Below are 161,950 nucleotides of genomic sequence, written 5' to 3'. Positions count from 1 at the left end.
AGCGGTGAGGATCGGTCAGCGATCGTCTTTCCGATCCCCTGAATTGCCTTTTATGGCTAAGAGTTTTGTAAATATTGCTCTTTTTTGCCGGTTTTTCATCCCATTCTCTGTGGATAACATGGCTAACTACCGGGTGAAAACCGGTGTTTATCCCAATAACAACTTGGTAGCCTGGCTAAGCCTGTGCATAACATGCCATTTTGATCCCAGCTTATACGGATCGGGATCACCGATCGTTCACAGTTAGTGATCGTCAGTAACGCGTTGATCGTCATTGGTAAAAAGCGCTTATCCACAGAGATCGTCGATCCTAATAGAAGATCTAATAAAGAGATCTCTAAATAAAAAAGATCTTCTTTTTAATACACGAAGATCCCGACGCTTTCCCCATCGTCTAAAGTTGAGTAGAATCCACGCCCTCAGCAACATCCCTTAATTCGCACAAGCCGCGAGGTGCAGTACCATGTTTTATCCAGATCCTTTTGACGTCATCGTGATCGGTGGTGGTCATGCGGGGACAGAAGCCGCTATGGCCGCTGCTCGTATGGGTCAACAAACCCTGTTATTAACCCACAACATCGACACGCTGGGACAGATGTCCTGTAATCCGGCAATTGGTGGCATTGGGAAAGGACATCTGGTTAAAGAAGTGGATGCACTGGGCGGGCTAATGGGCCATGCCATCGACCAGGCAGGTATTCAGTTTAGGATACTAAACGCCAGCAAAGGGCCTGCCGTCCGTGCCACCCGTGCTCAAGCCGATCGCGTGTTATACCGTCAGGCCGTTCGCACCGCACTGGAGAATCAACCTAATCTGATGATCTTCCAGCAGGCGGTTGAAGATCTGCTGGTGGAAAACGATCGTGTGGTGGGCGCAGTCACCCAGATGGGCCTGAAGTTCCGTGCAAAAGCCGTGGTGCTGACCGTAGGAACCTTCCTCGATGGCAAAATTCATATCGGCATGGATAACTACAGCGGTGGTCGTGCCGGAGATCCACCATCGATCCCACTGTCACGCCGTTTGCGTGAACTACCGCTACGCGTAGGTCGTCTGAAAACCGGAACGCCTCCGCGTATTGACGCCCGCACAATCGATTTCAGCGTGCTGGCCCCTCAACATGGCGATACCCCCTTACCGGTCTTCTCCTTCATGGGAAGTGCGAGCCAGCATCCACAGCAGGTGCCTTGCTACATCACCTACACCAATGAGAAAACCCATGAGGTGATCCGTAACAACCTCGATCGCAGCCCGATGTATGCTGGCGTGATTGAAGGTATCGGCCCACGCTACTGCCCATCGATCGAAGACAAAGTGATGCGCTTTGCCGATCGTAATGCACACCAGATCTTCCTCGAGCCGGAAGGACTGACCAGCAACGAAATTTATCCAAACGGTATCTCCACCAGTCTGCCGTTTGATGTACAGATGCAAATTGTTCGTTCCATGCACGGCATGGAAAATGCGAAAATCATTCGCCCTGGTTACGCTATCGAATATGATTATTTCGATCCGCGCGATCTTAAACCGACGCTGGAAAGTAAATATATCCAGGGTCTGTTCTTTGCCGGACAGATAAACGGCACCACCGGTTACGAAGAAGCGGCCGCACAGGGGCTGTTAGCCGGATTGAATGCCGGTCGTCTTTCTGCGGACAAAGAGAGCTGGGCACCACGTCGTGACCAGGCTTACCTCGGGGTGCTGGTAGACGATCTCTGTACTCTTGGTACCAAAGAGCCGTACCGCATGTTCACTTCGCGTGCTGAATATCGTCTGATGCTCCGTGAAGACAACGCCGATCTGCGCTTAACCGAAGCGGGTCGCGAGCTGGGCCTGGTCGATGATGCCCGCTGGGCGCGCTTCAATGAGAAGCTGGAAAGTATTGAACAAGAGCGCCAGCGCCTGCGTGATATCTGGGTGCATCCTAAATCCGAATGCGTGACTGAAGTTAACGCCGTCATCAGTGCAGCCCTGACCAAAGAGGCCAGCGGCGAAGATCTGTTGCGTCGCCCGGAAATGACCTATCTGCAACTGATGACGCTGCCCCATTTCGCGCCTGCTCTGGCAGATACGCAGGCGGCAGAGCAGGTTGAGATCCAGGTCAAATATGAGGGTTACATTGCCCGCCAGCAGGAAGAGATCGACAGACAGCTGCGCAATGAAAATACCCTGCTGCCAAGCAATCTCGATTATCAGCAGGTTAGCGGACTTTCCAATGAGTCGATCGCTAAGCTCAACGACAGTAAACCGAGTTCAATTGGCCAGGCTTCGCGTATCTCAGGCATCACGCCTGCGGCGATCTCTATTCTGCTTATTTATCTTAAAAAACAGGGCCTGTTGCGTAAAAGTGCATGATTAATCAACTTTCGGCATTACTTAAAACGGCAGGGATTTCCCTGTCCGATCGACAGAAACAGCAGCTGGTCGGTTATGTGGAAATGCTGCACAAGTGGAATAAAGCCTACAACCTGACTTCGGTGCGAGATCCGCAGCAGATGCTGGTAAGGCATATTCTCGACAGCATTGTGGTGGAGCCACACCTGGCCGGCGAGCGTTTTATTGACGTCGGCACTGGCCCTGGACTGCCGGGCGTACCGCTGGCCATTGTGCGTCCCCAGGCGCACTTCACCCTGCTGGATAGCCTGGGTAAGCGCGTACGCTTCCTGAAACAGGTTCAACACGAGCTGAAACTGGACAACATCACGCCGGTACAGAGCAGGGTAGAAGACTTTGCAGGCGAACCGCCGTTTGATGGTGTTATCAGCCGCGCATTTGCCTCACTCAATGATATGGTCAGCTGGTGCCACCATTTACCGGGGCAGCAGGGACGTTTTTATGCCTTAAAAGGCGTGCTGCCAGGGGATGAAATCGCCGCGCTGCCAGCTGGTTTCAGGGTCGAAAAAGTTAGCCCGCTCATTGTTCCACAGCTGGAAGGTGAGCGCCATCTGGTGGTCATTGCGACCATCTGACGAATTTATAAGCCATTAATCATCGCCCTTTAGCCTGTTACTCCGTGCTGAAGGGCCTGATTTTCACCCATTATTCAGCGATTTTTGTTTTTTTTTGGAGAGGGAGCGTTTTTTTTTAAATAATTCTGCTGTGAAATGGCTCTCATCTTTTGCTCACTGACCGAAATTATTTGCATTCTACTGTTACATTTAACCTGTTTTTTACATTCGATTATCACTTTATTCATTTTTTTAATCGCTTTCGTTGGCTTATAGTCACCAATGAAAATATAAAGCTGTCATTAACCTGCCCTAACTAATGGGTTTTGCTGTGTTAAATAGTTGCTACAGAAGTCAACAGCCGCTTTTAATCGAAACAAAAGGGCATTTTTATAAAAAAGTATTTTAATTTTATGATTTTGTTGGCTTTTCAGGATGGGTGATACGATTTTTTCGTGAGCTTATCGTTCATTAATCCATCTTAATATTGCGGATTTGTGATCTTGGCCACGCTTTATGCGCAAGGAATGTCGCGAGTTGCAGAAAAAAAATCACCTATTGCCGCTGTTCAGGCTTTTCGAAAAAAGGCCGTCAGAAAGAAAATTAAATAATTGTTCACCTTTTCACTACTTATCGATTGAAATCACAGGTGCGCACCGTATAATTTGCACGGTTTTTGACGCCTTACTCTGACGAGCTAAGGCAATTAATGCGACACGCGGCATACCCCAAGCCGGGCAGGGGAGTTTCAACATCATGTCAGTGTCCCTTTACAAAGTGAAATTTGCTCGGACCGTGCTGTTGCTACAGCTGGTGACCTTCGTCGTAATCGGTGTGCTGTTTTCCTTTTTTAAAGATTTGACCTGGGGTGTATCCGCCTTTGCCGGTGGGCTGGCAGCCTGGCTGCCAAACGTGTTGTTTATGATTTTTGCCTGGCGTCACCAGGCGGGGCATGAAGTAACAGGGCGGCTTGCCTGGACTTTTGCGCTAGGTGAAGCGCTAAAGGTCATTGTTACTGTTCTCGTTCTTATCGTGGCGCTGGGTGTGTTTAAGGCGGTGTTTACGCCGCTGGGACTGGCCTGGTTATCGGTGCTGATGGTGCAAATCGTCGCTCCGGCTGTAATTAACAACAAAGGGTAAGAGGCATCATGGCTGCAGGAGAAATCTCTACGCCGCAAGAATACATAGGTCATCATCTGAATAACCTTCAGCTTGATCTGCGTACCTTCGAGCTAGTGAATCCGCACGACGCTCCGGCGACGTTCTGGGTATTAAATATCGACTCCATGTTTTTCTCTGTGGTACTGGGGCTGGTGTTCCTGGTGCTGTTTCGCCAGGTAGCGAAATCAGCGACCAGCGGCGTGCCGGGCAAATTACAGGCCGCTATCGAACTGGTTATCGGTTTCGTTGATAACAACGTGCGCGATATGTACCACGGCAAAAGCAAAGTTATCGCTCCGCTGGCTCTGACGATTTTCGTCTGGGTGTTCCTGATGAACTTCATGGACCTGCTGCCTATTGATTTGCTGCCGTATATCGGTGAGCACATCTTCGGGCTGCCAGCGTTGCGTGTGGTGCCTTCTGCCGACGTGAATATCACGCTGTCGATGGCGCTTGGCGTATTTGTTTTGATTCTGTTCTACAGCATCAAGATGAAAGGCATTGGCGGCTTTAGTAAAGAGCTGACTCTGCAACCCTTCAATCACCCGATTTTCATTCCGATCAACCTGATTCTGGAAGGCGTGAGCCTGCTGTCCAAACCGGTATCTCTGGGTCTGCGACTGTTCGGAAATATGTATGCGGGTGAATTGATTTTTATCCTGATTGCCGGTCTGTTGCCGTGGTGGTCACAGTGGATTCTGAGTGTGCCTTGGGCCATTTTCCACATCCTGATCATTTCGCTACAGGCTTTCATTTTCATGGTCTTAACGATTGTCTATCTGTCGATGGCATCTGAAGAACATTGATATTTTTCTCAACACTACTGCGTTTTAACTGAAACAAACTGGAGACTGTCATGGAAAACCTGAATATGGATCTGCTGTACATGGCTGCCGCTGTGATGATGGGCCTGGCGGCAATCGGTGCTGCGATCGGTATCGGCATCCTCGGAGGTAAATTCTTGGAAGGCGCCGCGCGCCAGCCGGATCTGATCCCTCTGCTGCGTACGCAGTTCTTTGTTGTAATGGGTCTGGTGGATGCAATCCCGATGATCGCTGTTGGTCTGGGTCTGTACGTGATGTTTGCTGTCGCGTAGTAAACCGATTGTTCATCGCACTGCGTCAGTGGATGCGATGAACGGCTTCTGCCGCCGTGATTTACAGCGGCAGAAAAAGTTAACTTAACAAGAGGCATTGTGCTGTGAACATTAACGCAACAATCCTCGGCCAGGCTATCGCGTTCATCCTGTTTGTAGCGTTCTGCATGAAGTACGTATGGCCGCCGCTTATGGCTGCTATCGAAAAGCGCCAGAAAGAAGTTGCCGACGGCCTTGCTTCCGCTGAACGTGCCAAGAAAGATTTGGATCTCGCGCAGGCGAGTGCGACCGATCAGCTGAAAAAAGCCAAAGATGACGCTCAGGTCATTATCGAGCAGGCGAACAAACGCCGCGCTCAGATCCTGGACGACGCTAAGGCAGAGGCTGAGCAAGAACGTAACAAGATCGTCACCCAGGCGCAGGCTGAAATTGATGCCGAACGCAAACGTGCACGTGAAGAGTTGCGCAAGCAGGTCGCGATGCTGGCTGTTGCCGGCGCCGAGAAAATCATTGAACGTTCCGTGGATGAAGCTGCTAACAGCGACATCGTAGATAAACTGGTCGCTGAACTGTAAGGAGGGAGGGGCTGATGTCTGAATTTACTACTGTAGCTCGCCCCTACGCCAAAGCAGCTTTTGACTTTGCTGTTGAGCATCAAAGTGTCGATCGCTGGCAGCAGATGCTGGCGTTTGCCGCCTCGGTGGCAAGCAATGAACAGATGACAGATCTTCTTTCCGGCGCACTGGCGCCGGAAGCGTTGTCTGAAACATTCATCGCGATTTGTGGTGACCAACTCGACGAAGCCGGTCAGAACCTGATTAAGGTGATGGCTGAAAACGGACGTTTACCCACGCTTACCGCTGTTCTGGAACAGTTCATCCAACTGCGTGCCGCACATGATGCGACCGCAGAGGTTGAGGTTATTTCTTCCACAACACTGAGTGACGAACAGCTGGCTAAAATCAGCGCCGCGATGGAAAAACGTCTGTCACGCAAAGTTAAGCTGAATTGCAAAATTGATAAGTCTGTAATGGCAGGCGTAATCATCCGTGCGGGTGATATGGTCATTGACGGCAGCGTACGCGGTCGTCTTGAACGCCTCGCAGACGTCTTGCAGTCTTAAGGGGACTGGAGCATATGCAACTGAATTCCACCGAAATCAGCGAACTGATCAAGCAGCGCATTGCTCAGTTCAATGTAGTGAGCGAAGCTCACAACGAAGGTACTATCGTTTCTGTAAGTGACGGCATCATCCGCGTACACGGCCTGGCCGATGTGATGCAGGGTGAGATGATTGCCCTGCCGGGCAACCGTTACGCTATCGCACTGAACCTGGAGCGCGACTCCGTAGGTGCAGTGGTGATGGGTCCATACGCTGACCTCGCCGAAGGCATGACGGTGAAGTGTACTGGCCGTATCCTCGAAGTGCCGGTTGGCCGTGGCCTGCTGGGCCGTGTGGTGAACACCCTGGGTGCACCTATCGACGGTAAAGGCGCTATCGACAACGACGGTTTCTCACCGATCGAAGTGATTGCTCCTGGCGTTATCGACAGACAGTCTGTCGATCAGCCAGTACAGACCGGCTACAAATCTGTTGATGCGATGATTCCAATCGGCCGTGGCCAGCGTGAGCTGATCATCGGTGACCGTCAGACCGGTAAAACCGCGATGGCGATCGATGCGATCATCAACCAGCGCGATTCCGGCATTAAATGTGTGTACGTGGCCATCGGCCAGAAAGCCTCTACCATCGCTAACGTGGTACGCAAGCTGGAAGAACACAACGCGCTGGCTAATACCATCGTCGTGGTTGCGACCGCATCTGAATCTGCCGCGCTGCAATACCTGGCTCCTTATGCCGGTTGTGCGATGGGCGAATATTTCCGTGACCGTGGTGAAGACGCGCTGATCGTATACGATGACCTGTCCAAACAGGCTGTTGCTTACCGTCAGGTTTCTCTGCTGCTGCGCCGTCCACCGGGCCGTGAAGCGTTCCCAGGGGACGTGTTCTACCTCCACTCCCGTCTGCTGGAGCGTGCTTCCCGCGTGAGCGCCGACTATGTTGAGCGTTTCACCAACGGTGAAGTCAAAGGTAAAACCGGTTCACTGACGGCTCTGCCGATCATCGAAACCCAAGCGGGTGACGTTTCTGCGTTCGTTCCAACCAACGTAATCTCGATTACCGATGGTCAGATCTTCCTGGAAACCAACCTGTTTAACTCCGGTATTCGTCCGGCGGTTAACCCGGGTATCTCCGTTTCTCGTGTGGGTGGTGCTGCTCAGACTAAGATCATCAAGAAACTGTCCGGTGGTATTCGTACCGCGCTGGCACAGTATCGTGAGCTGGCAGCGTTCTCTCAGTTCGCTTCCGATCTGGATGAAGCAACCCGCAAACAGCTGAGCCACGGTCAGAAAGTGACCGAGCTGCTGAAACAGAAACAGTATGCGCCAATGTCCGTAGCGCAACAGGGTCTGGTGCTGTTTGCCGCCGAGCGTGGCTTCCTGAATGACGTCGAATTGGCGAAAATCGGTAGCTTCGAAGCGGCACTGCTGGCTTATGCGGATCGCGATCATGCAGAGCTGATGGCTGATATCAACCAGTCTGGTAACTATAACGGCGAAATCGAAGAGAAGCTGAAAGGCCTCCTCGAAACGTTTAAAGCAACCCAGTCCTGGTAATGTCTGGCGGCTTGTCCCTTAGGGGGCAGGCCGCAAGGCTTTGAGGAGAAGCTTATGGCCGGCGCAAAAGAGATACGTAGTAAGATCGGCAGCGTGCAAAACACGCAGAAGATCACCAAAGCGATGGAAATGGTCGCCGCCTCCAAAATGCGTAAATCGCAAGAACGCATGGCGGCCAGCCGTCCTTATGCAGAGACCATGCGCAAAGTGATTGGTCACATTGCGTTAGGTAATCTGGAATACAAGCACCCTTACCTGGATGAGCGTGACGTTAAGCGCGTCGGCTATCTGGTCGTATCTACCGACCGCGGGCTTTGTGGTGGTTTGAACATTAACCTGTTCAAGCGAGTGCTGACGGATATGAAATCCTGGTCTGATAAAGGCGTCGAGAGCGATCTGGCGATAATCGGTTCTAAAGGGATGTCATTCTTCGGCTCTGTCGGTGGCAACGTCGTTGCTCAGGTCAATGGCATGGGCGATAAACCCGCGCTGTCCGACCTGATTGGCCCGGTCAAAGTGATGCTTCAAGCATACGATGAAGGCCGAATCGACAAGCTGTACATTGTCAGCAACAAATTTATCAACACCATGTCTCAGTCTCCACAGATCGTACAGCTGCTGCCGTTACCGCCAGCAGATGATGCGGAAGGCGTTGTGAAGAAGAGTACCTGGGACTATCTGTATGAACCCGATCCGAAAGCGCTGCTGGACACGTTACTGCGTCGCTACGTCGAGTCTCAGGTTTACCAGGGTGTTGTTGAAAACCTGGCCAGCGAGCAGGCCGCGCGAATGGTGGCGATGAAAGCCGCAACCGATAACGGCGGAAACCTGATCAAAGAGCTGCAGTTGGTATACAACAAAGCTCGTCAGGCCAGCATCACCCAGGAACTTACCGAGATCGTCTCGGGGGCCTCCGCGGTTTAACCAGGTACTGCTCAGGCGATGAAGCTGGCGGTAAAGGGGTGAGCCATGACGCGTTTACCTGGTAAGCAATTCAGGTGATCGGGTACCGCTAACCCCGCTGCGGCTTCATAAACGTCGGGTAGAAATGAATTAGGTAGAGGATTCAAGATGGCTACTGGAAAGATTGTCCAGGTAATCGGCGCCGTGGTTGACGTCGAGTTCCCTCAGGACGCAGTACCACAAGTGTACAGCGCCCTTGAGGTTAAAAATGGTGATGCTCGTCTGGTGCTGGAAGTTCAGCAGCAGTTGGGCGGTGGCGTGGTTCGTACCATCGCCATGGGTTCTTCAGACGGCCTTAAACGTGGTCTGGAAACCGTTGACCTTCAGCACCCAATTGAAGTACCGGTAGGTACTGCAACGCTTGGCCGTATCATGAACGTGCTGGGTGAACCAATCGATATGAAAGGCGACATCGGCGAAGAAGAGCGTTGGGCGATTCACCGCTCTGCTCCTTCTTACGAAGATCAGTCGAACTCTCAGGATCTGCTGGAAACCGGCATCAAGGTTATCGACCTGATGTGTCCGTTCGCCAAGGGCGGTAAAGTTGGCTTGTTCGGTGGTGCGGGTGTCGGTAAAACCGTCAACATGATGGAGCTGATCCGTAACATTGCGGCTGAGCACTCAGGTTTCTCGGTATTTGCCGGTGTGGGTGAGCGTACCCGTGAAGGTAACGACTTCTACCACGAAATGACCGACTCCAACGTTATCGACAAAGTTTCTCTGGTCTATGGCCAGATGAACGAGCCGCCGGGTAACCGTCTGCGTGTTGCGCTGACCGGTCTGACCATGGCTGAAAAGTTCCGTGACGAAGGTCGTGACGTACTGCTGTTCATCGATAACATCTATCGTTACACCCTGGCCGGTACTGAAGTATCTGCTCTGCTGGGTCGTATGCCTTCTGCGGTAGGTTATCAGCCAACGCTGGCGGAAGAGATGGGCGTTCTGCAGGAACGTATCACCTCAACCAAAACCGGTTCAATCACCTCCGTACAGGCCGTTTACGTTCCTGCGGATGACTTGACTGACCCGTCGCCAGCCACCACCTTTGCTCACTTAGATGCAACCGTGGTATTGAGCCGTCAGATCGCTTCTCTGGGTATCTACCCGGCAGTTGACCCGCTGGATTCCACCAGCCGTCAGCTGGATCCGCTGGTTGTTGGTCAGGAACACTATGACACTGCGCGTGGCGTTCAGTCACTGCTGCAACGTTATCAGGAACTGAAAGACATCATTGCCATCCTGGGGATGGACGAGCTGTCAGAAGAAGACAAACTGGTGGTAGCACGCTCGCGTAAGATGCAGCGCTTCCTGTCCCAGCCGTTCTTCGTGGCAGAAGTGTTTACCGGTTCTCCAGGTAAATACGTGTCTCTGAAAGATACCATCCGTGGCTTTAAAGGCATCATGGACGGCGAGTTCGACCATCTGCCAGAGCAGGCTTTCTACATGGTGGGTTCCATCGAAGAAGCCGTGGAAAAAGCGAAGAAACTGTAATCAGACAGCCCTGAATCATTCGGGCTGCATTAAGGGCAGCAAAAGCGTGAATCTGCATGTTACTCGAACGGGTGATGCGGATGACCGAGTAAGCCAACCCAGATGCAGCCTGAAGGTGAAAGGGGATAGTTTCCCTGGAGGTTAACTATGGCCATGACTTTTCACCTGGACGTTGTCAGCGCAGAACTGCAGATGTTCTCCGGTACTGTGCAAAGCATCCAGGTATCAGGTAGCGAAGGTGAGTTGGGTATTCGCCCGAACCACGCCCCGCTCCTGACCGCCATTAAGCCTGGTATGATCCGCATCGTTAAGCAGCACGGTGATGAAGAGGTGATTTACCTCTCCGGCGGCGTGCTGGAAGTGCAGCCTGGTGCGGTTACCGTTCTGGCTGACACGGCGATCCGTGGCAGCGATCTTGATGAAGCGCGTGCTCTGGAAGCGAAGCGCAAAGCCGAAGCGCATATGAACAGCTCTCACGGTGATGTTGACTTCGCGGTGGCGTCTGCGGAACTGGCTAAAGCGATCGCCAAACTGCGTGTGATCGAGTTGACCAAAAACGCGATGTAACTCAGGTTTAAGTAGTAGAAAGCCAGTCAGGAAACTGACTGGCTTTTTTTATGGTTTTTGCCCGCCGCATATTCCGGCGGCCGCAACCCTGATAACCAACGGCAGGTGCGCCAGAATATATGAGCCGCTAGCGACTTGAGATGTTTTTTTCCGAAAAATATGTAGTATTTGACGGGGTAAACCGCTTAACTTTCATTTCATAAAAGATTAGTCAGGATGTCTATGTCAAACCGCCCGATGAGCGTAGTGATCCTTGCCGCTGGCAAAGGAACCCGCATGTATTCCGACCTGCCGAAAGTGCTGCATTTACTGGCAGGGAAACCGATGGTGCAGCACGTGATAGACGCGGCCAGGAAGCTGAATGCGCAGCGCGTCAATCTGGTTTACGGGCACGGGGGGGAGCTGCTGAAAACGGCCCTCAACGATCGGTCCCTGAACTGGGTGCTACAGGCGGAACAGTTGGGCACGGGGCATGCGATGCAGCAGGCCGCGCCTTATTTTGCTGATGATGAAGACATTCTAATGCTGTACGGCGATGTGCCGCTGATATCCAGCGAAACGCTGCGCCGTCTACAGGAAGTCAAACCCGATGGCGGTATTGGCCTGCTAACGGTCAACCTTGATAATCCGACCGGCTATGGCCGTATCATCCGTGAAAACGACCGGGTGGTTGGCATCGTCGAGCAGAAGGATGCCGCACCTGAGCAGCTGGCGATCGGCGAAATCAACACCGGTATCCTGCTGGCGGGTGGCGCGGATTTGAAGCGCTGGCTGAGCAAACTGACCAATAACAATGCGCAAGGTGAATACTACATCACCGATATTATTGCACTCGCTCACCAGGAAGGCCGCCAGATTGAGGCAGTGCATCCGGCGCGCACCACTGAAACTGACGGGGTAAACAACCGTTTGCAGCTGGCAACGCTTGAGCGTGTTTACCAGGCTGAGCAGGCAGAAAAACTGCTGCTGTCCGGCGTGATGTTACAGGACCCCGCACGTTTCGACTTACGCGGCACGCTGGAACACGGTCGTGATGTGGTCATTGATACCAACGTCATTATTGAAGGCCACGTCAAACTCGGCAACCGGGTGAAAATCGGCAGCGGCTGCGTGATTAAAAACAGCGTGATTGCCGATGACTGCATCATCAGTCCGTATAGCGTGATTGAAGATGCACGGCTGGCTGACGAGTGCAGCGTTGGGCCGTTCGCCCGCCTGCGCCCCGGTAGCGAGCTGGCAGAAGGGGCACACGTCGGTAACTTTGTCGAAATGAAAAAAGCGCGGCTCGGTAAAGGCTCCAAAGCCGGTCATCTCAGTTATCTTGGCGATGCGGAAATCGGTGCTAATGTTAATATTGGTGCCGGCACCATTACCTGTAACTATGATGGCGTTAATAAATCGAAAACGATTATCGGTGATGATGTGTTTGTCGGTTCAGATACCCAGCTGATCGCGCCGGTTAGCGTGGCGGCGGGCGTCACTATTGCTGCCGGTACCACCATTATGAGAAATGTTCCGGCTGCCGGACTGGTCTACAATCGTAAAGAGCAGCAGCTGAACGCCAGCTGGCAACGCCCGCAAAAGAAAAAGTAAGCTTCTTCAGGTTGTGGTTTGCCACAGCCCGAAACCCGCAGTAAAGATAAAAATAATCCCCACTCTCTACAAGGCTCGGGGAACCGGAATATACCGGAATAATCAGGTCAGAAGACAACGCTGATGGCTAATCTGTCATCATGTCAGGAAAACTACTATGTGTGGAATTGTTGGTGCTGTAGCGCAGCGTGATATTGCAGAAATACTGCTGGAAGGGCTGCGTCGTCTGGAATATCGAGGCTATGACTCTGCCGGTCTGGCCGTTGTTGACGCTAACGGTCAGGCTACCCGCCTGCGCCGCGTTGGCAAGGTGAGCAACCTGGCTGCCGCAGCGGAAAATACGACGCTGTCGGGGGGAACAGGCATTGCGCACACGCGCTGGGCCACGCACGGAGAGCCGTCGGAGGGTAATGCCCATCCGCATATTTCCGGCGACATAATCATTGTTCACAACGGCATTATTGAAAATCATGAGCCGCTGCGCGAGCTGATGATCGGGCGCGGATATACCTTTACCTCCGAGACCGATACCGAAGTGGTCGCGCATCTGGTGAATTGGGAGCAGCAAAACGGCGGCTCACTGCTTGACGTGGTGCAGCGTGTTATCCCGCAGCTGCGCGGTGCTTACGGCATGGTTATTCTGGACAGCCGCGATCCGTCTACGCTGGTTGCTGCGCGCTCCGGCAGTCCGCTGGTGATTGGTCGTGGCGTGGGTGAAAACTTTATCGCCTCTGACCAGGTTGCACTGCTGCCGGTCACGCGCCGTTTTATCTATCTGGAAGAAGGCGATATTGCGCAAATTACCCGCCGTGATGTGATGATTGTCGATTGCAGCGGTGATGTTGTGCAGCGTCGCGAAATCGAATCGAATACGCAGTACGATGCTGGCGATAAAGGCGTTTACCGCCACTACATGCAGAAAGAGATTTACGAGCAGCCGGTAGCGATTAAAAACACGCTTAGCGGTCGCTTTAGCCACGGAGCCGTCGATCTCTCGGAGCTGGGCGTGAACGCTGATTCGCTGCTGGCAAGCGTCGAGCATATTCAAATTGTCGCCTGTGGCACCTCATACAACTCGGGCATGGTTTCGCGCTACTGGTTTGAGTCACTGGCGAACGTGCCGTGCGACGTGGAGATTGCTTCAGAATTCCGCTACCGTAAATCTGCGGTGCGGAAAAACAGCCTGCTGATCACCCTTTCCCAGTCCGGTGAAACTGCCGATACGCTGGCGGCACTGCGTCTGTCGAAAGAGCTGGGTTATCTGGGATCGCTGGCTATCTGTAACGTGGCTGGCTCCTCCCTGGTGCGTGAATCGGACCTGGCGTTGATGACTAAGGCGGGTACGGAAATCGGCGTCGCGTCGACCAAAGCCTTCACTACCCAGCTCACCGTACTGCTGATGCTGGTGGCAAAAATTGGCCGTCTCAAAGGCATTAATCCACAGGTGGAACAGGATATTGTTCACTCCCTACAGGCGCTGCCGAGCCGTATTGAGCAGATGCTGTCACAGGATGAACTGATTGCATCCCTGGCAGAGGATTTCTCTGACAAACATCACGCGCTGTTCCTCGGTCGTGGCGATCAGTATCCGATTGCGATGGAAGGGGCGCTGAAGCTGAAAGAGATCTCCTATATTCACGCCGAAGCCTACGCCGCTGGTGAGCTGAAACATGGCCCGCTGGCGCTGATCGATGCCGATATGCCGGTGATTGTGGTTGCGCCGAACAATGAGCTGCTGGAAAAGCTGAAGTCGAATATCGAAGAAGTGCGCGCCCGTGGCGGCCTGCTGTATGTCTTCGCCGATGCGGATGCCGGTTTTGCTAACAGCGAAGGGATGCGCATTATCCCGCTGCCGCATGTTGAAGAGGTGATTGCACCTATCTTCTACACCGTACCGCTACAGCTGCTCAGCTACCATGTGGCGCTGATTAAAGGTACTGACGTGGATCAGCCGCGCAACCTGGCGAAATCGGTGACGGTGGAGTGATGGTCAATCGTTAACGGGAACGGCTGAAAAGCCACGGTTAACGCAAAAAGCCCGGTAGCTGTTAAAACAGCGTACCGGGCTTTTTTTCAGAATATTGCGCCAGCCCCCGTATTGAGGCCGTATTTAAGATATGATAAACCCATCATAAGAAGTATTTTAATTTAATATGCATGACTATACCGTAAATAATAACAAATGAGCAGCATGCCATGCTAATATTCCATAAGTAATAAAAGGTGGGCATCCATTTAGTTAACTCAACGTTTTTGTTATCAAAAAAGCTATACGCTTTATCATCCCTTTTTACAAACAGGATCTTTTTTTCTCTTTTTAACCCTAAGAAAAAGTATACGATTGGCGCGGCTCCAAAAAAACCAACAAGGCAATGAAATGAATAAGGTGTTGGAAATATATATTCCTTCTGGAACAGAGATAATAAAGTGTAATATTTTTTTCTGTTAAATGCATACCATACTATCGATGCAATGAAACAGATGACACCGACAATGACAATGACCAAAGAACCATAATTAGCAATCATCTTACTTACCATAATCTTGAAATATCATATCCACACCAAATTCAGCTGCCTTGCTTCCAACGTAGCCACCAGCCATTGAACCCACTACTGCACATGCAACACCACCTGCTCCTGCTGTGACGATGCCTATGGCAGCACATGCAGCCAAACCAGCAGATGCACCTACCGTTCCGGAACCAATTCCCGCTGCTGTGCTTAACGTGAATTTTGTATACTCCTTAAATGCAAATTTCCCGCACTCATTTTCTCTACCCGTGGTGCAGGCATTAACAACATCGTTCGTAGTGCCGGCGAAAGAAAAACCGATGCCGATATAACCGCCATATTTAAGAAAGCGAGCCGCTTTAGCCGCATTGCCAACAAAATTAGAATAACCGGGGATGCCGTTGATGCCCACTGTGGACCACTCATGAACAATAGAACGGCTGGAAAGATTTAGTGCCCTGCGCATATCTTCGTAGGGTTTAAATTTTATCGAATGGCGGATAAGTGACTTCACGAGGGGTTTATTTACCAGCGTTTTTAACTGGTTGAAAAGCTGGTTACGTTCAACAAAAAACTGCTGGCTAACAAGCGTACCCTGAGTCAGGTACTGGTTCTGATAGCTGACCTCAATTTTTCTCAGTGTCTGTTCTATCGCGGAAAAGTATTTCTCCCCAATATCACCCCCCATACTGAAGATTTGATCTCCTGCGCTGGTCAACCCGGCAATCATGCCGAAATGCTTCTGAAGAAAGCTGGCCTCCTCTGCACCGACACCAACGAAAGCCATATTGGTTTTCTGCTTTGCCTGTCTCAGTCTGTGCAGTATTTGGGGTGTTACTGGTGCATTGGGGTCGGAAACAATCAGTATCTGTCCGGGCATCAGCCACTGCGTATCGGCATTCAGTTTCATAAACAGGCTGGCAGCCTGCGAACGCGTATCTCTGAACAGCAATCTGGCTTGGAAATCCAGAGTGCCGGGGTGTTCCACAATGCAATATCCGGGGGCAATATCTCGCACCATGCGTCCGATCTCCGTCAATTCTTTGCGATTTAAGGCGTTAATGATACTCGGGGAGGAGGAGATGCCAAAGGGATTTAGGAGCACAGTTCATGGCTGGCTGAAGATTGTGCAAGCGGTGGTGTGGACCACCAATGACATCGCTTAAGCCGTTATTTTTACTGCTTTTTAATGCGTGAGCTGAGGTACAGAGACAGGTAGTTGCTGATTTTTTTTACGCCAACAAAACCAATAAAGCCACCGATAGCGACCGTCATATCTCTGGGAATGTGGAAAAAATTCATTGCTGAAACCGTAGTGAGTGTTAAAGCACCACAGAGTAACCCCTCTATTATCGTATTCCCTTGCGATTCTCCCGAGTATTTCATGCGCAGGACGGACATGCCCACGGCCATTAATACACCACCGATGGGAACGTCACCACGCCACCAAGATTTCACCACCTCTAATATATTAATATTTAACCAGTACATCATATGAACTCCCGGAAAGAGACTAAACATCATAGCGAAGCAAAGATACACTGCGCCCATTATGAAAATGTCAGTCAGCATTAGCTGACTGACATTGGTTTATAGGGTTATTTTACGATAATGTCTTTCATTGCCGGAATATATCCATAGTCGAAGCTATCAACAACAAATGAACGATCGCCTTTCAATAGAATTTTCACGGTCGGTGCTTCAGTGCCACCAATACGGTAGTCTTTTTCTCCCCAAGGCACACTGTCAATAAAGGAGGTAACCAATCCATTCGGCATGACATAGTGTGAATATGTCTGGAAAGGTTGTGAGGATGGATTACCCAAAACCAGGCCAGAGCTGTTCATCGGAGTATATGGGCCGGTGAGATGATCACTGACAAAACCATATACGCCGTCAGGGCCGGTCAGATTATCGGCATAAGTGTACTTATGGCTAATGGTGAACAGATAGTATTTGCCATCCTGGAAGACAAAGTGCGGGCGTTCAGTCTGATCGTTTACGCCAACGGCAGTAACGAGCGGAGGCAGGATTTCCCACTCATCTCCCGATAAATCTTTGGCAACAGCCAGACCAATACAGCCGACCTGATATTTTGACCCACCGACATCTTCGTAACCTGGGGGTACGTTACCCATCTCATTTTGGGTAATTTCGTGCGAACCTCGCACCCCCGCCACGTTCCCTTCAAACAGCATATATAGCTTGCCATCTTTTCTGTCAATAAACGGACTAGGGTCACGGAAGTTCCAGAAGGCGTTCTGTTCTTCTGTCTGGTAAATCTTACCGTCGGCAGAGAAAAGTGACTTCACATGTAAAAAATCTTCCAGGCTTACACCCTCATCAGAAGTGACAATTTTACCGCGAACTTTGGCAATGGTCGCACCTGGGGTGACACAGGTATAATAAAGGTCAATATCGCCTTTATCGTTTAACAGGATTGGCGTACCCGCCCATTCACGAGTCGTTGGCGAAACACCTTCAGCCATTACCCGACCGCCAAAGATCCAGTCTTTACCGGTGCGTGAATACCAATAACAAATACGTGCGTGGCCATGCCTGTCTTCCCAGTCACGTTTAATATCGTAGTTGCCATTTTCATCCTGGAATTCCGGGCTATTAGGGTTGCGATCCGCTGTCAGCGTAAAAATAACACACCAGCCATTGACTGAGACAATATCACCGTGGAGGTCTCGTAATGGCATTGTATCCCAAATAAATACCTCGTCACTCATTACCGGGAATTCGACATCAACAAGAGGTTGAGTTGTGGTCGGATCATCCTCATTAACTTTTAATGCGTCGGCACGAGTCCACGGAGTAGGTGTATAATTTAATTCAGACATGTATTACCTCATTGGTTATTTTGGATGCCTTCTCATTGAAGGTGTTTATATTAATAACCTTTTATTTATCTAAATCACTCTTGTTGTGTTGTGTGGTTTTCAGGACATGTCTTTTGTATCAAATATGTGTTTTTAATTATTCATGACGAAAGTTTAGTCGATAAGTTTGTTGTATTATGAGTTGAACATCTTTCAGTTATTGACGATGACTTCCAGTTAAGTTTCTTGGAAATAAACTCATCAGATAAAGCTGGTATAGTGACAATCAGGTGTATACCTTTCTGATAAACTATAGTGATAGCAGCGTCAGCTTCAGGTTTTCACTCCTGTCGCCGAATGGCCTGTCAAACACGACACCGGTATGTTGAATAAGAGCAGGAGGATTAAATGGTTATTGAGATTGAATCTATTCCACAACCGTCTGAAGACGAGCGTGTAAAAGACCTTATCGCTAGATTGAATCATACGTTAAAGGGGATGACGGGCAGTGATGGCAGCATTAATGCAGATCTTGCCACCTTCTCCCAGACTGGGGGATTATTCTTATTAGCATTGAAAGATGGGGAGCCTGTCGGCTGTGGGGGCTATCGTCAATTAGATCCAGTGACTTGTGAAGTAAAGAGAATGTTTTCATTGCCCGCAGGAAAAGGCACAGGAAAAGAAGTGCTTAATATCCTTGAGGAGAAAGCCAGGGATGACGGATACCAACGCATTTGGTTGGAGACCAGAAAAATAAACCAGAATGCGATTGGTTTCTATCTCAATAATGGGTTTCATGTTATTGAAAATTATGGTGTTTATAGGGGGGTGCAGGATGCGGTGTGTTTTGAAAAGAGACTAAAGATCGGTGATTGAACTATAAGTAAAAACGATATTTACTTTCCGCAATAGTAAAAATAGATGCTGATTTTGCGGTAATCGGTGATTTTTTCGTAATGGGGTAGATCTGATTTACCACACTTTTCCATATGATTTTTCTATGTCTTGCATTTTTGTTTCAATTCTATTGACATTGCTTTACAAACGCGGGTAAATTATTTTATCAGCGATTTTATTATATTATAATTCATTATTTTTAAATGCTTTCCTAGTTTTTAATTAGGACTTTTCGCACTCCCAGGAAATAAGATGTTTATAAACAGGCCTGTTTATATCAGGTCTTACGTTGTTATAAATAAAATACTTGGTGGCTGTGATGAGCATAGCGATTGTTGGCATGCAGGGCGTTTTCCCCGATGCAGGAAATGTGGATGTTCTTTGGCAGAATATCCGTTCAGGAAAAATATCGATCCCCTCCTTCGCCCCCACCGTTGAGGAAAAACCCGGTGAAACCTGGGTGCACCGGCGTCCGCTCCTGAATAACCCACAATGGTTTGATGCGGCGTTTTTTGGCTACAGCGATATTGAAGCAGAAGCTCTGGATCCCCAACTGCGTATGCTTATGGAGCAGGCCTGGCTGGTACTTGAGCAGGCCGGGGGGTGCGAACAGCAGCAGCGCCTGCGCACGGGGATTTTTGCCGGTACTCGCCATTCCCGTTATCTTGAACAGCACCTTCAGCATAGCCCGCGACATCTGGCTGCGTTGGGGGCCGATTATCTGCAAATGATGAACAGAAAGGACAGTGCCGCCACGCTCCTGGCCTATCGACTTGGATTAGGCGGGCCTGCTATCAGCGTGAATACCGCCTGTTCGACATCTCTTCTTGCCGTCCATCTCGCCTGTAACAGCTTACTGACGTGGGAATGTGATATTGCCCTGGCGGGCGGTGCGGCGATCCCTGTCTTTGCGCCAGAATCACAATTAGCCGTACCCGGCGGATTTTTATCTCCGGATGGATTCTGTCGGCCGTTTTCACAACGGGCGAACGGCACCATTGATGGTGCTGGCGTTGCCGTGGTGGCCCTGAAACGGCTGGAGGACGCTGAACGTGATGGTAACGCGATTCACGGCGTGATCCTCGGCAGCGCGGTAAATAGCGACGGCAACGATAAGGTGGGGTATGCGGCACCGGGCGTCAGTGGTCAGACGAGGGTTATCAGCGATGCGCTGGCGGTAAGCGATGTTGACGTCAACAACGTGGGCTATCTGGAAACGCATGGCACGGGAACCCAGTTAGGCGACTCCATTGAAATTAGCGCACTGAAAAAGGCATGGTCATCGCATACTGACCGTACCGGGTTTTGTGCGCTGGGTTCGATAAAAGCCAATATTGGTCATGCCGGGGCTGCGGCAGGCGTCATCGGGCTGATCAAAACCTGCTGTGCAGTGCGTGACGGTATTATTCCCCCTCTTTCGCAGTGTGAAACGCCGCACCCGGCGCTTAAATTAGCGCAGTCACCGTTCCGTATCCCCCACCAGGAAGAGCGCTGGCCGTCACAGTTTCCCGTTCGTCAGGCGGCAGTGAGCAGCTTTGGTATTGGCGGTACGAATGTCCATCTTATCCTGCAACAGCCGCCAGAAAACACGCCCCGGCCTGAAGTCAACCCGCAGCCATCGCTGTTGCTGGTTTCGGCAAAAACGGCGTCGTCGCTGGTGGCTCAGTGTCAACAACTGGCATCCGTTCTGGTCAACCGCAAAGATGCCGACTTACCCGGCCTGGCGGCGACGCTGGCGTTGACCCGCAACCATTTTCCCTACCGCCTTGCGGTAGCCGCTGAAGAGATCGGTCAGGCAGTAAAAAAATTGCAGGCCGTGACCGTTTCCGGGGTCATTCCCACTCCGGGGCAGAGAGAAAAGAGTGTTTTAATGTTCCCCGGACAAGGCTCACAACATCCGCAGATGACGCTGGGCTTGTACCGTCAAAATGCCGCTTACCGTCACTGGCTGGATCGGGTTGCGCAAAGTATGCAGCGGGAAGGGGTAGATCTGATGGCATTACTCGAATCAGATGCTGACACGCTACAGGCAACGGCTAACGCCCAGCCTGTGCTTTTCGCTACCGGCTGGGCATTGGCCCAATGGTGGCGACAGCACGGCGTGGAACCCGCATTGCTGATAGGTCACAGCATTGGGGAGTGGGTGGCAGCCTGCCTCTCCGGGATTTTTTCCCTCGATGATGCCGTACGCCTTGTCTGTTTGCGGGGTCGCCTGATGCAGGCGGCAAAACCAGGACGCATGCTCTCGGTCGATTTGGATGCCAACAGCCTGCAATCCCTGCTCACGCCGGGGCTTGAAATTGCCGTTATCAACCAGCCAAAAGCCTGCGTGGTCGGGGGAGATGAGGCTGAACTGGCGTTATTTGAGCAGCAGCTTGAATCACAAGGGATCGGCTGCCGTCGGCTGCGGACTTCACATGCTTTCCATACGGCCTCAATGGCACCTGCCGCCGAAGCCTTTGCCCAGGCTCTCCACGCCACGCCCCGACAGCCTCCGTCGATACCGATTATTTCAAACCTCAGTGGAGAGTTACTCACCGACGAGCAGGCTTGTTCTGCCCGTTACTGGGCCGACCATATTCGCCAGCCGGTGCAGTTTGCCCGTGGGCTGGCAACGGCTGTCGACCAGGGGGCCGAGCTGTTTCTAGAGTGTGGCCCCGGCACCGTACTGGCTTCGATAGCACAAGGGGCAGGCGTTGTGGATGTTCCGGTGATCGGTAGCCAGCCACATGCTTCGCGCACCACCTTGTCAGCCGTTGCGCTGCTTCAGGCGGCGGGTGAGCTTTGGTTAAAGGGAGTTAGCCTGGATCTGCCCGCGCTGATCGGTACGCACATCGACCTGCAACGCTATCAACTGCCTGGCTATGCCTTTGAACGCCACGACCACTGGGTGAAACCCCATCCGGTTGCAGATATGACCGTCCTGAGTCAGTTACTGGCAGAACGCGGTGTCAGACTGACGTTGGATGGAGAGCATTTCCAGAGTGGAGAAGAGATTAACGCCTTGTTTCGTCAGCTTACTGCCCCTCAGGCAGATCCTGTATCCCCCCCTTCTGCCAGGAGCAACAGCATGAATACATCCGCACTCCCCAGCCCAGAGATCGACAACGATATCCAGCAGCAGATTACCGCCATCTGGCAGGAGGTTTTAGCCGTAACGGCCATCACGCCTGACGATAACTTTTTCGATCTCGGGGGTAATTCACTTTGGGCACTGCAGATTATCAGCAAGGTTAACGCCCGCTTTGGTTGCGAAATTCATCTTACCGAGCTGCTTAATGCTGCCACTATCGGCGATCTTACGCGTCTGGTCGAGCAGCGTTTATTTAGCAGCGTTGATGAGGATGAGCTCAATCTTTTACTCAGTGAACTTTCAGAAGAAGAGCTGGAATCCTTGTTACAGGAAGAGCAGGGTCGCGCCGGATGAATGAATTTATTAAAGAAAAGCTGGCCGCATTGACGCCCGCGCAGCGTGAGCAGCTGCGTTTACGTAGCCAGCGCCGCCAGCAGCAGACGCAGCCTGAAACGGTGGGGAACATGGACTTCAGCCTGTTCTTCTTTTCCGCCAGTGATGAAGAGAACCGCGACAATAAATATGAGCAGCTGTTCCGCTGTGCCGAGTTTGGCGATCGGCAAGGATTCAAGGCTATCTGGATACCCGAGCGCCATTTCACTCCCTTTGGTGGACTCTATCCCAACCCGTCTGTGTTAGCGGCCGCGCTGGCCGTACGCACTGAAAAACTGGAGTTGCGTGCGGGCAGTGTGGTTGTCCCTTTACATAATCCGCTGCGCATTGTCGAAGAGTGGTCGGTGGTCGATAACCTGTCCGGGGGGCGGGTCGCGCTGGCGCTGGCCAGCGGTTGGCATCGCAGTGACTTTGCCATGCGGCCTGAAGCATGGCCTGACCGGCGTCAGCGCGTGGCGGACGGCATGGAGCAGATGCAGCGTTTGTGGCGAGGAGAAGCGGTCAGCGTACCGGGTGTTGATGGCGAAAGTATCGAGGTACGAACATGGCCGAGACCGATACAGCCAGAGCTGCGCTACTGGCTAACCTGTAGCTCCCCCGAGGGCTGGATCAAAGCCGGAGAGCTGGGTTGTCACGTCCTCTGCATGATGGGCAACTCGCTTAGCCTGCTGGAAGAAAATATTGATAACTATCGGCAAGCCCGGCAGCGCTCGGGTCACGATGCGCAAAGCGGTATCGTGACCGTCATGATCCACACCTATCTTGATAACGATATTGCACGGGCAAAAGAGAGAGTTCGTGAGCCGATGCTGCATTATCTCGAAGGCTATATTCGCCAGTACGACACTCTGGTGGATGCGGATACCCGACAGAGCGTCCACGCTAATAAACAACAATTCCTTGAATTTGCCTTTGAACGCTATTTCGAACAGGCGGCGCTGTTTGGGCCGGTAGATAAATGCCGTCGTCTGATCCATAGCCTGAATGCTATGGGGGTGGGAGAAATTGCCTGCCTGATTGATTTTGGTCTTCCTACTGATGTCACGCTCGCCAGCCTGACACTGCTCAGTGAACTTATCCCCGCCACCCCAGCCAGCCAAAGGTAAACTGATATGTCTGATGCCTCTTCAACATTTTCTACTTTGACGCCAGAAGCAAAAAATAAGCTGCTCGCGCACCTGGCCAGGCGAGCCCGTAGCAGCAATGAGATCCAGGAAACGCTGGAAACACACCCTGCTCACTGGCTCACGCTGGATCAGCGCCCGCTGCTGACGCTGTTCGCCGTAGGAGAAGAACAGCCCGTTGATGCGGTATCGATTACCTGCCTGAACGATCGGGTGGTTGGGGAAGGTTTCTCCTTACGTGACGTCACGCATGGGATCTGCGGTGACCTACCGCTGTTGAGTAATGTGCGCCAACTTGCTGAAGGACGTATTGCGACGCTGACCCTGCCGCGCACCTATGGGCAAATTTATTCGCAGAGCCAGGATGTGGTGCGGCTGGTCGAACAGAGCCTGAATATTGCCCGCACGTTGGGCGCAAAAGCGGTGTCACTGACCGGACTGATCCCCTCGGCAACAGGTTATGGGGCTGCCATTCGACATCAACCCGGGCAGCCGCGCATCACCACCGGACATGCAACGACCACCTCGGCCGTGGTGTTATCACTGCAAAAGCTGCTGCAAACTGCCGGGCGTCACCTGGCGGATGAGGATCTGAGCTTTATCGGACTGGGTTCGGTGGGAACGGCCACGCTGTCGCTGATGCTGCGCGTGCTGCCGCATCCGCGCAGACTGACGCTGTGCGATCTTTATACGCGAAGTGAAGAGCTGACGCGGCTGATGCGCCATCTGCGCGAAGAGTTGCACTTCGAAGGAGAACTGCGTTTTGCGCCGTCGCAGCGTGTCTGCCCGGATGAAGTTTATGCAGCCACCACCCTGGTGGGCGCAACCAATGTGCCCAATGTGGTGGATGTCTCGCGCCTGCGGCCGGGTACGCTAATCGTCGATGATTCCGATCCGCACTGCTTTGACGTTGCCAGCGCCATCGATCGTCTGACCACCCAAGGCGACATTCTTTTTACCGAAGGGGGAGCCTTACGCGCGCCGACAGAAATAGAGCATCGCATTTACGTGCCTAAAGCACTGGAATGGGCGCTTCAGTACCCGGCTGATGATGACAACGCTCACCACATTACCGGATGTATTCTGTCTGGCCTGCTTTCCGCTAAATTCGACTACCCCACCACGCTGGGCATGGTGGAACCCCTGCATGCCGTCACGCATTATCAGGCGCTGGTAGAGCGCGGTTATCAGGCGGCGAATCTCCACTGCGGCGCCTGGCGAGTGCCTGCGGATGCCATCAGCGCCTTCCGTCGTCAGTTTGGCAGTCTGGAGGGATAAATATGGCGTCTTCCGTTGAGCAATTTCCCTGCTTTCATCATGTTATTCAGTTTTGGGCGCGCACCCGGCCCGAACATATCGCCTTCCACTATCTGGCCGATGGCGAAACTGTTAGCACGACCCTCAGTTACGCCGAGCTGGACAGGCAGGCCCGAAAGGTCGCCATCATCCTGCAACAACTGGGGCTGAGTCGTCAGCCTGTGCTGCTACAGTTCCGCTCCGGTATTGATTTTATCGTGGCTTTTTTTGGCTGCCTGTATGCCGGTACGATTGCCGTATCGGCCTATCCGCCCGGCACAAATCGGTCGAAAAGCGATCGGCTGGAAAAACTGATCGCCAGCAGCATGGCGAAAACCATTTTGACCAACCAGGAAACGTTGGAAGATGTCGAGCGGGAGGCGGGAAACCGCTTTGACCTGCTGTGTATTGAACAGGCGCGCGATGCCAATATCAGCCGTTGGCAGTCGCCGGATCTGGGGGAGGAGGACATCGCCTTTTTGCAGTACTCGTCGGGTTCGACGGGAGATCCTAAAGGCGTGGTGATTACCCATCGCAACCTGATGAGTAACCAGGCGGCGATCCGCGAAGGCATGGGAAATGGCGATCATACGGTATTTGCCAGCTGGCTCCCCCTGTTTCACGATATGGGATTGATTGGTAACGTGATGCAGCCGCTGTATCTCGGCGTCAGCTGTTGGTTAATGCCGCCAATGGCCTTTCTGCAAAAGCCCATTCGCTGGCTGCGGCTGATCGCTGCGTGCGGGGCAACCTGCACCGGAGGCCCCGATTTCGCTTACATCCTGTGCGTGAACAAAGTCAGTGAGGCTGAACGCGAAGGGCTTGATCTTTCTCGATGGCAGGTGGCTTATAACGGCGCGGAGCCGATCCGCAGCGATACCCTGAGCCGTTTTCAGTCTGCCTATGCCCCTTACGGTTTTGCTGCCGGATCGCTCTATCCCTGTTACGGGCTTGCGGAAGCCACGCTGTTTGTTTCGGGTCATCGCGCGGGCCAGCCTGCGGTCACGTTGCGCGTCAGCAGCGAACGGCTCAGCGCCGGAAAAGCCCAGCCAGCAGAAAAAGAAGAGGCGGCAACCACGCTGGTCAGCAGCGGGCAGCTGTGGGGCGGCACTGAAGTGCTGATTACCCACCCGGAACGGTTGACGCGCTGTACCGATGGGGAGGTGGGGGAAATCTGGCTGCGTGGCGACAGCGTGACAACCGGCTACTGGAATGCACCGCAGGCCAATGCCGAACTGTTAGTGCCGTCGGACGGCGAAGCTAAACCTGCGCTGCGTACTGGCGATCTGGGCTTTATGCATCAAGGCCAACTGTATGTCACCGGGCGCTTAAAAGAGCTGCTGATTATTCGCGGGCGTAATCACTACCCGCAAGATATTGAATTCACCGTACAGCAGACCTGCGGCGAGTTCATCCCCGGCAATGGCGTGGCCTTTATGGCTGATGATCAACTGGTGGTCGTGCAGGAAGTCCGGCGGGATGCCCTGCGGCGTTTTGATGCGGCCAAAGCGTTGCAGCGCGTGCGCGGCGCGATCGCCCAGCAGCATGGCCTGATGCTGGCACAGCTGGTGGTGGTGAAGCCCGGAAGTGTGGCAAAAACGTCGAGCGGTAAATTACGCCGACGTTATATGCAGAGTCAGTGGCAGGCGGGGGATATTTCAGCAGCAGGTGCGCCTGCCGGTGAGCAGCCGCGCCCGGACTCGCCGCTCTACCGGCTATTGAGCCAAAAAGGACTCAACGCGCAGCCGGGTAATACCCTGAATACGCTGGGGGTTGATTCACTGCTGCGGCTGGAACTGCATACCCTGCTGGAGCAGCTGAGTCGGCGAAAAATCCCGCTGGAATGGCTGCTGGACGATATGACGCTTGAGGTTCTGGATCGCCAGATAAACGACCTGGCGATCGTCCCGCCGGTGAATAACGATCTGCAACCCGGCTCGAGCCTGATGCCGACGCCCTGGCAGCAGGCGATCTGGCTACATCAACAAACCCAGCCTGAAGCCCCTTTCTATAATCTGGCTACCGTGCTGGCTATTCCTGCGGCGACGTCAGCGCAACGGGTACAGCAGGCACTGGACGAACTGGGGGCGGCGCATCCGCAGCTTTGTGCCACCTTAACCGAAACGGGTTGGCTGAGCGGGCCTGGCGTGCAGCTGGAACAGGTCGATTTGGCTAACGGCAACCCCTGTGAGCGTCTGAGCTGGTTACAGGCGTATCGCGCCAGGCCATTTGATTTATCGGATGAATTGCCCTGGCGTTGTGCGTTGCTGTGCCAGAGCGAACGGCGTAGTGAGCTGGTCATCGTGGTGCATCACGCGGCGATCGATCACCAGGCGGGACAGACGCTGTTAAGCGATTTGCGTCAGCTATTGCAGGGGGGATATTTCCCCCCTGCGGCAGTGCCGCTGCCGCATATGCTGGCGGGCCTGCAACAGCTTGCCAACCCCGACCGGCAGGCTGATGCCGTGTGGCTCAAGGCGTTACTTGCCACGCCTGAACAACTGGATCTTGGCCTGCCCGTACCGGCAAAACCCGCCGCAATCGCCAATGTGCGACACGCCCTGACCAGCCAACAAACGGCGGCGTTAAGACAATACGCACAGCAGCAAGGGGTCACGCTGCACGTGCTGCTGGCCGCTGGCTTTGCGGCTATGCTGGCGCGTTACAGCGGCGAGACGCAGATAGCGCTGGGGGTTCCGGTATCGGTCAGGGAACCGCAGCAGTCGCGCTGGTTGACCAATGCGGTCAATATGTTGCCGTTGCCGCTGGATTTGAGTGCGCATATCAGCCTGAATGAACTGATCCAGCAGGCTGGCAGCGCAACGCGGCGGCTGTTGCAGCATCGTTTTTTGCCTTATGTCTCCCTGCTGCAACAGGTGCGTCAGCATCAGCCGCAGCGCAACAGCCTTTATCACGCGGTCTTTGCCTGTCAAAGCGATGGCAGCGAGGCGTTGCCGTTTGTGCCTGCGCTGGCCGCGCAAAAAGCATGGTCACTGCTGGCTTTTCCGGCGCAGGGGCAGATAGTCCTGGAGCTGGAATTTGATCCCGCGCGTGCGGATATCCATAGCGCACAGCGACTGCTGGCGCATTTGCAACAGTGGCTGGATTCCGCGCTGGCGCAGCCCGATCTCCCCGTTGCTCAAGTCGGCTATCTGACGGTCGCCGAACAGGCCGCGTCAGGATTACTGACACGCCCTGCGGCATGTCAACGCCAGGTGGAAGATACGGTGAGCCGTTTTCTTCGCCAGGTGACGCGTCAGCCCCATTCTCCGGCGGTTGAAGATGTATCGGGCGTTTGCAGCTATGCACAGCTCTGCGCGCTGGCGGAAGGTTACGCGGCGTTACTCGAACGCCAGCACATTCAGCCCGGTGAGCGTATCGCTTTAGCCATGACGCGCGATCGCCATCTTCTTGCTGCCATGCTGGCTATTCATGCCTCCGGCGGCTGCTACGTGCCGATGGATCTGAGCTATCCGCCCGAGCGTCTCAATATGATGATGCAGGATAGCCAATGTCGTGTTGTGCTGGCGCACGATGTGTCATTGTTCCCTGACCATCATGTTATCACTCCAGAGCAGCTGCGCCCTGACGTTATAAGACCGCTGGCCGCAGTGTCTGCGGATGCGCTGGCCTATGTGCTTTATACCTCTGGTTCAACCGGAAGGCCAAAAGGCGTGCAGGTCACGCAGCGCAATATCTCCTCCCTGCTGGCATGGGCGGAGGAGAGCCTGAGCCTCACCGAGCGCGCGCGCGTATTGGCTTCCACGTCCATCTGCTTTGACCTGTCGGTGTTTGAGATCTTCGTGCCGCTTTGTCTGGGAACCTGTTGTGTGCTGGTCGGGCGTATCCTCGACCTGATTGAACAACCCCAGCACATTTCCCTGCTCAACACCGTACCCTCTGCCGTTGAGGCGTTATTACAGGCTAACGCTTTTCCTGCTGGCGTGCAGGTTGCCCTGGTCGCGGGCGAACCGTTCCGCCAGACGCTGGTCGAGCGTTTGCTGCATAGCGTGGCGTTACCGCGTTTGTTGGATCTGTACGGGCCTACTGAGGACACCGTCTATTCCACCTGCGCCCGCCGTTATGCTGGTGGTGAGGAAACGATCGGTAGCCCGTTGCCGGGCACTCGCGCCTATCTGCTCGACGGCAACCAGCAGCCGGTAGCCGAAAATATGCCCGGAGAACTCTGGCTGGCGGGGGATAAGCTGTCGCTCGGGTATCTGCAACGGCCCGAACTGAACGCGACGGCATTTATCGTACCGCCCGCGCTACGTCATCTGGAAAATCGCGCCTATCGCACCGGCGATCGCGTGCGCAGATTACCTGACGGCAGGCTGGTCTATCTTGGACGTCTCGATCATCAAATTAAGCTGCACGGTTACCGCATTGAAACCACCGAGGTGGAGAAAAGCCTGCTACAGATAGCTTCTGTTCAGCAGGCGGTGGTCGGGGTGGTGCAAGATGCCACGGGAGAGCCACAGCTGGCCGCTTGGTATGTTGCTGCTGACGGCGATCCCGGTATCAGTCAGTTACGCCATCATTTGTTACAGCGTCTACCGCCCTGGATGATCCCCTCCGCCTGGCTGGCCATGCCTGCCTTGCCGCAGACCCCTAACGGTAAAGTTGACCGGCATGCTCTTCCTGCGCCGCTCGCCAATATCACCCGCCAACAGGTGCCGCAGCGCGAAGATGAGAAGCAGCTGGCAGAGATATGGCAACAGGTTCTGGGACAGCGTCCGCAGACCAGGGACGCTCACTTTATCTCTCTTGGCGGTAACTCTCTGCTGGCCATACGTCTGCGTCAGCAACTCTGTCACCATTTTGAGAGCGACATCCCTTTGGCCCTGCTGCTGCGTCACCCCGTGCTGGGCGAGCAGGCGGAGGCGTTGGCTTGCTGGTTGCAGAGTGCGTCAGCCGACGAAGATATCGAGGAAATTTCCCTATGAAAACAACGTTGGCGTTTTATCAGCAACTCTCGGATCTGGGCGTCTCGCTGCAACATCACCAGGGAGAATTGCGTATCCGGGCGGCGAAAGGCGTGCTGGATGATGCGCTGAAAGCGCAGTTGAAAATACACAAGCAGCCGCTGTTGGCATTGCTGACGGGAGAGGCAGACGATATTCCCGCCACGGAAGGGCAGACGCGACTGTGGTTATGGCAGCAGCAGCATGGTGGAGATGCGTATCACTTGGCCCTGGGGTTACAGCTGGACGGCGAACTGGATACCGCACGGTTTTGCCAGGCATTGAATGATGAGATAGCCCGGCATCCCGCGCTGCGCATCCGGCTGGCGGAAACGGCGAACGGACTGACGCAGCGCACGGGAAAGAGCGTGGAGCCGATAACTCCCCAGGTTGCGCCGGAAGGCACGCCGCAGGCATGGCTGGACAGCCTTGCCGCGCCCGAATTTGACCTGAGCGTTGACCCGCCGATGAGAGCGCAGCTGATTAAACAGGCTACAAACCGTCATCTGCTGCTGCTGGCATTTCATCACAGCGCCGTGGATGGCTGGAGTATTGGCCTCTTACTGGAGGGGATCGCTTTGCGCTATCAAGGCACACCGCCTGCCGATGCCTCTTTTGCCGTCTATCGCCCGCCGCTGTCAACCGAGGAAGCCAATAGCTGGTGGGGATCTTTGCTACAGAATGCGCCGGAACCGATGGTGTTTCCCCCTGAACCCACAGGTTCGCAGCAGGCCGACCATCTCGCGCTCCCCATTGACGGCCTGTTATGGTCACGTCTTGCCGGGCTGGCTGCTGAGAGCGGCATCAGCCTGCACCACTGGTTAAACGCCAGCTTCCACCTTCTGCTGGGAAAGCTGTACGGTAAATCTGATACCGTTATTCTCACGCCTTACGCCAATCGTCACGCCCCTGATGACGGCCAGCGCGTGGGTTTTCTGGTGAATACCCTGTTCAGCCGTGCGGTCACGCAGCCACAACAGACGCTGCGCGAGCTGGTTGCCGCTCTCTCCAGTCAGACGCTGGAGAGTCAGGCGTTTAGCCACGCGTCTTATCATCAATTACAGTCCGACCATCCGCATCTCTCCAGCCAGGTGATGTTCAGCCTGGAGAGCGAAGGCGCTCTGGCGCTGCCGGGGGTGGATGTCAGTTTACTGCGCTACCAACCGCGTCAGGCTAAGTTTGATCTGATGCTGACCGTCCTGCCAGGCGCACAACCACAGTGTCTGTTTGAGTATCGCCGTGGGGCGTTGAGTGCCGATACCGGCATTATCGCCGCCGCCTGGCTACGGCTTTTACACCAGGCTGTGCAGAACCCGGACGCCTTATTACAAGATCTGCGTCTCGGCAACCACCCTGCCAGTAGTAGCGTGGCGCTGCCAGCCGCAGATCCGCTTACACAGATTGCCCAACAGGTGCGCCGAACCCCGGAGGCTATCGCCATTGCCCGGGGAAGCGAACGATGGTCATACGCTCGTCTCTGGTCAAGAGTCGGATTTATCGCGCGCTGGTTGCAGCAGCAGGGGATCACCTCAGGCAGTACGGTGGGTATCTGTTTGCCGCCGGGGCCGCAATCTCTGGCGGCGACACTGGCGGTGTGGGCGGCCGGCGCGGCCTATGTGCCACTGGATGGACATCAGCCCGCCGCCAGGTTACAGGGCATGATTGAGGATGCCGGACTGGCGCTGGTGCTTGATGAACGATCATTGCCGCAGGGCGAGCGCGATGATCAATGGACTGCGACAACGGGCTTACTCAGCGATGCGGGCTGGCTGATTTTTACCTCCGGCTCTACCGGGCGACCCAAGGCCGCCGTGGTACATCGTGGCGGAATTTCACGTCTGTTGAACTGGTATCAGCAGGCGGTTGGCGATGGGCCGATGCGGGCGCTGATTATCAGCAATACCTCTTTTGACCTGACGCAGAAAAATTTGTTTGCACCGCTGATGTCCGGGGGGCAGGTGCTGTTTCCCTGTATGGACCTGTTTGAACCTCAGGCGGTGCTCGAGGCGATGATCCAGCATCGGGTGACGGTGATCAACTGTACGCCCACCGCGTTTAACTCACTGTTGATGGAAGCGAAAGAGCAACATTATCGTGCGCTGGACAGCCTGCGTTACGTGGTGCTGGGCGGTGAGCCGATACTGCTGGCCCCCTTACTGCAATGGCAGGCCGAGCGCGCCACGCCCTGCCGTTTTATCAACAGCTATGGGCCGACGGAGTGTGCCGACGTGGTGGCATGGCATCTGTTGGCGCATCCCCTCACGGAGCAGTCTGAGCCGATCCCGCTAGGCCAGGGGATAGCCGGTGCACTGCTTTCTGTCGTCGACCATCATCACCAGCCGCTGCCGGTGGGTATCAGCGGCGAACTGTTGATCGACGGCGACAGTGTCGGACTCGGCTATTATCGCCGCAGCGATTTAACGGATAAGCAGTTTCTTGCCGGGGGCGGCGGCATCAATCAAACCCGCTATCTGACAGGCGATGGCGTGGAGCTGCGCGAGGACGGACTGCTTTACTATCTGGGGCGCAACGACCGTCAGATCAAACTTAATGGTTACCGCATTGAGATCGATGAGATTGAAGCGGCATTACTGGCAAGCAACCTGGTGGAAGCCTGTGCCGTCGCATTACGCAAAGATGGACAGGGCAATGCGATACTCGCTGCCTTCTATTGCACCCGGCATGAGGGGGTAACGGAAGAGGCGCTCTGGCAGGCGCTAACGCTCCGGCTGGCGCATTATCAGGTGCCGCGACGTTATATCGCGCTAACGCAAATGCCGCTAACCCGCAGTGGCAAAATAGATCGTAATGCTTTACCGCAAACGTTGCCTGCTTCACAGGCGGCGTCGGGTGTCCGTCATCCTCAACCGGGGCTGGAACAGCGCATCGCACACATTTGGCAGGCGCTACTGGGGTGCGAAATTGATGACAGCCAGGCCAATTTCTTTGCCTGCGGCGGTCATTCCCTGCTGGGAATGGAGGTCACACGCCAGGTGCGTCGTCAACTGGATCTTCCCGCCACCAGCGGTATGCTGATGCAGAACCCGCATCTTGATGATTATGCGCGCGTGCTGGCATCATTATCACCGCAACTAACCGCGCCCGGTGAGGCATTGCAGGAAGATCCCGCCACGGCTCATCCTCTGACGGCCATGCAGCAGCGACTGTGGTTTCTCTGGCGTCTGAACGGTGCGGGCAGCGATTACTCCATGTGTGCCGCCTGGAAAATAAGCGGAATTTTGCCGGTGGAACGACTGCGGCTTGCCCTCGCGGCGGTGGTCGACCGTCATACGATTCTGGGGAGCCGACTGGCGGTCAATGCCCGGGAACCTTATTACTATCTTGATCCCCTGGATGGGGCCATTGAACTGGAAATCTGTCAGCTGGCAGAAAGTGATTTCCCGGCATTTCGTCAGGCTTTCCACGATCGGCCGCTTGATTTAGCACAGCATCGTTTTATTCGCTTTGCCTTAGTCAACACCGCGCCTCAGCGGCATTATCTGTTGGTCAATCTTCACCATATTGCCGCTGATGGCCTTTCTCTGCCGCTGTTGCTGGAAGATTTACGCCTGGCCTGGCAAGATGCGCTGCCTGCACAACCTGCGCCCCAGTTTTTCCAGCTGGCGCAGCAGCGCCACAGAGATTTTCCCGAACTGCGTCAGCAGTGGCAGCGTTGGCTGGCCGATGCGCCACAGACCTCGCGCTTCCCGATGGATTTTCCTGATACCAATGGCGACCAGCGCGCCGGGATACAGGCGTTAGCCCTTTCCCCGGCGCAGTGGCGACAGGTGAAACAGCAGGCTCGTCAGTGGGGAGTGACGCCGTTTATCGTGTTACTGACCAGCTGGTTTATGCTGTTGCAGCGCTACAGTCATCAGCAGGATTTAATCATTGGTGTGCCGATCGCCATGCGTGACGATCCTGAAAGCGCTGCGGTTATTGGGCCGCTGCTGAATAATGTTCCGGTACGCGTCAGCTGTGATGATGCGCAGTCGGTAACGGATATCGTTAAAGCGGTGAGCGCCGCTTTCGATCGCGCCATGTCGGGTGCGGCATTGCCTTTCGAAGAGATTGTTGACGCAGTGAATCCGTTACGCGATCTGCATATTACCCCGCTGTTTCAAATTCAGGTGGTGTCTGACCCCGCCAGCCTGGAGACGTTGAGCCTCGACGGGCTGGACGTCACCGCCTGTCCCATGCTGACCCAGCAGGCTAAATACGATCTCAATGTCCACTTTCATACCGGCGGTGAGACGTTTAGTGGCTATATCGCCTACCGCAGCGCGCTGTTTGGTGAAAACACGCTGTTGCAGCTGACGCAATCCTGGCAGCAAACCCTCGCCAGCATGGTAGCTGCGCCCATGCAGGTCAGTCAGCGTATCAGCCTGGTGACGCCATCGTCGTTTGCGGCACACCAGCAGCAGATATTCCACCCCGATCCGACCCTTGATGATACGGCCACGCTGCACGGCCTGTTTGAAGCACAGGCTAAGCGCACGCCCCGCGCGACGGCGCTGATATGGCAGGGGGGCAGCCTCAACTATGACGAGCTGGATGCCTGGGCAAACCAGCTGGCTCATGGTTTGATCGCCGCCGGATTAGCGCCGGGGGCGTGCGTCGCGGTGTGTCTGCCGCGAGGCGCAGCACGTATCGCACTGCTGTATGGCGTGCTAAAAGCGGGGGGCTACTATTTACCCATTGACCCGCTCTGGCCAACCGAGCGTCAGCAGCTGGTTCGGCAGCAGGCGCGTCCTGCCCTGTATATTGACCCGGCACATATCGACGCGCTGGCACAGGGACAGCCATCGACGGCGGTGGAGTTGGTGGTGGCGTCCAGCCAGCGCTGTTACCTGATGTATACCTCCGGTTCTACCGGGATACCCAAAGGCGTTCCTATCCTGCATGCCGGTGTTGCACATGATTTGCAGTTCCTTGTTCGGCGGCTGGGGCTGGGCGAGGGCGATCGGGTGCTGCAACTGACGTCATTCAGTTTCGATCCGGCCGTGCGCGATCAGTTTGCTACCCTCGCATCCGGTGCCTGTGCCGTTCTGCCGGATGAAACGACGGTGACGCATCCCGGCCGTATTCTTGCGCTGATGGCAGAGCAGCGCGTCACTCATATCTTGTCCCTGGTGCCCACCTTGCTGCGTGCGCTACTGGTCGAGCCGATCCCCCCTCTCAGTCTGCGCGTGCTGATGCTGAACGGTGAACGGTTACGCGGTGACGATTTGAGCGCGGTGTGGCGTGCTTTCGGCGACGAGTTAACCGTTATCAATCAGTACGGCCCAACCGAGGCGACCATGACCAGCGCCACCCATGTGGCAAGCGCGCATGATGAAGCCGCACTGACCGTGCCATTAGGCCGCAGCAACCCGAATACGCTGATTATGATTATGGACGACCGGGGGCAACTTCAGCCGCAGGGCGCGCTGGGCGAGATCTGCATCTCCGGCGCTGGGCTGTCGCCGGGCTATTTGGGGCAACGTTCACCTGAAGCCTTTGTCTGGCGCACGTTGCCCGATGGTCAACGCCAGCGCTTTTACCGCAGCGGTGATATCGGTCGCTGGCGCAGTGATGGCGTACTGACCTTCTCCGGCCGGAAGGATTTTCAGGTCAAACTGCGCGGCAATCGTATTGAACTGGGCGAGATCGATGCCTGTATCGGACAGCTGCCGGGGGTCCGCCACTGCGCGGTTAACCTCATCGGCGATGAACGTTACCCGATCCTGGCCGCCTGGATGACGGAAGATGCGCCGGGAGCCGTGCAGCCAGAAGCGATAAAACGGGCGCTGATGGCAAAGCTGCCCGCTTATATGGTGCCTTCCCGCTTTACGCTGTTACCAGAGCTTCCTGTGACGGCCAGCGGTAAGGTGGATCGCCGCCGTCTGCCGCAGAAACTGCCGCTCCAGGCGGAGAAAAAGGCAGCGATGAAGAGCCCGGACGAGCTGGCTATCGCCGGGGTTTGGCAGCAGCTGCTGGGGTTGCCGGAACTGCCGGACTGCGAAACCAACTTTTTTGAAATGGGGGCGAACTCCCTGATGATGGTGCAGGCCAGTGAGCGTATCGCCGGGGTGCTGTGTCAGCCGCTGGCGGTGGTCGATCTCTTTGCCCATCCCACTATCCGCTCGCTCAGCCAGTTTATGGCACAGGGCCAGTCTGTCGTCACTGCAACCCCTGTTATCAACGATAACGCCGCCCGGCGGCGGCACGCGCTCTCCCAGGTTCGTCAACGGCGAACTCCGCAGCAGAACTCAAGGAATAATCAATGAATGAGATTGACAATCAGCGGCTTATGCAGGGGATGAAGGCGATCGAGAAACTGGAGCTGCCATTAGGTCATCAGCATGGTCTGTTGCACGGCATGCGCCTACAGGCTCCGGCATTTAAACAGCATTTCATGGAAGAGCTGGGAGCCTTTTTTGCTGAAGGGCAGGGAATTGATGATAAAACGCGGACGTTGCTGGCGCTGGTGCTGGCATGCGGTAGCGCGACGCCTCCCGCCATGTTGGAGTTTTGCACCGCCGCCGCGCTAAAGCATGGCTGGCAACGCGATCAGCTGGTCAATGCGCTGGAACTGACCGCGCTGTTTAACGGCTGGCCTGCGGCCATCGCGGCCACGCAGACGGTGATCGCCACCTTCACTAAGCTGGATGAGGAGGACGCACGCCATGCGAACCGTTGACGCCCACACCCCGGGGCGTTTTTTCCCCCTCGATAAGCACGGCAACATTATTAATGACACGGATGCGGCCTATCTGCCGCCCGGCTTTGCTGAATGCGTGGTCGGCGCATTTCAACACTGGTTTCCCGATACCCTGCGAGCCGTCTATTTGCGCGGCTCGATAGCCAGGGGAACCTTTGTGCCAGGGTTGTCAGACCTCGATGCTTTTGCCGTGCTGGCTGAACCGGCGCGTGATGTTCATCTCGCCGCTGACCGCGCACTGGCGGCTGAGTTACTGCGCCTGATGCCGGGGTTAACCGAGCTGGAATTTACCACCTGCCAGCAGCATGAGGTGCAGGGTAACTATTTGGGCGTGTGGCCCTTTTTCATCAAAACGCAGTCTTTGCTGTTGTATGGCGAGGATTATGCCAGCCAGCTGCGACCCTATCGGCCGGGGGTGACCATCATGGGGGAAGCGCTCTGGTTGACGCAGCGTCTCCGGGAGTATCAGCAGCGCCTGACACAGCCAGAATGGCGTGGCAAACCCCGGCTGCTTTGTGAGTGGATAATGAAAGCCGTGGTACGTGCTGCTTTCGAGCTGACGATGGAACAGCAACGCTGCTATACCCGTGACCTGTTTCTATGCTGCGACGTCTTTAGCCGACATTATCCGCAGCAGGCGGACTGGTGTCGCCAGGCGATGCGCTGGGCGATACAACCCGATTCGCGTCTTGCCGATCAGCAACAGCTGCTGGCTCTTTTTTGCCCGTGGATAGCACAACAGCTACAGCAGCAGTTACAGCAGTACCAGGTCAATCCCTCTGCCTACCAGCTGGCCCCGCTGGAGGAGAGCGAGAAATGACTACTCTGGCTCAAACTTTACGCCATCGCGGACTACAGATTATCTGGTCGGCGGCGCTGGTCAGCACCGTCGGTAATTTTTTACTGATGCTGTCACTGTCGGTCTATATCTGGCGTATGACGGGCAGTAACTTCCTCGCTTCGGCGGTATTTTCGGTGCAGTGGGGGGCGGTGATTATTTCCGCTCCTCTGGTGAGTCGTCTGCTGTCGCGCATACCCGCAGCCAGACTGGCCGCCGGTAGCGAATGGGCCGGTGGGATCGTTTCTCTGCTAATTGGCCTCGGCTATCAACATCTCTGGCTGATATTTGTGCTGCTGGCGCTGCGTGGTCTGAGCGAAAGTATCAGCAAAGCGGCTCGCGTCGTCGCGCTCAAACACTGCGTTCCGGCGCCGCTACTGGGGCGCGCGGCTTCGCTGTTTGGCACCGGTACGTTTATCGGTATCGCCCTGGGTTCGCTACTGGGCGCGGCGCTGATTGAGCAGATCTCGCTGGGTTGGATAGCGGTAATCGACAGCTGCACTTTTCTTATCTCCGGCACCCTTTATGGATTTTTATCGCGCCACGTCAATAGCCAGCAGGCCTCTGCGCCCGTCGCGCATGGCAGTGCGCTGCGCCCGGCGATTGACGCGTTACGCGCGCAGCCGCAGTTGCGGCGTCAGTTCGTCTGGGTGATTGTCACCACCGCCCTGCTACAGGGATTTCACAATGTCGCGCGTACCCTTCTGCCGATCAGGCTGCTGGATATGGGCGAGCGGGGCGTGATGCTGTTACAGGCGATTGCCAGCGTCAGTTTTTTTGCTGGCGCGGTCACGGTGGCGCTGATAATGCAGGGTGAAAGCCAGAGTTGGCGTCATCAACCCTGGCTGCTGGCGCTGATCAGCGTCATGTTGATGCAACTCTCCTTATTGACTCCCGTGGTCTGGCTTAGCCTGTCGGCCTACGCGCTCTACCTGTTTATCTTCGAAATTGCCTTCACCTTATGCCAGAAGAATATGATCGTGCAGTGTCCGGCTTCGGCAATGGCGGCGGTCTCTTCCAGCGCGCTCTCAGTGTCAACATTGGGCATGGTATTAGCCATTGTCGCAGGGGGGCTGTTGTCTGACTGGCTTGGGCTGGTGGCAACCGGCTGGGCGCTCTGCGCCGTATTTGTCGTGGTAATGGTGTGGGTGGAGTTTCCGCACTGGTCGGGGAAAGTCAAACCATCTGTACTGCAAGAGGATGCCAATGATTAACTGGTTACGCGCCGATCTCAGCAACAAACTCATCTGGTGGATCAAGCCGGGGAGAGGGGAAACGCCATTGGGCGATCTGCTTCATCTTCTGCAGCGCGGCAGGCTTCACGGTGAACAACCCGCCTATATCTATGGCAAACGGCGCTGCATTGCTTTCAGTGAAACGCCGCTTATTCAGGCCGCCAGGCTGCTGCTGAATGCTCGCCAGGCCGGCATCAATTTTGCGCCCTATGGGTTGCTGTTCGATCGCAATGCGCTCTATCGGCAGGGAGCAAGGCAAACCATTCACCAGCCGCTGGATGAGTTGGCGTTATTACATCAAGATCACTATTTTCGCCATGTCACTTTGTCACCGGATGAAGGGGTGGATTTCACCTGGAAACGGGAGTGGCGATTACCCGTTGATGAGCTGCCATTCTCTGCGGATACCTGCACGCTCATATTACCCGACGGTGATGCTTTGCAATGGCTGCGAACGCACATGGTCTCGCCCTTAACTGACAACGCCCTTCTGCTGGAGCATCTTCTATGAATCAAGCGCTGATATCGGGTGCCGCAGCCCATCACCCCCTGTGGCATATCACCTCTTTGCATCAGGCACTGTTACGAGCCGCACAGCAGAGTGAAAAAGGCGTGACCACCGTCAACGCTGCGGGTCAACGTCGGGCATGGAGCTACGCGGAATTTTATCCGCAGGCGCTGGCGGTCAGCCACGTATTGGCGGAAAAGGGCATCAGCGCGGGTGACCGGGTGCTACTGCGTCTGGCCGATCCGGGAGATTTCGTGCTGGCATTATGGGGCTGCCTGTTACTGGGAGCGGTGGCGGTTCCGGTGGCGGCAGGCGTCCCCTGGCCCGTGGAGCCTTCGGCGTTAAAAGCATCGCTTGCCGCGCTGGCTTTGATTCGTCCCACCGCCATGATTGGCTCAGGGGCTGATTTAACACAATTTCAGCTGATCCAGCAGCAGATGCCAGAAGCCGCCATGCAGGTTATTGCCGCCGCGCCATTCCACCAGCTAACCCCGCGCCACGATCCCTGTTCTTATGTCGGACAAGGGGACGATTTGGCCATTATTTTTCCCACCTCTGGCTCGACCGGTCAGCCGAAGTTGGTCACTCAGAGCGTGCGGGCGCTGCTTTCGATGGCGGCCGGTACTGCGCAAATGAATGATTTTAGCGAACGTGACGTGTTTCTTAACTGGATGCCGATGGATCATGTTGGGGCGGTTGTGTTTCTTGGCATTGTGCCGGTTTGCTGCGCCGCGCAGCAGATACATCTGGCAACGCCCTGGGTCAGAGAAGATCTGGCGCGTTTTCCACGGGAAACCGCCGCATGCCGGGCGACGGTGAGCTGGGTGCCTAATCACGTTTTCAGCGAGCTGTCCCAGATGGAAGCGGCAGCCGACTGGGATTTTAGCTCGCTGCGTTTTCTGGTGAATGCCGGGGAGAGTATCAGCGATCAAATGAAGCGCTGTGCCAGCCGTTTCGCCGCCCAGGGCCTGAAGTCTTCGGCGCTGCGGCCCGCGTTTGGCATGTCGGAAACCTGCTCAGGGCTGACCTGGTCAGCGGGAGACGGGGGTGAATATAACGGTTATGTCGATCTCGGCTTACCTATCCCGGCGGCGAGTGTGCGCATTACCGATAGGGATGGTGAAATTGTCGACGAGGGGCAAGTGGGTGATTTACAGGTTCGTGGGCCTTCGGTGACGCGTGGTTATTTCAACGGTGAGGCAGAGGACTGTTTCCTTGAGGATGGCTGGTTTGTCACCGGCGATCGCGCTTTGCTCCATCAGGGGCGGCTGTTTATTACCGATCGCGATGGTGATGGCATTGCAGGCCTGCCGATCCCCGGTTATCAGCTGGAAGCTGAGTTGGAACGTATTCCCGGAGTCCGTGCCGGCTATACGGGCGTTTGCCAGTCAGGGGAGACGGTTGGCATCTACTTCGTTTGTCAGCCGGGCAGTTCGGCAGAAAGCGTGATGCGCAGGATGGAGATCAGGCTGTCAGAACTGGGCACGCCGCTGCACTGGCGGCTGTTTCCCGCCGAGACGGGCCAGATCCCGCGCACCTCCATCGGTAAAATCCAGCGTAAGGTATTGCGTCGCCGCCTCGCCGCACAACTGGCACAGGAGCGGGTTGAATGATGACATGTCTCGCTTTTGGCTATGCGGGGAGCAGCGATAATGCCTTTTCTGCGCTGGCTTCAGCCTGGCCGGACACACTGCCGCTGAAACAGTTTGTTTATCCCGGTCGCGGCAGCCGTCAGAGCGAGGATTTCTCAACCTCTCTGAGCCAACTCGCGCATGAGGCGGTAGAAACCCTTACCGATGACCAGCCCGTCATGCTGCTGGGTTACAGCATGGGCGCGCTGGTGGCTTTTGAAGCCGCGCGTCAGTTGCAGCGTCAACGGCGCCGCGTGGCAGCATTGGTGGTGTGTGCCATCAATGCGCCGCATCAGCAGCTGCCTTCGCGCAACGTGGCGACGTTCGATCTGCCCGCGCTGACGTCATACCTTGCTGAACTGGGCGGCACGCCGCCAGAAATTCTGGCGTCACAGGAGCTTATGGCCTGGTTTGCCCCCGCCATTCAGAGTGATTACCGCCTGCTTGATGGCGGGGTTGCCCCAGGTGCAGACAGAGTGAATTGCCCGATTATCGCCTTGTCTGGTCAGGATGATGTATTAACCACCTCCGCAGGCATGCAGGCATGGCGTGATTGCACCAGCGCCTCATTTCAGAGCGCGGTTTTGCCCGGCGGTCACTTTTTTCTGCAACAGCACCCCGATGCGCTTATCTCAACGCTGTTCACTCTTTTTCCGTTGCCTGCCGTAAGGGAGATCTCTTTATGACTGACGATTTGTGTTTTGAGTTCTGTGTGCTTAACAGCCGAGTGGGTGATGTCGGGGGCAACAGCCAGCGGATTTTGCACGCCTGGCGTGAGGCTGAATTACGTGGCGTCGATCTCTTATTTTTGCCGGAAATGGCGCTGTCGGGGTATCCGGCAGAAGATTTAGTGCTGCGGCACGCTTTTATGCAGCAGACGGAACGCACCGTCGAACATCTTGTTGCCGTTTCGGCGACGATGCACACCGCGCTGATGCTCACAACGCCCTGGTTTTATCAGGGGAGACTGATCAATGGCGCGCTGCTGATTGAACGCGGCGAAATTGTTCAGGTTACCGCCAAGTATCAGCTGCCGACCTACGGTGTTTTTGATGAGTTGCGCTGGTTTGCCTCTGGCAATGAGCCTTGCCCGGTGGCGTTTCGCGGACAGCTGTTAGGTGTCATGATCTGCGAGGACGTCTGGCTCCCTGAAGTGTCGCAGACGTTAAAACAGGCAGGGGCGACGATCCTGATCTCACTCAACGCCAGCCCCTGGACGCAGAACAAATATGGTCAACGCCTACAGGTGCTGCGGCAAAGAGCCGCTGAGACCGGGCTTCCCGTGGTCTATTTCAATTTGCTCGGCGGCCAGGATGAGCTGGTTTTTGACGGCGGTGGCTGCGTCGTGAATGCCCAGGGCGAGGTGACCGAGCGCTGGCCAGCCTGGCAGGAAACGCATTATTCACTACGGCTGGAGGTGAAAACAGGCCAACCGGTCAACGGGCAGCCCCTGCGTGCTGAACAGATTGATAGCCTGGGCGAAATCTATACGGCCCTGATGTGGGGGCTGCGGGATTACGTCAGAAAAAACGGCTTTTCACAGGTGCTGTTGGGGCTTTCCGGCGGTATCGACTCCGCGCTGGTTGCGGTTCTCGCCGCCGATGCGCTGGGCGCGCAGCAGGTACGGGCGGTGATGCTGCCCTCACGTTACAGCAGCCAGGGCAGCCTGGACGATGCCCGCGAGCTGGCACAACGTTGCGCTATCGGGCTTAGCCTGTTGCCGATAGCCGGGGCGCACACGGCGCTTGAACAGACGCTGTCAGATTTACTGGTGGACGAGCCGATAAAGGATCTCACCGGGCAAAATATTCAGGCGCGCAGCCGGGGAACGCTGCTGATGGCATTGTCCAATCAGTGGCAGGCCCTGCTGCTTTCGACCGGAAATAAATCGGAGGTCGCCGTGGGGTATTGCACCCTCTATGGCGATATGTGCGGTGGATTTAATCCGCTGAAAGACGTCTATAAAACCCAGGTGTATGCCCTGTGTCACTGGCGTAACCAGCATCTGCCGTTAAGTGGCCGCATGCAGGGGTTAGACGTCATCCCGCAGACGATCCTCACCAAAGCCCCCAGTGCGGAGCTGAAACCCGGTCAGCAGGACAGCGACAGCCTGCCACCTTATGAGGTGCTGGATGCCTTGCTGCATATGCTGATTGAAGAGAACCTGACCGACAGAGATATTGCCGCCAAAGGGTTCGAGCCTGCGGATATTCGCCGGGTGGCCGCGTTACTGGAAGGGGCGGAGTATAAGCGCCGTCAGGCAGCCCCAGGGACAAAAATCAGCGACATGGCGCTTTCTCGCGAACGACGCTATCCCATCACTCACGGGTTTAGCTTCACCACAGACAGAGGGGCGTCCGTATGATGATTGAATCAGGCATGCTGTTCACGTTTATTTCGACTAACCTGGCGCTCAACCTGACGCCGGGCCCTGCGGTGATGCAAGTCACCAGTCACGCTTTTACGCAAGGATGGCTGCGGGCGCAGGTCTCCGTGCTGGGGGTGTTAAGCGGTAATGCCATCTACTGCCTGCTTTCCGCTATCGGACTGGGGGCGTTGCTGATGGCATGGCCCACGATGTATACGGCGCTACGCTATGCCGGCGCACTGTATCTGGTATGGCTGGCGGTGAAACGGCTGTGGTTTTCTTCGCAAACCGCTGCGGTCAGAACCCGCGCAAACCCGCAACAGGGGTTGAGCGGGCTGTTCCGTGAAAGTCTTCTGCTGCAACTCTCCAACCCCAAATCGCTACTGTTCTTTTGTGCGCTGTTGCCGGTATTTATCGGCAGCGCACAAGGTCAGGGTGGATGGGCGATACTGCTGCTGGGGCTGCTGGCTATCGTACTGGAGTATCCGGTATTGCTGGGTTATACCCTCGCCAGCGCGACGCTGGCACGCAAGATCAATAAAGGGCCTGGTCGCGGGCGTCGCGTATTAGAGGTGATCTGCGCGCTGTTGTTGTTATGTTCGGCATCGCTGGTGCTATTCGCCTGAAAAAAGGAATCAGAGGGTTATGGTAAAAATTTTGCGCCGTACGGGAAAAATCGCGCTGATGACGATGGGTGTCATTGCCGTGCTGGTGGTGTTAGCGGGCGCGGTGGCTGGCGTGGCGCTGTATCAGAGTTTGCCGCAGCGTGAGGGAACCCAGCGGGTTTCCGGGCTAAACGGGCAGGCGACGATCCAGCGAGACCCGCGAGGGGTGCCGGATATTTCGGCCAGCAACAGTCAGCAGGCCTGGTTCGCGCTCGGGTTTCTCCATGCCCAGGACCGTTTTTTCCAAATGGATCTGCTGCGCCGTAGTGCAGCAGGAGAGCTGGCAGAGCTGGTGGGTAAAAGTGGTCTGACCCTTGACCGCCAGAGGCGAATTTTTCAGCTGCGCGCCCAGGCGCGTCATGCCCTGTCACAATTGCCCGCCAGCCAGCGGCAGCGTCTGACGGGCTATACCGCCGGGGTTAATGCCGGCCTGCATGCCCTGCAAAGCAGACCCTTTGAGTACTGGGTTCTGCGCACCTCGCCGCAACCCTGGCATGAAGAGGATAGCCTGCTGGTCATTGCCGCGATGTATTTTGATCTCCAGGGTAATCAGGCGGGCCGTGAATATGCGCGCGGCTGGATTGCTGACAACAACGCGCAGCAACAGGCCTTCCTGCTGCCTGAAGCCAGCCGATGGGACAGGCCGCTGGCAGGCAGCGTCCCTGCCGCTGCCGCCATCCCCACCTCCGCACCCGCATGGTGGGGACAGGCGCACGTCGATTCAGCATCCGCGCTACCCGACGAAGGCATGAAAGGCAGTAATGGCTGGTTATTAAGCCGCAACGGTAAGGCCATTCTGGCCAATGATATGCACCTGGGGCTGGGGTTGCCCGGTATCTGGTATCAGGCCCGGATTAACCAGAGCACACAAAAAAGAAGCCTGACGGGGATTACACTGCCGGGCTTACCCCTGTTACTGAGCGGCAGTAATGGCCATATTGCCTGGGGTTTTACCAACAGCTACGTCGATACGTTTGACTGGGTTGTCGCCGATAAGACGATGAAAACAGAGACGCACACGGAAATGCTGCGGGTCAATCAGGGTAAGTCGCAAACGCTTACCCTGCGCAGCAGTCAGTGGGGGCCAGTTGTTACCACGCCACGCGGTGATATGGCGATGCACTGGGTATTGCAGTTACCGGGTGCGCTGAATCTCAACCTGGCCATGCTGGATGACGCCGAATCGGTGCCGTCGGCATTAGCCGCCGGTAAACAGGCCGGCATCCCGGCGCAAAACCTGCTGGTCGCAGATAGTCAGGGCAATATTGGCTGGACGCTGGCAGGTACGTTGGCAGATCGTTCGACGGCAGGGGAACAGACGCGTTCCCCTGTGCGTGCGTCCGCTGAAAACCGCTGGCAGCCGCTGCCAGCGGCGGCACATCCTCAAGCCATCAACCCTGCGGATGGCATGATTGTGACCGCCAATAACCGTCTGCTGTTTGATCGGCAAGGAGAGAGGCTTGGCGACGGGGGGGCCGATATCGGCGTGCGCGCCAGTGCCATTACTCAACGGCTGACAAAGCAAACGGACGCGGATGAAAAGCAAATGTACCGCCTACAGTTGAATGATGAGGCGCCGCTGGCTGCCGTTTGGCGCGATTGGCTGCTAAAAAGTTTAGCCAATCCTCAACAGGGTGAAGATCCGGCCTATGAGCAGATGCGCAGCCTGCTTCGCCAATGGAATGGTCATGCTGACGCGGATTCTACGGGGTATGCGCTGATCGCCCAATGGCGCGACGATATGTACGCCAGCATCTTTGGCGGTCTGGACAACACGCTTTCTCAACAGTGGCCGCAGGCGTACTACCGTCGGGCAAACCCACGGTGGGATGAAACGATGCTGGCGCTGATGAACGCCGAAAAATGGGTGCCGCCCGGTTCAGCGGATTGGCAGGCGTGGACCCGCTCCACCCTGGCAGATAGCTGGAAAAAACGGGATTCGGGTAAAACACGTTGGGGAGAGATAAATCGCAGTGACTATGCGCATCCGCTGGCAAAAGCGTTACCGGTAGTCGGGCATTATCTGCGCTCTCCGTCAGTCGCGCTTTCCGGTGACAACAATGTTATTCATGTCAACCGCCCGCGTTTCGGCGCTTCAGAGCGGATGGTGGTCTCCCCTGGTGAAGAGTCTCAGGCCATATTGAGTCTGCCTTCAGGGCAAAGTGGCCACCCGCTGAGCCGCTGGTGGATGGATAGTTTCCCCGCCTGGGTCAGGGGAGAGGCGCAGCCGATGTTACCGGGGCCGCCCGCTTACCAACTGGGGCTTAAAGGGGATGAGGTACGCTAAAGGTAAGCCGTTTTTGACGGATCCTGGCGCATGCTTTGGTCAGCGATCTCATTTTCGTAGCGATAACAGAGCCAGCCCGAATCCGCCGTCGGGCGGCCAACTTTTCCAGATGCCACCCTGGCTGCCGCTGTCTGTCATAAATCTGTCATATTAGCGACATTTTACTGTCACCAAACTGTCCTATTTTGCCTTCAGCAGCAATAATTAATCATACGAACACGGTAACCGACCTGACTTTATTATCCCGTGGAGGGAATATGACTTTGATGCACAAAACCCTGGCTCAATGCGTTGCGTTAACCCTTTCTCTGAGCGCCGTATCTGCGATGGCGGCAACCAATCTGACCGGTGCTGGCGGCACCTTCCCGGCACCGGTTTATAATAAGTGGGCGGCAGAGTACAACACCGCTACGGGTAGCCAGGTTAACTATCAGGGTATCGGTTCTTCCGGCGGCGTGAAGCAAATTATTGCTAAAACCGTCGATTTCGGCGCATCAGATGCGCCGATGAAAGATGAAGATTTAGCCAAAAATGGCCTGTTCCAGTTCCCGACGGTGATCGGTGGGGTGGTACTGGCGGTGAATATCCCGGGTATTCAATCCGGTCAGCTCACGCTGGATGGTAAAACCGTGGGTGATATCTACCTCGGCACCATCAAGAAGTGGAACGATCCGGCGATCGCTAAACTGAACCCGGGCGTGAAGCTGCCAGATTCTAATATCAACGTGGTGCGCCGCGCTGATGGTTCCGGTACGTCATTTGTCTTCACCAGCTATCTGTCTAAAGTGAACGAAGACTGGAGCAGCAAAGTTGGGAAAGGCAGTACCGTTAACTGGCCGGTAGGCTTGGGTGGTAAGGGCAATGACGGCGTGGCCGCATTCGTACAACGTCTGCCCGGCTCTATCGGTTATGTCGAATACGCGTATGCGAAACAGAACAGCCTTGCTTATACCAAACTGGTCGATGCGGATGGTAAAGCGATTGCACCGAGCGAAAAAAGCTTCAGTGATGCGGCTAAAGGCGCTGACTGGAGCACCTCGTTCGCGCAGGATCTGACCTACCAGAAAGGGGACAATGCGTGGCCAATCACTTCAACCACCTTTATTCTGGTACATAAAGAGCAGGCTAATGCAGAGAAAGGCGCAGCGGTGCTGAAGTTCTTTGACTGGGCTTACAAAAACGGCGGCAAAACCACCACGGCTCTCGACTACGCGTCACTGCCGGATTCTGTGGTAGAACAAATTCGCGCCGCCTGGAAAACCAACGTGAAAGACAGCTCAGGTAACGCGTTGTACTAATTGCTTAAAACGCCACATTAAATGTGGCGCAGGTAACCCGTGCGGGCAAGGCTTGCCTTGCCCGCGATGTATCAGCTGTAACCGACTCGAGAATTCTATGGCTGCAACCAAGCCGACATTTAAGGCCCCTGGGAAACAGGGCGACATCATCTTCAGCGCGCTGGTGAAACTGGCTGCGCTGATTGTGCTGTTGCTGCTCGGCGGCATCATCGTTTCCCTGCTGATCTCCTCATGGCCGAGCATTCAGAAATTTGGCTTCTCGTTCCTGTGGAATAAAGAGTGGGATGCGCCGAACGAACAGTTTGGTGCGCTGGTGCCGATCTACGGCACTGTCGTCACCTCGATTATTGCCCTGCTGATCGCCGTTCCGGTCAGTTTTGGCATCGCCCTATTCCTGACTGAACTGGCTCCGGGCTGGCTGCGCCGTCCGCTGGGCGTTGCCATCGAACTGCTGGCGGCTATCCCCAGCATTGTCTATGGCATGTGGGGGCTGTTTATTTTTGCTCCGCTGTTTGCCACCTGGTTCCAGCAGCCGGTCGGCGAGGTGCTGGCCAACGTGCCGATTGTCGGTGCGTTGTTCTCCGGCCCGGCTTTTGGTATCGGTATTCTCGCCGCCGGGATTATCTTGGCGATAATGATTATTCCTTATATCGCTTCGGTGATGCGTGACGTATTCGAACAGACGCCGGTGATGATGAAAGAGTCGGCTTACGGCATTGGATGCACCACCTGGGAAGTTATCTGGCGGATTGTTCTGCCGTTCACCAAAAACGGGGTGATTGGCGGGGTGATGTTGGGGCTGGGGCGTGCGCTGGGTGAAACGATGGCGGTCACCTTTATTATTGGTAACACCTACCAGCTCGACAGCGCCTCACTGTTTATGCCCGGCAACAGCATTACCTCGGCGCTGGCTAACGAATTTGCCGAAGCTGAGTCCGGCGTGCATACCGCCGCGCTGATGGAACTGGGGCTGATCCTGTTTGTCATCACCTTTATCGTGTTGGCCTGTTCCAAACTGATGATCCTGCGCCTGGCGAAAAGTGAAGGAGCACGCTCATGACCACCATTGAACTACAGGCGCACGATGCGTTGCTCGCCTCACGCCGTAAAATGCAGGCATGGCGGCGGCTGAAAAACCGCATTGCCCTCACTCTGTCATTACTAACGATGGCCTTTGGTCTGTTTTGGCTGGTTTGGATCCTGTTTTCTACCGTAACGCGCGGCATGGATGGTATGTCGCTGGCGCTGTTTACCGAAAACACGCCGCCGCCGAATACGGCAGGCGGCGGTCTGGCCAATGCCCTGGCGGGCAGCGGCCTGCTGATCTTCTGGGCCACGGCGGTCGGTACGCCGCTTGGCATTATGGCGGGCATCTACCTGGCCGAATACGGGCGCAAGTCCTGGCTGGCCGAAACGATCCGCTTTATCAACGATATTCTGCTGTCGGCCCCTTCGATTGTGGTCGGGCTGTTTGTGTACACCGTGGTGGTGGCCCAGATGCAGCACTTTTCCGGCTGGGCCGGGATGATCGCGTTGGCGCTGTTACAGATCCCGATTGTTATCCGTACCACTGAAAATATGTTGAAGCTGGTACCGGACAGCCTGCGTGAGGCGGCCTACGCGCTGGGAACGCCGAAATGGAAGATGATTTCGGCTATTACCCTGAAAGCATCGGTCTCTGGAATTTTGACCGGCGTGTTGCTGGCGATAGCCCGTATTGCCGGGGAAACGGCTCCGCTGCTGTTTACCTCGCTGTCGAATCAGTTCTGGAGCACCGACATGATGCAGCCGCTGGCTAACCTGCCGGTGACTATCTTCAAGTTCGCCATGAGCCCGTTTGCCGAATGGCAGAGTCTGGCCTGGGCGGGCGTGCTGATTATTACTCTGTGCGTGCTGTTACTGAACATTCTGGCACGCGTTGTCTTCGCCAAAAGCAAACATTAATTGAGCCGTGCATCGCAGACGGCGCGGACTAAGTGAGATAAAAATGGTTGATAATACTTCCGCACAGACAATTCAGGTTCGCGATTTGAATTTCTATTACGGAAAATTCCATGCGCTGAAAAACATCAATCTGGATATTGCCAAGAATCAGGTGACGGCGTTTATCGGGCCATCCGGCTGTGGCAAATCCACCCTGTTGCGCACCTTTAATAAGATGTTTTCGCTGTATCCCGATCAGCGGGCGGAAGGGGAGATATTGCTGGATGGTGAAAATATTTTGACCGCCAGCCAGGATATTGCTCTGCTGCGTGCGCGCGTAGGAATGGTGTTCCAGAAGCCAACGCCGTTCCCGATGTCAATTTATGACAATATCGCTTTCGGCGTGCGCCTGTTTGAAAAGCTGTCGCGTGCCGATATGGATGAACGTGTGCAGTGGGCGCTAACGAAAGCGGCGCTGTGGACGGAAACCAAAGATAAGCTGCATCAGAGTGGTTACAGTCTTTCCGGTGGTCAGCAGCAGCGTCTTTGCATCGCGCGCGGTGTCGCGATCCGTCCGGAAGTTCTACTGCTGGATGAGCCCTGTTCGGCGCTCGACCCGATTTCAACCGGGCGCATCGAAGAGCTGATTACCGAACTAAAACAGGATTACACGGTGGTGATCGTGACTCATAATATGCAACAGGCAGCCCGTTGCTCCGACCGTACGGCGTTTATGTACCTCGGCGAACTGATTGAGTACAGCGAGACCGATATGCTGTTCACCACCCCACAACGGAAGCAGACTGAAGACTATATCACCGGTCGCTACGGTTGATATGGCGGGAGAAAATAATGGATAGCCTGAATCTGAACAAACATATCTCCGGCCAGTTCAACGCCGAGCTGGAGCACATCCGCACCCAAGTGTTGACCATGGGCGGCATGGTGGAACAGCAGTTAACGGATGCGATCGTCGCGATGCACAATCAGGATGCAGAGCTGGCCAATAAGGTGATCGAAGGTGACCAGCAGGTCAATATGATGGAAGTGGATATTGATGAAGCCTGCGTGCGCATCATCGCCAAGCGCCAGCCAACGGCCAGCGACCTGCGTCTGGTGATGGCGATCATCAAAACCATCTCTGAACTGGAGCGCATTGGCGATGTGGCGGAGAAGATTAGCCGCACCGCGCTGGAGAAGTTTTCCCAGCAGCATCAGCCTCTGCTGGTGAGCCTGGAGTCACTGGGACGTCATACCATTCAAATGCTGCACGACGTGCTGGATGCTTTCGCGCGTATGGATCTTAACGCGGCGATAGAGATTTACCGCGAGGATAGAAAGGTTGATCAGGAGTATGAGGGCATTGTTCGCCAGCTGATGACCTATATGATGGAAGATCCACGAACCATCCCAAGCGTGCTGACGGCCCTGTTCTGCGCCCGCGCCATTGAGCGTATCGGCGACCGTTGTCAGAACATTTGCGAGATTATCTTTTACTTTATTAAAGGCCATGATTTCCGCCATGTCGGCGGCGACCAGCTGGATAAACTGCTGGCGGGTGATGGCCACGGCAGCAACCCCGCCTGACTCTCTCTGGCGTGCCGATCTCTGCGGCACGCCGTGCTTTCCCTGGCCTTTTCGTTTGAATACCTGACATCTGCAAACTTACCCTGTCAACGCCTTCTGCCGCCAGGCGCAGGGTGACGCCGGTTAAAGCAACGATCGCTGCCTTTCCTGTGCTGACAGGTTCAGCACAGCAACACTGTCCCTATCCATCTCCGCGATCCCCCGCCATATTTGGCCTGCCATATTGTTGCCTGATGGATACCAACCCCGTCCACTCCTTGCGAAGTCGGTGTTAAATAAAAAAGGAGTAAGGAAATTCCTGTTTTATTTCGTCCTTATTTGACTTCTGAAATAAGCCTTTATCTTACTGTTTTTTGGCAGAATTCAAATAATCGCATTACTTTTTTATGCGACCTATTATTCCGAATAAATATAGCATTCGAGGTTTTTTTATTTATTTATGCCATGAGTTTTTATTTAACTCTGACTCACGCGTTTTCTCGCCCTTTTCGCGTTTTTTGTTTTTTACAACAAGTGAAGATATGGTTATTATTGTAAAATATTGTTATTTACGGCAAAGTTTAACTATTCTGATGTCGTTCGGCAGATGTGCCAATATTCCATTTTATGGATCGGCCACCGTCTTATCAGGGTGGAGAATAAGATAGCGCGGCCTACTATGCGTCATTGCTGATAACGCTTTACGTGCACAGGTTAGTGTCTGTCTCATATTGATAATATTTTTAGCGCCTTAACGGATATTTAATTATTTTGGAGATAGCTATTTCCCGTCTTTTCATTCTTTTTTAGAAAAGTGAAGGAAGGATAGTTCATGCTGTTTTTTTATCGTTAACGTTTCGCACCAGGAGTGATATGTATGGTCATGGGAGTTATTTCCTGTCCGCGTTGTAAAGAAAAAGTCAGGATACGTCGTAATGGACGTTCCGCTTCAGGTATACAACGCTATCGTTGCCAGAGTTGTCTGAAAACCTTCCAGCTTCATTTCTACTATGCAGGTTCCAGACCCGATATGCAGGGAACGGTAAGTGATATGAATAAAGAAGGTTTAGAAGAGAGAGATATTGCGCGTCAACTCGGCGTGAGCCTTGAAACCGTTCTGCGGCACCTGAAAGAGGTTAAACAGAATAAACCCGACTCAAAATGAGGCAGCCATCCGAAAATTGAGCTCAGGCCGGTTTCCCGGCCTGCCAACTTCAGCCTTTCGTTCTGGATGTCAGACCGCTGTTCTGGCTTTCATCCCTCTCCCCTCGGGCCATCGCGCTCACCTTTGGTGGTCGTCATAAGGTGCGTCCGCAGCGCAATCGGTTGCGAAAAAACCGGGTTATCAACATCCCAAAATCGCATTAATGAGTTAGGATAACCGTCGACAACTTTTCTCCGTTTTGGAATCACATAATGACGAATCCCGGTCTGTTACAACGGATTTTTAAACTACAGGAACATGGCACCACCGTGCGTACCGAGGTGATTGCCGGATTTACCACTTTTCTGACAATGGTATACATCGTCTTCGTTAACCCGCAGATCCTCGGCGTGGCGGGCATGGATACCCGGGCGGTGTTTGTCACGACCTGCCTGATAGCCGCGTTCGGCAGTATTCTGATGGGGCTGGTAGCCAATCTGCCCGTCGCGCTGGCTCCGGCAATGGGGCTAAACGCCTTCTTTGCTTTCGTGGTGGTTGGGGCGATGGGCATTTCCTGGCAGGTCGGCATGGGGGCCATCTTCTGGGGAGCCGTGGGCCTGCTGCTGCTGACCCTGTTCCGCGTGCGTTACTGGATGATAGCGAATATCCCGTTAAGCCTGCGCGTAGGGATCACGGCCGGTATTGGTCTGTTTATCGCCCTGATGGGGCTGAAGAATACGGGCATCATCGTGCCAAGTGAAGCCACGCTGGTGACCGTTGGTAATTTGACATCGCATAGCGTGCTGTTGGGCGCGCTGGGCTTCTTTATTATCGCCGTTCTGGCATCACGTAATATTCATGCGGCGGTTCTGGTATCGATTGTCGTCACGACGGCAATTGGACTGGCCATTGGCGATGTTAAGTTCACCGGTATTTTCTCCGCACCCCCTGCTGTCACGTCGGTGCTGGGCCAGGTTAATCTGAAGGACTCGCTAAATGTAGGAATGGCGGGGATCATCTTCTCCTTTATGCTGGTTAACCTGTTCGACTCTTCTGGCACGCTTATTGGCGTGACGGATAAAGCGGGCTTGAGTGATGAAAAAGGCACTTTCCCGCGCATGAAACAGGCGCTGTATGTCGACAGTATCAGCTCTGTGGCAGGTTCATTTATCGGAACGTCTTCGGTGACGGCCTATATCGAAAGCTCTTCCGGCGTATCCATTGGAGGCCGCACGGGCTTGATGGCGGTAGTGACCGGCCTGTTGTTCCTTCTGGTAATGTTCCTCTCTCCACTGGCCGCTATGGTGCCTGCCTATGCGGCGGCTGGCGCGTTAATCTATGTGGGTGTGTTGATGACATCGAGCCTGGCGCGCGTGAAATGGGACGATCTGACCGAAGCGGTGCCGGCCTTTGTCACTGCGGTGATGATGCCATTCAGTTTTTCAATTACTGAAGGTATCGCGCTGGGGTTCATCTCTTATTGCGTGATGAAACTGGGCACCGGGCGCTGGCGCGAAATCAGCCCCTGTGTCGTGGTGGTGGCGCTGCTTTTTGTCGCAAAAATTGTGTTTATTGACGCGCATTAATCCGTGCGGGTGGCTATGCCACCCGCATTCTCTGCGGTGATGTCGCTATCTTTCTACCGGCAGGCTGGTCAGGCGCAGCGTGCAGGGCCCCATATTTTGCGCACGCAGGTTAATCTCTCGCAGCGGCTCCAGGCCGTTATCTTCGTTATATTCCCACAAACTTAATCTCTCATCCCCCGGCGAAAGCGCACAGGACCAGACCAGTAAAGGTTCAACGTCACAGAAAGCCTGAATGCCCGGTCTGTTGACGGAACGAAGCCTGCCAGATGCGGGATGCAGCTGAAGTGAGCCTTCACTATTGACACCTTCATCGGTCATCTTGAGAATGCTTTGACGCAGCGTCCACAGTTGAGTTGAAGCCTCAATGGCGTCATTCTGCGCATGGATCCACGCTTTTTCCCCCGAGGAGAGATACTCAAAATGGCTTTCCAGCGTTTGCCGACTGTGCGCCCGAACCATCTCTATATCCAGCCCGGCATGTTCTCCTTCCTCGGCTAACAGTACCCCAACCACATTTCCGGCATAGGCAAAGCTGAAGTCAGGTAAGTCAGGGTCAGAAAAACGTGGGCGGCCGTTGCTGCTGGCAATCATGCCGGGAAGTTTCGGGATGCCATAGATCTTGAACATCAGTTCAGCGAGCAGGGTGCGGGCTGCCAGAAAGCGCGTACGCCGTCTCTCATTAAAAAGCGAAGCATTTTCAATGATTTGTTGCGGGATGCGGTGAACCTTAGGTCTGCTTTGGGCGAGTGCCCAGCGTGCAAAATGACTTGCCATCTGTCGCTCCATGAAAATGGTCGGATAATCATCCCAGTGATTGTAGGAATTTTCCGAACTTTTTTCATCTGGATTCCATGTATTGGCGTATTTTCAGATTTTAGGCATCTCACGATTTTCGTTTTCCGGTGGGATAGCGCTTATCCCACCGGTACGCTTATTTTCCAATACAGAAACTGGAGAAAATCCGCCCCAGCAGATCGTCGGAGCTGAATTCGCCGGTGATCTCACTGAGTGCCTGCTGCGCCAGACGCAGTTCTTCCGCCAGCAACTCCCCAGCCCAGGCGGCCAGCAGCTGATGTTTTCCCTGATCCAGGTGAGTAGCCGCTAACTCGAGAGCCTGCAAATGGCGGCGACGGGCCAGGAAGCCTCCCTCCATATTGCCGGAAAAGCCCATGCTTGATTTTAAATGGTCGCGCAGGTTTTCAATCCCTTCGCCGGTACGTGCCGACAGGCGGATAAGTGAGTGACCATTTACTTCTTCAACGCCCCTTGTTTCACCTGTGATATCCGCTTTATTGCGTACCACGGTAACCGGTAATGTCTCCGGCAGCCGGGCAATAAAGTCAGGCCAAATCTCTGCGGGATCGGTGGCATCCGTGGTGGTTCCATCGACCATAAACAGTACATGATCCGCCTGTTCAATCTCATGCCACGCACGCTCAATACCAATGCGTTCGACTTCATCGCTGGCTTCGCGCAGTCCGGCGGTATCAATGATATGCAGCGGCATACCATCGATATGGATATGTTCACGCAGCACATCACGCGTTGTCCCTGCAATATCGGTGACAATGGCGGCTTCGCGCCCGGCGAGCGCGTTCAGCAGGCTGGATTTCCCCGCGTTGGGCCGCCCGGCAATCACCACTTTCATCCCTTCACGCAGCAGGCTCCCCTGGCGTGCTTCACCGCGCACTGCGTTGAGATCGGTAATGACCTGGTGAAGTTGCGCCTCTATTTTGCCATCCGACAGGAAGTCGATTTCTTCATCTGGGAAGTCGATCGCCGCTTCCACGTATATCCGCAGGTGAGTGAGTGCTTCCACAAGATGGTTAACGCGGGTGGAGAAAACGCCCTGTAATGAGTTGACCGCTGAGCGTGCCGCCTGTTCTGAACTGGCATCTATCAGGTCGGCAATGGCCTCTGCCTGGGCCAGGTCTAACTTGTCATTGAGGAAAGCGCGCTCGGAGAACTCACCAGGGTTAGCAATACGTAGCCCGGGTAGTGACAGGATGCGCTTCAGCAGCAGATCGAGGATCACCGGCCCACCGTGGCCCTGCAATTCCAGCACGTCCTCGCCGGTAAAGGAGTTCGGGCCGGGAAACCACAGCGCAATTCCCTGATCGAGGGTGCTACCGTCCGCATCGCGGAACGGCAGATAGTCGGCGTAGCGCGGTTTTGGCAGTTTACCCAGCAGTAGCTGCGCAACCCCGGCGGCCTGGCTGCCGGAAACACGCAGGATGCCGACGCCGCCACGCCCCGGCGGCGTCGCCTGAGCGACGATGGTATCGCTATGGTTCATGTTGAATTCTCTTTTCATGCAAAAAAATAAGGCGGTCAATTGACCGCCTTATAATAGACATCGTGCCTGGTTTTAGCACGGATTGCGGTGATTCGTTGCCGAATTACGCCTTTTTCTTGTCGCGGCTATGCAGGCCACGTTTTTCCAACCCGCGATAAATCAGCTGCTGCTGAAGGATGGTGACCAGGTTGCTGACGATGTAGTACAGCACCAGACCTGACGGGAACCACAGGAAGAAGACGGTGAAAATCACCGGCATAAAGGTCATGATCTTCTGCTGCATCGGGTCGGTCACGGTGGTCGGAGACATCTTCTGAATGAAGAACATCGTCACGCCCATCAGGATCGGCAGGATGTAGTACGGGTCTTGTGCAGCAAGGTCATGGATCCACAGAGCAAACGGCGCATGACGCAGTTCCACCGAGCCCATCAGCATGTAATAGAGGGCAAGGAAGATCGGCATTTGGATAACCAGCGGCAGACAGCCGCCCAGCGGGTTCACTTTCTCTGCCTTGTACAGCGCCATCATTTCCTGGCTCATACGCTGCTTATCATCACCTAAACGCTCACGCATTGCCTGAATTTTAGGCTGAAGCATGCGCATTTTTGCCATTGAGGTGTACTGCGCTTTGGTCAGCGGATACATGATGCCGCGCACGATAAAGGTGATAACGATAATTGAGAAGCCCCAGTTACCGATAAAGCCGTGCAGGAATTTCAGCAGCTTAAATAGCGGCTGCGAGATAAACCACAGCCAGCCATAATCCACGGTCAGATCAAGATGTGGCGCAACCGCCGCCATTTTGTCCTGAATTTCCGGGCCAACCCATAGCGTGGCTGCCAGCTGCTGCTGGGAACCTGCGGCAACGATCACCGGTGCAGATTTATAACCGATAGCGGCAATGCCATTACCCAGATTGCTGGTGTAAAGGGAGTTGCTGCCCGCAGTCTGCGGAACCCATGCGGTGGCGAAATACTGTTGCAGCATCGCGACCCAACCATTGTTGGTGGTGGCGCTGAGGTTTTCGTTATCGCTGATTTTGTCGAATTTGTACTTCTCGTAGTTGGTCTCACTGCTGGAGTAAGCCGCACCACGGAAAGTATGCAGGGCAAAGTTGCTGCTGCCGGTATCGCGATGCTTCGGCAGATCGATTGTCTGCTTCAGCTGACCAAACATCGATACTTCCAGCGGCTGCTGGGTGGTGTTGTTGATCTGATAATCAACGCTGATAGCATACTCACCGCGCTTCAGGACGAAAGTCTTGGTGTAGGTGACGCCATTTTCAGCAGTAAAGGTCAGCGGGATACGCAACTCGCTCTGGCCATTAGCCAGTTCGAAATGATCCTGGCCGCTGGTATAAAGAGGACGTGCGCCGTTGGCTGGGTTATCCGGGCCGTTACGACCGGTCAGGCCGCTCTGCGCCTGATACAGGAAGCCTGGGGTGGATTCCAGCAGCAGGAAAGGCTGGTCCGAGCCCAGTTTGTCCGGGTAGGTCAGCAGCTGAGCCTGATCAATGTCGCCACCGCGCGTATTGATGTTTAAAGACAGGACATCGGTCTTAACGGTGATCGTTTTGCCCTGGCCGCTGGCAGGTACACCCTGATTGGCGGCATCACCTGCTGCGCTGGTCGTGTTCTGTGTGGTCTGGGTTTGCAGTGGCTGCGGAGCGTTATCCGTCTGCCAGGCTTGCCAGATCATAAAAGACACGAACAGAAAAGCGATGAGGAAGAGATTGCGTTGCGAATCCATCGTTAATGTTCTCTGGTATCAATGGTTGTGTGGCGGCACCGGATCGTCGCCACCCGGGTTCAAGGGGTGGCATTTTAATATGCGTTTCATCGCCAACCAACTCCCTTTTACCATCCCGAACCGACGCAATGCTTCAATACCGTATTGCGAACAGCTGGGATGAAAACGGCAGTGGGGTCCTAACAGCGGACTGATAACGCGTTGATAGACGCGTATCAGCCCGATTAAGAGCCGCGAGCCAGGCGACAATGGCGACGCCATAATTTCTCCAACGCTTCCGTCAGTGCATGGTTGTCCAGCTCACCAATGCCCTTTTTCGCTACGATCACAAAATCCATCGACGGAAGTTCATGTTGACGCAGGCGAAAGCTTTCTCGGGTCAATCGCTTGATCCGATTGCGTTCATGCGCGCGTTTAACATGTTTTTTCGCGACGGTGAGACCGATGCGGGGATACCCCAGCGCGTTCAGGCGGCCGAGAATAGTAATTTGCGGCGTGCCAGCCCGTTGTGGCTGCTGGAAGACGAAAGTGAAGTGAGTGGGAGTTAACAAACGTAACTCCCTGGGAAATGCGAGCTTAACCACTCAGCGGTTAGCTTTTATTACTTAGAAACGGTCAGACGAGAACGGCCTTTAGCACGACGACGTGCCAGAACCTGACGACCATTTTTATTTGCCATACGAGCACGGAAACCGTGTGAACGGTTGCGCTTCAGTACGGACGGTTGAAAAGTGCGTTTCATGGCGATTTCTACCTAAACTTGAAAAATTTCACTTGTGACGCGTATCTGGCCCGAAAAAACGACCGACGCCTCAGTGTGTCTTTAATAAAGAGGCGGGATTGTAATAATTGTACAGTCCAGAGTCAATTTACTTCGTGTGTAAAGCGCATCCTGATTACCCGTAGTGAACCGAAAAATCATCCAAAAGGGCTATGGCGCACATGCCGGGGCAAGAATTATACGGCGTCCGCTAAAAAGCGCAAGGATCGCGCAGGATCTTAACGCGATCCGTCGACGTCATTTTGGCCATCTTAGCGAGCCGAACCGATTAATTTCACATATTGAAGACGATGCAGAGTGCCTTTTGCGCAAGGTGGCGTAAACTTATCCTCACGATCCGCACCTGTGGATAAATTGGATCAAAACTGTGTAGAAAGTGAAGATCTCTGCCGCGCTTTACGCTATGATCCGCCCTTCCGCTAGAGATCCTCCGGGTCGATCGTTCTCGAAAGCACCACAGATATCGGGTACGGGCGGAGTAACCGCGGATAGCGGTTCGCATGCGTCTCTTCGGCATGCGTCAACAATGATGAAATTATCGCTTCAGTACCTTTGTTACTTATCGAACTTTTTCGAGTGGAGTCCGCCGTGTCACTTACGCTTTGGCAACAGTGTCTTGCCCGCCTGCAGGATGAACTACCTGCCACCGAATTCAGCATGTGGATACGCCCCTTGCAGGCCGAGCTGAACGACAATACGCTGGCCTTGTATGCACCAAACCGTTTTGTGCTCGACTGGGTTAGGGATAAATACCTGAATAATATCAATGCCTTGCTCAATGAGTTCTGCGGGGCAAATGTGCCTTTGCTGCGTTTTGAAGTCGGCAGCAAGCCCGTCTCTCAGACTGTCAGTCAGCCGGTGATGGCCAGTGCGCATACCAGCGCACCCGGTGTGGTGAGCCGCCCGGCACCGACTCGTCCAAGCTGGGATAACGTGCCTGCTCTGGCAGAGCTTTCTTACCGCTCAAACGTCAATACCAAGCATAATTTCGACAACTTCGTTGAGGGTAAATCAAACCAGCTGGCGCGCGCGGCGGCACGTCAGGTGGCTGATAATCCCGGCGGGGCGTATAACCCCCTGTTCCTTTATGGCGGCACCGGTCTCGGTAAAACTCACCTGTTACATGCGGTGGGTAACGGGATTATGGCGCGCAAACCTAACGCGAAAGTGGTCTATATGCACTCCGAGCGTTTTGTGCAGGACATGGTTAAGGCGTTGCAGAATAACGCGATAGAAGAGTTCAAACGCTACTATCGCTCGGTTGATGCGCTGCTGATCGATGATATTCAGTTCTTTGCTAATAAAGAGCGATCGCAGGAAGAGTTTTTCCACACCTTCAATGCCCTGCTGGAAGGTAATCAGCAGATCATCCTGACCTCGGATCGTTATCCGAAAGAGATCAATGGCGTGGAAGATCGCCTGAAATCGCGCTTTGGTTGGGGATTGACGGTGGCGATCGAGCCACCGGAGCTGGAAACCCGCGTCGCGATCCTGATGAAGAAAGCCGATGAAAATGATATTCGTCTGCCGGGTGAAGTGGCCTTCTTTATTGCTAAACGCCTGCGCTCGAACGTGCGTGAACTGGAAGGGGCGCTGAATCGTGTGATCGCCAATGCCAACTTCACCGGTCGTGCCATTACCATCGATTTCGTGCGGGAAGCGTTGCGCGATCTGCTGGCGCTACAGGAGAAGCTGGTTACCATCGATAATATTCAGAAGACGGTGGCCGAATATTATAAAATTAAGGTGGCCGATCTGCTGTCGAAGCGCCGTTCGCGCTCGGTGGCCCGCCCACGCCAGATGGCGATGGCGATGGCCAAAGAATTGACCAACCACAGTCTGCCGGAAATCGGTGATGCTTTCGGGGGTCGTGATCATACCACGGTGCTACATGCCTGCCGTAAAATCGAGCAGCTGCGTGAAGAAAGTCACGACATTAAAGAAGATTTCTCAAATCTAATCAGAACATTATCTTCCTGACTATGAAATTTACTGTAGAACGTGAGCTGTTACTCAAGCCATTACAGCAGGTAAGTAGCCCGCTGGGTGGTCGTCCAACGCTGCCTATTCTTGGCAACCTGTTGTTACAGGTAACGGAAGGCACGCTGCTGCTGACCGGTACCGATTTGGAAATGGAAATGGTGGCCCGCGTTGCGCTGACGCAGGATCATCAGCCAGGCGCTACCACCGTGCCCGCGCGCAAGTTTTTTGATATCTGCCGTGGCCTGCCGGAAGGGGCCGAAATCGCGGTGATACTGGAAGGCGAAAGAATGCTGGTGCGCTCCGGTCGCAGCCGTTTTTCTCTGTCTACTCTGCCAGCCAGCGATTTCCCGAATCTCGATGACTGGCAGAGCGAGGTCGAGTTCACCTTGCCGCAGGCCACCATGAAGCGCCTGATCGAAGCCACCCAGTTCTCTATGGCGCATCAGGACGTGCGTTATTATCTGAACGGGATGCTGTTTGAGACCGAAGGTGACGAGCTACGCACCGTCGCCACCGATGGTCATCGTCTGGCGGTCTGTTCCATGCCGGTGGGACAGTCGCTGCCGAGCCATTCGGTGATCGTACCGCGTAAAGGCGTCATTGAGCTGGTACGCCTGCTGGACGGCGGTGACAGCCTGTTGCAGGTGCAGATCGGCAGCAATAACATTCGTGCGCACGTGGGTGACTTTATCTTCACTTCCAAGCTGGTAGACGGTCGTTTCCCTGATTATCGCCGCGTATTGCCGAAGAACCCGGATAAGACTCTCGATGCCAGTTGCGATCTGTTAAAGCAGGCTTTTTCCCGTGCGGCGATCCTCTCAAACGAGAAGTTCCGTGGCGTTCGCCTGTATATTAGCGAAAATCAGTTAAAAATTACCGCTAACAACCCGGAGCAGGAAGAAGCGGAAGAGATGCTGGATGTCACCTATGGCGGCACCGATCTCGAAATCGGTTTCAACGTCAGCTATGTACTGGACGTGTTAAACGCGCTGAAGTGCGAAAATGTGCGTCTGCTGCTGACCGATTCCGTTTCCAGCGTGCAGATCGAGGATGCGGCCAGTCAATCTGCCGCCTATGTCGTCATGCCGATGAGATTGTAATTTCCTGGCCTGTCGTCAACGCAGTCAATAAAAAACAAGGCGATGGTGTACCATCGCCTGTTTTGGGATTTCCTCCGCTATGGCTTTAACCCGCCTGCTTATCAAAGACTTCCGTAATATCGAAAACGCGGACCTGGCGCTGGCCCCGGGATTTAACTTCCTTGTCGGGCCGAACGGCAGCGGTAAAACCAGCGTGCTGGAAGCGATTTATACTCTCGGCCACGGCCGGGCGTTCCGCAGCTTGCAGGCTGGCCGGGTGATCCGTCATGAGCAGGATGCTTTTGTGTTACACGGGCGTATTGCCGGCGCTGAACGTGAAACCTCCGTCGGGCTGACGAAAAACCGCGCCGGTGACAGTAAGGTGCGTATCGACGGCAGCGACGGCCATAAAGTCGCCGAGCTGGCGCAGATGTTGCCCATGCAGCTGATTACGCCGGAAGGCTTTACCCTGCTGAACGGCGGGCCGAAATATCGCCGGGCCTATATCGACTGGGGCTGTTTTCATAACGAACCGGGTTTTTTTCATGCCTGGAGCAATTTGCGTCGATTGCTGAAGCAGCGCAATGCCGCGCTGCGCCAGGTCTCGCGCTACCAGCAGATCCGCGCCTGGGATCAGGAGCTGGCGCCGCTGGCGGAGCAGATAAGTCAGTGGCGTGCAGCCTATAGCGAAGCCATTGCGGCGGATATCAATGCCACCTGTGCACAGTTTCTGCCGGAGTTTCAGCTGAGCTTCTCTTTCCAGCGCGGCTGGGATAAAGAGAGTCATTACGCCGAGCTGCTGGAACGCAACTTTGAGCGCGATCGCGCGCTCACCTATACCGCCAGCGGCCCGCACAAAGCGGATTTCCGCATTCGTGCTGAGGGTACGCCGGTGGAAGATTTGCTGTCACGCGGCCAGTTAAAGCTGCTGATGTGCGCCCTGAGGCTGGCGCAGGGTGAGTTTCTCACCCGACAGAACGGGCGACGTTGCCTGTATCTGATAGATGATTTTGCCTCTGAGCTGGATGAAACGCGCCGCCACCTGTTGGCAGCGCGCTTAAAAGCCACTCAGGCCCAGGTTTTTGTCAGTGCCATTGCTGCGGAGCACGTCTTCGACATGACTGACGAAAAGGGCAAGATGTTCCACGTAGAACAAGGTAAAATAGCGGTTCAACCTGAAGATTAAACGAGCGAGAAAAGTTGATGTCGAATTCTTATGACTCCTCCAGTATCAAAGTTCTCAAGGGGCTGGATGCGGTACGCAAGCGCCCGGGTATGTATATCGGCGATACGGATGACGGCACCGGTCTGCATCACATGGTATTTGAGGTCGTGGATAACGCCATTGACGAAGCCCTCGCCGGTCACTGCTCCGATATTCTTGTCACTATTCATGCCGATAACTCTGTATCGGTACAGGATGACGGCCGTGGTATCCCTACCGGTATTCACGAAGAAGAGGGTATCTCTGCCGCTGAAGTGATCATGACCGTGCTGCATGCCGGCGGTAAGTTTGATGATAACTCCTATAAAGTTTCCGGCGGCCTGCATGGCGTGGGTGTTTCCGTGGTTAACGCCCTGTCGGAAAAACTGGAACTGACCATTCGTCGTGAAGGTAAAGTCCACCAGCAGATCTATGTGCACGGCGTACCACAGGCCGCGCTGAACGTCACCGGCGAAACCGATCTGACCGGAACGCGCGTGCGTTTCTGGCCAAGCCATCAGACGTTTACCAACGTTGTCGAATTTGAATACGAGATTCTGGCAAAACGCCTGCGTGAGCTGTCGTTCCTGAACTCTGGCGTCTCCATCAAGCTGGAAGATAAGCGTGACGGTAAAAACGACCATTATCACTACGAAGGCGGTATCAAAGCGTTCGTTGAGTATCTGAACAAAAACAAAACCCCGATCCACCCCAACGTGTTCTATTTCTCCACTGAGAAAGACGGTATCGGTGTGGAAGTGGCGCTGCAATGGAACGACGGTTTCCAGGAAAATATCTACTGCTTTACCAACAATATTCCGCAGCGCGACGGCGGCACGCACCTGGCGGGCTTCCGCGCCGCCATGACGCGTACCCTGAACGCCTATATGGATAAAGAAGGTTACAGCAAGAAGGCCAAAGTCAGCGCTACCGGTGACGATGCGCGTGAAGGTCTGATTGCGGTGGTATCGGTCAAAGTACCCGATCCAAAATTCTCCTCACAGACCAAAGACAAACTGGTCTCTTCTGAGGTGAAGTCGGCGGTTGAACAGCAGATGAATGAATTGCTGGCTGAATACCTGCTGGAACATCCGGGCGATGCGAAAATCGTGGTCGGAAAAATTATTGATGCGGCCCGCGCGCGTGAAGCGGCACGCCGTGCGCGCGAAATGACCCGTCGTAAAGGCGCGCTGGACTTGGCTGGGCTGCCGGGCAAGCTGGCCGACTGCCAGGAGCGTGACCCGGCGCTGTCTGAAATCTACCTGGTGGAGGGTGACTCCGCCGGTGGTTCTGCCAAACAGGGCCGCAACCGTAAAAATCAGGCCATCCTGCCGTTGAAAGGTAAAATTCTCAACGTGGAGAAAGCGCGCTTCGACAAAATGCTGGCTTCGCAGGAAGTGGCAACGCTGATTACCGCACTGGGCTGTGGCATTGGTCGCGACGAATACAACCCGGACAAACTGCGCTATCACAGCATTATTATCATGACCGATGCGGACGTTGATGGCTCACATATCCGTACCCTGCTGCTGACCTTCTTCTATCGCCAGATGCCGGAAATCATCGAGCGCGGCCATGTCTATATTGCGCAGCCGCCGCTGTACAAGGTGAAAAAAGGCAAGCAGGAACAGTACATCAAAGATGATGAGGCGATGGATCAGTACCAAATTGCCATCGCGCTTGATGGTGCCACCCTGCACGCCAATGATAGCGCACCGGCGCTGGGCGGCAAGCCACTGGAAGACCTGGTGTCGGAGTTCAACAGCACGCGCAAGATGATCAAACGTATGGAGCGCCGCTATCCGATGGCGCTGCTGAATGCGCTGATTTATCACGCTACGCTGAGTGACGTATCGGCAGAAGCGCCGGTACAGAACTGGCTGGACGGCTTGGTGAAGTATCTTAACGATAACGATCAGCACGGCAGCAGCTACAGCGGCGTGGTGCGTGAGAATCGCGAACTGCATCTCTTTGAGCCGGTATTGCGCGTGCGCACGCACGGTGTGGATACCGATTATCCGCTGGATAACGAATTTGTCCTCGGTGGCGAATACCGCAAAATCTGTGCGCTTGGCGAACAGCTGCGTGGCCTGATTGAAGAGGATGCATATATTGAGCGTGGCGAACGTCGTCAGCCGATTGCCAGCTTTGAGCAGGCGATTGACTGGTTAGGCAAAGAGTCGCGCCGTGGTCTGTCGGTTCAGCGCTACAAAGGTTTGGGGGAAATGAACCCGGAGCAGCTGTGGGAAACCACGATGGACCCGGACAGCCGCCGTATGCTGCGCGTCACCATTAGAGACGCCGTTGCAGCCGATCAGCTGTTCACCACGCTGATGGGTGATGCGGTAGAACCTCGTCGCGCCTTTATTGAAGAAAACGCCCTGCGCGCCGCCAATATCGATATCTGATCCCGTTCGGGAAAATCCGGCAACGCCAGCGTTGCCGGATTGCTCCGTTGGTTACCCGCAGATCGCGTCACTTCAGGTCTGATAAGGTTACCTCACCCACGCAATATCTCCCTTCATTCCCGGCTTTGCTTCCCCTTCGGTGGATTTTTTTTCTGCGACAGGTCAGGTATTTTACGAAAGGGCAGCTTCCTCACGTCTGCATTCCCACGTCTTTGTTTACCCTTACCTGTTGGCCAAAAAATGAGAACATCGGCGAGGATATCCAGTAACCCATTCATAGCAGAGTAACCCCTGTCGATTTTCAGTGACGGATGCTGATAGTAACAGACACTGCGCTCTCTCAATTGAGCAGATGATTGCTGCATCAAGCTTTCGCACACTCCGGCTGGTCAATGTGAGCTGAATCGCGCTAGCATGAAGAGACACTGTTAGCGAACGAGGATGGTATGGCGATTAAACTGATTGCGATTGATATGGACGGCACGCTGCTTAATCCGCAGCATGAGGTGACGCCACGGGTGAAGCAGGCGATTCAGACGGCGCGTGATAAAGGCGTTGCGGTTGTCCTTGCCACCGGACGGCCGTTTATTGGCGTACAGCGCTATTTGCAGGAGCTGGGCTTGCAGCAGAAAGGTCAGTACTGCATTACGAATAATGGCGCGCTGGTGCAGCAGGCGGCTGACGGCGAATGTGTGGCGGAAGTGGCGCTCACCTTCGAGGATTATCTCTACTTTGAACAGCTGTCACGTTCGCTGGGCGTGCATTTCCAGGCGTTAAGCAAAACCGAGCTGTTCACCCCCAATAAGGATATCAGCGAGTATACCGTCCATGAGTCGTGGATGACCGGTATCCCCCTGCGCCACCGCAGCGTCAGTGAAATGGATCGCAACCTGACCTTCCCGAAGGTGATGATGATCGATCCTCCTGAACTGCTGGACGCGGCCATTGCCCGCATTCCGCACGAAGCGTTACAGCGCTATACCATTATGAAAAGTTCGCCTTACTACCTCGAAATTCTCGACAAGCGGGTGAATAAAGGGGCGGGCGTACGGCTGCTGGCAGAGCGACTGAAACTTTCCAGCAACGAGGTGATGGCGATTGGCGATCAGGAAAACGACCTGGCGATGCTGGAATATGCCGGTACCGGCGTGGCGATGGGCAATGGCATTGAAAAGGTGAAAGCCGTGGCGCAGTTTGTCACCAAAACCAACGCAGAAGACGGTGTTGCCTGGGCGATTGAGAAGTTCGTCCTTTAATCCGCCGCATCGCTGACTGATACCATCATTGCCATGAATGGATTACCCTTAGCAAAACTGTGCTAAGGGTGTTTCCGATGAAAGAAAAGCAGCTTACTTTTGCGCCGCGCCATCATCAGCTTACCAATATTAACGTCTGGACCGCCGACAGTCAGTGGCTGGTTTACGATGTGCGCCCCAACGGGGCCTCTTTTACCGGGCTGACCATTGAGCGGGTTGATATCGACAGTGGCAACACCGAGGTGCTGTATCAGGCACGCGACGGTGCCCATGTTGGTGTGGTCACTGCCAGCCCCGATCTGCCGCCGCGCTATGTGTTTATTCACGGCCCGGAACACCCGGACAACCACTGGCGCTATGACTTTCACCATCGCCGTGGCGTCATCGTGCGACAGGGCAGAGCCGAGAATCTTGACGCCTGTGATATCACTCCGCCCTATACCGCCGGTGCGCTGCGCGGGGGTTCCCATGTGCATGTCTTCAGCCCGGACGGATCGCGTCTGAGCTTTACCTATAACGATCATGTGATGCATGAGTGGGATGTGAAGCAGGATTTGCGCAACGTGGGGATCGCGCTACCGCTGCGTGCGGTCTGTCCGCCAAAAACACATCCGCGAGAATACGACGGCAGCCACTATTGCGTGCTGGTCAGCCGCACCACGGCCACGCCGCAGCCGGGCAGCGACGACATTAACCGCGCTTATGAAGAAGGCTGGGTGGGCAACCAGGGCTATCTGCGTGCCGATGGCAGCCGCCAACGCTGGGCGCTGGCGTTTATCGGCGACACGCTCTCCGCCAGCGGGGAGAAAGTGGCAGAAGTGTTTATCGTCGACCTGCCGGAGAAAAACGCGGATTATGCCGTGCCGGGTGAAGCGCCACTGGAAGGAACGACGATGACGTTGCCTGCACCACCCGCCGGAGTCAAACAGAAGCGCCTGACTTATACAGACCAAAGAGCTTATCCTGGTCTGGCGACAACGCCACGCCACTGGTTGCGCAGTTCGCCCGACGGAAGCGCAATTGCGTTTCTGATGAAGGATGACGCGGGATGGGTACAGCTATGGACCGTTTCGCCGCTGGGAGGGGCGCCCCGTCAGGTGACGCGCTGCGCCAGTGATATTCAGTCAGCGTTTAGCTGGCATCCCGACGGTCGCCGTCTGGCATTTGTGTATGACAACAGCATTACCCTCTGCGACGTTGCCAGCGGAACGCTGCGCGAAATCGGCGACCGCAGAGACGTGCCCCCGGTCGCCGATGCGGTGGTGTTTTCCCCGGATGGAAGGCGGGTGGCATTTATGCGCGACTGCGCTGATTACCGTCAGATATTTACGGCGCAGGTTGACTAGCCGCAGCCGGAGCGATCGTCTGCGTCATCACCGCGTCCGTGTGGTTAGCCTGCTCGCTACGGCGCACGCGTTCGCCAGGCGAATCGTGATCGCCAGAAGTCACATAATCGACCGGCAACAGCAGCGTATCGAGTACGGCGGAGAAAGGCAGGTCGATCGCCGCCATTGGCCACATGACCCAGCTGCTGTTCTTATCGGTCAGAACGGCTGCGCTGGCTCGCGTTCCGGGATAGTAGCCCGTATTCGGGCCGGTGTGCGCCATCATACTTGAGCAGCCGCTGGTGATAACCAGAGACAAACAGGCCAAAACGCCGGCAATGTGGCAACACTGAAATGCTTTCATCTTTATGATCCCTTTAGTCACGACAAGTCCGGCTTAGCATGATTGCCAGCTTACGGGAGAAGAGTTCCCTCTCCACTCCGTGTTGGTGGCTGGTTTGCCATGCCGGTGAGTTATCCTTGAGTGTAAAACATACGCTGCGTTCAAGTTAAAAAAACCGCATCGATCCCCTTGAAAGCGTAGCAGACATCACCATTTTACCTATACGCCCAGCAAAACCTGTGCCGACAGGGCAGTGTTTTCTGTAGCGGCCACCCGTCCATTGTGGAGGGTCGGTTTCCGAAATCAATCACTCGCTGAATATCAGGAGCTAAAAATGCGTAATTTTGACCTTGCCCCGCTTTACCGTTCATCCATTGGTTTTGACCGTCTGATCAACCTGCTGGAAACCAGTCAGAATCAGGGAAACAATGGCGGTTACCCCCCGTATAACGTTGAGCTGGTGGCCGAGAATCACTACCGTATTACCATTGCCGTGGCGGGATTCGCCGAAAGTGAACTGGATATAACCTCCCACGACAATCTGCTGAGCGTACGGGGTTCACACCCTGACGAACAGCAGGAGCGAACCTGGTTGTACCAGGGCATCGCCGAGCGCAACTTTGAGCGCAAATTCCAGTTGGCTGAACATGTGCATGTGCGCAGTGCGCGGCTGGAGAATGGTTTACTCTATATCGATCTTGAGCGCGTGGTGCCCGAAGCCAACCAGCCTCGCCGTATCGACATTCTGAAGTAAGTCATCTACGCGGGCCGCCGGATGGCGGCCCCGCTATTACCCTTCGCGGTGCGCCCGCTCAATCTCTTCAGCCAGAATGGCAATTCCGCGCTCAATCTTGTCGCTGTCCGGCACATAGTTCATACGCATACACTGATGCGTGTGCGGCCACTCCTGCTCCAGCCCAGGGAAGAAGAACTGCCCAGGCACCATCAATACGCCGCGCTGTTTCAGGCGCTGATACAGCACTTCCGTGGTGACAGGCAGATCCCTGAACCATAGCCAGAGGAAAATAGCGCCTTCAGGTTTATGGATCAGGCAGCGATCTGGCGTTAAATAGCGGCGAATAACGGCGATAGTCTGGTTAACGCGCTGCTGATAAAACGGTTTTATCACCTGTTCTGACAGCCGCAGCAGATCGCCGCGCTGGATCATCTCGTTGGCGATAGCCGGGCCGATGCTGCCGGGGGCCAGACTGATAATGCCGTTCATATTACCAATTGCCGAAATGACCTTTTCATCGGCGATAATAATGCCGCAGCGCGATCCGGGCAGGCCGAGCTTTGACAGGCTCATACACAGGATGGTATTCGGGTTCCACAGGGGGCGTACTTCGCTGAAGATGATGCCGGGAAATGGCACGCCGTAGGCGTTGTCGATCAGCAGCGGAATATCATGTTGCTGTGCCAGGGCGTCCAGCTTTATCAGCTCCTCGTCAGTAATGACATTTCCGGTGGGGTTGGTCGGGCGTGAAACGCAGATCAGCCCGGTATCCTCGCCAATATGGAGATGTTCAAAGTCGACGTGGTATTTAAACTGCCCTTCCGGCAGCATTTCGATATTTGGCCGCGTTGAGACAAACAGGTCTTCATCCAGCCCCGCATCGGCGTAGCCCAGATACTCCGGGGCCAGCGGAAACAGTACGCGTTTCTTGCTGCCATCCTGGCGGCGACCGGCGTAGAGGTTGAACAGATAGAAGAAGGCACTCTGGCTGCCATTGGTTAACGCGATATTTTCCGGTGCGATCTGCCAGCCGAAATGCTCACGCAGCAGCGCAGACAAAGAATCCAGCAGCGAACTTTTGCCGCGCGGGCCATCATAATTGCACAGGGCTTCCGTCAGCTTTCCTTCATCATGCATCTGTTGCAGCAACTGGTGGAAATAGTCGTCCATCTCTGGGATGTGCGCGGGATTTCCGCCGCCCAGCATCACTGCCCCGGGGGTTCGTAGCCCTTCACCCATATCTTCCATCAGACGTGCAATACCTGAATGGCGCGTAAATTTTTCACCAAATGCTGAAAAGCTCATACCCTGTTAATCACTTGTTATTTCTGTAAGGGAACCACCTTAACGTCAGCACCCGTGTGATGCAATAACAGGAACAGGAGATCGCTGAGTACAGGGTGTTATTACGGACTGAATCGTTTTTTCCCTCAGGGGCAAACTGATAACCATCGCACATTATTCATGTAACAAAGAAAATTACTCAAAAATGAGTGATGCACCACGCGTTTTATGAAGTTGATAAAAGCAAAAAACCGGGTGGTGATGGTTGTCACGGTTTTATCCTGCTGCGGTTTGTAGTCTTAGCCCGGTTAAAGCTAAATCAATTCAGCTAAAGGCATAAAAAATGAAAAAAAGAGTTCTGGCAGGGATAGTGATGGCGGTTATCAGCGGTCAGGCATCAGCGCAAAACTGGCTGTTGACCGATACGGAAAGCGGAACTGAAAAAGGAAACTGGCAGGTAGACAGCCAGCAGCTGAAACTGTCGGGGGAGCGCTTCAGCATTCAGCAAAAAGTCCTGCATGGCGGTAAGCAGGAGGGCAGCAAGGTACTGACCTTAACCAGTCAGAACGGTTTGACTATCGCCCTTAGCCCAAGCCGTGGTATGGATCTGCTGCATGTTAATGGCCACGGCGTTCGCCTCGGCTGGGATTCTCCGGTTCAGGAAGTGGTCAACCCGGCCTATATGAACCTGGAAAGCCGCAACGGGCTGGGATGGCTGGAAGGCTTTAACGAAATGATGGTGCGCTGTGGCTTTGAGTGGACCGGTCATCCGGTCAGTAAAGACGGGGTGCTTTACACCCTGCACGGTAAGGCGGGAAACACTCCGGCATCAAAGGTAGAAGTGACGGTGGACGACAGCGCTCCGCATGAAATCCGTATTCGCGGCCTGCTCAAAGAAACCACCTTTAAAAAAGCCAAACTCGAAACCTGGACCGAGCTGCGCTATGTGCCCGGTTCTGATTCATTCACCGTACATGACGTGTTAACCAATCAGGCCGATTATCCCCACGATTACCAGATTATCTACCACAGCAATTTTGGTACGCCGATCCTTGAAAAGGACGCGCGCTTTATTGCCCCACTAAAGTCGGTCTCACCGTTTAACGACTATGCGAAAAAAGGGCTGGATGGCTGGGATCGCTATGGTGCCCCAACCCAAGATTTCGATGAAATGGTGTTTAACCTGACGCCGAAAGCGGACAGCAGCGGCAAAACCGTGGCGGCAGTGATTAACAGTAAAGGGGATAAAGGGGCATCGATCGAATTTGATACTCGTCAGCTGCCGCGACTGACCATGTGGAAAAACACCGATACGCTGAAGCAAGGTTATGTCACTGGCATCGAGCCTGGGACCAACTATGCCTATCCGGTCACCATTGAGAAAGAGCAGGGGCGGGTGAAGCAGCTGCAACCGGGGCAGAGCACCGAGTTCACTCTGACCTACACGCTGCTCAAAGACGCTGGTGCGGTGCAGAAAGTGGAACAGCGCGTGCGTCAGATTCAGGGTGATGAAACCGTGTCGGTAGATGAAACGCCGATAGCTAAAGAGTAGCCACAGGCGTAAACCTCCAGCCAGGCTGGCAACGTAAGGATGCCGGTTGCCGATGCCTGGCCTTAACCCGTGTGGTGTATGTCAGGTATACAAAGCCTGGTGTAGATTGAAAGTGATTTTCTTTCATCCGTGCATTTACAGGAGGTGAAACATGAGTGGCATAGAAAAAATACCCCAGGATTCATCGGTAAGCAGCTTTTCATCCGTGAGCCAGGACGATAAAGCTCAAGTTGGCAAGAGCAGCAAAAAAAACGTAAATGAGTCGTTAACAGCGGCGGAAAACACGCCTGCGGAAATAAAGCGTCATATCACGGTAATGAGCTCAAGGAAGGTGACATTCGGACATCATTCTCGTGAAGCCTCTGTCAGCAGCGGGGTGGCTGCCCGTAGCCCCGAGCCCCCGCGCACTTATCCAGGTGCTAAAAAAGTGGCGAAAAAAGGAGGAAGTGTGACAACCGACGAAAAAGGTCATTTAAATATATCTGGAGTCGATGGTTATCACGTTGGAAAAAATGTCGTTTACAATACTTCCCTCCCGACGAAGAAACCTTAGCCAATTTCCTTAATATCCCTGTTCGTACCGATCAAATCGCGATGGCCTGATCCCCGTTTTACCCTTTGAGTCATTGGCATTGCGGGTAAAGGGTCGATACATCCCGCGTCCGGTCAGGGCGATAAAAGCAAAAGGTCGCGATGGCGACCTTTTGACCCGTGGGCGGTGCTGGACAGGCGCAAAACGACGACGATCGCCCTCCGGTTAACGTGGGTTAACGCAGTTTTTCTCAACCTTACCGTTCAGTGCGGCAATCAGGTTATCCACCGCATCTTTCGCCATACCGTAGCGCGTTTCATGGGTGGCGGATCCAATATGCGGCAGCGCCACCACGTTGCGCAGCGCCAGCAGCTCCGAGCTAACTGGCAGCGGCTCCTGCTCAAACACATCCAGCCCTGCAGCATGCAGGGTGCCATCCTTCAGCGCGGCAATCAGCGCCTGCTCGTCAACCACCGGGCCGCGGCCGGCATTGATCAGTATCGCGCCGGGCTTCATTTTCTTCAGCTGCTCGCGGCCAATCAGATGGTGAGTCTGCTCCGTGAGCGGCAGGCTGATGCAGAGAAAATCTGACTCTGCCAGCAGCGTATCCAGGTCGCAGTACTGAGCATCAAAACGCTGTTCGGCTTCCTCATGATGCTGACGGGCGTTATAGAGGATTGGCATGCTGAAACCGAGGTGAGCACGCTGTGCCAGCGCCAGCCCGATGCGCCCCATGCCGAGGATGCCGAGCTTTTTATGGTGCACGTCAATGCCGAACCAGTCAGAGGAGATGCTGCCGCGCCACTCGCCGGATTTAACGCGTTCCGCCATCTCCACCACTCGACGTGCGCTACTGAGTACCAGCGCCATCATGGTATCAGCGACGGTTTCGGTCAGTACCGTGGGCGTGTGCATCAGCAGCACGCCGCGATCGTTTAACGCCGCCACGTCAAAATTGTCATAGCCGACGGAAATGCTGGATGCCACGCGCAGCTTTGGTGCCTTGCGTAAAAACTCTGCGTCAACTTTACCGCCAGAACCGAGGATACCTTCTGCCTGGCTGAAAGTTTCCGCATGTTCGGCGATATTTTCCGGAGTTAACCCGCAGATTTCGGTCACGTCACAGTATTCATCCAGACGCTTACGCAGGTCTTCGGGTAACGATTTATACAGCACCACGGAAGGTTTCATGTGATTTTCCCTGTTAAGAGGTTAATAAGTCAGCGTGATCATTTTGGCGATAGCGCACCACGAGGAAGGGGTGAATGCTTGTCCTGCGTCGGTTTGACGATCAGCGTCAGACAAACCGCCACCAGCAGTGCTCCCCCCATAAATATGTAGGATACAGCCGGGCTGCCGGTCGCCCCGTTCAGATAACCTACCACCCAGGAGCCGAGGAATGACCCCAGCGCGCCCATCGCGTTGATCAGCGCCATCGCGCCACCGGCAACGTTGCGCGGCAGCATTTCCGGGATAATGGCAAAGAACGGGCCGTAGGGGGCATACATTGCGGCCCCGGCGATCACCAACAGCGCATAGGACAGCCAGAAATTGCCAGATCCGACCAAGTACGATGCGATAAACGCCAGCGCGCCTAACAGCAGTAACGGCCAGACAAACAGTTTGCGGTTTTGTAACTTATCCGAAGCCCAGGAGACGATAATCATCGCCACCGTGGCGGCCAGATAGGGAACTGAAGAGAGCCAGCCTGCCTCGACCATTCCCATTTGCGTGCCGTTACGCAGGATGGAAGGCAGCCACAGCACAAAGCCGTACACGCCGATGCTCCAGCAAAAATATTGCGTGCAGAGAATAATGACGTTGCGCGATTTGAAGGCTTCGGAGTAATTGCGTACCGCCTTCAGGTTTTCCTGCTCTTTCTCCAGCTGCGCCTGTAGCGCGGCTTTTTCACTATCGCTCAGCCATTTCGCCTGCGCCGGTTTATCCTGTACCAGGAACCACCAGGCCACTGCCCAGATCACCGCCGGGAAGCCCTCAATAATAAACATCTCGCGCCAGCCGAAGGCATTAATCAAATAGCCGGAGACCACCGACATCCACAGCACGGTGACCGGATTACCCAGCATCAGGAAGGTATTGGCGCGTGAGCGCTCTGATTTAACGAACCAGTTGCTGATATAAATCAGCATGGCCGGCATCACCGCCGCTTCCACTACACCCAGCGTGAAGCGGATTGCGGCCAGCATCGGAATATTACTCACCAACCCGGTTAGCGTGGCGCAAATGCCCCATAATATCAGGCACCAGAACACCAGCTTTTTAACGCTGCGCCGTTCGGCGTAGATGGCACCGGGGATCTGAAAAAAGAAATAGCCAAGAAAGAACAGTGCGCCCAGCAGCGATGATACGCCTTTGGTGATACCGAGGTCTTCGTTAATCCCCGCTGCGGAGGCGAAGCTGAAATTAGCACGATCCAGGTACGCCAGGCTGTAGCTGATAAACACGATGGGCATGATATACCACCAGCGTTTTGGCGCGATTGTCTGATTGCTCATAGTTCTTCCTCGGTAGCCACATTCTCTTGTAGGGTGGGGCGATGCGGTTTTGTTATGTTCCGGTCAGGGCTGTCGCTTAGAAATCACCTAAAACGGCGCGCGTTGGCAACCCTTCGCTGTCGCCGATGGCCTGAATCGCCAGCGATCCGATCTTGTTGCCGCGCAGTACGGCTGCGGGTAACGATTTTCCTTCCAGCAGGGCGCTGATAACGCCAACGGCAAAGCCATCACCGGCTCCAACGGTATCAATGACGTTATCGGTTTTCACTGCGGCGACCTGGCCGCTGTCACCTTCAGCGGTTTTGTACCAGGCACCGTCGCAGCCGGTTTTAATGACCACCGCTTTGACGCCCATCGCCAGATAAAAATCGGCAATAGCTTCCGGCTGGTGATAACCGGTAAGGATTTTCCCTTCGCTAATGCCGGGCAGCACCCAGTCGGCATACTGCGCCAGATTATTCAGCTGCCTGATCATCTCCTGCTCGCTTGGCCACAGCACCGGACGCAGATTGGGATCGAAGGAGATGGTCTTTCCCATCGCTTTCATTTCGCGTGCAGCATAAAGCGACAGGGCCAGTGAGTCATCGGAAATCGCCGCCGCCACGCCGCTAAGATGCAAATGGCGCGCGCTGCCAAAGTAGTCACGATCAAAATCTGCCGGAGAAAGATGGCTGGCGGCGGAGCCTTTGCGGAAATACTCCACCAGCGGATCGGAACCATCGTTAACTTTTGATTTCAGCTGAAAGCCGGTGGGGTAACGTTGATCCTGCGTCACCAGGCGACGATCCACGCCCTCCCGATCCAGTTGCTGGCAGGTGAATTGCCCAAAGGAGTCGTCACCAATGCGGCTGACCCAGCCCACTTTCAGACCGAGGCGCGCCAGCCCGATGGCCACATTCAGCTCAGCACCCGCGATGCGTTTGGTAAAATGGTTGGCGCTGGCGAGATTGCCAGGTTCATTAGCAACAAACATTGCCATCGCTTCGCCAATGGTGACGGCATCCAGCATGCCGTTGGTCGCAATAGTCATGATTTATACCTCGCGCAGCAGGTCAACATAATGCCGGGTAATGGCGACCAGGTCGGGGCCTTCCAGCGGAAACTCAATGGCACGCGGCACATCAGCAGGCAGCAACGCCAGCGTTTCACGCCACAAATTATCGGCCTGGTCCAGAGCTAACGCTCGCCAGCCATCTCCGTGCGGCGCAGCGGCTTTCACATGGATATAGTGAACATGGCGGCTCAGAGCGTCGGCGGCGACGAGTGGCTGGTCACCGACCCATAGCCAATTGCCGATATCGAAAGTCATGCCGTTAATGATGCGATTCTCTTCACCGGTATGGAAAAAGCGCTCAAGGGCATGCAGTCTGCCGCAGTCGGTCTGATCGTTTTCCACCACCAGCCGTACTGTTTTTCCCGCCAGCTTGTCACGCAGTTCGCTACCGTCAAAGCCCGGCTGGAAATGACCGAGGGAGTATTTCAGCATGCGCGCGTTAAGCTGCTGCGCTTCAGCGAAGTGGCGATCCAGCTGCGGATTAAGCGAACCATCCGACATAAATAGCGCTTCCGGCACCGAATAAAACGCCGCCAGCCGTGAATCCACGATTGCCTGTGCCAGCTGCGGCAACTGCGTCAGCTGCTGCGGGGTAAACAGTTCACGGCGGATCTCCACGCCATCGGCCCCGGCGGCGGCAATAATCGGCAACAGCGCCTGCTGGCCGCCCAGCGCACTCACCTGGTGCTGACCGTAGGCAGCGGTAACGACAATCACATCTCTCTTCATGATCCCTCCATTTACATGAGAAAAGGGTAGATGGAACCGGTTCCAAATGAAAGAGACAGAGATGTAACTTATGATGACGCTCACGATGTCACCATTTTGAGGTAGGGATTTTTCTTAAAATGATAGTGAGAAAAAGGTGGTGGCCGAGAGGATATCTGGTAAACGGCAAAACTGGATTTAGCATCCTGTATATTATTGCTATTGGGGGGACCAACATTAATAGCCTTTTGACTACAACTTTTACTGAATGGCTACACAGAGATTTTTTAGAAATTGCGGCATTAGCCCAGCATGATGGTATACCAAGCAGGCCGATCGACTGGTCGTACAATCCGTATACCGCAGCTTTCTTCGCATCTAATTCAAAAAGGAAATATAAAAAAGATGAGGAGATAAGTATCTGGCTTCTTATTCAACAGGTTCATTGCTCCCCGCCGTCGAGCCGCGCACAATCAGTTCACCGCTAAACAGCTGTTCCTGCACCGGAGCATCATCGCCTTCGATGCGCTTCAGTACCTGTTCAAGCGCGGAGTAGCCCATCTGCCAGGTTGGCTGTTTCAAAGTGGTGATGCCAACGCCCGCCAGCTCGGCCCAGTCCAGTTCATCGAAGCCCAGTAGGCCGATGTGCTCTCCCCAGTTGAGGTTCAGACGGCGCAACGCGCGGGCCACCTGTAGCGTCAGTGCACCATTGACCACCATCACCGCGCAGGGTGCAGCGTGATGGCGTTGATGAAACTCGTGCAGCACCTGCTCCAGCCGCTGACTGTCACCCGATGCGACTTCGGCCACCTCGGCGACCCGATCTGGCTGCTGCGCCATACATTGTCGAAAGCTGTGCGCGCGCTCCAGCCGGGTATTGACCAGGCCCAACGGTTCGCTGATAAACAGCAGCGCCCGATAGTCCCGGGCCAGCAAATGTTCGGTTGCCTGCCACGCCGCAGCATGGTTATCCAGCCCAATAACGTCACAATGAAAATCGGCAATTTTGCGGTCGATTAACACCATTGGCAGCTGTGACTGCTGTAGCTGACTCAGCGCCTCTTCGCGCATCCCTACCGCGTTAACCACAATCCCTTCCACCTGGTAGCTGTTCAGCAGATTCAGGTAATGCTGTTCCAGATCGATTTCATTATTGGTATTACACATCAGCAGAGTGAAGCCGTTGGCGCGACAGGCCGCTTCAATACCGCTCATGATATTGATTGAATAGGGATTGGTGATATCGGCGATAATCAGACCAATTAAGCGAGTACGGCCGCGTTTCAAACCTCGCGCCATCTGGCTGGGCAGATAGTTAAGTTGGGAGATAGCGCTTTCAATGCGCGTTTTTAGATCGATAGAGAGGGCACTTAGCTCGCCGTTAAGATAGCGGGAAACGCTGGTTTTTCCGGTATTAGCGGCTTTAGCAACATCGCTGATAGTGGCTTTGGCTGCTTTACGGTTCATGTTGCTCCCAGGGTTTAATAATTGATCGAGACTATCATAACTGCCGTGTCAGGTCAGGTTTCGGCTTCATATCTCTGGCACTGAAAGGCAGAGATACCTTCACATCTGGTTGGCCGACATTATCTTTTTACACCGATACCCGATCTGCCCGCTGCGATTTTTTCACGGGAATATGGTTTTATTGATAGGGATTTCCTGTCACAGCAGCGGGCGGAAGTGTCAGTCGACGCGACTGATGAGGGTACAGGCCACCGGAGAAACAGGCCAGGCCAATTCCTCCTTTCGTTAGCAAAGGCTACTTTCTGTTATCGGGATGGCAAAAACAGCCGATGACATGCTCACAAAGCAGCCCGCAGGCCTGCATAAATGAGTAGCAGGTGGTGGGGCCGACAAATTTAAAGCCGCGTTTTTTCAATGCTTTTGACAGTTTATCAGAAGCTGCGCTGGTTGTCGGCGTGTGGCGATAGTCGCTAAAACGACTGATTTGCGGCTGATGATCGACGAAGCCCCAGATAAACGTCTTAAAGGGTTCTCCAGCCGCTTCCATCGCCAGCAGGGCGCGGGCGTTAGCAATAATGGCGGTGATTTTTCCTCGATGGCGGATAATACCGCGCTCCTGCATCAATCTGTCGATATCCGCCTCATCCATCTTAGCAACCGCCTGAACGTCAAAATGATGAAACAGTCGGCGGTAGTGCTCACGTTTTTTCAAAACCGTAAGCCAGGAGAGTCCGGCGACCTGACCTTCCAGACAGATCATCTCAAATAATGCCTGAGTCTCGGTGTGGGGTACGCCCCATTCACTGTCGTGGTAGGCAATATACAGCGGATCGTCAGACACCCAGCCGCAACGTTGCATGTATCGTTCCTCGTATCGCAATCTTGCATGGATTCAGCTGACAGGCGGCTCGGTACGCGCAAAGCTGTCACGCTGGAACAGGGTTGTTGCCAGTGCCACCAACTGCGGATGGCCCACGCACCAGTTGGGTGCCACTCTACGGAAATTGAGATAGCCCAGCATGCAGACGGTGGCGATATCAGCCAGAGTGATCTGCGTGCCGTTCAATCCTTTGCCCTCTACGGCTGCGGCTTCCAGCGCATCCAGCCCGCGTTTGATCTTGTCGCGCTGGCGCAGCATCTCCTCTGCGCACTGTTGACCGGGGGCTTTTTGCTGTTCCCGCACGATAAGCAGCGCCGCATCACATACCCCATCGGCCAGCGTTTCCAGCTGGCGCACCGCCAGCGCCGACAGGGGATCGGCGGGAAGAAAGGCGGGTTGAGGATGTTGCAGTTCCAGCCAGGCGGCGATAATCGGCGAGTTATACCAGGTGTCCCCCGCGTCGGTGACCAGCGCCGGAACCTTGCCTAACGGGTTGTAGTCTTTGACATGGCTTTCTTCTGTCCACGGAGACAGATTAACAAACTCAAAAGCGATCCCTTTTTCCAGCAGGAGCACCGAAATTTTGCGTACATAAGGACTGGTATAATTTCCAATTAGCTTCATGGTTCATTCCCCGGGGAATAGAAAAGGATTCAGACTGCTACGGGCAAAACCTTCCTGCTCCATGCGTGCATCAAGGATAAGCGATGCCAGGTCATCAGCAACCGCCTCGACCGCCGGATCTTTTTCCTGATACAGCAGTTTCAGCCAGGTACCGCAGTCGCCGCAGCTTTCAGCCTTGATCGCCGCGCTATCAAGCGACCAGTAGTGAAGATCGCGCGTTTGTTCGCAGTTGCTGCATTTGGCATCCGCCACATGCCACTCGCTTTCGCACAGATTGCAGTGCAGGTAACGCACGCCGTCCACATGTACCATGCTGGAAACCGGCACGCTGGCACATACCGGGCAGAACTGGCGCTGTTCACCGGCTTTGACATACGCCTTACCCGGAATAAGCGCCGCCATCTGCGCCCAATAGACAGACAAAGCGGCCCAGATAAACGGTGCTTTATCACTGCTAACCCGAACGAACTCATTGGCAAACAGCGCGCTGGCCATCGCTTCCAGCTCGACAGATGACGATTTCTCCAGGTTTTCCAGCACCGAAAGCGCCTGCCCGCTCATTTCCGGCTTCAGCTCGGCAATCAGTGAATGCAGCAGCCGCTGCCAGTGCGCATCGCGTGGCAGGGTGTTGATTTCAAGCGGCGGCTTGCCGGTGCGGGCGCTCTCTTCCAGGCGAGGACGCAGATCCATCCGTAGCGGATGGTCGTACAGGACGATCTCCTGCGCGCTGGCAATCACCGCAGCAAAACGCAGGTAGTCGCCCAATGGATTTTTTGCCGCCAGCTGGCGAAGACGCGCGGCACGGCGGCTGTAAGAATTTTTCAGACGGGGGAAAAGCAATGGCGGTAGGGTGTCCACCACGAGCGGGTCGCCTTTCTCCGACGGGTCCTGCGGGATAATAAGAATCGTCATCAGAGACCTTTTTCAGTTATTTATGCCGTTTTGCCGTGCACTTACGCTGCGGAAATACCGGACAGTGGCATTTTCTTTTGTCCGACAGGATATCGTCCTGATGTGGTCGCAAAGTGAGAGCGCCGGGATGAAAAGAACAGTCGTCAATAAGGATACGCAATTCTGTTTAAGATGGTAGCCCAGACAGCGCCAGATCTCTCGTTTTCCTGAATTTTCGCCGCATCTCTGCGCGTCATTCTTAGCATTTTTTCGCCGGCGAACGGGCACAATAACCGTACTGACTTGATGCCGCTGAAAAATTTTGCGGCTCAGACATCGGAGGTTCACAATTGAGACAAGGCGGTTTTTATGCGGCCATGTTTACAGCTAAGCCACAGCGATATGTGGCGTACAGAATGAGTGACATTGCGTGAATGACAAACAGCACGAAAGTGAAAACCAGAGTGAAAAACCGACCGGCGTGCAGCAGGCGATGGTGTGGCAGCGTGATGCACGACAGCTGGCGCAAGCGGACTGGCTGGCAGAAGAGGTGCCGGTGGCGCTGGTCTATAACGGCATCTCTCATGTCGTGATGATGGCCACGCCGAAAGATTTAGCCGCATTTGCTGTCGGTTTTTCGTTGTCGGAAGGGATTATCGTGGTACCTGGTGATATTTACGCGATGGATATTGTGTCGGTCTGTAACGGCATTGAAGTCCAGATTGAGCTATCCAGCCGTCGTTTTATGGCGTTAAAGGAACGGCGGCGAGCCATGACCGGGCGCACCGGCTGCGGTGTTTGTGGCGTGGAACAGTTGGCGGAGATTGGCAAGCCGCTGCAACCGCTGCCGTTTACCCAGCATTTTGATCTTAATCAGCTGGACAGCGCACTGCGCCAGCTAAAAAATTTCCAGCCGGTCGGGCAGTTGACCGGCTGTACCCACGCGGCGGCATGGATAGACCCGGATGGACAGCTCCGTGCCGGTTGCGAGGATGTTGGCCGCCATGTGGCGCTGGATAAGCTGCTCGGCATCCGCAGCAGGGCCGAATGGGCCAGAGCGGACGGCGCGCTGCTGGTCTCCAGCCGTGCCAGCTATGAGATGGTGCAGAAAGCCGCCATGTGCGGGGTGGAGATCCTGTTCGCCGTCTCTGCCGCTACCCGCCTGGCGGTGGAGGTGGCAGAACGCAGCAATGTGACGCTGGTGGGCTTCAGTAAACCGGGGCGCGCAACGATATACACGCATCCGCAGCGGCTGAACTAAGCCAGAATCACCTGTGGCAGAACCTGCTCAAGGGCAATAAAAGCCGATAACGTAGCCGCATTGCTGTCGGTCACCAGCGTGCTGACCTGGCGGATGCTGGCGTAGTTCATGCGGCTGCTGATGCCGAGTTTGCTGCGATCCGCTAACAGAATCAGGCGGCTGGCCTGACGGGTCATCGCGCCGGCAATGGCGGCTTCATAGGGATGGAAGCTGCTGGCACCGTGGTTTTGCTCGATGCCGACCGGAGAGAGCAGTGCGACATCGGCGCGATAGCGAAAGATTTCACCGACGGTTAGTTCTCCGCGTGTCTCCTGCGCACCGGCCTGCATGCAGCCTCCCAGCAGGATCACCTGATTGTTCAGCGTTTCATGCTCTTGTGCCGCAGAGAGTTTTAATGCGGCATTCAGGCTGTTGGTGATGACCGTCAGGCCAGACATCGTACGCAATTCTTCGGCGAGCATGGTGGTGGTACTGCCGGCATCAAGAAATACGGTCTGGCCGGGCAGCAACAGCCGGGCTGCGGCGCGTGCAATGGCCCGTTTCTCTTTCGCCATCACCGTACTGCGCACCCTGAGCGGCGGTTCGGGAGCGGCATCCAGCGCCACCAGCCCGCCGTGGACACGCTTAGCCAGCCCCTGTGCTTCCAGTTCAATAATATCGCGCCTGGCAGTTTCGCGCGAAATGCCCAGCTCTTTTATGATTTGTTCGGTACTGACCCGGCTTAACGTGCTGAGCAGCGCCCGGATGCGGTGTAAGCGTGTTTCCTGCAACATCATTCTGATTTCCTGTCCAATAACTCACTGTCATAGCCTAACTGACAATGCGCCGACCTGCATGTGTATTTTATTGTACTTGTGTATTTTGTTGCATTTGTCTAAAAATTTGCCATGATGAAGTCAGACAGTGCTGACTGCCTGCCGCCAGGCAAACCTCAATTCTGCAACGGGAGTGATCATGGCTACACGTTCAACCATTATGGATACCAACAGTTTTCGCGCCGAGCATGCTGAAGCCCTGAGCGCTGATGTGCGCAAGCTGACGGATAAACGCAGCAAAGTGCTGGGCGAGTCTTATCGCCTGTTCTATCGTAAACCGGTTCACCTGGTGCGTGGTAAGGGCCAGTATCTGTGGGATGCCGCCGGGGACAAATACCTTGATGCGTACAACAACGTAGCCAGCATTGGTCACTGCCATCCGGCGGTGATTGATGCGGTGTGCCAGCAGATGAATCAGCTCAACACCCATACCCGCTATCTGCATGAAACGATCCTCGACTACTCGGAACAGCTGCTGGCGACTGCGCCCGCTGAAATCGATCGCGCGATGTATATGTGTACCGGATCGGAAGCCAATGACCTGGCGATCCGCGTGGCAAGGGCTTACAGCGGCGGCAGCGGGATCATCGTCACGCAAGAGTCTTATCATGGCACCAGCGACCTGACCTCCGGCGTGTCTCCGGCGCTGGGCAGCGGGCAGCCGCTGGCTGCCACCACGCGCCTGGTGCCGCCACCGGATCGCTACCGCGTTGATGCGCCGGATCTCGGTGCCTGGTTTGCCGATCAGATTCAGCGGCAAATAGATGATTTGGCCGCGCACGGGATTAAATTTGCCGGTTTTCTTGCCGATGCTATTTTCTCCTCCGACGGCGTGCTGCCGGGGCCAAAAGGATTCCTTCAGCAGGCTATCGACGTGGTGCATCGCAACGGCGGCATTTTTATTGCCGATGAAGTACAGCCCGGTTTTGCCCGCACCGGTGAAGCGTTCTGGGGTTTTGCCCGACATGGCGTGGTGCCGGATATTATTACCACCGGCAAGCCGATGGGTAATGGCATCCCGGTGTCCGGGCTGCTGGCAAAAAGCGATGTGCTGGCGGCATTCAGCGATGATATTCCTTATTTCAACACCTTCGGCGGCAACCCGGTAGCGATGGCGGCGGCGCAGGCGGTGCTGAACGTTATTAAAGAAGAAGGGCTACAGGAGCATAGCCGCGTTGTCGGGGCGAAATTAATGTCAGAGCTGATGACGCTGAAAGAGAAATATGAATGCGTGGGCGATGTGCGTGGTTCCGGCCTGTTTATTGGCTTTGAGTTGGTTAAAGACAAAACCAGCAGGACGCCGGACAAGCAGCTGGCGCTGGATGTCACCGAAATGCTGCGCGAAAATCGCGTGCTGACCTCGGTTGCCGGCCCGTACGGTAATGTGCTGAAGCTGCGTCCGCCGTTAGCGTTCCAGGAGAGCGATATCGACTGGCTGGTGGGAGCGCTCGACAAGTCGCTGGCCGTTTTGAGCCGTTAAAAGCGGCTTAGATCATTTAGAGATAACCTGGTCGGTAAAAGTGATAAAGGCGTTACCACACGGATTGCCACAGATACCCTTATAAAAGTCGGGGCATTGATAACCCTTTTACCGTTGGTTTATTTAACTATAATGATTTGACTGCTTACTTGGCGCTCAAGAGCGACTTACGGCGCCGCCCTACCATACTGGAGTGAAGAATATGAGCTATACATTGCCATCCCTGCCTTATGCATACGATGCACTGGAACCCCATTTCGACAAGCAGACGATGGAAATCCATCATACTAAACACCACCAGGCCTACGTGAACAATGCCAATGCCGCGCTGGAAGGGACTGAGTTCGCCAACCTGCCGGTTGAAGAGCTGATTGCTAAACTGGACCAGCTGCCGGCTGATAAGAAAGGCCCACTGCGTAATAACGCAGGCGGCCATGCTAATCACAGCTTCTTCTGGAAAGGTTTGAAAACCGGTACCACTCTGGGTGGCGATCTGAAAGCAGCCATTGAGAAAGATTTTGGTAGCGTTGACGCTTTCAAAGCAGAATTCGAAAAAGCGGCAACGACCCGTTTCGGTTCTGGCTGGGCGTGGCTGGTGAAAAAAGGCGATAAGCTGGCGGTGGTTTCTACTGCTAACCAGGACAGCCCGCTGATGGGAGAAACCATTTCTGGCGCATCCGGCACCCCTGTCATCGGTCTGGACGTGTGGGAACACGCTTACTACCTGAAATACCAGAATAAGCGCCCTGACTATATCAAGGCGTTCTGGGACGTCGTGAACTGGGATCAGGCAGCAGCGAACTTCGCCGCCGCTAAATAAGCTATCCACGATAATAACCGGCGACCCGTTCGCCGGTTTTTTTTGCCTGCTAACCGTATAAATGCATCTATCTCCCTGGCTCATCTGGTTATTTTTTCATTCATTCCACGGCAAAAGAGCAGCATAACCGTGCTGTTTTCAACCTAATTCCGCTGTTTTCCTCTCATTAAAGACCTTTCACCAGCGCTTAAAACTGTATTTAATGGACGTCTGGATGGCTAATAATAACTTGTGCTAGCTTATCTCTTTTCGTTTGTTGCTTGCCGTAACAATCCATTCAAAAATGCGGTTCGTCCACTTTTTTAGCCAGAGAAAACATGCCCATGACCGCGATAAATCGCCTTGATATGCGCCAAATTTCCCTCTCCTTTGGCGATTTTGCGGCGCTTAAATCCGTCGATCTGACCCTTGAAGGGCATTCTGTACATGCGTTGACGGGGGCTAACGGTGCCGGGAAATCGACGCTAATGGCGGTGCTTTCTGGCGCGCATGAACACTATAGCGGAGAGATCTGGCTAGACGGCCAGCCGGTGACGATCCGTAGCCCGCGTGATGCCAGGTTGCTGGGCATTCACTTGGTACAGCAGGAGGTGGATGTGGCGCTGGTACCCGGTCTGAGTGTGGCGGAGAATATTATGTTGGATCGGCTGGCGGAGAAGGGGCATCTCTTCAGCTGGGGCGAGATGCGCCGTCAGGCGCGGGCGCTACTGTCACAGCTTGATGTGCAGATAGACGTTCGACGTCGGGTGGATCGCTGCTCGCTGGCTGAAAAGCAGCAGATCCTGCTGGCGCGTGCGCTGTCGCATCACTGCCGTTTCCTTATTCTCGACGAACCCACCGCTCCCCTTGACCAGCATGAAAGCGCCAGACTGTTTGCCGTGGTGCGCCAGCTACAAAATCAGGGGATCGGCGTGGTGTTTATTTCTCACCGCATTCATGAAATTAAAGCAATCTGTGACCGGCTGACGGTGCTACGCGATGGTGAACGTGTCGAGAGTGGCCCGATGCAAGGGCTGAGTGGGGAACAAATTATTGAGAAGATGCTGGGCCACCCGCTGGATGACATCTATCCACCGCGCCGTCTGCCGTTAAGCGCGGAAAAACTGCTGCATATTGCCGGGCTGCACGACGAGAAGCTGCTGAAGGAGATTAACCTGACTCTGCGCAAAGGCGAGATCCTCGGTATTGCCGGGCTGGCCGGAGCGGGTAAGACCGAGCTGTGCAAGGCACTATTTGGTGCCAGCCGCAGCCGCGTACAGCACGCTGAGCTGCACGACCAGCCGTGGAAACCCTCATCTCCCCATATGGCGGTGAAAAACCGTATGGCGTTGATCCCCGAAGAGCGCCGCAAAGAGGGCATTTTTATTGCCGAGTCGGTGATGATGAACCTTAGCGTGAGCGCAGATAACAGCTTTTCGCGCTGGGGCCTGTTCGGTCATCGCCAGGCATGGCGCTGGGCGGAAGAGGTGGTTGCGCGGCTGGGTATCCGTACCACCGGGCCGAGGCAAACTCTGCGTCACCTGTCAGGTGGCAATCAGCAAAAAGTCGCCATCGGAAAATGGCTGCGTAACGATGCGGATATCCTGATTTTTGACGAACCGACCAAAGGTGTGGATATCAAGGCTAAAACCGATCTGTTTACCCTGATTGACGGGCTGGCACGCGAGGGCAAAGGGGTAATCTATGCCTCGGGTGAATTTGCCGAGCTGATTGGCCTGTGCGACCGCATCTGCGTACTGTGGGATGGTCGAATTGTGGCGGAAATAGCCGCCGATGGCGCTGATGAAGAGACGCTTTTACTTTATTCTACCGGAGGAACACCTGCGTGAGCAGCAAAGAACTTTCCCTGAAAGCGGCCCCGTCCGCACGTCATCAACTCTTTGATTTTCTCTATAAGTGGGGAATGTTACTGACGGTTGTCGCGCTGATCGGCGGTTTCGGTATCGCGTCGGATACCTTCCTTGAACCCACTAACATCATCAATATTTTGCGTTCAATTGCCATCGTGACGGTGATAGCGATTGGTGTATCGATATCTCTGACTATTGGCGGTTTTGACCTTTCGGTTGGCTCTACCGCCTCGTTGGCTAACTCGCTGGTTATCTCGCTGTTTGTCTGGTACGGCTTTGGGTCGACTGAGGCTATCGCTCTGACTCTGCTGTTGTGCACGCTGGTTGGCCTGTTTAACGCCTTTATGATCGTGGTGCTGAAGATCCCCGATATGCTTGCCACACTTGCCAGCCTTTTTGTGGTACAGGGCGTGGCGATGACGTACAGCTATGGCGGATCGATTACCGAGAATATGGTGCTGCCGAGCGGGGATATGGCTGAGGGGGCGATCCCGGCGGTATTTTCACAGCTCGGGCAGGTGCCTATTATCGTTATCGTTATGCTGGTGGTGACGGTGGTGGCACAGCTACTGCTGTCGTTGACCAAACATGGCCGTCGCATGTATGCCATCGGCGGTAATCCTGAAGCCGCGCGGCTTTCCGGTATCCGAACACAGCGCTATCGCGTGCTGGCCTATGTGATTTCGGCGTTGCTGGCCGGGCTTGGCGGCATTTTGCTGGCTTCACGCATTGGTTCATCACAGGTGAATGCCGGCGGGGGTTATCTGATGGATGCCGTTGCCGCCGCATGGATCGGCTTATCGCTCGCCGGAGCGGGCAAACCTAACGCGCTGGGAACATTACTCGGTGCAGTGATTTTGGGCGTTTTACAAAACGGCCTGGTGATGCTGTCAGTCCCCTACTACGCGATGGATATTATCAAAGGCTTGGTGCTGGCCGTTGCGCTGGCAATCACTTATGTCCAGCGCGCCCCAGGTTCGTAACTTTTAAACAGGGTTATTAAAAATGAAAAAATTCACACCGTCTCTACTGGCCTTGAGCCTGTTCGCGACATTACCTGTCTTTGCTGCCGATACGGCTGTACCTGCTGCGATAGCTAACCACGCTGGCCCGGTACGTGTTGCGGTTATTCGTAACCTCGGTTCCGATGATAATACGACGCAGTTTGTCGCCGGAGCCGTTCAGGAAGGTCGCAAGCTGGGCTTTAAAGTCAGCACCTTTCTGAGCAACGGAGACGATGCCCGCTTCCAGGACTTTGTTAATCAGGCAATTAGCCAGAAATATGACGGTATTATCCTGTCTCATGGCAAAGACCCTTACTCAACCGCACTGGTGAAACGCATCTCCGAAGCGGGGATCAAAGTGGCGGTATTTGATACGCCGGTCAACCAGGCGATCGATGGCGTGACGGTGACGGCACAGGATGATGCTTCACTGGCACAGCTTTCCCTTGACCAGCTGGTTAAAGACAGCAATGGTAAGGCGAACATCGTAAAACTGTGGGTTGCGGGGTTCCCGGCGATGGAACGTCGTCAGGTGGTTTATGAGAAAGTGCTGAAAGCGAATCCTGGTATACATCAGCTGGAGTCGATTGGCGCGGTCTCCTCTGATGTGCAGGGCGACACGGCCAACAAAATTGGCGCTATTCTGGCGAAATATCCCAAAGGCAGGATTGACGCGATCTGGGGTTCATGGGATGCATTTGCCCAGGGTGCTTATAAAGCTTTGCAGGAGAACGGACGTACTGAAATCAAGCTCTATAGCATTGATGTATCCAATCAGGATTTGCAGCTGATGCATGAGAAAAACAGCCCCTGGAAGCAGACCGTTGCGGTTGACAGTAAGCTCATTGGAGCAACGAATATGCGCCTTATTGCCAATAAAATAGGGGGTGAGCAGACGCCCAGCAGCTATCAGTTCAAGGCATCTGCTATCTCACAGGCAGATCTGGCTACCCAGAGCGGGGCGGTGAACGTTGCCACGCTAAACAAAATTATTCCGGGTTGGGGGAGTTCTACCGACTTTATAGCCCCGTGGTTTGCCAGCCTGGAAGAGAAGTACGCAAAAAAATAGCCAAGGGTAGTGACCTTCTTATCTAATGGCTTACCTGCTGCATGGGTAAGCCATTTTTTTTTCTATCCTTTTTTTATTTCAGATACGGACTTTTTTCTCCATAGCAATAACAAGGCTTTTCCTTTGGCGATGATAACGTTGGCGTGACGGCCCGTAAATATCTGTTATAGCCTCAAGCTGGTGGACTGTGACAATAAGACATTCTGTTACTCCATTATAATTGCTGAAGTTGTTGCCGGATAAGGTGATGTTATGTTCTCCCGATCCTTTGAGCTGGCAAAATGGAATTGATAATGTAAATTTTTCCGTCGGCAAGTTTTTTTTGTTATCTCATCGTTTTATCGTAAAAGGGGTAGGGCGGCTTTTTATCTTAATATTGTTAAAATGAGCGCTGACTGTGTTATTTATTTCGTCGAAAAAGAATAAGGGTGTTGCTTTTCAGGTTATTAATTTAATATTTTTGATGTTTTTATTGTTCTAAAATACTTTATGTTTAAAAAGCATCTTGAATAGGGTGTTAATGCTAATAATTTTTAATAATTGAGATTAAGTTTTTTTTTACTGTTTTGCGTATTATCATTGGTTTGATAAGTCTTTACAATTTTGAGGATTTACACACTCATTCGGCAGGAGCCGGCTATAAAAAAAGGAGCAGTACAATGTGTGAGAGCCGCATCAAAAACACTAAGCGGAAAATGTCTGTAGATAAAGTCATAAGAGCGATAAATGAATTCTTTGAAGAGCATGACTCTAATCATTCCCCCTCAGTTTCTGCCAGTACCAGAGATATTGCAAACAGATCGGAACTTAGTATATATAACGCCAGACACATATTAATTAAACTTGAGCAAGAAGGTTTTATCACCTCATTTAGAAAAGAAAACAGCAAAAGCTTGTATTGGAACAAGACGGGATCTTTCAAGAGTTAACTTTATCAGTTGTTCAGCGATGGCGTATTTTCTGGCAGGATACGCCAAAATTAAAGCGGTATCAGTAACGCCAGGTTTTATCATTGTTAGTCAGGTTAACCGCTGCGCAGCGCTTCACACCACCCTTCCTGAATTAACCAGTAGCTAAGCTCTGCTGGCCGAACCATATTGAGTTTCGACATAATGTTTCGTTTGTGCGCACTGACGGTCTTTTCACTGATATTCAGGAAGCGTGCGACACCACCATTGGTAATGCCTCGCGCCAGGTAACGCAGTATTTCGGTTTCACGGCGAGTTAAGTTGTTATTGGAACGATTAACCCCGGAAGGGGAAGGCATGGCACGAAAATTATTCAGCTGTTCCATTTGCGTGTTGACCACCGACAGCATACTTTCAACTGACTGATTGCGATAAATGATCGCATAATGATGAATGCTGTCCATTCTGATATCAGGGGCATCATCTGTACCGGGGGTATTTTTAATGATAAAAACGCATAGCGGTCGCATCGACATACGGCGGTTCAGATAGTGAATATTCGCTACAGATAAAGACTCTTCTGCCAGAAAGATGATTTTAGCCCGACTATTAAATGCGGATTCAGTATAGTTTGCGTTTATTCCTTGTTTCAAAAAGTTTTCGTAAACACTAATTTTTAATCCTTCAAAATAGAACCGATTAGGATCATTAATGACAATCGTAACATTGTTTTTTTTCATAGAAAATTACCTGAATATATCCCTAAAAAGAGGCGGTGATTGATTGCCGCCACGAAACTCCTGCATAGTGTCTTGCTAAAATATTATATTGAAAATAATCTGATGATGATATAAAAGTTTGCCGCATTGGTTATTACGATATTTGATTTGGCTTTAAGGGGTTTAATCTGCTAAATAAATCGCGATTTTGTAATATTGATTTTTTTTCGATACTAAATATCGATGTGAAATAACACGATTTCTCATTCTTTAATATCATTATTATTGCTTGTGATTGGTGTTACGAAAGAGGGAGGGGGTTTAAAGATATTGCTCAATCAGCGACGAACAGATGGCGGACCTTAGTTGTACCGCCTGTGAAACGGTTACAGGTTCTGTTTAACCCTTTTATGATGATTAACGATTTTAATAAAGGTTAATGCCAGCATACAGAAGAGACCCGTATTGAGAATGAAGCGCTGCCGTCCGGTTGACGTTTTTGCGAGGGGGGAATGTGCTGGAAGAAACATGAAAAGCAGGATGACAGCATCCTGCTTGCAACGTGACAAGAAAGAGATGGCTTAAAACGAGGTTTTTGCGAAGCCGGTCATCTCTTTCAGGTTCATCTCTCGTCCCAGTGCGGTGGTGGGGTGAACAATCACTAATCCGCGCACGCTTTTTTTTAGCGCACCCATATTGGCCTGCTCTTTTTTAGTGATTGCGCGGCTGAACGGCAGTTTCTGCAACTGTTGTGCTTCTTTGCTCAACTTCTCGGCGCGCACACCACGCAGGCGCTCAATTTCTGCTTCTAGTTTATCTTTCTCTTTAAGCAGCTCACCCAGTTTCTCACTGTCACCCGAGGCCAGCAGGGCCGGTTCTTTGTGATTTAGCGCATCCAGTTTGTCACTGAGCTCTTTAATTTCTGTCTGTACTTGTTCTTTCATCACGTTCAACCATTAAATTCATTCATTACCGCAAAGGATACACGAAAGCGGGGTAAAGAGGGAAAGGAGTCGGTCACTTTTTGAAAGCTCGCTTCAAACTCAGAAGTGAAATGAGCGCAGTCAGCGACAGCACCATCGTGGAGCGCACCACCTGCTGATACCGTTGCTGCTGCATTGCACGCAGTTCGCTATCATGGCCAGGAAGGTCGGGGCATGCGGGTAACGTACCGACGCAGTGCAATGCACTGACCGGCCCGACGATCTTATCGTCAGTGAAAGGGTATTCGTTTCCGTCATGGTTCAGCGCTTCGTGCAGTGCCATCAGGCGATCGCAGTCTTCATATTCGTTGCGATTAATCACCCCCAGCCCATAAATCAGCTTCAGACGAACTGACAGCTCACCCAGCGGGCCATCACCCTGTAGCAGAGGCTCCACGGCATATTTGACCGCATAATCATCTTTGCGAAATACCTGTCCCACCAGCATATCAACCGCTTCTGCCAGCATGTCGACGGCCGCGATCAGCAGGCACCTCACCGAGCGTCCAGCATTCAGACGCTCAAGTACCCGATTTTCAAAAGCCTGGGGTTGTCTGATCAAAGGCTGTATATCATTCATAGCGCAACATTTTTTTGCACGGGCACGGCGCTGGCTGTGCCTTGTTCGTCCCTGATGAGCGCTGCACCGAATTAAGCCAGCGCGTTCGAGGCTTTCACTACCGCCCTAACGACATCGCTGTCCCTGTCCAGGCCTGAAATTTGAGCCAGCGTAGTGGCAACATCCTGACGGGATAGCAGGGCGGCAAGTTCAAGCGCCTGCGGGTCCCGATCGTTACGATAATGCAGTGCGGCCGCAATGCCGGTGACCAGATTGTCATTCGGCAGATGATACTCCAGGGTACCCAGAGTCGGTTTAATCAGGCGGTCGCCCGCACTCAGCTTGCGCAGCGGCTGGCGGCCCACGCGTTCGACATCATCATTCAGATACGGGTTTTCGAAGCGGTTGAGGATTTTCTCGATGTAAGCGGCATGTTTATCCGCCGCAAAACCATAGCGTTTGATCAGCACTGCACCGCTTTCTTCCATCGCTCCCTGCACGACCGCCCGAACTTTTGTATCCAGAATCGCTTCGCGAATGGTTTTATGGCCGGCGAGCTGCCCGAGGTAGGCGGCAATTGCGTGACCGGTATTAAGCGTAAACAGTTTACGTTCGACAAACGCCATCAGGTTATCAGTCAGTTCCATGCCCGGGATCGTTGGCAACTCGCCTTTGAATTGAGTTTTATCAACAATCCACTCGCTGAAGGTTTCTACCGTGACTTCCAGCGGATCGCTGCTGTCTGCCGCAGACGGTGGAACGATGCGATCGACCGCAGAGTCGACAAAGCCGACATGCTCTTCCAGCCAGGCGTGATACCGTTCGGGCAGGGCCTGTAGCACATGCGCTTTAAGTTGCGTGGTACCACGCACCATATTTTCACAGGCAATAATATTTAGCGGACGGGAATTAGCGCTATCGCTGCGTTTGGCAATGCCTTTCGCAATGCCACCGGCAACGCGTTGCAGAATGTGTGGGCCAACCGCCGTGGTAACGATATCAACCTCTGCAATCAGCGCGGTAATCTCTTCGCTGGTGCTGTGCACGGCATTGACCCCAGTCACCCTCTCAATCTGCGCCTGCTCACCCACCACATGAACCGGATAGGTGCCACGGGCGTTCAGAGCATCCAGAACGGCCTGGTTGACGTCAGCAAAAGTGAGCTGAACTCCGGCATCGGCCAGCAGTTTGCCAATAAAGCCACGGCCGATATTACCGGCACCAAAATGTAACGCTTTCATAAATATTCCCGTATCAATGATGCAAGGCTCCGGTATCCCCGGAGCCAAAATGACGCTGGGCGCGCATCCCAGCTCCTCAAAGGTATAGTGGCAAACCGCCTCAGGTGCTGGCTTTACCGGACAAGAGTTGCAGAACTTCCTGTACATCAGCCGTGGTTGCCAGGCGTGCAATCACACTGTCATCGTCCAGCGCATTCGTCAGGCTGGTAATGACCTGGATATGCTCGTTATTGCGCGCAGCAATACCAATCACCAGACGAGCGATGTCGTCAGGTTCCTCACCAAAGTGAACTCCGGCGGGGTATTGGCAGAATACGATGCCGGTTTTCAGCACGCGATCTTTCGCTTCGACCGTTCCGTGTGGTACGGCGATAGATTCACCCAGGTAGGTTGGCGTCAGTTTCTCACGCGCCAGCATTGCCTCCACGTACTCTGCCTCTACATAGCCGCCTTTCACCAGCTGCTCACCGGCAAAGCGAATCGCCTGTTCTTTATGGGTGGCATGATTGTTCAGAAAAACGTTACTGGCGCTGAGTTTGAACAGGTTCTGCTGGTTTTCATCAAAGCTGTCATTGAGCACCGCGCTGACTTTCTCAAGATGTCCGGCAGTGCGGTCTGCTTTCATCAGGCGTTCCGTCAAATCATTATACAGCCCGCTATCAAGGAAGTTTGTCAGAGAAATATGCTGGGCATGAGGTGCCTGGCGCATCGCCCGCTCAGTCAGATCGCGGTGGGTGATCACCAAGTCAACATCCCCCGGCAGGCTGTTGATTGCGCTGTTCGTCACAGAAATATGAGTCAGGCCCGCTTCGATTACCTTCTTACGCAGTACGCCCGCACCCATTGCGCTGGAGCCCATGCCGGCATCGCAGGCCACAATGATTTTGCGTACGTGGCTCAGATCGCCTTGCAGGTCATCGGGCCCTGCGACGGCCGATGCAGACGTACCTTTGGACTGAGACTTCATCTCCTGCATGCGGCGTGTTGCCGCTTCAATGTCGTCAGACTCCTTCACTTTGCTGGTTTTCAGCAGAATAGCCGCGACTACAAAGGAGACCGCAAAGGCCGCCGCAATTGCCGCGATGTTAGCGAAGTAAGCCCCTTTGGGCGTCATCGCCAGTACGGCAAGAATCGACCCCGGTGAAGCCGGGGAAACCAGGCCGCCGTTTAACAGTGTCAGGGTAAAGACGCCGGTCATACCACCGAGGATCACGGCGATAATCAGACGAGGGTTCATCAGCACGTATGGGAAGTAGATTTCGTGGATACCCCCGAAGAAGTGGATAATTGCGGCTCCACCCGCTGACTGCTTGGCGTTGCCACGCCCAAAGAACATATAGGCCATCAGCACACCCATGCCCGGGCCTGGGTTAGCTTCAATCAGGAAGAAAATCGATTTACCGGCTTCGCTTGCCTGCTGGATACCCAGCGGCGAAAAGATACCGTGATTGATCGCGTTATTCAGGAACAGAATCTTTGCCGGTTCGACGAATACAGAGGTCAGTGGCAGCAGATTATTCTGTACCATCAGATTGACGCCAGCGGCGAGAAGATGGGACAGACCCTGAACCAGTGGACCAATCGCCAGAAATGCGAGAATGGCCAACAGCATGCCGATAATCCCGGCAGAGAAGTTGTTCACCAGCATTTCGAACCCGCTTTTGATCTTGCCATCAATCCGGCGATCGAAGGTTTTGATTGCCCAGCCGCCCAAAGGACCGGCAATCATCGATCCGAGGAACATCGGCATATCGGCTCCGGCAATAACGCCCATCGTGGTGATTGCACCCACTACGCCCCCGCGATCGCCGCCAACCAGACGCCCACCGGTATAACCGATCAGTAGCGGCAGCAGATAGGTAATCATCGGTGCGACCAGTTGCGCCAGCGTGGCGTTGGGCAGCCATCCGGTTGGGATAAATAGCGCGGTAATGATACCCCAGGCGATAAACGCGCCGATATTTGGCATGACCATATTACTCAGAAAACGACCAAAGCTTTGAACCTTGATCTTAATATCTGATGAGGACATATAAACCCACCTCTTATAAGTACGCGCTAACCCAATCAGAGAGCACGCTGATTTTTGTATGAGACGTTACGGCGCGGGCCGCTGGTGTCACTGTAAGTCGGCTGACTCTATCATGCGAATATGACGCTTGCGTAGTCAGGGGATTAAATGTGACGTGTATCACTAAGTTGTGGGGGTGGGATGATATTATTTAGTGACCTTAATCACGAAATATAGAGACGTAAAAAAATAGCTGTCGAAAAAACGTCCGCAAATGGCTTTGTTTTGTGACTTTAGTCACAATTATATTTTCGTCTTTTATATTTATAATGTGATTTATTTCACAAAAAATATTACCCCTTTCACCTGCCTCGGCCCGGAGAAACATAAAGTCATGCGGATTACATTGATAATCCTGGCAAGAAAAGAAATTCTGTTTAGCTTGGGCTATAAGAAGAGCTTTAAAAAAGGGATACACCAGTGGCATTAAAGCTGAAAAGTAGGCTGGTTGTGATGCGGCTGAATACGCTTAACGCGAGGTCAATCTCGAAGGGGCAACGTTGTTGCCCCTCTGCGTTTGTGGCGTTTAGTTAGCGTCACCCTGTAGCAAGCGCTGCGCCTGAGATAAGGCCTGAACGTTGGTGCTCAAATTACTCATCAACGTATTGTACTGCGTGGCCTGCTGCTGGGTCGGGAACTGAATCGCCGGGCCGTTAAAGCTGACGTTTGTTCCCTGCTGCTGAAGAAAATCACCGGCCTGTACCGCGTCCTGGCTCAGCGTTTGTAATACGGGAAGCAGCGGTGTCAGTGATGCGGCGGGCTGGGTCACCACTTTGTCGAACACATTGTCGTACACCGTTTTCAGATCTTCCGGCTGCTTCAAGGTTGATTTGCTGCTGTCTGCCTGATTTTTAGCCGTTTGAATCTGCTGGCCGAGCACGCCAAGTGATCCGCTCGCCTGACGCAGCATCTCACGGTGTGTCAGGTAGTCTTGCGGTGTGCGAATCGCAGCAAGCTCATTGACCACGGGTTTGAGACCAGAATCGACTGCCCGGTTAATCTGTTGGGCAAAGCCGTAAAGAATGGCGTAATCGCTGACATAATTGCCAAATTTTTGCTTCTGATCTTCGCTCAGGCTGGGTAAATGCTCACCGCTGCGCATCACCGTATTCTGTAGAAAATCGATAAATGCCTTGCGCTGATCGGCTTCTTTATCGCCGCAGCCGGTCAACTGTATCACCAGAAACAGTGCCATAAATGGCACCAGCGCACGCGTCCAGATGCGTGATAATCCTGTCGTCATAAGAAATTAACTCCTGTTAACGAATACCTGTCGGTTTTGTCTGCTCAATATCTTGCGTAGAGAATAGTCGAAATCAATTTTTATGGATAGGTGTCTCTGCGCATCTTCATTTTTATGCTGTTTTCCCCCCTGCGGCGGTAGTCGCAGGGAGAAAAAATCTGAAAGATCGATCAAAGTTCCTGAAATGATCTCATACTTAGAATCCTGGCGTTTCCCATTTTACTGCCTGTAAAGTGTCCTTGTGGCAGATATCCGCCAGTATTCAGAACCTGATTTTCAGGTTCTACCTCTCTGGTTGTTCACATTAAGTGAGTTTGTTGAGGTGTACTTATGGAGACTAATGATCCAATGTCCGAACTGCTGTTCAGTCTGGAGCAGATAGTGTTAACCCGCGACGGGATGCCGGCGGTGATTGCCTTAAAGGACAATATGGCGATGCCTGAGTCGCAACGAATTCGGGAAATTACCGGTTTGCAGATTGATGAGTTTGCCCAGGTATTAGGCGTGAGCGTTTCGTCGGTAAAGAGCTGGGAAGCGAAACGAAGCAAGCCTTCGCGCAGTACACAGAAGCTAATGCAGTTGATTAAGTCGAATCCGTATCTCAGCAGAGATCTGCTGAACTAGAAAAAGGAACCCGCCATCAGGCGGGTTTTTGTGTTTAAAGGGTCACTTAACGGCTTTCATATCAATAACAAAGCGGTATTTCACATCCCCTTTCAGCATGCGTTCAAACGCCTGTTCCACTTCATCCAGGCGGATCACTTCAACGTCAGACACAATATTGTGTTGCCCACAGAAATCCAGCATCTGCTGCGTTTCCTTGATGCTTCCGATGGAAGTCCCCGAGATGCTCAGGCGCTTAAACACCATCGGCGTCACGTCCGGTGACTTATGTGGCGCATCAGGGATGCCAACCAGCACCAGATGACCGTTAGTCTTCAACGAGCTCAGGTACGGGTCGAGATCGTGCGGCGCAGCAACACAATCGAGGATCATATCCAGGCTGTTTTTCACGCTGGCCATCTGTTGTGCATCTTTTGAGATCACCACCTGGCTGGCCCCGAGCCGCAGGGCATCGGCTGCTTTGGCGGGGGAGGTGGTAAACAGTACCACCTCGGCACCCAGCGCGGCCGCCAGCTTAACCGCCATATGGCCCAGTCCACCCAGACCAATGACGCCAACACGCTGGCCCGGCTGCACGTTCCAGTATTTCAGCGGTGACCAGGTGGTAACACCTGCGCACAGCAGCGGGGCGACGGCATTCAGCGGCAGATTTTCCGGCACCGCGACAACAAATTTGCTGTTAACCACGATGCTGTCGGAGTAGCCGCCGAAGGTTTTACCGCCAATAAATTTCTCTTCGCCGTTATAAGTGGCGGTAAAACCGGTCTCACAATACTGCTCTTCGCCATTGTGGCACTGTCCGCAGTGACCACAGGAGTCGACCATTACGCCGACACCGACCAGGTCCCCGGCTTTGAAGGTGCTGACGTCACTGCCTGTGCGCAGTACGCGCCCGACGATTTCGTGGCCTGGCACCAGTGGGAACTGGCTGACATCCCATTCGTTACGCGCCATATGAAGATCGGAATGACAGACGCCGCAATAGTGAATATCGATAAGTACATCGCCAGCCTGCAGCTCCCGGCGTGTAAATTCGAAGGGTTCCAGCGGGGTGTTAGCTGCTTTAGCAGCAAAGCCATGTGATTGCATAATGTCTTAACCTGGTTGGCAAAAACCGCACAGGGTAGGGGAATGACGCGCGGTGGGCAATGGGGGAAGGGTAAGATGAAGTGTCAGAAAGCGCAGCGGGCGGCTAAATTTAGCCGCCCGTTTGTTAGCGTATCATTCTGATGCGGGTGGTGGCGGGCCTGCGCGGTTCCGCCGCTGACCACGCCAGATTATTGCAGCAGTGAGATATCGGCCACCTGGAGGAACAGCTCGCGCAGCTTGGCCAGCAGCGTCAGGCGGTTGATACGTACCTCTTTGTCTTCAGCGTTGACCATCACCTTGTCGAAGAAGTTGTCAACCGCTTCACGCAGCTGCGCCAGCTCAATCAGCGCATCCTGGTAACGCCCTTCGGCGAAGTATGGCTGTAGTTTGCTGCTCAGTGCGGTGACATAGGTCGCCAGTTTGATCTCTTCATTCTCTTTCAGCAGCGATGCCTGAACGCTATCATTCAGCGGTTCGGTAGCCTTAGCGAGAATATTGGAGACGCGTTTATTGGCTGCGGCCAGGCTCGCCGCCTGCTCCAGCGTACGGAAGTGGGATACTGCCTTCATGCGTGCATCGAAGTCGGCCGGACGCGTTGGACGACGTGCCAGCACCGCCTGAAGGGTATCGACGCTGTGGCCCTCTTCCTGATACCAGGTGCGGAAACGGCCCAGCATAAAGTCGATCACTTCATCCACCGCTTTCGCGTTAGACAGCTTATTGCCATACAGACGCACCGCTTCTTCGGTCAGGGTTTGCAGATCCAGCGGCAGATTTTTCTCGACGATGATACGCAGCACGCCAAGCGCAGCACGGCGCAGTGCAAACGGGTCTTTATCGCCTTTGGGATGCTGACCAATCCCGAAGATACCCGCCAGGGTATCCATCTTGTCAGCAATCGCCAGCGCACAGGCCACCGGGTTAGAAGGCAGCTCATCACCGGCAAAGCGCGGCTGATACTGCTCGTTAAGGGCCACCGCCACGTCTTCTGATTCGCCGTCGTGACGCGCGTAGTGCATACCCATCACGCCCTGCGTGTCGGTGAACTCGAACACCATATTGGTCATCAGGTCACATTTGGAGAGCAGGCCAGCGCGCGTGGCGTGATTCACGTCAGCGCCAATCTGCGCCGCAACCCAGCCGGCCAGCGCCTGAATGCGGTCAGTTTTCGCACGCAGAGTGCCCAGCTCTTTCTGGAACAGCACGGTTTCCAGACGCGGCAGGTTATCTTCCAGACGGCGCTTGCGGTCGCTGTTAAAGAAGAACTCGGCGTCCGCAAGACGTGGACGCACCACCTTCTCATTGCCGGAGATAATCTGCTGCGGGTCTTTCGACTCGATGTTGGTGACAAAGATAAAGTTCGGCAGCAGCTTGCCCGCCTTGTCATACACCGGGAAGTATTTCTGATCGCCCTTCATGGTGTACACCAGCGCTTCGGCAGGAACCGCGAGGAACTTCTCTTCAAACTTCGCCGTCAGTACGACCGGCCACTCGACCAGCGAGGTGACCTCTTCCAGCAGGCTTTCGCTCAGGTCGGCAACACCGCCAATTTTCGCGGCTGCCGCTTCGGCATCCGCTTTGATTAGGGCTTTACGTGCTGCGTAGTCCGCCTGCACTTTGCCGCGTTCCAGCAGGATCTGCGGGTACTGGTCGGCATGGTCGATGGTGAATTCCGGCTCGCCCATAAAGCGGTGGCCGCGAATAGTACGTGCCGAATCAATACCGAGAATCTTGGCCGGGATCAGCTCATCGCCCAGCAGCAGCGTTACGGTGTGGGCCGGGCGTACGAACTGCACCTCGGACGCGCCCCAACGCATCAGTTTCGGGATCGGCAGTTTTGCCAGCGAAGTGGCAATCATCGCGGGCAGCAGTACCTGGGTGCGTTCACCGGTTACCCGGGCGCGGTACATCAGCCATTCGCCTTTATCGGTGCTCAGGCGCTCAGCCTGGTCGACGGTGATACCACAGCCGCGTGCCCAGCCTTCAGCGGCTTTGGTGGCTACGCCGTTAGCATCAAATGCCGCCTGAATTGCCGGGCCGCGTTTTTCCACTTCGCGATCTGGCTGTGCGGCGCCCAGATTAGCGACTTTCAGCGCCAGGCGGCGCGGGGCGGCAAACCAGCTCACTTCACCGTGGGCGAGGCCCGCAGCGTCCAGCTCGGCGGTCAGATTGGCGGCAAAGGATTCGGCCAGGCTGCGCAGCGCTTTTGGAGGCAGTTCTTCGGTGCCGATTTCCACCAGAAAAGTTTTATCAGTCATGGCTGCCTCTTATTTCTTGTTATTGCACATCGGGAAGCCCAGTGCCTCGCGGGAGGCATAGTAAGCCTCAGCTACCGCTTTGGTCAGGGTGCGAATACGCAGAATATAGCGCTGACGCTCGGTGACGGAGATCGCTTTGCGCGCATCAAGCAGGTTGAAGCTGTGCGCCGCTTTCAAAATACGTTCATAGGCAGGCAGCGGCAGCGGTTTTTCCAGCGCCAGCAGGCTCTGCGCCTCTTTCTCGTACTGCTCAAAGCAGGTAAAGAGGAAGTCGACGTCGGCGTATTCAAAGTTGTAGGTCGACTGCTCGACTTCATTCTGGTGGAACACGTCGCCGTAGGTGGTTTTACCCAGCGGGCCGTCGCTCCACACCAGATCGTAAACGCTGTCGACGCCTTGGATATACATCGCCAGGCGTTCCAGACCGTAGGTGATCTCACCGGTAACCGGCTTGCACTCCAGACCGCCAACCTGCTGGAAATAGGTGAACTGCGTCACTTCCATGCCGTTCAGCCACACTTCCCAGCCCAGCCCCCAGGCACCCAGCGTTGGGTTTTCCCAGTTATCTTCCACAAAGCGGATATCGTGAATAGTGGGATCCATGCCCAGCTCTTTCAGAGAGCCGAGATACAGCTCCTGAATATTGTCCGGCGAAGGTTTGATGATCACCTGAAACTGGTAGTAGTGCTGTAGGCGGTTCGGGTTTTCACCATAACGGCCGTCGGTCGGTCGGCGGGAAGGCTGCACATAGGCGACCGCAGTCGGCTCCGGGCCGAGCGCACGCAGGCAGGTCATCGGGTGGGAGGTTCCCGCGCCGACTTCCATATCCAGCGGTTGGATAATAGTGCAGCCCTGGCGAGCCCAGTAATCCTGTAAGGTCAGGATCAGTCCCTGGAAGGTCTTGGTATCAAACTTTTGCATGTTGATTTCGCACGCGATACGAGTAGTTATAAAAAGTGGGCGTTAGTATACCCTTTGACCGGGGGGATTACCAAAATGGTATCTGCAGTTGCGGCCTGCTGCGCAAAATGGCTGGCGGCGCATCTCTAAGTTTCAGCGTGGCACCACGCGTCTTCATCCTGCTCCTAATTTCGCGTTTACGACTTGTTGAAGGCTGACCGACTGGCTACCCTGAATTTTGCCTTGAGGCAGGTTTAATCGGATGAAGAGGATGAGATGTCGCACAAAATCGCCTGGGTAGAGAACTTACGCGCCGTCGCCTGTCTGATGGTGATTATGATCCACACCACCACCTGGTATGTCACGACCGGTATGGCGGTAGGCGAGCGCAGCTGGGATCTCTCCAACCTGCTGAATTCCGCCTCACGCGTTTGCGTACCGCTTTTCTTTATGATTTCTGGCTTCTTATTCTTTGGCGAGCGCAGCGTACAGAAGCGGCATTTCCTGCGCATTGTACTGTGCCTGCTGTTTTACAGCGCGGTAGCGCTGCTCTACATCACGCTGTTAACGCCGATTAACGAGGCGATCTCCGTCAGACATTTGCTGCAAAAACCGGTGTTCTATCACCTGTGGTTCTTTTTTGCGATTATCGTTATCTATCTGTTTTCGCCCTTAATTCAGGTCAAACTGGTGCGCGCTGGCTATCTGGCGGCGGTGACGCTGGTGCTGGCGATCCTCGCCAATCCTAATACCGTCGACGGTTCCATCGCCCGTTTTCACTGGCTGCCGGTGAATCTGTATATCAGCGGCGATACGATTTACTACCTGCTATATGCGCTGATGGGGCGGGCGATAGGGATGATGGATACGCAGAAGCGCGGCGTTAGCGGGCTGGCTGGGGGAAGTTTTGTACTCTGTGTCGGTTTGATCGCATTCGGCACTAAGCGACAGTTTGCGATAAACGGGGCCTTTGCCGATACCTGGTATCTCTATTGCGGCCCGGCGGTGTTTATTGCCGCCGTCAGTCTGCTGGTGCTGTTCAAAAATACCCTTAACCAGCGCGTTAATCCGTTATTTGCGCTGATTTCACGCTATTCGTTACCGATCTACGGCTTCCATGCGCTGTTTATCCACTTTATGCGCACCCATCGGCTGGATAACACCCAACATCCTCTGCTGGATATCCCGCTGGTGTTTACTCTTACTCTGCTGGGCAGTCTGCTACTGGCGACCGGACTGAAACGCATCGATAAATATCATTTGGTTAGCTGACGTTTTTTATCCCGGCGGCGCATTCCCGGCGTCACCAGCGGACGCAGACGACTGATGCGTGGATTGAGGATCACTCCCGGCGTACGCACCAGCCTACGAGGGTTTGGGTTACGCGTCGGGCGCTCGTGCCACAGTTTGAGGATAATTACCGTCAGGGCCAGTATTGCGGTGATACCGTTAGCGGCCATCACCGGAACATCGTGCATGCGGTGGCCGTACCACGTCCAGCAGGAAACCCCAAAAAATAGCGCGGCCCACATCCCCAGAGAGAGTCCGCTGGTATCCTTATTTTTAACGATATGCATGACCTGAAGGCAGAAGGAACCGGTGGTGACCCAAGCTGCCAGGGTTCCCAACCATACCGGCCACGGGGTAAGGAAGATGATCGACAACAGCGCCAGGGCAATGGTGGCGGCCACAATCAGCAGATTTTTCATGCACTCTCTCGCATCTGTTGCAGGCCTTTATCGACGTTATGCACTGCTGCGGCAAGATCGCGATACAATTCAGGGCGGCCAGCCAGCGAGCCAAATAATTTCTTCTGTTGAGTAAACGCCAGAAGTGGGTCGTCGGCGTTGAAGATGTCTGCGAATGGCACCTCATCCAGCGCACGGTCTTCATAATCAAACGGCAGCGTTCCTTCATGACGCTGCTGCATAAAGCGGAACCACAGGGCAGGCAGAATAAGCGTTGCCGCCGGTGTTGCGCCCTGTTTGTAACGGGCTTTCAGCGTGGGCGCGATAAATTGCTGTAGCTTGGCGATACTGTCCGAAGAGACGCGCTGCGTGGTATCGCGTACCCATTTGTTACTGAATCGGTTTAGCGTGGTTTCGCCGTAATGCGCCAGATCGATATCGCAAGGCTGTAACGCCGCCGCGACATCCTGTAGCACATAATCGCACATCCACCGTTTGGTAATCGGTTGCAGACTCTGGTCAATATACTTTTTACCCAGTAACGCACCGGCCCAGGCAATACCGCTGTGGCTGGCGTTCAGGACGCGTATTTTGGCTTCTTCAAACGGCGTAACGCTGCTAACAAACTCCACACCGGCCTTTTCCAGCGCCGGGCGACCGGCAATAAACTTATCTTCCAGTACCCACTGCGAGAAGGCTTCGCAAGTGAGTGGCGCACCATCGTTGTCGATACCCTGTTCAGCTAACCGATCAAACAGCGCGGCATCAAATTTTGGCGTGATGCGGTCAACCATGCCGTTAGGGGCGGAGGTATTCTGCTCTATCCACGCCAGCAGCTGCGGATCGTCCTTCGCTTTGACAAACTGTGATAACCCGCGTGCCACGCTGTCGCCGTTATCACGCAGGTTATCGCAGTTAAGCAAAGTCACCGGGCCGGTTTGCTTGCGCATACGTTCACGCAGAATTTTCACCAGCGCCCCGTACAGCGTGCCGGTTTCCTGCTGCTCGGCGAGATCGGACTGGATCGCCGGGTGTGTCAGGTCAAGTTCGCCATCATCGTCAAGGAAGTAACCCCCCTCGGTGACGGTAAACGAGATAATTTTCGTGTCTGCACTGGCACCCACGTCGACCAGCGATTTCAGGCCTTCGTCCCACAGGATGACGTTTTCAACGGCTTCAATCGGTTGATAGACGATTTCGCCTTCGGGAGAGATGATTTCCAGCGTGTAGCGGCCCTGCTGTTTGGCCAGCTGTTGCAGCGTTTTTTGCGTGCTGCTATTGCGAATATTGGCGAGGGAAAGTGTCCAGCTGTTGTCTCCCTGCTGGTGGAGTTGGTTCAGGTACCAGCTCTGGTGTGCGCGGTGAAAGGCACCAGCGCCAAGGTGTAACCAGTTGGATTTTTTATCTTTGTTACGGTGCAAACCTTATCCTTAATCTGAAACAGATAGTGACAATGTTACCTGTAACCGTAGCACAGAAAATCAACGTTATAAAACCGATGACAAAAGCCTCTTGCGGCTGCGCCCGGAAAAAATCACGCCTGCCAGCGCTCCAGGGCGCGGCGTAGCTGGCGTGAGGAAGAGAACCCGGCTGACAGCGCCGCTCTTTCACTGCCTTCACCTTGCTGGAGCCGCTGCCGGGCAATGGCCAGACGCAGCTGTTGATGGTAATCACGCACGCTGATCCCCAGATGCTGGCGAAAGAGGCGCGTAAGATGGCGTGCGCTAACATGGGCATGCGAGGCAATTTTCTCCAGTGACCACGGCTGCTCCGGGTGCTGCGTCATCATATCTTGAGCCCGATGGATGGCAGGGTGGACATGGTTACGATAGCGCAACCAGGGAGACAGCTGTGGGTCTTCCCCCGAACGGCGGAAAAAGACCACCATTTCGCGCGCGATATTCAGCGCCACCTGAGATCCGCACAGGTGGCCGATCAGATGTAGGGACAGATCGATACCGGCGGTGATCCCGGCGCTGGTCCAGATATCGCGATCTTCGACGAAAATGCGGTTTTCTTTGATGATCGCACGGGGTTCTGCTGCCTTCAGGCGAGATATGACCTCGTGGTGGGTGGTGCACTGCACGCCGTGCAACAGCCCGGCCCTGGCGGCCAGCAGTGAACCGGAACAGATACACACCAGCGTGAGCTGGCGTGCATGGATCATCGGCTGAATGCGCAGTAGCCAGTTGCGCGCCGCCAGCGCTTGCGGGGTGTCAAACCACAGGCTGGAGTCGCTGACGCCTGGTATCACTAACAGACTTCCGGCGGGCAACGTTTCCGGCAGGGGTTCGATACGGCTGATGTACATCCCGGTAGAGGTCAGAACGCTTTCATCCGGCCCGATATAGCGCAGAGAAAAGGCATTACCCGCCAGCTTAAACGTTTCCGCCGGGCCGGTCAGATCCAGCGCCATAACGCCGGGCAGGGTGATAAACCACACCGGAATAGTCATATTATGTCAGCTCCTGTAGGCAGTCCTCAACGCGACGAATAGCGGCGAAACGGTCGATTAGCACGCTTTCGGTACGGTGGCGTAAATCGGCGATGCTCAAGGTAATACCGTTATGGGTGAGCGGAAACGTCAGCGTGGCTTCGGTCACATAGGTTACGCGATAGCCAAAATCGGACGCCACGCGGGCCGTGGTTTCACAGCACTGCTCCGAGCGCAGGCCGCTAATAATGACATGCTTCACCTGGCGCTGTTCCAGCCACTGCTGTAGACCGGATTCGGTCAGGGCATTATGCACGGTTTTGCGAAAGGTCGCCGCCGCCTGATGCTGTAGGAAGGGCAAACGTTTCACCAGACCGGAACCGGCAGCAAAAGCCCCTTCGTTTTCTATATGCAGAATATCCACGACCGGAATACCTCTGGCCTGGCAGCCGTCTGCCAGCTTGCTTAGCGCCTGCTCAAAGGCCGGGGTTTCGGGCGTATCGAGGTAGCCACGATGGTAGAAGGATTGCTGGGCATCAATGATTAACAGCACGCTATCGGTCATTTTCGGACTCCTGCCTGATTGGGGTTAACCCTATCATCGCCGGGGCAGAAGAGATAAAGAAGGTCAAAAACGGACATGATGTTGTCGTGGGGGGACAGGGTGAAGGGGGGAGTCGTGATCGGCTTCAGACGCTCGTCGTTAGCGCTGATGGCATAGCGGGCGGGGTCAGCTTTGATTAATGTGGGTTCATAGCCACTGAGAAATTTCTCCGGCAGCAAGACCACTTTGGCCCCCAATTCTGCCGCCCGCTCGATCAGGCTAACGGACTGCTGCACATTGGCCGGAATATCTCCCGCCACAGATTTAGCCTGCGCGACGGCTACCTTCAGTTTATTCACGGGCCAGCGATGATGATTCGCGCGCAAAGTTCAACTTCTGTTTTTCGCTTAGTGAGCGACAGATTTTGAAAACATTTGAATAATAACAATGCCAGCGGCGATGCACAGCATTCCGGCAATGGCTGGAAAGTCGAGTCGTTGTTTATAGATGAAGAATGACATGATGGAAACCAGAAATATTCCCATTCCTGCCCAGATGGCATAGGCGATCCCGATGTTCATGGTTTTCACAACCTGTGACAGACCATAAAATGAAATGGCATAGCCAATCACAACAAAAATACTGGGGATCAGTCGGGTAAATCCCTCTGACGCTTTCATCATGGTTGTGGCAAGCGTTTCGGCACAGATTGATATAGCAAGAATAAGATAAGTATTAGGCATAATTCCTTCAGATAGCAGTTAAGTTTGTGAAATTATACATGACCGCGACCGACAGAAACCTTAACGAACATGTAATGGATGCGCCGTGCTGCTGTTGGCCGGACTAACGATACTTCGCTTCCTGGCGCTTAAACCAGCCTGCCGGGATATTGTGCGGTGGTTGCTCCAGCTGCCGTATGCCCTGCTCAATAATCCGTTCAGCCTGCTGCCACAGTGCAGCGTTTCCCGCCGTGAGCAGTGCGATCTGCACACGTTTTTCAACCAGATAAACCCGGGCAAACTGGGGGTCGTACTGAATAATTGAACGCGTATTGTCGATAATATCAGCCAGTTTGATCGTCTGCGCCTGCGGATTGGCGCGCTGTGAGTGCTGAAAATGGGCGACTTTGCGCGCCACGCGGCTCTGACCTGCTGCGTCACCGCGATTGGTGAGCATATCAACCAGGCTGGCAATATTGTCACCAAAGTGACGACGAATATCGTCAAGGGTGCTTGCCGTATCTTCGACAGTGTCATGCAGCCACGCCGCAGCCAGCATATCTTCATTGTGGCTGATGCTGCGAACCAGCTCCACTACCGCTGCGGGATGCACGATATAAGGCTCGTCAGTGAATTTTCGGCGCTGTCCGGCTTCGGCATGAGCTTTACTGGCATAGCGACGCGCTCGTTCTTCCACAGTCTGCATGCTCTCTCACCCCTCGAATAATAGAAATAGCTTGCTATTATATAGTGCACTACCTATCATCTTAGCATGATGATCGATAAAGACGATAAAAAAGTGATGAATGCGCCACTGCTGCTTGACCAGCAGCTGTGCTTCGCGCTTTATTCTGCCAATCTGGCGCTGCATAAGTTGTATCGGCAGTTGCTGGCCCCGCTTGGCATCACCTACCCGCAATATCTGGTGATGATGGTGTTGTGGGAGCAGGATGATGTCACGGTATCTGAGATCGGCACGCGGCTGTACCTCGATTCAGCCACGTTGACGCCATTATTGAAACGCCTTGACTCGGCAGGCCTGTTAAACCGTCATCGTTCGCGTAAAGATGAACGTCAGGTGGTGGTGACATTGACAGAACAGGGAAGGACATTGCGCAAGCAGGCGCTGGATCTGCCCGCATCCGTCTGCCGTGCCTCGGCCTGTGAACTGACAGAGCTGCAATCGCTGAAAAGCGAGCTTGAAATGCTACGCGATAACCTAAATGGTTAAGTGTGCTAACACCGGGGAAATGCCGTAAATAGTCTTATAAATAGCGCGCGATTAAATCGCAAGCAAACACACTAAGGAACTTCACTATGTCATTAGAAAAAGTTGTTTATACCGCAAAAGCAAAAGCCACCGGTGGACGTGACGGCCGTGCGACTTCCTCAGACGGCGTACTGGACATCAAACTGGGCGTACCGAAAGAGATGGGCGGTGCAGGTGGCGAAGCGACCAACCCGGAGCAGCTGTTTGCTGCCGGTTATTCGGCCTGCTTCCTCGGCGCGATGAAGTTTGTTGCCGGTCGCGATAAATTCACCATGCCAAAAGACGCCTTTATTGCAGGTGAAGTTGGCATTGGGCCGTTACCTACCGGGTTTGGTATTGAAGCTACGCTGAATATTCATCTGCCGGGCATGGACAGTGCCGAAGCACAGAAGCTGGTGGACGCGGCACATATCGTCTGTCCTTACTCTAATGCCACCCGTGGCAATATCGACGTGACGCTGAATATCATCAACTAAGCCAACCTTACCTTATACAGCCGGGGCTGTCTGACCCGGCTGCTGTCACTTCCCCTGTTTTAATCAGAAAATTCCGCCATTTCTACGATAAATCGCTAATTTGCTCCTGTGGTCTGTTATCAGCACAGACGTGCAGGCGTAAGTATGTTTAACTGGCCCTACTGCAACGTCATCTCGCCTCCCTCCTGGTTGTACCCCTTCTTGAGGTTAAACGTTTGTGCTGGTGAACTCTGACGCACAGCCAGGGTCTGATTAGCGTTCAGATGGTGTTTAGCAATTGTTCAGATTAGGTCAGGATTAAGGTTGAATGAATTATATTAAAATGTGTACCCAGCAAAAGCTGTCGCTGCTGTTGGCCCTCTATATCGGACTGTTCCTCAACATACCGGTGTTCTATCGCCGCTTTGACCCCTTCCTCGCTAAGTTTGCAATGATGCAATGGCTATCCGCGTTGGCTGAAGTGGTAGCAGTGGTGCTGTTGACTTTCTTTCTCCTGCGGCTGTTGTCACTGGGTGGAAAACTGTTCTGGCGCGTATCCGTCAGCCTGCTGGTGGTGATCTCCGTCGCAGCCAGCTACTACATGACCTTCTTTAATGTTGTCATCGGCTACGGCATTATTGCCTCGGTAATGACCACGGATACCGACCTGTCGAAAGAGGTGGTGGGTTACCACTTTGTGCTGTGGATGGTGCTGATCAGCCTTCTCCCGCTGGTCGCCATCTGGCGCAGCCGCCTGCCTATGACGCTGCTGGAACAGATGAAAACGCCGGGGCAGCGTATCAAACCGCTGTTTGCGCTACTGCTGGCCGTGCTGCTGGTCTGGCTACCTATCCGTTATTTCGACAAGACACAAAGCGCCAACGAGAAGCAGACCAATGTCGACCTGCCAAGCTATGGCGGGGTGGTGGCACACTCCTATTTGCCGTCTAACTGGCTGTCGGCGCTGGGGCTGTTTGCCTACACCAGTTACGACGAACATATGGATAGCGGTAACCTGCTCGATCCGGCGAAAAAATTTACTTATCACGCGCCAGCCGGAATCGATGATACCTATGTGGTGTTCGTGATCGGTGAAACCACGCGCTGGGATCATATTGGCCTGCTCGGCTACAAACGCGATACCACGCCGAAGCTGGCGCAAGAGAAGAATCTGGTGGCGTTCCGTGGTGAGTCGTGTGATACCTCCACCAAGCTCTCGTTGCGCTGTATGTTTGTGCGCGAGGGGGGAACGGATGATAATCCGGCCCGTACGCTTAAAGAGCAGAACGTGTTTGCGGTGCTGAAGGAGCTGGGCTTCAGCTCCGATCTGTACGCGATGCAGAGCGAGGTTTGGTTCTATAACAATACCGATGCGGACAGTTACGCCTTCCGCGAGCAGATTGGTTCAGAGCAGCGTAATCAGGGTAAATCGGTAGACGATATGCTGCTGATACCGGAACTGAAATCGTCGATCGATGACCATGCCAAAGGTAAACATTTGGTGATACTGCACACCAAAGGTTCGCACTATCTCTATTCACAGCGTTATCCACGCGAGTTTGCCCGCTATCAGCCTGAGTGCATGGGCGTAGACGATACCTGTAGTAAAGAGATGCTGATCAACGCTTACGACAACTCTATTCTGTATATCGACACCATGCTGGATAGCGTGTTTGACCAGCTGCGTGATAAGAAGGCTATTGTGTTTTATGCCGCCGATCATGGCGAATCGATCAGCGACAATATGCACCTGCACGGTACGCCGCGCAATATGGCACCGCCTGAGCAGTTCCGTGTACCGATGATGGTTTGGGCGTCAGATAAGTATCTTGCCGATGGGCAAAATAAGCGTGCTTTTGAGCAGCTACAGGCACAGCAACGTGCGGGTAAAACTCACCGCCATGTTGAACTGTTTGACACAATCTTAGGCTGCCTCGGCTACACGTCGCCAGATGGGGGGATTAACCCGTCGAATAACTGGTGTGCCATTCCGTAACGCCTGGCGCGCTCACGTCTGCTGACTTATTTCACTTCTGCCCCCGGTTCACGATGACCGGGGTTTGACTTCTCCACGTCACAGGGGGGGAAACGGGAATAGAAAGAAGCAATATGCTTAAGTAATTAACAGGAAGGCTCCATTTTTTATTTATGACAACGCACTGAAGGATATTAAATTTACCCTTTTGAGGTTATTCATTGGCGCTATCCCTGTCGATTAAATGAGTCGCTATTAATTAATTAAATAGCTATATAAAAAGACTATTACCCCATAAATAGCTGCGCGGCATACGATGTTAGGCGTTTATTTCAGATCTGAATCTATTTTTTATAATTATTGCTTCCATTTGCCGGGTATATATTATGAAAATGAATCACTGCACTCTGATAAAGACAGCTCACTTCGCTAAAAATAAGCCGCTACGACTCATCACGTTTTCATTTGTGATCTATTCAGGCTATGCGCTCTGTGGCCAGCCCCCCTGGCTTATGGCTTCTGGCGCATTCACCAACGATCGTCCTGCCGCGTTGATATCCTGGCGCAAGGATGCCGAATTTAGGGCTGGCTGGCCTGCTAATGCCATGCATGCGGAGGCGGCATACAGCCAGGGGATAACCGGTGAGGGCGTTCGGATAGGGGTACTGGATTCAGGTATCGACACCACCCATCCAGAATTTAACGATCCACGAATACATACCGTTATCACATTAGGGAATTATGCGGATAACGGTTATCAGTTTTATACCAATACATCCAACAGTAAGATCCCGGTCAGTAAAGGAGACCCGTTTTTAGTGAAGGGGAATTACGATCCTACGATAAATGATTCCCACGGCACCGAGGTATCGGGTGCTATTGCCGCATCCCGCAATGGGAAAGGCATGCAGGGAATCGCTTTTGCATCGCAGCTCTATGTTGCCAACACTAACGGCACGGATGACAACAGGGAGCAGGGTTCCAACACGCTGGATTATAACTATTTTACTGCCGCATTCGCGGCGCTTGGTAACAGTGGTGTACGCATGGTGAATCAGAGCTGGGGGCAGAATTCCAATATTGACAGAGAAAATCTTACTGATAATACGGCCCAGATGATTAACGCTTACACCTTATTTAACAAGCGTAGTGCCGCCGGTGAAAAGACCTGGCTTGATGCCACCGCAGAAGCCGCTGAAAAATATCACTACGTTGAAGTGATTTCCGCCTCCAACGACCCGCAAAAGAACCCGGATATGATGGCGGCACTGCCCTGGTACCGTCCCGACCTGGAGACAAGCTGGCTGGCGGTAAGCGGCTATTCGCCGCATGGCGAGCAGGTCTATAACCAGTGCGGCGTGGCGCGTTACTGGTGTCTGATGGCACCGACGGCGGCACTGACAACCAAGCCAGGTGGCGGGTATAACCCCTATTTCAATGGCACTTCAGCCAGCGCACCTTATGCCTCCGGCCCACTGGCGCTGGTGATGCAGCGTTTTCCTTATCTGTCAAATGACCAGGCTCTGAGCGTATTACTGACCACCGCGAAGGAGATGGTCGTAGCACCGGGCATTGATACCCGGCGGGCTATCAGCGACTACGCCATTTATGACCATCATTCGGCTCAGCATACCTATGGTTATCTGACGAAGATTATTGCTGGCAGCACCGGAACCCCCAACGCCATTACGGGCTGGGGGCTGATTGATGTCGCTAAAGCAATGAATGGCCCTGGACAATTATTGGGTAACCTGGCCGTCAGCATGCCGGCAGCGGTAACCGATACCTGGTCCAATAATATCTCCGATACGGCAACGGTAGCCCGCAGGCAATTTGAGCAGGCACAGTTGGATGAATTGAACGTCGCTTTACGGCAGGGCAAGATAGACGATCCATCATCAAACCAGCCGCTAGAACTCGATCAGGATCAGGTCGACGTAGTGAGAAAAGTGATAGCGGCAAAGCAGCAGCTGTTGTCTGACTACGGCAGAGATCCGCTTACCAATAAAACATTCGTCGGCAGTTTGACCAAAACCGGGGCGGGTACGCTGATTCTGAGCGGTAATAGCACCTATAGCGGAAGTACCTGGGTCAAAGAGGGTCGCCTTGCGGTAAATGGTTCTGTCACCTCTGATGTCACGGTACAGGATAGCGGGATCCTGGCCGGTAATGGCCACACCGGCTCGGTTAATGTGCGTAAAGGGGGGATCGTTGCACCTGGCAATTCGTTGGGTACGCTGACTTCGGACGGGGATATCACCTTTCAACCCGGTTCACATCTCGCCGTTGAGGTTGCTCCTGATGGCCGCAGTGACCGGCTGCGCTCAGGCGGAAAGATCTTGCTAAATGGGGGGGATGTCGCCGTGTTGGCGGAAAATACCACTAACCTGCTGACGATGCCGCAGGTGGAGAGCCTGACGGGAAAAACGTTCCAGATTATGTCAGCAGAACAGGGGGTTAATGGTCGATTCAACAGCGTGTCTCCTGATTTCCTCTTCCTCGGTACCCGTCTTGCCTACGATAACGATAGCGTTACCCTGACAACCGGACGCAACGACACATCGTTCGCCTCAGTTGCCGATGCCGGTAATCCCCGGGCGGTGGCCACTGCCGTTGACTCTCTTCCGGCGGGTAATTCGCTGCGCGAATCGATTCTCGCCAGCACCACGGCAGCCGAGGCGCAGGCAGCTTTCCGTTCACTGACGGGGCAGCGCCATGCCGATATCAGCAGTGCGCTGCTGGATGAGGGCTGGCAGGTGCGGGATACGCTTAACGATCGGCTGCGTCAGGCGCAGGGGGAAGTCACATCGCCAGATATCAGCAGTGACGATGAGGGGATCTGGGGGCGTATGTTGGGAAGCTGGGGGCACGCGCAGGGAGATAGCGGCACATACAGCTACAGCGACTCGGTATATGGCGTGATATTCGGTGCAGATCGGGCGATTGGCAATGGCGCACGGCTGGGCGCGGCGGCAGGCTACACGCGTACAGCGCTGAATGGCAACAGCGCTGGCAGTGCCAATAGTGATAACGGCTGGCTGGCCGGTTACGGTAGCCGCACGGTCGGTGCCATAACGCTGCGTGGCGGTGGTGCGCTTGGGTGGCACCGTATTAGCACGGACCGTCAGGTTAACTTCGGTAATCAGCACGATAGCGATAGCGCCCACTACGGTGCGCGATCCGCACAGCTGTTCGCCGATGGCGGCTATAACCTGCTAAGCGGCCCGACCACGCTGGAGCCTTTTGTTGGTCTGAGTTACAGCAGTCTGGCTCGTGAAGGCTTTGCAGAAAGCGGCGGCGCAGCGGCACTGAACGCCGGGAAGGAAGAAAGCCATGCCCTGGTTTCTGAAGCAGGTCTGCGAACCGGCACCCGTTGGCAGATGGGTCGCGATCTGAATGCCAGTGTCTTTGCAGAAACCGGCTGGCAGCACCGCTATAATCCAACGGCCGGAGAAACGACGCTGCGCTTTAACACCGGGAATGCGTTTACGGTGACTAGTCCGGTCGCGTCGCGCGACGGTGTGGTCATGAAACTCGGCGTTGGCATGCAGGAGGGGAAAAGCCTGTCGGTGGCCCTCAACTGGTCAGGACAACTTGCTGAAAAGCGGCAGACCAACAGCGTGGGTGCCGATCTTACCTGGCATTTCTGAGTACCAATACGTCACGTCCACCGATGATACATGCCCCGGCACGGCTTGCGGGGCAGAATATGGCGGAAATTCTGTATGCATAGCGGACGCAGACAGAGATCGAACACTTATTTCGCGCTGCATTTTTCTTATAGCTGAAAGCCGTTTATGGCTGACTGCTTATATCAGCATTGCACTATTTTTAACTGGAAATGCAGAACTAAAGATCGTCCTATGATGTTTTAAGCGTTTATTTACCTGCAATATGAGACTTTTTTTGTAGAGTTATGTGCTGTGTTAATGGCAAGACATTGGCTGATAAACTTATATTAAGGATTATAAATAAAATTTTAAGCTGCTTAATGGAGATTAAGTATTTTTTTATTTGATGATATTATTCACATTAAATGCACGTCATCCCGCCTTTTTGATTGACCTTTTCTGAATCTGTTGACAAATTTAGCCTTCAGGTAAAGGTCATGATCTCTTTTTAATGCTGCCCTGCCGACGGGCTTCACCTTTCTTACACCTTAACTGTAGCCGTAAGGCACCACGCACAGGCCACCCAAAAAAATTATCGGCCGGCGTACAACACACATCACACATCACTACTGGAGTCTAAATATGCGTATTCCCCTGGCTAACTACGGGATGCTGAAAGTGGGTCTCAGCGCCATTGCATTGATGATTGCCACAGGCGTTCAGGCAAAAACGTTGGTTTACTGTTCTGAAGGTTCTCCAGAAGGTTTTAACCCGCAGCTGTTTACTTCGGGCACCACTTATGACGCCAGTTCAGTGCCGATCTACAATCGCCTGGTTGAATTTAAAATTGGCACCACTGAAATTGAGCCAGGTCTGGCGGAGAAATGGGATGTTAGCGCCGATGGCAAAACCTATACTTTCCATCTGCGCCAGGGCGTGAAGTGGCAGACCACCAAAGATTTTAAACCTACGCGCAATGTCAACGCCGACGACGTGGTGTTCTCGTTCGAGCGCCAGCTGGATAAGAACAATAAATATCACGGGGTTTCCGGCGGCAGCTACGAGTACTTTGAAGGCATGGATATGCCTAAACTGATTAGCAAAATTGTTAAAGTCGATGATTCCACCGTTCGTTTCGAGCTGAACCGCCCGGAGTCGCCGTTCCTTGCTGACCTTGGTATGGACTTCGCGTCGATTCTCTCCGCTGAATATGCCGATAATATGCTGAAAGCCGGTACGCCGGAGAAGCTGGATCTGAATCCGGTCGGCACCGGCCCGTTCCAGCTGATGCAGTACCAGAAAGATTCGCGCATCCTGTACAAAGCCAACCCGGACTACTGGGGCAACAAACCGAAGATAGACCGTCTGGTGTTCTCCATCACGCCTGATGCCTCTGTGCGCTACGCCAAAATGCAAAAAGGCGAATGCCAGGTGATGCCGTACCCGAATCCGGCGGATCTGGCGCGCATGAAGGAAGATAAAAATATCAACCTGATGCAGATACCAGGCCTGAACGTCGGTTACCTGGCGTTCAACACCGAGAAGAAACCGCTGGATAATCTGAAGGTGCGCCAGGCGCTGACGATGTCGGTAAACAAAAAGGCGATTATCACAGCGGTTTATCAGGGTGCGGGCCAGACGGCGAAAAACCTCATTCCGCCAACCATCTGGAGCTATAACGACACGATTCAGGATTACCCTTACGACCCGGAAAAAGCCAAAGCGTTGCTGAAAGAAGCGGGTATGGCGGATGGCTTTACTATCGATCTGTGGGCGATGCCGGTACAGCGTCCGTATAACCCGAATGCGCGCCGTATGGCCGAAATGATCCAGAGCGACTGGGCGAAGATTGGCGTGAAGGCCAAAATCGTCACCTACGAATGGGGTGAATACCTGAAGCGTGCCAAAGCCGGTGAACACCAGACCGTGATGATGGGCTGGACCGGAGACAACGGCGACCCGGATAACTTCTTCGCCACCCTGTTTAGCTGTGCAGCGGCGAAAGACGGATCGAACTATTCACGCTGGTGCTATAAGCCGTTTGAAGATCTGATCCAACCGGCACGCGCCGAGGCCGATCACAACAAGCGTATTGAATATTACAGGCAGGCTCAGGTCATGATGCACGATCAGGTGCCTGCGCTGATTATCGCCCACTCGACGGTGTACGAGCCGGTCAGCACAAAGGTCACTGGCTACGTGGTCGATCCCTTAAGTAAACACCACTTCGAGAATGTCGATATCAGGGAATAAGGTGTTGGCCGTGTGAAAACGGCCAGACACTTTTTCAAAGGGCCGGGAATATCCGGCCCTTCTTGCCAGTGAGCAAAACGGTCGTCAAGGCGCATTATTTGCGTCGCGAGCGGGGACATACCCACGGGTATCACCGCGCGCAAGATGTGAGCAATAATAATCCTGTCGGTTACGGCTGGCAGGAAACAGAAGAGAATCCGGAATATGCTGCAATTCATACTCCGACGCCTGGGACTTGTCATCCCGACGTTTATTGGTATCACCCTGTTAACATTCGCGTTTGTGCATATGATCCCCGGTGACCCGGTGATGATTATGGTCGGCGAACGCGGTATCTCCGCCGAACGCCACGCCCAGCTGATGGCCCAGCTCGGCCTCGATAAACCCCTCTGGCAGCAGTACATCACCTATATCAATGGCGTCATGCATGGTGATCTGGGCCTGTCGCTGAAGAGCCGTGTGCCGGTGTGGGACGAATTTGTCCCGCGCTTTAAGGCCACGCTGGAACTGGGCTTCTGCGCGATGCTGTTTGCCATCGCCGTTGGTATTCCGGCAGGCGTGCTGGCGGCGGTCAAACGCGGCTCCATTTTTGACCACACCGCCGTGGGCATCTCCCTGACCGGCTACTCAATGCCAATTTTCTGGTGGGGCATGATGCTGATCATGCTGGTATCGGTGCAGCTCAATCTGACCCCGGTCTCCGGGCGTATCGCCGACACCGTATTTCTGGATGACAGTCAGCCGCTAACCGGCTTTATGCTGATCGACACGCTGATTTGGGGCGAACCCGGCGATTTCAAAGATGCGGTGATGCATATGATCCTGCCGGCCATCGTGCTGGGAACCATTCCGCTGGCGGTGATTGTGCGCATGACGCGCTCGGCGATGCTGGAAGTGCTGGGTGAAGACTATATCCGTACCGCACGCGCCAAAGGGTTGACGCCAATGCGGGTTATCGTGGTGCATGCATTGCGCAATGCCATGCTGCCGGTGGTTACGGTGATCGGATTGCAGGTCGGTACGCTGCTGGCCGGAGCCATCCTCACCGAAACCATCTTCTCCTGGCCGGGCCTCGGGCGCTGGTTAATCGATGCACTCCAGCGCCGCGACTATCCGGTGGTTCAGGGCGGGGTGCTGATGGTGGCGACGCTGATTATTCTCGTCAATCTGCTGGTTGACCTGCTTTACGGCGTGGTGAATCCGCGCATCCGTCATAAGAAATAAGGGGCCAATATGTCTGTTATGGAACCAGGCAGCATCAACGCTGCACCCAAGCCGATGACCCCGTTACAGGAATTCTGGCACTATTTTAAGCGTAACAAAGGCGCCGTTATCGGCCTGGTTTACGTGGTTTTGATGATCTTAATCGCCCTTTTTGCCAACGTGCTGGCCCCGCATGCGCCCGCAGAGCAGTTCCGCGACGCGCTGCTGCATCCGCCCGCCTGGCAGGAGGGCGGCAGCTGGCAGTATGTCTTGGGCACTGATGATGTCGGTCGTGATGTGCTGTCGCGCCTGATGTACGGTGCGCGCCTGTCGTTACTGGTTGGCTGTCTGGTGGTGGTGCTGTCGCTGGTGATGGGGGTGATTTTTGGCCTGATCGCCGGTTACGTCGGCGGCGCGGTTGACGCTGCCATTATGCGTTTGGTGGATATCATGCTGGCGCTGCCAAGCCTGTTACTGGCGCTGGTGCTGGTGGCTATTTTTGGCCCGTCGATTGTTAATGCCTCGCTGGCATTGACCTTTGTCGCACTGCCGCACTATATCCGTCTGACCCGCGCTGCGGTGCTGGTCGAAGTCACGCGGGATTACGTCACGGCATCGCGCGTGGCGGGAGCCGGCATGCTGCGCCAGATGTTCGTCAATATTTTACCAAACTGCCTGGCACCGCTGATCGTGCAGGCATCTCTCGGTTTTTCCAACGCCATCCTTGATATGGCCGCGCTGGGTTTCCTGGGTATGGGCGCGCAGCCGCCTACGCCGGAGTGGGGCACCATGCTCTCCGACGTATTGCAGTTTGCGCAAAGCGCCTGGTGGGTGGTCACCTTTCCTGGGGTGGCGATTCTGCTGACGGTACTGGCATTTAACCTGATGGGCGACGGTTTACGCGACGCTCTGGATCCGAAACTCAAACAGTAGGCAGCGAGATGGCACTATTAACTGTAGATAAGCTTTCGGTGCATTTCGGTGATGAAAATGCACCGTTCCGCGCCGTGGACCGTATCAGCTACCGGGTCGAACAGGGCCAGGTGGTGGGTATTGTTGGAGAGTCTGGCTCCGGTAAGTCCGTGAGCTCACTGGCGATCATGGGGCTGATTGACTATCCCGGTAAGGTGATGGCGGAACAGCTGGTATTTGATCAGCGTGACCTGCAACGCGTTTCCGAAAAAGAGCGTCGCCAGCTGGTGGGTTCGGAAGTGGCGATGATTTTCCAGGACCCGATGACCAGCCTCAACCCCTGTTACACCGTGGGTTACCAGATTATGGAAGCCATAAAGGTGCATCAGGGTGGCAATCGTCGCACCCGTCGCCAGCGCGCTATCGATCTGCTTGAGCAGGTGGGCATCCCAGACCCGGCTTCCCGACTGGAGGTCTACCCACATCAGCTTTCTGGCGGGATGAGTCAGCGCGTGATGATCGCGATGGCCATTGCCTGTCGGCCAAAGCTGCTGATTGCCGATGAGCCGACCACCGCGCTGGATGTGACCATCCAGGCGCAGATCATTGAGCTGCTGCTCGACCTGCAACGCCAGGAAAATATGGCGCTGATCCTGATCACCCATGACCTGGCGCTAGTGGCAGAAGCCGCACAGCATATTATTGTGATGTACGCCGGCCAGGTGGTGGAAACCGGTAACGCGCTGGATATTTTCAAGGCCCCGCGCCACCCGTATACCCAGGCGCTGCTGCGTGCACTGCCAGAGTTCGCTGCTGATAAAGCGCGTCTGGCATCATTGCCTGGCGTGGTGCCCGGCAAGTATGACCGTCCGAACGGCTGCCTGCTCAATCCTCGCTGCCCGTATGCGAAAGCACGCTGCCGTAGTGAAGAACCCCCTCTGCGTGATATGGCCGGGCGTCAGTCCAAATGTCATTTCCCTCTGGACGATGCCGGGAGGCCCTGTTATGAAGCCTGAACATGATAAATCGACCCTGCTGATGCAGGCCATCGACCTGAAAAAGCACTATCCGGTGAAAAAAGGGCTGTTTGGCCAACAGCAGCTGGTCAAAGCGCTCGATGGCATCTCGTTCGACCTGGAACGGGGTAAAACGCTGGCGGTGGTGGGGGAGTCCGGCTGCGGGAAATCCACGCTGGGCCGCCTGTTGACCATGATTGAAACCCCGACCGAAGGTCAGCTGTTTTATCAGGGCCAGGATCTGCTACAGCCCGATCCGCAGGCCGAGAAACTGCGCCGTCAGAAAATTCAGATCGTCTTCCAAAATCCGTACGGTTCGCTGAATCCACGCAAAAAGGTCAGCCAGATCCTGGAAGAGCCTTTGGTGATTAATACCAGCCTGACGCGTGCCGAACGCCGGGAGAAAACGCTGGAGATGATGGCAAAGGTGGGTTTGAAAACCGAGCATTACGACCGCTATCCGCATATGTTCTCCGGCGGACAGCGGCAGCGTATTGCCATCGCGCGCGGGTTAATGCTCGACCCGGACGTGCTGATTGCCGATGAGCCGGTATCGGCACTCGACGTTTCGGTGCGTGCGCAGGTGCTGAATCTGATGATGGATCTGCAACAGGAACTCGGCCTGTCCTACATCTTTATCTCTCACGATCTGTCGGTCGTGGAGCATATCGCCGATGAAGTGATGGTGATGTATCTGGGTCGCTGTGTGGAAAAGGGCAGCAAGGAGGCGATTTTTGCCAATCCGCGCCACCCTTATACACAGGCGTTGCTGTCAGCGACCCCTCGCCTTAACCCGGATGAACGCCGCGAGCGCATCAAACTGACCGGCGAGCTGCCGAGTCCGCTCAATCCACCGCCGGGCTGCGCGTTTAACGCACGCTGCCGCCGTCGATTTGGTACCTGCGTACAGCTGCAACCTAAGCTGCAAAACTTTAGTGGGCAGCAGATTGCCTGTTTTGCCGTCGAGCAGGATGAAGGCCGACTGTCCTGAACAGAACAGGGGGCACGGGTTGCCCCCTGTTTATCAGACGTTTCGGCAGTCTGCGTTGCTTATCTTCGACCTCATGGGTAAAGCGCGGCTTTGATTATCGTCTGCCGCCGCTTTTAATGCTTACTTGATCTCTCCCGCGATAATTTTTAAGAAACCGTCATCATTCTAACCCTGTGGTAACCCCCGCATTAAAGATAGACTGGCAGATCCTGATTATATTCGATGGTTTTCAGTCCGTGAAATAGCAAAGAAATCAGAATGAAAACATGCTGAATCATCAATAAGCCCATGATAAATAAATAGAGAGTTGCGTCTTATTTATTTCCTTGCATTGTCTAAAATTACCTGTTTTAGTTAAATAAATTACCGCGAGTTACATATTTGTAATAAACATTGGTATGAGATTTTACTCATTTTATAAGAATAATCTCATGTTATATTACGGTTATTCCGATAATGTGTTACATTGGGGAGTAATTTCAAAACTTAGGCGATCATACTAATGAAAAGCTATGATGACCTGCATCGTTTTAAAGAAAAAATAAAAGCAAAGAATATTGATTTTAAAGATATGTCTGAGCAACTGTTTCATGCCAACGACACCCGCTGGGTGGTGATTAAGCAGCTGATGAATGAAAATGCCGACTCTGAGTGGCATATCGGCCAGCGAATTGGCGTACCGCAGGCGGTGGGGCCTGACGCTTTTATGGCTCCGAAGCGCGATAAGAAAACCGCGATGGCGGGCAGCAATTCACCGACGGCGGCAAAAATCACCGGGGCATCGCTGCTGGACAGTATTGCTGTTTCCATGCCACCGCCTGAAACCACTTCTGCGGTCGCGCGTACTGAAACGTTACCGCCCGTGGCGCAGAAAGCCACCGTATCTAATTTGACTCTCTTGAAGCAGCTGGAGTCGGTGCCGCTATCACACCCTGTCTCTGCGATGCCCGCAGCGGCAACGGGTGCAGAGATGCCTGCCACGCAGATAAAACCTGCCTACAGACAGTTATTCCGTTCACCGGCCGCGTCGGCATCGGATGCTATGGCGAAAGAGACGTTGTTAAAACCCCTGCTGGAGAAAATTGCCCTATGTCGTTAGTTTGTGTCTGCTCTCCTAAAGGCGGGGTGGGTAAAACCACGCTGGTGGCCAACCTGGCCTATGCGCTCGCTCGTGACGGCAGCAAAGTGCTGGCTATTGATTTTGATGTGCAGAATGCTTTGCGCCTGCACTTTGGCGTGCCGCTGTCAGACGGCCGTGGTTTTGTGGCGACATCTGCGCAATCCTCTGACTGGAGCCAGTCCATTCTCACCACCGATGGCAATATTTTTGTCATGCCATACGGTGAGGTGACAGAGGATCAGCGCCTTGATTTTGAAAAAAATTTATCGGAAGACGCTAACTTTATTACCCGGGGTTTGCACGCGGTTCTCAACTATCCCGGTCTGGTTATTATTGCCGATTTTCCGCCAGGACCTGGCCCGGCCATGAAAGCGATGGCGGCGCTTGCCGATGTGCATTTAGTGTTGATGCTGGCAGATACCGCTTCTCTCGCCCTGTTGCCGCAGATTGAAAATGAAAAAATGATCGGTGGCGTGCTGAATCAACGGGCGGGTCACTACTTCGTGCTTAATCAGATCGATAATCGCCGTCAAATCAGCCGCGATGTCACCGCCTTTATGCAGCAGCGCCTCGGCGACAGGTTGACCGGCGTCGTGAACCGCGATGAAAGCGTGCCGGAGGCCAATGCATTACAACAGTCTATTTTTGAATTTAATCCCGTCTCTGCCGCCGCTTTTGATATTGAGCTGATCGGCAAACGCCTGGGGGCGTTGCTGAATATCAACGTCGGTAATGGGGAAATGCACGCACCGCTCATTTCTCGTTAATTTTCGGATTATCGCCAGAGCGGGGTGTTTGAATTCGTGTGGCAGGTTTGCCACCTGGTATAACCATATATTCAGGAAGACCTATGAATAAGGTCCTGTTTTGTCTGCTGTTGCTGATATTATTCCCGCTGGCTGCTGTTATCGTCGTGGCTCCTATGGGTAGCCAAAAACAATATATTTTTGGGCTGGTTTCGATTGCACTGCTGTTTTTATTAGGCTTTAGTAAAAGCAAAAAAATCTCTTTGATTATGGCTGTGCTGTCGACACTGATGTCGACCCGTTATATTTACTGGCGTGCGACAGAAACACTGCACTTCAATTCTGAAATAGAAGCGATTCTGGGTATCGGACTCTTTCTTGCCGAGCTGTATGTCTGGCTTATTCTCATCCTCGGTTATTTGCAAACTTCCTGGCCGCTTAAACGCACTATCGAACCGCTACCGGATGATGTCAGCTTATGGCCAACGGTCGATGTCTATGTCCCCAGCTACAACGAAAGTCTCGACGTGGTGCGTGATACCGTCCTGGCGGCCCAGTGCATCGACTATCCGCAGGATAAGATAAAAATTTACCTGCTGGATGACGGTAAACGCAGTGAATTTGCGCGTTTTGCCGCCGATGCTGGCGTTGGCTACATCACCCGTCCTGACAACCGGCACGCGAAAGCCGGTAACCTGAACCACGCATTGCAAATCACACAAGGTGAGCTGATATGCGTATTTGACTGTGACCATGTGGCGACCCGCACCTTTTTACAGGCAACGGTGGGGGCCTTCCTGAAAGACGCGAAGCTGGCGCTGTTACAGACGCCACACTACTTTTATTCGCCGGACCCCTTTGAACGCAACCTGAAAGCCGCGCGTGAGATCCCAAATGAAGGTGCGCTGTTCTATGGCCCTGTACAGCAGGGTAACGATAACTGGAATGCCACTTTCTTCTGCGGTTCCTGTGCGGTTATTCGCCGCAGTGCGTTGGAAGAGATCGGCGGTTTTGCCGTGGAAACGGTGACCGAGGATGCGCATACCGCACTGAAAATGCAGCGCCGGGGTTGGGGAACCGCCTTTCTGGCCATCCCGCTGGCGGCCGGGCTGGCGACTGAACGGCTTGGGCTGCATATTATCCAGCGAACCCGCTGGGCGCGTGGCATGACGCAGATATTTCGCGTCGATAACCCGCTGCTCGGCCGGGGCCTGAAATGGCAGCAGCGGCTGTGCTATCTCAACGCCATGCTGCATTTCCAGTTCGGCCTGCCGCGTGTGGTGTTCCTCACCGCGCCGCTGGCTTATCTGCTGTTTAATCTCAATATCATTCACTCATCGGCCAGCCTGATCTTTGCTTACGTGCTGCCGCATCTGGTGATGTCACTGTACGTCAATGCCCGTATGAATGGCCGTTTCCGCGCCAGCTTCTGGGGTGAGATATACGAAACGGTGATGGCGTTCCATCTGGTTATCCCTACGCTGCTGACGATGATTTCACCTAAACATGGCAAGTTTAACGTGACGGACAAAGGTGGCCTGCTTGACGTTGGTTTCTTTGACTTCAATATTGTGCGACCGCACGTTATTTGTGCCCTGTTACTGTTTGCTGGCGTGGTCAGCGGCATCGTGCGCGGCACGGCCCAGGGTTACTTTGGCGTCGATCGCTATGTGATTGCGCTGAACGTGGGCTGGGCGACCTTCAGCCTGATCATCCTGATGGCTGCTATCGCCGTCGCGCGTGAAACCCGGCAGGTGCGCAAAACTATCCGCATCGATGCCGATCTGCCGGCCGTTGTGCACTACGCCAGCGGCATCTCTTCGCGCACGCATACCATCAATCTCTCAATGGGCGGTGCACAGATCCACGCGCCGGATGGGCGTCATGAAAATGATGATATCGAAGCCATAGATGTGATCCTGTATTCCGCCACCATCTCGCTGCCGGTGCAGTATGTCGACGCGCACGAAGGTGTGATCCGCCTGCGGTTTGAGGAAATGCCGCTTGCACGGCGGCGTGAGCTGGTGCGCGTGGTGCTGTCGCGTGCGGATGCGTGGCTTAAAACGTCGGAATACAAAGATAATCCGCTGCGTTCGTTGGTGGATATTATTCGTACCGTATTTGAACTGTTTTGGCTGTCATGGAAAGACCGCCGGGCGAAGAAAAAACGTCAGGCGCAAATAAAAGAGCAGGGTGTGGCATGAAGCAACGTATCGTGCGCACACTGTGGCTGTGCGCGGCGCTCACCTTTTGCGGCGCTCAGGCAGAACCTGCCAGCGTGACCCAGAACAGCGGCGCGTTGGCGGATATTCCTCCTCCGGCGGATGTCGGTTCCGCTGCACCCGCGCCAGATGGGCTACCCCCGCTGCCTGCCATGATCGATGATGCGCCTGTTGCGCCGACGACCGCGCAAGTTCAGCCGATCTCCAGCACCATTAGCGTGGCGGATATGGGGCAAACTTCAGGGGTGACTCTGAATGGGGGGCAGCTACAGGCAGGTATTATCTTTACCATTCCGAACGATCGGGTGGTCACTCATGCACGGTTTAACCTGCTGCTAAAAGTCTCGCCGGCGCTGGGGGCGCGCAATGTGTCGCTGCAACTGATGCTGAATGGTCAGCCGCTGGGTACGCTGCCGCTGAGCGCGACGGACAACGCCAGCGAAGAGTACGAGCTGGAAATCCCGGCGGCGATGGTAGTTTCCCGCAACAATCTGAGCTTTAAAATCAATGTTGCCGACAGGCTGATGTGTGAGCGCGACAGCGCACGGCTCAATAAGGTGACGATCCTGCCGCAATCCAGGCTGTCGCTGGAAGGGCTACTGTTGAACACCGGCAACAGTTTGCGCCATTTCCCGCGTCCGTTTATCGATTCGTTGCGCATGAGTCCGGCCAGCGTGGTGATGACCTTTGGTCAGCATGTCACCCCGGGAACGGTGAGCGCGGCGGCGATACTTGCCTCCTGGATGGGGATTCAGGCCGATTATCGGGGTGTCAGCTTCCCGGTGATACGTGGAGATCTGCCGGAGCAAGATGGGGTAGTTTTTGGTCATCCCGGCGAAAGAATTGGCAGTCTGACGTTGCCCAACGGTGAAGGCCCGTCATTGCAACTTATCGATAACCCGAACAACCCGGCGTATAAGCTGTTACTGGTGATGGGTAAGGATGATGACGGGCTGCGTCAGGCGACCTGGCGTCTGCTGCAACCACTGGAACTGGACGCGCCCCAACTGGCGGTCGCACAGCAGAATATACCGCTGCGCAAGCCGTATGATGCGCCGCGTTGGATCGACACCGATCGCCCGGTACGCCTTAGCGAGCTGCTGCGTCAAGATCAGAGCCTGACGAACACCGGTATCTGGCATGATGCGCTGCGCGTCAATTTCCGTGCCGCGCCAGATTTGTTCCTGTGGGATGGTGACAGCGTTCCCGTGCATCTCAACTATCGCTTCCCGTCAGAAAGCTGGATTGATGAAGAAAACTCGCTGCTGAATGTCACGCTGAACGGCACCTTCCTGCGCAACCTGACGGTGAACAAAGTCGGCCTGTTGGAGAGTCTCTGGCACCGTCTCGGTGGCGATGCACGGCAGGAACACTATACGCTGCGGCTGGACCCGTATCTGATCTACGGTGACAACCAGATGCAGCTCTATTTCGATATTAAGCCAAAGGATAACGCCCCCTGTAGCGTACTGGCTAACAACAATATCAAGAGCCGCATTGAGGGCGACTCCTATATCGATCTCAGCCATACGCGTCATTTTACGCTACTGCCGAACCTCGCCTATTTCGTCGGCGCATCTTTCCCATTTTCTCGCCTTGCCGACTATTCGCAAACCGTGCTGATGCTGCCTGAAAAGCCGTCTAATGGCGAAATCAGCACCTTGCTGGATATGGCAGGTCGTTCCGGTAATGCCACCGGCGTGGCGCTGTCCCACAACAGCGTGATGTTTGGTATCCCGCCCGGCGGCCCACGGCGTGAACGTCTGGAGAACAGCGATATTTTGGCCGTCTCCACGCTGGGGCAGAGCGTTTTTAACCAGCAGATGTTGGCCGACTCGCCCTATGATCTCAATAACCATACGCTTGGCGTCAAAGCCCCCGATATGCTGAATAAGCTGCGCGGCTGGCTGAACGGTGACTGGGATCGTCAGACGCTGGACGCAGACCGTTATCTCTCTTCTAACGAGGAGTGGCGTGGTTTTATCAGCTACCGCTCACCGTGGAATCCCGGCCGTCTGGTGGTGATGACCGTGGCGACCGATGACAATCAGCTGTCGCGTCTGCATAACGATATGACCTCGAGGAGGATCAACGCCGGTATCCGGGGTGACACGGCGATCATCACCGATGAAAACGGTATTCGCAGCTTCCGCGTGAGCGCACAGTTTCCGAGTGGGGAAATGCCGTGGTACATGAGGGTGGTGTGGTATGCCAACCAGCATGCGGTGCTGCTGTCACTGCTGGCGCTGTTCTGTTCAGCCATTGTCGGCTTGAGTGCCTGGGTTCTGCTGGAGCGCCATGCGTGGCGTCGTCTGCATCCAGGGGATCAACAGAGTGCCTCTGGTGAGAAAAAAGAATGATGAAAAACAACTCTCTTCACGCGATTGGCAGCGGCCTGGTGTTATCGATGGTGGCGTTACCGGTATGGGCGGCGTATGACAATCCGGCACTCCGCGCGCTGTTCGATCAGGCCAACTATTGGCATCAGAAAGCCCATGATGATTTAGCGCATGAGGTGCTGCAAAAAGTCCTGCTGGTCGACGAAAACAACGCGCAGGCGCTGTATTTGATGGCTCTTTGGTCACAGCAGAAAGGGGATGCCAGTGAAGCGGCCAAATGGCGCGCCCGACTGGGTCAGCTTCCGGCGCAGGAAGCACGTCTGGCCGATTTGGATAATGCCCTTCATCTGCGAACCCTTCCGGCGGCACAGCTGGCGCTGGCTCGTCAACAGGCACGCAGCGGCAACACCGCTGCGGCGCTGCAAACCTGGCGTAATATTTTCAGCAGTAACGAACCTCCGGCCAGCGTAGCGGCCGAGTATTACCTGACGATGGCCGGTGACCGCAGCCTGCTGCCGCAGGCGGTGGATAACCTGCGGCAGTTCTCTGCCCGTCATCCGCAGGATATCGGTGCGAAACTGGCTCTTGGCAAAGCGCTAACTTACCAGGAGTCCACCCGGCGTGAAGGTTTACAGGTGCTGGAAGCGTTGGCAGAGGGCAATACCGATGCCGATCGTTCTCTGCGTCAGGCGCTGCTTTGGCTTGGCCCCCAGCCCGCTGACGCGCCGTTGTACCAGAATTTCCAGCAGCGTCATCCGCGCGACGAAGAGGTGATCGACTACTATCGGAAAAATGTCGGTGCAGCTGAGAAAAGCCAGGGCTTTAGCGCGCTGAACAGTGGCGATATCCCGGGTGCGCAGAGCGCCTTCAGCGAGGTATTGCAAACTAACCCGCAGGATGCGGATGCGCTGGCGGGGCTTGGCTATGCAGCGCAGCGCAGCGGTCACTATTCCCAGGCGGCGGATTACCTGGAGCGTGCGGCGAAACTCGGTGGTAACGACAGCCAGCAGCATCAGCAGCAGGCAGACGATGCACGTTTCTACGCTCAGTTAGCTAACGCGCAACAGGCGTTGAAATCCGGCGACAGCGCACAGGCGCTGAGTCTGAGCGCGCCGCTGGCGCAGGCGGAAGGTGAAAAAGGCACGGCGGCGAAGTTGTTCCGCGCTGACGTACTGCGTCTTAATCATCAGCCGGACCAGGCGGAGTCGATCTATCGCAGCGTGCTGGCCAGCGATGCGGCTAACCGTCAGGCGCGAGAGGGGCTGTTTTACGTGCTGCGTCAGCAAAATCGTAGCGCTGAAGCCAACACCCTGCTGGCGTCACTGCCAGCCAGCGTCCGTCAGGCCGTGACGCCACGCCCGGTAGAGACCAGCGATCCTCTGCGGCGCGAAGCACAACGGCAGCTGGCGGCAGGGGATGCGCAGCGTGCAATGGGTATCCTGCAACAGGGGTTGCAGCGTTTTCCGGGCGATGGCTGGGTACGTCTCGACCTGGCGCGTATCTATCAGCAGCAGGGTAACATGGCCGCAGCGGCTGACGTGATGCAGCCTGCTTTTCGCCCCGGGGCCAGCAGCAATGAAATCTATGCTGCCGCGCTGCTTGCCAGCGAAAACGATGCCTGGCCGCAGGCGCAAAGCCTGCTGTCGCGCATTCCACCCCGCAATCAGAGCACGGGTATGCGCGATCTGGCGCAGCGTGCGAATGTTAACCAGCAGATGGTCGTGGCCCGGCGTTACCTGGCCCAGGGGGCTACGGCGGCAGCGGCCAATACCCTGAGAGCGCTGGCGGTTAATCCACCGCACAACCCTATTGATGCTGGCCACCTGGCGACAGACCTGGCGCAGGCTGGCGATCTCTCCACGGCGGTGTCGGTCGTGCGTAGCAATATGCAGCGCGGCGTACAGGGCAATGCGGGGGATTATGCGGCACAGCTGGCGGTGCTGGATCGGGCCGGACTGGGCGCGGAAGCGCAAAGTTTTATTAACGATCCCGAATTGCAGACACGCAGTACCAGCGCGCAGCTGGCAGGGCTTCGTAACGGCGCGTTGATCAATCAGGTGGATGCACTGCGCGAACGCAAACAGTATGCCGCCGCCTATGACAAGCTGATTGGCGCTCTGCAACACGATCCGCAGAACGGTGACCTGATGTTTGCGATGGCGCGCCTGTATCAGGCCGGCAAAATGAATAAAGAAGCGGCGGTGGTTTACAACTATCTGATGACGCGGGATATGCCGGGTCAGGAGGCGCGTGAAGGGGCGATCAATACCGCGTTGGCGCTGAATGACGTGGCGAAAGCGCGTGAGCTGGCCGCAGGTCTGCGCGGGGAACCTTCAGCGCCGCGTTTGTTGCTACTGGCGCGAGTATCAGAAGCCGGCGGCGACCGCAACCAGGCGCTGGGCTATCTGCGCAGCGCGAAAGCTAAAATGCTGGGGCTGGAGGGCAGTCATCTCGGCGGTAGTGTCGACATTGGCGGTTTGGCGCTGGCGGATAACCCGTTTATCAACCGTACCAGGCTGTCAGCCAGCTCGTCTCCTTCGATCTATGGCAATGCCCTGCCGTGGCAACGTGCAGCGGATGCGCGTGACTACCGCAATATTGATGGCGTCAGCGGCGGCGGTACGCAGGTTGCCAGCACGGAGAATCAGACGTTACGCCAGATCGATACCATGATGGATTCTTTGCAGGCAGAGAGCGGCACCTGGGCACAGGCCGGGGTACAGATCCGTGGTCGCGATGGTGAAGATGGTTTGAGTAAGCTGAATGAAGCCAAAGCGCCGCTCACCTGGTCCAGTTCACCGCTGGGCGATGCGCGTGTCGACTTTACCGTCACACCGATGACGCTAAGCGCGGGCAGCGCCAGCGGCGACGCTTATCGCCGTCTGGGGACCGGGGCCGCTGGCGTCGCGGTGGCCAATCAGATCCAGAACATCAAAAACGAACAGGATTACCTTAAAGCGTTGCGGGCCACGGACAGCGCCAATGGCAATACGAGCGGCGTGGATGCTTTTAACGCGGCTAACCCTGATGTCGCGTCCGCGTTGGATAGCCTGAATGGGATCGGCACGGCAGATTACAGTCCGTTCACCAACAGTGGGTTGAGCAATATCAACGCGATCAACAACAACACCGCTCTCAAAAATTATCTGGCGGCCTCATCGCGTAAAGTTAACCTCGATAGCGCGAGCAGCAATACCTCAGATTCCCAGACGGCATCCGGCGTGGAACTGAACCTGGCGTTAAGCGGCGAGAGTTACCGTATCGACCTCGGCAGTACGCCACTCGGCCAGGATCTGAGTACGCTGGTCGGCGGGATTAAATGGTCGCCAAAACTGACGGACTATCTGACGCTGATCCTGACCGGTGAACGCCGTGCGGTGACCGACAGTTTGCTCTCCTATGTGGGTGTGAAGGATCGATACTCTGGAAAGAGCTGGGGACAGGTCACCAAAAACGGTGCTAACGCGTTGTTGAGCTACGATGATGGTGATAGCGGCTTTTATGTCGGGGGCGGTGGCTACAGCTATAAAGGTGAAAACGTCGCCAGCAATCATGCATTAATGGCTAACACCGGGGTTTATGTGCGCCCGTTTCACTTTAGCGATCGCGAGCTGAAAACCGGGATTAACATCAGCTGGATGAACTTCTCAAAAAACCTCAGCAATTTCAGTTTTGGCCAGGGCGGCTACTTCAGTCCACAGGACTATATCAACGTGTCGTTGCCGGTGGACTTCTCACAGACTTACGACGATTTGAGGGTTAAATTGGGCGGTTCGGTCGGTTATCAATCCTATACCCAGAACAGCAGCGCGTACTTCCCGAATAACGGCGATTATCAGTCGCTGCTGGAAGAGATGGTCACCGCAGGCTACGCAAAAGAAGCCCATTTCAGCGGTAGCAGTAAGAGCGGCATCGGCTATAACATTCATGCTGGTGCAGACTATAAGATTAACAAAGACGTGACCATCGGCGGCCAGCTCGGCTATGACACTTTTGGTGACTATAACGAAAGCACGGCACAGCTCTACTTGCGCTACATGCTGGGAGGCAAATAAGCATGAGTCAGTTACGACAGGAACGCACCCTGCAATATTTTCGACAACGGCAGTCTCATCCGGGCTGGTTCGATCTGTTGAGCGTGATGATCGGCGGCATGCTGGATAATGCGGGTGAGTTGGAAAGCCAGGCATTTTTGCGCCAGATGGGTGAGAACCTTGCCTTGCGTTATCCGCTGGGTGAGGCGCGCACCGTGGCCGATCTGGAGGATCGGATCAATAAGGTGTTGGATCGGTTCAACTGGGGCTTTGTCGATCTGCACCCCTATGACAACGCGATCGTCATCGATCACGGTGCGCTGCCGGAGGGCGATGGCGTTATGCCGCATCGCCAGTGGCATCTGGCAATGGGGGCGGTGCTGATCGGACTGTATGCGGGCTGGCTGCGTAGCCAGGGCGGCAGTGAGCAGGTTGGGGTGTCCCAGGAAGAGACCGATGACGGGTCACTTCGTTTTCGTTATCAGGCTTGAGAGGGATGATGATGGCAATGTTCAGGACTGGCCTGATGCTGTTGGCGCTGATGCTGGGAATGTCCCAGGTCGCTGCCGCTGACGGCTGGAGCAGTTTTAAAACACGCTTTATGACCAGCGACGGGCGCATTCAGGACACGGGCAATCGCAACGTCAGCCACACGGAAGGTCAGGGCTATGCAATGCTGATGGCGGTTTATTACAACGATCGCAGCAGCTTCGACAAGCTGTGGCGTTGGACGCAAAATAACCTGACTAACCCGCAAAATGGCCTGTTCTACTGGAAATACGACCCGGCAGTCGATGACCCGGTGAGTGACAAAAATAATGCCGCCGATGGCGATGTACTGATCGCCTGGGCGCTGCTGCTGGCGGGTGAAAAGTGGCAGGTTGCCAGCTGGCTACAGCAGTCGGACCGTATTCAGCAGGCTATTGCCGCTCATAACGTGATCGCCTTTGGCGGCCGCACCCTGATGTTGCCTGGCGCAGAGGGCTTTAATAAAACCAGTTACGTGGTGCTGAATCCCTCCTACTTCGTCTTCCCGGCGTGGCGTGACTTTGCCAGGCGCAGTCATTTAAAACTGTGGAATCAACTGATTAAAGATGGGCTGGATTTACTGACTGACATGCGCTTTGGCGACACCGCTTTGCCGCTGGACTGGGTGGTGATAAACGCCGACGGCTCGCTGGCTCCGGCCACCGCCTGGCCCGCGCGTTTCAGCTATGATGCGATTCGCATCCCGCTGTACCTGCACTGGTACGATGCGACTTCTCTGCGTCTGGTGCCGTTCCAGCATTTCTGGCTGGGGTTCCCGCGCCTGCAAACTCCGGCATGGCTTGATGTGCTGACGAATGAGAAAGCCCCTTACAATATGGCCGGTGGCCTGCTGGCGGTACGTGATTTAACGCTGGGTGATACCGGGTATCTCAATGATTCGCCGAGCGCCAGCGAAGACTATTATTCATCGAGTCTGACGCTGTTGGCGTGGCTGGCGTTTAAACATCGCTAATGACGCCTGAGGTGATGTGAGCAGACTGTGAACCCGACTCTCCACGCTGGATGACGCTGCGCGACTCTGTGAGTAACCTGATGATTTCGTCCAGGAAAACACTTAAAGGGCTGCGGGCAAAGCATGTTAGCTTAATAAGTTGTTACCTTAGGGTATACTCAGGGCTGTTTTCGCCCTAAATGCGCTGAATGACGAATTCAGTGCTTCGGAGAGCTTGCTTGCGCGTCAGTCGTTCATTAAAGATTAAGCAGATGGCGACCATTTCCAGCGTTGTGCTGGTCACCGTCTGTATCTTTATCGTTATCCAGCTTTTTCACTTTGTGCAGCAGCGCAGGATTGATTACGCCCAGCAGATGGAAAACGTGGCGCACACCGTGCGTCATCCCCTGTCGCAGGCGGTATTGAAAGCGGATATCCCGCAGGCCGAATTTATCCTGAATTCTCTGGGGCCGGCCGGGATACTTGCGCGGGCGGAAGTGGTATTACCCAATGGCTTACAGGCGCTGCATTCCGAGTTTGCCGTCGAAAAACCGATACCTCGCTTTATCGCCCGACTGTTTGAACTGCCGGTGCAGATCACCGTACCGCTCTACTCGGTCGAACCGGCTAACCCGAAACCACTGGCATTTTTGGTGTTGCAGGCGGATTCGTGGCGTGTTTATCAATTTATCCTCAGTGCCGTCTCGACAATGGTCACGGCCTATCTGCTATTGGCGCTGATCCTGTCAGTCTCTATCAGTTGGTGCATTAATCGACTGATGGTGCGCCCGCTGCGCAATATGGCGAATGCTTTGCAGGACCTCACTCCCCAACAGGTGGTGACACATCAGTTGGCACTGCCTAAGTATCACCGTAATGACGAGATAGGTCTTCTCATCCGCAACTATAATCGCAATCAGCAGGCGCTGTGCGCCATGTATGATGAGATGAGCCGTCAGAGCACCCGCTTTGCCTTGAGCGATCTGCCGAACAAAACCTTATTTCTGGCTTTGCTGGAACAGCACCTGTGCGCAGTGAGTAGCACGGGTGTGTTTACGGTGATGGTCGTGCGTATTGAAACGTTGCTGGAAACGAATGGCCTGGTTACCGACGAGCAGCGCAATGCGTTGCTGCTGACGCTGGTGGGCAAAATTCGTCGCTGTATTGACGATCGTACGGTTCTGGCACAGCTGTCCATTGGTGATTTTGCACTGCTGATTAAGCGAGCCAACAATCCCTTCCGCGCCCTGCGGCTGGCGCGTAACCTGATGCTGGCGCTTAATCAACCGGTGCAGCTCCAGCACATGCAGCTGCGGCCTAATGTCAGCATCGGTATCGCGCAACGTGAAGCTGGCTTCAGGGCGGACGAACTGCTGGCGCGTTCCGTCTCGGCGATGATGTCGGCGCGCCACCAGGGGAAAAATCAGGTCCTGTTTTTTGATGTGCTGCAGACCGAGCGCGCGCAAAAGCGATTAACCCAGGAACATGACATTTTACAGGGGTTGGCAGAGGAAAAGTTTTCGCTGTGGTTACAGCCGCAGGTGGATATGCGCAGCGGCCAACTGGTAGGAGCCGAGGCGCTGTTGCGTATGCGTCAGGCTGATGGTAACTGGTCTTTGCCGGGGGATTTAATTGCCAACGCGGAAGAAATTGGCGTGATCACCGCCCTTGGGCGCTGGGTATTTGAAGAGTCCTGCCGCATCCTGGCGCTCTGGCAACAGAGAGGCTGCGAACTGACGTTGAGCGTTAATCTGTCCGCTATCCAGCTGCGTGAAGCGGCGATGGTGACCCATTTGCAGGCCCTGATCCAGCGCCATGATATTCGCCCCGGCGGCCTGGTGGTGGAAATTACTGAAACTGCCCAGATCGGCGAGCCAGAACAGGCACTGCAACTGTTACAGGAGCTGCAAAAGACCGGCGTTGCCGTGGCGCTGGATGATTTTGGCATGGGTTATGCCAACCTTAACTGGCTCAATCAGTTCAAAACCCTGCCGATAGACAAACTGAAGATGGACCGTAGTTTTGTCGCGGCGCTGCCCTTCGATGACACGATGGTGCGCATTGTGGCGGCGATTGCCGGGATCGTTAAGCTGGACGTGATTGCGGAAGGCGTCGAAACCGAAGAGCAGCGTGAGCGGCTGCTGGCCTGTGGTATCCACTACGGTCAGGGGTATCTCTATGCGGAAGCGCTGCCAGTGCCGCAGTTTAATCGACGCTATCTGTCCAATGCCTGAAGGGTGCAGCGGGTTTTTTTTCGCACGTCCTTACTTTCTTTAGTTTTACAAGATTCAACTGAAGTGATTCAGCTCATAAAAATGAGCTATGCCGGGTGGCGGCCCCGCGCACCATATATCTATCCCGTTAATCCGGTGTTACTTTCGCGTTATCTTTCCTCTGATAATAACTAAAGCGATTAACGGAAATTCTATGAAAACCTCTCTGTTCAAAAGCCTCTATTTCCAGGTATTGGCTGCTATCGCTATCGGTGTCCTGCTTGGCCATTTCAATCCTGAATTGGGCGCACAGATGAAACCGCTGGGTGATGGCTTTGTTAAGCTGATTAAAATGATTATCGCCCCGGTGATCTTCTGTACCGTTGTCTCGGGGATTGCCGGTATGGAAAGTATGAAAGCCGTCGGGCGCACCGGTGCAGTGGCGCTGCTCTATTTTGAGGTGGTCAGCACCATTGCCCTGATTATCGGTCTGGTGGTGGTCAACGTGCTGCAACCCGGCGCGGGGATGAACGTTGATCCGGCCACGCTGGATGCCAAAGCGGTGGCGCTGTATGCCCATCAGGCGGAACAGCAGGGCGTGGTGGCGTTCCTGCTGGATGTGATCCCCGGCAGCGTCATTGGTGCTTTTGCCAGCGGCAATATTTTGCAGGTGCTGCTGTTCGCTATTCTGTTCGGCTTTGCGCTGCACCGCATGGGCGATAAAGGCACGCTGGTATTTAACTTTATCGACAGCTTCGCCCACGTTATTTTCGGCATCATCAATATGATTATGCGCCTGGCTCCGATCGGCGCTTTCGGCGCGATGGCTTTCACCATTGGTAAGTACGGGGTGGGTTCTCTGGTTCAGCTCGGCCAGCTGATCGTCTGCTTCTATATCACCTGTCTGCTGTTTGTGGTGGTGGTGCTTGGGCTGATTGCCCGTGCGGTAGGCTTTAACATCTTCAAATTTATCGCCTATATCAAAGAAGAGCTGCTGATCGTACTTGGCACATCCTCATCGGAATCGGCGTTGCCACGCATGTTGACCAAGATGGAGAACCTGGGCTGTAAGAAATCGGTGGTGGGTCTGGTTATCCCGACCGGATACTCCTTCAACCTTGACGGGACGTCGATTTATCTGACGATGGCGGCTGTCTTTATCGCCCAGGCAACCAATAGCCATATGGATATCTGGCACCAGATCACCCTGCTGGTGGTGCTGTTGCTCTCTTCGAAAGGCGCTGCGGGCGTGACCGGCAGTGGTTTTATCGTTCTGGCGGCCACGCTGTCTGCGGTGGGGCATCTGCCGGTGGCGGGCCTGGCGCTGATCCTCGGTATTGACCGCTTTATGTCCGAAGCCCGAGCGCTGACCAATCTGATCGGTAATGGCGTGGCGACCGTGGTGGTGGCTAAGTGGGTGGGTCAGCTGGATGAGAAGCAGCTAAAAGAGACGCTGGTAAACAGAAAAAATGCCGTAAAAACCGCCTGAAATCACGTAACCCGCAGTTAATTTGTGAAAAACATCGACAAATGCCCGTCGTGACTTGCCCTCACGGCGGGCATTTGCATAATAACCCCATCTGTTTTAAGAAATTTCATGCCGCTGTGTGACATCTTTGTCGATACGTGGTCTAAGAAGCTGTTCCTTAAAAAACAGCGGCTTTCCTGAGTTGTACCCAAAATAATTTGAGCGACAGGCAACAGAGCGGGTATATCTCATCGCGTGATAGCAGCAGGCCGTCGTTTACCCGCGATGTATTTGAGTTAGTGATTGAGTAGGGGTTCACATGCAGGACACCAGAATTCGTCTATTGGTTGGGGGAATATTGCTGGCAGCAGCCGGTTTTGTGCAGGCTGAAACGCTGCAACCCGACCCCGCCTGGCAACAGGGAAAGCTGGAAAACGGTTTCAGTTGGCAGTTGCTCACTACGCCTCAACGGCCAAGTGACCGTGTTGAGATCCGCCTGATGGTCAATAGCGGATCGATGGTGGAAAGCGCCCAGCAGGAAGGCTATAGCCATCTTTTACCACGCCTGGCGCTGGTGCATAACGCAAAGCTCAACCCCGTGCAGCAGCGTTATCTCTGGCAGCAGAGCATCGATCCGCAGCACCCACAGCCACCGGCTGTCATCTCGTACGACCAGACGTTGTATAATCTCAGCCTGCCCAATAACCGCCCGGAAATGCTCAAGGAAGCCTTGAACTGGCTGGCGGCAACGGCAGGTGATATGACCATTAATCAGCAAATAGTGGATACGGCGATTAATGCTGATGACCCCATCGCAACGTGGCCGGGCAATCCAAAGGATGTCTGGTGGCGTTATCGTCTGAAAGGCTCGGCTATGCTGGCGCACGACCCGGCTGCCGCCGTGAAACAACCCGTCGATCTTGCCCAGCTCAACGCCTTTTATAAGCAGTGGTATACGCCGGATGCCATGACGCTGTTTGTGGTGGGCAACGTCGACAGCCGCAGCCTGGCGGAGCAAATCAATAAAACGTTCTCTCCGCTGCAAGGCAAACGCGAACAGCCGGCAGTGATGCCAACCCTCTCTCCTCTGCTGCAACAACCGGTTAATCTGGTTAACAATGCTCTCGGACAGGATCGTCTGTCTCTGGTATGGGATAACCCGTGGGCACCCATTCGCGAATCGTCCAGCCTGCTGCGTTACTGGCAGAGCGATCTGGCGCGTGAAGTGCTGTTCTGGCATGTGCAGCGAACGCTGAGCGATAAAAAAACGCCGGGAATGCAGGTTGGCTTCGACTGTCGAGTGCTGTATCAGCGCGCCCAGTGCGCCATCAATATGGATTCCGACAATGCGGCACTGACCAGCAATCTTGAGCTGATGGCCAAAGAGATGGTTATCGTGCGCGATAAAGGACTGACGCAGGATGAGTTCGATGCACTGATGGCGCAGAAAAATGCCGAGCTTGGCAAGCTGTTTGCCACCTATGCGCGTACCGATACCAACGTACTGATGAGTCAGCGCCTGCGTTCGCAGCAGAATGCCGTCGTGGATATCGCCCCTGAACAGTATCAGAAGCTGCGTCAGAAGTTTCTGGCCGGCCTGACGCTGGATATGCTGAATCAGGAGCTACGCCAGCAGCTTACGCAGGATGTGACTATGGTGCTGATGCAGCCTCAGGGCGAAGCGGAAACCAATATTAAGATGTTGCAGGAAAGCTGGCAGAAGATTATGACGCCGGTTGCTACCGCCCCGGAAGCCGTTACCAGCGAGAACGCCACACCCGCATCTTGAGTGTTTATACAGGGGCAGCCGCCAGCGGCTCCCCTGATTGCGCCAGTTCATCTCCTCAATCCCATTTACCTTTCGGATCTTGCCAGCGCACGATTCAGCCTGTTTCGATCGCAGCGCTCTGCAAAGGCTATGCTTTATTGCAGGGTCGTTGCCGGGGGTAATCATGCAATCTGTGCTGTGCCACATCGTTCTACTGCTACTGGCGGTTTTTTGCCGCCTTGCATCGGGCGCGCAGGAGTATGCCTTTCTTAATCACGACGAACTGGCGCTGAATAAGCGGTTGCTGCAACAGCAGTAGGCACCCGCTCCTTCCACTACAGCGGGTTTAATTTGCAGGCGCTGACGGTGCTGGCCGGGCTGGCACGTCATAGCGTAGACGGAGATCTGTGGCACTATCGCACCACGCAACAGGTAACGCTGCTGAATGCGCTCGATTTTATGACGCCGTTTAGTGATGGCAGTAAACCGTGGCGTAGCGTAGATCATATCAGCGTGCGCCTGATCCCGCTGTTATCACAGGCGGATAATCAGCTGGGTAGCGATCGTTATCAGCAGGCTATTCGCCAGACGACATGGACGCTACCCGAGGGCGGCGCAGCGCGTGGGGCCGTGCTGGATGCGCAGCGGGACTGCTGGCTATTATCGCAACCGCGCTTCAGCCTCAATCAGCCGCCAACGCGCGCTAAATAAATCCGATCGGTTATTTAACATCGGTTTTCATTGTCGTTAACGCGGCTAACCAAGGATGAAACATCCTAAGGTAGGCGTGTTTTGGCGATTGAAACGTGCGCGGTTGCATTACCATGAGCGGGTTTAAAGTGGCGGTATGGTGGATAAAGTTCTCTAAGACGTTGCCGATACTTGCAACAGGGGATGCCGCATGAAGGCGGTTTCACAGATATAGGATCATATTAATGGTGCTGAATAGCCTCAGCCACCGGCTTCCTTCCTCAATCGTCGAACAAGGTCTGCTGAGAGAATATAGATACTGGCAGCAATGTCAGCGTTCCTATAATTTCCAGCCGATTTATCGGATGAACGGAAGTCTGATGGCCATTGAGTTGCTCACTGCGGTGTTCCATCCGACCGCCCCGGGCCAGAACGTGTCGCCAGAGCTTTATTTTGCCAAACTTGGCATCGCGCAGCGCCTGAACATCATCGCCGAACAGCTGGAATTGCTGGTTAGATGGGAAAGAAAATTTATCAGTGAGGACCTGGTTGCCTCGGTCAATATCGATGGGGCGACCCTGTTAGCTATTCGCCACGATGACAGAGTGCGCCAGCTGATTGCACGCTGCCCGTGGGTGCGCTTTGAACTGGTGGAACACCATTCGTTGCCGCAGGAACTTATCGTAACGCAAATGTCGGAACTCGTTCCCCTGTGGCTGGATGATTTTGGATCGGGTATGGCGAATTTCTCTGCCCTGACCGAGCTAAAGTATGACTACATCAAACTGGCACGTGAGCTGTTTATTCTGCTGCGCGCCAGCCAAGAGGGGCGCAATCTGTTTGATGTGTTGCTGGTGCTGATTAGTCGCTACTGTAAAGGCGTGATTGTTGAAGGCGTCGAAACCCGTGAAGAGTGGGAACAGGTGCGTCACTCTCCCGCCTGCGCTGCCCAGGGCTATCTATTCTCCCGCCCCATACCGTTTGACCGACTGGATACCCTGCCAATGCATTTTGTCTGATGGCATGTACTGACGTCTCGACTATGCTTTGACCAGAGACGGATAGCTATCAGGAGAACCATGCATGTCGCGTACGGGAAAAGTTATAGGCAGTATTGGCGGAATTTTTTTATTGCTCGTGGTGGTGATTGTTGCGGTGGTCGCGTGGTTTGACTGGAATCGCCTGAAACCCACCATCAATCGGAAAGTTTCGACGGAGATCAACCGCCCGTTTGCTATTCGTGGCGATCTTGGCGTGAGCTGGCAGCGTAACCGCAGTGAACCCGGTTGGCGCAGCTGGGTGCCCTGGCCGCAGGTACATGCAGAGGACATCATGTTAGGTAATCCACCTAACGTACCCGACGTCACCATGATCCACCTGGGACGGATAGACGCGACCATTTCCCCGCTGGCGCTGTTAAGCCAGCAAATTTACCTGCCGTGGATCAAACTGCAACAGCCAGAGGCTAAGCTGGTGCAGAATGCCGATGGAAAAAATAACTGGACGTTTGACCTCGCCAGCAGCGATAACCCGAAGGACAGTCAGGCTCCCTCCGCATGGTCTTTCCGCCTCGATAATATCGCCTTCGATCGCGGAACCATCCGCTATCGTGATGCCATTAATAAAGCCGATGTGCAGGTGGTGGTCGACCCACTGGGCAAACCAGTGCCTTATGCCCAGCTGGCTGGCGGCGATGATAAGCAAAAAGGCGCGGCCGACTTTGTTTTCGGCCTGCGCGCCAGCGGCACATACAACAATGAAAAATTGAGTGGTGAGGGCAAAATTGGCGGCATGTTGTCACTGCGCAGCCAGAACACGCCATTCCCCATTGCGGCCGATGTGCGCAATGGCACCACCCGCGTGCGCGTAGCAGGCACCGTGCAGGACCCGATGAATCTGGGTGGGGTGGATCTCCGTCTGCGTTTCTCCGGCGACACGCTGGCTAACCTCTACGGGCTGACCGGCGTGCTACTGCCTGATACGCCGCCCTATGAAACTGATGGCCATCTGACAGCGCGTTTTCAGCAGCCGGACGGAGCTGTATTCCGCTATGAGAACTTTAATGGGCATATCGGCGACAGCGATATTCGTGGCTCGCTCGCCTACAGTCAGGGCAACCCCCGGCCTAAGTTGCAGGGGACGCTGGAGTCGCTTCAGCTGCGCATGGCCGATCTTGGGCCACTGATCGGCGTTAACTCGGGTAAAGACAGCGCGAAAACGGCACGGGCCAAAGCGCAGCGCGGCGAAAAGTCCACTCAACCTGCTGACCGCGTGCTGCCGCATGACAAATTCGACACGCAAAGTTGGAAGGCGATGGATGCCGATGTGCGTTTCCGTGGCAAGCGCATTGAGCACAGCAGTTCGCTACCGATTAGCGATCTGTCGACGCATTTGATCCTTAAAAATGGCGATCTGCTGCTCGACCCGCTGCGTTTCGGTATTGCAGGCGGTAGCCTCAATGCCACCGTGCGCTTACAGGGCGATCGGTCGCCGATGGAGGGACGAGTCGATCTGCATGCGCGTCATCTCAAGCTGCGCCAACTGTTCCCCGACGTAGCCGCTATGCGCAGCGCGCTGGGTCAGATAAACGGTGATGCCAGCCTGAATGGGCGTGGCAACTCGGTGGCTGACCTGCTTGCCACCAGCAATGGCGACCTAAAACTGCTGATGAACGATGGTCTTATCAGCCGCAGCCTGATGGAGATAGTCGGTCTTAACGTCGGTAACTTCGTAGTGGGCAAACTGTTTGGCGATGATGAAGTGAAAATCAACTGCGCCGCCGCCGATTTGCAGGTGAAACAGGGGCTGGCTTCGTCGCGTCTGTTGGTGTTCGATACCGAAAACGCGATTATCAATGTTACCGGCAGCACCAACTTTGCGAACGAACGTCTGGATCTGTCGATTAACCCGGAGAGTAAAGGCATCAGGATTATTACCCTGCGTTCACCGCTCTACGTGCGCGGCACCTTTAAAAACCCGGATGCCGGGGTGAAAGTCGGTTCGCTGCTGGCCCGTGGTGCCGCTGCCGTGGCACTGGGCACGGTGGTGGCGCCGGCCGCCGCGCTACTGGCGCTGATCTCGCCCAGCGATAACGACGAAAACCAGTGCACCCGTGTATTACAGCAGATGAAAGCAAAATAAGCCCGGCACGACGGGGCGCAAAACTCACTGAATGGGTCGGGGCACCCGTTTCCGGTTGCCCCGAAGTCACCGTGTTTTAATCAGACAGCGAGGCGTGGCGCGTCTCTTTACATATGATGAGCGCCACCAGCGTCAGACAGGCCATCGCCGCCAGGTATATCCCCACGTAGAACAGCCCGTATGTGTGCGCTAACCAGGTAGCAATATACGGTGCTACGGAAGCACCCAGAATAGACGACAGATTATATGAGAAAGAGGCCCCGGTATAACGTACCTCGGTAGGAAAAAGCTCCGGCAGCAGCGCGCCCATTGGGCCAAAGGTCAGCCCCATGATGCTCAGGCCGCACAGCAAAAAGGCCATAATCAGCGCCTGATTACCGGAACCCAGCATTGACGGGAAAATCAATGAGAAAGCGATAATCAGCAGCGTAATCACAATCATCGTCTTGCGGCGACCAAAACGGTCCGCCAGCAGCCCGGCGATCGGCACCATCACACCAAAACCTATCACCGCCAGCATCAGCATCCACAGGAAGGTATTACGCGGGATCCCTAAGCCATTTGGCGCTGGGGTGGTTCCATAAGTCATTGAATAGACTGTCATGATGTAGAAAAGCGTATAGGTCGCCAGCATAATAAAAGTACCGATAACGGTGGTGCCCAAATGCTTGCTCAGCAGGGTGCCAATCGGTATTTTTACCTGTTTTTTCTCTTTTTGTACTTTGGCGAAGACCGGCGACTCATGCAGCGACACACGCACATACAGGCCAATCAGTACCAGTACGGCAGAAAGGATAAACGGCACGCGCCATCCCCAGTTCATAAACTGCTCTTCGCTTAGCAGCCAGGAGAGCAGCAGGAAGGTGCCGTTGGCAAAGAAGAAGCCGACAGGCGCACCGAGCTGCGGGAACGATCCGTACAGCGCACGCTTTTTCGCCGGGGCATTTTCGGTCGCCAGCAGAGCTGCGCCTCCCCATTCACCACCGAGTCCGAGCCCCTGACCGAAACGTGCCAGCGCCAGCAGCAGTGGGGCGAACACACCGATACTGTCGTAACCCGGCAGCAGGCCGATAACAACGGTTGAGATACCCATCGTCAGCAGTGAGGCAACCAGCGTCACTTTGCGTCCGGCACGATCGCCGAAGTGGCCGAATAAGGCGGAGCCAATCGGGCGCGCAACAAAGGCAATAGCGAAAGTGGCCAACGACTGGAGCGTGGCGACGGTGGTATCTCCCTGTGGGAAGAAGATATGTGGGAAAACGATCACGGCGGCGGTGGCATAAATATAGAAGTCGAAGAATTCAATAGCCGTTCCGACCAGTGAGGCGACCATCACTTTACCGCGTGAGTTGACGGGTGGGGCTTCGGCGTCGATAGAGGGGGCGATGGTGGCTTGCATATGTTTATTCTTATCTGTTTGTAAACGATGAATACAGAATCTTACGCACAGGCCTGGCTGCATTCAATGGTGCAGAAGCCCGCTTCTGCCGCTTGTAGTGGTCGAAAAGAGGATAATTTTCAATACGTCATATTTGTACCTATATGGCAGCGTTAAAACGCTATTTTCTGGTTTTAATCACTGCAAAAGCGCTAAATAAAAGTGAGCTGGCAGCAATACAGGCGACTTTATGGTTAATAATTGATCGCTCTGCGCGATTTTTGGCTATTCAGGCTGCTTATCCTCTGACGGGAAGAAATGAGACTATTCTCTCTGTGTTGATAAACGGTTTACGAAAGTGACTATTATCAATATTTACAATCTTTGCCGGTGGGGCTAGAATTCGACCACTTTCTCAAATGGAGCCCACAATTGGACAGTCACCCTGTAACTCAAGCGTTATAACAGGCAGGCGCACGCCATTTGTGAGCCTGCCGTAAAACGGCGGGCTATGTTTCATCTCTTCTGAGCTGTCGCATCCCGAATTTCGATATCTGAACCTCCTGGCCCTGGCCAGAATGGGATTGCTTATGCGTCATTTACCGATCACACCACAACGTCATCATCTGTTTCCTCCAGGCTGCCAGCGCACGCTCTAACCTGGCGGTGCGCGTCTGCGCACCTGAATTCCCGTCGTGAGACGACAATGAGGACAACGAAAATGGCATGGACTCCTTTTATCCTGCATCTGGCTCTGGCGGTAACGCTGGGGGCGATTATTGGCGCTGAACGCCAGTGGCGTCAGCGTATGGCCGGGCTGCGCACTAATGCGCTGGTCGCGACCGGCGCGGCAATTTTTATTCTCAGTTCCGTAAGTACTTCGCCAGACAGTCCCGGTCGCATTGCGGCGCAGATTGTTTCCGGCATCGGTTTTCTCGGCGCGGGGGTGATTATGCGCCAGGGGCTGAATGTCTCCGGGCTGAATACCGCCGCCACGCTATGGTGCTCCGCAGCGGTGGGTGTGCTTTGCGGTCTTGGGCAGTTCGCTAACGCCACGCTGGCGACGCTGGTATTACTCTGCGCCAACATCCTGCTGCGTGAGGCGGCCCAGCGCATCAATATGCAACCTCGCACCGCAGACAGTGAAACGGAACAGCGCTACCGCATTCAGATCGTCTGCGGCAGCGAAGATGAAGTGTTGGTTCGCACCCTGATTTTGCAGGCGCTCAACGGCATGGCGCTGCGCCTGCAATCGCTTTATAGCGCCGACATTGCCCGGCCTGGGCATCTTGAAGTGAGCGCTGAAGTGATGGCTTTCCCCGCCGCACAGCGGGAAATAGAAAATATTGTCTGCCGTATCAGTCTGGAAAAGAGCGTCAGTGCGGTGCACTGGCAGATCGCACCAGCGGTAGCGGTTTAACCACGCGAATAAGGAGCACATGATGAAAGAACCTCCGTCTGGAGAGAGGCGGCGCTCTATCCTCGATACCGAAAGCCGCAGCGCTTAATGACCGTGTACTCATCCCCAGTTACTGACACTCAGCGCCGGGGGATGCGCACACCCGCCGCTATGCTGCCGCACTCGTTATTTTGGATAGCCACCCGGGTTATTTAACCCTGTCAGCTCCGCCTTCCCTCTGAATCGTTTTGAAAAATCCTTTTGGCAGGCGTGCTACGCCTGCACGTAAAAAACATTTAATTCAAGGAACTGGCAGATGAAAATGCATAAAGCCAACCTGAAAAAGGCCCGCGATCTGGCGATTGCCAGTGCAGCGACACAGAGCCTGGACAATACCCTTGCTCGCCTGAATACCCAGTACCAGGGGCTGACCTATGAAGATGCGGCCGAACGTTTGCAGCAGCATGGGCCTAACCAGGTTGCCAGTGAACGTGCGCCTGCCGCGTGGCGGCAAATGCTACAGGCTTTCAACAACCCGTTTATCTGGATACTGATCGTGCTGACCGCGATCAGCTTCTTCACCGACTATGTGTTGCCACAGCATCAGGGTGAGGAGACCGATCTGACCAAGGTTACCATCCTGCTGGTGATGATCGGCATGAGCGGGCTGCTGCGTTTCTGGCAGGAGTACCGCACAAATAAAGCGGCAGAGGCGCTGAAATCGCTGGTACGCACCACGGCTACCGTTGTCCGCCGTAGCCATGCTGACCGTGAGGCGGTACATCTTGAGGTTCCGCTTGCCGAAGTGGTGCCGGGAGATATCGTTATGCTGTCCGCCGGGGATATGATCCCAGCTGATGTACGGCTGCTCACCTCCCGCGATCTTTTCGTCAGCCAGGCGGCTTTGAGCGGCGAAGCATTGCCTGTCGAAAAATATGACACCTCCAGCCGACCGCACCGCGAAACGCTTACGGAACCGCTTGATGAACAGGATCTGCTCAGCCAGCCCGGCATCTGCCTGATGGGAACCAATGTCGCCAGCGGAACTGCCACGGCGGTGGTGGTGGCAACGGGTAACGACACCTGGTTTGGCTCGCTGGCTCACTCATTGTTAGGCGACCGCCCACAAACCTCTTTTGACAGAGGCGTCAACAGCGTTAGCTGGCTGCTGATCCGCTTTATGCTGGTGATGGTGCCGATAGTGCTGCTGCTAAACGGCTACATCAAAGGTGACTGGAGCGATGCGCTGCTGTTTGCTCTGGCGGTGGCCGTTGGCCTGACGCCGGAAATGCTGCCCATGATCGTCAGTTCTAACCTGGCGAAGGGAGCCATTGCGCTGTCTAAGCGCAAAGTCGTGGTTAAGCGCCTGAATGCCATCCAGAACTTTGGCGCGATGGACGTGCTGTGCAGTGATAAAACCGGCACCCTGACTCAGGATCGGATCATCCTTGCGCAGCATCTCAACCTGCACGGTCGTAGCGATGAGCGTGTGTTGCAATATGCCTGGCTCAACAGCCGCCATCAGACCGGGGTAAAAAATCTGATGGATAAAGCCATCCTCGCCTTCAGTCAGGGCAGTGTGACGATTGGTGGGCTGTGGCGTTTTCGCAAGGTGGATGAACTGCCGTTTGATTTTGAACGCCGTCGCCTGTCAGTGCTAGTGGCTGACGAGAACCAGCAGACCCTGATCTGCAAAGGGGCTGTGGATGAAATGCTGGCGGTGTCAGCCTACTGGATGGACGAGGGCGAGGTGCGCCCGCTGGATGAAGCGGCCCGCCAGCAGGTGAAGCAGCTGGCGGAAAGCTACAACCGTCAGGGATTCCGCGTACTGCTCATCGCCTCTCGCCAAGTAAGTGAGCACACGCTTACAGAGCAGCTTAGTGCAGCAGACGAGCGTGAACTGGTCATCAGCGGCATGTTGACGTTCCTCGACCCGCCTAAAGAGAGCGCCGCAGAAGCGATTGCCGCTCTGCATGAAAGTGGTGTCACGGTCAAAGTGTTAACCGGCGATAACGCGGTTATCACCACGAAAATCTGTCGTGACGTCGGACTGGAGCCGGGTGAACCCCTGTGCGGTAGTGAGATTTCGCGCCTCGATGATGAAGAGCTGGCGCGGCTGGTGGAGCAAAGAACGCTATTTTGTCGCCTCAGCCCGCAGCAGAAAACCCGCGTGTTACGGATGCTGCAAAGCAACGGTCACACCGTGGGCTTCCTGGGCGACGGCATCAACGATGCTCCGGCACTGCGCGCGGCGGATATCGGTATTTCTGTCGATAGCGCGACCGATATTGCCAAAGAGTCGGCAGATATTATTTTGCTGGAGAAAAGCCTGCTGGTGCTGGAACAGGGGGTGATTAAGGGCCGTGAAACCTTCGGTAATATCATTAAGTACCTGAACATGACCGCCAGCTCCAATTTTGGCAATGTCTTTTCGGTGCTGGTCGCCAGTGCGTTTATTCCGTTCCTGCCGATGATGGCGATCCATCTGTTGTTGCAGAACCTGATGTACGATCTGTCCCAGATGGCGCTGCCGTGGGACAAAATGGATAAAGAATTTCTGCGTAAGCCGCGTAAGTGGAATGCGAAAAATATTGGCCGCTTTATGCTGTGTATCGGCCCGACATCGTCAATTTTCGACATCACCACATTCTGGCTGATGTGGCACGTTTTTGCCGCTAACAGCGTCGAATCACAGGCGTTATTCCAGTCCGGCTGGTTTGTCGAAGGGCTGCTGTCGCAGACGCTGGTGGTGCATATGCTGCGTACCCAGAAAATTCCGTTTATCCAGAGCCGTGCCGCATTGCCGGTGATGCTGATGACCGGGCTGGTGATGGCGCTGGGTATTCTTATCCCGTTCTCGCCGCTCGGTCACGCCGTTGGTCTGGTGCCGCTGCCGTGGAGCTACTTCCCGTGGCTGTTGGCCACGCTGCTCGGCTACTGCCTGGTGACTCAGGGCGTAAAACGCCTCTATATGCGCCGTTTCGGCCAGTGGTTCTAAGGAGAAGAAATAATGAAACAAGATAATGCGGTGACCGCGATCGTGCTGTTTTTCGTCGGGCTGCTGATCTTTGCCGGCGGTGTGGCAATGGTGTTTAACGGCTGAATAGATGGCAGGGCGTGAGCTGGCGGTACAGGCTGTCAGTTCACGTCATTCTGCCATTGTTGTCGGCGCTGGCTTTTGCTGGCGCCTTTCTATTGATGGGGATGGATAAACCGCAGCCAGATAAAGCGGATCACGTAATACTCCAGCGCGCCAAGCAGCAAAAACCACAGGCAGAACACCAGCGTATACAGTTGTCCGACATCCTCCAGATGGAAAACCTCCACCAGCTTATGCGTTAGCGCCAGTCCGAACCAGGGCGCGGGCAGCAGCAGCGCGGAAAGAAAGCCAAGCAGCAGGGTGCTCATGGGCATCAGGAAAGTTTCAAAAGGGTTTTTCATCGCAATTCCATATTTATCAGGTGCCTGCCAGGTAACCGACTATTCCGATTGCCGATCTTAATTTCAATGTTTAAAGTGTCAACCGCCGTAAACCCGTACGGCTATAACGGCTATGCTCGCGGCCAAAAATTAATCCCATCCGCTGCCATCCAGCCAGACGGAGGGCTTGTTAATGCGTGCAGGCTCGATATGTTTCGGTAAGGTGCAGAATAATTGAACCTGTGAGGAAACATGAAAGCGAAATTATTTTTTTTACTATTAACGCTGTCTGGCGTCAATTACATACCGGTAGCCAGTGCAACGTTGAGTACCAATGAAGAGGTTTTAGTCGATTACATCGATCGGCATAAAACAAGCCAGCTCAAATTATTAGAGAACATGGTTAATATCAATAGCGGCACGGAAAACATCCAGGGAGTGAAACAAATTGGGGAAATGGTGCGGCCTGAATTCGAGAGCCTGGGCTTTAAGACAAAATGGGTCGACCTGCCCGCAACCATGAAACACGCGGGTAGTTTAGTGGCGACCCATAGCGGGTCAGGGAAGCGGATCTTGCTGATCGGCCACCTGGATACGGTCTTCCCCGGCAACAGTCCTTTTCAGTCATTCACGCTTTCTGCAGATCAAAAATCCGCGACCGGGCCTGGTGTTATCGATGATAAAGGTGGCGTAGTGACTATCTTATATTCGCTCAAAGCGCTGAAGCACGCCGGCAAATTAAAAAATGCCAATATTACCGTTGTGCTTACTGGCGATGAGGAGCAGGCGGCGAAACCCACCGAAATCTCACGTAAGGCACTGCTTGAAGCCGCTCAGGGCAGCGATATTGCATTAGGATTCGAGTTTTCTCTGGCTGAAGACCAGCTGGTGACAAACAGAAGAGGATTGAGCGAATGGTACCTTTCCAGTACGGGTAAATCACGCCATTCATCCACCGTATTCGGGCCAGAGTCTGGAGATGGTGCCATTTATGAAACTGCGCGGGTATTGAACGCGTTCCGCACGGCCTTTTCAGAGACGTCCGTGGCGTCCGGGTTAACGCTTAATCCGGGTCTTATTCTTGGCGGACAGACTGTCAGCGAAGATGTACAGCAAAGTACCGGTAACGCCAGCGGCAAGAAAACCGTTATTGCAGCACAAACTCTGGTGCATGGCGACTTGCGTTTTTATTCCGGGAACCAGAAAAACAAGGCAGAGCAGAAAATGCGTGATATTGCAGGCAACTCGTTACCGCTTACCTCCAGCCAGTTGACATTCAAAGACATCATGCCAGCCATGCCGGAGAGCGATGGCAACAGGCAGCTTTTAGCTCAGTTCAGCACAATCAATACCGCGCTGGGTGGGCCGCAGCTGAAGTCTGTGCCGGCGGCTGAACGTGGTGGTTCAGATGTTTCGTATATTGCGCAAACTGTTTCGGCCAGCATCGACGGTCTTGGCCCCTGGGGTAAAGGCGCGCACGGTCTAGATGAGACGCTGGAAATTGCTTCTCTCCCTGTCGTGACCAAAAGAGCGGCTATCTTCCTCAGTCGTTATCTGGCTCAGTAAACAACGCTGGCAATGGGGTTGTTAAGCACGTAAACCGCGGATGAATTTTCCGCTGCTCCTGGCTGACAACCCCGGTTTGGGTTCATTGTTTAAACAATCGTTGCTTAGGGCATGCACCCGGCGGCCGGCTTGGTGAACGGGCAAATCGCCTGCTTCCGCTTCGCATGAAGAGAGAATGCCTTGGGTAAAAAAAAAAAGCATAAGGCCGTTCAGGCTGACTCAGTGAATTATCCCCCAATACCGTCAGGGGTGTTTAACCCCGTTCTTTGTGTAACACGGTAATTCTTTTAGAGTTTCCGCTTTGGAATTGACGTCAAAAATAGCATTCGTTAAAAAGTATAGCCGAGGCTATATTCAAATCCATGATTTTACTGTCTTTTTTAATTTATGATCGCGTGCTAGGATGCCCCTCACTTGAGCTGGCTTGTGGTTAAAATTGCAACATAAGCCAATATTTTAACGATTGGAACGTACCCGTCGACTCAGACTGGGATAAATACAATGAACCTATACGCAACCCTGATTCTGGCTTTTGGTATGTCGATGGACGCTTTTGCCGCCGCTATCGGTAAAGGGGCCAGCCTGCATCGTCCAACGTTGAAAGAAGCCCTGCGCACCGGCCTTATTTTTGGCGTGATTGAAGCACTGACCCCGCTTGTCGGTTGGGCGATCGGTATCGCCGCCAGCCAGTATGTGATGGCGTGGGATCACTGGGTGGCGTTTGGCCTGCTGTTTATTCTCGGTGCGCGTATGATCGCTGAAGGGATACGCAAGAAAGAGTGCAAACCCGAGGAAGCACCAAACAGCCACGGGTTCTGGCTGTTGGCCTGTACTGCGGTGGCAACCAGCCTTGATGCGATGGCGGTCGGTGTGGGCCTCGCGTTTTTGCAGGTCAATATTGTGACTACCGCGCTGGCGATTGGCGCCTCGACCATGATTATGGCGTCGATGGGGATTCTGCTGGGTCGCTTTCTCGGCCCGGTAATGGGTAAATGGGCAGAAATCTTTGGCGGCGTGGTATTGATTGGTATCGGCAGCAGTATCCTGGTTGAACACCTCGGGCTGCTGGGCTAATTCAAACGGGAAACGACGGTGTTGCCTGAAGGATCCCCGACCATAATATGTCAGGCCGGGGCGACTGCGCTGCTTCAGCTCACTACGTGCTTAGTCGAGAGTTAGTTGCCCAACGCGGCAATGGTAAAGTTCAGCCAGCCTTTCACGCGTAGCGGCCTGTGGTTTCAGGCGTTTCTCCATATTGGAAATCGCGCTTTGTTTCACGCCTAACGCCTCTGCCACGTTCTGTTGTGACATGCCACGGTGCATACGCCATGCTGCTTGGAGCGAGACGTCGTTCTCCACCATGAGAGTGATGACTTCGTGGGGAATGGTTTCATCATCGCTCTGGCTACGTGCATAGGGGATGCTTTCATAGACTACGGCGAGATCGGCACCCCGGGCCATTTTTTTGTAAAGTTCTATAGGGATGATGGCGGCGGTGCAATCACCTTTATCATCATAAACATACTGTATTACACCCATTTTAACTCCTGATACCGCTAACCTGTGGCTTGTTTAAGTCTTGACTTCTATCGATTAGGGGAGAAAAGGCATGGCCATCTCCGATGCCTTAATCACCAGGTTTTGCTGGTCCTTCGGGCAATCCGCGTTATTTCAATCACTACAGGTTCCCCGTCAATCAAGTTGAAAATGATTCTGTAGTCGCCAACTCTTAACCGATAGTCACCGCCATTACCGAACAGCTTTTTAAGGTCAAGATTCACGTCCGGGAAGCTGGTCAGTTCGCTCACCTTCTGCGTGATTGGTTTTCTGTATCGAGTGTCAATTTTCAGCAATTGTTTAGCCGCTGATTTTGTCCATGCGATCCTTGCCATACATTCCCTTGATGTTTACAGCATAAAAACCGTGCGCTATAGATTAAGCATAATATAACCATTTATGGTTATATTTGAAAGCGAATGAGTGATAAAAGTTATGTCTTGGTGATTTTTTACTATCTTCATCCTACCGATGCTGCCGGATCCCTTCACCAGAACATACCATCACGCCCCAACAGTCTTTGCCCCCCCCGTCAGCCGATAAACTCGCGGTAGCCGGAGATAATCACGTAAGCGGCGAAATAGCAGAAAATCAGCGCGGAAACGATATATGAGCCACGCAGCATTTTTGCCCCCAGAACCCGCCCGCCGATGCTGGCCGCCGCGCACAGGAATGCCGTCCAGCTTACGCCCGCCAGGAAGAATCCGGCCAGAAACCACCCCGATGCCGCCGTGCTGTCATTGCCCATGCGCGCAATCAAGGCACCGCCAACGGCGGCAAACCATAAGATGGCGCTCGGTGAGGAAACGGCAAGTAGAATGCCGCGCAGGAAGTTCTGCCGCATGCTCAGCCGTTGGCCGATATCACCCACGCTCAGTTCGGTTGAGGGGCGCAGCGCGCTCTGCACCATTTTCCAGGCAAACCACAGCAGCATCAGGGAGCCGCCAATCCATAAAACCCAGCGCACGCTGGCGAACTGTAGCAGCACCGTCATGCCTGCCATCGCGAGGATCGCGTAGATCAGATCGCCGACGCAGGTGCCGATCCCCAACCAGAAACCATGCAAATAGCCACGCTGCATCGCCAGGGTAATCATGGCGATATTGGCAACGCCAATATCCAGGCACAGGGAAAGGCTCAGTAAAAAACCGTTAGAAAAGGGCATCTGCAACCGACTCCGAAGAAGTGAACCGTTATTATGCTTCGGGAGCGGCGCAAAATAGTGAAGAAAATGGCGCGGTTGATGAAAATTTTCCGTGTAGCAAGCTGGCCGTTGATCGGAACCGGGTTTTAACGGTATGGCGTGAGGGCGATCGCCGTCGACCGCCCCTCTCTTTTGACGCCGATTAACCCGCGAAATCTACCCAGATTGCGCCCGCATCCGCCGACTCAACGCAGCGTTCAACCCACTGTACGCCCGCTACGCCCGCGTGGACGTCCGGATACCAGAAGTCAGCCAGCAGCGCGCTATCGTCACGGTCGGTGGCATCCATCGCGATGGCAAAACGGCGATACAGGTTTGACCAGGCTTCAAACAGCCCTTCCGCATGGCCGCCGCTGATGCGATCTTCTTCCAGCACATGCGGAGCCAGATAGTTCATGCCGCGCTCCAGAATGCGTACCGGCTCGCCCTGTATTTCATAGCGTAGCTGGTTTGGCTGTTCATCCCACCACTCAATGCTGGCTTTGGAGCCGATCACCCGGATCTTCTGACCGTGCATCGATCCGCTGTTGACCGCTGAACACCACAGCGATCCCACCGCGCCGTTATCGTACTCCATCAGGACAAAAGCATTATCTTCCAGCGGCGCACGGGTTTTCACAAAACTCTGGCGTGAGCACATCAGGCGTTTAATTTTCAGCGCCGGAAGCAGGGTTTCTGCCAGAAACAGCGGATGGGTCGCCAGGTCGCCTAATACATAACTTGGCCCGACAAACTTCGGGTCAACGCGCCAGCGTGTGCTCGGATTATCCAGCTCAACCGCTTCATGATGAAAACCGTGCGAAAACGACATATTAACAATGCGGATATCCCCCAGCAGCCCTTCGGCGATCATCGTGCGTGCCTGCTGGATAAGCTGGAAACCAGAGTAACCGTAGGTTACGCCAACAATTTTGTTCTGTTTTTGGCTGAGTGCTGCCAGCTCCTTTGCCTCTGCGGTGGTGAAGCACAGGGGTTTTTCGCAGACCACATGGAGGCCACACTCCAGCGCCGCTTTGCAGATAGCAAAGTGGGTGTTGTTCGGCGTGGCGATCGATACTGCCTCAATGCCGTCGGCGCGCTCCGCTTCCTGACGGAACAGCGTCTGATAGTCCGCATAACAGCGACGGCTGTCGATGCCGAGACTCGCGCCAAACGCTCGACCGCGCTCAGCATCAATATCAAACGCGCCTGCCAGCAGCGTGAAGGTGTTATCACGCAGCGCGGCTGAACGATGGATATAGCCTATCTGGCTGGTGCCGCCGCCGCCCACCATGCCCCAGCGCAGGGAGCGATTGAGAGGTTTAATGCCGTTAATCATCGGGTGACTCCTTGATTAAAATCCAACGGATTTGAGGTAACGCAGGCTTTCGGTGACGTCGTGCAGGCTGCCCCCGGCATCGCGCGGGTCACGCTCCTGTTCAATGGTTACCCAGCCCTGGTAATGACGCTCGGCTAACAAAACACGTACTGCCGGATAGTCGATAGCGCCCTTGCCGATGGGGCACATCACGCCTTCAGCACAGGCGCTAAAAAAGTCCAGCCTGCGGGCGATAACGTCGCGGAATACCGCCTCGTTGACATCCTTAAAGTGGATGTAGTCGAGACGTTCGAAGTAACGGTCGAGCCAGGCGACAGGGTCCATCGCTGAATAGTAGAGATGGCCGGTATCGAGACACAGGCCCGCCACGCTGTGCGGAATATCCTGAACCAGCCGCTCAATTTCATCGGCAAATTCGATACAGCCACCGGCATGTGGATGGATCACCGGGCGTACGCCATATTGCTCCTGCGCGATACGGCTGATTTCCGTGATGTGCCGCATCATGCGTTGCCAGTCATCGTCCGACAGGCGTTCAGCCTGATGATACTGACCGGCAAGACGTGCACGCCCGGGGTGACCAAAATCGATTATCACCAGATAAGGTGCCTGAAAGTGAGCAGTGTGGACATTGGCCGCCGTCGGCACTTTAGCCAGGTGGCGACAAATGTTGTGCGTTAATTCCAGCATAGCCGGGAAATTGGCCTCGCTCACCAGGTCATCGAAAAGAGTACCGGCTACCAGCGACAGGCCATACTGATTGAGTTGGCTGGTAAGCCGCGTCGGATCGGTTGGTAGGTAGCTCCACGGGCCAAGCTCAATGCTTTTGTAGCCGGCCTGTGCCGCCTCTTTAAGCACTTTTTCATAAGGGGGCAGATACGGATTTTTCGGGTCATCCACACCCCAACTACAGGGCGCGTTAGCGATATAAATAGTCATGATGATCTCCTCTGATAATCTGTATCTGTCTTATGGACGTCACCATCGACCGGCTTGACCGTTGTACGGTAGCCAGCGGCGACCGGCCCGCAGATTGTGAATGGGAGATAATTAAATTAATATTCTATTTTGTTCAATGTTGGAATATTTGATTTATGATGTTGCTCTCAATATTCTCGATGCTAACCGGGAAAAGTGCAGAATTTCACGTGTGAAGGGGATTTGGCGCACCTGAACAGGGTTGGAGATACACCCTGCGCCCAGGTTTTTTTCAAGATTGTTTATTTTGGAAATGAATATTTCATTGTGCAGGACAGACTTCTACGGGTTTTCCTACGGACAGGTTGCCGTCATGGGATTAGCTAACCGTTATGGACCGCATTGGCGGTCTTTAACGGTTTAAACGCTTTGCGTCACCTGTCGGTGAGTCCAAACCTTCAGGTTACTTAATCAGCTCGGCAGTCATATGCACGCCGTTATTGGTATTCGCCTCGGTGATTTTATAAGAGGCTCCAGCCTGCTGCGCCTGAGCAGCAATTTTCGCTTCGGCGCTATCCAGCGTTGTACCGGTTGCGGTGACGCTCTGGGCAAAACCGGCGAAAGATACGGTAGAGAGAACGATAATAGCAGCAAATTTTTTGATGTTTTTCATGGTGTCATTCCTTCATTAATCATTAGGATTAAAGGCGTTTTGCCTCGATGGAAGCAATAGTACGCCTGCTAACGATTTTTGAATAGCGGAGTGATTTGTTTATCTACATCAAAAAAATTGATTATCAACCTTGCAGAGTATTCAGCAGGTGCTGTTTGACCCGTTGCGCCTGCACCGTGAGGCAGAGCTTCTGTGCCCGATTACCGACGAAAGGTTCGCTACGGGATGTTGAAATTTCTGTCTGGCGCAGTGTTTGACCCCGGCTGATGCCCTCGGGGGTCACGCGTACCCGAGATTCCGTGGTGCCAAACCACTCGGGATGATTAAGCCAGGCGATGGTGAGCGTATCGTGTAGCGCAATGGCCGGAATGCCATTTTTTTCGCGGCTATATTGCAGATAGCGCCGTGAGATAGCTTCAAGAACGGGCTGATTGAGTGCGCGGATCTCATCGCTATTGACCAGAATCTCAAGCGTGACATCCAGCGGCACCATGACGATCGGTAGCCCTGACTGGAGCACCTGATCTGCGGCATGGGGATCTCGCCACATGTTCCATTCGGCATAGGGGGTAATATTACCGCTACGCCCCTGCGTGCCAAATGCCCCTCCCATCATCACCAGTTGCTTGATCTGCGGGACGATATCCGGCGCCTGATTGATAGCCAGGGCGATATTGGTCAACGGGCCAGCGGCAACCAGGGTCAGAGCGTCAGGGCTGTGGCGCACGCTGTTAATAATAAAATCAATGGCGTTGCCTGCCGCGCCGTTCCACGGATTATCAAATACGTCGCCGAAGCCATCTTTACCGTGTATTGCGCAGGCGGGGGGCGTGGGTGCATGGATAAGCGGCCGTGAGCAGCCGCGATAGACGGGGATATACAGTCCCATTTTGTGACTACACAGGCGCGCGTTGCTGACTGCCTGTGCCACCGGGACGTTGCCAAATACCGTGGTGATGCCGATAATATCGACGCTTTGCGCTGCATAAGTGAGAGCAAAAGCGTCGTCGACGCCGATATCCGTATCGAAGATAATTTTCTGCATCTGAAGTTCCTTTCCATTGTGTGACGCACGTTCATCCCTGGCCTGGTTGTCAGGTCGTCAGCAGGCTATGCAGTGTCTGCAAATCGTGTTGCGCTGACTCCAGCTGTTGAGCAAATTTTTCATCCGAAAGAAGAGGCTGACGAAATACGGTAATAAGTACCTGTGCACCTTCTTCATTGGCAACGATGCGCATAGGTATAAAAATTTCTTTGCTGTAACCGCTGTCAATATAGTGATCCATGATGCAAAACGCATTGTGCTCGGTAAAACGTGCTTTAACCGGGCCATGCGGGCCCTGGCCCTTCCAGCTATTGCCTTCCTGCTCAAGTGAACCCTGGCCGAGCGCTGAAACCCATTTTGGGAAAAAATCCGGCTTCCAGATCGTCTCGTACAGATCGATCCAGTTACGCTGGATAGCCAAACTAACGGTATGTGAGGACAGCATATAAACTCCAATCGATGGTGATGACTGAATTTAACCATTCTGATAAGCAGATGTGAAGGATACTGTCCCCATACTGTTAACTGGGTAGCGAAGTGCATAAATAGATTGAAATTAAGCGGCAAGGAATAATCGGTTTCACAGACAAAAAGCAGCAGCTGTAAATGCCTACTTGAAGTCTGCTTATGGGGTTAACACGTTTATCGTTCCATGTCCGAAAACGGCTTGCTTCGATTACCAGATGTATCCTATAAATATTGCTTAACAGTGGCAGGCATATCTTCTGTCACAACCTTATATCTGACGGGAGAGTGGCGTGAAGCAAGGGGATATGGGCCGGTTATTATTATTGGCGGCCATTTGGGGTGCCAGCTTTCTGTTTATGCGTGTCGCTACGCCGGTTTTCGGTTCGTTAAACACGGCTTTTTTCCGCGTATTCTTTGGCTGTCTCGGTCTGCTGGCACTGCTGCTGGTGATGCGCACGCCTTTTAATTTCAAAGGAAAGGCCCTGCTGGCGATGTTGCTGGGGGTGATTAATTCTGCGGTGCCGTTGGTGATGTACTGCATGGCGGCAAAATGGTTACCGGCTGGCTACTCGGCGATCCTCAATGCCACTACGCCGCTGATGGGCGTACTGATCGGCGGCCTGTTTTTCAGCGAAACCCTGAACCTGAGAAAGGTCGGCGGCGTGGTGCTGGGGCTGGTAGGTATTGCCGTGCTGACGACCTCTGGCACCCTGGCCCTGTCACATTCGGTGCTGTTAGGTATCGCCGCTTGCCTGATCGCGACGGCCTGCTATGCGCTGGCTGGTTTTATGACCAAGAAGTGGATTGGCGATCGTGGTGGACTGGACGCGAAGCTGGTGGCATTCGGCAGCCAGCTGGGAGCCCTTATCTTTATGCTGCCGCTGTTTGTTGGTTCCATAAGCACGCAGCCAGCGGTTGACTGGCATCATCCCGGCGTCTGGCTATGCGTTCTGGCGCTGGGGCTGGTCTGTACCGCCTGGGCCTATATCCTGTTTTTCCGTCTGATCGCCGACATTGGCCCGCTGCGTACGCTTACTGTCACCTTTTTGATCCCACCATTTGGCGTGCTGTGGGGCTATTTGTTCCTCGGCGAAACGCTGTCCCAGGGATTTATTGCCGGGGCATTGTTGATCATCCTGGCGGTGTGGCTGGTGACCGGCGCCGCCGCGCCCCGCCTGCCGCGTAGCGATGTCATGGTTAAGCGCTAAACCCCTTTATCTGAAAACATGGCCAGCGCCCTCCTGCCGTCAGACGCATGACTGAGGAGGGTGCTAAGCTATTTTCATGCTACTTAGCGTGAAAATAGGTTCGGGCCGTTTATCATCGATAAACGGGATTAAGGGGAGCGCCCGAATTATCGGAAATCGCTGATCCAGCTCGTTCAATGAACAATGGGGTAACAAGCAGGTATCGGTATATAAAACGTGTAAACCAATAGCCTTACAATGATGACATCATCTTGCCAGATTTCTCATTATAGAGATGAACCGTTCTTCTCCACGCAATCCTATAGAGTTAATTAAAGCTTTATCAATGCTGTCACTCATTAAGAAATAGAGCATTTCAATATTATTTGAATAGAATACCTGATACAAACCAGATGACAGCTGGCGCAATCTTCTGGCAGCTAATGCAGCCACCTGAACTTTCCCATAAAATGATGCTACAGTAACAATGGTGATAGAGTATTTATTCAGTCTAACTAATACTTCATTTTTAAAATGAAATGAATTTACAACTAATATTGAAAGGCTGCTGGCTATAGCTGTTTTTGTTAGTTTTCCACCACTATATCCAACAAGAGTTTTAGTTAGCTTTTCATCAATAGATTGGATTCCTGAACGATCCGTCGTCTTTAATTCTGCTTCGATATACATCCCAATCATGTCAGCGATGACATCTCTTCTTTTGTAAATTTCAAATATTGCTTTAATGAACCTACGATCTTCACCTTTCAGTGCAGAACATACATCATCTTATTTATCAAAAAGGCAAGAACTATACCATGATGCCCTTTCCACACCGGCCTTCACATCGTCTAAATAGCTGCGTCTAATAGCGCTCCACTTTTGCCAGTCCGTGTTTACCGCCCGGGAACGGGCTGACTGTTTTCATAAAGTGCCTCACTTTTTTCAACAGTTGCCACATTGACCGGCACTGATGATTGCGTGTGATGGTATCGTGCAGGGCCTGTCACAGGCGCTCAGCATGATTGACCCACGGCGAGTAAACCGGCTGGTAAATCACCCTGAACTTTGGATTATTTTTCAGCCAGCTCAGCGTTTCCCGGCTTTTGTGAATAATGTAGTTATCGACGATGAGTGTGATAGTTTTTGCCCGCCGGTATGCCGCTTTAAGATGCTTTAACAGGCTGATAAATAACGCTGAAATTTTACTGCTTCCGCCCACGTAACTGACTTTCCCGGTGCCACTGTGCAGAGCTCCCGCCAGATAATATTTTTCATTCTGACCCGGTGTGACGACCTTTTTTTTGTTGCCCCCTGAGTTGCCAGTCGGCTCCGATTTTTGGATTGAGATGGATACCCACCTCATCTTCATAAAACACGGGATGTTCCTGACTGCACTGCGCCAGTGATGCGCTTATCGCTGCCATTTTCTCTTCTTTATTTGGGTCACGGATACGGTGAGTGGGCGCTGCGCGCCTCCATACAAGTCCGGCGACAGAAAGCCAGCGCCGGATTGTTCCGGTATACAACCGAAATCCGGTTATCTCATTGATTTTTATCGCCATAAGTTCGGTACTCCAGCGGGACCGCTGATAACCAAAGTCACCGGGTGAATACCTGACGAGCACGCGCATCAGTTCGCAAATATGTTCAAACGGCCAGCGGCATCCGCGTCCGGCAGGTAAAGACCTGAGGCCCTCCACGCCAGATAACGTAAACCAGTTAATCCAGCGTCCCACGGATGAGCGGGCGCAGCAGAGCGTTCTGGCGACGTCGCTGACCCTGTCACCCCGGTGTAGCATCAGTAAGGCTGTCAGCCTGCGGGCATAGTTTTTATTGCGCGTTTTATGGATATTTTTCTGCATCAGGCGTCGTTCGGTGCGGAGTATGGGTGCTATGATCGGCATCGCTCAGCCCGGTTGGTGATAGGGTTGGTTTGGCGATTGATCAGATCGCACAATCCGGACTGAGTTCCCTCAAAGTGATCTACTATTCCGCGCAGCTATTTAGTTCGCGGTGGTTCTTCGTTGAAATCAGTCGTCAGTCACTTGGGCGCATAACGATTCACAGCCTAAGAATTTATCTACGCCATTTTGAGCGATTTTGAGAAGGTAAGACGTAGGATTTTATGGATTAAGCCCTAGAATTGCTCTGAGGGCGTTTTAGCGGTGCGCGTAGTATGGAGTTATGTTAAATACGTGCAATCGAGGGCGGCTACCTCTTTTTCTGATTAATGCTAATGTATGCGTACATTAGCATTAAAAACGCTATCTACCGACTGCCCCCTAGCGCACTTTGCTTGCTCAACCCTAAAATCCAACAAACCAGGCGCATAAAATCCGCGCTTGGTTTGTTAAATTTTAGGGTTACCAGTAAATTCGAGTATGGTATACATGTGTACATACCGATAAGAAATTTTCTTTGGTTTTTTATAATCTACTCTTCTAATATGAGAATTTTACTCTCAATTTTTTCTATTTTTGCAATTATGTCTTTATTCATGTTTGTTATTAATGCTTCAATCATTGGGGACCTGTTTTTTTCTGAAGCACCAACGTGATAGAAATGCTCTTTTTTAAGAATGTTAAATTCGCACCATAATTCTTTAATGTATTCATTTTCTCTGTAGTCGTTGTGATGCCAAGTTGACATTATAAAATATGATTTAAGAGAAGATAGTTTTTCATGTAGTAACCTCTCTTCCTTGTCACCCCAAGAGTTAAAGTAATCAGCGTGCCTTCCAATATAAGGAGGGTCGCAATAAATAATGTCACTGCTTTCAGCCATCGAAATGGTTTTATCAAACGGTTGGCATATAAAATTATACTCTCCACTCGATATTATCTCGGATATTCTATTAACTTGGTTAGATATCTTTGTTATATAAGATTGTGCAAATCTATTTGGTTTCTTACAGAAAGGAACGTTAAACCCTCCTTTTTTATTAAACCTAATCATTCCATTAAAACAGGATCTATTTAAAAATATGAAATCAAAGCTATCGCCAAATTCATTAAACCTTTCCCTTACCTCGTAATAATACTCTCCATCGCTATCGTTTAGCTTATCACCTTCTTTTATTAGGTAGGATGTAATTTTTTCCTTTGTTATTTTTTTTGATTTTATATCATTATATACATCTATTATGTGAGGGTTTGTATCACACATGATTGCCTTTTTAGGTCTAACGTTAAAAGCAACTACGCCAGTACCCATAAATGGTTCTATCCATATCCCATTAAAATCGCTGGGGACTAGGTTTTTTATCCAAGGGACTAACTTAGTTTTAATCCCTTGGGATTTTATAGGTGGTACATATACTTTATCTTTCACGTTAATTACCTCATAAAAATACCTCAAAATCATACCTGCTATAGGTGAAATTATCAACCTATTTTGGGTTATCCCGTTTTGGGATGCAGAATATAGAAAAAGAAAAAGAGAAATACTATGTCTGCTAAGGAAATTTTGAAGAAAAACAGAATCTTACTTGGGCTATCTCAGCAGGATTTAGCAGTTAAGCTTGGAAAGCCTCAGTCCTATATATCCAAAATAGAGCAAGGGGAAAGACGCGTAGATATCACAGAGTTCATAGAATTATGTGTTGCCATGGAAGTCTCCCCGGTTGATTTATTTGAAGAAATTCTAAAGGATTTTAAAAAATGAGTATTCGTGAAAGGTTAATCGTTGAGTTAAATAGTGAGAGCCAAATGTATGATGTTTGCGGTATTATCTCTGATAATAAAACAATTTATCCTCTAGGTAGTGATACTAAAGTATTGAGTACTATTTTTGAGCTTTTTTCTAGGCCGATAATTAGTCGGGTTGCGGAAGAGTTTGGTTATGAAGTCGAAGAGCCAAGGCAGCAAAATCATTATCCTGACTTCACATTACATAAAAAAGGATCACCTAGTAAAAAAATAGCTATAGATGTTAAAACCACTTATGTAAATAAAGAGGGTGATAAATTTGGGTTTACGCTTGGTGGGTATACAAGTTTTATAAGAAATGAAACAAAAAATATTGTATATCCATTCAGTGAGTATAGTGACAATCTGGTTATCGGCTATGTATATGTTAGGGTTGCTCAGAGGAAATCATCACTAAATGTCTACACTGTAGATGATATAGATAAAATACCAAAGCCATATAAGGATGTTCGTGTTTTCCTTCAGGATAAATGGAAAATGGCTGGTGATTCAGCTGGTTCTGGTAATACTACTAATATAGGTAGTATCAAGGGGAGTTATGATGATTTTGTGTCGGGTAAATCAATATTTACTTCAGAAGAAGAGTTTCTTGGTTACTGGCGAGATTATGAAAAGACCTCATCACTAAGAAATGGTAAGTATAAGAATATAAGTGAGTATAGGGCTTGGGTAGCTAACAAAAATAATTGATTTTTTATTGGAGCCATCGACAAGCGGATACACATAAGTGTATGTTTGAACTATAGATAGCAAACGCCCCCGAAATCGTACATCAACTTGGCGGAAGACTACGATAACGAGGGCGCAGGACTAAATTCCTAAGAAGGATACTAAATAGCTGCGTCTAATAGCGCTCCACTTTTGCCAGTCCGTGTTTACCGCCCGGGAACGGGCGGAAAACACGGACTGGCAAAAG

Annotated in this window: 130 protein-coding genes and 4 pseudogenes; 84 read left to right on the top strand and 50 right to left on the bottom strand. The window is 54.0% G+C overall.

Annotation, left to right across the window (positions count from 1 at the left end; genetic code table 11):
• Positions 1 to 463: 463 nt before the first annotated feature.
• The 13 genes from mnmG (at position 464) to glmS (ending at position 14,483) form a co-directional block, all read left to right on the top strand.
• Positions 464 to 2,353: a tRNA uridine-5-carboxymethylaminomethyl(34) synthesis enzyme MnmG gene (gene mnmG, locus EPIR_RS17830; RefSeq protein WP_023656897.1), complete on the top strand. Its 1,890-nt coding sequence runs from the start codon at positions 464 to 466 to the stop codon at positions 2,351 to 2,353.
• Entirely contained in the window at positions 2,350 to 2,967 is a 618-nt protein-coding gene (rsmG, locus tag EPIR_RS17825) for a 16S rRNA (guanine(527)-N(7))-methyltransferase RsmG (RefSeq protein WP_023656896.1), read from the top strand. The genes mnmG and rsmG overlap by 4 nt, the downstream gene beginning before the upstream one ends.
• A 735-nt stretch (positions 2,968 to 3,702) precedes the next feature.
• A complete protein-coding gene (gene atpI, locus EPIR_RS17820; RefSeq protein ID WP_023656893.1) occupies positions 3,703 to 4,086 on the top strand; it encodes a F0F1 ATP synthase subunit I in 384 nt (127 codons plus the stop codon).
• A gap of 8 nt (positions 4,087 to 4,094) precedes the next feature.
• The gene (gene atpB / locus EPIR_RS17815) at positions 4,095 to 4,913 is read left to right on the top strand and encodes a F0F1 ATP synthase subunit A (RefSeq protein WP_023656892.1); all 819 of its coding nucleotides are present in this window, start codon (positions 4,095 to 4,097) and stop codon (positions 4,911 to 4,913) included.
• Between the two features lie 50 nt (positions 4,914 to 4,963).
• Positions 4,964 to 5,203, top strand: coding sequence for a F0F1 ATP synthase subunit C (gene atpE, locus EPIR_RS17810; RefSeq protein WP_003849523.1), 240 nt, complete (start codon positions 4,964 to 4,966; stop codon positions 5,201 to 5,203).
• A gap of 104 nt (positions 5,204 to 5,307) precedes the next feature.
• Positions 5,308 to 5,778 carry a F0F1 ATP synthase subunit B gene (gene atpF / locus EPIR_RS17805; protein ID WP_012443145.1) on the top strand — a complete coding sequence of 157 codons (471 nt, stop codon included), beginning with the start codon at positions 5,308 to 5,310 and terminating at the stop codon, positions 5,776 to 5,778.
• Between the two features lie 14 nt (positions 5,779 to 5,792).
• A complete protein-coding gene (gene atpH, locus EPIR_RS17800) occupies positions 5,793 to 6,326 on the top strand; it encodes a F0F1 ATP synthase subunit delta (protein ID WP_023656891.1) in 534 nt (177 codons plus the stop codon).
• A 14-nt stretch (positions 6,327 to 6,340) separates the two neighbouring features.
• The gene (gene atpA, locus EPIR_RS17795) at positions 6,341 to 7,882 is read left to right on the top strand and encodes a F0F1 ATP synthase subunit alpha (RefSeq protein ID WP_012443143.1); all 1,542 of its coding nucleotides are present in this window, start codon (positions 6,341 to 6,343) and stop codon (positions 7,880 to 7,882) included.
• 54 nt (positions 7,883 to 7,936) lie between these two features.
• A complete protein-coding gene (gene atpG / locus EPIR_RS17790) occupies positions 7,937 to 8,806 on the top strand; it encodes a F0F1 ATP synthase subunit gamma (RefSeq protein WP_023656890.1) in 870 nt (289 codons plus the stop codon).
• Positions 8,807 to 8,953: 147 nt separating this feature from the next.
• Positions 8,954 to 10,336 carry a F0F1 ATP synthase subunit beta gene (gene atpD, locus EPIR_RS17785; protein WP_012443141.1) on the top strand — a complete coding sequence of 461 codons (1,383 nt, stop codon included), beginning with the start codon at positions 8,954 to 8,956 and terminating at the stop codon, positions 10,334 to 10,336.
• A 147-nt stretch (positions 10,337 to 10,483) separates the two neighbouring features.
• Positions 10,484 to 10,903: a F0F1 ATP synthase subunit epsilon gene (locus tag EPIR_RS17780; RefSeq protein WP_023656889.1), complete on the top strand. Its 420-nt coding sequence runs from the start codon at positions 10,484 to 10,486 to the stop codon at positions 10,901 to 10,903.
• Between the two features lie 222 nt (positions 10,904 to 11,125).
• Complete coding sequence (gene glmU, locus EPIR_RS17775) at positions 11,126 to 12,496, top strand: bifunctional UDP-N-acetylglucosamine diphosphorylase/glucosamine-1-phosphate N-acetyltransferase GlmU (RefSeq protein ID WP_023656888.1); 1,371 nt, start codon at positions 11,126 to 11,128, stop codon at positions 12,494 to 12,496.
• A 157-nt stretch (positions 12,497 to 12,653) separates the two neighbouring features.
• Positions 12,654 to 14,483, top strand: coding sequence for a glutamine--fructose-6-phosphate transaminase (isomerizing) (glmS, locus tag EPIR_RS17770; protein WP_023656887.1), 1,830 nt, complete (start codon positions 12,654 to 12,656; stop codon positions 14,481 to 14,483).
• 142 nt (positions 14,484 to 14,625) lie between these two features.
• Here the strand turns inward: glmS and EPIR_RS17765 are convergent, their stop codons facing one another.
• The 4 genes from EPIR_RS17765 to EPIR_RS17750 form a co-directional block, all read right to left on the bottom strand.
• Positions 14,626 to 15,024 (bottom strand): hypothetical protein, encoded by a 399-nt coding sequence (locus EPIR_RS17765; protein WP_048698050.1) that lies wholly within the window; start codon positions 15,022 to 15,024, stop codon positions 14,626 to 14,628.
• Between the two features lies 1 nt (position 15,025).
• A complete protein-coding gene (locus EPIR_RS17760; RefSeq protein WP_023656886.1) occupies positions 15,026 to 16,030 on the bottom strand; it encodes a hypothetical protein in 1,005 nt (334 codons plus the stop codon).
• A 155-nt stretch (positions 16,031 to 16,185) separates the two neighbouring features.
• Positions 16,186 to 16,503, bottom strand: coding sequence for a phage holin, lambda family (locus tag EPIR_RS17755; protein ID WP_023656885.1), 318 nt, complete (start codon positions 16,501 to 16,503; stop codon positions 16,186 to 16,188).
• 104 nt (positions 16,504 to 16,607) lie between these two features.
• A complete protein-coding gene (locus EPIR_RS17750; protein WP_023656884.1) occupies positions 16,608 to 17,855 on the bottom strand; it encodes a glycoside hydrolase family 68 protein in 1,248 nt (415 codons plus the stop codon).
• Positions 17,856 to 18,242: 387 nt separating this feature from the next.
• On the opposite strand from EPIR_RS17750, the gene EPIR_RS17745 reads away from it, so the two are divergent.
• From EPIR_RS17745 to EPIR_RS17640, 22 genes are all read left to right on the top strand, one after another.
• Positions 18,243 to 18,710 (top strand): GNAT family N-acetyltransferase, encoded by a 468-nt coding sequence (locus EPIR_RS17745; RefSeq protein WP_023656883.1) that lies wholly within the window; start codon positions 18,243 to 18,245, stop codon positions 18,708 to 18,710.
• A gap of 340 nt (positions 18,711 to 19,050) precedes the next feature.
• Positions 19,051 to 22,158 (top strand): type I polyketide synthase, encoded by a 3,108-nt coding sequence (locus EPIR_RS17740; RefSeq protein ID WP_023656880.1) that lies wholly within the window; start codon positions 19,051 to 19,053, stop codon positions 22,156 to 22,158.
• Entirely contained in the window at positions 22,155 to 23,303 is a 1,149-nt protein-coding gene (locus tag EPIR_RS17735; protein WP_023656879.1) for a MupA/Atu3671 family FMN-dependent luciferase-like monooxygenase, read from the top strand. The genes EPIR_RS17740 and EPIR_RS17735 overlap by 4 nt, the downstream gene beginning before the upstream one ends.
• A 6-nt stretch (positions 23,304 to 23,309) precedes the next feature.
• A complete protein-coding gene (locus EPIR_RS17730) occupies positions 23,310 to 24,599 on the top strand; it encodes an amino acid adenylation domain protein (RefSeq protein WP_023656878.1) in 1,290 nt (429 codons plus the stop codon).
• 2 nt (positions 24,600 to 24,601) lie between these two features.
• The gene (locus EPIR_RS17725) at positions 24,602 to 29,563 is read left to right on the top strand and encodes a non-ribosomal peptide synthetase (RefSeq protein ID WP_023656877.1); all 4,962 of its coding nucleotides are present in this window, start codon (positions 24,602 to 24,604) and stop codon (positions 29,561 to 29,563) included.
• Entirely contained in the window at positions 29,560 to 35,850 is a 6,291-nt protein-coding gene (locus EPIR_RS17720; RefSeq protein WP_023656876.1) for a non-ribosomal peptide synthetase, read from the top strand. The genes EPIR_RS17725 and EPIR_RS17720 overlap by 4 nt, the downstream gene beginning before the upstream one ends.
• Entirely contained in the window at positions 35,847 to 36,263 is a 417-nt protein-coding gene (locus EPIR_RS17715; protein ID WP_023656875.1) for a carboxymuconolactone decarboxylase family protein, read from the top strand. The genes EPIR_RS17720 and EPIR_RS17715 overlap by 4 nt, the downstream gene beginning before the upstream one ends.
• The gene (locus tag EPIR_RS17710; RefSeq protein ID WP_023656874.1) at positions 36,250 to 37,104 is read left to right on the top strand and encodes a nucleotidyltransferase domain-containing protein; all 855 of its coding nucleotides are present in this window, start codon (positions 36,250 to 36,252) and stop codon (positions 37,102 to 37,104) included. The genes EPIR_RS17715 and EPIR_RS17710 overlap by 14 nt, the downstream gene beginning before the upstream one ends.
• A complete protein-coding gene (locus EPIR_RS17705; RefSeq protein WP_023656873.1) occupies positions 37,101 to 38,336 on the top strand; it encodes an MFS transporter in 1,236 nt (411 codons plus the stop codon). The genes EPIR_RS17710 and EPIR_RS17705 overlap by 4 nt, the downstream gene beginning before the upstream one ends.
• On the top strand, positions 38,329 to 38,868 hold the full coding sequence (locus tag EPIR_RS17700) for a hypothetical protein (RefSeq protein ID WP_023656872.1): 540 nt from the start codon (positions 38,329 to 38,331) through the stop codon (positions 38,866 to 38,868). Before EPIR_RS17705 ends, EPIR_RS17700 begins: the two co-directional genes overlap by 8 nt.
• The gene (locus EPIR_RS17695) at positions 38,865 to 40,478 is read left to right on the top strand and encodes an AMP-binding protein (protein WP_023656871.1); all 1,614 of its coding nucleotides are present in this window, start codon (positions 38,865 to 38,867) and stop codon (positions 40,476 to 40,478) included. The genes EPIR_RS17700 and EPIR_RS17695 overlap by 4 nt, the downstream gene beginning before the upstream one ends.
• Positions 40,475 to 41,182 (top strand): thioesterase II family protein, encoded by a 708-nt coding sequence (locus EPIR_RS17690; RefSeq protein WP_023656870.1) that lies wholly within the window; start codon positions 40,475 to 40,477, stop codon positions 41,180 to 41,182. Before EPIR_RS17695 ends, EPIR_RS17690 begins: the two co-directional genes overlap by 4 nt.
• Positions 41,179 to 42,861, top strand: coding sequence for an NAD+ synthase (locus tag EPIR_RS17685; protein ID WP_023656869.1), 1,683 nt, complete (start codon positions 41,179 to 41,181; stop codon positions 42,859 to 42,861). Before EPIR_RS17690 ends, EPIR_RS17685 begins: the two co-directional genes overlap by 4 nt.
• A complete protein-coding gene (locus tag EPIR_RS17680; protein ID WP_023656868.1) occupies positions 42,858 to 43,490 on the top strand; it encodes a LysE family translocator in 633 nt (210 codons plus the stop codon). The genes EPIR_RS17685 and EPIR_RS17680 overlap by 4 nt, the downstream gene beginning before the upstream one ends.
• Before the next feature lie 19 nt (positions 43,491 to 43,509).
• A complete protein-coding gene (locus EPIR_RS17675; RefSeq protein ID WP_023656867.1) occupies positions 43,510 to 45,816 on the top strand; it encodes a penicillin acylase family protein in 2,307 nt (768 codons plus the stop codon).
• Positions 45,817 to 46,073: 257 nt separating this feature from the next.
• The gene (gene pstS / locus EPIR_RS17670; protein WP_048698046.1) at positions 46,074 to 47,114 is read left to right on the top strand and encodes a phosphate ABC transporter substrate-binding protein PstS; all 1,041 of its coding nucleotides are present in this window, start codon (positions 46,074 to 46,076) and stop codon (positions 47,112 to 47,114) included.
• Between the two features lie 97 nt (positions 47,115 to 47,211).
• Positions 47,212 to 48,174, top strand: coding sequence for a phosphate ABC transporter permease PstC (gene pstC / locus EPIR_RS17665; RefSeq protein WP_023656864.1), 963 nt, complete (start codon positions 47,212 to 47,214; stop codon positions 48,172 to 48,174).
• Positions 48,171 to 49,058 (top strand): phosphate ABC transporter permease PstA, encoded by an 888-nt coding sequence (gene pstA, locus EPIR_RS17660; RefSeq protein WP_023656863.1) that lies wholly within the window; start codon positions 48,171 to 48,173, stop codon positions 49,056 to 49,058. The genes pstC and pstA overlap by 4 nt, the downstream gene beginning before the upstream one ends.
• A gap of 43 nt (positions 49,059 to 49,101) precedes the next feature.
• Positions 49,102 to 49,872, top strand: coding sequence for a phosphate ABC transporter ATP-binding protein PstB (gene pstB / locus EPIR_RS17655; protein WP_023656862.1), 771 nt, complete (start codon positions 49,102 to 49,104; stop codon positions 49,870 to 49,872).
• Positions 49,873 to 49,889: 17 nt separating this feature from the next.
• Positions 49,890 to 50,624 (top strand): phosphate signaling complex protein PhoU, encoded by a 735-nt coding sequence (phoU, locus tag EPIR_RS17650; protein ID WP_023656861.1) that lies wholly within the window; start codon positions 49,890 to 49,892, stop codon positions 50,622 to 50,624.
• A gap of 856 nt (positions 50,625 to 51,480) precedes the next feature.
• Complete coding sequence (locus EPIR_RS17645; RefSeq protein WP_023656860.1) at positions 51,481 to 51,768, top strand: IS1/IS1595 family N-terminal zinc-binding domain-containing protein; 288 nt, start codon at positions 51,481 to 51,483, stop codon at positions 51,766 to 51,768.
• A 251-nt stretch (positions 51,769 to 52,019) separates the two neighbouring features.
• Entirely contained in the window at positions 52,020 to 53,333 is a 1,314-nt protein-coding gene (locus tag EPIR_RS17640) for an NCS2 family permease (RefSeq protein WP_023656859.1), read from the top strand.
• Positions 53,334 to 53,378: 45 nt separating this feature from the next.
• On the opposite strand, the gene EPIR_RS17635 is transcribed toward EPIR_RS17640, so the two are convergent.
• The 6 genes and pseudogenes from EPIR_RS17635 to rpmH all read right to left on the bottom strand — a co-directional run bounded on the left by EPIR_RS17635 (position 53,379) and on the right by rpmH (position 58,121).
• Complete coding sequence (locus tag EPIR_RS17635; RefSeq protein ID WP_023656858.1) at positions 53,379 to 54,107, bottom strand: 4'-phosphopantetheinyl transferase family protein; 729 nt, start codon at positions 54,105 to 54,107, stop codon at positions 53,379 to 53,381.
• 157 nt (positions 54,108 to 54,264) lie between these two features.
• Complete coding sequence (mnmE, locus tag EPIR_RS17630; protein WP_048698044.1) at positions 54,265 to 55,629, bottom strand: tRNA uridine-5-carboxymethylaminomethyl(34) synthesis GTPase MnmE; 1,365 nt, start codon at positions 55,627 to 55,629, stop codon at positions 54,265 to 54,267.
• Between the two features lie 103 nt (positions 55,630 to 55,732).
• Entirely contained in the window at positions 55,733 to 57,379 is a 1,647-nt protein-coding gene (gene yidC, locus EPIR_RS17625; protein WP_023656856.1) for a membrane protein insertase YidC, read from the bottom strand.
• 2 nt (positions 57,380 to 57,381) lie between these two features.
• Positions 57,382 to 57,640, bottom strand: a pseudogene (gene yidD, locus EPIR_RS18500) (membrane protein insertion efficiency factor YidD).
• Complete coding sequence (gene rnpA / locus EPIR_RS17620; protein ID WP_023656854.1) at positions 57,604 to 57,963, bottom strand: ribonuclease P protein component; 360 nt, start codon at positions 57,961 to 57,963, stop codon at positions 57,604 to 57,606. The pseudogene yidD and the gene rnpA overlap by 37 nt, the downstream one beginning before the upstream one ends.
• Positions 57,964 to 57,980: 17 nt before the next feature.
• Positions 57,981 to 58,121, bottom strand: coding sequence for a 50S ribosomal protein L34 (gene rpmH, locus EPIR_RS17615; protein ID WP_003023858.1), 141 nt, complete (start codon positions 58,119 to 58,121; stop codon positions 57,981 to 57,983).
• Between the two features lie 627 nt (positions 58,122 to 58,748).
• Here rpmH and dnaA point away from each other — a divergent pair.
• The 6 genes from dnaA to EPIR_RS17585 all read left to right on the top strand — a co-directional run bounded on the left by dnaA (position 58,749) and on the right by EPIR_RS17585 (position 67,436).
• On the top strand, positions 58,749 to 60,140 hold the full coding sequence (gene dnaA, locus EPIR_RS17610) for a chromosomal replication initiator protein DnaA (RefSeq protein WP_023656852.1): 1,392 nt from the start codon (positions 58,749 to 58,751) through the stop codon (positions 60,138 to 60,140).
• Positions 60,141 to 60,142: 2 nt separating this feature from the next.
• Positions 60,143 to 61,243, top strand: coding sequence for a DNA polymerase III subunit beta (dnaN, locus tag EPIR_RS17605; RefSeq protein ID WP_023656851.1), 1,101 nt, complete (start codon positions 60,143 to 60,145; stop codon positions 61,241 to 61,243).
• Positions 61,244 to 61,322: 79 nt separating this feature from the next.
• The gene (gene recF, locus EPIR_RS17600) at positions 61,323 to 62,408 is read left to right on the top strand and encodes a DNA replication/repair protein RecF (protein ID WP_023656850.1); all 1,086 of its coding nucleotides are present in this window, start codon (positions 61,323 to 61,325) and stop codon (positions 62,406 to 62,408) included.
• A gap of 17 nt (positions 62,409 to 62,425) precedes the next feature.
• Positions 62,426 to 64,834 carry a DNA topoisomerase (ATP-hydrolyzing) subunit B gene (gene gyrB, locus EPIR_RS17595; RefSeq protein ID WP_023656849.1) on the top strand — a complete coding sequence of 803 codons (2,409 nt, stop codon included), beginning with the start codon at positions 62,426 to 62,428 and terminating at the stop codon, positions 64,832 to 64,834.
• Between the two features lie 446 nt (positions 64,835 to 65,280).
• The gene (gene yidA, locus EPIR_RS17590) at positions 65,281 to 66,090 is read left to right on the top strand and encodes a sugar-phosphatase (protein ID WP_023656848.1); all 810 of its coding nucleotides are present in this window, start codon (positions 65,281 to 65,283) and stop codon (positions 66,088 to 66,090) included.
• A gap of 77 nt (positions 66,091 to 66,167) precedes the next feature.
• Positions 66,168 to 67,436 carry a YidR family protein gene (locus tag EPIR_RS17585; RefSeq protein WP_023656847.1) on the top strand — a complete coding sequence of 423 codons (1,269 nt, stop codon included), beginning with the start codon at positions 66,168 to 66,170 and terminating at the stop codon, positions 67,434 to 67,436.
• On the opposite strand, the gene EPIR_RS17580 is transcribed toward EPIR_RS17585, so the two are convergent.
• Positions 67,417 to 67,779 carry a YceK/YidQ family lipoprotein gene (locus EPIR_RS17580; RefSeq protein ID WP_023656846.1) on the bottom strand — a complete coding sequence of 121 codons (363 nt, stop codon included), beginning with the start codon at positions 67,777 to 67,779 and terminating at the stop codon, positions 67,417 to 67,419. The two genes, EPIR_RS17585 and EPIR_RS17580, sit on opposite strands and share 20 nt — an antisense overlap.
• Before the next feature lie 313 nt (positions 67,780 to 68,092).
• Between EPIR_RS17580 and ibpA the strand changes: the two genes are divergently transcribed.
• Positions 68,093 to 68,512, top strand: coding sequence for a small heat shock chaperone IbpA (gene ibpA / locus EPIR_RS17575; RefSeq protein WP_023656845.1), 420 nt, complete (start codon positions 68,093 to 68,095; stop codon positions 68,510 to 68,512).
• Between the two features lie 36 nt (positions 68,513 to 68,548).
• Here ibpA and EPIR_RS17570 read toward each other — a convergent pair whose 3' ends face one another.
• Positions 68,549 to 69,799: a valine--pyruvate transaminase gene (locus tag EPIR_RS17570; RefSeq protein WP_023656844.1), complete on the bottom strand. Its 1,251-nt coding sequence runs from the start codon at positions 69,797 to 69,799 to the stop codon at positions 68,549 to 68,551.
• A 322-nt stretch (positions 69,800 to 70,121) separates the two neighbouring features.
• Between EPIR_RS17570 and EPIR_RS17565 the strand changes: the two genes are divergently transcribed.
• Both EPIR_RS17565 and EPIR_RS17560 read left to right on the top strand, forming a co-directional pair.
• Complete coding sequence (locus tag EPIR_RS17565) at positions 70,122 to 71,330, top strand: aldose 1-epimerase family protein (RefSeq protein WP_048698037.1); 1,209 nt, start codon at positions 70,122 to 70,124, stop codon at positions 71,328 to 71,330.
• Positions 71,331 to 71,481: 151 nt separating this feature from the next.
• A complete protein-coding gene (locus tag EPIR_RS17560) occupies positions 71,482 to 71,883 on the top strand; it encodes a hypothetical protein (RefSeq protein ID WP_048698034.1) in 402 nt (133 codons plus the stop codon).
• A 204-nt stretch (positions 71,884 to 72,087) separates the two neighbouring features.
• Here EPIR_RS17560 and ghrB read toward each other — a convergent pair whose 3' ends face one another.
• The 4 genes from ghrB to EPIR_RS17540 all read right to left on the bottom strand — a co-directional run bounded on the left by ghrB (position 72,088) and on the right by EPIR_RS17540 (position 76,161).
• Positions 72,088 to 73,053, bottom strand: a complete 966-nt coding sequence (gene ghrB / locus EPIR_RS17555; RefSeq protein WP_023656841.1) for a glyoxylate/hydroxypyruvate reductase GhrB — start codon at positions 73,051 to 73,053, stop codon at positions 72,088 to 72,090.
• A 38-nt stretch (positions 73,054 to 73,091) separates the two neighbouring features.
• Entirely contained in the window at positions 73,092 to 74,378 is a 1,287-nt protein-coding gene (locus tag EPIR_RS17550) for an MFS transporter (RefSeq protein WP_023656840.1), read from the bottom strand.
• A 76-nt stretch (positions 74,379 to 74,454) separates the two neighbouring features.
• The gene (locus EPIR_RS17545; RefSeq protein ID WP_023656839.1) at positions 74,455 to 75,408 is read right to left on the bottom strand and encodes a sugar kinase; all 954 of its coding nucleotides are present in this window, start codon (positions 75,406 to 75,408) and stop codon (positions 74,455 to 74,457) included.
• Positions 75,409 to 75,411: 3 nt separating this feature from the next.
• Positions 75,412 to 76,161 (bottom strand): sugar phosphate isomerase/epimerase family protein, encoded by a 750-nt coding sequence (locus tag EPIR_RS17540; protein WP_023656838.1) that lies wholly within the window; start codon positions 76,159 to 76,161, stop codon positions 75,412 to 75,414.
• Between the two features lie 119 nt (positions 76,162 to 76,280).
• Here EPIR_RS17540 and EPIR_RS19310 point away from each other — a divergent pair, with 119 nt between their 5' ends.
• A complete protein-coding gene (locus EPIR_RS19310; protein WP_072066062.1) occupies positions 76,281 to 76,628 on the top strand; it encodes an FRG domain-containing protein in 348 nt (115 codons plus the stop codon).
• On the opposite strand, the gene EPIR_RS17535 is transcribed toward EPIR_RS19310, so the two are convergent.
• The 4 genes from EPIR_RS17535 to fdhE form a co-directional block, all read right to left on the bottom strand.
• Positions 76,570 to 77,607, bottom strand: coding sequence for a LacI family DNA-binding transcriptional regulator (locus EPIR_RS17535; RefSeq protein WP_023656837.1), 1,038 nt, complete (start codon positions 77,605 to 77,607; stop codon positions 76,570 to 76,572). The genes EPIR_RS19310 and EPIR_RS17535 overlap by 59 nt on opposite strands.
• A 295-nt stretch (positions 77,608 to 77,902) precedes the next feature.
• The gene (locus EPIR_RS17530) at positions 77,903 to 78,466 is read right to left on the bottom strand and encodes a DNA-3-methyladenine glycosylase I (protein WP_023656836.1); all 564 of its coding nucleotides are present in this window, start codon (positions 78,464 to 78,466) and stop codon (positions 77,903 to 77,905) included.
• Between the two features lie 33 nt (positions 78,467 to 78,499).
• Positions 78,500 to 79,111, bottom strand: a complete 612-nt coding sequence (locus tag EPIR_RS17525) for a glutathione S-transferase (protein WP_023656835.1) — start codon at positions 79,109 to 79,111, stop codon at positions 78,500 to 78,502.
• A gap of 3 nt (positions 79,112 to 79,114) precedes the next feature.
• Positions 79,115 to 80,023 carry a formate dehydrogenase accessory protein FdhE gene (gene fdhE, locus EPIR_RS17520; RefSeq protein ID WP_023656834.1) on the bottom strand — a complete coding sequence of 303 codons (909 nt, stop codon included), beginning with the start codon at positions 80,021 to 80,023 and terminating at the stop codon, positions 79,115 to 79,117.
• 472 nt (positions 80,024 to 80,495) lie between these two features.
• On the opposite strand from fdhE, the gene fdhD reads away from it, so the two are divergent.
• Complete coding sequence (gene fdhD, locus EPIR_RS17515) at positions 80,496 to 81,263, top strand: formate dehydrogenase accessory sulfurtransferase FdhD (RefSeq protein WP_048698071.1); 768 nt, start codon at positions 80,496 to 80,498, stop codon at positions 81,261 to 81,263.
• On the opposite strand, the gene EPIR_RS17510 is transcribed toward fdhD, so the two are convergent.
• The gene (locus EPIR_RS17510; protein ID WP_048698067.1) at positions 81,260 to 82,036 is read right to left on the bottom strand and encodes a DeoR/GlpR family DNA-binding transcription regulator; all 777 of its coding nucleotides are present in this window, start codon (positions 82,034 to 82,036) and stop codon (positions 81,260 to 81,262) included. The genes fdhD and EPIR_RS17510 overlap by 4 nt on opposite strands.
• Positions 82,037 to 82,217: 181 nt before the next feature.
• Here EPIR_RS17510 and EPIR_RS17505 point away from each other — a divergent pair, with 181 nt between their 5' ends.
• The 6 genes from EPIR_RS17505 (at position 82,218) to EPIR_RS17480 (ending at position 89,230) form a co-directional block, all read left to right on the top strand.
• The gene (locus tag EPIR_RS17505; RefSeq protein WP_023656831.1) at positions 82,218 to 83,558 is read left to right on the top strand and encodes an aspartate aminotransferase family protein; all 1,341 of its coding nucleotides are present in this window, start codon (positions 82,218 to 82,220) and stop codon (positions 83,556 to 83,558) included.
• Positions 83,559 to 83,760: 202 nt separating this feature from the next.
• The gene (gene sodA / locus EPIR_RS17500) at positions 83,761 to 84,378 is read left to right on the top strand and encodes a superoxide dismutase [Mn] (protein ID WP_023656830.1); all 618 of its coding nucleotides are present in this window, start codon (positions 83,761 to 83,763) and stop codon (positions 84,376 to 84,378) included.
• A 323-nt stretch (positions 84,379 to 84,701) separates the two neighbouring features.
• Positions 84,702 to 86,207 carry a sugar ABC transporter ATP-binding protein gene (locus EPIR_RS17495; RefSeq protein ID WP_048698066.1) on the top strand — a complete coding sequence of 502 codons (1,506 nt, stop codon included), beginning with the start codon at positions 84,702 to 84,704 and terminating at the stop codon, positions 86,205 to 86,207.
• Positions 86,204 to 87,211, top strand: a complete 1,008-nt coding sequence (locus EPIR_RS17490; RefSeq protein ID WP_023656827.1) for an ABC transporter permease — start codon at positions 86,204 to 86,206, stop codon at positions 87,209 to 87,211. Before EPIR_RS17495 ends, EPIR_RS17490 begins: the two co-directional genes overlap by 4 nt.
• Before the next feature lie 22 nt (positions 87,212 to 87,233).
• A complete protein-coding gene (locus tag EPIR_RS17485; RefSeq protein WP_023656826.1) occupies positions 87,234 to 88,301 on the top strand; it encodes a sugar ABC transporter substrate-binding protein in 1,068 nt (355 codons plus the stop codon).
• A 659-nt stretch (positions 88,302 to 88,960) separates the two neighbouring features.
• Positions 88,961 to 89,230, top strand: coding sequence for a FaeA/PapI family transcriptional regulator (locus EPIR_RS17480; RefSeq protein WP_023656823.1), 270 nt, complete (start codon positions 88,961 to 88,963; stop codon positions 89,228 to 89,230).
• Between the two features lie 95 nt (positions 89,231 to 89,325).
• Here EPIR_RS17480 and EPIR_RS17475 read toward each other — a convergent pair whose 3' ends face one another.
• The 6 genes from EPIR_RS17475 to EPIR_RS17445 all read right to left on the bottom strand — a co-directional run bounded on the left by EPIR_RS17475 (position 89,326) and on the right by EPIR_RS17445 (position 96,025).
• Entirely contained in the window at positions 89,326 to 89,949 is a 624-nt protein-coding gene (locus EPIR_RS17475; protein WP_023656822.1) for a response regulator transcription factor, read from the bottom strand.
• Positions 89,950 to 90,509: 560 nt separating this feature from the next.
• Complete coding sequence (locus EPIR_RS17470; protein WP_023656821.1) at positions 90,510 to 90,872, bottom strand: YibL family ribosome-associated protein; 363 nt, start codon at positions 90,870 to 90,872, stop codon at positions 90,510 to 90,512.
• A gap of 73 nt (positions 90,873 to 90,945) precedes the next feature.
• Positions 90,946 to 91,491, bottom strand: a complete 546-nt coding sequence (locus EPIR_RS17465) for an MltR family transcriptional regulator (protein ID WP_023656820.1) — start codon at positions 91,489 to 91,491, stop codon at positions 90,946 to 90,948.
• Between the two features lie 71 nt (positions 91,492 to 91,562).
• Positions 91,563 to 92,711 (bottom strand): mannitol-1-phosphate 5-dehydrogenase, encoded by a 1,149-nt coding sequence (locus EPIR_RS17460; protein WP_023656819.1) that lies wholly within the window; start codon positions 92,709 to 92,711, stop codon positions 91,563 to 91,565.
• Positions 92,712 to 92,811: 100 nt separating this feature from the next.
• Positions 92,812 to 94,743 carry a PTS mannitol transporter subunit IICBA gene (locus tag EPIR_RS17455; protein WP_023656818.1) on the bottom strand — a complete coding sequence of 644 codons (1,932 nt, stop codon included), beginning with the start codon at positions 94,741 to 94,743 and terminating at the stop codon, positions 92,812 to 92,814.
• A 565-nt stretch (positions 94,744 to 95,308) separates the two neighbouring features.
• Positions 95,309 to 96,025 carry a DUF3053 domain-containing protein gene (locus EPIR_RS17445; protein ID WP_023656816.1) on the bottom strand — a complete coding sequence of 239 codons (717 nt, stop codon included), beginning with the start codon at positions 96,023 to 96,025 and terminating at the stop codon, positions 95,309 to 95,311.
• 330 nt (positions 96,026 to 96,355) lie between these two features.
• Between EPIR_RS17445 and EPIR_RS17440 the strand changes: the two genes are divergently transcribed.
• Positions 96,356 to 96,649, top strand: coding sequence for an HTH-type transcriptional regulator (locus EPIR_RS17440; protein WP_023656815.1), 294 nt, complete (start codon positions 96,356 to 96,358; stop codon positions 96,647 to 96,649).
• A gap of 42 nt (positions 96,650 to 96,691) precedes the next feature.
• On the opposite strand, the gene EPIR_RS17435 is transcribed toward EPIR_RS17440, so the two are convergent.
• The 3 genes from EPIR_RS17435 to glyQ form a co-directional block, all read right to left on the bottom strand.
• Entirely contained in the window at positions 96,692 to 97,738 is a 1,047-nt protein-coding gene (locus EPIR_RS17435) for an NAD(P)-dependent alcohol dehydrogenase (RefSeq protein WP_023656814.1), read from the bottom strand.
• Positions 97,739 to 97,926: 188 nt separating this feature from the next.
• Positions 97,927 to 99,996, bottom strand: a complete 2,070-nt coding sequence (glyS, locus tag EPIR_RS17430; protein WP_023656812.1) for a glycine--tRNA ligase subunit beta — start codon at positions 99,994 to 99,996, stop codon at positions 97,927 to 97,929.
• A 9-nt stretch (positions 99,997 to 100,005) separates the two neighbouring features.
• On the bottom strand, positions 100,006 to 100,917 hold the full coding sequence (gene glyQ, locus EPIR_RS17425) for a glycine--tRNA ligase subunit alpha (RefSeq protein WP_012443081.1): 912 nt from the start codon (positions 100,915 to 100,917) through the stop codon (positions 100,006 to 100,008).
• Positions 100,918 to 101,172: 255 nt separating this feature from the next.
• On the opposite strand from glyQ, the gene EPIR_RS17420 reads away from it, so the two are divergent.
• Entirely contained in the window at positions 101,173 to 102,168 is a 996-nt protein-coding gene (locus EPIR_RS17420; RefSeq protein ID WP_023656811.1) for an acyltransferase, read from the top strand.
• Here EPIR_RS17420 and EPIR_RS17415 read toward each other — a convergent pair.
• From EPIR_RS17415 to EPIR_RS17385, 7 genes and pseudogenes are all read right to left on the bottom strand, one after another.
• Positions 102,153 to 102,605, bottom strand: a complete 453-nt coding sequence (locus tag EPIR_RS17415; protein WP_023656810.1) for a SemiSWEET family sugar transporter — start codon at positions 102,603 to 102,605, stop codon at positions 102,153 to 102,155. The genes EPIR_RS17420 and EPIR_RS17415 overlap by 16 nt on opposite strands.
• Positions 102,602 to 104,005 carry a D-arabinitol 4-dehydrogenase gene (dalD, locus tag EPIR_RS17410; RefSeq protein ID WP_023656809.1) on the bottom strand — a complete coding sequence of 468 codons (1,404 nt, stop codon included), beginning with the start codon at positions 104,003 to 104,005 and terminating at the stop codon, positions 102,602 to 102,604. Before dalD ends, EPIR_RS17415 begins: the two co-directional genes overlap by 4 nt.
• 113 nt (positions 104,006 to 104,118) lie before the next feature.
• Positions 104,119 to 105,039, bottom strand: a complete 921-nt coding sequence (locus EPIR_RS17405; RefSeq protein ID WP_023656808.1) for a GlxA family transcriptional regulator — start codon at positions 105,037 to 105,039, stop codon at positions 104,119 to 104,121.
• A gap of 1 nt (position 105,040) precedes the next feature.
• On the bottom strand, positions 105,041 to 105,583 hold the full coding sequence (locus tag EPIR_RS17400) for an isochorismatase family protein (RefSeq protein WP_023656807.1): 543 nt from the start codon (positions 105,581 to 105,583) through the stop codon (positions 105,041 to 105,043).
• Between the two features lie 116 nt (positions 105,584 to 105,699).
• Positions 105,700 to 105,948: pseudogene (locus tag EPIR_RS18490) on the bottom strand (nitrilase-related carbon-nitrogen hydrolase); the annotation flags it as partial.
• Between the two features lie 21 nt (positions 105,949 to 105,969).
• Positions 105,970 to 106,305, bottom strand: coding sequence for a DMT family transporter (locus EPIR_RS17390; RefSeq protein ID WP_023656805.1), 336 nt, complete (start codon positions 106,303 to 106,305; stop codon positions 105,970 to 105,972).
• A gap of 103 nt (positions 106,306 to 106,408) precedes the next feature.
• Positions 106,409 to 106,990 (bottom strand): HD domain-containing protein, encoded by a 582-nt coding sequence (locus tag EPIR_RS17385; RefSeq protein ID WP_023656804.1) that lies wholly within the window; start codon positions 106,988 to 106,990, stop codon positions 106,409 to 106,411.
• A 66-nt stretch (positions 106,991 to 107,056) separates the two neighbouring features.
• Between EPIR_RS17385 and EPIR_RS17380 the strand changes: the two genes are divergently transcribed.
• The 23 genes and pseudogenes from EPIR_RS17380 to EPIR_RS17275 all read left to right on the top strand — a co-directional run bounded on the left by EPIR_RS17380 (position 107,057) and on the right by EPIR_RS17275 (position 141,191).
• The gene (locus EPIR_RS17380) at positions 107,057 to 107,515 is read left to right on the top strand and encodes a MarR family winged helix-turn-helix transcriptional regulator (protein ID WP_023656803.1); all 459 of its coding nucleotides are present in this window, start codon (positions 107,057 to 107,059) and stop codon (positions 107,513 to 107,515) included.
• An 86-nt stretch (positions 107,516 to 107,601) separates the two neighbouring features.
• Positions 107,602 to 108,030, top strand: coding sequence for an organic hydroperoxide resistance protein (locus EPIR_RS17375; protein ID WP_023656802.1), 429 nt, complete (start codon positions 107,602 to 107,604; stop codon positions 108,028 to 108,030).
• A 307-nt stretch (positions 108,031 to 108,337) separates the two neighbouring features.
• Positions 108,338 to 110,005: a kdo(2)-lipid A phosphoethanolamine 7''-transferase gene (gene eptB / locus EPIR_RS17370; protein ID WP_023656801.1), complete on the top strand. Its 1,668-nt coding sequence runs from the start codon at positions 108,338 to 108,340 to the stop codon at positions 110,003 to 110,005.
• Between the two features lie 365 nt (positions 110,006 to 110,370).
• Positions 110,371 to 113,634 (top strand): autotransporter domain-containing protein, encoded by a 3,264-nt coding sequence (locus EPIR_RS17365; RefSeq protein WP_023656799.1) that lies wholly within the window; start codon positions 110,371 to 110,373, stop codon positions 113,632 to 113,634.
• A gap of 603 nt (positions 113,635 to 114,237) precedes the next feature.
• Positions 114,238 to 115,848: a dipeptide ABC transporter periplasmic-binding protein DppA gene (dppA, locus tag EPIR_RS17360; RefSeq protein WP_023656798.1), complete on the top strand. Its 1,611-nt coding sequence runs from the start codon at positions 114,238 to 114,240 to the stop codon at positions 115,846 to 115,848.
• Between the two features lie 204 nt (positions 115,849 to 116,052).
• Positions 116,053 to 117,072, top strand: a complete 1,020-nt coding sequence (gene dppB / locus EPIR_RS17355; protein ID WP_023656797.1) for a dipeptide ABC transporter permease DppB — start codon at positions 116,053 to 116,055, stop codon at positions 117,070 to 117,072.
• A 9-nt stretch (positions 117,073 to 117,081) separates the two neighbouring features.
• The gene (dppC, locus tag EPIR_RS17350) at positions 117,082 to 117,984 is read left to right on the top strand and encodes a dipeptide ABC transporter permease DppC (protein WP_023656796.1); all 903 of its coding nucleotides are present in this window, start codon (positions 117,082 to 117,084) and stop codon (positions 117,982 to 117,984) included.
• An 8-nt stretch (positions 117,985 to 117,992) separates the two neighbouring features.
• Positions 117,993 to 118,979 carry a dipeptide ABC transporter ATP-binding protein gene (gene dppD / locus EPIR_RS17345; RefSeq protein WP_023656795.1) on the top strand — a complete coding sequence of 329 codons (987 nt, stop codon included), beginning with the start codon at positions 117,993 to 117,995 and terminating at the stop codon, positions 118,977 to 118,979.
• Entirely contained in the window at positions 118,969 to 119,970 is a 1,002-nt protein-coding gene (gene dppF / locus EPIR_RS17340; RefSeq protein WP_023656794.1) for a dipeptide ABC transporter ATP-binding subunit DppF, read from the top strand. The genes dppD and dppF overlap by 11 nt, the downstream gene beginning before the upstream one ends.
• Before the next feature lie 502 nt (positions 119,971 to 120,472).
• Positions 120,473 to 121,069 (top strand): cellulose biosynthesis protein BcsO, encoded by a 597-nt coding sequence (gene bcsO, locus EPIR_RS17335; protein WP_023656792.1) that lies wholly within the window; start codon positions 120,473 to 120,475, stop codon positions 121,067 to 121,069.
• On the top strand, positions 121,060 to 121,857 hold the full coding sequence (bcsQ, locus tag EPIR_RS17330; protein WP_023656791.1) for a cellulose biosynthesis protein BcsQ: 798 nt from the start codon (positions 121,060 to 121,062) through the stop codon (positions 121,855 to 121,857). Before bcsO ends, bcsQ begins: the two co-directional genes overlap by 10 nt.
• 83 nt (positions 121,858 to 121,940) lie before the next feature.
• The gene (gene bcsA / locus EPIR_RS17325; RefSeq protein ID WP_023656790.1) at positions 121,941 to 124,040 is read left to right on the top strand and encodes a UDP-forming cellulose synthase catalytic subunit; all 2,100 of its coding nucleotides are present in this window, start codon (positions 121,941 to 121,943) and stop codon (positions 124,038 to 124,040) included.
• On the top strand, positions 124,037 to 126,418 hold the full coding sequence (gene bcsB, locus EPIR_RS17320; RefSeq protein WP_023656789.1) for a cellulose biosynthesis cyclic di-GMP-binding regulatory protein BcsB: 2,382 nt from the start codon (positions 124,037 to 124,039) through the stop codon (positions 126,416 to 126,418). The genes bcsA and bcsB overlap by 4 nt, the downstream gene beginning before the upstream one ends.
• Entirely contained in the window at positions 126,418 to 130,452 is a 4,035-nt protein-coding gene (locus EPIR_RS17315) for a cellulose biosynthesis protein BcsC (protein ID WP_048698057.1), read from the top strand. The genes bcsB and EPIR_RS17315 overlap by 1 nt, the downstream gene beginning before the upstream one ends.
• A gap of 2 nt (positions 130,453 to 130,454) precedes the next feature.
• A complete protein-coding gene (gene bcsD / locus EPIR_RS17310; RefSeq protein ID WP_023656787.1) occupies positions 130,455 to 130,922 on the top strand; it encodes a cellulose biosynthesis protein BcsD in 468 nt (155 codons plus the stop codon).
• A 35-nt stretch (positions 130,923 to 130,957) separates the two neighbouring features.
• On the top strand, positions 130,958 to 131,932 hold the full coding sequence (locus tag EPIR_RS17305; RefSeq protein ID WP_048698055.1) for a glycosyl hydrolase family 8: 975 nt from the start codon (positions 130,958 to 130,960) through the stop codon (positions 131,930 to 131,932).
• Positions 131,933 to 132,150: 218 nt separating this feature from the next.
• A complete protein-coding gene (hmsP, locus tag EPIR_RS17300) occupies positions 132,151 to 134,145 on the top strand; it encodes a biofilm formation regulator HmsP (RefSeq protein WP_048698029.1) in 1,995 nt (664 codons plus the stop codon).
• A gap of 193 nt (positions 134,146 to 134,338) precedes the next feature.
• Positions 134,339 to 135,613, top strand: coding sequence for a dicarboxylate/amino acid:cation symporter (locus EPIR_RS17295; protein ID WP_048698027.1), 1,275 nt, complete (start codon positions 134,339 to 134,341; stop codon positions 135,611 to 135,613).
• A gap of 298 nt (positions 135,614 to 135,911) precedes the next feature.
• Positions 135,912 to 137,381, top strand: a complete 1,470-nt coding sequence (locus EPIR_RS17290; RefSeq protein WP_023656783.1) for a M16 family metallopeptidase — start codon at positions 135,912 to 135,914, stop codon at positions 137,379 to 137,381.
• A gap of 163 nt (positions 137,382 to 137,544) precedes the next feature.
• Positions 137,545 to 137,679, top strand: coding sequence for a hypothetical protein (locus tag EPIR_RS19230; protein ID WP_277302544.1), 135 nt, complete (start codon positions 137,545 to 137,547; stop codon positions 137,677 to 137,679).
• Between the two features lie 11 nt (positions 137,680 to 137,690).
• Positions 137,691 to 138,071: pseudogene (locus tag EPIR_RS17285) on the top strand (alginate lyase family protein); the annotation flags it as partial.
• A 224-nt stretch (positions 138,072 to 138,295) separates the two neighbouring features.
• Positions 138,296 to 139,069 carry a cyclic-guanylate-specific phosphodiesterase gene (gene pdeH, locus EPIR_RS17280; RefSeq protein WP_023656780.1) on the top strand — a complete coding sequence of 258 codons (774 nt, stop codon included), beginning with the start codon at positions 138,296 to 138,298 and terminating at the stop codon, positions 139,067 to 139,069.
• A 64-nt stretch (positions 139,070 to 139,133) separates the two neighbouring features.
• Positions 139,134 to 141,191: an AsmA family protein gene (locus tag EPIR_RS17275; protein ID WP_023656779.1), complete on the top strand. Its 2,058-nt coding sequence runs from the start codon at positions 139,134 to 139,136 to the stop codon at positions 141,189 to 141,191.
• Positions 141,192 to 141,267: 76 nt separating this feature from the next.
• Here EPIR_RS17275 and EPIR_RS17270 read toward each other — a convergent pair whose 3' ends face one another.
• Positions 141,268 to 142,590 (bottom strand): MFS transporter, encoded by a 1,323-nt coding sequence (locus EPIR_RS17270; RefSeq protein ID WP_048698024.1) that lies wholly within the window; start codon positions 142,588 to 142,590, stop codon positions 141,268 to 141,270.
• A 700-nt stretch (positions 142,591 to 143,290) separates the two neighbouring features.
• Between EPIR_RS17270 and EPIR_RS17265 the strand changes: the two genes are divergently transcribed.
• Both EPIR_RS17265 and mgtA read left to right on the top strand, forming a co-directional pair.
• Positions 143,291 to 143,989, top strand: a complete 699-nt coding sequence (locus EPIR_RS17265; protein ID WP_023656776.1) for an MgtC family protein — start codon at positions 143,291 to 143,293, stop codon at positions 143,987 to 143,989.
• Between the two features lie 295 nt (positions 143,990 to 144,284).
• Positions 144,285 to 146,966 carry a magnesium-translocating P-type ATPase gene (mgtA, locus tag EPIR_RS17260; RefSeq protein ID WP_023656775.1) on the top strand — a complete coding sequence of 894 codons (2,682 nt, stop codon included), beginning with the start codon at positions 144,285 to 144,287 and terminating at the stop codon, positions 146,964 to 146,966.
• 194 nt (positions 146,967 to 147,160) lie between these two features.
• On the opposite strand, the gene EPIR_RS17255 is transcribed toward mgtA, so the two are convergent.
• Positions 147,161 to 147,409 (bottom strand): DUF1158 family protein, encoded by a 249-nt coding sequence (locus tag EPIR_RS17255; RefSeq protein WP_023656773.1) that lies wholly within the window; start codon positions 147,407 to 147,409, stop codon positions 147,161 to 147,163.
• A gap of 231 nt (positions 147,410 to 147,640) precedes the next feature.
• Between EPIR_RS17255 and EPIR_RS17250 the strand changes: the two genes are divergently transcribed.
• Positions 147,641 to 148,954, top strand: a complete 1,314-nt coding sequence (locus EPIR_RS17250) for a M20 family metallopeptidase (RefSeq protein WP_023656772.1) — start codon at positions 147,641 to 147,643, stop codon at positions 148,952 to 148,954.
• A 501-nt stretch (positions 148,955 to 149,455) separates the two neighbouring features.
• Positions 149,456 to 150,028 carry a manganese efflux pump MntP gene (mntP, locus tag EPIR_RS17245; protein WP_023656771.1) on the top strand — a complete coding sequence of 191 codons (573 nt, stop codon included), beginning with the start codon at positions 149,456 to 149,458 and terminating at the stop codon, positions 150,026 to 150,028.
• Between the two features lie 90 nt (positions 150,029 to 150,118).
• Here the strand turns inward: mntP and EPIR_RS17240 are convergent, their stop codons facing one another.
• From EPIR_RS17240 to EPIR_RS17205, 8 genes are all read right to left on the bottom strand, one after another.
• A complete protein-coding gene (locus EPIR_RS17240) occupies positions 150,119 to 150,493 on the bottom strand; it encodes a helix-turn-helix domain-containing protein (RefSeq protein WP_023656770.1) in 375 nt (124 codons plus the stop codon).
• A gap of 92 nt (positions 150,494 to 150,585) precedes the next feature.
• Entirely contained in the window at positions 150,586 to 150,846 is a 261-nt protein-coding gene (locus EPIR_RS17235) for a type II toxin-antitoxin system RelE family toxin (RefSeq protein WP_023656769.1), read from the bottom strand.
• Positions 150,847 to 151,043: 197 nt separating this feature from the next.
• Entirely contained in the window at positions 151,044 to 151,676 is a 633-nt protein-coding gene (locus tag EPIR_RS17230; protein WP_023656768.1) for a LysE family translocator, read from the bottom strand.
• Between the two features lie 181 nt (positions 151,677 to 151,857).
• On the bottom strand, positions 151,858 to 153,033 hold the full coding sequence (locus EPIR_RS17225) for a Gfo/Idh/MocA family protein (protein ID WP_023656766.1): 1,176 nt from the start codon (positions 153,031 to 153,033) through the stop codon (positions 151,858 to 151,860).
• A 15-nt stretch (positions 153,034 to 153,048) separates the two neighbouring features.
• Positions 153,049 to 153,972, bottom strand: coding sequence for a TIM barrel protein (locus EPIR_RS17220; RefSeq protein WP_023656765.1), 924 nt, complete (start codon positions 153,970 to 153,972; stop codon positions 153,049 to 153,051).
• Positions 153,973 to 154,414: 442 nt separating this feature from the next.
• Positions 154,415 to 154,624, bottom strand: a complete 210-nt coding sequence (locus tag EPIR_RS17215) for a YdgH/BhsA/McbA-like domain containing protein (RefSeq protein ID WP_023656764.1) — start codon at positions 154,622 to 154,624, stop codon at positions 154,415 to 154,417.
• A 124-nt stretch (positions 154,625 to 154,748) separates the two neighbouring features.
• Positions 154,749 to 155,669, bottom strand: a complete 921-nt coding sequence (locus EPIR_RS17210) for a nucleoside hydrolase (RefSeq protein WP_023656763.1) — start codon at positions 155,667 to 155,669, stop codon at positions 154,749 to 154,751.
• Between the two features lie 49 nt (positions 155,670 to 155,718).
• On the bottom strand, positions 155,719 to 156,114 hold the full coding sequence (locus tag EPIR_RS17205) for a hypothetical protein (protein WP_023656762.1): 396 nt from the start codon (positions 156,112 to 156,114) through the stop codon (positions 155,719 to 155,721).
• A 313-nt stretch (positions 156,115 to 156,427) separates the two neighbouring features.
• Between EPIR_RS17205 and EPIR_RS17200 the strand changes: the two genes are divergently transcribed.
• Positions 156,428 to 157,345 (top strand): DMT family transporter, encoded by a 918-nt coding sequence (locus EPIR_RS17200; RefSeq protein WP_023656761.1) that lies wholly within the window; start codon positions 156,428 to 156,430, stop codon positions 157,343 to 157,345.
• Between the two features lie 246 nt (positions 157,346 to 157,591).
• Here EPIR_RS17200 and EPIR_RS17195 read toward each other — a convergent pair whose 3' ends face one another.
• From EPIR_RS17195 to EPIR_RS17185, 3 genes and pseudogenes are all read right to left on the bottom strand, one after another.
• Complete coding sequence (locus tag EPIR_RS17195; RefSeq protein ID WP_240987380.1) at positions 157,592 to 158,014, bottom strand: hypothetical protein; 423 nt, start codon at positions 158,012 to 158,014, stop codon at positions 157,592 to 157,594.
• A 175-nt stretch (positions 158,015 to 158,189) separates the two neighbouring features.
• Positions 158,190 to 159,231, bottom strand: a pseudogene (locus tag EPIR_RS17190) (IS630 family transposase).
• A gap of 529 nt (positions 159,232 to 159,760) precedes the next feature.
• Positions 159,761 to 160,657: a Dam family site-specific DNA-(adenine-N6)-methyltransferase gene (locus tag EPIR_RS17185; RefSeq protein WP_072066065.1), complete on the bottom strand. Its 897-nt coding sequence runs from the start codon at positions 160,655 to 160,657 to the stop codon at positions 159,761 to 159,763.
• 117 nt (positions 160,658 to 160,774) lie between these two features.
• On the opposite strand from EPIR_RS17185, the gene EPIR_RS17180 reads away from it, so the two are divergent.
• Both EPIR_RS17180 and EPIR_RS17175 read left to right on the top strand, forming a co-directional pair.
• The gene (locus EPIR_RS17180; RefSeq protein WP_048698021.1) at positions 160,775 to 160,990 is read left to right on the top strand and encodes a helix-turn-helix domain-containing protein; all 216 of its coding nucleotides are present in this window, start codon (positions 160,775 to 160,777) and stop codon (positions 160,988 to 160,990) included.
• Positions 160,987 to 161,724: a type II restriction endonuclease gene (locus tag EPIR_RS17175; RefSeq protein WP_048698018.1), complete on the top strand. Its 738-nt coding sequence runs from the start codon at positions 160,987 to 160,989 to the stop codon at positions 161,722 to 161,724. The genes EPIR_RS17180 and EPIR_RS17175 overlap by 4 nt, the downstream gene beginning before the upstream one ends.
• Positions 161,725 to 161,950 lie beyond the last annotated feature (226 nt).

Source organism: Erwinia piriflorinigrans CFBP 5888 (assembly GCF_001050515.1).
Taxonomy (GTDB): Bacteria; Pseudomonadota; Gammaproteobacteria; order Enterobacterales; family Enterobacteriaceae; genus Erwinia; species Erwinia piriflorinigrans.
This window is presented reverse-complemented; position numbering and strand designations above follow the sequence as displayed.

What these genes read in the sequence shown, in the direction of transcription:
- mnmG (WP_023656897.1), top strand. Translation starts at nt 464, where the DNA reads ATGTTTTATCCAGATCCTTTTGACGTCATCGTGATCGGTGGTGGTCAT.
- rsmG (WP_023656896.1), top strand. Translation starts at nt 2,350, where the DNA reads ATGATTAATCAACTTTCGGCATTACTTAAAACGGCAGGGATTTCCCTG.
- atpI (WP_023656893.1), top strand. Translation starts at nt 3,703, where the DNA reads ATGTCAGTGTCCCTTTACAAAGTGAAATTTGCTCGGACCGTGCTGTTG.
- atpB (WP_023656892.1), top strand. Translation starts at nt 4,095, where the DNA reads ATGGCTGCAGGAGAAATCTCTACGCCGCAAGAATACATAGGTCATCAT.
- atpE (WP_003849523.1), top strand. Translation starts at nt 4,964, where the DNA reads ATGGAAAACCTGAATATGGATCTGCTGTACATGGCTGCCGCTGTGATG.
- atpH (WP_023656891.1), top strand. Translation starts at nt 5,793, where the DNA reads ATGTCTGAATTTACTACTGTAGCTCGCCCCTACGCCAAAGCAGCTTTT.
- atpA (WP_012443143.1), top strand. Translation starts at nt 6,341, where the DNA reads ATGCAACTGAATTCCACCGAAATCAGCGAACTGATCAAGCAGCGCATT.
- atpG (WP_023656890.1), top strand. Translation starts at nt 7,937, where the DNA reads ATGGCCGGCGCAAAAGAGATACGTAGTAAGATCGGCAGCGTGCAAAAC.
- atpD (WP_012443141.1), top strand. Translation starts at nt 8,954, where the DNA reads ATGGCTACTGGAAAGATTGTCCAGGTAATCGGCGCCGTGGTTGACGTC.
- EPIR_RS17780 (WP_023656889.1), top strand. Translation starts at nt 10,484, where the DNA reads ATGGCCATGACTTTTCACCTGGACGTTGTCAGCGCAGAACTGCAGATG.
- glmU (WP_023656888.1), top strand. Translation starts at nt 11,126, where the DNA reads ATGTCAAACCGCCCGATGAGCGTAGTGATCCTTGCCGCTGGCAAAGGA.
- glmS (WP_023656887.1), top strand. Translation starts at nt 12,654, where the DNA reads ATGTGTGGAATTGTTGGTGCTGTAGCGCAGCGTGATATTGCAGAAATA.
- EPIR_RS17765 (WP_048698050.1), bottom strand. Translation starts at nt 15,024, where the DNA reads ATGATTGCTAATTATGGTTCTTTGGTCATTGTCATTGTCGGTGTCATC.
- EPIR_RS17760 (WP_023656886.1), bottom strand. Translation starts at nt 16,030, where the DNA reads ATGGTGCGAGATATTGCCCCCGGATATTGCATTGTGGAACACCCCGGC.
- EPIR_RS17755 (WP_023656885.1), bottom strand. Translation starts at nt 16,503, where the DNA reads ATGATGTACTGGTTAAATATTAATATATTAGAGGTGGTGAAATCTTGG.
- EPIR_RS17750 (WP_023656884.1), bottom strand. Translation starts at nt 17,855, where the DNA reads ATGTCTGAATTAAATTATACACCTACTCCGTGGACTCGTGCCGACGCA.
- EPIR_RS17745 (WP_023656883.1), top strand. Translation starts at nt 18,243, where the DNA reads ATGGTTATTGAGATTGAATCTATTCCACAACCGTCTGAAGACGAGCGT.
- EPIR_RS17740 (WP_023656880.1), top strand. Translation starts at nt 19,051, where the DNA reads ATGAGCATAGCGATTGTTGGCATGCAGGGCGTTTTCCCCGATGCAGGA.
- EPIR_RS17735 (WP_023656879.1), top strand. Translation starts at nt 22,155, where the DNA reads ATGAATGAATTTATTAAAGAAAAGCTGGCCGCATTGACGCCCGCGCAG.
- EPIR_RS17730 (WP_023656878.1), top strand. Translation starts at nt 23,310, where the DNA reads ATGTCTGATGCCTCTTCAACATTTTCTACTTTGACGCCAGAAGCAAAA.
- EPIR_RS17725 (WP_023656877.1), top strand. Translation starts at nt 24,602, where the DNA reads ATGGCGTCTTCCGTTGAGCAATTTCCCTGCTTTCATCATGTTATTCAG.
- EPIR_RS17720 (WP_023656876.1), top strand. Translation starts at nt 29,560, where the DNA reads ATGAAAACAACGTTGGCGTTTTATCAGCAACTCTCGGATCTGGGCGTC.
- EPIR_RS17715 (WP_023656875.1), top strand. Translation starts at nt 35,847, where the DNA reads ATGAATGAGATTGACAATCAGCGGCTTATGCAGGGGATGAAGGCGATC.
- EPIR_RS17710 (WP_023656874.1), top strand. Translation starts at nt 36,250, where the DNA reads ATGCGAACCGTTGACGCCCACACCCCGGGGCGTTTTTTCCCCCTCGAT.
- EPIR_RS17705 (WP_023656873.1), top strand. Translation starts at nt 37,101, where the DNA reads ATGACTACTCTGGCTCAAACTTTACGCCATCGCGGACTACAGATTATC.
- EPIR_RS17700 (WP_023656872.1), top strand. Translation starts at nt 38,329, where the DNA reads ATGATTAACTGGTTACGCGCCGATCTCAGCAACAAACTCATCTGGTGG.
- EPIR_RS17695 (WP_023656871.1), top strand. Translation starts at nt 38,865, where the DNA reads ATGAATCAAGCGCTGATATCGGGTGCCGCAGCCCATCACCCCCTGTGG.
- EPIR_RS17690 (WP_023656870.1), top strand. Translation starts at nt 40,475, where the DNA reads ATGATGACATGTCTCGCTTTTGGCTATGCGGGGAGCAGCGATAATGCC.
- EPIR_RS17685 (WP_023656869.1), top strand. Translation starts at nt 41,179, where the DNA reads ATGACTGACGATTTGTGTTTTGAGTTCTGTGTGCTTAACAGCCGAGTG.
- EPIR_RS17680 (WP_023656868.1), top strand. Translation starts at nt 42,858, where the DNA reads ATGATGATTGAATCAGGCATGCTGTTCACGTTTATTTCGACTAACCTG.
- EPIR_RS17675 (WP_023656867.1), top strand. Translation starts at nt 43,510, where the DNA reads ATGGTAAAAATTTTGCGCCGTACGGGAAAAATCGCGCTGATGACGATG.
- pstS (WP_048698046.1), top strand. Translation starts at nt 46,074, where the DNA reads ATGACTTTGATGCACAAAACCCTGGCTCAATGCGTTGCGTTAACCCTT.
- pstC (WP_023656864.1), top strand. Translation starts at nt 47,212, where the DNA reads ATGGCTGCAACCAAGCCGACATTTAAGGCCCCTGGGAAACAGGGCGAC.
- pstA (WP_023656863.1), top strand. Translation starts at nt 48,171, where the DNA reads ATGACCACCATTGAACTACAGGCGCACGATGCGTTGCTCGCCTCACGC.
- pstB (WP_023656862.1), top strand. Translation starts at nt 49,102, where the DNA reads ATGGTTGATAATACTTCCGCACAGACAATTCAGGTTCGCGATTTGAAT.
- phoU (WP_023656861.1), top strand. Translation starts at nt 49,890, where the DNA reads ATGGATAGCCTGAATCTGAACAAACATATCTCCGGCCAGTTCAACGCC.
- EPIR_RS17645 (WP_023656860.1), top strand. Translation starts at nt 51,481, where the DNA reads ATGGTCATGGGAGTTATTTCCTGTCCGCGTTGTAAAGAAAAAGTCAGG.
- EPIR_RS17640 (WP_023656859.1), top strand. Translation starts at nt 52,020, where the DNA reads ATGACGAATCCCGGTCTGTTACAACGGATTTTTAAACTACAGGAACAT.
- EPIR_RS17635 (WP_023656858.1), bottom strand. Translation starts at nt 54,107, where the DNA reads ATGGCAAGTCATTTTGCACGCTGGGCACTCGCCCAAAGCAGACCTAAG.
- mnmE (WP_048698044.1), bottom strand. Translation starts at nt 55,629, where the DNA reads ATGAACCATAGCGATACCATCGTCGCTCAGGCGACGCCGCCGGGGCGT.
- yidC (WP_023656856.1), bottom strand. Translation starts at nt 57,379, where the DNA reads ATGGATTCGCAACGCAATCTCTTCCTCATCGCTTTTCTGTTCGTGTCT.
- rpmH (WP_003023858.1), bottom strand. Translation starts at nt 58,121, where the DNA reads ATGAAACGCACTTTTCAACCGTCCGTACTGAAGCGCAACCGTTCACAC.
- dnaN (WP_023656851.1), top strand. Translation starts at nt 60,143, where the DNA reads ATGAAATTTACTGTAGAACGTGAGCTGTTACTCAAGCCATTACAGCAG.
- recF (WP_023656850.1), top strand. Translation starts at nt 61,323, where the DNA reads ATGGCTTTAACCCGCCTGCTTATCAAAGACTTCCGTAATATCGAAAAC.
- gyrB (WP_023656849.1), top strand. Translation starts at nt 62,426, where the DNA reads ATGTCGAATTCTTATGACTCCTCCAGTATCAAAGTTCTCAAGGGGCTG.
- yidA (WP_023656848.1), top strand. Translation starts at nt 65,281, where the DNA reads ATGGCGATTAAACTGATTGCGATTGATATGGACGGCACGCTGCTTAAT.
- EPIR_RS17585 (WP_023656847.1), top strand. Translation starts at nt 66,168, where the DNA reads ATGAAAGAAAAGCAGCTTACTTTTGCGCCGCGCCATCATCAGCTTACC.
- EPIR_RS17580 (WP_023656846.1), bottom strand. Translation starts at nt 67,779, where the DNA reads ATGAAAGCATTTCAGTGTTGCCACATTGCCGGCGTTTTGGCCTGTTTG.
- ibpA (WP_023656845.1), top strand. Translation starts at nt 68,093, where the DNA reads ATGCGTAATTTTGACCTTGCCCCGCTTTACCGTTCATCCATTGGTTTT.
- EPIR_RS17570 (WP_023656844.1), bottom strand. Translation starts at nt 69,799, where the DNA reads ATGAGCTTTTCAGCATTTGGTGAAAAATTTACGCGCCATTCAGGTATT.
- EPIR_RS17565 (WP_048698037.1), top strand. Translation starts at nt 70,122, where the DNA reads ATGAAAAAAAGAGTTCTGGCAGGGATAGTGATGGCGGTTATCAGCGGT.
- EPIR_RS17560 (WP_048698034.1), top strand. Translation starts at nt 71,482, where the DNA reads ATGAGTGGCATAGAAAAAATACCCCAGGATTCATCGGTAAGCAGCTTT.
- ghrB (WP_023656841.1), bottom strand. Translation starts at nt 73,053, where the DNA reads ATGAAACCTTCCGTGGTGCTGTATAAATCGTTACCCGAAGACCTGCGT.
- EPIR_RS17550 (WP_023656840.1), bottom strand. Translation starts at nt 74,378, where the DNA reads ATGAGCAATCAGACAATCGCGCCAAAACGCTGGTGGTATATCATGCCC.
- EPIR_RS17545 (WP_023656839.1), bottom strand. Translation starts at nt 75,408, where the DNA reads ATGACTATTGCGACCAACGGCATGCTGGATGCCGTCACCATTGGCGAA.
- EPIR_RS17540 (WP_023656838.1), bottom strand. Translation starts at nt 76,161, where the DNA reads ATGAAGAGAGATGTGATTGTCGTTACCGCTGCCTACGGTCAGCACCAG.
- EPIR_RS19310 (WP_072066062.1), top strand. Translation starts at nt 76,281, where the DNA reads ATGATAGTGAGAAAAAGGTGGTGGCCGAGAGGATATCTGGTAAACGGC.
- EPIR_RS17535 (WP_023656837.1), bottom strand. Translation starts at nt 77,607, where the DNA reads ATGAACCGTAAAGCAGCCAAAGCCACTATCAGCGATGTTGCTAAAGCC.
- EPIR_RS17530 (WP_023656836.1), bottom strand. Translation starts at nt 78,466, where the DNA reads ATGCAACGTTGCGGCTGGGTGTCTGACGATCCGCTGTATATTGCCTAC.
- EPIR_RS17525 (WP_023656835.1), bottom strand. Translation starts at nt 79,111, where the DNA reads ATGAAGCTAATTGGAAATTATACCAGTCCTTATGTACGCAAAATTTCG.
- fdhE (WP_023656834.1), bottom strand. Translation starts at nt 80,023, where the DNA reads ATGACGATTCTTATTATCCCGCAGGACCCGTCGGAGAAAGGCGACCCG.
- fdhD (WP_048698071.1), top strand. Translation starts at nt 80,496, where the DNA reads ATGGTGTGGCAGCGTGATGCACGACAGCTGGCGCAAGCGGACTGGCTG.
- EPIR_RS17510 (WP_048698067.1), bottom strand. Translation starts at nt 82,036, where the DNA reads ATGTTGCAGGAAACACGCTTACACCGCATCCGGGCGCTGCTCAGCACG.
- EPIR_RS17505 (WP_023656831.1), top strand. Translation starts at nt 82,218, where the DNA reads ATGGCTACACGTTCAACCATTATGGATACCAACAGTTTTCGCGCCGAG.
- sodA (WP_023656830.1), top strand. Translation starts at nt 83,761, where the DNA reads ATGAGCTATACATTGCCATCCCTGCCTTATGCATACGATGCACTGGAA.
- EPIR_RS17495 (WP_048698066.1), top strand. Translation starts at nt 84,702, where the DNA reads ATGACCGCGATAAATCGCCTTGATATGCGCCAAATTTCCCTCTCCTTT.
- EPIR_RS17485 (WP_023656826.1), top strand. Translation starts at nt 87,234, where the DNA reads ATGAAAAAATTCACACCGTCTCTACTGGCCTTGAGCCTGTTCGCGACA.
- EPIR_RS17480 (WP_023656823.1), top strand. Translation starts at nt 88,961, where the DNA reads ATGTGTGAGAGCCGCATCAAAAACACTAAGCGGAAAATGTCTGTAGAT.
- EPIR_RS17475 (WP_023656822.1), bottom strand. Translation starts at nt 89,949, where the DNA reads ATGAAAAAAAACAATGTTACGATTGTCATTAATGATCCTAATCGGTTC.
- EPIR_RS17470 (WP_023656821.1), bottom strand. Translation starts at nt 90,872, where the DNA reads ATGAAAGAACAAGTACAGACAGAAATTAAAGAGCTCAGTGACAAACTG.
- EPIR_RS17465 (WP_023656820.1), bottom strand. Translation starts at nt 91,491, where the DNA reads ATGAATGATATACAGCCTTTGATCAGACAACCCCAGGCTTTTGAAAAT.
- EPIR_RS17460 (WP_023656819.1), bottom strand. Translation starts at nt 92,711, where the DNA reads ATGAAAGCGTTACATTTTGGTGCCGGTAATATCGGCCGTGGCTTTATT.
- EPIR_RS17455 (WP_023656818.1), bottom strand. Translation starts at nt 94,743, where the DNA reads ATGTCCTCATCAGATATTAAGATCAAGGTTCAAAGCTTTGGTCGTTTT.
- EPIR_RS17445 (WP_023656816.1), bottom strand. Translation starts at nt 96,025, where the DNA reads ATGACGACAGGATTATCACGCATCTGGACGCGTGCGCTGGTGCCATTT.
- EPIR_RS17440 (WP_023656815.1), top strand. Translation starts at nt 96,356, where the DNA reads ATGGAGACTAATGATCCAATGTCCGAACTGCTGTTCAGTCTGGAGCAG.
- EPIR_RS17435 (WP_023656814.1), bottom strand. Translation starts at nt 97,738, where the DNA reads ATGCAATCACATGGCTTTGCTGCTAAAGCAGCTAACACCCCGCTGGAA.
- glyS (WP_023656812.1), bottom strand. Translation starts at nt 99,996, where the DNA reads ATGACTGATAAAACTTTTCTGGTGGAAATCGGCACCGAAGAACTGCCT.
- glyQ (WP_012443081.1), bottom strand. Translation starts at nt 100,917, where the DNA reads ATGCAAAAGTTTGATACCAAGACCTTCCAGGGACTGATCCTGACCTTA.
- EPIR_RS17420 (WP_023656811.1), top strand. Translation starts at nt 101,173, where the DNA reads ATGTCGCACAAAATCGCCTGGGTAGAGAACTTACGCGCCGTCGCCTGT.
- EPIR_RS17415 (WP_023656810.1), bottom strand. Translation starts at nt 102,605, where the DNA reads ATGAAAAATCTGCTGATTGTGGCCGCCACCATTGCCCTGGCGCTGTTG.
- EPIR_RS17405 (WP_023656808.1), bottom strand. Translation starts at nt 105,039, where the DNA reads ATGACTATTCCGGTGTGGTTTATCACCCTGCCCGGCGTTATGGCGCTG.
- EPIR_RS17400 (WP_023656807.1), bottom strand. Translation starts at nt 105,583, where the DNA reads ATGACCGATAGCGTGCTGTTAATCATTGATGCCCAGCAATCCTTCTAC.
- EPIR_RS17390 (WP_023656805.1), bottom strand. Translation starts at nt 106,305, where the DNA reads ATGCCTAATACTTATCTTATTCTTGCTATATCAATCTGTGCCGAAACG.
- EPIR_RS17385 (WP_023656804.1), bottom strand. Translation starts at nt 106,990, where the DNA reads ATGCAGACTGTGGAAGAACGAGCGCGTCGCTATGCCAGTAAAGCTCAT.
- EPIR_RS17380 (WP_023656803.1), top strand. Translation starts at nt 107,057, where the DNA reads ATGATGATCGATAAAGACGATAAAAAAGTGATGAATGCGCCACTGCTG.
- EPIR_RS17375 (WP_023656802.1), top strand. Translation starts at nt 107,602, where the DNA reads ATGTCATTAGAAAAAGTTGTTTATACCGCAAAAGCAAAAGCCACCGGT.
- eptB (WP_023656801.1), top strand. Translation starts at nt 108,338, where the DNA reads ATGAATTATATTAAAATGTGTACCCAGCAAAAGCTGTCGCTGCTGTTG.
- EPIR_RS17365 (WP_023656799.1), top strand. Translation starts at nt 110,371, where the DNA reads ATGAAAATGAATCACTGCACTCTGATAAAGACAGCTCACTTCGCTAAA.
- dppA (WP_023656798.1), top strand. Translation starts at nt 114,238, where the DNA reads ATGCGTATTCCCCTGGCTAACTACGGGATGCTGAAAGTGGGTCTCAGC.
- dppB (WP_023656797.1), top strand. Translation starts at nt 116,053, where the DNA reads ATGCTGCAATTCATACTCCGACGCCTGGGACTTGTCATCCCGACGTTT.
- dppC (WP_023656796.1), top strand. Translation starts at nt 117,082, where the DNA reads ATGTCTGTTATGGAACCAGGCAGCATCAACGCTGCACCCAAGCCGATG.
- dppD (WP_023656795.1), top strand. Translation starts at nt 117,993, where the DNA reads ATGGCACTATTAACTGTAGATAAGCTTTCGGTGCATTTCGGTGATGAA.
- dppF (WP_023656794.1), top strand. Translation starts at nt 118,969, where the DNA reads ATGAAGCCTGAACATGATAAATCGACCCTGCTGATGCAGGCCATCGAC.
- bcsO (WP_023656792.1), top strand. Translation starts at nt 120,473, where the DNA reads ATGAAAAGCTATGATGACCTGCATCGTTTTAAAGAAAAAATAAAAGCA.
- bcsQ (WP_023656791.1), top strand. Translation starts at nt 121,060, where the DNA reads ATGTCGTTAGTTTGTGTCTGCTCTCCTAAAGGCGGGGTGGGTAAAACC.
- bcsA (WP_023656790.1), top strand. Translation starts at nt 121,941, where the DNA reads ATGAATAAGGTCCTGTTTTGTCTGCTGTTGCTGATATTATTCCCGCTG.
- bcsB (WP_023656789.1), top strand. Translation starts at nt 124,037, where the DNA reads ATGAAGCAACGTATCGTGCGCACACTGTGGCTGTGCGCGGCGCTCACC.
- EPIR_RS17315 (WP_048698057.1), top strand. Translation starts at nt 126,418, where the DNA reads ATGAAAAACAACTCTCTTCACGCGATTGGCAGCGGCCTGGTGTTATCG.
- bcsD (WP_023656787.1), top strand. Translation starts at nt 130,455, where the DNA reads ATGAGTCAGTTACGACAGGAACGCACCCTGCAATATTTTCGACAACGG.
- EPIR_RS17305 (WP_048698055.1), top strand. Translation starts at nt 130,958, where the DNA reads ATGCTGTTGGCGCTGATGCTGGGAATGTCCCAGGTCGCTGCCGCTGAC.
- EPIR_RS17295 (WP_048698027.1), top strand. Translation starts at nt 134,339, where the DNA reads ATGAAAACCTCTCTGTTCAAAAGCCTCTATTTCCAGGTATTGGCTGCT.
- EPIR_RS17290 (WP_023656783.1), top strand. Translation starts at nt 135,912, where the DNA reads ATGCAGGACACCAGAATTCGTCTATTGGTTGGGGGAATATTGCTGGCA.
- EPIR_RS19230 (WP_277302544.1), top strand. Translation starts at nt 137,545, where the DNA reads ATGCAATCTGTGCTGTGCCACATCGTTCTACTGCTACTGGCGGTTTTT.
- pdeH (WP_023656780.1), top strand. Translation starts at nt 138,296, where the DNA reads ATGGTGCTGAATAGCCTCAGCCACCGGCTTCCTTCCTCAATCGTCGAA.
- EPIR_RS17275 (WP_023656779.1), top strand. Translation starts at nt 139,134, where the DNA reads ATGTCGCGTACGGGAAAAGTTATAGGCAGTATTGGCGGAATTTTTTTA.
- EPIR_RS17270 (WP_048698024.1), bottom strand. Translation starts at nt 142,590, where the DNA reads ATGCAAGCCACCATCGCCCCCTCTATCGACGCCGAAGCCCCACCCGTC.
- EPIR_RS17265 (WP_023656776.1), top strand. Translation starts at nt 143,291, where the DNA reads ATGGCATGGACTCCTTTTATCCTGCATCTGGCTCTGGCGGTAACGCTG.
- mgtA (WP_023656775.1), top strand. Translation starts at nt 144,285, where the DNA reads ATGAAAATGCATAAAGCCAACCTGAAAAAGGCCCGCGATCTGGCGATT.
- EPIR_RS17255 (WP_023656773.1), bottom strand. Translation starts at nt 147,409, where the DNA reads ATGAAAAACCCTTTTGAAACTTTCCTGATGCCCATGAGCACCCTGCTG.
- EPIR_RS17250 (WP_023656772.1), top strand. Translation starts at nt 147,641, where the DNA reads ATGAAAGCGAAATTATTTTTTTTACTATTAACGCTGTCTGGCGTCAAT.
- mntP (WP_023656771.1), top strand. Translation starts at nt 149,456, where the DNA reads ATGAACCTATACGCAACCCTGATTCTGGCTTTTGGTATGTCGATGGAC.
- EPIR_RS17240 (WP_023656770.1), bottom strand. Translation starts at nt 150,493, where the DNA reads ATGGGTGTAATACAGTATGTTTATGATGATAAAGGTGATTGCACCGCC.
- EPIR_RS17235 (WP_023656769.1), bottom strand. Translation starts at nt 150,846, where the DNA reads ATGGCAAGGATCGCATGGACAAAATCAGCGGCTAAACAATTGCTGAAA.
- EPIR_RS17230 (WP_023656768.1), bottom strand. Translation starts at nt 151,676, where the DNA reads ATGCCCTTTTCTAACGGTTTTTTACTGAGCCTTTCCCTGTGCCTGGAT.
- EPIR_RS17225 (WP_023656766.1), bottom strand. Translation starts at nt 153,033, where the DNA reads ATGATTAACGGCATTAAACCTCTCAATCGCTCCCTGCGCTGGGGCATG.
- EPIR_RS17220 (WP_023656765.1), bottom strand. Translation starts at nt 153,972, where the DNA reads ATGACTATTTATATCGCTAACGCGCCCTGTAGTTGGGGTGTGGATGAC.
- EPIR_RS17215 (WP_023656764.1), bottom strand. Translation starts at nt 154,624, where the DNA reads ATGAAAAACATCAAAAAATTTGCTGCTATTATCGTTCTCTCTACCGTA.
- EPIR_RS17210 (WP_023656763.1), bottom strand. Translation starts at nt 155,669, where the DNA reads ATGCAGAAAATTATCTTCGATACGGATATCGGCGTCGACGACGCTTTT.
- EPIR_RS17205 (WP_023656762.1), bottom strand. Translation starts at nt 156,114, where the DNA reads ATGCTGTCCTCACATACCGTTAGTTTGGCTATCCAGCGTAACTGGATC.
- EPIR_RS17195 (WP_240987380.1), bottom strand. Translation starts at nt 158,014, where the DNA reads ATGTATATCGAAGCAGAATTAAAGACGACGGATCGTTCAGGAATCCAA.
- EPIR_RS17180 (WP_048698021.1), top strand. Translation starts at nt 160,775, where the DNA reads ATGTCTGCTAAGGAAATTTTGAAGAAAAACAGAATCTTACTTGGGCTA.
- EPIR_RS17175 (WP_048698018.1), top strand. Translation starts at nt 160,987, where the DNA reads ATGAGTATTCGTGAAAGGTTAATCGTTGAGTTAAATAGTGAGAGCCAA.